Origin of the sequence: Paenibacillus sanfengchensis, from assembly GCF_036864765.1 — a bacterium.
Classification (GTDB): domain Bacteria; phylum Bacillota; class Bacilli; order Paenibacillales; family Paenibacillaceae; genus Fontibacillus; species Fontibacillus sanfengchensis.
This window is the reverse complement of record NZ_JBAGJC010000005.1, coordinates 57,672-288,357: the sequence shown is the minus strand read 5'-3', so window position 1 is coordinate 288,357 and position 230,686 is coordinate 57,672. Positions and strand designations below refer to the sequence as shown.

212 protein-coding genes, 4 tRNA genes, 1 other RNA gene, 1 pseudogene and 1 other annotated feature (2 of these 219 only partly in view) are annotated in these 230,686 nt (G+C 53.5%); of the genes and pseudogenes, 177 read left to right on the top strand and 41 right to left on the bottom strand.

Annotation, left to right across the window (positions count from 1 at the left end):
• The 25 genes from addB to rnpB form a co-directional block, all read left to right on the top strand.
• Window positions 1-1,917: the 3' portion of a helicase-exonuclease AddAB subunit AddB gene (addB, locus tag V4U84_RS13240; protein ID WP_334071967.1), read on the top strand. The gene continues 1,608 nt to the left of window position 1, outside the view; only the last 1,917 of its 3,525 coding nucleotides appear in the window; its start codon lies off the left edge, out of view; its stop codon occupies window positions 1,915-1,917.
• On the top strand, window positions 1,914-5,888 hold the full coding sequence (addA, locus tag V4U84_RS13235; protein ID WP_334071966.1) for a helicase-exonuclease AddAB subunit AddA: 3,975 nt from the start codon (window positions 1,914-1,916) through the stop codon (window positions 5,886-5,888). Before addB ends, addA begins: the two co-directional genes overlap by 4 nt.
• 268 nt (window positions 5,889-6,156) lie before the next feature.
• Window positions 6,157-7,338 (top strand): exonuclease SbcCD subunit D, encoded by a 1,182-nt coding sequence (locus V4U84_RS13230; RefSeq protein ID WP_334071965.1) that lies wholly within the window; start codon window positions 6,157-6,159, stop codon window positions 7,336-7,338.
• Entirely contained in the window at window positions 7,335-10,766 is a 3,432-nt protein-coding gene (locus V4U84_RS13225) for an AAA family ATPase (protein ID WP_334071964.1), read from the top strand. The genes V4U84_RS13230 and V4U84_RS13225 overlap by 4 nt, the downstream gene beginning before the upstream one ends.
• 256 nt (window positions 10,767-11,022) lie before the next feature.
• Complete coding sequence (locus V4U84_RS13220) at window positions 11,023-11,385, top strand: histidine triad nucleotide-binding protein (protein ID WP_334071963.1); 363 nt, start codon at window positions 11,023-11,025, stop codon at window positions 11,383-11,385.
• A gap of 131 nt (window positions 11,386-11,516) precedes the next feature.
• The gene (gene rpsU / locus V4U84_RS13215) at window positions 11,517-11,690 is read left to right on the top strand and encodes a 30S ribosomal protein S21 (protein WP_005547957.1); all 174 of its coding nucleotides are present in this window, start codon (window positions 11,517-11,519) and stop codon (window positions 11,688-11,690) included.
• 15 nt (window positions 11,691-11,705) lie between these two features.
• Window positions 11,706-12,149: a GatB/YqeY domain-containing protein gene (locus V4U84_RS13210; RefSeq protein WP_334071954.1), complete on the top strand. Its 444-nt coding sequence runs from the start codon at window positions 11,706-11,708 to the stop codon at window positions 12,147-12,149.
• A 111-nt stretch (window positions 12,150-12,260) separates the two neighbouring features.
• Window positions 12,261-12,554 (top strand): sporulation protein YqfC, encoded by a 294-nt coding sequence (gene yqfC / locus V4U84_RS13205; RefSeq protein WP_334071953.1) that lies wholly within the window; start codon window positions 12,261-12,263, stop codon window positions 12,552-12,554.
• Window positions 12,551-13,732 carry a sporulation protein YqfD gene (gene yqfD, locus V4U84_RS13200; RefSeq protein WP_334071952.1) on the top strand — a complete coding sequence of 394 codons (1,182 nt, stop codon included), beginning with the start codon at window positions 12,551-12,553 and terminating at the stop codon, window positions 13,730-13,732. Before yqfC ends, yqfD begins: the two co-directional genes overlap by 4 nt.
• A 6-nt stretch (window positions 13,733-13,738) precedes the next feature.
• Window positions 13,739-14,710, top strand: a complete 972-nt coding sequence (locus tag V4U84_RS13195) for a PhoH family protein (RefSeq protein WP_334071951.1) — start codon at window positions 13,739-13,741, stop codon at window positions 14,708-14,710.
• Between the two features lie 120 nt (window positions 14,711-14,830).
• On the top strand, window positions 14,831-17,122 hold the full coding sequence (locus V4U84_RS13190; protein ID WP_334071950.1) for an HD family phosphohydrolase: 2,292 nt from the start codon (window positions 14,831-14,833) through the stop codon (window positions 17,120-17,122).
• The gene (gene ybeY / locus V4U84_RS13185) at window positions 17,094-17,591 is read left to right on the top strand and encodes an rRNA maturation RNase YbeY (protein ID WP_334071949.1); all 498 of its coding nucleotides are present in this window, start codon (window positions 17,094-17,096) and stop codon (window positions 17,589-17,591) included. The genes V4U84_RS13190 and ybeY overlap by 29 nt, the downstream gene beginning before the upstream one ends.
• Window positions 17,591-17,968, top strand: a complete 378-nt coding sequence (locus tag V4U84_RS13180; RefSeq protein ID WP_334071947.1) for a diacylglycerol kinase family protein — start codon at window positions 17,591-17,593, stop codon at window positions 17,966-17,968. The genes ybeY and V4U84_RS13180 overlap by 1 nt, the downstream gene beginning before the upstream one ends.
• A 33-nt stretch (window positions 17,969-18,001) precedes the next feature.
• Window positions 18,002-18,400 (top strand): cytidine deaminase, encoded by a 399-nt coding sequence (gene cdd / locus V4U84_RS13175; protein WP_416367243.1) that lies wholly within the window; start codon window positions 18,002-18,004, stop codon window positions 18,398-18,400.
• Between the two features lie 31 nt (window positions 18,401-18,431).
• On the top strand, window positions 18,432-19,334 hold the full coding sequence (gene era, locus V4U84_RS13170) for a GTPase Era (protein ID WP_334071946.1): 903 nt from the start codon (window positions 18,432-18,434) through the stop codon (window positions 19,332-19,334).
• Between the two features lie 116 nt (window positions 19,335-19,450).
• A complete protein-coding gene (locus tag V4U84_RS13165; RefSeq protein ID WP_334071945.1) occupies window positions 19,451-19,597 on the top strand; it encodes a YqzL family protein in 147 nt (48 codons plus the stop codon).
• 63 nt (window positions 19,598-19,660) lie between these two features.
• Window positions 19,661-20,410, top strand: coding sequence for a DNA repair protein RecO (recO, locus tag V4U84_RS13160; RefSeq protein ID WP_334071944.1), 750 nt, complete (start codon window positions 19,661-19,663; stop codon window positions 20,408-20,410).
• A gap of 371 nt (window positions 20,411-20,781) precedes the next feature.
• A complete protein-coding gene (gene glyQ, locus V4U84_RS13155; RefSeq protein WP_334071942.1) occupies window positions 20,782-21,669 on the top strand; it encodes a glycine--tRNA ligase subunit alpha in 888 nt (295 codons plus the stop codon).
• Window positions 21,662-23,740 carry a glycine--tRNA ligase subunit beta gene (glyS, locus tag V4U84_RS13150; RefSeq protein ID WP_334077281.1) on the top strand — a complete coding sequence of 693 codons (2,079 nt, stop codon included), beginning with the start codon at window positions 21,662-21,664 and terminating at the stop codon, window positions 23,738-23,740. Before glyQ ends, glyS begins: the two co-directional genes overlap by 8 nt.
• A gap of 30 nt (window positions 23,741-23,770) precedes the next feature.
• Window positions 23,771-24,226: a YaiI/YqxD family protein gene (locus V4U84_RS13145; RefSeq protein ID WP_334071940.1), complete on the top strand. Its 456-nt coding sequence runs from the start codon at window positions 23,771-23,773 to the stop codon at window positions 24,224-24,226.
• A 48-nt stretch (window positions 24,227-24,274) separates the two neighbouring features.
• Window positions 24,275-26,098 (top strand): DNA primase, encoded by a 1,824-nt coding sequence (gene dnaG, locus V4U84_RS13140; RefSeq protein ID WP_334077280.1) that lies wholly within the window; start codon window positions 24,275-24,277, stop codon window positions 26,096-26,098.
• 42 nt (window positions 26,099-26,140) lie between these two features.
• On the top strand, window positions 26,141-27,274 hold the full coding sequence (rpoD, locus tag V4U84_RS13135; protein ID WP_334071938.1) for an RNA polymerase sigma factor RpoD: 1,134 nt from the start codon (window positions 26,141-26,143) through the stop codon (window positions 27,272-27,274).
• A 205-nt stretch (window positions 27,275-27,479) separates the two neighbouring features.
• A complete protein-coding gene (locus tag V4U84_RS13130; protein ID WP_334071937.1) occupies window positions 27,480-28,241 on the top strand; it encodes a tRNA (adenine(22)-N(1))-methyltransferase in 762 nt (253 codons plus the stop codon).
• On the top strand, window positions 28,217-29,332 hold the full coding sequence (locus V4U84_RS13125; RefSeq protein WP_334071936.1) for a Nif3-like dinuclear metal center hexameric protein: 1,116 nt from the start codon (window positions 28,217-28,219) through the stop codon (window positions 29,330-29,332). Before V4U84_RS13130 ends, V4U84_RS13125 begins: the two co-directional genes overlap by 25 nt.
• Window positions 29,333-29,395: 63 nt before the next feature.
• Window positions 29,396-29,799, top strand: an RNA gene (rnpB, locus tag V4U84_RS13120) — RNase P RNA component class A.
• Window positions 29,800-29,881: 82 nt separating this feature from the next.
• On the opposite strand, the gene V4U84_RS13115 is transcribed toward rnpB, so the two are convergent.
• Window positions 29,882-31,762: a S8 family peptidase gene (locus V4U84_RS13115; RefSeq protein ID WP_334071934.1), complete on the bottom strand. Its 1,881-nt coding sequence runs from the start codon at window positions 31,760-31,762 to the stop codon at window positions 29,882-29,884.
• 180 nt (window positions 31,763-31,942) lie between these two features.
• Here V4U84_RS13115 and V4U84_RS13110 point away from each other — a divergent pair, with 180 nt between their 5' ends.
• From V4U84_RS13110 to thiI, 6 genes are all read left to right on the top strand, one after another.
• Entirely contained in the window at window positions 31,943-32,437 is a 495-nt protein-coding gene (locus V4U84_RS13110) for a YpuI family protein (RefSeq protein ID WP_334071933.1), read from the top strand.
• Between the two features lie 97 nt (window positions 32,438-32,534).
• Window positions 32,535-32,783, top strand: a complete 249-nt coding sequence (locus V4U84_RS13105; protein WP_334071932.1) for a DUF1540 domain-containing protein — start codon at window positions 32,535-32,537, stop codon at window positions 32,781-32,783.
• A 28-nt stretch (window positions 32,784-32,811) separates the two neighbouring features.
• Complete coding sequence (locus tag V4U84_RS13100) at window positions 32,812-33,213, top strand: hypothetical protein (RefSeq protein WP_334071931.1); 402 nt, start codon at window positions 32,812-32,814, stop codon at window positions 33,211-33,213.
• A gap of 162 nt (window positions 33,214-33,375) precedes the next feature.
• A complete protein-coding gene (locus V4U84_RS13095; protein WP_334071930.1) occupies window positions 33,376-34,131 on the top strand; it encodes a lytic transglycosylase domain-containing protein in 756 nt (251 codons plus the stop codon).
• A gap of 141 nt (window positions 34,132-34,272) precedes the next feature.
• Window positions 34,273-35,427 carry a cysteine desulfurase family protein gene (locus tag V4U84_RS13090; protein WP_334071929.1) on the top strand — a complete coding sequence of 385 codons (1,155 nt, stop codon included), beginning with the start codon at window positions 34,273-34,275 and terminating at the stop codon, window positions 35,425-35,427.
• Window positions 35,427-36,665, top strand: coding sequence for a tRNA uracil 4-sulfurtransferase ThiI (gene thiI, locus V4U84_RS13085; RefSeq protein ID WP_334072073.1), 1,239 nt, complete (start codon window positions 35,427-35,429; stop codon window positions 36,663-36,665). Before V4U84_RS13090 ends, thiI begins: the two co-directional genes overlap by 1 nt.
• Before the next feature lie 67 nt (window positions 36,666-36,732).
• Here thiI and V4U84_RS13080 read toward each other — a convergent pair whose 3' ends face one another.
• Window positions 36,733-37,443 (bottom strand): TerC family protein, encoded by a 711-nt coding sequence (locus V4U84_RS13080; RefSeq protein ID WP_334071928.1) that lies wholly within the window; start codon window positions 37,441-37,443, stop codon window positions 36,733-36,735.
• 138 nt (window positions 37,444-37,581) lie between these two features.
• On the opposite strand from V4U84_RS13080, the gene V4U84_RS13075 reads away from it, so the two are divergent.
• From V4U84_RS13075 to V4U84_RS13050, 6 genes are all read left to right on the top strand, one after another.
• On the top strand, window positions 37,582-38,241 hold the full coding sequence (locus V4U84_RS13075; protein ID WP_334071927.1) for a TerC family protein: 660 nt from the start codon (window positions 37,582-37,584) through the stop codon (window positions 38,239-38,241).
• Between the two features lie 164 nt (window positions 38,242-38,405).
• Complete coding sequence (locus V4U84_RS13070) at window positions 38,406-38,900, top strand: hypothetical protein (protein WP_334071926.1); 495 nt, start codon at window positions 38,406-38,408, stop codon at window positions 38,898-38,900.
• A 164-nt stretch (window positions 38,901-39,064) separates the two neighbouring features.
• Complete coding sequence (gene typA, locus V4U84_RS13065) at window positions 39,065-40,906, top strand: translational GTPase TypA (protein ID WP_334071925.1); 1,842 nt, start codon at window positions 39,065-39,067, stop codon at window positions 40,904-40,906.
• A 50-nt stretch (window positions 40,907-40,956) separates the two neighbouring features.
• Complete coding sequence (locus tag V4U84_RS13060) at window positions 40,957-41,286, top strand: YlaH-like family protein (protein WP_334071924.1); 330 nt, start codon at window positions 40,957-40,959, stop codon at window positions 41,284-41,286.
• An 83-nt stretch (window positions 41,287-41,369) separates the two neighbouring features.
• Window positions 41,370-42,455, top strand: a complete 1,086-nt coding sequence (locus V4U84_RS13055; protein ID WP_334071923.1) for an LCP family protein — start codon at window positions 41,370-41,372, stop codon at window positions 42,453-42,455.
• Between the two features lie 76 nt (window positions 42,456-42,531).
• On the top strand, window positions 42,532-42,984 hold the full coding sequence (locus V4U84_RS13050) for a pyridoxamine 5'-phosphate oxidase family protein (RefSeq protein WP_334071922.1): 453 nt from the start codon (window positions 42,532-42,534) through the stop codon (window positions 42,982-42,984).
• Between the two features lie 43 nt (window positions 42,985-43,027).
• Here V4U84_RS13050 and V4U84_RS13045 read toward each other — a convergent pair whose 3' ends face one another.
• Complete coding sequence (locus V4U84_RS13045) at window positions 43,028-43,675, bottom strand: YhcN/YlaJ family sporulation lipoprotein (protein WP_334077279.1); 648 nt, start codon at window positions 43,673-43,675, stop codon at window positions 43,028-43,030.
• 118 nt (window positions 43,676-43,793) lie between these two features.
• Here V4U84_RS13045 and V4U84_RS13040 point away from each other — a divergent pair, with 118 nt between their 5' ends.
• Both V4U84_RS13040 and V4U84_RS13035 read left to right on the top strand, forming a co-directional pair.
• Window positions 43,794-45,125: a PhoH family protein gene (locus V4U84_RS13040; RefSeq protein ID WP_334071921.1), complete on the top strand. Its 1,332-nt coding sequence runs from the start codon at window positions 43,794-43,796 to the stop codon at window positions 45,123-45,125.
• Window positions 45,126-45,288: 163 nt separating this feature from the next.
• Window positions 45,289-46,551, top strand: a complete 1,263-nt coding sequence (locus V4U84_RS13035) for an extracellular solute-binding protein (RefSeq protein WP_334071920.1) — start codon at window positions 45,289-45,291, stop codon at window positions 46,549-46,551.
• Here the strand turns inward: V4U84_RS13035 and V4U84_RS13030 are convergent.
• Window positions 46,546-47,622, bottom strand: coding sequence for a coiled-coil domain-containing protein (locus tag V4U84_RS13030; protein WP_334071919.1), 1,077 nt, complete (start codon window positions 47,620-47,622; stop codon window positions 46,546-46,548). The genes V4U84_RS13035 and V4U84_RS13030 overlap by 6 nt on opposite strands.
• Before the next feature lie 145 nt (window positions 47,623-47,767).
• Window positions 47,768-48,004: a DUF2626 family protein gene (locus V4U84_RS13025; RefSeq protein ID WP_334071918.1), complete on the bottom strand. Its 237-nt coding sequence runs from the start codon at window positions 48,002-48,004 to the stop codon at window positions 47,768-47,770.
• A 338-nt stretch (window positions 48,005-48,342) separates the two neighbouring features.
• Between V4U84_RS13025 and V4U84_RS13020 the strand changes: the two genes are divergently transcribed.
• The 38 genes from V4U84_RS13020 (at window position 48,343) to V4U84_RS12835 (ending at window position 90,877) form a co-directional block, all read left to right on the top strand.
• Window positions 48,343-48,996 carry an RsfA family transcriptional regulator gene (locus tag V4U84_RS13020; protein ID WP_334071917.1) on the top strand — a complete coding sequence of 218 codons (654 nt, stop codon included), beginning with the start codon at window positions 48,343-48,345 and terminating at the stop codon, window positions 48,994-48,996.
• Window positions 48,997-49,113: 117 nt separating this feature from the next.
• Complete coding sequence (locus tag V4U84_RS13015; protein ID WP_334071916.1) at window positions 49,114-50,115, top strand: ketopantoate reductase family protein; 1,002 nt, start codon at window positions 49,114-49,116, stop codon at window positions 50,113-50,115.
• A gap of 73 nt (window positions 50,116-50,188) precedes the next feature.
• Window positions 50,189-50,572 (top strand): DUF3397 domain-containing protein, encoded by a 384-nt coding sequence (locus tag V4U84_RS13010; protein WP_334071915.1) that lies wholly within the window; start codon window positions 50,189-50,191, stop codon window positions 50,570-50,572.
• Between the two features lie 221 nt (window positions 50,573-50,793).
• A complete protein-coding gene (locus tag V4U84_RS13005; RefSeq protein WP_334071914.1) occupies window positions 50,794-52,500 on the top strand; it encodes a peptide ABC transporter substrate-binding protein in 1,707 nt (568 codons plus the stop codon).
• A 204-nt stretch (window positions 52,501-52,704) separates the two neighbouring features.
• Window positions 52,705-53,637, top strand: a complete 933-nt coding sequence (locus tag V4U84_RS13000; RefSeq protein ID WP_334071913.1) for an ABC transporter permease — start codon at window positions 52,705-52,707, stop codon at window positions 53,635-53,637.
• Window positions 53,638-53,663: 26 nt separating this feature from the next.
• A complete protein-coding gene (locus tag V4U84_RS12995) occupies window positions 53,664-54,602 on the top strand; it encodes an ABC transporter permease (RefSeq protein WP_334072071.1) in 939 nt (312 codons plus the stop codon).
• Window positions 54,603-54,613: 11 nt separating this feature from the next.
• Window positions 54,614-55,609, top strand: a complete 996-nt coding sequence (locus V4U84_RS12990) for an ABC transporter ATP-binding protein (protein ID WP_334071912.1) — start codon at window positions 54,614-54,616, stop codon at window positions 55,607-55,609.
• Window positions 55,606-56,547 carry an ABC transporter ATP-binding protein gene (locus V4U84_RS12985; protein WP_334071911.1) on the top strand — a complete coding sequence of 314 codons (942 nt, stop codon included), beginning with the start codon at window positions 55,606-55,608 and terminating at the stop codon, window positions 56,545-56,547. The genes V4U84_RS12990 and V4U84_RS12985 overlap by 4 nt, the downstream gene beginning before the upstream one ends.
• Before the next feature lie 145 nt (window positions 56,548-56,692).
• On the top strand, window positions 56,693-58,330 hold the full coding sequence (gene bshC / locus V4U84_RS12980) for a bacillithiol biosynthesis cysteine-adding enzyme BshC (RefSeq protein ID WP_334071910.1): 1,638 nt from the start codon (window positions 56,693-56,695) through the stop codon (window positions 58,328-58,330).
• A 13-nt stretch (window positions 58,331-58,343) separates the two neighbouring features.
• A complete protein-coding gene (locus V4U84_RS12975; protein WP_334071909.1) occupies window positions 58,344-59,609 on the top strand; it encodes an adenosylhomocysteinase in 1,266 nt (421 codons plus the stop codon).
• A gap of 231 nt (window positions 59,610-59,840) precedes the next feature.
• Entirely contained in the window at window positions 59,841-60,272 is a 432-nt protein-coding gene (gene mraZ / locus V4U84_RS12970; RefSeq protein ID WP_334072070.1) for a division/cell wall cluster transcriptional repressor MraZ, read from the top strand.
• 35 nt (window positions 60,273-60,307) lie between these two features.
• Window positions 60,308-61,279: a 16S rRNA (cytosine(1402)-N(4))-methyltransferase RsmH gene (gene rsmH, locus V4U84_RS12965; protein WP_334071908.1), complete on the top strand. Its 972-nt coding sequence runs from the start codon at window positions 60,308-60,310 to the stop codon at window positions 61,277-61,279.
• 1 nt (window position 61,280) lies between these two features.
• Complete coding sequence (locus V4U84_RS12960; protein ID WP_334071907.1) at window positions 61,281-61,682, top strand: hypothetical protein; 402 nt, start codon at window positions 61,281-61,283, stop codon at window positions 61,680-61,682.
• A 40-nt stretch (window positions 61,683-61,722) separates the two neighbouring features.
• Entirely contained in the window at window positions 61,723-63,978 is a 2,256-nt protein-coding gene (locus V4U84_RS12955) for a penicillin-binding transpeptidase domain-containing protein (protein ID WP_334071906.1), read from the top strand.
• A gap of 81 nt (window positions 63,979-64,059) precedes the next feature.
• Window positions 64,060-66,027: a stage V sporulation protein D gene (locus tag V4U84_RS12950; RefSeq protein WP_334071905.1), complete on the top strand. Its 1,968-nt coding sequence runs from the start codon at window positions 64,060-64,062 to the stop codon at window positions 66,025-66,027.
• A 67-nt stretch (window positions 66,028-66,094) separates the two neighbouring features.
• Entirely contained in the window at window positions 66,095-67,585 is a 1,491-nt protein-coding gene (locus tag V4U84_RS12945) for a UDP-N-acetylmuramoyl-L-alanyl-D-glutamate--2,6-diaminopimelate ligase (protein WP_334071904.1), read from the top strand.
• Window positions 67,585-68,982, top strand: coding sequence for a UDP-N-acetylmuramoyl-tripeptide--D-alanyl-D-alanine ligase (locus V4U84_RS12940; protein ID WP_334072069.1), 1,398 nt, complete (start codon window positions 67,585-67,587; stop codon window positions 68,980-68,982). Before V4U84_RS12945 ends, V4U84_RS12940 begins: the two co-directional genes overlap by 1 nt.
• Before the next feature lie 25 nt (window positions 68,983-69,007).
• Window positions 69,008-69,973: a phospho-N-acetylmuramoyl-pentapeptide-transferase gene (mraY, locus tag V4U84_RS12935; RefSeq protein ID WP_334071903.1), complete on the top strand. Its 966-nt coding sequence runs from the start codon at window positions 69,008-69,010 to the stop codon at window positions 69,971-69,973.
• A 2-nt stretch (window positions 69,974-69,975) separates the two neighbouring features.
• Window positions 69,976-71,400 (top strand): UDP-N-acetylmuramoyl-L-alanine--D-glutamate ligase, encoded by a 1,425-nt coding sequence (murD, locus tag V4U84_RS12930; protein WP_334071902.1) that lies wholly within the window; start codon window positions 69,976-69,978, stop codon window positions 71,398-71,400.
• A gap of 49 nt (window positions 71,401-71,449) precedes the next feature.
• A complete protein-coding gene (spoVE, locus tag V4U84_RS12925; RefSeq protein ID WP_334071901.1) occupies window positions 71,450-72,547 on the top strand; it encodes a stage V sporulation protein E in 1,098 nt (365 codons plus the stop codon).
• 5 nt (window positions 72,548-72,552) lie between these two features.
• On the top strand, window positions 72,553-73,668 hold the full coding sequence (murG, locus tag V4U84_RS12920; RefSeq protein ID WP_334071900.1) for an undecaprenyldiphospho-muramoylpentapeptide beta-N-acetylglucosaminyltransferase: 1,116 nt from the start codon (window positions 72,553-72,555) through the stop codon (window positions 73,666-73,668).
• Between the two features lie 230 nt (window positions 73,669-73,898).
• Window positions 73,899-74,804, top strand: coding sequence for a UDP-N-acetylmuramate dehydrogenase (murB, locus tag V4U84_RS12915; protein ID WP_334071899.1), 906 nt, complete (start codon window positions 73,899-73,901; stop codon window positions 74,802-74,804).
• Between the two features lie 16 nt (window positions 74,805-74,820).
• Window positions 74,821-76,101, top strand: coding sequence for a UDP-N-acetylglucosamine 1-carboxyvinyltransferase (gene murA / locus V4U84_RS12910; RefSeq protein ID WP_334071898.1), 1,281 nt, complete (start codon window positions 74,821-74,823; stop codon window positions 76,099-76,101).
• Window positions 76,102-76,171: 70 nt separating this feature from the next.
• Window positions 76,172-76,939, top strand: coding sequence for a cell division protein FtsQ/DivIB (locus V4U84_RS12905; RefSeq protein WP_334071897.1), 768 nt, complete (start codon window positions 76,172-76,174; stop codon window positions 76,937-76,939).
• A 224-nt stretch (window positions 76,940-77,163) separates the two neighbouring features.
• Window positions 77,164-78,411 carry a cell division protein FtsA gene (gene ftsA, locus V4U84_RS12900; protein WP_334071896.1) on the top strand — a complete coding sequence of 416 codons (1,248 nt, stop codon included), beginning with the start codon at window positions 77,164-77,166 and terminating at the stop codon, window positions 78,409-78,411.
• Window positions 78,412-78,468: 57 nt separating this feature from the next.
• Window positions 78,469-79,584 (top strand): cell division protein FtsZ, encoded by a 1,116-nt coding sequence (gene ftsZ / locus V4U84_RS12895; protein WP_334071895.1) that lies wholly within the window; start codon window positions 78,469-78,471, stop codon window positions 79,582-79,584.
• A 304-nt stretch (window positions 79,585-79,888) separates the two neighbouring features.
• Window positions 79,889-80,899, top strand: a complete 1,011-nt coding sequence (gene spoIIGA, locus V4U84_RS12890; RefSeq protein ID WP_334071894.1) for a sigma-E processing peptidase SpoIIGA — start codon at window positions 79,889-79,891, stop codon at window positions 80,897-80,899.
• A 55-nt stretch (window positions 80,900-80,954) separates the two neighbouring features.
• A complete protein-coding gene (sigE, locus tag V4U84_RS12885; protein ID WP_334071893.1) occupies window positions 80,955-81,677 on the top strand; it encodes an RNA polymerase sporulation sigma factor SigE in 723 nt (240 codons plus the stop codon).
• Between the two features lie 90 nt (window positions 81,678-81,767).
• Window positions 81,768-82,550 carry an RNA polymerase sporulation sigma factor SigG gene (gene sigG / locus V4U84_RS12880; protein WP_334071892.1) on the top strand — a complete coding sequence of 261 codons (783 nt, stop codon included), beginning with the start codon at window positions 81,768-81,770 and terminating at the stop codon, window positions 82,548-82,550.
• Between the two features lie 158 nt (window positions 82,551-82,708).
• The gene (locus tag V4U84_RS12875) at window positions 82,709-83,044 is read left to right on the top strand and encodes a YlmC/YmxH family sporulation protein (RefSeq protein ID WP_334071891.1); all 336 of its coding nucleotides are present in this window, start codon (window positions 82,709-82,711) and stop codon (window positions 83,042-83,044) included.
• A 105-nt stretch (window positions 83,045-83,149) separates the two neighbouring features.
• Window positions 83,150-84,001: a peptidoglycan editing factor PgeF gene (pgeF, locus tag V4U84_RS12870; RefSeq protein WP_334072068.1), complete on the top strand. Its 852-nt coding sequence runs from the start codon at window positions 83,150-83,152 to the stop codon at window positions 83,999-84,001.
• A gap of 6 nt (window positions 84,002-84,007) precedes the next feature.
• Entirely contained in the window at window positions 84,008-84,700 is a 693-nt protein-coding gene (locus V4U84_RS12865; protein ID WP_334071890.1) for a YggS family pyridoxal phosphate-dependent enzyme, read from the top strand.
• Complete coding sequence (locus V4U84_RS12860; protein ID WP_334071889.1) at window positions 84,700-85,149, top strand: cell division protein SepF; 450 nt, start codon at window positions 84,700-84,702, stop codon at window positions 85,147-85,149. The genes V4U84_RS12865 and V4U84_RS12860 overlap by 1 nt, the downstream gene beginning before the upstream one ends.
• 7 nt (window positions 85,150-85,156) lie before the next feature.
• Window positions 85,157-85,435 carry a YggT family protein gene (locus tag V4U84_RS12855; protein ID WP_334071888.1) on the top strand — a complete coding sequence of 93 codons (279 nt, stop codon included), beginning with the start codon at window positions 85,157-85,159 and terminating at the stop codon, window positions 85,433-85,435.
• Window positions 85,436-85,443: 8 nt separating this feature from the next.
• Window positions 85,444-86,226: a YlmH family RNA-binding protein gene (locus tag V4U84_RS12850; protein WP_334071887.1), complete on the top strand. Its 783-nt coding sequence runs from the start codon at window positions 85,444-85,446 to the stop codon at window positions 86,224-86,226.
• Between the two features lie 102 nt (window positions 86,227-86,328).
• The gene (locus tag V4U84_RS12845; RefSeq protein WP_334071886.1) at window positions 86,329-86,844 is read left to right on the top strand and encodes a DivIVA domain-containing protein; all 516 of its coding nucleotides are present in this window, start codon (window positions 86,329-86,331) and stop codon (window positions 86,842-86,844) included.
• Between the two features lie 78 nt (window positions 86,845-86,922).
• Window positions 86,923-87,197: a binding site (T-box leader), on the top strand.
• A 60-nt stretch (window positions 87,198-87,257) separates the two neighbouring features.
• Window positions 87,258-90,353 (top strand): isoleucine--tRNA ligase, encoded by a 3,096-nt coding sequence (ileS, locus tag V4U84_RS12840; RefSeq protein ID WP_334071885.1) that lies wholly within the window; start codon window positions 87,258-87,260, stop codon window positions 90,351-90,353.
• Between the two features lie 143 nt (window positions 90,354-90,496).
• Window positions 90,497-90,877 carry a DUF5665 domain-containing protein gene (locus tag V4U84_RS12835; protein WP_334071884.1) on the top strand — a complete coding sequence of 127 codons (381 nt, stop codon included), beginning with the start codon at window positions 90,497-90,499 and terminating at the stop codon, window positions 90,875-90,877.
• Here V4U84_RS12835 and V4U84_RS12830 read toward each other — a convergent pair.
• Window positions 90,864-91,601 carry a TraR/DksA C4-type zinc finger protein gene (locus V4U84_RS12830; protein WP_334071883.1) on the bottom strand — a complete coding sequence of 246 codons (738 nt, stop codon included), beginning with the start codon at window positions 91,599-91,601 and terminating at the stop codon, window positions 90,864-90,866. The genes V4U84_RS12835 and V4U84_RS12830 overlap by 14 nt on opposite strands.
• A gap of 215 nt (window positions 91,602-91,816) precedes the next feature.
• Here V4U84_RS12830 and lspA point away from each other — a divergent pair, with 215 nt between their 5' ends.
• The 8 genes from lspA (at window position 91,817) to V4U84_RS12790 (ending at window position 98,561) form a co-directional block, all read left to right on the top strand.
• Window positions 91,817-92,281, top strand: a complete 465-nt coding sequence (gene lspA, locus V4U84_RS12825) for a signal peptidase II (protein WP_334071882.1) — start codon at window positions 91,817-91,819, stop codon at window positions 92,279-92,281.
• 32 nt (window positions 92,282-92,313) lie between these two features.
• Entirely contained in the window at window positions 92,314-93,261 is a 948-nt protein-coding gene (locus V4U84_RS12820; RefSeq protein ID WP_334071881.1) for an RluA family pseudouridine synthase, read from the top strand.
• Window positions 93,262-93,450: 189 nt separating this feature from the next.
• On the top strand, window positions 93,451-94,704 hold the full coding sequence (locus V4U84_RS12815; RefSeq protein ID WP_334071880.1) for an LL-diaminopimelate aminotransferase: 1,254 nt from the start codon (window positions 93,451-93,453) through the stop codon (window positions 94,702-94,704).
• A 222-nt stretch (window positions 94,705-94,926) separates the two neighbouring features.
• Window positions 94,927-95,841: a decaprenyl-phosphate phosphoribosyltransferase gene (locus V4U84_RS12810; protein WP_334071879.1), complete on the top strand. Its 915-nt coding sequence runs from the start codon at window positions 94,927-94,929 to the stop codon at window positions 95,839-95,841.
• 30 nt (window positions 95,842-95,871) lie between these two features.
• Complete coding sequence (locus V4U84_RS12805) at window positions 95,872-96,504, top strand: HAD family hydrolase (RefSeq protein WP_334071878.1); 633 nt, start codon at window positions 95,872-95,874, stop codon at window positions 96,502-96,504.
• Complete coding sequence (locus tag V4U84_RS12800) at window positions 96,492-96,827, top strand: EamA family transporter (protein ID WP_334071877.1); 336 nt, start codon at window positions 96,492-96,494, stop codon at window positions 96,825-96,827. Before V4U84_RS12805 ends, V4U84_RS12800 begins: the two co-directional genes overlap by 13 nt.
• Complete coding sequence (locus V4U84_RS12795) at window positions 96,814-97,134, top strand: DMT family transporter (protein ID WP_334071876.1); 321 nt, start codon at window positions 96,814-96,816, stop codon at window positions 97,132-97,134. Before V4U84_RS12800 ends, V4U84_RS12795 begins: the two co-directional genes overlap by 14 nt.
• Before the next feature lie 134 nt (window positions 97,135-97,268).
• Window positions 97,269-98,561, top strand: coding sequence for a DUF6080 domain-containing protein (locus V4U84_RS12790; RefSeq protein WP_334071875.1), 1,293 nt, complete (start codon window positions 97,269-97,271; stop codon window positions 98,559-98,561).
• An 84-nt stretch (window positions 98,562-98,645) separates the two neighbouring features.
• On the opposite strand, the gene V4U84_RS12785 is transcribed toward V4U84_RS12790, so the two are convergent.
• Window positions 98,646-101,321, bottom strand: a complete 2,676-nt coding sequence (locus V4U84_RS12785) for a YhgE/Pip domain-containing protein (protein WP_334071874.1) — start codon at window positions 101,319-101,321, stop codon at window positions 98,646-98,648.
• Window positions 101,322-101,895: 574 nt separating this feature from the next.
• Here V4U84_RS12785 and pyrR point away from each other — a divergent pair.
• The 7 genes from pyrR (at window position 101,896) to pyrE (ending at window position 110,830) form a co-directional block, all read left to right on the top strand.
• Window positions 101,896-102,459, top strand: coding sequence for a bifunctional pyr operon transcriptional regulator/uracil phosphoribosyltransferase PyrR (gene pyrR / locus V4U84_RS12780; protein WP_334071873.1), 564 nt, complete (start codon window positions 101,896-101,898; stop codon window positions 102,457-102,459).
• The gene (locus V4U84_RS12775; RefSeq protein WP_334071872.1) at window positions 102,456-103,367 is read left to right on the top strand and encodes an aspartate carbamoyltransferase catalytic subunit; all 912 of its coding nucleotides are present in this window, start codon (window positions 102,456-102,458) and stop codon (window positions 103,365-103,367) included. The genes pyrR and V4U84_RS12775 overlap by 4 nt, the downstream gene beginning before the upstream one ends.
• Before the next feature lie 57 nt (window positions 103,368-103,424).
• Window positions 103,425-104,714, top strand: a complete 1,290-nt coding sequence (locus V4U84_RS12770; protein ID WP_334071871.1) for a dihydroorotase — start codon at window positions 103,425-103,427, stop codon at window positions 104,712-104,714.
• Between the two features lie 302 nt (window positions 104,715-105,016).
• Complete coding sequence (gene carA, locus V4U84_RS12765) at window positions 105,017-106,153, top strand: glutamine-hydrolyzing carbamoyl-phosphate synthase small subunit (RefSeq protein WP_334071870.1); 1,137 nt, start codon at window positions 105,017-105,019, stop codon at window positions 106,151-106,153.
• Window position 106,154: 1 nt separating this feature from the next.
• Entirely contained in the window at window positions 106,155-109,367 is a 3,213-nt protein-coding gene (carB, locus tag V4U84_RS12760; protein WP_334071869.1) for a carbamoyl-phosphate synthase large subunit, read from the top strand.
• Window positions 109,368-109,454: 87 nt separating this feature from the next.
• Window positions 109,455-110,192, top strand: a complete 738-nt coding sequence (pyrF, locus tag V4U84_RS12755) for an orotidine-5'-phosphate decarboxylase (RefSeq protein ID WP_334071867.1) — start codon at window positions 109,455-109,457, stop codon at window positions 110,190-110,192.
• Complete coding sequence (gene pyrE / locus V4U84_RS12750) at window positions 110,189-110,830, top strand: orotate phosphoribosyltransferase (RefSeq protein ID WP_334071866.1); 642 nt, start codon at window positions 110,189-110,191, stop codon at window positions 110,828-110,830. Before pyrF ends, pyrE begins: the two co-directional genes overlap by 4 nt.
• 76 nt (window positions 110,831-110,906) lie before the next feature.
• Here the strand turns inward: pyrE and V4U84_RS12745 are convergent, their stop codons facing one another.
• Complete coding sequence (locus V4U84_RS12745; protein ID WP_334071865.1) at window positions 110,907-112,523, bottom strand: S-layer homology domain-containing protein; 1,617 nt, start codon at window positions 112,521-112,523, stop codon at window positions 110,907-110,909.
• Window positions 112,524-112,763: 240 nt separating this feature from the next.
• On the opposite strand from V4U84_RS12745, the gene V4U84_RS12740 reads away from it, so the two are divergent.
• The 7 genes from V4U84_RS12740 to V4U84_RS12710 all read left to right on the top strand — a co-directional run bounded on the left by V4U84_RS12740 (window position 112,764) and on the right by V4U84_RS12710 (window position 120,459).
• Window positions 112,764-113,606, top strand: a complete 843-nt coding sequence (locus tag V4U84_RS12740; protein ID WP_334071864.1) for an ABC transporter ATP-binding protein — start codon at window positions 112,764-112,766, stop codon at window positions 113,604-113,606.
• Complete coding sequence (locus tag V4U84_RS12735; protein WP_334071863.1) at window positions 113,569-114,669, top strand: efflux RND transporter periplasmic adaptor subunit; 1,101 nt, start codon at window positions 113,569-113,571, stop codon at window positions 114,667-114,669. Before V4U84_RS12740 ends, V4U84_RS12735 begins: the two co-directional genes overlap by 38 nt.
• On the top strand, window positions 114,669-117,569 hold the full coding sequence (locus V4U84_RS12730; protein ID WP_334071862.1) for an ABC transporter permease: 2,901 nt from the start codon (window positions 114,669-114,671) through the stop codon (window positions 117,567-117,569). Before V4U84_RS12735 ends, V4U84_RS12730 begins: the two co-directional genes overlap by 1 nt.
• Window positions 117,570-117,576: 7 nt before the next feature.
• Complete coding sequence (locus V4U84_RS12725) at window positions 117,577-118,473, top strand: ABC transporter ATP-binding protein (RefSeq protein WP_334072067.1); 897 nt, start codon at window positions 117,577-117,579, stop codon at window positions 118,471-118,473.
• The gene (locus V4U84_RS12720; protein ID WP_334071860.1) at window positions 118,466-119,956 is read left to right on the top strand and encodes an ABC transporter substrate-binding protein; all 1,491 of its coding nucleotides are present in this window, start codon (window positions 118,466-118,468) and stop codon (window positions 119,954-119,956) included. The genes V4U84_RS12725 and V4U84_RS12720 overlap by 8 nt, the downstream gene beginning before the upstream one ends.
• A gap of 332 nt (window positions 119,957-120,288) precedes the next feature.
• A tRNA-Met gene (locus tag V4U84_RS12715) sits at window positions 120,289-120,362 on the top strand.
• Window positions 120,363-120,385: 23 nt separating this feature from the next.
• Window positions 120,386-120,459 (top strand) — tRNA-Ile (locus V4U84_RS12710).
• Window positions 120,460-120,562: 103 nt separating this feature from the next.
• Here the strand turns inward: V4U84_RS12710 and V4U84_RS12705 are convergent.
• Both V4U84_RS12705 and V4U84_RS12700 read right to left on the bottom strand, forming a co-directional pair.
• On the bottom strand, window positions 120,563-121,429 hold the full coding sequence (locus V4U84_RS12705) for a YitT family protein (RefSeq protein ID WP_334071858.1): 867 nt from the start codon (window positions 121,427-121,429) through the stop codon (window positions 120,563-120,565).
• A gap of 22 nt (window positions 121,430-121,451) precedes the next feature.
• Window positions 121,452-121,691 carry a hypothetical protein gene (locus tag V4U84_RS12700; protein WP_334077278.1) on the bottom strand — a complete coding sequence of 80 codons (240 nt, stop codon included), beginning with the start codon at window positions 121,689-121,691 and terminating at the stop codon, window positions 121,452-121,454.
• Window positions 121,692-121,885: 194 nt separating this feature from the next.
• Between V4U84_RS12700 and V4U84_RS12695 the strand changes: the two genes are divergently transcribed.
• Both V4U84_RS12695 and V4U84_RS12690 read left to right on the top strand, forming a co-directional pair.
• The gene (locus V4U84_RS12695; protein WP_334071856.1) at window positions 121,886-122,782 is read left to right on the top strand and encodes a copper amine oxidase N-terminal domain-containing protein; all 897 of its coding nucleotides are present in this window, start codon (window positions 121,886-121,888) and stop codon (window positions 122,780-122,782) included.
• Window positions 122,783-122,808: 26 nt separating this feature from the next.
• Window positions 122,809-123,279: a DinB family protein gene (locus tag V4U84_RS12690; protein WP_334077277.1), complete on the top strand. Its 471-nt coding sequence runs from the start codon at window positions 122,809-122,811 to the stop codon at window positions 123,277-123,279.
• 18 nt (window positions 123,280-123,297) lie between these two features.
• Here V4U84_RS12690 and V4U84_RS12685 read toward each other — a convergent pair whose 3' ends face one another.
• Window positions 123,298-123,636 (bottom strand): L,D-transpeptidase, encoded by a 339-nt coding sequence (locus tag V4U84_RS12685; protein WP_334071854.1) that lies wholly within the window; start codon window positions 123,634-123,636, stop codon window positions 123,298-123,300.
• Window positions 123,637-123,731: 95 nt separating this feature from the next.
• Between V4U84_RS12685 and V4U84_RS12680 the strand changes: the two genes are divergently transcribed.
• From V4U84_RS12680 to V4U84_RS12655, 6 genes are all read left to right on the top strand, one after another.
• Window positions 123,732-124,184, top strand: coding sequence for a GNAT family N-acetyltransferase (locus V4U84_RS12680; RefSeq protein WP_416367242.1), 453 nt, complete (start codon window positions 123,732-123,734; stop codon window positions 124,182-124,184).
• 219 nt (window positions 124,185-124,403) lie between these two features.
• Window positions 124,404-124,664, top strand: coding sequence for a spore gernimation protein GerQ (locus V4U84_RS12675; RefSeq protein ID WP_334072065.1), 261 nt, complete (start codon window positions 124,404-124,406; stop codon window positions 124,662-124,664).
• The gene (locus tag V4U84_RS12670) at window positions 124,661-125,071 is read left to right on the top strand and encodes a spore coat protein (protein WP_416367241.1); all 411 of its coding nucleotides are present in this window, start codon (window positions 124,661-124,663) and stop codon (window positions 125,069-125,071) included. Before V4U84_RS12675 ends, V4U84_RS12670 begins: the two co-directional genes overlap by 4 nt.
• Window positions 125,068-126,204: a zinc-dependent alcohol dehydrogenase gene (locus V4U84_RS12665; RefSeq protein WP_334077276.1), complete on the top strand. Its 1,137-nt coding sequence runs from the start codon at window positions 125,068-125,070 to the stop codon at window positions 126,202-126,204. Before V4U84_RS12670 ends, V4U84_RS12665 begins: the two co-directional genes overlap by 4 nt.
• A gap of 24 nt (window positions 126,205-126,228) precedes the next feature.
• Window positions 126,229-126,423 carry a hypothetical protein gene (locus tag V4U84_RS12660; RefSeq protein ID WP_334077275.1) on the top strand — a complete coding sequence of 65 codons (195 nt, stop codon included), beginning with the start codon at window positions 126,229-126,231 and terminating at the stop codon, window positions 126,421-126,423.
• 13 nt (window positions 126,424-126,436) lie between these two features.
• Window positions 126,437-126,739 carry a spore coat protein gene (locus V4U84_RS12655; RefSeq protein WP_334077274.1) on the top strand — a complete coding sequence of 101 codons (303 nt, stop codon included), beginning with the start codon at window positions 126,437-126,439 and terminating at the stop codon, window positions 126,737-126,739.
• A gap of 63 nt (window positions 126,740-126,802) precedes the next feature.
• Here the strand turns inward: V4U84_RS12655 and V4U84_RS12650 are convergent, their stop codons facing one another.
• On the bottom strand, window positions 126,803-127,657 hold the full coding sequence (locus V4U84_RS12650) for a manganese catalase family protein (RefSeq protein WP_334071849.1): 855 nt from the start codon (window positions 127,655-127,657) through the stop codon (window positions 126,803-126,805).
• Window positions 127,658-127,866: 209 nt separating this feature from the next.
• On the opposite strand from V4U84_RS12650, the gene V4U84_RS12645 reads away from it, so the two are divergent.
• Window positions 127,867-128,160, top strand: a complete 294-nt coding sequence (locus tag V4U84_RS12645) for a WGxxGxxG family protein (protein WP_334071848.1) — start codon at window positions 127,867-127,869, stop codon at window positions 128,158-128,160.
• 104 nt (window positions 128,161-128,264) lie between these two features.
• On the opposite strand, the gene V4U84_RS12640 is transcribed toward V4U84_RS12645, so the two are convergent.
• From V4U84_RS12640 to V4U84_RS12630, 3 genes are all read right to left on the bottom strand, one after another.
• A tRNA-Leu gene (locus V4U84_RS12640) sits at window positions 128,265-128,350 on the bottom strand.
• A gap of 121 nt (window positions 128,351-128,471) precedes the next feature.
• Window positions 128,472-130,154: a sensor histidine kinase gene (locus tag V4U84_RS12635; RefSeq protein WP_334077273.1), complete on the bottom strand. Its 1,683-nt coding sequence runs from the start codon at window positions 130,152-130,154 to the stop codon at window positions 128,472-128,474.
• A gap of 24 nt (window positions 130,155-130,178) precedes the next feature.
• Window positions 130,179-131,699: a response regulator gene (locus tag V4U84_RS12630; RefSeq protein ID WP_334071846.1), complete on the bottom strand. Its 1,521-nt coding sequence runs from the start codon at window positions 131,697-131,699 to the stop codon at window positions 130,179-130,181.
• Between the two features lie 224 nt (window positions 131,700-131,923).
• On the opposite strand from V4U84_RS12630, the gene V4U84_RS12625 reads away from it, so the two are divergent.
• The 7 genes from V4U84_RS12625 to V4U84_RS12595 all read left to right on the top strand — a co-directional run bounded on the left by V4U84_RS12625 (window position 131,924) and on the right by V4U84_RS12595 (window position 139,888).
• Window positions 131,924-133,633 carry an extracellular solute-binding protein gene (locus tag V4U84_RS12625; RefSeq protein ID WP_334071845.1) on the top strand — a complete coding sequence of 570 codons (1,710 nt, stop codon included), beginning with the start codon at window positions 131,924-131,926 and terminating at the stop codon, window positions 133,631-133,633.
• 21 nt (window positions 133,634-133,654) lie between these two features.
• Window positions 133,655-134,545, top strand: a complete 891-nt coding sequence (locus V4U84_RS12620; protein WP_334071844.1) for an ABC transporter permease — start codon at window positions 133,655-133,657, stop codon at window positions 134,543-134,545.
• Window positions 134,546-134,553: 8 nt separating this feature from the next.
• Window positions 134,554-135,441 (top strand): carbohydrate ABC transporter permease, encoded by an 888-nt coding sequence (locus tag V4U84_RS12615; RefSeq protein ID WP_416367240.1) that lies wholly within the window; start codon window positions 134,554-134,556, stop codon window positions 135,439-135,441.
• 435 nt (window positions 135,442-135,876) lie between these two features.
• Window positions 135,877-138,066: an Ig-like domain-containing protein gene (locus V4U84_RS12610; RefSeq protein ID WP_334071843.1), complete on the top strand. Its 2,190-nt coding sequence runs from the start codon at window positions 135,877-135,879 to the stop codon at window positions 138,064-138,066.
• Window positions 138,067-138,205: 139 nt separating this feature from the next.
• Window positions 138,206-139,111: a ComEC/Rec2 family competence protein gene (locus V4U84_RS12605; protein WP_334071842.1), complete on the top strand. Its 906-nt coding sequence runs from the start codon at window positions 138,206-138,208 to the stop codon at window positions 139,109-139,111.
• Between the two features lie 8 nt (window positions 139,112-139,119).
• Entirely contained in the window at window positions 139,120-139,332 is a 213-nt protein-coding gene (locus tag V4U84_RS12600; RefSeq protein WP_334071841.1) for a DUF3006 domain-containing protein, read from the top strand.
• 37 nt (window positions 139,333-139,369) lie between these two features.
• Complete coding sequence (locus V4U84_RS12595) at window positions 139,370-139,888, top strand: DinB family protein (protein ID WP_334071840.1); 519 nt, start codon at window positions 139,370-139,372, stop codon at window positions 139,886-139,888.
• A 103-nt stretch (window positions 139,889-139,991) separates the two neighbouring features.
• On the opposite strand, the gene manA is transcribed toward V4U84_RS12595, so the two are convergent.
• Window positions 139,992-140,936, bottom strand: coding sequence for a mannose-6-phosphate isomerase, class I (gene manA, locus V4U84_RS12590; RefSeq protein ID WP_334071839.1), 945 nt, complete (start codon window positions 140,934-140,936; stop codon window positions 139,992-139,994).
• Between the two features lie 24 nt (window positions 140,937-140,960).
• Entirely contained in the window at window positions 140,961-141,884 is a 924-nt protein-coding gene (locus V4U84_RS12585) for an ROK family protein (RefSeq protein WP_334071838.1), read from the bottom strand.
• A 112-nt stretch (window positions 141,885-141,996) separates the two neighbouring features.
• Here V4U84_RS12585 and V4U84_RS12580 point away from each other — a divergent pair, with 112 nt between their 5' ends.
• Window positions 141,997-143,025, top strand: coding sequence for a LacI family DNA-binding transcriptional regulator (locus V4U84_RS12580; RefSeq protein WP_334071836.1), 1,029 nt, complete (start codon window positions 141,997-141,999; stop codon window positions 143,023-143,025).
• Between the two features lie 90 nt (window positions 143,026-143,115).
• Here the strand turns inward: V4U84_RS12580 and V4U84_RS12575 are convergent, their stop codons facing one another.
• A complete protein-coding gene (locus V4U84_RS12575) occupies window positions 143,116-143,733 on the bottom strand; it encodes a superoxide dismutase (protein WP_334071835.1) in 618 nt (205 codons plus the stop codon).
• A 191-nt stretch (window positions 143,734-143,924) separates the two neighbouring features.
• On the opposite strand from V4U84_RS12575, the gene V4U84_RS12570 reads away from it, so the two are divergent.
• The gene (locus tag V4U84_RS12570; RefSeq protein ID WP_334071834.1) at window positions 143,925-144,179 is read left to right on the top strand and encodes a YuzB family protein; all 255 of its coding nucleotides are present in this window, start codon (window positions 143,925-143,927) and stop codon (window positions 144,177-144,179) included.
• Between the two features lie 74 nt (window positions 144,180-144,253).
• Here the strand turns inward: V4U84_RS12570 and V4U84_RS12565 are convergent, their stop codons facing one another.
• Together V4U84_RS12565 and trhO are read right to left on the bottom strand one after the other, a co-directional pair.
• On the bottom strand, window positions 144,254-144,880 hold the full coding sequence (locus V4U84_RS12565; protein WP_334072063.1) for a helix-turn-helix transcriptional regulator: 627 nt from the start codon (window positions 144,878-144,880) through the stop codon (window positions 144,254-144,256).
• Window positions 144,881-144,912: 32 nt separating this feature from the next.
• A complete protein-coding gene (trhO, locus tag V4U84_RS12560; protein ID WP_334071833.1) occupies window positions 144,913-145,812 on the bottom strand; it encodes an oxygen-dependent tRNA uridine(34) hydroxylase TrhO in 900 nt (299 codons plus the stop codon).
• 119 nt (window positions 145,813-145,931) lie between these two features.
• Between trhO and V4U84_RS12555 the strand changes: the two genes are divergently transcribed.
• Together V4U84_RS12555 and V4U84_RS12550 are read left to right on the top strand one after the other, a co-directional pair.
• Complete coding sequence (locus V4U84_RS12555; protein WP_334071832.1) at window positions 145,932-146,633, top strand: PIG-L deacetylase family protein; 702 nt, start codon at window positions 145,932-145,934, stop codon at window positions 146,631-146,633.
• 27 nt (window positions 146,634-146,660) lie between these two features.
• On the top strand, window positions 146,661-146,801 hold the full coding sequence (locus V4U84_RS12550) for a phosphatase PAP2 family protein (protein WP_334072062.1): 141 nt from the start codon (window positions 146,661-146,663) through the stop codon (window positions 146,799-146,801).
• A 45-nt stretch (window positions 146,802-146,846) separates the two neighbouring features.
• On the opposite strand, the gene V4U84_RS12545 is transcribed toward V4U84_RS12550, so the two are convergent.
• The 5 genes from V4U84_RS12545 to V4U84_RS12525 form a co-directional block, all read right to left on the bottom strand.
• A complete protein-coding gene (locus tag V4U84_RS12545; RefSeq protein WP_334071831.1) occupies window positions 146,847-147,386 on the bottom strand; it encodes a DoxX family protein in 540 nt (179 codons plus the stop codon).
• 189 nt (window positions 147,387-147,575) lie between these two features.
• Entirely contained in the window at window positions 147,576-147,785 is a 210-nt protein-coding gene (locus V4U84_RS12540; protein ID WP_334071829.1) for a hypothetical protein, read from the bottom strand.
• A 93-nt stretch (window positions 147,786-147,878) separates the two neighbouring features.
• Window positions 147,879-148,646: a polysaccharide deacetylase family protein gene (locus tag V4U84_RS12535; protein WP_334071828.1), complete on the bottom strand. Its 768-nt coding sequence runs from the start codon at window positions 148,644-148,646 to the stop codon at window positions 147,879-147,881.
• 77 nt (window positions 148,647-148,723) lie between these two features.
• Window positions 148,724-149,671, bottom strand: a complete 948-nt coding sequence (locus tag V4U84_RS12530; RefSeq protein ID WP_334071827.1) for a hypothetical protein — start codon at window positions 149,669-149,671, stop codon at window positions 148,724-148,726.
• Window positions 149,672-149,792: 121 nt separating this feature from the next.
• Window positions 149,793-149,969 carry a YjfB family protein gene (locus V4U84_RS12525; RefSeq protein ID WP_334071826.1) on the bottom strand — a complete coding sequence of 59 codons (177 nt, stop codon included), beginning with the start codon at window positions 149,967-149,969 and terminating at the stop codon, window positions 149,793-149,795.
• A gap of 1,253 nt (window positions 149,970-151,222) precedes the next feature.
• Between V4U84_RS12525 and V4U84_RS12520 the strand changes: the two genes are divergently transcribed.
• Window positions 151,223-151,396 (top strand): hypothetical protein, encoded by a 174-nt coding sequence (locus tag V4U84_RS12520; RefSeq protein WP_334077272.1) that lies wholly within the window; start codon window positions 151,223-151,225, stop codon window positions 151,394-151,396.
• 703 nt (window positions 151,397-152,099) lie between these two features.
• Here V4U84_RS12520 and V4U84_RS12515 read toward each other — a convergent pair.
• The 3 genes and pseudogenes from V4U84_RS12515 to V4U84_RS12505 all read right to left on the bottom strand — a co-directional run bounded on the left by V4U84_RS12515 (window position 152,100) and on the right by V4U84_RS12505 (window position 152,991).
• Window positions 152,100-152,399 (bottom strand): hypothetical protein, encoded by a 300-nt coding sequence (locus V4U84_RS12515; protein WP_334071822.1) that lies wholly within the window; start codon window positions 152,397-152,399, stop codon window positions 152,100-152,102.
• A 328-nt stretch (window positions 152,400-152,727) separates the two neighbouring features.
• Window positions 152,728-152,850, bottom strand: a pseudogene (locus tag V4U84_RS12510) (ATP-binding protein); the annotation flags it as partial.
• Between the two features lie 68 nt (window positions 152,851-152,918).
• Window positions 152,919-152,991: transfer RNA gene (locus tag V4U84_RS12505), tRNA-Val, on the bottom strand.
• Between the two features lie 138 nt (window positions 152,992-153,129).
• Between V4U84_RS12505 and V4U84_RS12500 the strand changes: the two genes are divergently transcribed.
• The 3 genes from V4U84_RS12500 to V4U84_RS12490 all read left to right on the top strand — a co-directional run bounded on the left by V4U84_RS12500 (window position 153,130) and on the right by V4U84_RS12490 (window position 154,385).
• Window positions 153,130-153,372, top strand: a complete 243-nt coding sequence (locus V4U84_RS12500) for a hypothetical protein (RefSeq protein ID WP_334071820.1) — start codon at window positions 153,130-153,132, stop codon at window positions 153,370-153,372.
• A gap of 254 nt (window positions 153,373-153,626) precedes the next feature.
• Window positions 153,627-154,073 carry a GNAT family N-acetyltransferase gene (locus V4U84_RS12495; protein WP_334071819.1) on the top strand — a complete coding sequence of 149 codons (447 nt, stop codon included), beginning with the start codon at window positions 153,627-153,629 and terminating at the stop codon, window positions 154,071-154,073.
• A 72-nt stretch (window positions 154,074-154,145) separates the two neighbouring features.
• Window positions 154,146-154,385: a DUF3892 domain-containing protein gene (locus tag V4U84_RS12490; RefSeq protein ID WP_334071818.1), complete on the top strand. Its 240-nt coding sequence runs from the start codon at window positions 154,146-154,148 to the stop codon at window positions 154,383-154,385.
• Window positions 154,386-154,460: 75 nt separating this feature from the next.
• Here the strand turns inward: V4U84_RS12490 and V4U84_RS12485 are convergent, their stop codons facing one another.
• Window positions 154,461-155,195, bottom strand: a complete 735-nt coding sequence (locus V4U84_RS12485) for an MBL fold metallo-hydrolase (RefSeq protein ID WP_334071817.1) — start codon at window positions 155,193-155,195, stop codon at window positions 154,461-154,463.
• Between the two features lie 170 nt (window positions 155,196-155,365).
• Between V4U84_RS12485 and V4U84_RS12480 the strand changes: the two genes are divergently transcribed.
• Together V4U84_RS12480 and V4U84_RS12475 are read left to right on the top strand one after the other, a co-directional pair.
• Window positions 155,366-155,923: a copper amine oxidase gene (locus V4U84_RS12480; protein WP_334071816.1), complete on the top strand. Its 558-nt coding sequence runs from the start codon at window positions 155,366-155,368 to the stop codon at window positions 155,921-155,923.
• A gap of 115 nt (window positions 155,924-156,038) precedes the next feature.
• Entirely contained in the window at window positions 156,039-156,362 is a 324-nt protein-coding gene (locus V4U84_RS12475; RefSeq protein ID WP_334071815.1) for a DUF1292 domain-containing protein, read from the top strand.
• Window positions 156,363-156,438: 76 nt separating this feature from the next.
• On the opposite strand, the gene V4U84_RS12470 is transcribed toward V4U84_RS12475, so the two are convergent.
• Window positions 156,439-157,914 carry an aminotransferase class I/II-fold pyridoxal phosphate-dependent enzyme gene (locus V4U84_RS12470; RefSeq protein ID WP_334071814.1) on the bottom strand — a complete coding sequence of 492 codons (1,476 nt, stop codon included), beginning with the start codon at window positions 157,912-157,914 and terminating at the stop codon, window positions 156,439-156,441.
• A gap of 183 nt (window positions 157,915-158,097) precedes the next feature.
• Here V4U84_RS12470 and V4U84_RS12465 point away from each other — a divergent pair, with 183 nt between their 5' ends.
• Complete coding sequence (locus V4U84_RS12465; RefSeq protein ID WP_334071813.1) at window positions 158,098-159,366, top strand: MFS transporter; 1,269 nt, start codon at window positions 158,098-158,100, stop codon at window positions 159,364-159,366.
• Between the two features lie 27 nt (window positions 159,367-159,393).
• On the opposite strand, the gene V4U84_RS12460 is transcribed toward V4U84_RS12465, so the two are convergent.
• Window positions 159,394-160,017, bottom strand: a complete 624-nt coding sequence (locus V4U84_RS12460; RefSeq protein WP_334071812.1) for a YktB family protein — start codon at window positions 160,015-160,017, stop codon at window positions 159,394-159,396.
• Between the two features lie 289 nt (window positions 160,018-160,306).
• Here V4U84_RS12460 and V4U84_RS12455 point away from each other — a divergent pair, with 289 nt between their 5' ends.
• From V4U84_RS12455 to ptsP, 6 genes are all read left to right on the top strand, one after another.
• Window positions 160,307-160,903, top strand: coding sequence for a hypothetical protein (locus tag V4U84_RS12455; RefSeq protein WP_334071811.1), 597 nt, complete (start codon window positions 160,307-160,309; stop codon window positions 160,901-160,903).
• A 160-nt stretch (window positions 160,904-161,063) separates the two neighbouring features.
• The gene (gene gndA, locus V4U84_RS12450; RefSeq protein ID WP_334071810.1) at window positions 161,064-162,473 is read left to right on the top strand and encodes an NADP-dependent phosphogluconate dehydrogenase; all 1,410 of its coding nucleotides are present in this window, start codon (window positions 161,064-161,066) and stop codon (window positions 162,471-162,473) included.
• 198 nt (window positions 162,474-162,671) lie between these two features.
• Window positions 162,672-163,184 carry a shikimate kinase gene (locus tag V4U84_RS12445; RefSeq protein ID WP_334071809.1) on the top strand — a complete coding sequence of 171 codons (513 nt, stop codon included), beginning with the start codon at window positions 162,672-162,674 and terminating at the stop codon, window positions 163,182-163,184.
• A gap of 30 nt (window positions 163,185-163,214) precedes the next feature.
• A complete protein-coding gene (gene aroA / locus V4U84_RS12440) occupies window positions 163,215-164,507 on the top strand; it encodes a 3-phosphoshikimate 1-carboxyvinyltransferase (protein ID WP_334071808.1) in 1,293 nt (430 codons plus the stop codon).
• A gap of 23 nt (window positions 164,508-164,530) precedes the next feature.
• Window positions 164,531-164,956: a CoA-binding protein gene (locus tag V4U84_RS12435; protein WP_334071807.1), complete on the top strand. Its 426-nt coding sequence runs from the start codon at window positions 164,531-164,533 to the stop codon at window positions 164,954-164,956.
• Window positions 164,957-165,119: 163 nt separating this feature from the next.
• A complete protein-coding gene (ptsP, locus tag V4U84_RS12430; RefSeq protein ID WP_334071806.1) occupies window positions 165,120-166,856 on the top strand; it encodes a phosphoenolpyruvate--protein phosphotransferase in 1,737 nt (578 codons plus the stop codon).
• An 89-nt stretch (window positions 166,857-166,945) separates the two neighbouring features.
• Here the strand turns inward: ptsP and V4U84_RS12425 are convergent, their stop codons facing one another.
• On the bottom strand, window positions 166,946-167,476 hold the full coding sequence (locus V4U84_RS12425; RefSeq protein WP_334072061.1) for a type 1 glutamine amidotransferase domain-containing protein: 531 nt from the start codon (window positions 167,474-167,476) through the stop codon (window positions 166,946-166,948).
• A 167-nt stretch (window positions 167,477-167,643) separates the two neighbouring features.
• Between V4U84_RS12425 and V4U84_RS12420 the strand changes: the two genes are divergently transcribed.
• From V4U84_RS12420 to V4U84_RS12405, 4 genes are all read left to right on the top strand, one after another.
• Window positions 167,644-168,087 carry a hypothetical protein gene (locus tag V4U84_RS12420; RefSeq protein ID WP_334077271.1) on the top strand — a complete coding sequence of 148 codons (444 nt, stop codon included), beginning with the start codon at window positions 167,644-167,646 and terminating at the stop codon, window positions 168,085-168,087.
• A gap of 109 nt (window positions 168,088-168,196) precedes the next feature.
• The gene (ytxJ, locus tag V4U84_RS12415; RefSeq protein WP_334071804.1) at window positions 168,197-168,538 is read left to right on the top strand and encodes a bacillithiol system redox-active protein YtxJ; all 342 of its coding nucleotides are present in this window, start codon (window positions 168,197-168,199) and stop codon (window positions 168,536-168,538) included.
• A gap of 110 nt (window positions 168,539-168,648) precedes the next feature.
• Window positions 168,649-169,653 carry a catabolite control protein A gene (ccpA, locus tag V4U84_RS12410; RefSeq protein WP_334071803.1) on the top strand — a complete coding sequence of 335 codons (1,005 nt, stop codon included), beginning with the start codon at window positions 168,649-168,651 and terminating at the stop codon, window positions 169,651-169,653.
• A gap of 139 nt (window positions 169,654-169,792) precedes the next feature.
• The gene (locus tag V4U84_RS12405; protein ID WP_334071801.1) at window positions 169,793-170,506 is read left to right on the top strand and encodes a 5'-methylthioadenosine/adenosylhomocysteine nucleosidase; all 714 of its coding nucleotides are present in this window, start codon (window positions 169,793-169,795) and stop codon (window positions 170,504-170,506) included.
• A gap of 13 nt (window positions 170,507-170,519) precedes the next feature.
• On the opposite strand, the gene V4U84_RS12400 is transcribed toward V4U84_RS12405, so the two are convergent.
• Both V4U84_RS12400 and V4U84_RS12395 read right to left on the bottom strand, forming a co-directional pair.
• Complete coding sequence (locus V4U84_RS12400) at window positions 170,520-171,713, bottom strand: acetoin utilization protein AcuC (protein ID WP_334071800.1); 1,194 nt, start codon at window positions 171,711-171,713, stop codon at window positions 170,520-170,522.
• A gap of 31 nt (window positions 171,714-171,744) precedes the next feature.
• Window positions 171,745-172,377: a GNAT family N-acetyltransferase gene (locus V4U84_RS12395; RefSeq protein ID WP_334072060.1), complete on the bottom strand. Its 633-nt coding sequence runs from the start codon at window positions 172,375-172,377 to the stop codon at window positions 171,745-171,747.
• Between the two features lie 279 nt (window positions 172,378-172,656).
• On the opposite strand from V4U84_RS12395, the gene acsA reads away from it, so the two are divergent.
• Window positions 172,657-174,381 (top strand): acetate--CoA ligase, encoded by a 1,725-nt coding sequence (gene acsA, locus V4U84_RS12390; RefSeq protein ID WP_334071799.1) that lies wholly within the window; start codon window positions 172,657-172,659, stop codon window positions 174,379-174,381.
• A gap of 76 nt (window positions 174,382-174,457) precedes the next feature.
• Here the strand turns inward: acsA and V4U84_RS12385 are convergent, their stop codons facing one another.
• Complete coding sequence (locus V4U84_RS12385; protein ID WP_334071798.1) at window positions 174,458-177,550, bottom strand: transglycosylase domain-containing protein; 3,093 nt, start codon at window positions 177,548-177,550, stop codon at window positions 174,458-174,460.
• Between the two features lie 511 nt (window positions 177,551-178,061).
• Between V4U84_RS12385 and tyrS the strand changes: the two genes are divergently transcribed.
• Entirely contained in the window at window positions 178,062-179,315 is a 1,254-nt protein-coding gene (gene tyrS, locus V4U84_RS12380) for a tyrosine--tRNA ligase (RefSeq protein ID WP_334071797.1), read from the top strand.
• A gap of 403 nt (window positions 179,316-179,718) precedes the next feature.
• On the opposite strand, the gene rpsD is transcribed toward tyrS, so the two are convergent.
• Window positions 179,719-180,318, bottom strand: a complete 600-nt coding sequence (gene rpsD / locus V4U84_RS12375; RefSeq protein ID WP_334071796.1) for a 30S ribosomal protein S4 — start codon at window positions 180,316-180,318, stop codon at window positions 179,719-179,721.
• Window positions 180,319-180,782: 464 nt separating this feature from the next.
• On the opposite strand from rpsD, the gene V4U84_RS12370 reads away from it, so the two are divergent.
• From V4U84_RS12370 to V4U84_RS12350, 5 genes are all read left to right on the top strand, one after another.
• Entirely contained in the window at window positions 180,783-182,765 is a 1,983-nt protein-coding gene (locus V4U84_RS12370; protein WP_334071795.1) for a sensor domain-containing diguanylate cyclase, read from the top strand.
• Between the two features lie 146 nt (window positions 182,766-182,911).
• The gene (locus V4U84_RS12365; RefSeq protein ID WP_334071794.1) at window positions 182,912-183,751 is read left to right on the top strand and encodes a hypothetical protein; all 840 of its coding nucleotides are present in this window, start codon (window positions 182,912-182,914) and stop codon (window positions 183,749-183,751) included.
• 140 nt (window positions 183,752-183,891) lie between these two features.
• Entirely contained in the window at window positions 183,892-185,007 is a 1,116-nt protein-coding gene (locus V4U84_RS12360; RefSeq protein ID WP_334071793.1) for an aminopeptidase, read from the top strand.
• Between the two features lie 81 nt (window positions 185,008-185,088).
• Window positions 185,089-185,334, top strand: coding sequence for an HPr family phosphocarrier protein (locus V4U84_RS12355; protein WP_148451691.1), 246 nt, complete (start codon window positions 185,089-185,091; stop codon window positions 185,332-185,334).
• 182 nt (window positions 185,335-185,516) lie between these two features.
• A complete protein-coding gene (locus V4U84_RS12350; protein ID WP_334071792.1) occupies window positions 185,517-185,807 on the top strand; it encodes an Fpa/YlaN family protein in 291 nt (96 codons plus the stop codon).
• A gap of 77 nt (window positions 185,808-185,884) precedes the next feature.
• On the opposite strand, the gene cax is transcribed toward V4U84_RS12350, so the two are convergent.
• On the bottom strand, window positions 185,885-186,955 hold the full coding sequence (gene cax / locus V4U84_RS12345; RefSeq protein WP_334071791.1) for a calcium/proton exchanger: 1,071 nt from the start codon (window positions 186,953-186,955) through the stop codon (window positions 185,885-185,887).
• 188 nt (window positions 186,956-187,143) lie between these two features.
• On the opposite strand from cax, the gene V4U84_RS12340 reads away from it, so the two are divergent.
• Window positions 187,144-187,506 carry an Asp23/Gls24 family envelope stress response protein gene (locus V4U84_RS12340; RefSeq protein WP_334071790.1) on the top strand — a complete coding sequence of 121 codons (363 nt, stop codon included), beginning with the start codon at window positions 187,144-187,146 and terminating at the stop codon, window positions 187,504-187,506.
• A gap of 95 nt (window positions 187,507-187,601) precedes the next feature.
• Here V4U84_RS12340 and ftsW read toward each other — a convergent pair whose 3' ends face one another.
• Together ftsW and V4U84_RS12330 are read right to left on the bottom strand one after the other, a co-directional pair.
• Window positions 187,602-188,849 (bottom strand): putative lipid II flippase FtsW, encoded by a 1,248-nt coding sequence (ftsW, locus tag V4U84_RS12335; protein ID WP_334071789.1) that lies wholly within the window; start codon window positions 188,847-188,849, stop codon window positions 187,602-187,604.
• A gap of 11 nt (window positions 188,850-188,860) precedes the next feature.
• Complete coding sequence (locus V4U84_RS12330) at window positions 188,861-189,202, bottom strand: YugN family protein (protein ID WP_334071788.1); 342 nt, start codon at window positions 189,200-189,202, stop codon at window positions 188,861-188,863.
• Window positions 189,203-189,405: 203 nt separating this feature from the next.
• On the opposite strand from V4U84_RS12330, the gene V4U84_RS12325 reads away from it, so the two are divergent.
• The 9 genes from V4U84_RS12325 to V4U84_RS12285 all read left to right on the top strand — a co-directional run bounded on the left by V4U84_RS12325 (window position 189,406) and on the right by V4U84_RS12285 (window position 198,486).
• The gene (locus tag V4U84_RS12325) at window positions 189,406-190,590 is read left to right on the top strand and encodes an amidohydrolase (RefSeq protein WP_334071787.1); all 1,185 of its coding nucleotides are present in this window, start codon (window positions 189,406-189,408) and stop codon (window positions 190,588-190,590) included.
• A gap of 45 nt (window positions 190,591-190,635) precedes the next feature.
• Window positions 190,636-191,061 carry a CBS domain-containing protein gene (locus tag V4U84_RS12320; protein WP_334071786.1) on the top strand — a complete coding sequence of 142 codons (426 nt, stop codon included), beginning with the start codon at window positions 190,636-190,638 and terminating at the stop codon, window positions 191,059-191,061.
• A gap of 103 nt (window positions 191,062-191,164) precedes the next feature.
• Complete coding sequence (locus V4U84_RS12315; RefSeq protein WP_334071785.1) at window positions 191,165-192,850, top strand: DNA repair helicase XPB; 1,686 nt, start codon at window positions 191,165-191,167, stop codon at window positions 192,848-192,850.
• Window positions 192,847-194,730 (top strand): helicase-associated domain-containing protein, encoded by a 1,884-nt coding sequence (locus tag V4U84_RS12310; RefSeq protein ID WP_334071784.1) that lies wholly within the window; start codon window positions 192,847-192,849, stop codon window positions 194,728-194,730. Before V4U84_RS12315 ends, V4U84_RS12310 begins: the two co-directional genes overlap by 4 nt.
• 101 nt (window positions 194,731-194,831) lie before the next feature.
• Window positions 194,832-195,272 (top strand): YlbF/YmcA family competence regulator, encoded by a 441-nt coding sequence (locus V4U84_RS12305; protein WP_334071783.1) that lies wholly within the window; start codon window positions 194,832-194,834, stop codon window positions 195,270-195,272.
• Window positions 195,273-195,326: 54 nt separating this feature from the next.
• On the top strand, window positions 195,327-195,590 hold the full coding sequence (locus tag V4U84_RS12300) for a YlbG family protein (protein WP_148451702.1): 264 nt from the start codon (window positions 195,327-195,329) through the stop codon (window positions 195,588-195,590).
• Window positions 195,591-196,136: 546 nt separating this feature from the next.
• Window positions 196,137-196,574 (top strand): hypothetical protein, encoded by a 438-nt coding sequence (locus tag V4U84_RS12295; protein ID WP_334071782.1) that lies wholly within the window; start codon window positions 196,137-196,139, stop codon window positions 196,572-196,574.
• Between the two features lie 82 nt (window positions 196,575-196,656).
• Entirely contained in the window at window positions 196,657-197,562 is a 906-nt protein-coding gene (locus V4U84_RS12290) for a selenium metabolism-associated LysR family transcriptional regulator (RefSeq protein WP_334071781.1), read from the top strand.
• Window positions 197,563-197,604: 42 nt separating this feature from the next.
• Window positions 197,605-198,486 (top strand): PHP domain-containing protein, encoded by an 882-nt coding sequence (locus tag V4U84_RS12285; protein WP_334071779.1) that lies wholly within the window; start codon window positions 197,605-197,607, stop codon window positions 198,484-198,486.
• A 70-nt stretch (window positions 198,487-198,556) separates the two neighbouring features.
• Here V4U84_RS12285 and V4U84_RS12280 read toward each other — a convergent pair whose 3' ends face one another.
• Window positions 198,557-200,317 (bottom strand): Rqc2 family fibronectin-binding protein, encoded by a 1,761-nt coding sequence (locus V4U84_RS12280; RefSeq protein WP_334071778.1) that lies wholly within the window; start codon window positions 200,315-200,317, stop codon window positions 198,557-198,559.
• Between the two features lie 185 nt (window positions 200,318-200,502).
• On the opposite strand from V4U84_RS12280, the gene V4U84_RS12275 reads away from it, so the two are divergent.
• The 20 genes from V4U84_RS12275 (at window position 200,503) to spoVM (ending at window position 226,254) form a co-directional block, all read left to right on the top strand.
• Window positions 200,503-203,301: a calcium-translocating P-type ATPase, SERCA-type gene (locus tag V4U84_RS12275; protein WP_334071777.1), complete on the top strand. Its 2,799-nt coding sequence runs from the start codon at window positions 200,503-200,505 to the stop codon at window positions 203,299-203,301.
• 88 nt (window positions 203,302-203,389) lie between these two features.
• Complete coding sequence (gene dapF / locus V4U84_RS12270; RefSeq protein WP_334071776.1) at window positions 203,390-204,226, top strand: diaminopimelate epimerase; 837 nt, start codon at window positions 203,390-203,392, stop codon at window positions 204,224-204,226.
• A 210-nt stretch (window positions 204,227-204,436) separates the two neighbouring features.
• Window positions 204,437-206,326, top strand: coding sequence for a bifunctional homocysteine S-methyltransferase/methylenetetrahydrofolate reductase (locus tag V4U84_RS12265; protein WP_334071775.1), 1,890 nt, complete (start codon window positions 204,437-204,439; stop codon window positions 206,324-206,326).
• Window positions 206,327-206,361: 35 nt separating this feature from the next.
• Window positions 206,362-207,249 (top strand): YicC/YloC family endoribonuclease, encoded by an 888-nt coding sequence (locus tag V4U84_RS12260; protein WP_334071773.1) that lies wholly within the window; start codon window positions 206,362-206,364, stop codon window positions 207,247-207,249.
• 50 nt (window positions 207,250-207,299) lie between these two features.
• Window positions 207,300-207,560: an extracellular matrix/biofilm regulator RemA gene (gene remA, locus V4U84_RS12255; RefSeq protein ID WP_044479181.1), complete on the top strand. Its 261-nt coding sequence runs from the start codon at window positions 207,300-207,302 to the stop codon at window positions 207,558-207,560.
• 13 nt (window positions 207,561-207,573) lie between these two features.
• The gene (gmk, locus tag V4U84_RS12250) at window positions 207,574-208,173 is read left to right on the top strand and encodes a guanylate kinase (RefSeq protein ID WP_334072059.1); all 600 of its coding nucleotides are present in this window, start codon (window positions 207,574-207,576) and stop codon (window positions 208,171-208,173) included.
• A 25-nt stretch (window positions 208,174-208,198) separates the two neighbouring features.
• Window positions 208,199-208,423, top strand: a complete 225-nt coding sequence (rpoZ, locus tag V4U84_RS12245; protein WP_334071772.1) for a DNA-directed RNA polymerase subunit omega — start codon at window positions 208,199-208,201, stop codon at window positions 208,421-208,423.
• 118 nt (window positions 208,424-208,541) lie between these two features.
• Complete coding sequence (gene coaBC, locus V4U84_RS12240; RefSeq protein ID WP_334071771.1) at window positions 208,542-209,762, top strand: bifunctional phosphopantothenoylcysteine decarboxylase/phosphopantothenate--cysteine ligase CoaBC; 1,221 nt, start codon at window positions 208,542-208,544, stop codon at window positions 209,760-209,762.
• A complete protein-coding gene (gene priA, locus V4U84_RS12235; RefSeq protein ID WP_334071770.1) occupies window positions 209,759-212,302 on the top strand; it encodes a primosomal protein N' in 2,544 nt (847 codons plus the stop codon). Before coaBC ends, priA begins: the two co-directional genes overlap by 4 nt.
• A gap of 68 nt (window positions 212,303-212,370) precedes the next feature.
• Window positions 212,371-212,853, top strand: a complete 483-nt coding sequence (gene def / locus V4U84_RS12230; protein WP_334071769.1) for a peptide deformylase — start codon at window positions 212,371-212,373, stop codon at window positions 212,851-212,853.
• Between the two features lie 8 nt (window positions 212,854-212,861).
• Complete coding sequence (gene fmt, locus V4U84_RS12225; protein WP_334071768.1) at window positions 212,862-213,800, top strand: methionyl-tRNA formyltransferase; 939 nt, start codon at window positions 212,862-212,864, stop codon at window positions 213,798-213,800.
• On the top strand, window positions 213,797-215,194 hold the full coding sequence (gene rsmB / locus V4U84_RS12220) for a 16S rRNA (cytosine(967)-C(5))-methyltransferase RsmB (protein ID WP_334071767.1): 1,398 nt from the start codon (window positions 213,797-213,799) through the stop codon (window positions 215,192-215,194). The genes fmt and rsmB overlap by 4 nt, the downstream gene beginning before the upstream one ends.
• Window positions 215,195-215,651: 457 nt before the next feature.
• A complete protein-coding gene (locus tag V4U84_RS12215) occupies window positions 215,652-216,914 on the top strand; it encodes a hypothetical protein (RefSeq protein WP_334077270.1) in 1,263 nt (420 codons plus the stop codon).
• Between the two features lie 807 nt (window positions 216,915-217,721).
• Window positions 217,722-220,208, top strand: coding sequence for a DUF5704 domain-containing protein (locus V4U84_RS12210; RefSeq protein ID WP_334077269.1), 2,487 nt, complete (start codon window positions 217,722-217,724; stop codon window positions 220,206-220,208).
• A gap of 228 nt (window positions 220,209-220,436) precedes the next feature.
• Window positions 220,437-221,483: a dual-specificity RNA methyltransferase RlmN gene (gene rlmN, locus V4U84_RS12205; RefSeq protein WP_334071763.1), complete on the top strand. Its 1,047-nt coding sequence runs from the start codon at window positions 220,437-220,439 to the stop codon at window positions 221,481-221,483.
• A gap of 6 nt (window positions 221,484-221,489) precedes the next feature.
• Complete coding sequence (locus tag V4U84_RS12200; protein ID WP_334071762.1) at window positions 221,490-222,257, top strand: Stp1/IreP family PP2C-type Ser/Thr phosphatase; 768 nt, start codon at window positions 221,490-221,492, stop codon at window positions 222,255-222,257.
• A complete protein-coding gene (gene pknB, locus V4U84_RS12195) occupies window positions 222,254-224,410 on the top strand; it encodes a Stk1 family PASTA domain-containing Ser/Thr kinase (protein WP_334071761.1) in 2,157 nt (718 codons plus the stop codon). The genes V4U84_RS12200 and pknB overlap by 4 nt, the downstream gene beginning before the upstream one ends.
• A 32-nt stretch (window positions 224,411-224,442) precedes the next feature.
• Window positions 224,443-225,351, top strand: coding sequence for a ribosome small subunit-dependent GTPase A (gene rsgA, locus V4U84_RS12190; RefSeq protein WP_334071760.1), 909 nt, complete (start codon window positions 224,443-224,445; stop codon window positions 225,349-225,351).
• Window positions 225,352-225,355: 4 nt separating this feature from the next.
• Window positions 225,356-226,018 (top strand): ribulose-phosphate 3-epimerase, encoded by a 663-nt coding sequence (gene rpe / locus V4U84_RS12185; RefSeq protein WP_334071759.1) that lies wholly within the window; start codon window positions 225,356-225,358, stop codon window positions 226,016-226,018.
• A 155-nt stretch (window positions 226,019-226,173) separates the two neighbouring features.
• The gene (gene spoVM, locus V4U84_RS12180; RefSeq protein ID WP_036621610.1) at window positions 226,174-226,254 is read left to right on the top strand and encodes a stage V sporulation protein SpoVM; all 81 of its coding nucleotides are present in this window, start codon (window positions 226,174-226,176) and stop codon (window positions 226,252-226,254) included.
• 98 nt (window positions 226,255-226,352) lie between these two features.
• Here spoVM and rpmB read toward each other — a convergent pair whose 3' ends face one another.
• Window positions 226,353-226,541 carry a 50S ribosomal protein L28 gene (gene rpmB / locus V4U84_RS12175; protein WP_044479170.1) on the bottom strand — a complete coding sequence of 63 codons (189 nt, stop codon included), beginning with the start codon at window positions 226,539-226,541 and terminating at the stop codon, window positions 226,353-226,355.
• 292 nt (window positions 226,542-226,833) lie between these two features.
• On the opposite strand from rpmB, the gene V4U84_RS12170 reads away from it, so the two are divergent.
• The 4 genes from V4U84_RS12170 to recG all read left to right on the top strand — a co-directional run.
• Window positions 226,834-227,193: an Asp23/Gls24 family envelope stress response protein gene (locus V4U84_RS12170; RefSeq protein ID WP_334071758.1), complete on the top strand. Its 360-nt coding sequence runs from the start codon at window positions 226,834-226,836 to the stop codon at window positions 227,191-227,193.
• A gap of 14 nt (window positions 227,194-227,207) precedes the next feature.
• Complete coding sequence (locus tag V4U84_RS12165) at window positions 227,208-228,986, top strand: DAK2 domain-containing protein (protein ID WP_334077268.1); 1,779 nt, start codon at window positions 227,208-227,210, stop codon at window positions 228,984-228,986.
• 29 nt (window positions 228,987-229,015) lie between these two features.
• Window positions 229,016-229,885, top strand: a complete 870-nt coding sequence (locus V4U84_RS12160; RefSeq protein WP_334071755.1) for a DegV family protein — start codon at window positions 229,016-229,018, stop codon at window positions 229,883-229,885.
• 67 nt (window positions 229,886-229,952) lie between these two features.
• A protein-coding gene (gene recG / locus V4U84_RS12155; protein ID WP_334071754.1) for an ATP-dependent DNA helicase RecG crosses the window boundary here: on the top strand, window positions 229,953-230,686 show its beginning. The gene runs 1,312 nt beyond the window's last position; 734 of the gene's 2,046 nt are visible here — the first part of the coding sequence; it begins with the start codon at window positions 229,953-229,955; the stop codon falls past the right edge of the window.

Below are 230,686 nucleotides of genomic sequence, written 5' to 3'. Positions count from 1 at the left end.
CCGCAGCAGGCGATGGAGCATCGACAGCTGTGGGGCGCGGTCTTGGATCAGCTCGATCAAATCGTGGAGATGATGGGGGAAGAGAACTTGACCGCCGAATTGTTTGCGGGGGTACTGGAAACCGGACTGAAGGAACTGAAGCTGGGTTTGGTTCCTCCGGCGATCGATCAGGTGGTCGTCGGGAGCACCGACCGGACCCGAACCCGGCATGTGCGCCATGCCTTTTTGCTGGGCATCAACGAGGGGATCATGCCGGCCAATCTCCAGGAGGAAGGGGTGCTTAGCGAACAGGAGCGCCTGCTTCTAGGCGAGACCGGTCTAGAGCTGGCACCCGGCATGACGCGCCGCCTGCTGGATGAGCGGTTTCTGATCTACGGGGCCTTGTCCGCGGCAAGCCGTTCGCTCTGGCTGAGCTATCCCATGGCGGATGAAGAAGGAAAGACATTGCTCCCTTCCGAGGTCATCCGGCATGCGAAGACGATTTTTCCGGCGGGAATGCTGCAGGAGAAATTTATTGGCGAAGCTCCGTCCGCGGAGGATCCGCAGGAGCGGCAGCTGGAGTTCGTGAGCCGTCCCGCTCCGACCCTGCCGGCTCTGCTCGGACAGCTGCGGGCCTGGAAAACGGGGCTGTCTATCTCACCCGTTTGGTGGGAGGCGCTCCGCTGGTTCAAATCGAGACCCGAATGGGAGGGGGACGTCTCCCGGCTGCTCGGCTCGCTGGATTACCGCAACCGCGTCAGCGGGCTAACGCCGGCGACGAGCCGCAAGCTATACGGTAAAAGGCTGCGCACCAGCGTTTCGCGGATGGAGAAGTTTTCGGCCTGCCCTTTCTCCCACTTCGCTTCTCACGGTCTCAAGCTGAAGGAAAGACAGCTGTACAGGCTGAAGGCGCCGGATATCGGCCAGCTGTTTCATGCGGCGCTCAGCCAAATGGCGATTACCTTCAGAGAGCAGAACCGGAGCTGGGGAAGCCTGACGGAGGAAGAGTGCCTGAGAGAAGCGAACGCCGCGGTCGACCGGTTGGCTCCGAAGCTGCAGGGCGAAATTTTGCTCAGCTCGAAGCGGTACGGATATATTTCGCGGAAGCTCAAAAATATCGTCGGCCGGGCATCGGTCATTTTGGGCGAGCAATCCCGGCGGGGCAGCTTCGAGCCGATCGGCCTCGAGCTGGATTTCGGGCCCGACCGGCCGCTACCGCCCCTGACGTTCGAGCTGCCGAACGGCTGCGTAATGGAGATTGTCGGACGGATCGACCGGGTCGATGTCGCGGAAGGCGAGGACGGCTTGCTGCTGCGGGTGATCGACTATAAATCAAGCCAAACCGATCTCAAGCTGCATGAAGTGTATTACGGTCTGGCGCTGCAGATGCTGACCTATCTCGATGTGCTGCTGCAGTCGGCGGAAGCTTGGCTCGGCGAGCCGGCCTTGCCGGCGGGAGCGCTCTATTTTCACGTCCATAATCCGCTGCTGCAAAGCAGCAATGGCTTGAGTGAAGAGGAGGCCCGGAGCGAGCTGCTGAAACGGTTTAAAATGAAAGGCCTGCTGCTTGCGGACCGGGACGTGATCGCCAAAATGGACGGGCTGCTGGAAAAAGGGCATTCGGAGATTTTGCCGGTGGCGGTGAAAACGGACGGCAGTTTTTACAGCAGCGCTCCCGTGGCGACCCCGGAACAATGGGAAGTGCTGCTCGGTTCGGTACGCCGGACGATCATCGATATCGGCACCCGGATCACGGACGGGGACGTGGAGATTTCCCCGTACCGTCTAGGAACGGAGAGCGCCTGCACCCATTGCGTGTACAAGCCGGTCTGCCGGTTTGAAGAGACGATGGAGGGCGGCGGTTATCACCTGCTGAACAAACCGGCCAAAGATCAGATATGGAGCCTGCTGGGCGCAGCGGAAGGAGCGACAGAATGAAAGAAGGAACAGCCATGATGACGATACCGAAGCCGCCGGGCGTTTTTTGGAGCGATGATCAGTGGAAGGCGATCACGTTGTCCGGTGGAGACATCCTCGTCGCCGCCGCGGCGGGTTCGGGGAAGACCGCCGTGCTGGTCGAGCGGATTATCCGCAAGCTGTCGGCGGCGGATGAACCGCTCAGCGTCGACCGTCTGCTGGTGGCGACCTTCACGAAGGCCGCCGCTTCGGAGATGCGGCAGCGGATTCGGGAAGCTTTGGAGAAGGAACTGGAGCGCAATCCCGGAAACGAGCATCTCACACGACAGCTGGCGATGCTCGGCCGGGCCTCGATTACGACGCTCCATTCCTTTTGCATGGAGGTCATTCAGCGGTATTACACCTTGATCCCGCTCGATCCCGGGTTTCGGATCGCGTCCGAAAGCGAGACGGCGCTGCTCCGCCAGGAAGTGCTGGAGGAGCTGTTTGAGGAGAAATACGCGGTGGAGCAGGAAGGCAGCCGCTTTTTGGCGCTGGTCGACTGGTTTAGCGGAGAGCGTACGGATGATGCGGTCTTTGCCCTCGTCCAGAAGCTGTACGATTTCTCCCGCAGCCATTCCTGGCCGGAGCACTGGCTGCGGCAGGCCGCGGCCGCTTTCCGCCCCGCTGATCCGTCGGCATTGGAGGGCAGCCCGTGGATCGCAAGCCTGCTTGCCGACACGGACATGGCGTTAAGCGGAGCGGCGGACCTGTTGACGCAGGCCAAGAAGCTGGCCCTTTCTCCGGGCGGACCGGCGCCGTACGCGGCGACCGTGGAAGAGGACCTGAACACCGTGTTGTCCTTGAAATCCGCCGTCTTGGCGGGGGCGTGGCAGGGATTGTACGATAGGTTCCAATCCGTTTCGTTCGGAAAATTAAAGCCGTGCAAAAAAGATCAAACCGATCCGGTGATCCAGGAAAGAGTCAAGGGTCTGCGCGAAGAAGCCAAGAAACGGGTCGGCGATTTGCGGAGCCAACTGTTCGGGCGCAGCGCGGAGGCGTTCCTGAACGAGCTCTATCAGGCGGCTCCGGTTATGGAGGAGCTGGCCGATCTGATCACCGAATTCGGCGAACGGTATCGGCAAGAGAAGACGACGCACGGATGGCTTGATTTCTCCGACCTGGAGCATTACTGCCTGCAAATTCTCCGTCACCCGGATTCGACGCCGCTGGAGACGATCCCCTCGGACGCCGCCATGGAGTATCGGGACCAATTCGACGAGGTCCTGCTGGACGAGTATCAGGACACCAACACGGTGCAGGAGGATATCGTCCGGCTTATCTCCCGTCCGGCGCCGGGCAACCGGTTTATGGTCGGGGACGTGAAGCAGAGCATCTATCGTTTCCGGTTGGCCGAGCCGGGCTTGTTTTTGGAGAAGTACCGGAACTATGGCGACAGCTTCGACGGAGCGGGGCTCCGGATCGATTTGGCGAAAAATTTCCGCAGCCGCAAGCAGGTCGTTAACGCGGTAAACATGCTGTTCAGACAAATCATGAACGAAGGCGTGGCGGAAATCGCCTATGACGCCCGGGCCGAGCTGGTTTACGGCGAAGGCTTTCCCGAAGTGGCGGAAGCGGGCGAAGGTACGGATTATCGGCCGGAGCTGCTGCTAATCGACCGGAACGGGGAAGTGGGAGCCGCCGACCCGAGGGAAGCCGCTTCCGAAGAGAGCAAGGAAGGGGCGGACGAAGAGGCCGCCGCCGAAATCGAAGCGGTGCGCTTGGAAGCGCGGGCGGTGGCGGCCCGGATCCGGGAATTGACGGGGGATGGCGGCAAACCGCCGCTGCTCATTTACGACAAGCAATTGAAGCAGATGCGGCCCGTCTCCTACGGGGATATGGTCATCCTGCTGCGTTCAACGCTTTCCTGGGCGCCGGTTATGATCGAAGAGCTGCGAATGGAGGGGATCCCGGCCTATGGCGAGCTTAGCCAAGGCTACTTCCAGGCCTCGGAAGTGGAGACGATGCTGTCGCTGCTGCAAGTCATCGACAACCCGCGCCAGGATATCCCCCTGGCGGCGGTCCTTCGCTCGCCGATCTATGGGCTGACAGAGGAGGAACTGGCGGAAATCCGTCTGGCTTCGGGATCGGGCGGTTATTACGAGGCGGTTCTGGAGGCGGCGGAGGGGAACCCCGATGATCCGGCCGCGCCGCTGGCCCTTAAACTGCGCGGCTTTTTAAGCCAGTTGGAACGCTGGAGAGCCGAAGCCCGGGAAGGCGAGCTCAGCCGCCTGATCTGGGGGATCTACCGGGAGACCGGGTACCTGGACTGGGTCGGAGGGCTGCCGGGCGGACCATTGCGGCAGGGCAATTTGAGGTCGCTCTATGACCGGGCGAGACAGTTCGAGATGACGACCTCCTCGAGAGGCTTGTTCCGATTTTTGCGCTATGTGGGCCGCCTGCGGGAAAACGGCGGCGATCTGGGCGCGGCGGCATCCGCCGGAGGCCAGGAAGATGCCGTGCAAATCATGACCATCCACAAGAGTAAGGGGCTGGAGTTCCCGGTCGTGTTTGTGGCGGGATTGTCCAAAATGTTTAATCGTCAGGATTTGAACGCCAGCTTCCTGATGCATAAAGAGATGGGCTTCGGCCCAAGATTCGTGGATCCGGCACTCCGGGTCAGTTACCCGACGCTGCCGAATCTGGCGATCCGCCGGCGGGCGCAAATGGAGCTGCTTGCGGAAGAGATGCGGGTGCTTTATGTGGCGCTGACCCGTCCCAAGGATAAGCTGATCCTCGTTTCGTCGGTCAAGGATTTGGCGAAGGCGGCGGAGGTTTGGGGCAGCGCGCTGGAGGTCGGCGAAGAACAGCTGCCGGACTATTTGCTGGCCCGGAGCCGATCTTATCTGGACTGGATCGGCCCTTCGCTGATCAGGCATCCGGCCGCGGCCGAACTTCGCCGTTTTGCCGGCTTGCCGGAGCCCGCGGCCTCTATGCCGGACCTGACCGCCGCGGAGTGGGTGATCGGCTTTTTCCCGGCAAGGGAGATGTTCCAATCGCAAGCGGAGGCGGCTGTTTCTGTCGAGGTGGACGATGCCGGATCCGGTTCGGATCAAGAGTCGGGTTGGAGCCCCTCCATGCTTCAGTTGCTGCTGTCGGGAGGACCGGCACCCGTGACGGTACGAGAGGAAGAAGCCGGAATCAAGGACGAAGTGGACGCTCGCCTCGACTGGTCCTATCCTTTTGAAGCCGCTACGCGCATTTCCGCCAAAACCTCGGTCACCGAGATGAAAAGAATGCTGGCGGACCAAGAGGAGCCTCCGAGCGATGTCTTTGCCGGGCATGAACTGCGCAGAGAGCTGGAGAAGCCGGAGGAGGAGATCGATTTTACGCTGCATCTGCATCGTCCCCGTTTCATGGAACAGGCCGGGATGACGCCGACCGAACGGGGAACCGCCTATCATACGATCATGCAGCATTTGCCTTTTGATCGGGAACCCGGGGAGAAGACGGTTCACGAAACGCTGGCTTGGTTGGTGGAACGGCAGATCCTGACGAATGAACAGGCCGGGGCTCTGGACGTCCGGCGCATCGGCGACTTTCTCGCCAGCCCGCTGGGGGCGCTGCTAGCCAAAGCGGATTGGGTTCGACGCGAAATGCCGTTCAGCTATGGTCTCTCGGCCGCGGAGGCTTATCCGAGACTTGCCCCCCTGATTGAGGGGCCGCTTGGGGACAGCGGTAAGCCCGAACTGACAGCCACGGGAATGCTGGATCAGGAAACCGTGCTGATTCAAGGGATCGTCGATTGCCTCTTTTTCGCGGAGGGCCGGCAGATTCTGGTCGATTACAAAAGCGACCGGGTACTGCCGCACCGCGGTGGGATTCAGGCGCTGACGGAAGCCTACCGTTTTCAGTTGGAACTGTATGCTTCCGCCGTGGAGGAGATCACCGGTGTGCCTGTCGATGAGAAGTGGCTGTATTTCTTCGATACCGGAGAAACGGTGAAGCTTTAGGTTTGGCGGGTTGTACAGCACCACTATTAACTGTAATTTTTCGGAAAAACCGGTGTGGGGAGTTCGGTCCGTCCTGCTTGCGCAGTCGATGGATCTCAAAACTGCAAGCAGTGGTACCGACGATACCTATTATTCCCGCGAAGTCGAATCGGGCCGAAATAGTGGCTCGAAAGGCCGTTAATTTGGCGGGCTTTTGAGATGCGGCATCGGAGATATCAAGTAAGTTTAAATGTTGTTTTTTGCAGATCAGACTGAGGGGGAGGAAGACATGCGCATTTTGCATACGGGGGACTGGCATCTTGGCCGTACCTTGGAGGGGCGGAGCCGGCTGGCCGAGCAGGAACAATTCCTGGACGAGCTGGTGCTTATGGCGGACAACCAGCAGGCGGATCTCATCCTGATGGCCGGCGACGTCTATGACAGTGTGAACCCGCCCGCCGCGGCCGAGCGGCTGTTTTATGAAGCGGCGGCCAGATTGACTGAGAAAGGCCGGCAGCTTGTGGTCATTTCCGGCAACCACGACCAGCCGGAACGGGTATCGGCGGCCGCCCCGCTCGTCACGGGGCGGGGCATTTCGCTCATTGGTCTGCCGACGGCGGAAGCGGTACGGACCCCTGTGCCCCGGACCGGAGAAACCGCCGTGATCGCCGCGCTGCCCTATCCGTCGGAGTCCCGGCTGGCCGAGCTGCTCGCCGGCGACGGGGACGAGACCGAACTGCGGCTGGCATACAGCGCCAAAGTCGGCAAACTGATGCGCCAGCTCTCGGGAGCTTTCCGCAAAGATACGGTCAATCTGGCGATGAGCCACATTTATGTGCTGGGCGGCGTGGAGTGCGACTCGGAGCGGCCGATTCAGGTCGGCGGCGCTTATACCGTCGATCCTTCCGCTTTGGATACCGGCGCGCAGTATACGGCCCTGGGTCACCTGCATCGGCCGCAGGCGGTTAAAGGAAGCGGCCTGATCCGCTACAGCGGTTCCCCGCTCTCCTACAGCTTTTCGGAAGCGGGGCAAGCCAAATCGGTGATGCAGCTTGATCTGGCCCCGGGCGGGTCGCCGCTGCTGGAGGAGCTGTTTCTGACCAGCGGAAAGCCGCTGGTTCATTGGAGCTGCCGGGGCGGGCTGGAGGAAGCCTGGCGCCTCCTGGAGGAAGGAAGGGATCGCAATGCGTTCATCGATCTGGAGATTCACCTGACCGAGGCGATGTCCATGGGCGAGATCCAGAAACTGCGCAAGGCGCATGAAGGGATCGTTCATATCCGCCCGATCTATCCGGGACGGGAATGGGAAGAGGAGGCGGCTTCGCGCTCCCAAATGCCGGTCCACGAGCTGTTCCGGAAGTTTTATCAGCGCCAGAGCGGCGGTGCGGAACCGGAGGACGAACTGGTGGAACTGTTTATGTCCTTGCTCGACGAGGAGGAAGAAGCGCGTGAAGGGGAGGCTGGCGAATGAAGCCGATCAGTCTGAAGTTGTCGGGATTGCAAAGCTACAGAGAAATGCAGGAGATCGATTTTACCGCCCTCTGCGATACCGGGTTATTCGGGATCTTCGGACCGACGGGCAGCGGAAAATCCACCCTGCTGGATGCCATTACCCTCGCGATGTACGGCAAGGTGGGCCGGGCGTCCGGCGGAACTCAAGGGATCATGAACCATTCCGAGGACGCCTTGTTCGTCGCTTTTACGTTCGAACTGATGAGCGCCAAAGGGGCGGAACGCTACCGGGTAGAGCGGCGCTTTAAACGCCAGGGCGAGCTTTCCGTCAGCAATACGATCAGCCGTTTCATCGAGATTACCCCGGAAGGGGAAAAGGTGCTGGCGGACAAGCTGGCTGAGGTCACCCGACAGGTAGAAGAGAAGATCGGGTTGAAGATGGACGACTTTACCCGGGCGGTCGTACTGCCGCAGGGGAAATTCGCGGAGTTCCTGTCGCTGAAAGGCGTGGACCGCAGGCAGATGCTGCAGCGGCTCTTTCACCTGGAAAAGTATGGGGACCTGCTGGCCCAAAAACTCAGTAAGCAGGTCAAGGAGACGGAGCAGAAGCTGAAGCAGTTGGCCGCGGAGCAGCAGGGGCTGGGCGATGCCTCGGAGGAGGCGCTGAATGGAGCGCAAGCCGCGCTCCAGGCGGCCGCGGCGCAGGCGGAGGTGCGGCGGCGCGAGCTCGGCGATGCCCAGCGGCGGGCGGATGCGCTCGCCAAGGTGCGTGAGCTCAGCCGGGAGCGGGCCGAGCGGGCCGCTCTTTTGGCGGCGCTGCGCGAGCGGGACGCGGCGGTCCGCGAGCAGGAGACGCGCCTGGCGCGGGCGCAGGCCGCGGAAACGCTCAGGCCGGTGCTCACGGCCTGGAAATCGGCGCGGCAGCAGGCGGAGGAGCGTGGGGCCGCCGCCGCCCGCGCCGCGGAGGCGGCCGCTGCCGCGCAGGCCGCCGCTGCCCGGGCCGCCGCGGAAGCGGAGGCGGCCGCGGGGGCGCTCGGCAGGGACGAGCCGGCCCTGCTGCTGCGCCTGGATCAGCTGGAGCAGGCGCGGCTGCTCCAGCGGGAGTGCGACGCGCTGGCCGCGGAGCTGCGGGAGCTTGAGGCCTCCCGCGAGCAGGGGGGACGCCAGCGCGAGGCGACGGCGGAGGAACTGCTCAAGGAAGAGCAGCTCCTGGCGAAAGCGAAGCAGCGCCAGCAGGAGCTGGAGGCGCAGCTCAAGGAATGCGAGGTCAAGCCGGCGGAGCGGCAGCGGATTCAGACCGCCGTCCTGCTTAAGCAGCATCTCGAGAGATGTCTGCAGGAGGCGGAACGGGCGGCGTTGGAGGAGAACCGCCAGCGCGACAAAGCGGAGCGGGCGGAGCAGGCGCTCCAGCAGATACTGGCCCGCGAACGGGACGCGCATGACCGCGGCGGGAAGCTGGCCGAAACGGCGGCGGAATGCCTTGGCGGGCTGCAGACTCTGGAAGCGGAAGGCGCCGCTTTGGAAGCGCAATCCCAGCGGATGGAAGCGGCGATGCGCCTTCTGCTGAAGCAGAGGGAGGAAGAGGCGTGGTCCCGCCGGCTTGCGGAGCAACTGCGCGATGGAGAGCCTTGTCCGGTTTGCGGTTCCGTGCATCACCCGGGTTTGGCAGCCGAGGGCGTAACCGGCGAGCCCAGCGTCGGCGACGCGCAGTTGAATGAGTTATCCGCCGTTTTGTCCGGCATTCGCGACTGGCGGCACGCCGTATCCAGGGACGCGGATTTGTGCCGAACCCAACTGGAATTGCTGGACTCTTCCGAGAGCATAACCCGCTTGGCGGAGGCCGTGCAGCGGGAGGCGGCGGTCGCCGCGGAGCAGCCGGGTAACTCCGCTCCTGTCGGCGCGTCGGATCTCGCGGCTGTATTAGTACAGGCGCAGGAGCTGCGCGAGCGACGGGCACAGCTTCAGCCCACGCTGGAGCGGCTCCAGCGGGAAGTGCGGGAGGCCAAAGGGCGGCAGGGCGAGATCCGGGCCGGCGTGGCCGCTGCCAGTGCGGAGACCGCGGCGGCCCGGGAACTGCTGGAACAAACGGTGTTAAAAAGCGCGGCCACTCGTGCGGAACTGGAAAGCAAGCGGGAGGAGTGGGCCCGGGAGTTCGGGGAGACGGCTCTGGAGGAAGCGGAGAGACTCCGCCTGGATCTGGAGGAGAAGGATCGCAAGAGCGAGGATATCAAGCAGCGGCTAGCCGTCAGCATTCCGTTTATCGAGGAAAAATCGGCCAAACTTACCGCACTCGGCAAGGATTTGAACGAACAGGACAAACTCCTGCTTCAGTGGGAGATCCAGGAGCAAGGGAAAGCCTCGCTATACCGGGAGAAACGCGAAAGGCTCATCTCCTGGATCGGGGAGGTTCCGCTTGAAACGGCGCTGGCCGAAGCCAAGCAGAGGCTGGAGGGGCTTCGTACGGCGGCGGAGCAGAGCCGCAGAAAACAAGCGGACGCCGAAGCCGTGCATCGGGACTCCGCCCAGGCCGACGCCCTGGCCCGCCAGGCGCTGGCCGCCGGGGTGGACCAAGAGAAAGAGCGGGAAGAGCGGTGGCTTAGCGAGCTGTCCTCCTCTCCTTTTCAGGCGGAGGAAGAAGTACGCGGGGCGTTTCTGGATCCGGCCCAGGCCGCGGACATGGCCGAGATGATCCGCATTCACCGGGAACAGGAACGCGAGCATGAAATCGGTCTAAAAGAACTGGATGCCAAGCTCGGCGGCAGGATCGTTACCGAGGCGGAGTGGGAGGAATGCAGCCAAGCGCTGGAGGTCGCCAGAACGCAGGATGAAGCGGCACTGCAGGCCAAAGCCCGGGCCGAGCGCGATTTGGAGGACCTGGAGCGCAGACATCTCCGTTGGAGGGATTTGGAAGACAAGAGGCTTCAATTGGAGCACCGTTTCGGGCTGCTAGGCAAACTTCAGTCTTCCCTGCGCGGCAACGCCTTCGTCGAATATGTGGCGGAGGAACAGCTGATGAGCGTCAGCCGTGCGGCATCCGGGCGGCTGCGTTCCTTGACCAAACAGCGCTACGCCTTGGAAACGGACTCGGGCGGCGGCTTCGTCATTTGCGACGATGCAAACGGGGGCGTCAAGCGTCCGGTATCCACGCTCTCGGGCGGCGAGACCTTTCTGACCTCGCTGGCCCTGGCCCTGGCGCTATCGGCGCAAATTCAGCTGCGTGGACAGTATCCGCTGCAGTTCTTCTTCTTGGACGAAGGCTTCGGAACCCTCGATCCCGAGCTTCTGGATACGGTCATCAGCTCGCTAGAGCATCTGCATCACGATCATCTGGCCGTGGGAATTATTACCCACGTCACCGAGCTCCGCTCCCGTCTGGCCCGCAAGCTGGTTGTTATCCCGGCGGAAAGCGGCGGTTCGGGCTCCAAGATCGTGTTGGAGCAAATGTAAAAAAAATTCGAGAGTGATGTGAATCACAGATACAGTATCACCCTGCTGTTATACTACAGTTAGCCGACATCAATTTTTTGAAGCACCCCGGCGGACGTATTGGTGACAGAGATGGGAGATTTCTTATTTCGGTCCAATACGTCCGTGCGAAACGCGAACTCGCTGAGTGAGCAGGGTGCTTCTTTTTTTTGCCATTTTCCGGTATGATAATGTTGCGAAGTGTATAGTTCAAGTTAAAAATTCAGGAGGGTTTCAGATGGATGACTGTTTGTTTTGCAAAATTGCGGAGGGCTCCATTCCTTCGAATAAAGTGTACGAAGACGAGCGGTTCCTGGTGTTCCATGACATTCAACCGGCTGCGCCGACGCATGTGCTGATCATTCCCAAGAAGCATATCGCTACGATGAACGATGTGGAAGGAGAGGACTTCGCGCTGATTGGAGAAATGCACCGGGTTGCCCAGGAGGCAGCCAAGAAGCTTGGGGTGGCGGAGAGCGGTTACCGTCTGATCAACAATTGCGGTCAGGATAGCGGACAAGCCGTCTATCATATTCATTACCACTTGCTCGGCGGAGCGCGGCTCGGCGCGTTGGTGGCGAATTCGGATTCACACGCCTGAAAGCGTGTTTTTTCTTCCATATATTAAAATTAGGGTCTGCAGGTTGACACCCTATTTATTTTTCCCCTATAATGAAATTTGATGAACCGTGTTATGCTCTTGGACGGTCTGGTCGGAGGGAGGGAAAACTGGTGTCTGAAACTAAAGTTCGCAAAAACGAGACAATTGATGCTGCACTTCGTCGCTTTAAACGTTCCATCGCTAAAGATGGCGTATTGGCTGAGGTGAAGAAACGCAAGCATTATGAAAAGCCAAGCGTAAAGCGCAAGAAAAAGTCTGAGGCTGCTCGTAAAAGAAAGTTTTAGGAGGATTTGGCTACCATGAGTCTTAGCGAGCGATTGAACGAAGATATGAAGCAAGCGATGAAGAGTCAAGACAAGTTCAAACTCTCCACCATTCGAATGGTTCGTGCTACGATTAAGAATCTTGAAATAGATTTGAAAAGACCTTTGAACGATAATGAAGTGCTTGATATCCTAAGTCGTGAAATCAAACAGCGCAAAGATGCCCTCCAAGAATTTGAAAAAGCGGGTCGAGACGATCTTGCCGCAGGTGTCAGAGCAGAAGCCGAAATTATTGCCGAGTACCTTCCCGAACAGCTGAGCGAAGAAGAAATTAAAGTTATTGTACAGCAGACCATCCAGGAAACCGGTGCTACTTCGAAAGCTGAAATCGGGAAAGTGATGAGCGCGCTTTTGCCCAAGGTCAAAGGCCGGGCGGAAGGCAAGCTTGTAAATCAGGCAGTGCAACAGCTTTTGTCATAGTTTAAACCAAAGTAAACACTCTCTACTTTTGTAGAGGGTGTTTTTTCTGTTTCTCATAAATCCGTGACCTTCTGCATAGGGTGTAAAGTAGGGGAAGGAGGATTGCCTCATATGAGCCGGTTTGTCCGCAAAATCCGCAAATGGACGGTCGATGCGCTCGACCTGCCGAGTGATCTTGTATTCGATTTGCCCAGGCTCACCTTGATCGGAGGTAAGCAGTTATACATAGAGAATCACCGGGGCGTGGTGCACTTTTCCCCCGAATCCTTGCATCTGGAGCTTAGCCAAGGGACGCTGGAGGTCGAAGGCAGCGGACTCATCATCAGGGAGATTATGCCGCAGGAAGTCGTTGTCGAAGGGCGAATCCACGGCATTAAATATCGCGGAATGGAGGAATCCCAGTGAAAACACCGATATTTTCCCAATTGCGGGGGTCCGTGAGCGTGCTGATCCGCGGCGGATCAGTGGAACGGCTTATTAATGAGCTGGCGGGACACGGCATCGAAATTTGGGATGTGGAGCGCTTGCCGGATGGACGCATGAAAATGAGAATGCATGTGGCGGACTTTTTTCGTTTGCGTCCGCTGTTGCGGCGGACAGGCTGCCGGGTTCACGTACAGCGCCGCTTCGGACTCCCCTTTGCTCTAATCCGTTTATGGGGGCGCAAATGGTTTGTCTCCGGGTTTGCTCTGTTTATCGCCGTCGTATTCAGTTTGTCGCAGCTGGTATGGGATATCGAAGTGAAAGGCAATGTCGAGATTCCGGAAGAAGATGTGCTCAATATAGCCCGGGAAGAGGGGCTTTACCCGTTCCAATGGATTTTCGCCTTGCCGCGGCAGGACAAGCTCTCCGCGAACCTGAACCGCAAGCTGCCGGGGACGTCGTGGGTTGGAGTGTCCCGAACCGGGACACGGGTATCGATCCAAATTGTCGAAGCGACGCAGCCGAAGGACAAAAATTTGATGAGCCCGCGGCATTTGATCAGCAAGGCCGACGCGGTGGTCACCTATATTTACGCGGAAAAAGGGCAACCCGAAGTGAAGAAAAACGATCGCGTCAAAAAGGGGCAGATCCTGATTTCGGGGATTCAGGGCGGAGAAAAGGTCGTTTCCAAAGGGGAAGTCAAGGGGAATGTCTGGCACGAGTATGTGATTGAAGTTCCACTGGTCCGCAAGCAGCAGGTATACACCGGTGAAAAGAAAGAAAGAGGATATCTCTACTTCGGAAAAACGGCGATCCAGCTTTCCGGCTATGGGAAGACTCCCTTCGAGAAGTCCCAGGTGATGACGGAATTCAATCCGCTGACCTGGAGAAGCTTTAAACTGCCGATCGGCTGGATGAGCGAAAAAGTGCTTGAAACTACCGAACTTGAGATCCAACTCTCGAAGGACAAGGCGATTCGTGACGGAATCGAGCGGGCGAAACGGGATATTGCCGCAAAAAACGGGGCGGATAGCGTTGTTTTGAGTCAAAAAATTTTGCATGAGAAGACAGACAATGGTAAAGTTTATATGAAAGTGCTTTTTGAAGTGGAGCAAAACATAGGGGAAGAACTTCCCATAGTACATGACCAAGGAGAATGAGGCTATTTGTCGGAACAACAACAGAGCATAAAAATATCGCTTCAAAATGCCGGTGAGGGACTGGCCTTGTTCGGCCCCCAGGACGCCTTTTTGAAATTGGTGGAAGAGCATTTTAAGGCGGGCATTGTCCTGAGAGAGTCGGAGATCACGATAAGGGGCGAGGCTTATGAAGCCGAGCGCGCCCAGCAATTGTTCGAGGTGCTGTTGCAACTGGTTCGCAACGGGTATATCTTGACGGAAAGAGATGTTCTTTATGCGATTGATCTCGCGAAGGAGCTTCGCGCCGATCAACTGCTGGATTTATATAAAGGCGAAATTGCGGTGACCTATCGCGGCAAGCCGCTAAGAGTCAAGACGATCGGCCAGAAGCATTACGTCACCACGATCCGTAAACGCGACATCGTGTTCGGTGTCGGCCCTGCCGGAACGGGGAAAACCTATCTGGCCGTCGTTATGGCGATCACGGCGTTGAAGGAAGGGGCGGTAAAACGGATCGTCTTGACCCGCCCAGCCGTGGAAGCGGGAGAAAGCCTGGGCTTTCTTCCGGGCGATTTGCAGGAGAAGGTGGATCCGTACCTGCGTCCGCTGTACGATGCCCTTTACGACGTAATGGGACCGGAGCAAACGGCGAAGGCGCTTGAGCGGGGATTGATTGAAATCGCTCCGCTCGCCTATATGCGCGGACGGACGCTGGACGATTCTTTCATTATCCTGGATGAGGCTCAGAATACGACGCCCGAGCAAATGAAGATGTTTCTTACCCGGCTCGGGTTCGGTTCAAAGATGGTGATTACCGGTGACGTTACGCAAATCGATTTGCCGAAAGGAAAAAAATCGGGTCTGGTGGAAGCCAGAAGGATTCTGGAAACCGTGGAGGAAATCGGATTTGTCTATTTCGCGGATTCGGACGTGGTCCGGCATTCGCTTGTCCAAAAGATTATTGTAGCTTACGACCGTGCTGCTGAAAATCAGGGTTAAGCCGGCCTCCGAACCTTCCGGGTGGCATTTAGTCGCATGGGCACCTGTTTGTTGGAGGTCCCCGGCGGCAGCCGAAATCCGGAGACCAAAGCCTTTAAATTTTTCAGGAGGGCTGCCTTTATGACCTCAAAGAGCGATCAAGGAAAAAACAAATTTAATCCTACAACAGCGGGGTGGAAGACCAGCGCATCGGTCCGATACGTGCTGTATGTGCTGCTAGTAGCCATGCTTTATATAAGCATGGCTCCCAAACTTTTGCCGGAAACTTATGATATCGCCGTGGGCATGCCAAGCGACAAGGAAATCCTGGCGCCCATGGAGATTCCGGATACAAAAGCCACGTTGAAAGCCCAGGAGGAAGCTGCCGAAAAGGTCGGGCAGGTATACACGATTCTCCCGCTTCGCAACGAGGCGCTGGTCGCCAATCTCCTGGACCGAATTTTTCGCTTGAACCAGGACGATCAGGTGGCGACGGCGGACAAAATCGATATTTACCGGGAAGAACTGCCGCAGCGGGTGAAGGATCATATCCAAAACTTCATCATGAACAACCGAAATTCGGAAAACTATTCGCCGACGCTGTTTCAGGAAGTGACGCAGAAGGTCGATGAACAGCAGTACCAGATTTCCGAGGAGACGTTTATCAAGATCCCCCGGTTGACTCCCGAAGATATTAATGAAATGAAGCCGGTTGCTGCCGATATCGTAGCCCGTCTGATGACGGATCAAATCGTGGATGCGCAAACGGCCCGGGCCAAAGTGGCCGAGATGGTCTCCACCAGTTCGCTCAGCAAACGAATCTCCCGGGAGGTTGTGCAGGAGCTTGCACGCCTGTCCATCACGGCCAACAAGTTCTATGACGAGGAAGCGACGAAGGCCGCCAAGGTGGAAGCGCGCGAGAACACGCCGACCGTTTATATCAAGCAGGGCGACGTGCTGGTTGGAAAGGGCGAGAAAATTACCGAGGAAATGTACGCGTTGCTTGAAAAAAACGGTCTGCTGAAGGACGAGGTCAATTATTCGCCTCAGATTGGACTTGTAATGCTGTCCACGTTGATCACGATCGGATTGATTATGTTTATGCGGCAGTCGGAAGGTGTCAGCCGCTTTAAATATAACAACTCGCAGTTCGTTATGCTGCTCATGATTGTTTTGATTACGATCGTTTCCATGCATATCACCGCGATCGTTCAAAACGAGCAGCGGGCCTATATCGGCTATCTCGCGCCGGTGGCGACGGGAGCCATGCTGATTACGCTGTTGATCGATCTGTCTCTGGCCTATATTTGCTCGATTCTGTTCAGCATTCTGGCCAGCGTGATCCTCAATGTGCATCAAGGGCAAATTTTTGACTTTGAATTCGGCTTTTTTGCACTCGTTATTTCATTTGCGTCGATCTTTGCGATTCACCGGGCCAGCCAGCGCTCCACGCTGCTTAAAGCCGGAATCATGATCTGCTTGTTCGGCTCGCTTTCGGTTTTCACCATGATTTTGCTGAACAATGACGGCTGGAAGGATTCGAGCACGCTATATGCGATCGGGTTCGCGATCGTCGGCGGCCTGCTCACGACGATTCTAGTTATCGGGCTGATGCCGTTCTTTGAGGTTACCTTCGGCATTCTGTCCGCTTTGAAGCTGGTAGAACTGTCCAACCCGAACCACCCGCTGCTGCGCAAGCTGCTGACGGAGACGCCGGGGACTTATCACCACAGCGTCATGGTCGGAAACTTGGCCGAGGCCGCCGCGGAAGCGATCGGGGCGGATGGTCTGCTGTGTCGGGTCGGGTCCTACTATCACGATATCGGCAAGACGAAGCGGCCCAGCTATTTTATCGAGAACCAGAACAATATGGAAAACCCGCATGATTTTATCGATCCCAAACTGAGTAAATCGATCATCATCGCCCATGCCCGCGACGGGGTGGAGATGCAGAAAGAGTACAAGCTACCGAAGCCGATCCGGGATATTGCGGAGCAGCATCACGGAACGACATTCCTGCATTATTTCTATCACAAGGCGCTGGCCCTGGCGGAAGAACAGGGCATCGAACCGGATTTCACCGAAGATGATTTCCGCTACCCCGGTCCGAAAGCCCAGTCCAAGGAGGCTGCGGTCGTCGGTATTGCGGACAGCGTGGAAGCCGCGGTGCGCTCGCTGCGCAAGCCGACGGTGGAACAGGTGGAAACGATGATCGAGAAAATCATCAAGAGCCGGCTCGATGACCATCAGTTTAATGAGTGCGACTTGACGATGCGTGAGCTGGATCTGATCGCCCAAACACTGAAGGAGACGGTCATGGGGATTTTCCATTCCCGGATCGAATACCCGGAGCAAATCAAGAAGACCAAAGGAAATGACGAGAAGGACAGGGGGATGGAAGCGAATGGCGCTCAATCTGGTTTGGAACAATGAGCAGGACGTACTCGAGATCGGCGACGATCTCATTGAACTGCTGGACCGGTTGCTGCAAAAAGCCGGCGAAGCTGAAGAAATTACGGAAGGCGAGGTTGCACTCACCTTTGTCACTGATGAAGCCATTCATGAATTGAATCGCGAGTACCGCGGTATTGATCGTCCGACGGATGTCCTGTCCTTTGCCATGAACGAATCGTTGGACGAGGAGCTGGATATCGTTTATGAGCTTGAAGAGGGGGAAGAGCTGGACGAACTTACGGACGTGCTCGGCGACATCGTCGTTTCGGTAGAGCGCGCCAAAGCCCAGAGCGAGGAGTATGGACACTCGCTGGAGCGGGAAATCGGTTTTTTGGTCGTGCACGGTTTTCTTCACCTGCTCGGATACGACCACCAGGATACGGCGAGCGAGAAGGTCATGATGGACAAACAGGAAGCCGCATTGGCCCAGGTTGGGCTCGTTCGGTAATGGAACCGCGGCGTACATGCAGGACCGCCTTCCGGAACGCTTGGGAAGGGATCGCCGCCTCGCTGAAGACGGAGCGTAACCTGCGGTTCCATACGGCGGCCGCGGTCGTCGTTATGCTTGCCGCGTTGTATTTTCGCTTGCCGGCAAGGGACGTGGCGGTTTTGCTCCTGGTCATAGCCTTGGTAATCACGGCGGAACTGATCAATACCGCAATCGAAGCTGCAGTGGATCTGGCGGCTCCGGAATGGCACCGCTTGGCCAAAATGGCCAAGGATGCCGCGGCCGGAGCGGTTTTGGTCGCCGCGGCTTTTGCCGTCTTCATCGGGATTTTATTGTTCTACGAACCGGTCAGCACAGCCTTAGGGTGGGGATCGTAAGCCGGAACGACCTGTAAACAAGGAGATGAGAGAATGAATCACAGTCAACTGCTTCAGGAAGCGATCAAAGCTCGCGCCACAGCCTATATTCCGTATTCGGGATTTGGGGTCGGGGCCGCTCTGTTGGACCAAAACGGACATGTTCATCATGGCTGCAACATTGAGAACGCCGCTTATTCGCCGACCAATTGCGCGGAGCGGACCGCGATGTTCCGGGCCATTGCCGACGGCCTAAAGCCGGGAACGTTTCAAGCGATGGCTATTGTAGGAGACACCGACGGACCGATCGCGCCCTGCGGCGTATGCCGTCAGGTGATGCTGGAGCTGTGCGGGCCGGATATGCCGGTCATCCTTGGAAACCTTAAGGGAGAGATCCGCGAGACGACCGTTGCGGAGCTGCTGCCCTTCTACTTCAGCTCGTCGGATCTGTAACTCTGGCGAATAAACGGAAAGGACTAACATCATGGCGAAAAATAAATTCAAATCCGGATTTGTCGCGATCGTGGGCCGGCCGAATGTCGGAAAGTCCACGCTGATGAACCAGATTATCGGTCAGAAGATCGCAATCATGTCGGACAAGCCGCAGACGACGCGAAACAAAATACACGGCGTATATACGTCCGAGGAAATGCAAGTCGTTTTTCTGGATACCCCAGGGATCCATAAACGACAGTCCAAGCTCGGCGATTATATGAACACTACGGCGCTTAACACGCTCGGCGAAGTCGAGGCCGTTTTATTCCTGGTCGATACCGCGGAAGGATTGGGCGGCGGAGACCGGTTTATCATCGAACGGCTGAAGGATGTGCGCACTCCGGTAATTTTGGTGCTGAACAAAATAGACCGCATTCAACCGGAGGAACTGCTCCCGATTATTGAAGAATACCGGAAGCTTTATGATTTCGCGGAGATTGTGCCGATTTCGGCCAAGCTCGGGAATAACGTGAATACCTTGATTGAACAGATCGGCAAGTATTTGCCGGAAGGTCCGCAATATTACCCCGAAGACCAGGTAACCGATCACCCCGAGCAGTTCGTCTGCGCCGAGCTCATTCGGGAGAAAATTCTCCATCTCACTCGGGAAGAGGTACCGCACTCGATCGCTGTGACGATCGAAGACATGAGAGTGGAAGACAATGGAGTCGTCTACATTTCGGCGGTCATCTTTGTGGAGCGGGATTCGCAAAAGGGAATCATCATCGGAAAGCAAGGTTCCCTGCTGAAAGAAGTAGGCAAGCTGGCCAGACAAGACATCGAAAATTTGCTGGGATCGAAGATTTTCCTGGAGTTGTGGGTAAAAGTCAAGAAAGATTGGCGCAACCAGGAGCGGATTCTGAAGGATCTCGGGTTTCACCGGGATGCGTAAGTTCTGGACGGAGAGTGCTTTATACTGGGAGTAATTGCAACGCATAGTTCGCTCGCGCTCGCACATCCTATTCTTTGAAGATGCACGCGTCATTTCCGAAGAAAGGGTGAATACGAATGCGAGATTTTTCGTGGAAGTATTTTGCGATGACTGGAGATGTCGATGCTTACTTGCTGTATAAAGAAGCCAGCGGCAATTCCGATGAGGAAGTTGCGGCGGCGGAAGAACTGTCTGCCGAGGAGGAGACGGTCGAACAGTTCTGAGAGATGTTCCTGAATGTCTAGAACAGCTCTGTATTGAAACAGGTCAAGCTTGGGGGAAGAGGCATGCTATACAGGGTGGAAGGCATTGTCATCCGCAGCATGGACTACGGCGAGGGAAATAAAATCATCACGTTGTGCACGGAAACCCACGGAAAGATCGGGGTATTGGTACGCGGGGCGAAAAAAATCAAGAGCCGGCATGGGGCGTTGACTCAGCTATTTACCTATGGGGAATATGTGTTTTTCCGGCAAAACAGCGGCCTTGGGACGCTGAACGCCGGGGAGTTGATCGATGCTCATGCAACGCTGCGCGAGGATTTGTTTCTGGCGGCCTATGCCTCGTATGCTTGCGAGCTATTGGACAAAACCTTGCAGGACGAAGAGGTGGGCAGCTTCTGGTTTACCCAGCTTAAGGCGTGTCTGGAAGGGTTGTCGGCCGGTAAAGATCCGCAAATCGTAATCCATTTGTTCGAAATGAAAATATTGCAGGCAGCCGGTTACGGCCCGTCGTTTGAGGCCTGCATTTCCTGCGGCCGTACCGATGATCAACTGACCGTCAGTCCGCGGCTGGGAGGCAAACTGTGCCGGTCCTGCCGTCATCATGACCCGGCGGCACTGCAAATTTCGCCGGGCACTTTTAAACTGCTGTCGCTGTTCGAAAGAATGGATTTAAGAAGGCTCGGTAACATCGAAGTAAAGGATGCAACGAAACAGGAGCTGAAAACCGTCATGCGCCATTTTATGGACATGCAGCTCGGCCTTCGGCTTAAGTCGCGTCAATTTTTGGATCAATTGGACAAATACGAGATTTGACGAAGCTCGCAAAATCAGATATTATAAATGAGAATTTTCTCCATGATTTTGAATAGCGGATTTATGGGGAACTCATGTGTTGAACGGGAAAGAGTAATGGGAACGACACCGCTGCAGCGAGCCGGGGAGAGTGCAAGCCCGGACGGAAGGACTCATGAAACGGCGCCCCGGGAGCATGGGAAAATGAACGTGAAAAGCGGATTTGAGGTAAGGCCGGGTAACTTGTGCCTTTCGCAAATCAAGTAGGGTGGAACCGCGGGAGCAAGCTCTCGTCCCTACGTCTGACAGCAGGCGTAGAGGCGGGGGCTTTTTTTGGCGTCCCGGTTCTCCCCGCTGATTCGGCATAACCAAGTGTAAAGGAGTTGTGGTTCATGAATTTTCAGCAAATGATCTTGACCCTGCAGCAGTTCTGGTCGGAACAAAACTGTATCATCGTGCAACCGTATGATGTGGAAAAAGGAGCGGGAACGCTCAATCCGATGACCTTTCTGCGTTCCATCGGGCCGGAGCCATGGAACGTAGCCTACGTGGAGCCTTCCCGCCGTCCGGCGGACGGCCGCTATGGGGAAAACCCGAACCGGCTGTATCAGCATCATCAGTTTCAGGTGATCCTGAAACCTTCGCCGGACAATATTCAAGAAATTTATCTGGAGAGCTTGAATCGGTTGGGCATCAACGCGCTGGAGCATGATATCCGCTTCGTGGAGGACAACTGGGAGCATCCGGGCCTCGGGGCTTGGGGACTTGGCTGGGAAGTTTGGCTCGACGGTATGGAGATTACGCAGTTTACGTATTTCCAACAGGTTGGCGGGATCGAAACGAATCCTGTGGCCGTGGAAATTACGTACGGTATGGAGCGTCTGGCTTCTTATATCCAGGACAAGGAGAACGTCTTCGATCTGGAATGGGTGGACGGCACCAGCTATGGCGACGTATTTCACCAGCCCGAATTTGAGCATTCGAAATACACGTTTGAGATTTCCGATGTAAAAATGCTGTTCACTTTGTTCAATATGTATGAACAGGAAGCGAACAAAGCGATGGAGCAGCATCTCGTGTTCCCGGCTTACGATTATGTCCTGAAATGTTCGCATACCTTCAACCTTCTGGATGCCCGCGGGGCGATCAGCGTAACGGAACGGACCGGGTATATTACGCGGGTGCGCAATCTCGCCCGTCAGGTAGCGGCAACCTACCTGGAGGAACGTGAAAAGCTCGGATTCCCGATGCTGCAGAAAGGGGGCGTTGTCCGTGACTAAAGATCTTTTGTTCGAAATCGGCATGGAAGAAATGCCGGCCCGCTTTATTCGCGCGGCCATGGAGCAACTGAAGGAACGCATGGAGAAATGGCTGGAGGAATCTGTGATTCCTTACGGCTCGATCGAGAGTTACGCTACACCTCGCCGTCTGGCGGTGCTTGTGAAAAGGGTAGCGGAGAAACAGGAAGATGTCCATGAAGAAGTCAAGGGGCCTTCCCGTAAAATCGCTTTGGACGAGAGCGGCGCCTGGAGTAAAGCGGCGCTGGGATTTGCCCGCAGTCAAGGCGTAGATCCCGAGCAATTTACGTTCAAGGAACTCGGCGGAACGGAATACATTTACGTTAGCAAGAGCCGGGCAGGGGTGGAGACGAAATCGCTTGTGGCCGGGGGGCTGCAAGGAATTCTCCAGGCGATGAATTTTCCGAAAAATATGCGTTGGGGAAGCCACGATTTCAAATTCGTCCGTCCGATCCGCTGGATGGTGGCTTTATTCGGCGATGAAGTTATCGAGCTTGAGATCGCCGGGGTTAAAGCCGGCAACGTAACGCGCGGCCATCGTTTCCTTGGACAGGAGACTGTGATCGCGGAACCGGCCGCTTATGTGGAAACACTGCGTGGGCAGCACGTCATCGCCGACGTTAATGAACGGGAAGACATGATCAAACGCCAGATCGAGGCCTTGGCGGAAGAAAAGGGCTGGAATATCGCCGTGAAGGACGACCTGCTGGAAGAGGTGCTGTTCCTCGTGGAAACGCCGACCGTACTGTTCGGCAAGTTCGAGGAGTCGTTCCTCCAGATTCCGCAGGAGGTGTTGATTACCTCCATGCGCGAGCATCAGCGCTATTTCCCTGTCTTGAAGGGCCAAGGGGAGCTGCTGCCTTTCTTCGTCACGGTTCGCAACGGCGATGCCCGCTCCCTGGATATCATCGCCCGGGGTAACGAGAAGGTGCTGCGCGCCAGATTGTCCGACGCGAAATTCTTCTATGAAGAGGACCAAAAGCTGGAAATCAAGGACGCGCTGTCGAAGCTCGAGAGCATTGTGTTCCACGAAGAGCTGGGCACCGTGGGCGACAAGGTCCGCCGCATCCGCCGCAATGCGGAGAAGCTCACCGCTTTGCTCGGCATCGATACGGGCGAGGCGGAAGCGGTCAACCGGACGGCGGAAATTTGCAAATTCGACCTTGTCACGCAAATGGTCTACGAGTTCCCGGAATTGCAAGGGGTCATGGGTGAAGATTACGCCCGCAAAGCCGGAGAATCGGAAGCGGTGGCGCGAGGGATTTTCGAGCACTACCAGCCGCGTTTCGCTGGAGATGCCGTGCCGGCCTCGTCTGTGGGAAGCATCGTGAGCATCGCCGACAAGATCGATACGATCGCCGGATGCTTCTCGATCGGCATTATTCCGACCGGCTCGCAGGACCCTTACGGCCTGCGCCGTCAGGCTGCCGGCATCGTACAGATTATTTTGGAGCACAAGCTTTCGCTCCGGCTGACGGATGTCTTCGCCATCGCCCTGGAAACGCATCAGCACTTCCATGAGCTGAAGAGCTCCGGCGATGAGATTATGAAGGACTTGATGGAGTTCTTTGGCTTACGCGTCAGAAAAACTCTGTCCGACACTCTGCGTTACGATGTGGTGGACGCCGTTATGGCGGCGGGGTATGAAGATGTGGTGTCCGTCGTATCGCGCGGGGCCGCTCTGATGGATGCCGTAAACGGTCAGGATGACTTTAAGACGACGGTGGAATCGTTCGGACGCGTCAGCAACCTGGCCGCCAAGGCCTCCGCCGTAAAAGTCCGCTCCGATCTGCTTGAAGATCCGGCGGAAAAAGCCCTCTATGAGAAATGGCGCGGCGTGAGCGGCGAATACCGGGCCCTGCTTGATGCCCGGAACACTGCGGCGGCGCTGCGGAAGCTGGGTGAATTGAAGGAAGCCATCACCGTGTTTTTTGATGCGGTTATGGTTATGGCGGAAAATGAGGAAATCCGTACCAACCGGCTGGCCTTACTGGCGGCGATCGATGAAGATCTCAAGGCGTTTGCCGACTTCGGCAAGCTGGTTTGGGCATAATAGAAGGGCTGAAGGAAGGAGCGGGAGTCTGTGAATACGCGTATCGTCGTTGACGGAGACTCCTGTCCCGTCAAAACCGAAATTGCGGAGGCGGCGCGGCGCTTTGGCATCAAGGTTCTGATGGTTTCTTCATACGACCATGTGCTGCGCGAAAGCGAAGGCGTGGAAGTTGTCCAGGTGGACCGAAGCCAGCAGAGCGCCGATCTGTACATTGCCAACCATATTGCGAGAGGCGATATCGTCATTACGCAAGACTATGGTCTTGCGGCGCTGGCCATTGCCAAATCTTGCAAAACCATGTCTCCCCGGGGCGATATTTATCACCCGGGGAATATTGATTATTTGCTCGAACGCCGCCATCATCATGCCAAGGCGCGGCGCGGAGGCCGCTATTTAAAAGGCCCAAAGCCTTTTACCGATGAAGACAGGACGCATTTTGCCGAGGTATTGGTAAAACTTTTGCGAGATTTGCAGGAGAATGGGTAATTTTATCGAATAACTATTTACGTGTTATGAAAGATGAAGGTGGTTTGGATGAATACCGGACGAGGCACGATCCCGGAGGAAGTCATCGAGGCGGTCTTGCGGCAGCACGATATCGTCGACACGGTCGGCAAGCACGTTCATCTGACTAAACAGGGCAAATACATGAAGGGGCTCTGTCCGTTCCACTCCGAGAAGACCCCTTCTTTTACGGTGACGCCCGATCGGCAAATTTTTCATTGTTACGGCTGCGGCAAGGGCGGCAACGCGATTAAGTTCCGTATGGAGATCGAAGGTCTAACCTTCCCGGAGGCAGTCCGGATGATGGCCGAGGAAGCCCATATTCCGTTTGATTTCGGGGGCGGAGGCCAAGGAGCTGCACCTAGAAATCTTGAATTGGAACAACAGCTGCAAGCCAATGAGTGGAGCTCCAAGCTGTACCATTTTTTGCTGATGAATACCGAGCATGGGAAACCCGCTATGGAGTATTTGAAGAATCGCGGATTTACGGACAAAGCCATCGACACGTTCCAAATCGGTTATGCGCCGGCGCGTTGGGATACGCTGGTCCAATTTTTGGAGAAGCGTTCTTTTGATCTGGGAACGATGGAGAAGGGCGGTCTGATCTCCGCCAAGCAGGACGGAAGCGGATATGTCGACCGTTTTCGGGACCGTATTATTTTTCCTCTGCATAACAGGAACGGTAAAGTCATTGGCTTCGCTGGACGGGTGCTGGGAGAAGGTCAGCCCAAGTACTTGAATTCGCCGGAAAGCAAGCTGTTTAGCAAAAGCAGGACGCTGTACAATCTTCACCAGGCCAAATCCGAAATCCGGAAGAGCCGGCAATTCGTCCTTTTCGAGGGATACGGCGATGTGATCAGCGCCTGGGAGACGGGAGTTCATAACGGCGTGGCCACGATGGGAACGGCGTTGACCGAAAGCCATGCCTCCATGATGAGGGGGCTTGCCGACGAGGTGATCGTTTGCTACGACGGTGACAATGCGGGACAAGCCGCGGCTTTGAAGAGCATCCCGATATTGGAAGCGATCGGCTTTGTGACGAAAATTGCCCTGCTTCCCGAAGGACTGGATCCGGACGAATTTATCCGGAAATACGGGGGCGAGCGCTTTAGGCATCAGATCCTGGACGGGGCTGTTTCATCCGTCAAATTTAAGCTTATATATCTGAAAAAAAACCATATACTGCTAGAGGAAGACGGAAAGGTAGCCTACATCAAGGAAGCGCTCGAAGTGATTGCGCCATTGCCGTCGCCTACGGAGCGGGAGATTTACTTAAAGGAGTTATCCTCCGATCTCCAGGTTTCCTTCGACAGTTTGAAGCAGGAATGCAACGAATTGCGCCAAGCCATGCAAAAAAAGAACCCGCCCGGGGATAATAAGACCAAAAGGTGGAATAATGGTAGGCATAAAAAGGGGCAGGCATCAATGCCGGTTTTATTGCCCGCTTATCATGTTGCGGAACGCAGGCTGCTTTCCTTTATGCTTCAGGATGACGAGGTTGCCCGTTACGTCGGGGAACGGCTCGGGGACCAATTTAACATCGAAGATCATGCGGCGATCGCTGCTTATCTATACGCCTATTATGCGCAAGAGAAGGCCCCGGATGCGAGCAGGTTCATTTCATCGCTGCAGGATGAACGGCTGGAGCAGACCGTCATCTCCATCGCCATGATGGAGACGCCCCGGGAATGGAGCACCCAGGAGCTCGATGATTGTATAAGAGAGATTCAAAAAGTACCTCTCCAGCAACAAATCAAGCGCAAAAAAGAAGAAATGGTTGCGGCCGAGAAAGCCGGCGATTTTTTGCGTGCGGCCCAAATTGCAAGTGAGATTATTGCCCTAGAGAGACAGTAAGAGGAAGGACTTTCGATGTTTCTAGGGAGGAGGGAGCCAGGAATGACGAATGATCAACATACTGAACTAGAAACGGAACTAACTCTCGACCAGGTGAAAGACCGTCTGATCGAACAAGGAAAAAAGAGGTCTTCGTTAACGTACAAAGAAATCATGGAGAAGCTCTCACCCTTCGAACAGGATCCGGAGCAAATGGACGAGTTTTTTGAACATTTGGCGGACTTGGGCATCGACATTACCGGCGACAGCGACGAGGAGTTAACCAACCGGAATCATGATGAGGAAGGTCGGGATTCAGGCAGGGACGAATTCGGTTTTGAAGATGACCTGACCTTGCCTCCCGGCATAAAAATCAATGATCCGGTCCGGATGTATCTAAAGGAAATCGGCAGGGTTCCCTTGCTTACCGGGGACGATGAACTGGAGTTGGCCAAGCGCATCGAGAACGGCGATGAAGAGGCCAAGCGGCGTCTGGCCGAGGCGAATCTGCGTCTCGTCGTCAGTATTGCCAAACGCTATGTGGGCCGGGGGATGTTGTTCCTCGACCTGATTCAGGAAGGAAACATGGGTCTGATTAAAGCCGTAGAGAAATTCGACTACAGAAAGGGCTTCAAGTTCAGTACCTATGCTACCTGGTGGATACGCCAGGCTATTACCCGGGCTATCGCCGACCAGGCAAGAACGATACGTATTCCGGTTCATATGGTGGAGACCATTAACAAATTGATCCGTGTATCCAGACAGCTGCTGCAGGAGCTCGGACGGGAACCGACGCCGGAAGAAATCGCCGCCGAGATGGAACTCAGCGTAGAGAAAGTACGGGAAATAATGAAGATCGCCCAAGAGCCGGTTTCGCTGGAAACACCGATCGGGGAAGAGGACGATTCCCATTTGGGCGACTTTATTGAAGACCAGGAAGCCTTGGCGCCGGCGGATGCCGCCGCATACGAGCTTCTGAAGGAGCAATTGGAGGATGTTCTTGACACGCTGACCGAACGGGAAGAGAACGTACTTCGCCTGCGTTTCGGATTGGACGACGGACGAACGAGAACGCTGGAGGAAGTGGGCAAAGTATTCGGCGTTACACGGGAAAGAATTCGCCAAATCGAAGCCAAAGCGCTCCGCAAATTGCGCCATCCAAGCCGCAGCAAACGGCTGAAGGATTTTCTCGAATAAGCGTGGAACCGACCTTCTGCAGCAAGCAGCAAGGTCTTTTTTTTCGCTGACGGGGCGCGTTCTGAACTTCGGGAATTATTTCCTTCTTTATGATTTATTGTTATTTATTTTAGCTCTTTTCCGGTGCCATTGCAAATTAAGAAAGGCGGCGGACCGGAGCTGCTGGATCAGAATATAGGGTAAAAAAGGATGTGAAGGCTTTTACATGAAACTTTCGGCCAGACTACAACAAATCGCCGACCGGCTCCCAGCAGGCTGCAGGATGGCGGATATCGGCTCGGATCATGCGTTGCTGCCCGTTTACGCCGTGCAAAACGGTATCGCTGCGTTCGCCGTAGCCGGGGAGGTCAATGAGGGTCCGCTGGAAGCGGCCAAGCGGCAGGTTGCCGAGGCCGGGGAAAGCAGCCGCATCTCGGTAAGGAAAGGTGACGGCTTGGCCGTGATCGCGCCGGGCGAGGTCGATTGCGTTACGATCGCCGGGATGGGCGGAGCCTTAATCGCTGCGATATTGACGCAGGGACGGGAAAAGTTGACCGGAGTGACGCGCTTGGTGCTCCAGCCCAACGTGGGGGAGGAACTCGTTCGGCGGTGGCTGGTGGAGAACGGTTGGTACTTGACTGATGAAGCCATTTTGGAGGAAGACGGAAAGATCTATGAAATTCTTACGGCGGAACGCGCTGCGGATGCTGACGAGTTGAATAAGGCTTTGTATCAGGAACGACGCATTCCCGGCTGCTCCGTATCGCTCTCACAGGAACTTCAACTGCTGATGGGCCCGCGGTTGACAATGGCTCCAACGGAAGTGTGGGTGGCCAAGTGGCGTTCGGAAATCGCGAAGCTGGATAGGATACGCCAGTCCGTCGCCGCCTCCACACAAGAGACTGCGCGCGGGAAGGAAGCGGAATTGACAAGCCGGATTTATCAGCTTAAGGAGGTGTTGGCATGCTTGCCGAAGGTCAAACCGTAATTCAGATCATGGAGCAGCTTGCTCCCAAACATGTCGCCATGGAGGGCGATAAAATCGGACTGCAGCTCGGAAGTCTGCAAAAGGAGATCACCGGCGTGCTTACCGCGCTCGACGTGAATGAAGCGGTGGTGGATGAAGCGATTCGGCTAGGGGCCAATCTGATCATCGCCCATCATGCGATCATTTACCGTCCGCTCGCCAATCTGCAAAGCGACACACCGATGGGGAAAGTCTACGAGAAGCTTATTAAGAACGACATCGCCGTCTACGTAGCCCATACCAATCTGGATGTTACCGAGGGCGGAATGAACGACTGGATGGCGGAAGCGCTAGGGATCCGAAGCAGCGGCCCTTTGGAGGACATTCATACCGACCATCTGTACAAGCTCGTCGTTTTCGTGCCGAAGGATCACCATGAACGGGTACTGGATGCCGTACTTAACGCCGGAGCGGGAGCGATCGGCAATTACAGCCACTGCAGCTTCAACATCGAAGGTTACGGTACGTTCATTCCCGGCGAGGGGACCGATCCGTTTATCGGCCAGCAGGGGAAAATGGAGAGAGCGGAGGAGATCCGCCTTGAAACCGTAGTGCCGCAAAGCATCCGGAACAAAGTCATCCAAGCCATGCTGAAAAGCCATCCCTATGAAGAGGTGGCTTACGACTTGTACCCGATGGATCTCAAAGGCCGAACCTTTGGACTGGGGAGAGTCGGCCCGCTGGATACGACCGTTACTTTGGAGCAATTTGTACAGCGGGTGAAGGAGAGGCTGCATGTTCCTAAGGTTCGCGTAGTGGGCGATTTGAACCGTCAGATCAAAAAAGCGGCGGTGCTTGGCGGCTCGGGGGGCCGTTATTGGAAGGCGGCGATGTTCCGGGGAGCGGATGTGCTCGTCACGGGGGATATCGATTATCATACGGCTCAGGATGCGGAGATGGCCGGTATGACGCTGATCGACCCCGGTCACAATGCGGAGAAAATCATGAAGTCCAAGGTTGCCTCCTGGCTGAAGGAGAAACTTGCGGAACAAAAGTACAGTACGGCCGTGCATGCCTCCGAAATCCAAACGGAGCCGTTTATTTTCCTGTAATTCCTGCAGTTTCATACTTGTGATTCCTCTTCAATCCCTGTATACTATCAAGTGTTGCCTTCGAAAGTTTGACAGACAATCGCCGGCGGCTTTAAGCCGCGGGAGGAAAGTCCGGGCTCCATAGGGCAGGGTGCTGGATAACGTCCAGTCGGCGCGAGCCGAAGGATAGTGCCACAGAAACGGACCGCCGATGGCCGCTGCAAAGCGTGCACAGGCAAGGATGGAACCGAGGTGTAAGAGACCCCGAGGAACGCTGGTGACTTCGTTCCTGGTAAACCCCACCTGGAGCAAGACCTAATGGGACGCAGCTTCTTCGCGAAGCAGCCTTAGCCCGAGGCGCGTCCGGGTTGGTCGCTGGAGCCGCCCAGTAATGTGCGGCCTAGATAGATGATTGTCGCTCAACGCGGGAGGGTAGTTCCCGTTTTACCGCAAAGAGTACAGAACCCGGCTTACGGCAAACTTTCATCACTGCAACCTTGTTTTTTACTTCTATAACTGTACAGAGAGGCTGTCCCGAGCGCGTATGCTCAGGACAGCCTCTTTTTTTTGTTACTTGCCTTCCTTGAAAATCTTGTCGACCTTGCGCTGCATCGACTGGGGCCAGAACTGAAGGGGAGCGTCGTTTCCGCCTCCCGCAGCCTCCAACGCCGCAAACACGTCGATTTGTCCGTAACCGAAGTATTTATCGTGTCCGGCGTCGCCAAGGTCAATGACATTGCTGCGGATAATATCCATCACCTCGGTGTTCTTCAGATCCGGGTTAATCGAACGGATCAAAGCCGCCAGTGCCGAAACATGGGGACTGGCCATGGAGGTGCCGGACAAAGCCGCGTATTGGTTGCCGGGATACGTGCTTGCAATGCTTTCGCCCGGGGCCATTACATCCACGTAATCTCCGTAGTTGGAGAAGGAGGCGCGCTGCTGTTGAAAATCGGTCGCAGAGACGGACAGCACTTCGGGATAGGCGGCCGGGTAACCCGGACGCTCCGTGTTGTCATTCCCCGTGGCCGCGATCAGCACGACATCCCGGTCAAAGGCATATTTGATCGCTTCGTGCAGAAACTGAGAGTCGGCATAATTGCCCAGGCTCATATTGATCACCTTGGCTCCGTGATCCGTGGCCCAAATAATCCCTTGCGCCACGGAATAGGTGGTACCGGAACCCGTGCTGTCCAAAGCTTTGACCGGGAGGATTTTACCGCCCCACATCATTCCGGCAATGCCTTCGTTATTATTCACGTTGGCCGAGATGATTCCCGCCACGTGCGTGCCATGTCCGACATCATCCGAAGGCGCTTCTTCCGGTGCAACGACGTTATAGCCTTGCAGCAATCGCCCTTGAAGGTCGGGATGATCCAGGTCCACGCCGGTATCGACTACCGCGACGATCACATCATCGCTGCCTTTGGACAGCGTCCATCCCCGATTGGTTTCAATGATGGGAAGGTTCCATTGATATTCCGAAAACAGCAAATCGTTGGGAATCTCGGGGTGCTGCTCATCCGCAAGGCCGGTCTCATTTTCATTGGTGAGGTACAGGTAATGAGGTTCCATGTAATTCGGCTTCCAATTCTTTTGAAAATAGTCGTGGAGCTGCTGCATATTCATCGTCTCTGACCGGAAGATATAGGTCCGTCCGATGGTTCGTGCCGGTTTGCACCGGAGATCGGATTGCATTTTCGTAAGCTCCCGGGCGGAAGGCGTCTGCCCGAATGTCACGACAATTTCATTCTCATAATAATGACTGGCTTTTTCGTTGTCATGGCCGGTTTTTACGGTTATATCCCGTAAGGTGTCCGCATGGGCAGATTCGATTTTGTACTTTCCTTCTTTCGGATACGGGATCAGGCGCAGGTTTTTGTTCTGATGTTCTTGTACGCGCCGTAAAATCCCCGTATCCATCACTGCAATGATCCCTTCTCCGGTTTGTCCGGAAGGCTCGGCGAGGACGAAATACTTAGGGTTACCGCTTGGAAAGGCGGGGGATTCATAAGCCCGGCCTTTTTGCAGCGCTTTGCGGGCAAAGCCCAGATATCCGTTCAACTGCTTGAAATCTTGTTGTTCCGGACGGAAGGATTTGCCGCGGATTTCTTGTTCCTGTTCCCCGGACCGCCACCTTAGAGAGAGGAACTGCAAATGGTCTTGTTGCAGATTCCGGGCTGTTCGCAAACGCTCTGCCTGTGACGCGGCCGGCCATTGGCCCGCCATACTTTTGAGATGCCGTTTCGCATCCAGTCTCGCCAGTTTTTCCGTTGCCTTCATATCCCGATGCAGCATCGTTTTCTTCAGCTTTTGCTCCTGAGCCGCCTCGACCCGAGCTCCCTTTCCGGGGTTGGGGGGAACAGGAGGGGCCGTGTCCGGAACCAGGTTGTACAGGGCAACGGCCCCAACTCCCGCCAGAGCCAGTGCGGCCCATCTCTGCCATTTCATCAGAAGTTCCTCCTTACAGGCATTATCGTGTTATGCATAGAATGAGGTAATACCGGGCGTTTTATTCCCTCGTTCATACCTGAGGATACCGCTTTCACCGATTTTATGGTACGATGGACCCGGGGACAAACTATAAGGCGCCGAAACCTGACGGCTCAGGGGAGAGGGAGTATGGGAACCATGTCACAAACCAGTATCCAGCAACTATGTGCGAGTGCGAAAGAACGATTGAAATTGGCAATCGGCCAAATGGAAACCTTCCTTAACCATACGACGTTGCCACAGCTGGCGGAAGGCCAGGATGAAGAGACCGCTCATTTTTATCGGGGATTCATGGCCGATCTGCGGCATTTACTCGTTTTCTCAGAGGTGTGGCAGGAAAAGTTGGGAATTATACTGCGGCGGGGAACATTTGATGCGGAATCCGCCGAAAAAACGCTTTATCATGTTTATCACGATTGCGTAAACGCCTTTTTTTACCCGAAAAATGAAAGCTATTCCGAAGACGGGCGATATGCCTATACCGGTAAAGACGCGATTCGGTTCCGTAAGAAACCGGTGCGCGCGGCCCGGGACATTATTTTGGACATTTCCAAAGTGTACGAGGAACTGCGGGATGAATTAACTTATTATGAAAGCGATTATCTGACACAGCTCCGGATGCGGAGCAAATAACGGTTAAGCCATTTCCAAGATGCCGGTCAGGCATCTTTTTTTGTTGCATGAATTTGACAAAACGGGAGGCGCATAGGCCAACCGGGGACCGGGGACAATGATCTGTGAGGTGATCAAAATGCCAAACGGGGATAAACCCATTGTTAAATGTAGTGTGTCCAATTGCTCTTACTGGGGAGAACAAAACGTTTGTAAGGCGGACTTAATTATGATCGATATCGACAAGCACGCCGATGCCCGTTACAATGCCGAGTTTGCCGGTGAGTCCTTCGACACCGATCATCGGGACGAAGCTGCATCGTCCTCAGCGACTTGCTGTCACACGTTTAAGCCAAAATCATCCTAAGGGCTACCTAATTTCAGGAGGTGCTGTGATGACTGATCGAATCAAGGGGAAAACGAAATACCCGGAGTCTTCCAAAAAGCGTGTGGATTATCCCAGAAAAACGCATAAGGAAGAGTATGCCGCCGAAGTCGCGCCCATAAGAACCGTCGCCAATCGAGAGACTTTATCGGAGCGGACGGAAGCGGGGGGCGTTAGAGCCGCAGACCGGAACCAAGCCCAAACGGCAGGTGCCGGGAGAACCGTCGGATATGTGGGCGTTGGGCTCGGGATCGCATCCCTTTTCATGTGGTCCATTATTTTGGGGCCGCTGGCTGCCGTGATGGGCTTTTACGCTTACAGCCAGGGAAATAAAACCTCGGGCGCCTGGGCCATCGGCCTAGGTATCGTCGCCACGTTAAGCTATTTCGTCCTTATTCCGTTTACCCGCTAATTTCCGTAAAACTCCGTTTTCAGGCTGACGTCGAAAGACGCCGGCCTTTTATCGATTCGAGTTATTTTTGCAAATTCCGATAAAATGGGTGGTCAAGTTTCCGGTTCCCGTGTAAAATATAGGAATAATACCTTTTGAGCGTAGAAGAGGAGTTTTATTTACATGCAAATCGATCCGCGAACCATGGGACAGTTAATTCAGCTTCAAACGAGAAGCGAGTTGGATTTACAAGGGAATTCGGAAAAGGGAAACACGGTGGACAGCCAGGGCTCCTTGTTTGATATATTGCTGAAAGAGATGATGATGGCAGAGGGAGAATCTTCGTCAATGAATGATGCGGCTGACTCCTTGACCGCCACCGCTTTGGCCTATGGGGACAGTTACGATGGCATGCTGTGGCAGACGCTGCCGGCAGGCGGAGATCAGGCTGTGGAGGCGACCGTGCAGCCTTCCGAGTCGGCACCGGTATCCTTTACGGGTAAACCCCCGCGGCTTGGCGGGGATTTGGACGAATTGATCGCCATGGCCAGCCGGAAATACGGCGTGTCCGAAAGCTTGATCAAAGCGGTGATTGAAACGGAATCCTCCTTTAATCCGGAAGCCGTATCGTCCGCGGGGGCCAAAGGGCTGATGCAGCTGATGGATGGAACCGCCGCCGGGCTAGGGGTCAGCAATCCTTTTGATCCGGCCCAGAACATCGATGGGGGAACGCGGTACCTGGCCAACCAACTCAAACGTTTTGGCGGGAACGAGAATACGGCGCTGGCCGCATACAACGCAGGTCCGGGAAGACTGCAAAGATTGGGGATTTCCAATGACGCGGAGTTGATGGAGAAGCTGCACCTGCTGCCGCGGGAAACGCAGAACTATATCGGCAAAATCGCGGCCGCCCGCTCAAAGTACGAAGTTAGAGGCTGATTGGGGAAACTGGATAGTCGCAGCACCCGCTTTTTATTAGCGGGTTTCTCTAAGGAAGATCAGAAGGAAGAACGCCTGAACGGAGAGCGCGTTTTTCCTTTTGGTCTTTTTAACATGGGACATTCTTCAGGGGGGATATACATGAAATATTTCGATTACGCGGCAACGACACCTCCCTATGAGGAGGTCGTCCGAACGATCACCGAGGTGATGTCCGCCCACTACGGGAATCCATCCTCTTTGCACCGTTACGGCGAAGAAAGCGCCCGCTTGTTGCGGAAGGCGAGAGAGGTTTGCGCGGAAGCTTTGGGAGTCCAAGCCGGAGAGATCGTTTTTACCTCCGGGGCTACCGAAAGCAACAACATGGCGATTAAAGGCGCCGCCCTGCAGTGGATGAGCCGGGGGAAACATTTGATCACGACAAAGACGGAGCATCCTTCCGTGTTTGAATCCTTCAAACAGCTGGAACGCCAGGGCTGGGAGGTAACCTATCTGGAAGTCGACGCGGCGGGAAGAATCACAGGGGAGCAAGTGGCGAAAGCTGTTAAGACGGACACGGTTCTGGTTTCCGTGATGCATGTCAATAATGAAACGGGGTGCGTGCAGCCGGTGGCTGAAATCGGCAGCATGCTGAAAAAGAAGTATCCCCGGGTACTGTTTCATGTGGACGGTGTTCAGGGATTCGGAAAGGCCGCGTTGTCCCTCAAGGGGAGCGGCATTGATTTATATAGTCTGTCAGCGCATAAAATAAGAGGGCCGAAAGGAATCGGGCTTCTTTATGTCCGTGATGGTGTAACGCTTTTTCCTCTATTGACGGGGGGAGGGCAGGAAGGGGAGCTTCGTCCGGGGACGGAGAACATCCCTTATATCGTCGGGATGGCCAAGGCGATTCGAATGACGAAGGCTGCGGAACCGGCGGTTTCGCAAAGGTTGGAGCGGCTCAAGGCGATGCTAATGGAAGGAATTTCGCGGCTGCCCGAGCTTAAGATGAATTCGATTCCGGAAGGAGCGCCGCACATCGTGCATTTTTCCCACCCCGGCATGAAAGCGGAGGCCTTGCTGCATATGCTGGAAGAGGAGGGTTTTCTCGTGTCCACCAAATCCGCATGCTCGTCGAGGAAAGCCGAGCCCAGCCGCGTTCTTCAGGCTATGGGGAAATCGCCGGACATCTGCCACTCGGGCATTCGCATCAGTCTGGGCGATGAGCATACCGAGCAGGATATTCAGGACTTGCTTGTCGCACTGAACAAAGCGGTAGCCCGAGTCCGACACTTAAAGGGAGAGAACATAACATGATCGCATACGATATGCTGCTGCTCCGTTTTGGAGAAATCACACTCAAGGGAAAAAACCGCACGCGCTTTGAAAAGGCGGCGTTGATGCATATAAAAACTTTGCTTCGCCCATATCCCGCGGTGGAGATTTTAAGGGAGTTCGGCCGGATTTATGTCCGGTTAAACGGGGAGCCCGCGATGGAGATTGCCGAAGCGCTGAAACAGGTATTTGGCGTGAACTCCATCAGCCCGGTTAAAATCGCACCTCTCCGGCTGGAGGAGATCGTTGCGGTGGCCAAGGATTTTGTACAGGAACTTCCTTCCGACCGTTCCATTCCCTTCAAGGTGAATGCCCGGCGGGTCTGGAAGGAGTTCCCTTACGGGTCTCAGGAAATGAACCGATTGATCGGAGGGCCGGTGCTTCAGTCCTCCCCGCAACTCAAGGTGGATGTCCACCACCCGGAAGTGGAGCTGCGCGTGGAGGTTCGGGAGCAGGGAGCTTATATCTTTTCCGAAGTCATTCCAGGGGCGGGCGGCTTTCCGTTGGGGACGAACGGCAAGGCGATGCTGCTGCTCTCCGGGGGAATTGACAGTCCGGTCGCGGGGTGGTCCGCGATGCGCCGCGGTCTTGAAATCGAGTGCGTGCATTTTCACAGCTACCCGTTTACGAGCAAGAGGGCCGAGGAGAAGGTGATCGAGCTGGCCAAGGTGCTGTCCCGCTATGCCGGCCAGGTCAGGCTGCATCTCGTCCCGTTCACGGAGATTCAAACGACGCTGGCCCGAACCGGGCAGGAGAATTTGATCATCACGCTGATGCGGAGATCCATGCTCCGCATCGCCACCAAGCTTGCCGAGCAAAGTGGTGCGCTTGCCCTTGTGACCGGCGACAGTCTGGGACAAGTGGCCAGCCAAACATTGCCCAGCATGAATGTCATCGGGCGGGCTACCGATCTACCGCTGCTTCGTCCTCTCGTTATGAATGACAAGGAAGAGATTATTCAAACCGCGAAAAAAATCGGTACGTACGACCTGTCGATTTTGCCCTATGAGGATTGCTGCACTTTATTTGTGCCGAAATCCCCCTCCACGAATCCGAACCTTCGGATTGTGGAAAAGATTGAGGCCGGGTTAACGGAACTCGCCGAGCAGGTGGAAGCTGCCGTAAACGGTACGGAAACGCTGGTCATCCGTCCGCATGAAGAGGTCAAGCGGAAGTCCGGCCAAGAAGAGACGGCGGCTATTCCCGAAAAATGGTTTTAAAAAAATCGCTCCCGAAGGCCACCTTGATTTGGCTTTCGGGAGCGATTTTCTTTTTTTGCACAGCTTTTTATCGGGTTGCCGGGTGCGACTTGGCCTTCTTCTCTTCGTTGCGTTGTTTCTGTTTCTGTTTCTTGAGATAGCCAGCCAATAGAACCCCCGCCACGACCAGGGCAATGAACAGGTAGCGAATGACAGGGTTGTCCTCAAAGAAGTGCAGGAAATGCGGCTCTTCGGTAATCATATGGGATGCGGTGTAAGCCAGAACGCCGGCGCCAACATAAGCGATCCACGGAAATAAGGTCAACAGCTTGATAAACAGGGTGCTTCCCCAAATGACAATCGGAACGCTGATCAGCAGGCCGATCACCACGAGAATCATATGCTGCCCGGATGCCCCGGCGACGGCAATTACGTTATCGAGTCCCATCGCCGCGTCGGCGATAACGATCGTGCGGACAGCGGGCCAAAGCGAATCCTTGGCTTCGATGGAATCGTGGTCACCTTCATCGGAGAGCACTTTATACGCGATGAAGACGAGCATGAGGCCGCCCACCGCCAAGAGCCACGGAATGCGCAGGAGCCATACCACGACCAGCGTAGCCAGGATACGAAGTAAAACGGCACCGCCGGTACCGTATAAAATCGCCTTCTTCTGAACGCTTTGCGGAAGCTTTCGGGCCGCCATCCCGATGACGATTGCGTTGTCCCCGGCCAGGATCAAATCGATAAAAATGATGTTGACCAGAGCGAGAAAAAATGCTGGACTGAATAATTCCACTTGAAGGTCACTTCCTCTACAAACGTATATACGAATTATTTAACCAAAAGGATTCATTTGTCCAGATTTTTATTACCGACAAAAGAAAAAGCATAGCTTGCCCCCTCGGGACATACATGTTTTAAAGGGGGGATACGTGTGGAACAATTGCTTCTGCTTTCCGAGATTTTGATTATCAATCTGGTGCTCAGCGGGGACAACGCCCTGGTCATCGCCATGGCCAGCAAAGACCTGCCCCACAACCAACGCAAACAGGCGGTCTGGTGGGGAGCCCTCGGCGCGGTGCTGCTGCGCTGCCTGTTGACCTGGATTGCAGTTATCATATTACAAATACCTTTCATCCAGGCGGCCGGAGGACTGATGCTTGCCGGCATCGCCTTTAAGCTTCTTATGCCGCATGGGGAGGATACCCGGGTGAAAGAAGCGCGCACCTTGTGGAGGGCGGTTCAAACGATTCTGGCCGCCGACTTTATAATGAGCCTGGACAATGTCCTTGCGATTGCGGCGTTGGCCAACGGTGATCTGGCTATTCTAGTGATCGGCATCGGCATCAGCATTCCGATCGTGGTATGGGGAAGCAATCTCATTGCGGAATGGCTGCAGCGACTGCCGATTTTGACCTATGCCGGAGCGGGAATTTTGGGATACACGGCAGGGGAAATGCTCCTCAATGATCCAAAGCTGGGAGGCCTTCTTGAGACGATCGTCCCGACTCTGTCCCACCTGCTGCCTTTTGTTCTGGCCGCGCTCGTTATTATGTTCGGCTGGGCTCATAAATATAATGCCAATCGCGGGTAATTGCAACCCCGTTGTACAAACGGAAATCCTTGCAAAAAATCATTCTTCCGCCAGGGCGGCAGAGTGGTTTTTTTTGCTTTGTTCGTGATAAACTGGAATGAGAAGGAAATGTCGTAATTTGCTGCGGCCTGTCCTTCATTGTCATCTGGAAGGTGTGTGATGGGATGTCCGATAACAACAAGCTCACGACGGGAATTTTGATTTTGGCCGCAGGTATCGTCATCCTGCTGGGAAAGCTCGGGGTATTCAGCTTTTTGGGCAAGGCGCTCTGGCCTTTGATTCTGCTGGTTCCGGGGATTATTTTTCACCTCTGGCATTTTTGGCGGAAAGGACCTTCCGAGCTGTTATTGCCGGGGGGCATTCTGGTCGTCTACAGTATTCTGTTCTTCATAGCGAATTTCTGGGGCTGGCATACGTTTAAGTATACCTGGCCGGGGCTGATCCTCGGCATCGCGGTGGGGCTTTATGAATATGAGTATTTCTCGAAGATGCGCCAGAGCGGCGTTCTGCTCGCGGCCGTCATTTTAGCGGGTGTTTCGGTTATCTGCTTCGGATTTACGTTGTTTTCCCTGGCGCTAATATATGTGGTGGCCATCGTCTTGATCGCGATCGGAATTTGGTTGATTGCGGCCCGCGGCAAAACCCGGCGCAACTGGTGATGGCGGAGAGAAGTTCTTGAAATTTTCACGATTTTGCGTATAATATAGGGGATATGTCCAAGCGTCGGTGATGTGAATTATCCGACGCTTGTTTTGTGGTGAATCAAGCTGATCCAAGCTTTAGGAAATAAGTAAACAGAGATGAAAGGATTTGGAGAAAACCCATGCATGAAAGAAAAAACATTCGCAATATTGCGATTATTGCCCACGTCGACCACGGCAAAACGACTCTGGTCGACAAGCTCCTCCAGCAATCCGGAATTTACCGGGAGAACGAAGCCGTTCAAGAACGCGCGATGGACTCGAATGATCTGGAACGGGAACGCGGGATTACGATTCTGGCGAAGAACACCGCCATTACGTATAAAGACTATTTGATCAACATTGTGGACACCCCGGGACACGCCGATTTCGGCGGCGAGGTGGAACGGATCATGAAAATGGTCGACGGCGTTCTGCTCGTAGTCGATGCCTACGAAGGCTGTATGCCGCAAACGAAGTTCGTGCTTCGCAAAGCGCTGGAGCATCAGTTGACACCGATTGTGGTCGTCAACAAAATCGACCGTCCGGCCGCTCGTCCGGCTGAAGTCATCGACGAAGTTCTCGATTTGTTCATCGAACTCGAAGCTAACGATGAGCAGTTGGAATTCCCGGTCGTTTATGCGTCCGCTCTCAACGGAACCTCCAGTCTGGATCCGGAGAAGCAGGACGAGAATATGCTTGCTTTATATGAGACGATTGTCGATCATATCCCGGCGCCGACCGAGAAAGTGGACCAACCGCTGCAGTTCCTGGTAACGCTGATGGATTACAACGAATATTTGGGCCGGATCGCCATCGGCCGCGTCAATCGCGGGATTATCCGTCAAGGTCAGAGCGTGGTGGTAATGACGCGCGATGGCGGCAAGAAGACGGCGAGAATCGAAAAGCTGTTCGGCTTCCAGGGTTTGAAACGGGTGGAGACCGAAGAAGCGGGTGCCGGCGATATCGTGGCGATCGCGGGAATCAAGGACATCAACATCGGGGAAACGATCGCCGATCCGAATCAGCCGGAAGCCTTGCCGGTTTTGAAAATCGATGAGCCTACCCTGCAGATGACCTTTCTCGTGAACAACAGTCCGTTTGCGGGACGCGAAGGCAAATGGGTCACCTCGCGGAAACTGCGCGAGCGTCTGTTTAAAGAACTGGAGACTGACGTTTCGCTGCGTGTCGACGAAACGGACAGCCCGGACGCGTTCATCGTATCCGGCCGCGGCGAGCTGCATCTTGGCATTCTGATCGAGAATATGCGCCGGGAAGGCTATGAGCTCCAAGTTTCCAAGCCGGAGGTTATTGTCAAGGAAATCGACGGCGTCAAAATGGAGCCGATTGAGCGCCTGCTGATCGATGTGCCGGAGGAAAGCATGGGCGCCGTCATGGAAAGCCTGGGCTCCCGAAAAGCGGAGATGGTCAATATGATCAACACGGGGACGGGACAAGTTCGGCTTGAGTTCCTGATTCCGGCCCGCGGTCTGATCGGATACACTACGCATTTCCTGACTTTGACCCGCGGCTATGGCGTGATGAACCATGCGTTCGACAGCTATGGGCCGCTTGTGGGCGGACAGGTCGGCGGACGCCATGAAGGCGTTCTGGTTTCCAGCGAAAACGGCGTTTCCACTCTCTACGGCATTCTTTCGATTGAGGACCGGGGCACGTTGTTTGTGGAACCGGGGACGGAGATTTATGAAGGGATGATCGTCGGCGAGCATAACCGCGATAACGACATCGTCGTCAATATTTGCAAAGAGAAGCAATTGACCAACGTCCGCTCGGCGACCAAAGACGAAACGGTGAAAATGAAAACCCCGCGGCTCTTCTCGCTGGAGCAGGCGCTGGAATATTTGAACGATGACGAATATTGCGAAGTTACGCCGAAATCGGTCAGACTTCGCAAGAAGATTCTGAACAAGAGCGAACGCGAGCGTGCGGAGAAGCACCGCAAAAATGCGGATGCCAATATTTGATCTTCCCTAATAGGTAATTCATGAATGTAACCATGAAGGAGGGACCCGTCTTGCAAGCTTGGTTTGCGCAAAATCCGGTCATTTCGTATCTGTTAATTTTTGCCCTGGTGATTTTCGTGTACAACAAAGTGTTTCGCACGGGGCAGAAGCTTCCCCTACTTAAGGAGATCTTTCTGTACGTGCTGATGGCGATAGGGTCTTTCCTTTTGCTGATTTTTCAGATCGACAAACTGCCGATTATTCAATGTCTCCTTGTCGCCGTCGTTCTGATGCTGATGGTGCGGATCCGCTACTTTGTGGAAGGACGCCGCAAACGGAAGCAGGAAGCGGCCTCGGCCACCGCGTCGGCGCAAGGCACGGCAGCGAACAAACAAGAGTAGCCGTAAACAGACGTAACTTTTGCTGAATGAGCAAAAGTCCTTATTTACACGACTATTTTACTTGAAATCAGGTGTGATAATTCATGAGTTCTGATCGCAGCGGGTTGCCTCCACGGGGGCAGAGCCAAAAGAGCACATCCAAAAGTACAAAACCGAGGAAAAAGAAAAAGTCGGGCGGCAAAACGTTCTTGAAAGTGCTGCTCAGCCTGATGATCTTTGCCGTTGTTGGGGTGGGGGCTTACGCCGGTTATCTGTATCTGACCGTAGACAAAGTTATAGACGATACCGGAACCTCCGGCAAAGTGGCCCCGGAAAGATCCGCCAAAGTCAAGCCGCTTACGATGCTGCTGCTCGGTACGGACTACCGTAAACAGACAGGAACGCATTTGAGCGATGTCATGATGGTGGTGGCGATGAATCCGAAGACGAAATCGGCCACAGTAGTTTCGCTGCCGCGGGATACACTCCTTGAATTGGACGGCTACCGGCCGAACAAGTTGAACGCCTATTACCCGAATTTCCTGGCTGCTGAGAAGAAGTCGGGCATCCCTGCGGAGCAGGAGATGCAGACGATGATCGGCAAGTACTTCGATTTGCCGATTGATTATGTGACTGTGCTGAATTTCCAGGGTTTCCGCGATGTGGTTGACGCGCTCGGGGGAGTCGATGTCAATGTTGACGCCAATATGTGCTACCGTGACAGTGCCGACGGCACCGACATTAACTTGAAAGAAGGGCCGCAGCACTTGAACGGCGAAGATGCGCTTGGGTTTGTCCGGTACCGCAAATCGAATTGCAGGCCGAGAACGAAAGCTTCCGATGACTTCGACCGGAACCGGCGGCAAAACGAAGTGCTTCACGCATTGATCGACCAGGCCAAGTCGCTGAACGGCGTGCTTGGAGCCGGCAAGGTGATCGAATCCGTCGGCAAGAATATGGAGACCGATCTGGAATCCGAGCAAATGAAGAACTTGATCGCCACTTATTGGAATATTTCAAAAGAAAACGTGGATTTTGTCCCGGTCACGGGACGGTGGAAGAGCCCCTATGTTTATTTAAGCGAGGAAGAGTTTGATAAGGCGAAACTGGCGCTGAAGGACGAGCTGGCCGGAACGAAGCCGGCGGGGGCCGCGGAAGAGAAATCCGAAGATGTACAAGCGGGCGAGTAACGATTGAATGCAAGTTTTCGGCAATGATATAATACAATTGATATAAGTAATTTGTATTACAGGAGGGCTGGCGCTTATGTCCGAACTCGTTACCCAATTGTCTGAAGCCTTGTACACCGCATTTCAATCTGAAACCTTCGTACTATTAAGCACGGTGGATGAAGAAACCGGCGGTCCGACCTCCAGCGCGATTTCCTGGATTTATGCCCTGGATTACTCCACCCTGCGTTTTGCGCTGGATCACCGATCCAGGCTGGTTCGCAACATCGTGGCCCATCCGAGAATTACGGTTACTGTGTTTGGGGAAGAAACGATCTATGCGATTAACGGCAAAACGAAAGTGGTTCAGGACCCGCTCGAAGGGGTCCCCTTCAAAATGTGCTGCTTCGATCTGAAAATCGATGCGGTTCGCAATGCGCTGTTTTACGGAGCACAGCTTGCGTCCGCACCGGCCTATGCCAAGGTCTATGATCAGCGTGCGGCGGAAATGCTGGACAACCAGGTTTTTGCCGCTATGAAAAAAGCCTAGCGATTTTTTTCGCTGGGCTTTTTCTTTTGGACATCTCCGGTCGTTATCTGCCGGGAGCCATGTTCATTTGCCGCTGGGTTCCAGTTTGTGGAGCGGTCCGGTTATTTCCCGGCACGTTTTGGTTCGTGCGATCGCCAGGATTCCCGGTGTCGCCGGGATTTTGGCCCTCCCGAGGGCGCGTATCGCCGGGCATTTGCGGAACGATTCGCCCGATAATGTCCGCCAGCTCGGTCGCAAATCCGGCAAGCGGTTGACCATTTGAGATTTTGTTGCCAATCTCGGTGATCCGCTGGTTGAGATCGATATCGGCGGTGACGATCGCTCCGGCTCCGTTCGGGTCTTTGCGCAGCGCTTCCGCCGCCGCGTACTTAATGCTTCCGACCCGGGCCCGTTCCAGCTTGGCGTCCACATCGATGCCGACGATCGCGGTATTGCCCATAATGACGCAATGGGCGTCCCGTACGCCGGGGATACGTTTTACGAGCTCTTCCAAATGAACTTGACGATCTTGTTGCGACATCGTTCCGTTTACGTTATTTTTCCTAACTCCATTTCCCACTTCGTTGCCGCCTTGCATCCGAACCTGGTTCGTTTGCGTTTGATCCTGAGGAGAGGGTGATGCGTTTCTAGAACCTATGGCGCAGCTGGTAAGCAGAAACATCGTCGTTAACAAACACAGCCATATTCGCATAAAGCTGAACCGTCCTTTCAAGTAGGGATCTGACTACCTCTATCCAATAACATTTCCCGGACGGGAAAAAGTATGTATGCGAATCAGAGCTGCAAGATTTCCGGTGGAGGGGATATCCGTGAAGAAGATCTTTGTGCTGGATACGAACGTTTTGCTGCATGATCCGGGGGCGATTTTTGCTTTTGACGAACATGAGGTGATCATACCTGCCGTGGTGCTCGAAGAGATCGATTCGAAAAAAAGAAACGCCGAAGAGATCGGCCGCAATGCCCGCAGAGTATCAAGGCTATTGGACGGCTTGAGGGAAAAAGGGCATCTTCACGACGGCGTGCTCTTGGACTCCGGCGGCAGGATTAAGGTAGAGCTCAATCACCGTAGCTTTCTCAAAGTCCAGGACATGTTTGTTGAGATTACGAATGATAACCGGATTTTGGCAGTAGCGTTAAACTACCATCTGGAACAGCAGGAAGAACCCCAGCCCCGCCCGGTCGTTCTGGTCAGCAAAGACGTCCTGGTCCGGATCAAGGCGGATGTTCTGGGCGTTACGGCACAGGATTATTTGTCCGACCGTACCGCAGGGCCTTCGGATTTATATAGCGGGTATTTGACCATTCAAGTACATCCCTCGCTAATCGATGAATTTTACTCGTATCGTTATTTGTCCGTAGATCAGCTTGGTTTGACCTATCCGTTATATCCGCATGAATTTGTTATTTTGAAGGATGAAATGGGGACGGGGAAATCGGCGCTGCTGCGGGTGAATGCGGATGCTTCCCGATTGGAGCCGCTATTTCTGAGCAATGATCCCGTTTGGGGAATCAGCGCTCGCAATGCCCAACAACGGATGGCTCTGGAGTTGCTGCTGAACGACGAGATTCCGCTCGTTACGATAACGGGAAAGGCCGGTACCGGAAAAACGCTGCTGGCGCTGGCCGCCGGTCTGATGAAAGTGGAGGATGATCATAAATATAAGAAGCTGCTCATTGCCCGGCCCGTCGTACCGATGGGCAAGGATATCGGATACTTGCCGGGGGAAAAGGAAGAGAAGCTAAGACCTTGGATGCAGCCGATTTACGATAATCTGGAATATTTGTTTGACACCAAGAAATCGGGGGATATCGAAAAAATCCTGATGGGCCTGGGAAGCATCCAAGTTGAAGCGCTGACCTACATCCGCGGCCGCTCGATTCCCGGCCAGTTTATCATCGTGGATGAGGCGCAAAATCTGACGAGACACGAGGTGAAAACCATTGTCTCCCGGGTAGGGGAGGGAAGCAAAATCATCCTGATGGGTGATCCCGAACAAATCGACCATCCTTATCTGGATTCCGCCAGCAACGGTCTGACTTTTCTGGTGGAACGTTTTAAGGAACAGGGCATCAGCGGGCATATTACGCTGGAAAAAGGAGAACGCTCCAAGCTCGCGCAGGCCGCTGCCGATCTTCTGTAACAAAGAGGAGCAAAATAAGGGTTAATGCCGGGCGTTGTCCCGGCTTTTTGTCATGATTTGTAAGGACAAGTTCCAGGAAGATTTGCTACAATAAGGAGGAATATAGGCTCATGTCCAGGGATACAGGTGATTAAGTTTGAACTTGCGGAGAGGAAGAACGGGTGTGAAGCGTAGAAACCACTGGGTGCTTTTTGCCATCCTGTTGCTCGCCTTGATAAATTTGTCGCCCAGCGAGACATCGACGCTGACGAGTTCGGAAGATCGCGGCGAATCCGAACCGGTCGCCCCCCAAAACAGGGAGGCGGATAAGGAGCCGGGACATATTGCGGTTGCGGTTCAAACGAGCGGAGCCGAATTTGGCGAACTTCAGCAACTGAATCAAAAGGTTATGGACGAAACCGGAATGAAGGTCGAGTTAACCAATCTTACGATGGGAAGCGAATTGGAGGCGATTCGGCAGAAGCTCGAGCTCGGGGAGTCTCCGGACGTGCTGCTGCTTGACAATGCGTGGGTACGCCAACTGGCCTCCGACGGATATTTGCTGCCGACCGAAAACTATTATCCGGGAACCTTAACCGGGGAGGTGTTAAGCGCTTCCTTGGCGCAGAACGAGTGGAACGGTTATACATGGGCTGTCCCGTTGGACATCGATCCCTATGTGTGGGTTTACCGGGACGACAAGCTGCAGGCGGAAAATTTGAAACTCCCTTTGACAACGGAAGATTGGAAAGAACTGTTGGCAAAATACAAAACCCAAACTCATCCACCTTCTCTTATAACCTTTGACTATGGAGATCCTTATGCGGGGATATCATTGACCTTGCAGCTTTCGGGTCATACCGGATCAAGCGATGCCAACTCCGTGTTCAAGCGGTCCAAAGAAACCGAGGAAGCGGTCAAACTGCTGGATGCGCTGCGTCCGTATTTGCTCCATTCCGGAAGCGGCGCTTCCGGCCAAGATAATGTCTGGAATAAACTATCCAGCGGGGAAGCGATATTTGGGCTGGTCAAATGGAGTGAGGCTCGCCGGCGTAATTCCGGCGGCCTCCATATCGTCTTCCCGGATCAGGCTATTTCCGGGGAAATGTGGATCACGGGACGGAGCTATGCGGTGACGGCCGGATCGGACAACGGGGAAGCCGCGGGGCGGTGGATCGCCGCGATGACGAACCAGATTCAACAGCGTCAATGGTTTGAACTGACCGGGAACTTGCCGGTTCGCAAAGAGCTGTATGTACAGGCGGAGCACGGCGGTATACCCGCCGGTCTACCTCCGTCCCTTGTAAAAGGAAAGGGAACTCCGGTACCCGCAGGCGCCGAAATTCCCGAAAGGATGGAGAAATATGCCTCTGTTACCGCGGCTTTTCTTAAAGGCGGCTTAGGAATGCAGGCTTACTTGAATGAACTGTCTTCATTAGGATTATAAATCCAGCTTTAACTTTACAATCAGCGTCCCTTTTTGGATGGAGGCCTCGGTGGCTTCCACAAAAGGGACGATTTTTTTGGGATAAAAGCCGAGATCAAAATCATTTTCAAGCTCCGTACGGGTCGTATCCGGAAGCTCCAGTCCGTTAAAAACAATCCGGCTTACGTGGAAGACAATCGAATTTTGCGGTTCCTGCTCAACCGTGTATGTTCCTTCCACTTTCAGCTCCAGGCCGTCTCTGCGCCCTTCGGCGATAATGCGTTCATTTTCGAACACAAAGGCCATATTTTTCAACAAGTCACTACGGGAATGCAAAAAATCGTTCAAATCTTTCTCCTTGACGGTAAGTACATACCCTTCTTTTTCGGAGGAAAGGCTCTCCTGGTGCTCCTGCAAAAAGTCCGGAAATTCCGCCATGGCCGCGGACAGTTCTTTAAAGTACCGGCGTATTTCATATAGACCGACATTTTGCCAGTAAACGGTCAACTCCTCGATCATCGCTTTAAGTTTCTCGGGGTCCGCGCTTGCGCCCAGCGATCCGTCAACACTTTGTTGCAGGGCGGCTACCCGGGTCCGCTGCTTCACAAGGCTTTCTTTCATGGACCCAAGCTCCGCGGACAAGCGGTTCAATTTGCGTTTGGTCTTTTCCAAACCGTCGTACTCGGTCTTGTATTTGTTCAAGATGTAGTGATCTCTTTCGGCAATAAGCTGATAATAATCCAGCATCGACAAAAAATCTTTCAGGCTGTTGGCCGACAACAAGGCGGACAGCAAGCTTTCCCTTTCCCCCATATAATAAGCGGCCAGCCTCTTTCCGGCCTGTTCCCGGCTGCCTTCGATCTGTTCACTCTTACTGGACAGTTGCTGTTCAAGCTCCCCGATGGATTGCTCCGTTTGACGCTGTTCTTCCTCAATTCTCGTGATTTCCCGGTCGAGCTCCACGATGGAAAGGCTCTCCTGCAGCACTTTCAGTTCCTCGTCGGACATCGGGACGGCGGAAACCTGGACCGGGAACAGGAGGACGGACGCAAACAATATCGAAAGGTACAGCGCCGTGGTTCGTCTGTTCAATGGTTTTCTCTCCCTACGTTGAATTACATCATATATATGATACCAGTTCGGCGAATAGCAGTGGGTTATTAGTTTTGTCCAAATGAAAAAAAGGCGACCCGGCCGCGGCCGGGTCGCCTTTGAGTTATAAAGCCAAGGGGATTGCTTACAACGGAAGCCCCATTTGGAAAATGGTCCAATAGCTGAAGCCGGTAAAGGCAACGATCATATATCCCCAGAACAACAGGATATAGGTTCTTTCCGTGAATTTCAGGTAGCCGAACAACACGAAAAACGCCGTTTGCAGGAAAAAAAGCAAAGCCATTTCAATCAGGTCACCGGCAAATGCCATAAGTCCGATGGCGAGTGTGAAGAAGCCGAGGACGCGGAACATGCGTGCCAAGAGAAATCCCCCTTTCCTATGTATACACGTCTACTGAATTCTATACCTCATTATACCCGCAAGTCATATAAGTGTAAACGAAAAGTCACTAAATTTACCTTTTAAGACCTTGACTTGTGATATTCGTTATTGACTTGAGTTACACCCTTATAAAAAATCTTTTATTTTGACGTGAGGTATGGACCAGGGCCGTTTTGGAAATACATTTTAGTATCAAATAGATTCTATGAACTCTATGAGAGGCATAGAAATGGAGTAAGAAATATTTTACCAGCAAGCCTGCCGGAATTCCGGCCGGAAGACGGTATATCAGGATGTCGTTAGGAGGTTTTTATAGCATGACAGCAGTTAGACAAGACGCGTGGAGCGCTGAGGATGATTTGATCTTGGCGGAAGTGACTCTGCGCCATATTCGGGAAGGCAGCACCCAGTTGACGGCATTTGAGGAAGTGGGGGAACGAATCGGAAGAACGGCGGCAGCCTGCGGTTTCCGGTGGAACAGTTGTGTCCGGAAGAAATATGAAGCCGCGATCGGCATCGCCAAAGCGCAACGCCAAAAACGCAACTATATGAAAAAGCAGGGGACGCTCGCGGGCAATCCCGCCATTTCTTCACTGGCCCCGGCCGAGTTGGAAGAAGGGACTTACCGGAGCGATGGGGCTACGGAAGAAACGATCTCGATCGATGCCGTCATCCGTTTTTTACGCGGTTGGAAGAATTCCATTCAGGATACGAACAGGCATGTAAAAAATTTGGAGAAGGAGCTGCGCGAGAAAGAGGAGCAGCTTGCCAGACTAAGAGAAGAGAACGAGCAGTTGTCTGCGCAAGTGAATGAAGTACAGACCGATTACCGGGTTGTGAACGATGACTACAAAGCTTTAATTCAAATTATGGACCGGGCGCGCCGGTTGGCTTTCCTGAATGAAGAGGACGAAGAAGCGAAAACCCGTTTTAAAATGGATGCGAACGGGAATCTGGAGCGCATCGAATAACAAAAAGACAAAATCCTGCCGATCCGGCGGGATTTTGTCTTTTCGGGAGAAGAAAAGGTTGGTATAAAAGAATTAGTGAAAACCGGAGGCGGGGCAGAAGAAGGAGATGTATTTCTGATGAAAATCGAGATTATAGGCGCCGGGGCGCTCGGGCTGCTGTTTGGGGGAATGCTGGTTCATGCCGGAGAGCGGGTCCGCTTTTGGACAAGAACCCCGGAGCAATCCCAGTTCTTGAATTCCGGCGGGTTTAGTATAGAATACCCGGGCGGCGCGGTTCGGCTTGCGCCGGGGAGTTTTACGGCCTACCCTATCGATGCTGCGGTGAAGGGGGAAGTTGGGGAGGCGGCGGACTGGGTCTTTTTGATGACGAAACAGCGTCATATTGAAGGGCCGCTTTTGCGGCATACGGGGAAGCTGCTTGGCGAAACCACCGGGATTTTATGCTTTCAAAACGGGATCGGACATATCGAAAAGGTGCGCGGAGCTTTCCCGGGATTTCCGGTTTATGCGGCCATCACTACGGAAGGGGCCAAGCTGGCGGACAAAAGCAAGGTGATCCGTTCCGGAGCGGGGGTCACAAAACTAGGGCTGCCCCAGGCAGCGGAAGCGTATGCGAAATCCGTTTCAAGCGAGAATCGTCGGGAAAATGAGACTCGGGCGAGCCATGAAAACGTAAAAACTGCTGAATGTTTGGCAAAAAAACTGACGCAGGCAGGATTTCAAGCCATTTTGTCGAATGACATCGATACGGAGATTTACAAGAAGCTGCTGATCAATGCGGCGATTAATCCTTTAACGGCGTTGTTAAGGGTTTCTAACGGAGAGTTGCTCATCGGCGAAGAACGGAGGCAACTGCTGAAGCAGTTATGCCGCGAGACGGAGCAAATTTACCTTGCGCACGGTATTCCCTGTGAGCCCGATACTTATGCTATGGTCATGAGCGTTTGCCGCTCCACTTCGGGGAACATCTCTTCTATGTTGAAGGACGTGCTTCAGGGAGAGATAACGGAAGTGGATCATATCAACGGGCGTTTGGTGGAGATGGCCCATGCGGCAAAGATTCCCGCTCCCGGACATGAAGCTGTCTGGCGCTTGGTGAGGGCGCTTCATCCGGTCTGAACCGTATAAAAATATAGCATTTAACCAAGCGAGTGAGCTTTTTAATTCCAATCGCGCCGGGGAGGTGGAACTATTGAGTATATTACTCTCGTCTGTCGGGGTTCTTTCGGTCATGCCATTCATTCCTTTTCTGCTGGTGTATTTCATCGCCAATTATATGAAGAAAGACAAAAAAGCGGCGATCAAGCTGGCGATGGATGTCACCACGGTATTTCTGATCCTTTCGGTTTCCGCCTTGTTCAATAACGTCTTCGGTTCCAAGTTCGGGTTCTACCTTATCCTGTTGATTCTGCTGATTGCCGTCGGACTCATCGGCGGAGCGCAAAACCGGATGAAAGGGAAGGTCGATGTCCGCAGGTTATTGAGAGCGGTTTGGAGACTTACGTTTGCGGGAACGGGCCTGGCCTATGTCTTGTTATTTCTCATTAGTATTTTTACATATGTTACGGCGCAGTAGGCTAAGCTAATGAGTATGCAAAAATCTACATAAAACATTAACATCCGAGGTTAATTGTAAACGAAATGAAAAGTCAATATTGTATATTGGACTATTTTGTTAAGAAAAAGCTCGATTATATTAATTTTCGATTAATTTATTGAAAATTTTTGTTGGATTTTTTTGACCGCTGGTTGTATAATCTTAAAACATATACCACAATTTTAAGGGGGAACTGCAAGATGAAGAAGAGTAAGAGCCTCTTGCTCCTTTTGACGCTCGTTCTTGCGGTTGGCACGCTGCTTGCGGCATGCGGATCGAATGGGAACCAGGGCGCATCAAACGGTGGCAACACATCTTCCAACGGCGGCGAGAAGGCTGCGAACAGCGGTGAAGAGAAGTTGGCCGCGGATCAGACGCTTAGAATCAACCTGAGTGCGGAGCCTCCTACATTTGACCCGGCTCAAGCGAAAGACAGCCAGGCCAATACGGTTCTGAAAACGATGTACGAAGGGTTGACTCGTATGGACGAGTCCGGTGAACCTCAACCGGCTGCAGCCGAGAAGTGGGAAGCTAAAGGCAATAAAATTACTTTCCATCTTCGCAAAGATGCGAAGTGGAGCAACGGCGACCCGGTGAAAGCCAGCGATTTTGTTTTCGCTTGGGAGCGCGTGTTAAGTCCGAAAACAAATCCGGCAGCTCCTTATGCTTATCAATTGTTCTACTTGAAAAATGCTGAAGATTATAATTCAGGAAAAATCAAAGACTTCAGTCAAGTCGGCGTAAAAGCCGTTGACGATTACACCCTTGAGGTGGAACTGGTTTCGCCGACTCCTTACTTCGTGGGTCTGACTTCTTTCTATACCTACTATCCGGTTCATCCATCCGTGAAGGACGATCCGAAATGGGCGGTTAACAAAGACAAAATGATCGTTAACGGTGCGTTTACGTTGACTACCTGGACAAAAGGCCAAACGATCGAAGTTACGAAGAACGAAAACTATTGGGGTAAAGACGAAATCAAACTCAGCAAAATCACGATGTCCCTCGTAAACAGCGGCGCTACCGAGCTTACGAGCTACAGAAATGGCGAGTTGGATCGTGCGGGCCATCCGAACGGCGAAATCCCGACCGACCAAATTCCAATCGTTCAGAAAGAACTGAAAGACGAGTACAAAGTTAAAGGTATCGCCAGTACCTATTTCTATGAATTTAATATAACGGCTAAACCGTTCGATAACGTGAAAATCCGTAAAGCTTTCGCGATGGCGCTTGAACGCCAAGCTATCGTTGACAAAATCACGCTGGGCGGACAGTTGCCTGCTTTCGGTTTTGTGCCTCCAGGCATTAAAGGCGTGAAGGATGAATTCCGTAATGAAAATCCGGACAAGGAATTCTTTACCGAAAATGTAGAAGAAGCGAAGAAATTGCTTGAAGAAGGTATGAAAGAAGAAGGCTATACGACACTGCCTGAAATCACTTTGATTTACAACTCCAGTGAAGCCCACAAGAAACTCGCTTTGGCTGCAGCCGACATGTGGAAGAAAAACCTAGGTGTTGACGTGAAAACCGAAAACCAGGAATGGAGCGTCTTCATCGAAAACCGTCAAAACAAGAACTACCAAATCGCCCGCAACGGCTGGAGCGCGGACTACAATGATCCAATGACATTTATCGACATGTGGACTTCCAACAGCGGTAACAATGATACCGGATTTAAGAGCGAAGAGTATGATAAACTCGTTCAAGAGGCTAAAACTACGGAAGATAACGCAAAACGTAACGAAATCTTCAAAAAGGCTGAAGAGATTCTGGTTAAAGACAACATGATTATCCTTCCGGTGTACTATTACACCAACGTTGCCCTTGAAAAAACATGGTTGAAGGGCGTAGTTGTTGACTTCAGCGGAGCCATTGACTACACTCGCGCCTACCTGACTGAACACTAATTCGATGGTTTAGTGCGTTAAAGAATTGCATAGCTACATCGGGATATATATGTGGGTATTCCATATATATCCCGTTTTTTTTGTGTGCATCGGGTTTCTTCCAAGCTTTGTAGGGGTATGGCAATTATATTGAATAGACAAAGTTCCGGATTTAACCTAAAATCGGTTTATGTCGAAATTTTTGATAGGGAGGTGTTAACGGGCATGGTGCGTTACATTGCCAATAAGTTTTTTTACATGTTGGTCTCATTGTTCATTTTGATCTCCGCCACCTTCTTTCTGATGAAAGCCATTCCAGGCGACCCTTTCACTTCAGAGAAAAAGGTGCCGCCTGCAATTCAAGAGCTTCTATATAAACAATTTGGACTGGACAAGCCCGTTTATCAGCAGTATTTGAAGTATTTGGGAGACGTTGTTCGAGGGGATTTCGGGATTTCCATGAAGAAGATTAATCAGGACGTTTCCGATATCATCGGGCAAACCTTTTCCGCTTCTCTTAAATTGGGACTCGTAGCCATTATAGTAGCTGTTATCGTAGGGGTACTGCTTGGAATGCTGGCAGCGCTGTATCATCGCAAACTGATTGACAATGTGGCGATGGTGTTAGCGGTGCTGGGCATCGCGGTTCCCAGCTTTGTCGTGGCCTCGCTTTTACAGTATATTTTCGCGTCAAAACTGCACTGGCTGCCTACCATGGGCTTCAAGGGCCCGATGTATTATGTCCTTCCTGTAGCCGCTTTAACGGCGCAGCCGATCGCCTTTATCGCGCGGTTGACCCGTTCGAGCATGCTGGAAGTGCTGCATGCGGATTACATTAAAACAGCGAAGGCAAAAGGTTTGAACTGGTTTGCTATTCTTTTCCGCCATGTCATTCGCAACGGAATTATGCCGGTCGTCACCTATATTGGCCCGATGACCGCGAATATTGTCACCGGCTCGGTTGTCATCGAACAGATTTTCGGGATCGGCGGGATCGGTAAACAGTTCGTTGAAGCAATCGGGGGTCGTGACTATCCGGTTATCATGGGGATTACGATCTTCTACGGAATCCTTTTGATGCTGGCCCGCTTCCTTACCGACATTGCTTATATCTTTGTTGATCCTAGAATCAAACTTGGCAAAAGGAAGGAGGGGTAAGGGTGGATAACAATCCAATTCAAGTGATGCCAACGCCTGTGGAGTTGAAGCCGGAAGATTTTCGTAAAATCGGGACGGATGAGAAACAGGCGGAAGTCATCCAACGGGAAAGTATTTCCGCTTGGCGTGATGCCTGGTATCGTCTTCGTTCCAACAAGATGGCCATGACCGCGCTCGGCGTACTGTTGCTGATTGTCATTGCCTCTCTTGTCGGTCCGTTGATTTCCAAATGGGTGCACGGATACAACTATTATTCCAACGATCTGATGAATACAAACCAAAAACCGTCCGCCCTGCACTGGTTCGGAACCGACGACCTCGGCCGCGACATGTGGGTGCGCACCTGGATGGGGGCCCGGATCTCCCTGATCGTAGGTTTGGCCGCGGCGTGTATCGACTTGATGATCGGTGTTATTTACGGCGGCATTATGGGTTATTTTGGCGGCCGTGTCGATGAAATTATGAATAAATTTTCCGAGATTCTGTACTCCATCCCTTATTTGCTGGTAACGATCTTGTTGCTGGTCGTAATGGAACCTAGTTTGGGAACGATCATCTTGGCCTTGACGATTACGGGCTGGATTAACATGTCGTGGATCGTCCGCGGTGAAATTATGCAGCTCAAAAACCGCGAGTTCGTTCTTGCATCCCGTTCGATGGGCGCCAGTTCCGGACGTCTGTTGTTCCGCCACTTGCTGCCGAATGCGGTAGGTCCGATCATCGTTACCGTGACCTTGTCCGTACCGAACGCGATTTTTTCTGAAGCCTTCTTGAGCTTCCTCGGTCTGGGCGTACAGGCTCCGATCGCATCGCTCGGTTCGATGATCAACGATGCCTTGACCGGTTGGCTGTACTACCCATGGCGCATGCTGTTCCCGGCGGCTGTCATCAGCTTGACGATGCTGGCGTTTAACATTTTCGGCGACGGCCTTCGCGACGCGCTGGATCCAAAACTGAAGAAATAGGAGGTGGAGTGATGGAGCCGATTTTACAAATCAAAGATTTGCATGTCTCCTTCCAGGTAAAAGGCGGAGAAGTGAAAGCCGTACGCGGCATGAACTTTGAAGTAGGCAAGGGGGAAACGGTTGCGATCGTCGGTGAATCGGGCAGTGGCAAAAGCGTCACGGCCCAAACGGTCATGCGACTGATCCCGTCCCCTCCGTCCATAATCAAGCAAGGTGAAATTCTGTTCCAGGGACAGAACCTTTTGCAAAAAAGCGACAAAGAAATGGAAGCCATTCGCGGTAAAGATATTGGCATGATTTTTCAGGACCCGATGACCTCGTTGAATCCTACGATTAAGGTAGGTAGACAAATTACCGAAGTGCTTATCAAACATCAGAAAATGTCAGCGGCCGAAGCGAAAAAAGAGGCTATTGAGATGCTGAAGCTTGTAGGCATCAAAAATGCGGAAGCCCGCTTTAATCAATATCCGCACGAATTTTCCGGGGGGATGAGGCAGCGTGTGATGATCGCCATCGCGCTGGCTTGCCGGCCTGCTCTGCTTATTGCCGATGAACCGACCACCGCGCTTGACGTAACGATTCAGGCCCAAATTATGGACGTTATGAAAGAGATGCAGGAGCGTCTTGGTACGTCGATCATCTTGATCACCCATGACCTTGGTGTTGTAGCGGGTATGTGTGACCGGGTCATCGTTATGTATGCGGGCGAAGTCGTCGAAACCGGAACGAAGTGGGAGATTTTCAAAAACCCTCAGCACCCTTACACCAAAGGATTGCTAAGATCGATGCCGCGCCTTGACCAGAAGAAGGGCGAGCCGTTGATCCCGATCATCGGGACGCCGCCGGATTTGATCAAGCCGCCGATCGGCTGTCCGTTCGCAGCTCGCTGCGAACATGCCATGAAGATCTGCGAACGCATCGATCCGGGCGCAACGGTGTTCAGTGACACGCATATGGCGCGTTGCTGGGATCTTCACCCGATGGCCAAGGAGGGACAGTCGTCATGAGCAAGAACCTGATCGAAGTCGAAGGCCTCAAAAAATATTTTAACGTCGGCAGCGGCAATGTGCTTAAAGCCGTCAACGATATCAGTTTCTCGATCGCGGAAGGCGAGACATTGGGTCTCGTCGGCGAGTCGGGCTGCGGCAAGTCCACCGCCGGACGGACGATACTTCGTCTATATGAGCCGACCGCAGGCAGCGTTCGTTTCAACGGTACGGATATCAACAAGCTGTCTCCGCGCAAAATGAAAGCGATGCGCCGCGACATGCAGATGATTTTCCAGGATCCGTACGCCTCGCTGAATCCGCGGTTTACGGTCACGGATATTATCGGGGAGGCGCTGGACATCCACGGCATGGCCGGTTCCCGCGCCGAGCGGAAGAAACGGGTAGAGGAACTGCTGGATATGGTAGGTCTGAACCCGGATCACGCTACGCGTTACCCGCACGAGTTCTCGGGCGGTCAGCGGCAACGGATCGGGATTGCCCGCGCGTTAGCGGTAAACCCGAAATTCATTATTTGCGACGAACCGATTTCCGCGCTGGACGTATCGATTCAAGCGCAGGTGGTCAACCTGCTTAAGGAACTGCAGGACCGCCTCGGTTTGACTTATCTCTTCATCGCGCATGACCTGTCGATGGTCAAGCACATCAGTGACCGCGTAGCGGTTATGTATCTGGGCCGGATCGTGGAAATGGCGGAAAGTGAAGAATTGTACGCCAATCCGCTTCATCCTTACACCAAAACCTTGCTGTCGGCCATTCCGATTCCGGATCCGGAAGTGGAAGCCAACAAGAAGCGGATTTTGCTGGAGGATACCGGCAACGGACCGATTTCATCGGCGAAGGACGGCTCCGCCAGCGGCGGCGCTTTCGACCTGGAAAACTCGGAGTTGGTCGAAGTATCGAAAGGCCACTGGGTATCCATGCCGAAAAAAGGATAATTGGGGTCCCCGTTCCCCAGCCCCGCACCGTGTTCCGGTGCGGGGTCTTTTTTTAGCTTCGCGATTGTCCCGGGGTTGTGCTATATTTTATAAGAAGCTAAGAAGTTTAAAGCTTGTGAAAAAAGAACAGGAGGATCGATCCCTGATGAATATGGTGAAAGAGCCGCTGCCGACGGGACAACCGCTCGCCGAAGCGCTCATTCAGGATTATGCCCGGGTTAGCTCATTCTATGAGTATAATCCCAAGGAGGAACGGAGCTGGAAGGAACGGCTCGAATGGCTGGATCAAAGCGAAAGTTCCCGTGTAGGTCGAGAAGAACTGGTGTCCCGGCTGCGGGAATATAATCGCCTTCACAACCCGGAGGACGCGGTTGCGAAGAACCTTGAGCTATTGGCTCAGCCGGGGACAGCCGTCATCGTCGGCGGGCAGCAAAGCGGTTTGTTTACCGGCCCGCTGCTCGTTATATACAAAGCGGTGACGATTATCAAGGCGGCCCGGGAAGCCTCACGGAAGCTGGGACGGTCTGTCGTACCGGTCTTCTGGATTGCCGGCGAGGATCATGACTGGGACGAAGTCAATCATGCGTATGTGTTGTCGGGCAGCCTGGAGGTCAGCCGGGTACGGATCGCTGACGGTCATGAGCAGGGCAAGCCGGTCAGTTGGACGGAGATGATGCCGGAAGCATGGGACCAGGCGGCGGCCGAACTGGAACAATTGCTGCCGGAGACCGAATTCCGGCCGGGGTTGATGGAGCTGTTCCGGACATGCTCGTCTTCCTCCTCAACATTGACGGAATGCTTCGCCAAGCTGATGGGGCATTGGTTCGGCAGGTACGGACTGATCCTGCTCGATTCCGCGGATCCCGAATTGAGACGGCTGGAAGCCCCCGTATTTGAAGCGATGATCGAGAGAAACGATGAGCTGGAAGAAGCGTATATGGAAACCTCCCGGGCCTTAAAGGAACGGGGCTTTACGCTTCAGGCGGATGTCCGGGAGGACGGAGCGAATCTTTTCTACATACATGAAGGAGAAAGATTGCTTTTATTTAAGCAGGATGGCAAGTTTAATGATCGCAAGGGCAAGGTGGCTTTTTCGAGGGAAGAACTGATCGGGGAGCTACACGCCCACCCGGAACGCTTCAGCAACAATGTGCTGACCCGTCCGCTGATGCAGGATTCGCTTCTGCCGGTGCTGGGTACGGTGCTGGGCGCGGGAGAAATCGCCTACTGGGCACTGACGCGCTCCGCCTTCCGCAAGCTCGGTCTGCAAATGCCGATTTTACTGCCGCGGGAGTCTTTTACCGTGATGGAAGGCACCTTGCAAAAGCATATGGAGAAATATGGACTGCGCTGGGAAGACGTAGCGGATCGCGAAGCTCTGCGCAGCAAGCGCGAAGCCTGGCTTGCCGGGCAAGACTCGCTGAATCTGGAAGAGCGGTTTGAAGAAATCAAAGCGGCCTTTACGGCGATGTATAATCCTCTGATCGAGCAGTTGGGCACGATTCAGGCGGGACTCGTCAAGCTGGGCGGGGCCAATCGCGATAAGATCGTCGATCAGATCGACTATCTGCGGGGCAAAACGAAGGATGCCCTGGAGAAATCGAATGAAGCGGGTCTCCGCCATTTCGATCGTATTGAGTTGTCCCTATTCCCGCTCGGGAAACCGCAGGAAAGAGTCTATAATATTTTTTATTACCTGAACCGCTATGGTTCGGACTGGATTGACGGTTTGACGGGAATTCCTTATGATGTAACGGGAAGTCACCGGATTATAAACTTGTAGGAGGGAAAAGTCGATGAGTTCAGCTATTCAAAACAGCATCGTCGCCGATATGAAACTGGCCCCCGAGGGGCACTTGAAGATTGATTGGGTCGAGGCTCATATGCCTGTGCTTGGACGGATCCGCAAGCAATTTGAGCAGGAGCAGCCTTTTAAGGGGTTAAAAGTAACGATCTCGCTGCACTTGGAAGCAAAAACGGCTTATTTGGCGAAGGTCGTCAAAGCCGGCGGAGCCGAAGTGACGATTACAGGAAGCAACCCGCTTTCCACCCAGGACGATGTATGCGCGGCATTGGTCGAAGACGGCGTCACGGTGTTTGCCAAATACAACCCGGAGCCTGAGGAGTACAAAGCGCTTCTTATTCGTGCTCTCGAGACGAAGCCGGATCTGATTATCGATGACGGCGGAGACCTTGTGACGATCCTTCACTCGGAACGTCCGGACCTCCTCGAAAATGTTCGCGGTGGCGCGGAGGAAACCACGACCGGGATTTTGCGGCTTAAAGCGATGGATAAGGAAGGGAAGCTGCAATTCCCGATGGTAGCCGTAAACGATGCGTATTGCAAATACTTGTTTGATAACCGGTACGGAACAGGACAATCGGTCTGGGACGGCATCAACCGGACGACCAACCTGGTCGTGGCGGGGAAAACCGTCGTGGTTGTAGGCTACGGCTGGTGCGGCAAAGGCGTGGCGATGCGGGCCAAAGGGCTTGGCGCCAATGTCGTTGTCGCCGAAGTGGATGCGATCAAGGCAGTCGAAGCTTATATGGACGGGTTCCATGTCATGCCGATGCTGGAAGCGGCCAAGATCGGCGATTTCTTTGTCACCGTAACCGGCAATCGCGACGTCATTCGCGGAGAACATTACGATGTGATGAAGGACGGAGCCATTCTGTCCAATGCCGGCCACTTCGACGTGGAAGTGAACAAACCGGAGCTGGCTGAGCGCTCCAGCTCGATACGTACCGTTCGCCGGAACATTGAAGAATATCAATTGAAGGACGGACGCAAAGTGTATGTGCTCGCCGAAGGCCGCCTGGTCAACCTGGCTGCCGGTGATGGACATCCGGCGGAGATCATGGACATGACGTTCGCCCTTCAAGCCTTGTCACTTAAGTACGTGAACGAACAGTATGAGCAAATCGGCAAGACCGTGATCAATGTTCCGTATGAGTTGGATGAGCAGGTGGCCCGCTTCAAGCTGGAAAGTCTGGGGCTCGGCATCGATACGCTGTCCGAAGAACAGCGGGCTTATCTGGACAGTTGGCAGGAGCATTAAGAAACCGGAAACACGGCTTGATAACATGAAACGATCCATAGAAGCGTGAGTGTGGGGATTTAATGATCCCCGTCGCTCGCGCTTTTTTTACGTCCGTTCACCCGGATATAATTACCAACAAAAAAAGTTTAAGAGATAGCAGGATTTTTATCCGTAGTGGAGAATAAGTACTATTCATAGTGGTGGAAAGTGGTGCAAAGTGGGGGGAAGAGGTAAGGAGTGAGTGAACCAATGTTTATGGGGGAGTTCCAACATAGCATTGACGAGAAAGGCCGAATCATTATTCCGGCCAAGTTTCGCGACCTCCTAGGGACTTCTTTCGTCGTCACCCGCGGGCTCGACCAGTGTCTTTTCGTATATCCGCAACAGGAGTGGGAAGTCCTGGAACAAAAGCTTAAAGCCCTGCCGCTGATGAAATCCGATGCGCGTGCGTTTACGCGGTTTTTTTTCTCCGGGGCGACGGAATGCGAATGGGATAAACAGGGAAGGGTAAATTTACCCCCCAATTTGAGGCAGTATGCCAAACTGGAGAAGGATTGCGTTGTACTGGGCGTGTCGAACCGGGTAGAAATTTGGAGCCGGGATATTTGGGAGCACTACTTCCAACAATCCGAAGACACCTTTAACGAAATTGCCGAGAAGCTGGTTGATTTTGATTTTTGATTTGGAAAGAAAGATAGAGTCTGGAGGCGTAAGTCTTGTTTCATCACATCACGGTGCTTAAAAAAGAAGCGACAGAAGGGCTGCGCATCAAGCCGGACGGCATTTATGTGGATTGCACTTTAGGCGGAGGCGGCCATAGCTCCGTGATCCTGTCCCGGCTTGGGGAACGCGGCAGATTGATCGCGTTTGACCAGGATGACTGGGCTCTGGACAATGCCAGAGAACATCTGGCATCCTACAGTGGCCGTCTGACCTTGGTCAAGAGCAACTTTCGCCATTTACAGCAGAAGCTGCTTGAGGTTGGCGTTCCGACGAAAGATGGTATACCGCAGGTGGACGGTGTTTTGTTTGACCTCGGCGTATCCTCTCCCCAATTTGACGAAGGAGAGCGGGGGTTCAGCTATAACGCCGACGCTCCGCTGGATATGCGCATGGATCAATCCGCATCGCTAACGGCCAGGGATATTGTGAATGAGTGGCCGGAACGCGAAATAGCAAGAATTTTGTTCCAATATGGCGAAGAGAAGTTCTCCAGACGAATCGCCTCGGTCATTGCGCAGCGAAGGCAGGAGGCGCCGGTGGAAACGACCGGAGAATTGGTCGAATTAATCAAGGAAGGGATTCCTGCGGCGGCTCGCCGAACCGGCGGCCATCCGGCGAAGCGAAGCTTTCAGGCGTTGCGGATCGCCGTAAACGATGAATTAGGCGCTTTGGAAGAAGGGCTTCACGCCGCGGTCCGGTGTCTCGCCCCCGGGGGAAGAGCTTCGGTGATTACGTTTCACTCGTTGGAAGATCGGATCTGTAAACAAATTTTTGCCAGCTATGTGGAAAAGTGCACCTGTCCCCCTGATTTTCCCATGTGTGTATGCGGCGGTCAGGGACAACTGAAACTGGTCAACAGAAAGCCGCTCGTTCCTTCAGCGGAGGAACTGGAACAAAACCCGCGGGCGCGTTCGGCGAAATTGCGTGTAGCGGAGAAACTGCAATCAAGTGCGGAGGAAGTGTGAAATGGCGTATACACGGGGGAATTTGGCAGTCAAAGAAAAAACGGCGGAACGCGGTCACCAGTCCCAGCGTTACCGGGAGACCACAAAAGTAGTTACCCGGCGGGCACCGCTTCCGGTCAAAGAGAAGCTGCTTTATTTGGCGACGATTGTATTTTGCGTGGCGATCATGGGCGGCTTGTTGGTGCAAAACGCGAATCTCTACAGTATCAAACGTGATATTTTCAATTTGAACGCGGATATCCAGAAGATTCAGGTGCAGGTGAAGGAAATGGCCGTTCAAAAAGAAAAGCTGGAGGAGAAAATTCCGGAGGAAGCCGCCAAACTCGGCTACGTTTCGCCTGCGGCAGAAGGGTTCCACATTCAAATTCCTGTCGGTCTGAAAGCGTCCGGGTCCGCGGAGTAAGCGGGTCCGGGCACAAATCATAGAATCACGAGGTATTGCCATGATCAAGAGAATAAAACTTCGGACGCTGCTGATAGGGGGATGCATTACCCTCTTTTTTACTGTTCTTATAGGTAGAGTGTTCTGGATTCAGGTCGTGGAGGCCAGCTTTTGGCAGGGCCATGCCGAAGAAATCTGGTCAAAAGAGAAAAAACTGCCGGCTACGCGCGGTACCATTACCGACCGGAACGGGGACGTATTGGCCATCGATGCCCCGGCCTATACCGTGGCGGTCAATCCCAAGCTGATCCACAAATTGAATTTGCAGAACGAAGTGGTGGAAGGGCTCCATAACTTGCTTGGCAAAGACAAGCTCCAACTGGAAGAAATCGTCAACGCCAAGAAGGAGGACGGAACTTTCTTAGCGCAGCGGGAGGTCCGCTACGAAGGCTGGAAAATCGATCAGGAGCTGCGGGACAAAGTCGAGGCTTTTACTAATGAACTGGAGAAAAAGCACAAGGTTGAGGATGCCGGTATTTATTTGCTAAAAGAGCAAAAACGGTATTATCCGAAAAAAGATCTAGCGGCCCATGTGCTGGGATATACGGACCGGGACGGGAAAGCGGTCTCGGGCCTCGAAGCGGCTTATGACAAAGAACTGAGCGGCATTGACGGCAAGCTCCAATACAAGAGCGATGGCCGGGGAATCGAGATTCCCAAAGCGAGCGAGATCTATCAGCCCGTTAAAAATGGAGAAAATATCCGGCTGACGATCGACGGGACGATACAGTATTATATCGAAGAAGCGATGAAGGAAGCTTTCGATCAATTGAAGCCGATCAGTATGACGGTCATTGCCGCGGATCCAAAGACGATGGACATTCTCGGCATGGCCAATTTGCCGACCTATGATCCGAATCAGTACTGGGCCGATGTGGACCAAAAGAACTTTTACAACCATGCGATCAAGTCGGTCTACGAGCCGGGATCCACGTTTAAAATCGTGACATTGGCGGGCGCCGTCGAGGAGGGATTGTTCAATCCCGAGGCGGAATATATGTCCGGAAGCATTCGCGTTCCCGGGCAAACCATTCACGACATGAAACGTTCGGGATGGGGGCGTATTAGCTATTTGTTAGGGGTTAAACGTTCCAGTAACGTCGCCTTCGTTAAGCTTGGATACGAGATGCTAGGTCCTGAGCGACTGAAACAATATGTGGATGAGTTTGGTTTCGGCCAAAAGACGGGGATTGAGCTGCCCGGCGAAGCGGCCGGGGTCGTAACGCCGAAGCAGCAGGCGGACTTTGCGGCGATGGCTTACGGGCACGGCAAGCTGCTCGTCACGCCACTGCAGCAGGTCGCTGCGGTTGCGGCCGTGGCAAATGGCGGGAAACTGCTGGAGCCGCATATCGTCAAATCCATTACCGACCCGCAAACCGGGGAAACGACGGAAACAGAAGTCAAAGAGATCCGGCAAATCCTTACCCCGGACAAAGCGAAGGAAGTCAGCGAAATTCTGGAGCAGGTCGTTTCCGACCAGAAAATCGGTACCGGGCGGCACGCGTATATCGAGGGCTACCGGGTCGCCGGTAAAACGGGAACGGCGGTTAAAGTAGTTAACGGGAAATACGACTACACGAAACAGGTCGTTTCTTTCATCGGTTACGCGCCGGTGGATGATCCCAAAGTCGTCATGCTCGTGCTCATCGACGAACCAAGGGACTCGGAGCTCGGCGGCGGTGCCGCGGCGGCGCCGGTGTTTCAAAAAATTATGAAACAGACGCTGCAGTACATGGGCGTTCCGAAAAATATGAACGACAAAGCTCAATCGGCCGGGACGGAAAGCAGCGGCGGCATTAAAGCGCCGGAGTTAACCGGGCTTTCCTTGCAGGATGCAAAAAATAAACTTGGGGAAAAGGGGGTTTCCTACGTCACCCTGGGGGGAGGCAAGGAACTCGTGTCCCAGTTCCCGAAAGCGGGGAGTACGTTAAAGGCCGGCCAATACATGTATCTGCTGACCGAGGAAGGCGAGAAAATGGCCATTCCGAACCTGAGCGGCAAATCGTTAAGAGAAGCGATGGAGCTGCTCTCGGCCCTTCAGGTCTCCGTGACGGCCGAAGGCGAAGGGTACGTGGTTTCCCAGACGGCCTCCGAGGAAAAAGGCCGGCGTAAGGTGCACCTTGTGCTCGAGCCGCCGGTAAAAGATCCGGCGGAGACGGAGGCGGATTCCGAGGAGGACGCCTCTTCCGGTGATAGCGGCGGTGGCGGTGAGAACGCCGCGGCAAACGGCGGAGAGAGCGGAGATTCTTCGCCCTAGCTTGTTCTAACCCCTGTTTGTCCTGAATATTCATGTGAAGAGATCGACCACATGTTTTTGGATGGACAGGGGGCTATCGTGATGAGAATATCCAAAGTAACGGTCAGACGAAGATTATTCGTATTGCTCATGCTGCTTTGTCTGCTGTTCGCCGCTCTAGTAATCCGGCTGGCTTATGTGCAGCTCGGCCAGGGAGAAGAGCTATCGGCCAAGGCGGAGGATTCCTGGCGCCGCAATATCCCTTACTCCGCGAAGCGGGGGGAAATCACCGACCGGAACGGCGCGGTGCTGGCCTACAATATTACGACGCCGACCGTTATGGCCATTCCGGTGCAGGTGAAATCGCCCGAAACGACGGCGAAAAGCCTGGCTCCCTTGCTGGGAATGAGCGAGGAAGCCGTGCTTAAGGCGATTACCAAGAGACAATCCATAGTCAGGCTGCAGCCCGGCGGACGCAAAATTACGATGGAAAAAGCGCAGCAAATTCGTGATTTGGCTCTTCCGGGTATTGTCGTTGCCGAGGACAATAAAAGGTACTATCCCTATGGGGGCCTCGCCGCCCATATTCTAGGGTTCACCGGCGGCTACAATCAAGGCTTGACCGGCGTGGAGAGCAAGTATGACAATAAGCTGAGCGGCATGAACGGAAGCGTCTCGTACTTGTCGGACGCGGGGGGCAGGCTGATGCCCGGCTCATCCGAAAAGTACGTCGAACCGAAAGACGGTTTGAGCTTGACGCTGACGATTGACAAATCGATTCAGAGCATCATGGAACGCGAGCTGGATCAGGCGATGGCCCGGCATCAGGCCAATTCGGCGCTGTCGATCGCGATGAATCCGAAAACCGGGGAGATTCTGGCGATGGCCGCGAGGCCGGGATATGAGCCCGCGGAATATCAAGAGGTGGACCCGGCGGTATACAACCGAAATCTCCCGATCTGGATGACCTATGAGCCCGGCTCCACATTTAAAATCATCACCCTATCGGCCGCTCTGGAAGAAAAAAAGGTGGACCTGCACCATGAGCAGTTCTTCGACCCGGGCTATGTCAAGGTGGGCGGAGCTTCGCTGCGCTGCTGGAAAAGAGGCGGACACGGCAGCCAAACCTTCCTTCAGGTTGTGGAAAATTCCTGTAACCCCGGGTTTGTCGCGCTTGGTCAGCGCCTCGGGAAGGAAACTTTGTTTAAGTACATTAAGGATTTCGGCTTTGGTACAAAAACGGGGATTGACCTGGCCGGGGAAGAAAACGGCATTTTGTTCAAGATGTCCCGCGTAGGCCCTGTCGAACTCGCGACAACTTCCTTTGGTCAAGGGGTCTCGGTGACGCCGATTCAGCAAATTACGGCGGTTTCGGCGGCAATCAACGGAGGCAAGCTGTTTAAACCGTTTGTGGCTAAATCCTGGAGTAATCCTGACACAGGGGAAGTGGTATTCACCAATGAACCCCAGCTCGTTCGGCAGGTGATTTCCGAAGAAACGTCCAAGCAGGTTCGCGAGGCGCTTGAGAGCGTGGTGGCAAAGGGAACCGGCGGAAACGCCTTTATCGACGGGTACCGGGTCGGAGGGAAGACGGGAACCGCGCAAAAGGTCATTAACGGCCGCTATTCGCAAAACGAGCATATCGTTTCGTTTATCGGCTTTGCTCCGGCGGACGACCCGCAGATCGTCGTTTACACCGCGGTGGACAATCCGCAGGGAATTCAGTTCGGCGGCGTAGTGGCGGCGCCGATTGTACGGAATATTCTGAAGGATGCGCTGGAATACATGAAGATTCCGCCGCGGCAGGAACAGGTCGCCAAAAAGTACAAATATGGCGAAACTCCGGTCGTCACGGTTCCCGATTTGATGGGGCACACCGTTCAGGAAATTTATGAAGATCTCAATATGAACTTTAATCTGGCCAAATCGGGCGCGGGCAACGTGGTGATTAACCAAGCGCCGAAACCGGGGACGCGGGTCGACCGGGGTTCGACCATCCGGATTTATATGGGCACCGAGGAGGACGCCGAGCGAGGCGGACTTCATGAACATCAGGATGAATCATCCTGAACCGCGCCAACTTTGGTGATAATTATGAATAAGGTTGTTTTTTCAGAAATTGACGGAGGGGTAACTTATGCTGCTTAAAGATTTAGCGACTTATATCATCGGAAGCGAAATCCGGGGCGATGCCGGCACGGAATGCCGGGGAATCTCGATCGATTCGCGAAAAATATCGCCCGGGGATTTGTTCATCTGCCTGCCGGGCCATACGGTCGACGGCCATGACTTTGCGCAGAAGGCGGCGGAAGCGGGGGCAGCGGCGCTTGTCGTACAACGCTGGTTGGAGAATAACCCGCTGCCGCAGCTTAAGGTCAAGGACAGCCGGGTGGCGATGGCGGTGCTGGGCAATGTGGTTTTCGATTTCCCCAGCTCCCGTATGAAAGTGATCGGAGTCACCGGAACGAACGGGAAAACGACGACGACGTATTTAATCGAACGGATCTTGCAGGATCAAGGGAAATCCGCCGGCTTGATCGGAACGATCCAGCGCCGTTATGCCGGACAGACGTTTCCGATGTCCGGAACGACGCCGGAGTCGCTGGATTTGCAGCGTTATTTGCATGAGATGAAGGAAGCAGATACGGATTACTGTGTTATGGAGGTTTCCTCGCACGCGCTGGATCAAGGACGCGTTAAAGGAACGAAATTCCGTACGGCGGTGTTTACCAACCTGACGCAGGACCATTTGGATTATCATAAATCGATGGAGGAATACCGTGCGGCGAAAGGGTTGTTCTTCTCGCGCCTCGGCAATACTTATGCTTCTTCCCCGGATGAGCGCAGCTATGCCGTGCTTAATGCCGACGATCCGGCTTCCTCTTATTTCGCCAAGCAGACGGCGGCTGAGATCATTACTTATGGTGTGGATCAAGAAGCGGATGTGCGGGCGTCGAACATCCGGATTACGGCGAAAGGAACCTCTTTTCACGCGGCCACTTTCCTGGGAAATATTGATATCACCTTAAAAATGGTAGGGAAGTTCAATGTGTATAACGCGCTGGCGGCGATGACGGCCGCCCTGCTCGAAGGAATTGAACTGCAGGACATTAAGGCGAGCCTGGAAGCCGTTCCGGGCGTGGACGGCCGGGTGGAAGCGGTGGACGAAGGTCAGCCGTTCGCGGTTATCGTGGACTATGCGCATACGCCGGACGGCCTCGAAAATGTGTTGAACGCCGTTAACGAATTTGCCAAAGGGCGGGTCATCTGCGTGTTCGGCTGCGGGGGCGACCGGGACCGGACCAAGCGGCCGCTCATGGGCAAAATCGCAGCGCGTCTGTCGGGCCATGTCATCGTGACTTCCGATAACCCGCGCACAGAGGACCCCGGGCTCATTCTGAAGGATATCGAGGCGGGACTTGAAGAGGATCGGGTGCCGCGCGACCGTTACGAACTGATTGTGGACCGCCGCGAAGCCATTCAAAAGGCTATTGAAATGGCAAGCCCCGAAGATGTAGTATTGATTGCGGGGAAGGGCCATGAGACCTACCAATTGATCGGCAAAGAGGTGCACGATTTTGATGACCGGATCGTCGCCAAAGAAGCGATAAGGGGTTTGAACAAGTGATTAAACGTAAACTAGCGGAAATCGCCGCGATGGCCGGCGGACAATTAGGAAATCCCGGCGATGCCGATATACTTATTGAAGGAGTTACCACCGATTCCCGCCGTATTTCGCCGGGCTGTCTGTTTATCCCGTTAGCCGGCGAGCGGTTTGACGGCCATGATTTTGCCGCGGAATGCCTTCAGGCTGGGGCCGGAGCCGTTCTTTGGTCGAAATCCCGGGGAGAAGCCCCGGGGCCTTGCGTGCTTGTGGACGATACCCTCGAGGCCCTGCAACGCCTCGCCAAAAGTTATTTGGCGGCGAGTCGCGCCCGCGTGGTCGGGATTACGGGAAGCAACGGGAAGACGACGACCAAGGACCTGCTTTTTTCACTGCTGGCCACAACTTTTAAAGTTCATAAAACGCAGGGCAACTATAACAATCACATCGGGCTGCCGTTGACGATTCTGTCCATGCCTGAAGATACGGAAATCGCCGTGCTTGAAATGGGGATGAGCGGCCGGCATGAAATCGAGCTTCTGTCCAAGCTGGCGGAGCCCGAGGCGGCCATCGTCACGAACATCGGGGAGTCGCATTTGCTGCAGCTCGGCTCCAGGCTGGAAATCGCCCGCGCCAAGCTGGAAATTTTGTCCGGGCTCCAAGAGGGAGGGCTTTTTGTCTATAATGGGGACGAACCTCTCATCACCCAGGTTCTGGCGGAGCCGGCCACGGTTAAACCGGCAGCGTTGAAGCTGTCGACCTTCGGACTCGATCCCGGCAATGAGGATTATCCGATCGGCATCATGCACCTGGAGGACAAAACGGTATTTACTTCGCACGCGCTAGGAGATATCTCTCTTGAGCTGCCGCTGCCCGGCGAGCACAATGTCGTGAACGCTTTGGCGGCGCTGGCTGTAGCGACATACTTTGGTGTGTCCGAACAAGCGCTTGCCGAAGGGCTAAAGCGGGTGGAACTGACAGGTATGCGTATCGAGACCGTTCGCGGCGTCAGCGGCATCACGATCCTGAACGATGCTTACAATGCCAGCCCGGCTTCCGTGAAAGCGGCGATCGGAGTATTGGAGAAGAAGCGCGGCTACCGGCAAAAAATCGCCGTACTTGGCGATATGCTTGAGCTTGGTGAGGATGAGGTCGAATACCATCGGGAAGTCGGCAGATTCTTAAGCCCGGGAAAAACGGATATGCTGTTTACTTACGGGAAGCTCGGAGCGGCCATCGCCGAAGGGGCGGCGGAGCGTTTGGAGAAAGAACGCATCTTCTCCTATCGGGATAAAAACGAGCTGATTGAAGCGCTGATTCCCCGGCTGCATCCGCAGGATGTTCTTCTCGTCAAGGCATCGCGCGGCATGAAGCTGGAGGAAGTCGTCGACGCGGTCAAAACCAGCAGCCTTCATCGATAAATCCGGCGAAAGGGGGGTGATCCCAATGGACTTTGGACTCATACTATTAACGATTGGCGTATCTTTTATATTAGCGGTGATCTCGGCCCCTTTGCTGATTCCTCTGCTGCGGCGCATGAAATTCGGGCAGCAGATCCGCGGCGAAGGGCCGCAAAGCCACCAGAAGAAGGCGGGAACGCCGACCATGGGCGGCATTATTATCATCTTGGCATTCACGCTCGCTTTTCTTAAATTTTCGGTCGTGAACACCGATTTTTATGTCTTGCTGATCGCCACGCTCGGCTTTGGGCTGGTCGGATTTCTGGACGATTACATCAAGATCGTGTTCAAAAGATCGCTGGGGCTGACGCCGAAGCAAAAAATGTTCGGGCAGCTGCTGTTTTCCGGCACCATCTGCGCGCTTTTGATTTCGGAAGGACACAGCACGGCGATCGGCATCCCGGGGACCGGCTTTTCGTTTGATTGGGGCCCGTGGTTTTACTATCCGTTTATCATTTTTATGCTGATTGCCATCAGCAATGCCGTCAATTTTACCGATGGCCTGGACGGGTTGCTTTCGGGGGTAAGCGCGATTGCGCTGGGGGCCTATGCGGTTGTCGCGATGCAGGTGACCTCTCTTCCGGCGGCGGTTTGCGCGGCGGCCATGATCGGCGCGGTTTTGGGTTTCTTGGTATTTAACGCGCATCCGGCCAAGGTGTTTATGGGCGATACGGGCTCGCTCGGGATCGGCGGAGCCATTGGGGCCATCGCGATTATCACGAAGAGCGAACTGTTGTTCCTCGTGATCGGCGGCATTTTCGTCATTGAAATGCTATCCGTCGTGCTGCAGATCGTTTCTTTCAAGACGCGCGGGAAACGAATATTCAAGATGAGCCCGATCCATCATCATTTCGAACTATCGGGATGGTCGGAGTGGCGTGTTGTTGTCACGTTTTGGGCTGTTGGCCTGCTGCTGGCGGGCATCGGACTTTATTTGAACAAGGGGCTGTAGAAATGAAACATCCAGATGAATACCGGGGGCGCCAAGTGGTTGTACTCGGTCTAGCGAAGAGCGGATTGCAGGTCGCCAAAACCCTTCACCGAAGCGGCGCGGTCGTTACCGTCAACGATAGGAAGACGAGAGAGGAATGTCCCGAAGCATCCGAATTGGAAGCTTTGGGAATTTCTGTTGTATGCGGAGGTCACCCGGAGGGATTGATTCACGCCGGGGTCGAACTGGTGGTCAAGAACCCGGGAATCCCTTACAGTGCGCCACCCGTGGCCAAAGCGGAGGAATTGGGAATCGAAGTCGTGACCGAGGTGGAGGTGGCGTATCATCTGACTGAGGCTCCGATCATCGGCATTACCGGCTCCAACGGAAAAACGACAACGACTACATGGATCGGCAACATGCTCGAATCCGCCGGGCTCCATCCGCTCGTTGCCGGGAATATCGGAACGCCGCTGTGCGCGGCGGCGGAAGAGGCCCGTCCGGAGAACCGGCTGGTGGCCGAACTGAGCAGCTTTCAGCTCAAGGGGACGCGGGAGTTCCGCCCGGCGGTGGCGGTGTTGCTGAACGTTGCCGAGACTCATCTGGATTATCACGGCACGATGGAGGATTATGTTGCTTCCAAAGCCAAACTGTTCGCGAATCAGACGGAATCCGATATCGCCGTCATTAATTGGGACGACCCTGTCTGCCGCGAGCTGGTCCCTTATATCAAGGCGAAGCTGCTCCCCTTCTCCATGGCGGAGGAGCTGCGGACGGCGGGCGTTTATGTCCAGCCGTCCTTTATTCCCGGCGTTCAGGATAACTTGACCCGGCATATCGTTTACCGGGATGAAGCGGGTGCGGAACATCGCATTCTCGATATTGCGGAAATCGGCTTGGCGGGCCGTTTTAATGTGGGGAACGCACTGGCGGCCGCGGCGGCATCGCTGGCGGCCGGAGCCGCTCCCGAAGCGCTTGCCGGACCACTCCGCTCCTTCCGGGGAGTCGAGCATCGGCTCGAGTTCGTGGAAGTGAAATCCGGCGTCGCGTATTACAACAATTCCAAGGCGACTAATTCGAAAGCGACGGTTACGGCGTTAGGCGCGCTGGATCGGCCGATCGTGCTGATTGCCGGCGGCCTGGACCGGGGCTCCGATTATATGGAGCTGCTGCCCGCCTTTAAGGAGAGAGTCAAAGCCGTGGTGGCGATCGGCCAGACGAAGGAGAAAATCGGCCGGGTCGCCGAACTGGCGGGTCTAAGCGATATCGTGCTGGTCGATACTGGAACCAGCGCCGCCGATACGCTGCGGGAAGCGATCAATGCTGCCGCGGAACTGGCCGCCGATGGGGACATCGTGCTGCTGTCCCCGGCTTGCGCCAGCTGGGACATGTTCTCGTCCTATGAAGAGCGTGGACGCATTTTTAAAGAGGCGGTGCATACCCTTTAAGTAGGGGGGTGGAAAAGCCCCTACTTTCTGTCAAGAGGTGGCTTCCACGATGGTCAAAAACCGCACGGCACCGGATTTTTGGTTAATGGCCAGCATTATCGGCCTGCTGGTGATCGGGATTGTGATGGTTTACAGCGCGGGCTCCGTACTCGGTTTTCACGATTACGGCGATCCGTTTTATTTTGTGAAACGGCAGTTGTTCTTTGCCGTCCTCGGTTTGGTGGCCATGTTCTTCACTATGAACCTGGACTACCGGATCATGAAAAAGTATGCCAAAGTCGCTTTGCTCGCCTGTTTTGTGCTGCTTGTCGCCGTGCTGATCCCCGGCATCGGGGTTGTGCGCGGCGGGGCACGGAGTTGGCTCGGCATCAGTTCGTTCGGCATTCAGCCTTCAGAGTTTATGAAGCTCGGCATGATCCTGTTTCTATCGGTCTGGCTGAGCAAAGAGGACTACCGGATTACCCACTTTACGCGGGGCCTTTTGCCGCCGCTCGGGTTGATCGGCCTCGCATTCGGACTGATCATGCTTCAGCCGGATTTGGGGACGGGCACAGTGATGATGGGCGCCTCGATGCTCATCGTATTCACGGCCGGGGCCCGCATCAAGCATTTGGCGGGCTTGGCGGCGGTCGGCGTACTCGGCTTCATCGGGCTGATCCTGGCGGCCCCTTACCGGCTGCAGCGGATCACCGCTTTTCTGGATCCCTGGTCCGACCCGCTGGGGGCCGGGTACCAGATCATTCAATCGCTGTACGCGATCGGCCCCGGGGGACTGGCCGGGCTGGGACTCGGCATGAGCCGGCAAAAATACAGCTACGTGCCCGAACCGCAGACGGATTTTATTTTTTCTATTCTTACTGAAGAACTGGGCTTTATCGGGGGCATGATTGTGCTCCTGCTGTTTATGATTTTGGTTTGGCGAGGCATGAGGGTAGCGATGACGGTTGACGATATGTTCGGCAGCCTGCTGGCGGTCGGCATTGTCGGCATGGTGGGCGTGCAGGTCGTCATCAATATCGGGGTTGTCATTGGCCTCATGCCCGTCACGGGGATTACACTCCCGCTGATCAGCTACGGGGGGTCCTCCCTGACATTGATGCTGACGGCACTCGGCATTTTACTGAATCTATCACGTTATGCGAGGTGAGGAATATGCGCGTCGTTCTGAGCGGCGGCGGTACGGGGGGGCACATTTACCCCGCGCTCGCCGTGGCAAGCAGGTGCGCTGCGGAATTTCCGGAATCCGAATTTTTATATATCGGCGGACAGCGGGGCTTGGAGAGCACCCTGGTTCCGAAAACGGGCATTCCCTTTGAAGCGATCGATATTACCGGCTTTCGTCGGAAACTTTCCTTTGAAAATATGAAAACAGTCATTCGTTTCCTGAAAGGCGTCGGCCGTTCGAAGCAATTGCTTCGGGAATTCAAGCCTGACGTCGTGATCGGTACGGGCGGCTATGTTTGCGGGCCGGTTGTATATGCGGCCGCGAAGCTGGGGATTCCTAGCATTATCCATGAACAGAATGCGGTGCCCGGGCTGACGAACCGTTTCCTGAGCAAATACGTCTCCACGGTCGCCGTGAGCTTTGAAGGCTCCGAACAGGCTTTTCCGGGGGTAAAACATGTGATTTATACCGGGAATCCGCGGGCGACTACCGTATTTGAAGCGGACAAAAACAAAGGCTTTGCCTCCTTGGGACTGTCTCAGGGCAGTTCCATTGTGCTGGTTGTCGGCGGCAGCGGCGGGGCGAAGGCGATCAATCGGGTAATGATCGAGATGGCCCCATTTGTGCGGAATTTGAGTCACCTTGCGTTTGTTTACGTCACCGGGGAGGCGTATTATGAGCCAACCCGCCGGGAAATCCAGGCCCAAACGGGAGGAATCCCGAAGAATCTGATGATTAAGCCTTACGTTCACGAGATGCCCGAGGTGCTCGCGGCGACCTCGTTGATTGTCAACCGAGCCGGCGCTTCTTTCCTCGCGGAAATGACCTCGCTCGGGATTCCGTCCATTCTCATTCCGTCGCCGAACGTGACGAATAACCACCAGGAGAAAAATGCGAGAACCCTGGAAAAAGCGGGGGCGGCCCGCGTGATTTTGGAACCGGATCTGAACGGACAGAGGCTTTTCTCGTCCATCAAAGAGATTGTGTCAAACCCGGGCCTCCACGCCTCCATGTCGGAAGCGTCGCGGAAGCTCGGAAAGCCGGAATCGGCCGGCCTGATCGTCGAGGAGATACGGCGGCTTACCGAAGGTATACGCAAATAACCGGGGGAGCCGGTGGCCTTGGGCGAGTGTCACACTCTTCGTAAGGAAGGCATAAGATACCCTATACATCGTGACATTCTTACTTTAGTAAGGGATCGGGAAGAAGAGCGTTTGTCCCCCGGTCTATTGCGGACCCAGGCGCCGGGCTTTCTCCGGGGCAATACCGGATCATTCGGGCTTTAAAAAGAGAGAAAACGAGAATCCGGCATGTTTAAGAGGAGGGATATGCGATGCAGCAGTGGCTGTCGAAATTATCGCAACTTGAAATCGGAACGGTTCTGCTTAACGAACCGATGTCGAAATACACTACTTGGAAAATCGGCGGTCCCGCTGACGCTTTGGTCGTTCCGGAGAATAGGGAACAACTTGCGAGTCTCATTCGCCTGCTGCATGAAGAGCGGATTCCATGGATGATGATCGGCAAGGGCTCCAACATGCTCGTATCGGATAAAGGCATCCGCGGTGCCGTTATTAAGCTGGGCAAGGATCTGGAGAGCATTGAGTTCAACGGAACGGAAGTTACGGCCGGAGGCGGCGCATCCTTCGTCAGATTAAGCATTATGGCCGGAAAAAACGGCTTGACCGGTCTGGAATTTGCCGGCGGTATACCCGGAACGGTGGGGGGAGCCGTTTATATGAATGCCGGCGCCCATGGGTCCGATGTGTCACGCATCTTTAAATCCGCTGAAATTGTTCTGGAGACAGGTGAATTGGTAACCTACGGGGCTGAGGAGATGGAATTCGCTTACCGGCATTCCGTTCTGCACGACCGTCCGGGTATTGTGGCCCGAGCCCGTTTATCGCTGGAGGCGGGCGACCGGCTGGAGATTGCCGCCGCCATGGCGGCCTATAAGGACAGGCGCCGCAAGACGCAACCGCTGCAGCAGCCCTGTGCCGGAAGCGTGTTTCGCAATCCGCCCGGAGATCACGCCGCCCGGCTGATTGAAGCTGCCGACCTGAAAGGACGGAGGGTGGGCGGAGCCGAAATATCCGAACTGCATGCCAATTTCATCGTCAATAACGGGCAAGCGACAGCAGAGGACGTTCTTACGCTCATGGAGCAAATCAAGGACACCATTTCTTCCAAATATGAGATCGCACTGGTGCCGGAGGTCTACTTCGTGGGTGAACGGTAAACTCGGAGGTGATACATTGGACAAATTGGTGATCGAAGGCGGGAGACCCCTATCAGGATCCATTCGCATCCATGGAGCAAAAAATGCCGCCTTGCCGATCATGGCGGCCAGCTTGCTGACGGAAGGCAAGGTGAGACTTCGAAATGTCCCCCGGCTGCTCGATATTGACGTCATGCTCGGAATCCTGAACCGTTTGGGGTGTGCGGTAGTCCAGAAAGAGGATACGGTTCTCGTGGATACGGGCGGGGTCGTTTCAAGCCATGTGCCGGAAGACTTAATGAAGCAGATGCGGTCATCGATATTTTTGATGGGGCCTCTCCTGGCGAGATTCGGCGAGGTTTGCATTTATCAGCCCGGGGGTTGCGCGATCGGCGAACGGAAAATCGACCTGCATTTGCGAGGGTTGCAAGCGTTGGGAGCCCAGATTGAAGAAAGCAACAACCAAATCTGGTGCAGGGCCTCCAAATTGAGAGGAAGCGATATTCATCTGGACTTTCCCAGCGTCGGAGCGACGGAGAACATCATGATGGCCGCCACGCTGGCGGAAGGCACGACCACGATTACAAATGCGGCCAGGGAGCCGGAAATCCAGGACCTGCAAAATTTCCTGAACGCCATGGGCGCGAACGTGATCGGGGCGGGCACAGAGGCCATCACGATTCGCGGAGTGCGGGCGCTTGAACCTTGCGATTACGAAATCATTCCCGACCGGATCGTGGCGGGAACCGCGCTGATCGCGGCCGCGGCCACACGCGGAACCGTGACGCTTACCCATTGCAATCCGTCCCACTTGACCGCTCTGTTCCATGTGCTGCGGCGCGCCGGTGTTCAAATCGGGACCTGCGATGATATAATAACCGTAAGCAGCAGCGGCCGTCTGAAAGCTGTCGAGCGGATCGTAACTTCGCCCTATCCTTCTTTTCCCACTGATTTGCAATCCCAGGTGATGGTGCTGCTGTCGCTTGCCGACGGGCTTAGCCTGATGAAGGAAACGGTGTTTGAAGGGCGTTTCAAGCATGTGGATGAATTGGTCCGTATGGGAGCCGACATTTCGGTGGACCTGAACACCGCTTTTATCCGCGGGGTAGCAAGATTGTATGGAGCGACCGTGGAAGCTACGGATTTAAGAGCGGGGGCGGCTCTCGTCATCGCCGGATTGGCGGCCCAAGGAAAAACGGTAGTCGAACAGGTTCACCATATCGACCGCGGCTACGACCGGATTGAAACGATGTTCAGACGGCTTGGCGGCGTTATGCACCGGGAGACCCCGGCATTGAAGCAACTGGATTTGGCCTGATCCTGATCTGGATGGTCCCCTCCGGCGGAGGGGATACAGGCTTTATTTTAGACGATATCGGAGAAATGATATGCCAAAAACTACAGTACCTGTACTCAAAGAACCCCAGCAGAAAAAGAAAAGCAGCCGGAAGATTGCCGGCATTCTTTTTCTGCTCGTTCTCATCTTGCTTTGTGTATTATTCTTCCGTTCCTCTATCAGCAAAATATCGGAAATCTCTTTCGAGGGCAATACCTATCTTTCCGATAAGGAGCTGCTGGACATCTCCGGGTTAAAGATCGGCGCGCCGTTTTTTGGGACAAGCGCTTCCAAGATTGAGGCCAAATTGTCCGGAATAAAGTCCCTGCAGGAAGTCCGCGTGGATAAGTCTTTTCCTGGAAAGGTCCGGGTGGAGATTCAAGAGTACCCCGTCGTCGCTTACGAGCTGGCCGCGGACGGTCAATTGAACGGTCTTTTGGGCAACGGAACGAGGGTCAGTCTCGATAACGGATCCATGCCGATCGAGAAACCGATTTTGACGGGCTGGTCGTCGGACGACCCCAATTTGCCTAAACTATGCGGGACCTTGGCTAAAATTTCGGATGCCTTAACCTCAGAAATTTCGGAGATTACGCCTTCGCCCACCGTGTCCTACCCAGATCGGATCAAGATGTACACCCGATCCAAATTTGAGGTGATTTCGGCGATTTCCGTCTTGGCGGATAAGGCGGAGTACATGAACATGATTATGGATTCACAGGACCCGGGAATTTTAACCCTTTTGGAGGCCGATACGTATGTGCCTTACGAGACGCCTGAGGATGAAACGGCCGGTGAAAATGATACTACTCATAAATAACAATCAATGATAAAATACGTTTTATGGGCTAGTTTCCTCCCTCTTCTTTTTTTCTTTTTTTTACTCAAGTTAGGAACTTGCTTCTATCATGCGGGTATGCAAAACTTGGAAGCCAAAAATATTGTAGAAAAAAGAGGGAAAGGTTAACCGGCGTTGAATATGTAGAGAGTGCGTTTTTACAGTGACATTATATTTTTTATTTGGAAACAGGAGGTGCCAGGGGCTTGAGCAACAATGACATCATTGTTAGTTTGGACATCGGTACATCCAAAGTTCGTGCTATTATTGGGGAAATTAATAATGGAACCTTTAATATTATTGGGGTTGGATCTGCCGACTCGGAAGGAATTCGCAAAGGCGCGATTGTAGATATTGACCAGACGGTTCAGTCGATTCGCAGTGCTGTGGATCATGCCGAACGGATGGTAGGTATTCAAATATCGGAAGTGTATGTCGGCATTTCGGGAAACCATATCGGACTCCAAACGAGCCATGGAGTAGTAGCGGTTCAAAACGAAGACCGGGAAATCGGCGAAGACGATATCGACCGTGTCTTGAAGGCAGCCGAAGTGATCGCACTTCCTCCGGAACGTGAAATCATCGACGTTGTTGCCAAACAGTATGTGGTGGACGGCCTGGAGGGCATTAGTGATCCGCGGGGAATGATCGGTGTGCGTCTTGAAGTGGAAGCGACGATTGTGACTGGCTCCAAAACAGCGATACATAATTTGCTTCGCTGTGTGGAGAAATCGGGACTGAAGATCCGCGATCTTGTACTGCTGTCGCTGGGCGCGGGGCAATTGGCGCTCTCGAAAGACGAGAAAGTTATGGGCTCTGTCCTGGTGGACATCGGAGCCGGATCGACGACGATCGCCGTTTTTGAAAGCGGAACGATCGTAGCCACATCCACGTTGCCGATCGGGGGAGAGTTCATAACGAACGATATCGCTTACGGACTGCGTACGCTGACGGATCAAGCCGAGAAGGTGAAGCTGAAATATGGCTGCGCCTCGATCGAAGACGCCGCGCCGGAAGTCACTTTTAAGGTAACCCGCATCGGCAGCAATGTGGACAAGGAATTCACTCAAGAAGACCTGGCTGCGATTGCGGAGCCGCGGGTTCAGGAGATTTTCCAACTGATCGGGCAGGAAGTTAAGCGGCTTGGTTACAATGAACAGCCAGGCGGTTATATACTTACGGGAGGCACGGTCTCCATGCCGGGCTTGCTGAAGATCGCCCAGCAGGAGCTTGCCGCCAGCGTACGTATTGCCGTGCCGGATTATATCGGCGTGCGCGACCCGGGCTATACGGGAGGCGTCGGGATATTGTACAAGGTGATCAAGAATATCCGGGTTCGGAATGCGGGACCGAAGAAATCGGCGAATCGTCCGAAAGCCCCGGGACCGCAGGAAACCGTCCGGAAAACGGGCGTGATGGAACGCCTCAAGAAACTATTCAGCGAATTTATATAATTTGGGAAACCGCGATGGACGGGCCATCCATGCACAATGAGGGGGAGATGGAATAGTATGTTGGAATTTGATTTTGAAATGGAGAGCTTGGCTCAAATAAAAGTCATCGGATGCGGCGGCGGCGGAAGCAATGCCGTAAACCGGATGATCGAAAACGGAGTACAGGGCGTAGAGTTCATTACGGTGAATACGGATGCCCAGGCTCTTCATTTGGCCAAGTCTGAGCATAAACTGCAAATCGGCGACAAATTGACCCGCGGTCTCGGTGCCGGCGCCAATCCGGAAGTCGGCAAGAAAGCGGCCGAAGAATCCCGTGATCTGATCGCGAATACGCTGAAAGGCGCTGATATGGTGTTCGTCACCGCGGGAATGGGCGGCGGAACCGGTACGGGGGCAGCTCCGGTCATTGCGGAGATCGCTCGGGAATGCGGCGCGCTTACCGTTGGCGTCGTAACCCGTCCGTTTACCTTTGAAGGGCGGAAACGTTCCTCGCAAGCCGATATGGGGATTGAAGCTCTCAAAGAAAAGGTCGATACGTTAATCGTTATTCCTAACGACCGTCTGCTTGAAATTGTGGATAAGAAAACGCCGATGCTGGAAGCGTTCCGTGAGGCGGATAACGTGCTGCGTCAGGCTGTTCAAGGCATATCCGACCTGATCGCCGTTCCCGGCTTGATCAACCTTGACTTTGCGGACGTCAAGACGATCATGACCGAACGCGGCTCCGCGTTGATGGGAATCGGTCTTGCAAACGGCGAGAACCGCGCGGCGGAAGCGGCGCGCAAGGCGATTATGAGCCCGCTGCTGGAAACCTCGATCGAAGGAGCGCGAGGCGTGATTATGAACATTACCGGCGGCGCGAATCTTTCGCTTTATGAAGTCAATGAAGCCGCGGAAATCGTCATTTCGGCTTCCGATCCCGAGGTGAATATGATTTTCGGAGCGATCATTGACGAGAATATGAAGGACGATATCAAGGTGACGGTTATTGCGACCGGATTCGAGCATAAAGCACCTCCTGTAATGCCTGGCCGCAAGCCGGTAGCAGGTGTCTCGGAACAGCAGGAGAATCGCGCTACGTCCTCCACGCTGAGACCTTTCGGGAATCAGCCAAGCGGAGACCAGTTGGATATACCTACTTTCCTTCGCAATCGTCGGAACAACAACGAATAATATTTTCTCGCAAGTCTTCCCCGAAGACCTTGTCCTGCTGCCAGGACAAGGTCTTTTTTTCTCTACCTTATAAGTTTAATTTAAGAAAATCTGGGACGGGCAGCGATCGGAAGAACATTTCACACGGCGGCCGTACATGTAAATCAATAGCTCAATTTATATAGATGAGAAAAACGACAAAATTAGTGGGCTTCCGCTTTCAATTTTAGACAGACTTTACATAGGGAACTCTATATACTGATAAGCATCTCCACGTCAATAGGCGCTAGATTTTAAGAGCCAAAAGCGGGCAGGTGAAGAACGTATGGTTGTTTATATCGATTTGATATTTCTAATGAACCTGCTGATCGATGCCGCGCTGCTAGCGATGACCGCTTGGTTGCGAAAACGCAAGGTGGTTTATTGGCGCCTGGGTCTCTCGGCTGCGGTCGGGGCGTTCTATGTCGTGATGATGTTTCTACCGGCATTGTCGTTTTTGTTTACGTTCCTGGTCAAATTTTTGTTTTCCGTCGTCATGCTGTGGATCGCCTTCGGTTTTGGCGGTTTGCAGAACTACTTGCGGAACTTAGGAGCGTTTTACATAGTGAATTTTGCGGCAGCCGGCGGGATTTTGGGCATTCATTATCTCTTGCAAAGCTCAGGTGAGCTATGGAACGGAATCTGGTACTCGGCGACAGGCGGACTCGGATTTTCGCTGCAGGTTGGAGTCGTGTTTACGCTGGCCCTGTTTGTCATTGTCCTGCTCTGGTTCAAATGGGTCATATCTTCCCGGCGAAGGCAGGAAATGATGACATCGTATCTGGCTGAAATCCGGGTACGGATCGGGGATGCGGACGTGAGCTGTACGGGGCTGATCGATACGGGCAATCACTTAACCGATCCGCTCAGCCGGCTGCCGGTCATGGTGATGGAGGCCTCCCTCTGGAAGGATTTCCTGCCGGACTTGGAGGCTGGACAAGGAAGCGGAAACGAGGCGGACAACCTTATTCTGAAATGGACGGAGGATGACTCCTTTCCTTGGCGTGATCGGCTGCGTTTGGTCCCTTTTCGCGGCGTGAACAGAGGATCGCAGTTTATGCTGGCTTTGAAGCCGGACGAGGTGGTCGTCCGAAAAGACGGCGGGGAATTCAAAACCGCCCGCGTGCTTGTGGGGCTGGATCGAGGAAGCTTATCGGCGGAAGGAAGATTTCAAGCAATCGTCCACCCGGCATTAGTGGAGGAGTTGGCGGAAACCGGGAACTTCAAGGGGACGGATACGGCGAATCCTTCGGAAACGCCGGGAACTCCGTTCGGCGGATATGCAAAAAGCGGGTAATCAGGGCGCGAGTTTATCGGAAAAACTGGAACGTAATCGTGGGGGGAAGAAGGCCATGCGTGTAAAGTGGAAGTTGATGCTGCAACTGCAGTACTATCGTTTATTGTTTCTATTTGGGCTAAAGAGTGAAGAAATCTATTATATCGGCGGGAGTGAAGCGCTTCCGCCTCCATTGACGCGCGAGGAAGAAGAATATTTGCTGCAGAGGCTCTCGACCGGCGATTCCGCCATCCGGGCCATGCTGATCGAACGAAATCTCAGGCTGGTCGTATATATCGCCAGGAAATTCGAAAATACGGGGATCAATATCGAGGACCTGGTCTCCATCGGTACGATCGGACTGATCAAGGCCGTCAATACGTTTGATCCCGAGAAGAAAATCAAACTGGCGACCTATGCCTCCCGCTGTATCGAAAATGAAATTTTGATGTACTTGCGCCGAAACAGCAAAATTCGGACGGAGGTATCTTTTGACGAACCGCTCAATATCGATTGGGACGGAAACGAGCTGCTACTGTCCGATGTGCTGGGGACGGAGAACGATACGATTTACCGCAATATTGAAGAGCAGGTGGACCGCAAGCTGCTGCATAAGGCGCTCGACAAGCTGAGCGAGCGGGAACGCATGATTATGGAGCTCCGGTTTGGACTGGTGGACGGAGACGAGAAGACCCAAAAGGATGTTGCCGATCTGCTGGGGATTTCACAATCCTACATTTCCAGACTGGAGAAACGAATAATTAAGCGCCTCCGCAAGGAATTCAACAAGATGGTGTAGCTGCCGTCCGAGAGGAGGATTTTCAGGAATAAAAATACAGACCGGGGAGATAATGATCATTAATGTTTCTCCTTGGGAGGTAAAGACTTGATGACCCGAAACAAAGTCGAGATTTGCGGCGTCGATACCGCAAAATTGCCCGTTCTAACCAATGCGGAAATGCGTGAATTGTTCCACTCTTTGCAGCAGGACCACGTAAGATCAGCCAGAGAAAAGTTAGTGAATGGCAACCTCAGACTCGTACTGAGTGTCATCCAACGGTTCAACAATCGGGGGGAGTATGTAGACGACTTGTTTCAAGTAGGCTGCATCGGACTCATGAAAGCTATCGATAATTTCGATTTATCGCAGAACGTCAAATTTTCGACCTATGCAGTGCCGATGATCATCGGGGAAATTCGCCGCTATTTGCGTGACAATAACCCGATCCGCGTTTCCCGCAGTTTAAGGGATATCGCCTACAAAGCACTGCAGATGCGCGATAGCCTGACGAACCAAAATTCGCGTGAGCCGACGATCTTTGAAATTTCGGAAGCGCTCGGCTTGCCGAAAGAGGATGTCGTTTTCGCCTTGGACGCGATCCAGGACCCGGTCTCGCTGTTTGAACCGATTTACCACGATGGGGGAGACCCGATCTATGTCATGGATCAGATCAGCGATGACAAGAACAAGGACGTCTCCTGGATTGAGGAGATCGCCTTGAGGGAAGCGATGCAGCGGTTGGGGCGCAGGGAAAAGATGATTCTGTCGATGCGCTTTTTCGAAGGCAAAACCCAGATGGAGGTCGCCGACGAAATCGGGATCTCGCAAGCCCAGGTGTCCAGGTTGGAGAAAGCCGCCATTTTGCAAATGCAGAAACATGTGAAATCGTAGTCCGGAAGGACACTGAAGCAGCCCGATTTTATGCGGTCCCTTTTATAGGGACCTTTTTTATTTGCCGAATCGGTCCGGGGATATGTTTAATGTTTTGCGGTTTCGGATCATATAGTAAAGGGAGACAGGAAGGAAAGGGCGCTTGGGGGGCGATACGGATGAATAATGCGGTCAGGGCAAGCATGAAAATCTCGGATTTTCAAACGAAGGATGTTATCAATGTCGTGGACGGCAAACGTCTTGGACATATCAGCGACCTGGAGTTGGACCTGAGGCAGGGGATCATCGAAGCGATCGTCGTCCCGGCCAGTACTAAATTCCTTGGATTGTTCGGCGGCGGCAGTGATTTGATTATCCCCTGGAAAAACATCGTAAAAATCGGCTCCGACGTCGTCCTCGTCAAAATGGAGGAACTGCGCGAATCGCGGGAACCGGTATCCTATGAGACAACCGTGTATATCGATCGTGACGGCAGGGCCGAGCGCCGCGGGTAAACGAAAGCCATCCCTTTGTGGTACACTGGTAAAAGCGAGCCGCGAGCGAAGAAAGTTTGCTTGGGCTTTAAGGATGATGCGCAATACATCAGGGGGAGATGGATGATGGAGCCGTTTATTAGAAATCCTATATTGGACGCGCCTGAACGCTATGAACTTAAGGCATGGGAAAATCTCTTGCCGGAGCTTACCGCCGGGTTTACGGGACGCTCCGGCGGGGTCGGCCGCAGCCCATACGATAGCTTGAACCTCGCGCTTCATGTCGGAGATGAGGTTGAGGACGTCCTGGCTAACCGCCGCCGGCTGTCCGAAGCGTTAGGGTTTAAGCCTGAGGCGTGGACCTGCGGGGAACAGGTGCATGGAAGCGAAGTTGCAGTCGTCAAGGCAAAGGACCGGGGAAAAGGCAGTTTGAACCGGGAGGGTGCTTTTCAACATACGGACGGACTGGTTACGGATGAACCGGGGGTGCTTCTGACTTCTTTTTACGCCGATTGCGTACCGCTTTATTTCATGGACCCTGTCCGGCGCGTCGTCGGTCTGGCGCATGCCGGCTGGAAAGGGACGGTCGCCAGGATCGCCGTGGCCGTTATCGAGACCATGGAGCGCGAGTTCGGGAGCTCCCGGGGCGATATCCGGACCGCCATCGGCCCCAGCATCGGAGGCTGTTGTTATGAAGTGGATGATCGGGTCATGGTGAAAGTGCGGGAAGCGCTTGAAGCGGCGGGGGAGCCGGCCGGGGAGAGCCAAATCGCAGTCCCTTCTCCCCAGGAAGGCCGAATGATGCTGAACTTGAAAGAAATGAATCGAATTATTATGATAAAAGCAGGAATATTGCCGATGCATATCGAATGTACAAGTTGGTGTACAAGCTGCCGGAATGATGTGTTTTTCTCTTATCGGAAAGATGGGGGAGTCACCGGAAGGATGGCGAGCTGGGTTGGTTTGAAAGAGAGGTGATCCTTCTTGTCTATTCAGGAAGCGATACAGCATGTCAACGAAAGAATCGCGGCGGCCTGTGAACGCAGCGGCAGAAATGCCGGAGAGGTCCGTGTCATCGCCGTGACCAAGTATGTGTCCAGCGCTAAGACACGCGCCGTACTGGATGCGGGTATCCGTCATATCGGGGAGAACCGCCCGGGGGTGGCGGTGCCGAAATGGGAAGAGCTTGGCGGACAGGGCGTATGGCATTTCATCGGCCATCTTCAGAGCAGGAAGGTCAAGGAGATTGTCGGAAAATTTGAATATATCCACTCTTTGGATCGGGTGTCTCTGGCACTCGAGCTGGACAAGCGGGCAGCGGCAGCGGGGAGTGAAGTCAAAACATTCCTGCAGGTCAATGTCTCGGGCGAGGCTTCCAAACAGGGAGTCAAGCCGGAAGAGGCGGAAGATTTTCTTCGCGAGATCAGGGAGTTAAGCCATCTGAAAGTGGTCGGTTTGATGACGATGGCGCCTGAGGTGGAGGACCCCGAGCTTACCCGGCCTGTTTTCCGGGGCTTGCGGGAGTTGAGGGATCAATTGAACGCCAAAGGAGCTTGGAAGGAGCCGATCAAGGAATTGTCGATGGGGATGTCGGGTGATTTCGAAGTGGCGGTCGAAGAAGGGGCGACCTGGGTTCGCCTCGGTACTCTTTTAGTCGGGAAAGGGGAGGAGACATAATGGGAGTTATGAATCGGTTCATGAACTTCTTGGGCCTGCAGGAAGAGGAAGAAGTCGTGGAACGCGAAACGCTGCGCGGGCAGGATGAGCCGGAATATGAACCTCCGAGCTTCGAACCCCGCAAGAATCCTAGGGGAACCAATGTGGTAAGTATTCATTCGCAGAAGAACGTCAAGGTCATCCTATATGAACCTCGTTCTTATGATGAGGCGCAAGAAATCGCGGATCATCTGCGGTCCCACCGGAGTGTTGTCGTGAATTTGCAGCGGGTCCGCAACGACCAGGCGATGCGAATTATCGATTTTCTGAGCGGGACGATTTATGCCCTTAGCGGCAGTATTTCCAAGATCGGCGGAAACATCTTCCTCTGCACACCGGACACGGTGGAAATCCAGGGGTCGATTACCGAGATCCTGACCGAGGATTTCGATTACAACAAAATGAGGTGAAGGCAGCTTGGCGAGCCATACGATTGAGAGTATAGTACTGCTTCTGTACCAAATTTATTTTTATATGGTGCTCGTTTATATTTTGATGTCTTGGGTGCCTAACATCCGGGAGAGCTTCATTGGCGAGCTTCTGGGGAAACTGGTTGAGCCGTATCTGGCTCCGTTCCGGCGGTTTATCCCCCCATTAATGGGGATGATCGACTTTTCGCCCATCATCGCTTTATTCGTGCTCAGGCTGGCGGCCTTCGGTTTGATCAGTGTGCTGAATTATATCTTTGCCGGGTGACGTAAGCTATGCGAACAGACATCTACGAACATTTCAAGCCGGAGGAACGCCCGTTTGTCGACCGGGCGTGGGAGTGGGTCGTCCATGCCGGGGATTATCATGAAGTCAAGCTGAGCGACTTCCTGGATCCGCGGCAAAGTTATATTTTGCAGACGCTCGTGAACCGCCATCCGGATGCCGGAATAAGATTGGACGGCGGTTATGAAGGAGCGGAGCGAAGACGCGCGCTGGTCGGGCCGGACTACCGGGACCTGGAAAGCGAAGATATGGGGATGAAGGTGCTCGGCATCTCTTCCAATGATCAGAAGCTGTCTTCCTTACAGCACGGGGATTACCTGGGGGCGATTCTGGGGCTCGGGCTCAAACGGGATAAAGTCGGTGATATCCATGTGCGCGAAGACGGATGCCATGTGATCGTCGCGGAGGAAATCGTCCCCTTTTTGAGCCTGAATTTGCATCAGGTGCACCGGGTTAGCGTTATGACCGATATTTTGGAGCTGGACGCCCTGAAGACGAGCGAGCCTGAGCTGGAGCCGCTGGATCTCACGGTGGCTTCTTTACGTTTGGACGGCATCGTCAGCGACGTTTATCGGCTAAGCCGCAGCAAAATTCTGGTGCCGATTAAGGCGGGGCGTTGCCGGGTAAACTGGAGAACGGAAGAAGATCCTTCCAAACTGTTGAAAGAAGGCGATGTCGTAGCTCTGCAAGGCTTTGGCCGCTTCAAGGTATTGGAGTGCGGGGGCGTGACAAAAAGTGGGAGGCACCGTGTCAAAGTCGGTAAATTTGTGTGAAGACTTTGCAGGAGATCGGCAATTCCTGTCGAATTTAACTACCTACGATTGAGAAGCAGCTTCCCGCAAGGGAAGGTTCGAATACATTAGGAGGTGCGGATCATGCCATTAACCCCGCTGGATATACATAACAAGGAGTTTTCTAGACGCTTACGCGGCTATGATGAAGATGAAGTCAATGAATTCCTTGATCAGGTCATCAAGGATTACGAGATCGTGATCCGGGAGAATAAAGAACTTCATAATCAACTGCTTGCGCTCCAGGAGAAATTGGATCATTTCGCCAATATCGAGGAAACGCTCAGCAAGACGATTATCGTGGCTCAGGAAGCGGCTGACGAAGTGAAGAATAACGCGAAGAAGGAAGCGCAGTTGATCGTGAAGGAAGCCGAGAAGAACGCGGACCGGATCGTCAACGAATCGCTGGCCAAATCGCGTAGAATCGCCATGGAGGTCGAGGAACTGAAGAAGCAGGCCTCGATTTACAGAGCACGGTTCCGCACACTGGTGGAGGCACAGCTGGATTTGCTCAGCCAGGAAGGCTGGGAATCGCTGGACAGCACCCGGGATCGCTCCTTCGAGCAAGAGCAGAGCCGAGAGGTCAAAGAAATTTATTAAGCCTAGTCCGGGTTGACATGACCCGCGATCATACGTTATAAATATTATCATACATGACTGGCTGATGCCGGTCCCACATATGATTCAATGATGGGAAGCAGTACGCGGCGATTTTGTTCCCCAGAGAGTTGGCACCTTCGCTGAAAGCCAATGTCCAAGACGCTGACGGAAGATCCTCCCGGAGAAGCCTGGCTGAATTTCCCGAGTGGAAAGCGTAAGCTATGCCGGCCGCCGACCGTTACACCGGCCCCATATGAAGCGTATGGGATCAAAGTGTCACGCGTAACGGGATTAAATCGGGTCTTGGCGTGTGAAACAAGGGTGGTAACGCGAGCGTAAGTCTCGTCCCTTTTGGGGCGAGGCTTTTTTTGTTTCACTTTATGATTTGAAGAGAAAGGAAGTCGAAGAAAGACATGAAAAAAGTCGACGTCAAAGAGCAAGCACGGACACGGGATCTGCGGATTCTGAACAAATGGAGCAGTGAGAATACGTTCAAGCGCAGTATTGAAAACCGGGAAGGGCGGCCGAACTACGTATTTTTTGAAGGCCCTCCGACGGCCAACGGTATGCCGCATATCGGGCATGTGCTCGGCCGGGTGATCAAGGACTTCGTCGGCCGCTATCAGACGATGAAAGGTTATCGCGTCGTCCGGAAAGCCGGGTGGGATACCCACGGACTGCCGGTGGAACTCGGCGTGGAGAAGGAGCTGGGCATCTCCGGGAAGCAGGAGATCGAGAATTACGGGATCGAGGCGTTCGTTAAAAAATGCAAAGCGAGCGTTTTTGGCTACGAGAAGCAGTGGCGGGAATTTACCGAGGCGATCGCCTACTGGACGGATCTCGACGATCCATACATTACGCTGGATAATAAGTATATCGAGAGCGTGTGGAACATTCTGGCTACGATTCATGACAAGGGACTGCTGTACAAAGGCCACCGGGTCAGCCCGTACTGCCCGTGTTGTCAGACTTCGCTCAGTTCGCACGAGGTGGCCCAAGGATACGAAGATGTCAAGGATTTAAGTGCGACCGCCAAATTCAAGCTGGATGGGACGGGAGAGTATGTACTGGCCTGGACGACCACGCCTTGGACGCTGCCGGCCCACGTGGCGCTGGCGGTAAATCCCGAGATGGAATACGCCAGAGTGAAGCAGGAGGACGGTGTCTATATCGTCGCCAAGAACCTGGTGGAAAAGGTGATGAAGGGCGACTACAGCGTCGAATCGACCCTGAAAGGTTCCGAGTTGGTCGGAAAAACCTATGCCTCCCCGTTTAGCTATATCCAGGCGGAAAAAGTGAACGTCATCGTCGGCGCTTCGTTCGTCACCGATGCGAGCGGGACCGGGATCGTGCATATGGCACCGGCTCACGGGGAAGACGATTACCGCACTTGCAAGGAGAACGGCATCAGCTTTGTCAGCGTCGTGAATGGGCAAGGCCGTTATACGGAGACGGTGACCGATTTTGCCGGCCGTTTCGTTAAGGATTGCGATCTGGATATCGTAAAAGCCCTCTCGGAAAAAGGGCTGCTGTACAGCAAAGAGAAATACGAGCACAGTTACCCGTTCTGCTGGCGCTGTAAGTCGCCGCTGCTCTACTACGCGATGGACAGCTGGTTTATCGCGACGACGGCGGTGAAAGACCAACTGATCGCCAATAACAATTCGGTGACCTGGTACCCTGGACACGTTCGTGAAGGGCGTTTCGGCAAGTTCCTGGAGGAACTGGTGGACTGGAATATCAGCCGGAACCGCTATTGGGGCACACCGCTGAACGTATGGGTGTGCAAGGACTGCGGCGGTCAGTTCGCGCCGCACAGCATTGCCGAACTGCGGGCCAAAGCGGTCGGCGAAGTCAGCGAAGAGTTGGAGCTGCACAAACCTTATGTGGATGAAGTCCGCGTGAGCTGCCCGCACTGCGAGGGCGGTGTCATGGAGCGGACGAGCGAAGTGATCGACGTTTGGTTCGACAGCGGCTCGATGCCGTTCGCGCAGCACCATTACCCGTTCGAGAACGAAAAAACGTTTGAAGAGCAGTTCCCGGCGGATATGATCTGCGAGGGGATCGACCAGACCCGCGGCTGGTTCTACAGTCTGCTGGCCGTTTCGACGCTGTTTACGGGCAAAGCCCCTTACAAAGCGGTCATCGCCACAGGGCATGTATTGGACGAGAACGGGCAAAAAATGTCCAAATCCAAAGGCAACGTCATCGACCCTTGGGACATCATCAACGAATTCGGCACCGACGCGTTCCGCTGGGCTCTGCTTTCCGACAGCGCTCCTTGGAACAGCAAACGCTTCTCCAAGGGGATCGTAGCGGAAGCGAAGTCCAAGGTGATCGATACCTTGGTCAACACGCACGCGTTCCTGACTCTGTATGCGAGCATTGACGGTTATAAACCGGAAGAGCATGCGTTCCGCCTATCCGAGAACAAGCTGGACCGCTGGATTTTGTCCCGGCTTAACAGCTTGATCGGATCGGTTGATAAAGGGCTGGCGGTCAACGACTTTGTTAACACCTCGAGAGCGATCGAAGGCTTTATCGACGAACTCAGCAACTGGTATATCCGCCGTTCGCGCGACCGTTTCTGGGGCAGCGGCCTTGGCGAGGATAAAATTTCCGCCTATCAAACCCTGGTGCATGTGCTGTTGACGCTGGCCAAACTGATGGCTCCGTTCACGCCGATGCTGTCCGAGGATATCTTTACGAATCTGGGCGGAGGAGAAAGCGTGCATTTGGCGGATTATCCGCAGGCGGACGAAGCTTTGATCGACAAGGCTCTGGAGGCGGACATGGAAAGCGCGCGGCAAATCGTCGAACTGGCCCGCAACGTACGCAACGAAACGGGCATCAAAACGCGCCAGCCGCTGTCGAGTCTGATCGTGTCGATGGACCGGGAATTCGCGGTTTCCGAATACGAGGAAATCATCAAGGACGAAATCAACGTGAAGGCGATTGAAATCGAGTCGAGCGACAGCGGGTTTGTCGACTTTACGCTGAAGCTGAACCTCAAGGTTGCCGGGAAGAAATACGGGAAGAACGTCGGTTTTCTGCAGGGCTTCCTTAAAGGGCTGCCGGCGGGTGAAACCCGTAAGATCGTGGAGAACGGCGGGGTGAACGTGACTTCCCCTGAAGGCGAAGAACTTCATGTGAGCGTGGATGAACTACTTGTCGAGAAACAGGCGAAAGCCGGTTTTGCGTCCGCCTCGGGTTACGGACTTACCGTGGCACTGAACACCGATATCACACCGGAGCTTGCTCAAGAAGGTTGGGTTCGCGAAGTGGTCCGCGCCGTTCAGGATACTCGTAAAAAACTGGACTTGCCGATTGAAAAAAGAGTGCATTTGACGCTTGAAGTGGATGAGGAGCTGAAAGCGGCCATCCAGGCTTTCGAAAACGTGCTGAGGGATAATGTCCTGATTACGGATGTGGCTTTTGAAAGCTTGAACGGACGGGGAGAAACCATCGACCTGGGAAGCAAACAGATCGGGGTTCTTATTAAAGATTAAGGACCGGTTCTTTAAATAGTATGACGCCGCCACCAGGCGGCCATACTAGAAATAACCAAGAGAAACGAGCTTGGGTGGGCATGCTTCCTAACTTTAGGGAAGGAGCCCGTCTTGGCTCGTTTCATTTTGCCCGGAGGTGCCGCATGAAGCGTCGCAAGGCAAAGAACGAGGAGCGGCCGCAGCCGGCCGATAAATTGGAGAATAGCGGGACCGTTCCCGGACAGACCGCCGAAGAACAGATCGGCGCCATGTACCGGCTAACGCTAGAGTGGACGAGGCAACTCGAAAAATCCAGAATTGCCGAATACACCGCGCTGCTCAATCGGCCATGGCGCCTTCTCCTGCTGAATCTGCTATCCGGAACGGCACGCGGGGTCGGGATTGCGATCGGGTTTACTTTTTTTGCCGCCACAATCATCTACGTCCTGCAAGTGCTGGGGGCGCTCAACCTGCCGATCATCGGCGATTACATCGCCGATATCGTTCGGATCGTGCAAAGGCAGTTGGAACTCAATACCTATTAGACCCGGTCCCGAGCGAGTCCTCGCTCTCCAGATGTTTCGTTGCTTGCATATGCTTGCGGTACACGCCGTTGCGGTAGAAGACGGCGTTTTCGCCGTAAATGTCCGTAGCGACAAACGATTCGTATGGCTCGACAAATCCTTCCAGTTCCTCGGAGGCCTCGATCTCCATATCATTGTAGTCGTCGATTTCATTGTCTTCGGCCAGTGCGGGAGAATTGGAGGTACCGAAACTCTCGACAATCTGCCAGGCGTCCTCCCCATCAAAGCCGTTCTGATCGTCGCGTTCATCCAGGCTGGTCCGGCCGAACGGCGGGTTGAGGAACACCTCTTCCACCGGTCTGGAGGCGGAAACGAAAGACTGGGGGCTGTCTTTTTGGCAATAGGCCGTTTCGGGCAACGCCTTTAGCCGTTCGAAGCTGATCGGTTCGCCGCAGGTTTGGCAGTAGCCATACCGCCCCTCGGCCATTCGGTTCAAGGCATCTTCAATCCGGTAAAGCAACAGTTCATTATGCTCGTTAAGCGCCAAATCTTTACCGCGTTCAAACATTTCCGTTCCGACATCGGCGGGATGGTTGTCGATCGGGGACAATTCACTGGTATTGTCCCGCAGTGAGCCGCGAAGACTATAATGATCCTTGTCCACCAGCAGGTGATAAGCATCCTCCCGGGCGGCCTCCAGATCCGCTTTTAGTTCAGCCAACTGCTGGGGTGTCAAATGAGACATGGCCTGATCTCCTTTCCGTAGTTCCGTAAAACAATGTAGGGAAATAAGAACGTACAGGTATTTTGTGCAGAACCATGACGTTTTACCTAAGGAAAATCCTATCGCTCATGGACGGGGGAATTGCGGCTGTGCTACAATATACAAGTCCTGAATGTGGTTAATTCTGCCCTGGAACTTCAGCCGGCAGCCAACGAAAAAACGAGGTGACTTTCCGCGTGATCTATTTTTTGCTTGCTTTTATTCTGTTTTTAATCGACCAAGGAACGAAATATTTAATTGCCGTCAACCTGACCATCGGGGATCAAATTCCGGTGATCGGCAATTTTTTTCTGATTACATCCCATCGGAATACCGGAGCCGCCTTTGGCATTTTGGAAGGAAAGCGGTGGTTCTTCGTCACGATCACCGTTATCGTGGTGGCGGGGATTATTTGGTATTTGAATAAGGTGAAATCCTCGGGCAACAAGTTGCTGCCTACCGCGCTCTCGCTCGTTTTGGGCGGAGCCGTCGGCAATTTTCTGGACCGGGCGGTTGCCGGAGAGGTTGTCGATTTCCTGCAATTTAACTTCGGCACATACACATTTCCGATTTTCAATGTGGCGGACTCCTGTATCGTGATCGGAGTGGCCTTGATCGTGCTGGATTCCATCCTGGAAATGCGCCGGGAAAAACGTAAGTAGGCCGAGAGCAAACAGGAGGAGCAGAAACAAGTATGACGGAAGAAATATCGCAGTTTGATATGGATGAAGGTGTATTGGAATGGACAGCGGATGACGAGTCCGCCAAAGACCGGCTTGACAAATATGTGAAATCCCAGATGGGCGAGGATACTTCGCGCAGCCAGATTCAGTTGTGGATCGAAAATGGAGATATTACCGTAAACGGTTCGCCGGTTAAGGCGAATTATAAAATCGCAGCGGGTGATCTCATTGTGCTTCAGATTCCGGAAGCGGAAACAACCGAAATTGCTCCGGAGGATATTCCTTTAGAGGTATACTACGAGGATAGCGATGTCATTGTGGTCAATAAGAAGCGGGGGATGGTCGTCCATCCGGCGCCGGGCCATGCCACGGGAACGCTGGTCAACGCGTTGATGTACCATTGCAGAGACCTTTCCGGGATCAACGGTGAATTGCGGCCGGGAATTGTACACCGGATCGATAAAGATACCTCGGGCCTCTTGATGGCCGCCAAAAATGACAAGGCGCACGCATCTCTGGCCGCCCAGTTGAAGGAGCATTCGGTGACCCGTAAATATTATGCTCTGGTGCACGGAAACGTCGCGCATGATCAAGGAACCGTGGACGCGCCGATCGGACGCGACCCGCATGACCGCAAAATGTATACAGTGATCGAGCGCAACAGCAAACCCGCTGTCACGCATTTCCAGGTCACGGAACGTTTTGGCGACTACACGCTGTTGGAGTTGAAGCTCGAAACGGGTCGCACCCACCAAATCCGGGTCCATATGAAATTTATCGGACACCCGCTTGTCGGTGATCCGTTATACGGACGCAGCAAGGGAATTAAAATGGCCGGCCAAGCCCTGCATGCCGCGGTCCTCGGATTCGTGCATCCGACGACCGGGGAATACCTGGAGTTCCAGGCTCCGATCCCGCAAGATATGGAGGATCTTCTTCATTCGCTGCGCAATAGATAGAGTATAAAGCATCTGCTTGTCTTCACCCTCAGGGGTGGAGCGGCAGGTGTTTTTTTTAATGTCAGAAAAACTGACTTCATTCTCGTAGCTAGGTTGAAAAGTACAAACGATCTGGTGATTAATCCATTCTCTAACAAGCACAAATCCCGCATATTTAAAAGGAGATTTCGAGAAGGAGATGGACTTTTCATGAGCGTCGAAACTTATCAGAGCACATACATCCAGCAGCAATTTGCAAACCGGATCGGCGGTGCCAACTACGGCAAAGACACCGCTATTTATAAATTCGAAAAAATCAAACGGGCTAAAGCGGCGGCCAAGAAAGATTTCCCCGACGTCGAGCTGATCGATATGGGCGTCGGCGAGCCGGACGAAATGGCGGATAGCGGCATCGTGGCCAAGCTGGCCGAGGAAGCGGCAAAACCGGAAAACCGTGGTTATGCGGATAACGGGATTTCCGAATTCAAGGAAGCGGCGGCGGCGTATCTCAAGGCCGTGTTCGGCGTGGAAGGCATCGATCCCGCTACGGAAATCGTGCATTCGATCGGGTCAAAACCGGCGTTGGCCATGCTACCATCCTGCTTCATCAATCCCGGTGACATCACGATTATGACGGTACCGGGGTACCCGATCCTTGGGACGCACACGAAATATTTGGGCGGGGAAGTATATACCGTTTCGCTGACGGAAGAGAACCATTTCCTGCCGGATTTGGCTTCGATCCCGGAAGAGGTGGCGCGGAAAGCGAAGCTACTTTATTTGAATTATCCGAATAATCCGACAGGAGCCAGCGCAACGGCGGAATTCTTTGCGGAAGTGGTGGAATGGGCCCGAAAATATGAGGTGATCGTAGTCCACGATGCTCCTTATGCCGCTTTAACCTATGACGGTTTGAAGCCGCTGAGCTTTCTGTCCGTCCCCGGGGCGAAGGATGTCGGAGTGGAGCTGCATTCCCTGTCCAAATCGTACAATATGACGGGCTGGAGAATCGGGTTTGTAGCCGGCAATCCGCTCATTGTCAAAGCGTTTAGCGATGTGAAGGACAATAACGACTCCGGACAGTTTATCGCGATCCAAAAGGCGGCCGCCTATGGTCTGGCCCATCCGGAGATTACCGAAAAGATCGCGGAAAAGTATTCCCGCCGTCACGATATGCTCGTCGGTGCATTGAATGAGCTGGGTTTCAAGGCCAAAAAGCCGCAGGGGTCTTTCTTTCTTTACGTAAAGGCGCCAAAGGGTGTTAAAGGCGGACCTTCCTTCGCCACGGCCGAAGATTTCTCGCAGTACCTGATCCGTGAGAAACTGATCTCTACGGTGCCTTGGGATGACGCGGGCAGCTTTGTTCGTTTCTCCGTAACCTTTATCGCCGGGGGCGAAGAAGAGGAAAAGCGGGTGATCGCAGAAATCCAACGGCGCCTGAGTGATGTGCCATTTGAATTTTAATGATTTGTATATAGCTTCAAACCTATAAGAGACCGGAAACGGTCTCTTTTTTGGCGTTCGCCGGATTCGGATTCCAAAATTTGCACTTTACAAAAAGTGCCAAGCAACCTATGATTAACTTTTTACGTTATTTGTATGGTGCAGTAAAGCCAGGTATGGAAAAAGAGTAGTCCAACTTGTTATGATAAAGTCGAAACGTTTTTTGAAAGGAGTTTATTGGAATTGCTATTCTCACGTACCAACTCTTCATCCTCGGGGTCTGCCGAAACCGGCAGTGTCGCCGCCGGTTTGCTGCGGCTGCTGCGTCCGAAGCAATGGACGAAAAATTTGCTGCTGTTTGCCGCGCTGCTGTTTTCCTTTGAGGAAATTCGCACGGAAACGATGATATCGACCGTTGCTGGATTTATTTTGTTCAGTCTGGTTGCGGGCTGCGTTTATATTTTGAATGATTATGTGGACCGGGAGAGGGATCGGCAGCATCCCGTGAAAAAAAATCGCCCGATCGCCTCGGGACAGGTAAATCCGGCACATGCGCTGCTGTTTGGCATCGTACTGCTTCTGCTGTCCGTGCTCACGGCCTTTTTCCTGAATCCGCTATTCGGTGTATTGTGCATCTTCTATTTCGTGCTGAACGTATTGTATTCGTTCGTGCTCAAGCATCTGGTCATTCTCGACGTCATGGCCATTGCCGCCGGGTTTGTGCTGCGCGCGATCGCAGGTGGGTTGCTGATTCATGTGCCTTTCACCCCATGGTTCCTGATTTGCGCCATGCTGCTGTCCCTGTTTCTTGCTATCGGCAAGCGCCGCCATGAGCTTACCCTGCTTGAGGGCAATACGGGATCTCATCGCAAGGTGCTCGATCATTATTCCGTCACGCTGCTGGATCAATTCAACACGATCGTCACGACGGCGACCATTATCAGTTATTCGCTGTTTACCTTTACGTCCGATCGCACCATTCACCTGATGTGGACAATTCCATTCGTCATCTATGGGATGTTCCGTTACTTGTATCTCATTCACATGAAAAATCAGGGGGGTTCGCCGGACCGGGTTCTATTTGAGGACAAGCCCATCCTGATTACCGTCATCCTGTACGTTATTAGCGTCATTTTTATTTTGGCCGTGTTTGAATGATCCCCGCGGCCGGAGCAAGGAGGACCAAGGTTGAAAAGTACGAAAGTAGCCATCTTTGATATTGATAAAACGATTATACGCAGCGACTCGATGTTCCAGTTTGTCCATTACGCGATTCGCCGCTATCCCGGATTGACGTGGCGGCTGCCCGTTATTGCGGTTCATACGGTTTTGTTCAAGGCGGGGCTTATGAGCGTGGAACAAGTCAAGCGCTCTTATTTCAAAGGCATCGAACGCATGTCCGAGGAGGACCTGGAGCATTTCTTTGACAGCCGCTTGCGAACGGCGATGTTCGGCGAGGCCGGCTCGGAGATGCAGCAGCGCAAGCAGGAGGGTTATCATGTGCTGCTGGTAACGGCGTCACCTTATGCCTACATGAAATATTTCCAAACGCTGCCCTGGGTGGATCATGTCATTGGCACGCAGCTTGTCCGCCAGGCCAACGGATATACGTGCAGAATTGAAGGAATGAACTGTAAGGGGGAGGAAAAGGTGCGCCGCATTCAGGCTTATCTGCAGGAACAGGACATGGTCATTGATTATGATCAATCCTGTGCCTATTCGGATTCCCTCTCCGATCTGCCTGTTATGAAGCTGGTCGCCAAGCGATACTTTATCAACAGACGCGTTCCGGGGATGGAGGAGCTGTCATGGGGGAAATAAGCGGGAAGGGGCGCCATACGGGCAAGCTGTTGATGCTGCTTTCCGCCTTCCTGACGGCAACGGGGCAGTTGTTCTGGAAATGGGGGCTGGAGAACTGGATCTACCTGGGGGCAGGTTTTTTGTGTTACGGTCTGGGAGCGGTTCTGATGATCAAGGCTTTTGCGCTGGAAAAGCTGTCTGTCGCATATCCGTTAATGTGTGCAAGTTACGTGTTTGCGCTTGTTTATGGGTATTTCTTGCTGGGCGAAGAGATTACACTGCAGAAGCTGGCCGCCGTCCTGCTTCTTGGAATCGGGGTGACGTTGACCAGTGTGGATCGATAGCTGGATGATCGCGGTGCTCATTGTAATGACGCTCTGCGGAGCACTGGGCGGGGCGGGGCTAAAAGCCTACTCGGGAAGCCTCAAACGGCTGCATGTCCTGCTCGGGCTAGGCTTCTATGGGATGGGTGCGCTGCTCAACATCGTGCTGCTGAAATTTCTGCCGCTGACCGTCGTCCTTCCTGCCAATGCCTTAACCTATGTGTGGACGCTCCTGATTGCGAAGTGGGCGTTCAAGGAAACGGTAGGACCGTTGCGCTGGCTTGGCGTCGCCTTCATAATGGGTGGTTTGTGTTTTTTGGTGTTTTAAATAAATTGAGGATTAAACGTTCGCCTTTGTGACCGGATTTCCACCTTCAGAAGAACATTTCACACGGCTGTCTTACACGTAAGTCAATAGTTCAACTTATTTAGAGAAAAGATGAAAAAACAGGATGTGAAACGATGAATTTTTTGGATTACATATTTGCCGATCGCAAAAACAATAGAACCGCGCTCTTGTTGTTTGCCGGGTTCGCCGTATTCTACGCCCTGATGAATGCTTCCTATGTGACGTATATTGCCGGGAACGCAGCTGTTGTCGGGGGCCACAGTCCGTTTAACACGAAGGAATTTCCGTTGAACTTGTTCAATTTTGACCCTTCGATGTACTATGGCGTGAACAGCTCATCCATCATTCACCCGCTGATCTCTTACCTGGCGGTAGCGCTAGGGGCGGGGGCGAAGCTGCTGGGAGGCAACTGGTTTTTCCTCCTATTACAGTCCTTCGTGAATGCAGGGTCGGTGATGCTCGTTTTCCTGTTCCTCAGCCGAAAGGCTAGGGGGCGGATCGTTTCGCTTCTGGTGACGCTGCTGTTCGGCTTTAGCTCGTACCTGATGTTTACGGCATTGATCCCGGACTCCTATCCGTATGTGCAGTTCGTCATTTTGTTCTCGATCTTGTATATGCAGTATGCTCGTGAACGGGAAGAAGTGCGCTATATGCCCAATGCCGCGCTGGCCGCCGTCAATTTCGGCTTAACCTCCACCAACATCGCGCCGTTCGCAGCCGGGTTGTTCTTTAACATGCGCGCGTGGCGCAGCCGAAATGGCTGGAAAAAATACTTGGGCATTATGGCAATGGCCGTTGGCATGGTCGCCGTATTGACCGTGATCCAATATTTTGCCTTTGGCGGACGCAGTTGGGTCAGCAATTGGCTGCTCGGCATTCAGAATGGAGGAACAAGTTATGCCGCGCCATTCCAGTTTGCCGCGCATTGGAAGGCATTGACTCTGCTGACCATCAACCCGATGCTTTCTCCCAAGGTCCATATGCTGGACCCGGGCATAGTGGCCATTGTCACCGATCTGTCGGTTCCCAATCCGCTTTATGCCCAGATCACGGGGATTTTCATTTTGCTGCTGGCGCTTGCCGGTTTCATTGCCGGGATTCGGGAGCGGGAAACATGGACGCTGGCTCCGTACATTTTGTTTGCGTTTTTGCTGCATATCATCGTAGGCTTTGGCCTGGCGGTATTCCAATACGACATGTACCTGTACGCGGGGCATTACCTGTTTGCGTTTTTCCTGCTGGCTGGCGGGTTCGTGATTCGACTTCGTCCGGGGCTGGGCAAAAAAGTGCTGATAGGCCTGCTCGCCTTAAGCGTGCTGGTGATGGCCGGGAACAATATCTATCGTCATATGGAGACATTGACAACGATCAAGGAATCGTATGCGCAGCTGCATACCGTACGGTAAGCCGGATCAGGTCAAGGCTGGAAAGCAAAAGCCATAAACCCGTTTCAAACGGATTTATGGCTTTTCATCTATCGAGCGTTCTGGTCAAGCGATAATTTTGGTTTTCTTGGCATTTTCGGCGGAACGTTTGGTCAGGCTGCTGAGCGGGCGTTTGAGCGCCAGGGCAATAATCAAACTGAGCGCGATGAAGATGCAGAGACACAGCACATCCTTGAGCGCGGTTTCCCATAAAATGCCCCCAACTGATTCGCGCAGCAGACTGATGGCGTACGTAAATGGCATGAACGGATTCAGTGCCTGAAAGAAAGGCGGAGTCATGCTGATCGGGAACGTTCCTCCCGAGCTGGAAAACTGGAACACCATGAAAATAATGGCGATGCCTTTGCCGATATTGCCAAACACGGAGAGCAGGGTGTACGTGATCGTGACGAACACAGCACTCACCAGCATGGCGAACAGTACAAACCATATTTTGTCCGCGACGTACGTTCCAAGGATCCAGATATCCCCGAGCGTAACGCAGACGGCCTGCAGCAATCCAATCGTCAGGAAGGTACCGAGCCGACCAAGATACAACTGGTATGCGCGGAAACTCCCATTCGGATTTTCGGCTTCGGCACGAAGCAGGGAGATGAGCAGGGTAGAGCCAACCCACAGGGACAATACACCGTAAAACGGTGACATGGCCGAGCCGTAATTTGGAATAGGATACAGCTGGTTTTCTTTGATTTGTACCGGACTGGCAAGAAAAGCGCTCTCGGCCTCAATGTCGCCCCGCAGCAGCCGTGCAAGCTCCGCAAAATGGTTGTCATTTTCCACTTCCCGCAGTTTGGCCGCTGCCTTCCGGATGGCATTCTCCAATTCGGGCAGATCGCTGCGCACCAGGTCGGCCACGCGTTTTACCCCTTTTTGTACCTCGGGAAGCTGATTTTGCACAAAATCGGAGGCTTTGCCAATCTGTTGTTCCGCGTGGGGCAGATCGTTCCTAACGAAATTAGAAACTGCATCCAGTTTTTCCTTGACCTTGGGCAGATCATTGCGGATCAACGGCGCCACCGTATTCAGCGCCTGAATAAAGGCGCTGCTTTTGTCCTGCAAGGTCTGCGAGAGATCGTGAACTTTGTCCTGAATTTGCGGCAGATCGCCTTGCAGCTTCGTCAATTCGCCCCGACCGAGCATAATGCCGTTTTTGGCCGATGCGAGAATGTCAGCAACATCCGGTATGGCATCTTGGGCGGCTTGGAGAGCCGAAGAAGAAACGGAAAGCATCGATTTTAAGTGATTGGCACCTTCGGCAAGCGCAGGGGCAATCACGCTATCATAAGTGCTCAGCACATTGCTGATTCCGCTGCTGATTTCTCGGGACAGTCCATGCAGCCGGGCGATCACGTCTTCGGGTGGAGTGGCATTGCTGCGCATGGCATCGCTGACGATTCCAACCAGACGGATTTGCAGTTGCAGCTTATCCGACAGGTCGTTCAGCTTGGAAATCTTGTTTCCCAGCGGGTGAGAAGGCAGGAAATCGTTGATTTTGCCAAGCAGCTCCGCCGTACTGTCCACGATTCGCACCGCGATTCCCAGACGGGAAGCAATCCGGTCCAGTTCATCAGGGGTAGGCAGCTTGCTCAAGTCGGTATTATGTAATCGTTCCAACACATCCCCGGCGGCATCGGTAATCTGCTGTACGAGCAGCAGATTTTGCCTGATCGACGGGCCGATTTGATTGAATGCCTCCTCGCTGGAAGCAATGAAGCGGGTAACCCCTTCCGTCAGTTCTTTCCCTTCTTCCGCGATCCGGGACACATTATCCAGATTCTGTTCGGCTGCGGAAACTATGTTCAGCGCTTTATCCGATTGATCCAGAGCAGCCTGGATCACTTCCGCTACCTTGCCAAAATGCTGGTCCACGTCCTGAATAAACTTGGCCGCCTTTTGAAGCTCAGGGATGCGTTCCTGGACCTTCAACACCTCCGAAGCGGCGGATTCAATCTGTGGCCAGTGCTGCTGCACTTTAAGGATGTTTTGCGCGGCTTCGTTGATTTCGGGCAGTCTTTGCTCAATCTCCACGATTTTTTGCGCTTCCTGAACGATGCCGGGCATCGCCTGATCCACTTCAATGATTTTTTGACCCAGACTTTGAATTTGGGGAAGGTTTTTTTCCAAGGTGAAAATCCCGGTTTCCATTTTGCGCAGCGTCGGAAGCTGTGCGTTGATTTCGACCCCGGCTTCCTTGAGCTTGGTCAGAACGGCTTCGCTGACCGCCTCCGTGAAGTTTTCGTTGATTTGGGTCGTAACTGCGGATACCCCCGAGCCCGTAATTTTGGGCGCGATGGCATTCACTTTTTGATTGACCGTATATACCACCTGTGGGCGCTCGAGCTTGCCGTCCACGATGCTTGTTATTTTAGAAGAAAAATCGTCCGGAATCAGCAGACTGGCGTAATATTTACCCGTCTGCACGCCCCGTGCGGCCTCTGCCCGATCCACGAAGACCCATCCCAGTTTATGGTTCTGCTTCAGACTGGAGATCAGCTCGTCTCCGATATTGATCGTTTTGCCAATTACGGTTGTCCCCTGGTCCTCGGAAGTGACCGCAATTTTGATTCCCTGGGTATTGCTGTAGGGGTCCCATACCGATTTAATGTTAACCCAGTCGTAAACTCCGGGGAGCAGAATAATGGCCGCAATCAGAAATATGCCCGTTGGCACCTTAAGAATGTGAAGCCAGTCCGTTTTGTAAATGTGCCAAATATTGCGCATACCTTCCTCCTCATCAATATGATCACACGTTTTTCTTACCCTGTTATATCGGATTTCATTCATCATACTTGTAGAGTCCTGTTTTAATCAAGAAAGTAAAGGGTTCATGTAGCCGGTTTTACATTTAGTGTGGATAAATATGCAGCATTAATGTATAATTATAAATAACAAATGAGCTGTGCTGGAAATGGATCCTTTTTAGCCGGGCTGCTGATTCTAAAGGAAACGCAGCAGAATCTTTTCGCCTGCGATGGTGAGGTGTTGACAGAGGGATGTCTTTCTGTCATAATTCATGAAGACAAACGGACATATTGAACCAAAGTGCCCCGTGAGGCACTGCAATATGACCGACATGAATAGCACCTTTAAATCAGTCCCGTGAGACTGGCAAGGTAACGTGAAGATCCATCGTTTATTGCTGCGGCAATAATATGACGATGCATCCCGAGAGTAAACGTTCTTCGGCATACGCTGAAGTTTGGAGACTCCTTGCCATCATCACCGGCAGGGAGTCTTTTTTGTTCTCTCGTCACGGGGCCATGATCTGAAGGGAAATCCTGAGGAGGCTGACGCAATGAGCACAGAGACACATATCATAATGGATGAAACGGCGATCCGCCGGGCATTAACGCGGATTGCCCACGAGATTCTGGAAAAAAATAAAGGAATTGAAGGCTGTGTGCTGATAGGCATTCGCACCCGAGGGGTACACCTCGCTGAACGGATTGCCGCCAAGATTGAAGAGATTGAAGGCGCCAAGGTCCCTTGGGGGGAACTGGATGTAACTCCTTACCGCGATGACCGCTCGGACCAGATCGGAGCACAGCGCGAGGAAATCCTCAAGATGAGGCCTGAGTCCCTGACCATTCACGACAAAAGGGTCGTTTTGTTTGATGATGTGCTGTACACCGGACGCACCATTCGCGCAGCGATGGACGCCCTGATGGACTGCGGGAGACCCCAGAGCATTCAACTGGCGGTACTCGCGGATCGCGGGCACCGGGAGCTGCCCATCCGCCCTGATTTTATCGGGAAAAACGTACCTACCTCCAAGTCGGAGCAGATCGAGGTAGCATTGAAGGAAACGGATGGGCAGGATGAAGTCAGGATCATTCAGCATCGGGGGGAGCAAGCATGATGATTGCGCAACCGGCATTGAAGGACCGCAGCTTGCTTGGACTCAAGGACCTCAGCGCTTCGGAAATCGGGTCGATTCTGAACCGCGCCGCTTACTGGGAAGGCAGAAGCGAGAAAGTTATTCCCGTGCTAAAAGATCGGTTTGTGGCCAACATGTTTTTTGAAAATAGTACGCGGACCCGGTTTTCTTTTGAAATGGCCGAAAAGCGGCTCGGGGCGCAGGTGCTGAACTTTGCGGCCGCCGCATCCAGCGTGGAGAAAGGCGAATCCATCTACGATACGGTACGCACGCTGGAATCGATGGGCATCGACGCCGGGGTCATCCGGCTAAAGCCGGTCGGCGTGCTGGCCGAACTGGCCAGCCGGGTCTCGGTGCCGCTCGTCAATGCGGGCGACGGCAATAATGAGCACCCGACCCAAGCGCTGCTCGATCTGTACACGATGCAGAAGCATTTCGGAGAACTGAAAGGGCTGAAAGTATCGATTATCGGCGACATTAAACACAGCCGTGTGGCCCGGTCCAATCTGTGGGCATTGCAAACCATGGGAGCGGAAGTCAAACTTTGCGCCCCGGAAAGTATGCAGGCTCCGGAGCTCGGCCGCTACGCTCCCTACGTACCGATGGATGAAGCGCTTTGCGCGGATGTCGTTATGATGCTGCGGGTACAATTGGAGCGCCATGCCGATGGGCTGCTGAAATCGCCGGACCAGTACCGGCTGCAGTACGGGCTGACGGAGGAGCGGGCCGCCAAGCTCGCCCCCCATGTCATCATCATGCATCCCGCCCCGGTCAACCGGAACGTCGAGATCGACGACGCCGTTGTCGAACACCCGCAGTCACGGATTTTTACGCAGATGGCGAACGGGGTGCCGATCCGCATGGCGGTCATGGAAAGAGCATTGAAATAGAGAAAAAAGACAAGTCACTTTCACAATAAATCGCACTGAAAACCGGAGGATTCATCCATGCAGCTAATTATAAAAAACGCAAGCGTTCTGAATGATGAAGGGCAGTTGGAGCTTAAGGACATAACGGTGAAGAACGGCGTGATCGTACAAATCAGCCCGTCGGCGGAGAACTCATCTGGGAGCGTGGCGGACGGCGCGCAGGTGCTGGATGCCGGCGGCAAACTGGTCACTCCAGGCTTTATCGATATGCACGTTCACCTTAGAGAGCCTGGCTTTGAACATAAGGAAACGATTGAAACCGGGTCTCGTTCCGCCGCGAAAGGCGGCTTCACGACGATCGCCTGTATGCCGAACACCCGGCCGGTGACGGATAATCCCGAGACCGTATCGCTCGTGCTGGAAAAAGCAAAGGAAGCCGGATTGGTACGCGTCCTCCCTTACGCCGCGATCACAAAGAGCGAACTGGGAAGGGAACTGACGGATTTTGCCGCATTGAAAGCGGCCGGAGCGATCGGTTTTACCGACGACGGCGTTGGGGTACAGAGCGCGCAAATGATGAAGGATGCCATGAATTTGGCCGCTTCGCTGAACATGCCGGTCATCGCGCACTGTGAGGATAATTCGCTGGTGGAGGGGGCCCCGGTAGCCGAAGGCGAATTCGCCAGACGGCACGGCCTGAAAGGGATTCCAAACGAGTCGGAAGCCATTCATGTCGGCCGCGATATCCTTCTGGCGGAAGCCACGGGGGTACACTACCATGTCTGCCATGTCAGCACGGAACAATCGATCCGGCTGATCCGCCAGGCCAAGCAAATTGGCATCAACGTTACGGCGGAGGTTTGTCCGCATCACTTGATTCTGGCCGAGGAAGACATCCCGGGATTGGATGCGAACTGGAAAATGAATCCGCCGCTCCGCTCGAGACGCGATGTGGAAGCTTGCATCGAAGCGCTGGAAGACGGAACGATCGATATTGTGGTAACGGATCACGCGCCGCATAGCGCGGAGGAGAAGGCCAAAGGCATGCAGTTGGCTCCGTTCGGCATCGTCGGCTTCGAGACGGCGTTCCCGCTGCTCTATACCAAGTTCGTCGCCGAAGGACGCTGGAGTCTGCAAATGCTGGTGAAGCGCATGACCGAAGATCCGGCCAGCGTGTTCGGTCTGGACACGGGACGGCTGGCTGTCGGCGCTCCCGCCGACTTGACGGTCGTCGACTTGGAGAAGGAGAAGGAAGTCGATCCCGAACAATTTGCCTCTAAAGGGCGCAACACCCCGTTCGGAGGTTGGAAGCTGAAAGGCTGGCCGGTTGCGACTGTCGTGGCCGGGAACGTGGTTTATCGCGAGTAGACATTTAAACATTAACGGGAAAACCTCCCGTTAATGTACCGCTCGTGGCCCCTGGAGCGGATTTAGCGGGAAGAACTCCATCTATTTCACGGCCCAATTGCCGATACACTCAATTTCGGGACGGATTAACGGGAGGTTTTCCAGCTAAATCGCCTCTGCAGCCGTATAGGCATCAAATTAACGGGAGGAAATCCCTTTAATTGAACCGAATCATTAGTCCCTTCACAACGCTGTCCAATTTTTGAAGATCATAATTTAACGTATATAGAACTTATAAAACAGACAAAAAGGAGTGCTGCAGGATGCAGGCAAGATTGTTATTGGAAGACGGCACGCTGTTTACCGGAACATCGTTCGGCGCGGAAGTCGAAAAAACCGGCGAGGTCGTCTTTAATACGGGAATTACAGGTTATCAGGAAGTATTGTCTGATCCTTCTTACTGCGGACAAATCGTTACGATGACTTACCCGCTGATCGGAAACTACGGCATTTCGCGGGATGATTTCGAGTCGATCGCCCCGTCGATCCACGGGTTCGTCGTCCGCCGGTATGAGCCGACGCCAAGCAACTGGCGGGCGCAGTACAACCTGGGCGACCTGTTGAAGGAATACGGTATCCCCGGAATCACGGGAATCGATACCCGGATGTTGACCCGGATTATCCGTCAGCACGGAACGATGAAGGGCGTGATCACCACCACCGACCGTTCGGTGTCCGAGCTCCTCTCGCTGATGGAGTCTACCAGCATCGACGAGCTGCGGAATCAGGTGGCCCGGACTTCAACCCGGCATATTTACAGCAGCCCGGGCTCGAAGGAGCGCGTCGTCCTCGTCGACTTTGGCGCGAAAAGCGGGATTCTCCGCGAATTGAACAAGCGGGACTGCGACGTGGTGATCGTGCCGCATGATACGACCGCCGACGAGATCCGCCGCCTCCACCCGGACGGCATTCAACTGTCCAACGGCCCCGGGGACCCGAAAGACGTTCCTTATGCCGCGAAGATGATCTCCGAACTGCTGGGCGAATATCCGATTTTCGGCATCTGCCTCGGGCACCAGCTACTCTCCTTGGCTTGCGGAGCCGATACGGAGAAGCTGAAATTCGGTCATCGCGGGGGGAACCATCCGGTCAAGGATCTGCAAACCGGCCGCTGCTACATCACATCGCAGAACCACGGTTATACGGTCAACGAAGCTTCCCTGGAGGGAACGGACCTCGTAGTCACGCATATCAATAACAACGACAAAACCGTTGAAGGCGTCAAACACGTCAAATACCCGGCATTTTCGGTGCAGTACCATCCGGAAGCGGCGCCCGGACCTTATGACAACAGCTACCTGTTCGACCACTTCATCGAGATGATCAGAGAACACAAGCGGTTGAACCCGCAAAAACCGCGCCAGGCGGAATTGATGGCCGCAGCGAAAGGAGCCCAGTAATATGCCGATCAACAAAGAACTCAAAAAAATCCTCGTCATCGGATCAGGACCGATCGTCATCGGTCAGGCGGCGGAGTTTGACTACGCCGGCACCCAGGCCTGCCAGGCGCTGAAAGAAGAAGGCGTCGAAGTTGTGCTCATCAACAGTAACCCGGCAACGATCATGACCGACACCAACATGGCGGATAAAGTATATATCGAACCGATCACCCTGGAATTCGTCACGCAAATTATTCGCCAGGAGCGTCCCGACGGACTGCTGCCGACCCTCGGCGGACAGACCGGCCTGAATATGGCGGTCGAACTGGCCCGCGCGGGCGTCCTTGAGCGCGAGAACGTAAGGCTGCTCGGGACGCAGCTCAGCTCGATCGAAAAAGCGGAAGACCGCGATCTGTTCCGTGAATTGATGCGTGAACTGGAGCAGCCGGTTCCGGAAAGCACGATCATCACTTCCGAAGAAGAGGCACTGAGCTTCGCCCAAGAGATCGGCTACCCTGTCATCGTACGCCCTGCCTATACGCTTGGCGGCACCGGCGGCGGCATTTGCGCCACGGAGGAAGAGTTGAAGGAAACCGTCGCCTCCGGGATTCGGTACAGCCCCATCGGCCAGTGCCTGATCGAGAAATCGATCGCGGGCATGAAGGAAGTCGAGTACGAAGTGATGCGCGACGCCAACGACAACTGTATCGTCGTTTGTAATATGGAGAACTTTGACCCCGTCGGCGTACATACCGGGGACAGTATCGTCGTGGCTCCGAGCCAGACGCTGTCGGACCGGGAGTACCAGATGCTGCGTTCCGCCTCGCTCAAAATCATCCGGGCGCTCAACATCGAAGGCGGCTGCAACGTTCAATTTGCCCTGGACCCGCAAAGCTTCCAATACTATGTGATCGAGGTGAATCCGCGGGTCAGCCGGTCCTCGGCGCTCGCCTCCAAGGCGACAGGTTATCCGATCGCCAAGATGGCGGCCAAAATCGCCCTCGGCTACACACTGGATGAAATCGTCAACCCGGTAACGGGCCAAACGTACGCTTGCTTCGAGCCTACCCTGGATTACATCGTGAGCAAAATCCCGCGCTGGCCGTTCGATAAATTCGTTCATGCCAACCGGAAGCTCGGCACGCAGATGAAAGCGACCGGCGAAGTGATGGCGATCGGCCGAACGTTCGAGGAGTCGATCCACAAAGCGGTTCGTTCGCTCGAAATCGGCACGCACCGCCTCTATCTGAAAGGGGCCGACCAACTCGATACGGACACCCTGAACCAGCGTCTGGTCAAAGCGGACGACGAGCGGCTGTTCCTGGTGGCGGAAGCGTTCCGTCGCGGCTATTCCCTCCAGCAGATTCAGGACCTGACCCAGATCGACTGGTGGTTCCTGGACAAAATCGAAGGCTTGATCGCGTTCGAACGCAAAATCACCGCCGAGCCGGAACTGACCTATGAAACGCTTTACGAAGCCAAGCGCCTCGGCTTTACGGACCGGGCGATCGCTGAACTGCGCGCCGCATCCCAACCTTCCGGCACGCATCTGACGGAGGAAAGCGTCACACTGTTCCGGAAAGACAGAGGGCTCCGTCCGGTATATAAAATGGTAGACACCTGCGCCGCCGAATTCGAGGCTTCGACGCCGTACTACTATTCGACTTACGAAACTGAGAATGAAGTGACTCACACCGAAAAAGAGAAGATCGTCGTCCTCGGCTCCGGACCGATCCGGATCGGCCAAGGGATCGAATTCGACTACTCTACGGTTCATGCGGTGTGGGCGATTCAGAATGCCGGCTACGAGGCCGTGATCATCAATAACAACCCGGAGACGGTGTCCACGGATTTCAACACTTCGGACCGGCTTTACTTCGAACCGCTCTTCTTCGAGGACGTGATGAACGTGATCGAACAGGAGCAGCCGGTCGGCGTCATCGTTCAGTTCGGCGGGCAGACGGCCATCAACCTGGCCGCGCCGCTTCAAGCGGCCGGTGTGCGGATTCTCGGCACCTCGCTGGACAGCATCGACGAGGCCGAGGACCGCAAGAAATTCGAGGCCCTGCTGTCCAGGCTTGACATCGCGCAGCCGAAAGGCAGCACGGTCACCTCGGTGGACGAGGCGGTCGGGACCGCCCAATCGCTCGGCTATCCGGTGCTGGTGCGCCCGTCCTACGTCCTCGGCGGACGCGCGATGGAAATCGTGTATTCCGACGCGGAGCTGCTCAAGTACATGGAGGAAGCGGTCAACATCAACCCGCAGCATCCGGTACTCATCGACCGCTATATGCTGGGCAAAGAGGTGGAAGTGGACGCGATCTGCGACGGCGAGACGGTACTCGTTCCCGGCATCATGGAGCATGTCGAACGGGCGGGCGTCCATTCCGGCGACTCGATCGCCGTCTATCCGCCGCAATATTTGTCCGATGAACTGAAGAAGAAAATCGTCGACATAACGATAAAGATCGCCAAGGAGCTCAATACGGTCGGCCTGGTGAATATCCAGTTCGTCATTTACAAAAACGAAGTGTACGTGATCGAGGTCAATCCGCGTTCCTCTCGGACGGTTCCGTTCCTCAGCAAGGTAACGAACATTCCGATGGCCAATGTGGCCACGAAATGCATTCTCGGCGCCAAGCTCAAGGATCTGGGCTACCAAGAGGGACTCTGGCCGGAGAGCGACCAGGTATCGGTGAAAGTGCCGGTGTTCTCTTTTGCCAAGCTGCGCCGGGTTGAGCCTACGCTCGGACCGGAGATGAAATCGACCGGCGAAGTGATGGGCCGCGATCCGCAATATGCGAAGGCATTGTATAAAGGCCTGATCGGGGCGGGAATGAAAATCCCTTCGACAGGCGCGATCATCGCCACTGTGGCGGACAAGGATAAGCAGGAAGCGGTTGAATTGCTGCGCGGCTTCTACAATCTCGGCTACAAGATCATCGCCACGGGAGGAACGGCTTCCGCGCTGACCGAAGCGGGAATTCACGTCACGACCGTAAACAAACTGACCGAGGGCGTGCCGAACATCCTGGATCTGATCCGCAACGGGGAAGCTCATTTCGTCATCAACACGCTGACCCGCGGCAAAGAGCCGGAGCGCGACGGTTTCCGGATCCGCCGGGAAGCGGTGGAGAACGGCATCGTCTGCATGACCTCGCTCGATACCGTTCGGGCGTTGCTGAATATGCTGGAGACGATCAATTTCTCCTCCCAAGCCATGCCTAGCTTGTAAGAGAAGAACATCAGCAAGACAGCGAATAACGCGGCTCCGAAGCGGCTTAAGCCCCTCGGAGCCGCAAGTATGACAGGAGGAGAAATCATGTCGTTGTCATTCGAACAAGCCGCGAATAAACTGATGGTCGCGTTGGACTTTCCCGCGGCGGAGCAGGCCAAAGGGTTGATTCAAACCCTGGAAGGCATCCCGTGTTATATGAAGGTGGGGATGCAGCTATTTTACGCGTCCGGGCCGGATTTCGTTAAAGAGCTGAAGTCCAGGGGATATTCCGTCTTTCTCGATTTGAAAATGCACGATATTCCGAACACGGTAAAAGGCGGTGCCCAAAGCATCACCCGGCTGGGTGTGGATATGTTTAATGTCCATGCGGCGGGAGGGGTAAACATGATGGCTGCGGCGCGGGAAGGGATGCAAGCTGCGTTGGAACAGGATGCATCGCTAAAAAAACCGCTGTTGATCGCCGTTACCCAATTAACCAGCACAAATCAGGAGACCCTGAACCGGGAGATCGGTATCCCGGGAACGGTCGAGCGGTCGGTTCTCGCCTACGCGGCGTTAACCCAAAAGGCGGGATTGGACGGCGTCGTCGCTTCCCCTCTTGAAGTACAAGCCATAAAAGGACAATGCGGCGGGGCGTTTATGACCGTTACGCCGGGGATCAGACCGGCCGGAAGCGAGTCCGGCGACCAGTCCCGAACCCTGACCCCGGGGCAGGCCATCCGCCAGGGAACGGACTATATCGTGGTAGGCCGCCCGATTACGGCGGCGAGTGACCCGCGCAAAGCGGCGGAACAAATTATTGAGGAGATGATGCAAGCATGATCAATACCGAGCAAATAGCGAATGAAATTGCGGGACGCCTGCTGGATATCGGAGCGGTGGCGCTGCGTCCGCATCAACCGTTTACTTGGACTTCGGGTATTAAATCGCCGATCTATTGCGATAACCGGCTGACGATGTCCTATCCCGAAATCCGCGATATGATCGCGGAATCTTTTGCGGCGATCATCCGGGAATCCCACCCGGAAACCGAGGTCATCGCGGGCACCGCCACGGCGGGGATTCCGCATGCGGCGTTCGTGGCCCAGAAGCTCGGCCTGCCTATGGCCTATATCCGCGATAAGGCTAAAGGACACGGCAAGGAGAACCAGATCGAAGGCCTGATTCGGACAGGGCAGAAGGTCATCGTCATCGAAGATTTGATCTCCACGGGCGGCAGTTCCATTAAAGCGGCTCAGGCCGTGCGTGAAGCGGGTGCGGATGCGCTCGGAGTACTGGCGATCTTCAGCTATCAGTTGGACAAAGCGGTTCAGGCTTTTGCCGACGCGGGCATTCCGCTTCAAACGCTATCCAACTACGGCGCGCTGATCGAGGTGGCTGTCCAACGCGGCGAAATCAAATCCGAGGACTTGGCGCTGCTGAAGTCCTGGAGAGAAGATCCCGGCTCATTCGGGAAATAAAAAACCGCAATACAAAAGAGGTTGTTCCGAACCGTCATTCGTTCATGGTGGGGGACAACCTCTTTTGATTATGCGCTTAATTCCCGGGACCTACGATGGCGTCGTATTTCGCCGCATTGCGAAGGGCCGGCCAGATCTCAGGCGTTTCGCCGCCGATATGCCAGAAGGCGAAGCCCGCGATGTCCTTGGACATCGCCAGGCTGTATTTGCTCGTGAGCGAGCGGGTCTCTTCCAGCCAAATCCGGCGCTGGGCGCCCGAGGAGCGGTAGTCGGCCACATATTGGCCGAGTTTGTCGTTCCAGACGGGTTTTGCCCCAAATCGCTTGATTCTTTGGAACTGCTGGGGCAGATTCAAGTCTTCGGATGGAGCCGACGTCCCTGCGCCCCCGTCCATCATCCAGTCCCGGGTAAATAGCGGCAGCGCCAGGATTACCTTGGAGGAGGGAACCTCCTGAAGCAGGTTGTCCAGACCTTTCTCCAGCCAGGGCAGCGAAGCGACGGACCCCGCGCTTCCTCCGCTCCAATGCTCGTCGTAACCCATCATCACAATGTAGTCGGCGATTTTGCCCAATGCTGCGTAATCGTAGGCTTCGGTCCAGTCGGTCTGAAAATCCGGCGACAAGTCTAGGGACAAGACGATGTTGCTCACGTGCAACCGGCGGGCAAGCTCGGCGACAAAGGACGTAAAAGCCTCCCGGTCTTTGGGGGCGACATTTTCAAAGTCGAGGTTGATCCCCTGAACCCCGGTCTGAACCGCCGTATTTGTGATCCGGGTGATAACCTCCGAGGACTTGGTCGTGGAAGTCAACAGAGCATGCGTCGTTGCCTGGTCAAAGCGATTGCCGAAGAGAGGCCACACCTGCTTGCCCTGCTGCTTGGCCCACGCAACGAGAGAAGGCTGACTCTGGATCGAGACGCTGCCGTCCTCGGCCAACAAGAACCACCGGGGCGAAAGCACATTAATGTTGGAATTAAGGACGGACTGTTTGAACTGCGCATCGGTTTGTCCGTATTGCCACCCGATCTGAACGGTAGGCCACGCCGGGGAGGACAACTTCGCTGCCCAGGCCGGATTTTGCAGGAGGCGATCCATGACGGCAGCGATTTCCTGACGTGTCAGGGCCTGTTCCGGGAAAAAATTTCCGCCGTTTCCGTTCATTAGACCGAGCTTCGAAACGGCATAAACTTGAGGACGGGCCCAGACCGCAATGGCGGCATCGTCTTTGTATTTCCCGGCGGTTGGCGAGACGCTGTCGATGGCGATGGCGGTATTCAAAATCCGGCTCAGCCAAACGGCCGTCTCCTGCCGGCTCACCGGCTCCGCGGGCGCAAACCGCCGAGGCCCCTTGCCTGCGGTCAGACCCACTTCGGTGGAAGCTTGGACGCCTTCATAGTACCAGGCGCCGCCAGGGACGTCTTCGTAGGCCGGAATCGGGGAGTCGACGGGTTCCAGACCCAGCAGGCGCTGGAGGATCACGGCAAACTCCGCCCGGGAGATCGGCTCGGTCGGTGAAAACCGGGTGGAGGTGGTGCCGTTCATCAATCCTTTTTCGTACAAGCGGATGATCGCTTCTCTGGCATAACTGGACCCGATGTCGCCGAAAGGCAAATCCTTGCCGTAAACGCGAGGCGGCTGCAAGCTGGTGGTCATCAGGGCGAGCAGGAGAAGGGCGGTTGTTGCGATTTTTATCATAGTGGCCTCTTTTCCAAATCTAGTAGGAATTCTCTTAATACTGTAATACTAGCAAAAACTAATCTATCGATCAGCGCGAAAAATTTGGAAACAAAAATATCAATATCGTAAAAATTCTTGTAACTTTTTGGCATGAATTTTCGTTTATAATGCAGACGTGAAGGATACATAGACCGCAAGGATCCCGCCCGGAGCGTCTAGGGCAGCCAATATTAAACGATGCTAGGAGACCGATACACAATGATGCGATGGCTTCGCAAACCAGTTCATTCCAAAGAAGCTGAAGCGCCGTCCGATGCCCAAGCGTCGGGGGAGACGGAAGCTCCAGCGCAACCGATAATCGATGAATCCGCTAGACATGCGCCGCAGGTTACCGAGGCGAAACCGCCAGCCCGGAACCCGAAGGATGAGGGCCCGGTTTTGATCGTCAGGGAAGTCCACCGTTCTTTTCCGGTGGGAGGCGGAGAGATTCATGTCCTGAAAGGAATTAACATGGAGGTGCGTCCCGGACAGCTCGTCATGCTGAAAGGAAGATCGGGTTCGGGGAAAACAACGCTGCTGAATATGCTGGGCGGTCTCGATCAGCCGTCCACCGGCGAGATTCTGTTCAGGGGTCAACAGCTTCATCTGCTGAACGACGACAAGCGCACGCTGCTAAGGCGCAACCAGATCGGCTTTATTTTTCAGGCATACGCTTTGCTGCCGCTTTTGTCAGCCTGGGAGAATGTCGAACTCTCGCTGCGGATGGCCGGCGTCCCCCAGTCCGAATGGAAGAAGCGCGTAACGCATTGCCTGGAGCTTGTAGGCTTGGGCAAGCGGATGTTCCACCGGCCGTTTGAGCTTTCCGGGGGGGAACAGCAGCGCGTGGCGATCGCCAAGGCGATTGCGCACCGACCTCAATTGCTGTTGGCGGATGAACCGACAGCGAATCTGGACTCGCAAATGGGAGCCCAGGTCATGTCCGTATTTAAGAACATTATACATACGGAGCAAATGACGATTTGTATGACTACTCACGATCCTACAATCTTGGAGGTAGCGGACCATGTTTACGAAATGGTGGATGGAAGATTTATCAACTAGGAAGAGAAGGATCGGCCGCACGCTGGGAATTATGGCGCTCTGTGTCGGTTTTGTCGTTTCTACGGGCTGCGGCCTGCTTCCTAACGAAGAAGAGGAAGAGGTACTACAGGTCATTACGCCTCCGACAATTTCGAAGAAACCGGAATACGTCGTGCGTACCGAACCGATCGAGCTTACGGTGAGCGCCGTCGGCAAGTTGATGAGCCAGCGGGAAGAGCCGCTTTATTTCACGGAGGACGGGCTGCACATCAAAGAGGTTAAGGTCAAACCCGGCGACAAGGTGAAGAAAGGCGATGTGCTCATCCAATTGGACGTGGAGCAATTGCAGAGGGATCTGCGCAAGAAGCGCCTCGATTTCCGCCAGCAGGAACTGACCATGAAGGAGACGCTGCGGACAAAGGATGAAATGACTGAAGTTGACTTTGAAAAGGCGGCCATCGTCTTTGAGGAACAGCGGCAGGAGCTTGCCGATCTCGAGAAAAAAATCGCCGACGGTACCCTGAGAGCCCCGTTTACGGGAACGATCGTCTCGATCAGCGCGAAGAAGGGCGCCACGACAAAGGAATATGAATCCCTCGGGATTATTTCGGACACCTCTTCGTTAGTCGTGGCCGCTTCTTTCTCCAAAGAAGATTTGGAGAAGATCTCCGTCGGCATGAAAGCCAAGGTGGATATCAACTCGGCCGGCGTCTTTGACGGCAGAGTCAAAGTGATGCCGGTGAATACGGGTTCCGAGAATAACGGAAACAACGGCAATAACGACGGCAACTCGCCACCGGAGAAGGATTCGATCGACAAGTATTTGATCGTCCAGCTCGATAAATGGCCGAAGGACGTTGAGCGCGGCCGCCAGCTCAGCGTAACAATCGTAACGCAGCGGAAGGAAAACGCGGTTCTGATTCCGATTTCCGCCCTTCGCTCTATCGGTTCCCGTACGTATGTTCAGGTCATCGAGAAGGATGGAACGAAGCGTGAAGCCGATGTGCAAGTTGGGATGCAAACCCCGACGGACTACGAAATTCTTAAAGGGCTTACGCCGGGGCAGAAAGTAGTGGGTCGCTAATGGGTCTTCCTTTACTGCGTCTGCTGTTCCGCAAAATGTGGAACACCAAATGGCTTACCCTCAGCACCCTGCTCGGTCTGGTTGTTGCGGTCTCGTTTACGGTGAGCATTCCGATGTACTCGGACGGCTCGCTGAAGCGGGTCGTCTCCAGCACGTTGAAAGCGGAGAGCGAGGGATTGCCTGCGGGTTCCCTGGTTATGAGCTATCAAGCTGCGGGTGGCGCCAAAACGGATTTGGCCGGGCTTGAAGCGGTAACCAAGTATATTGTCGAGGATATTCCGAAGGCCATCGGCTTCCCGCACCAAAGTTATGTCAATAACCGGTCCATCCGGGGGACCGAGGTCTATCCCGAGGATCCGACCAAAGTCGATGCCAGCCGGACGAGAACGATGGGTCTCTCTTCGATGAGCGGTTTAAAGGACCATATCTCGGTGACGAGCGGTCAGATGTTTTCGGATCAAACGAACGGCAATGTCATAGAGGCGATGATGCTGGAAGAGGGGATGTACCGTCAGGACTTGCATGTGGGCGATGTGATGGAATATCCCGTCACCAGCGGAGCCAATGTGACTCTGAAGGTGAAGATCGTCGGGGTTTTCCAGCCGCTTAACGATACCGATGCCTATTGGTATCAAGGTATGGACGGGATGATGAATACGTTCTATGTCAGCGAGAAGGCGTTCAATGATGGTCTTCTGAAGCAGTTGAACATTCCGATTTACAGTTCCAGTTGGTATTACGCTTTTGATTTGCGGGAGATCAAGACCGGTCAAATCGGACCCTTGTCCAGTACGCTGGATCGTCTGAATATCGAGTTGTACCAGAAGCTGAAGGATACCAAAGTGGACATCTCATTCGGCAACCTGCTGGATGATTTCCGCAAGCAAAGCTTGCAAATGCAGACGCTATTGTTCACGCTGGCGGCGCCGATGATCGCCATGGTCTTTTATTTTATCGTGATGAACGCCCGCCAGTCCCTGGATAAGCAGCAGAGCGACATCGCCGTGCTGCGAAGCCGGGGGGCTTCAACAAGGCAGATTGTATTTATCTATCTGCTGGAAGGAATTCTCCTTGGAGTGATTTCGCTGGTTGCCGGCCCGTTGCTGGGGTGGTTTATGTCCAAGAGTATCGGCTCCGCCGACGGCTTTTTGGCTTTCGTCAACCGGAAATCGATTCCGGTCGGTTTCAATTTTGACGCGCTCGCATTGGGGGCAGCCGCTGTCATTATTGCGATCCTGGCAACGCTTTTACCGGCGATTTCTTATGCCCGGGCTTCAATCGTCAATGCGAAGCGGAAACAGGCTCGCTCCGACCGACGTCCGGGATGGCAGCGTTGGTTCATCGATATCTTGCTTATGGGCGTGGCCGCGTACGGCTATTATCTGTTCTATGAACGGCAGATGCTCACATTCCAGACCGGAATGACCACGGATGAGCTGCAGGTGCAGCCGTTCCTGTTCTTTGTCCCGGCGCTGGCGATCTTCTCGATCGGCCTGTTCTTCCTGCGGGTCTTCCCGTGGATTCTTAAACTGATTGGCTGGCTCGGCAAGAAATGGCTGCCCGTGCCGTATTATTTGAGTTTGACGCAGTTGTCTCGTTCCGCTTCTTCTTACTATCCGCTGATGATTTTGCTCGTCCTGACGCTCGGGCTCGGGGTTTATAATGCCTCGGCCGCGCGGACGATCGATCTCAATTCTACGGAGCGTACCCTTTACAAATACGGTGCCGACGTAGTCATGCAGACCGTCTGGGAAGCGACGCCCGAGCTGTCGAAGAAACCGCCGAGCAAATCCGGACAGGGTCAAGGCGGTTCCGGAGGCGTGGGCGGTGGAGGTCAAGGCGGAGGCCAGGGGGGTCCCGGTGGCGGTTCTGGCGGAGGACAGCAACCTCCGGCCAAAATGGTTTATTCCTCGGAGCCTCCGTTTGAAGTGTTCCGCCAGCTTGAGGGCGTGGAGCATGCCGCGCGCGTGCTGCAAACGAAAGGAAATATCATTATTTCCGGCCGCTCGGCCGGGCAGGGAAATATCATGGGGATCGACAACGTTGATTTTGCCAAGGTCGCCTGGTTCCGAAACGACTTGTTTCCGGCACATCCTTATCAATATTTGAATTTATTGGGAATGAACGAGAGCGCCGCTCTGATTCCGTCCAATCTGGCGGAGAAATTCAAACTGAAGGTCGGCGATGTTTTCACGGTATCCATGGGAGAAGCTACCATCGAATTTGCGGTTTACGGGATCCTTCCGTACTGGCCGAGTCAGTATCCGGATGAAAAGCCGTTTGTTATCGCCAATCTGGATTACATTTATGATCAGTCGCCGCTTATTCCGTATGAAGTGTGGCTGAAGATGAAACCCGGCGCAAAGGTCGCTCCGCTCATTACCAAACTGGCGGAGAAAAATGTTGACCTTTACTCCGTAAAGGATGTGCGGAGCGAGCTCGCTGCGCAGAGCAAGCATCCGACCCGGGGCGGGGTGTTCGGGATTCTGAGTTTGGGCTTTATGGTATCGGTCATCGTTTCGCTGATCGGTTATGTATTGTACTGGTTCTTCAATTTGTCGGGCCGGGTCGTACAATTTGGAATTTTGCGCGCGATGGGGTTGTCGCGCAAGCAGCTCACCTTTATGCTGCTGACCGAACAAATTTTGACCGCGGGTCTATCCATCGTGCTTGGGATTGTGATCGGGAAAGTCGCCGGTCAACTGTATCTTCCGTTCTTGCAAACGACGGATAATGTCACGACGCAGGTGCCGCCTTTCCGCATCATCTTCAATTCCTCGGATACGCTGAAACTTTATGTGGTTGTCCTGGTGATGCTGATTATGGGAGCCGGGCTGTTGTTCTGGCAAATCCGGCGGCTGCGTGTTCATCAGGCCGTGAAGATGGGAGAGGAGCGGTAAGATGAGTATGATCCATTGCGAGGGCTTGGTTAAAATTTTTAAATCCGAAGACATCGAGGTCGTCGCACTCCAGGGCCTGAATTTAACGGTCGAGGAAGGCGAGATGATGGCGATTATCGGAAATAGCGGCAGCGGGAAATCGACGCTGCTCAATATGCTCGGCGGCCTCGACCGTCCGTCCGCGGGCCAGGTTCATGTCGGGGGATGGGATCTGTTAAAGATCTCGGACGATCAATTGGTAGAATACAAACGAAAGACGGTAGGTTTCGTTTGGCAGAACAACGCCAGAAACTTGCTGCCTTACTTGACGGCTCTGGAAAATGTAGAAATGCCGATGCTGCTGACCGGAAAGCTGGATCGGGCTTATGCCAAACAGCTATTGGAATGGGTGGGGTTGAAAGATCGGATGCACAACAAGCTCCACCAGCTTTCCGGCGGGGAACAGCAGCGCGTGGCGATCGCGATCTCGCTTTCCAACCGTCCGAAGATGCTGCTTGCCGACGAACCTACGGGTTCAGTCGACACGGCGACTTCGGATAAGATCATGGACATTTTTCGAAAAGTCAATAAAGAACTGGGCATTACGATTGTTATCGTAACCCACGACTTGACCCTCGCCGGAAAAGTAGACCGGGTTGTTGCGATCCGCGACGGGTTGACGAGTACGGAATTTGTGAAGCGGAATCCGAATCTGGATCTGGCAGCCGGGGAAGCCGGATTCGGGGGCGGAGGCTTACAGGAAGTTCATGAAGCGTTTGTGGTCGTCGACAGGGTCGGCCGGCTGCAGGTGCCTAAGGAGTATTTGGAAGCCGTAGGCATCGGCGGACGCGCAAGTATGGAGTTTGACGGCGAGAAGATCGTAATCACGGCGCCGAAACCACTGGAGGGGGACAGTCATGAATAAGAGCAAATTCGGAAAGTTGAGAAAGACTCTTTCGGTTGCACTGGTTGCGACATTGGCATTGGGGCTTTTGGCCGGCTGCAACGGGGGCAAGGCAGCGACGAAGAAAGAAGAAAAAGTGCTGCGTATCGGCATGCTGTACGGAAGCTCGGACGATTCCTGGTTCCGTCAGCAATACACGGATATTTTCGAATATACCAATCCGAATATAAAAATCGAGATCGTGACTGCGAACAGTAACAGCCGTTATGGCAACGGCACGGAGCAGGAGCAGCAGCCGGATCCATTAGAGAGCATGAAGAAGATCATGACCGGCAGCAACCCGGTGGATGTCGTCGTTACGGACACGGGAACCCTGAAACAGTTGATTGATGAAAATTTGGTAAAGTCACTGGAGCCGATGATTCAAGAGGATAAATTCGATACGAGCGATTTCGTCCCAGCCGTCATTGACGGCATCAAGGACATCGGTGGCGGCACTCTTTACGCGTTAACCCCATCGTTCAGTTCGTCGGCTCTTTTTTACAACAAAAAGTTGTTTGCCGATGCCGGGGTAGAGCCTCCTACGGACAAATCGACCTGGGAGGATATCTTTAATAAAGCCAGTCGGGTTGCGAAAGGCGAGGGAAAGGATCGCGTATACGGCTTCTCCTTCAATCGCTATAGAGGCCAAGATCCGTTCTGGGATATGCAGTATACCTACATGAGCGGTCTTCAACTGAAAACTTTTGATGACAAAGCGGAAACGATGACCGTCAACTCTCCGCAGTGGGCCAAGGTATGGGAGACGATCAGCAAACTGGCCAAGGAAAAAATCATGCCGGACAGTTCCAGTTACGACCCGAACGAGCCTTGGACTCCGCTCAGCGACGACCTGTTCTTATCCGGAAAAGTGGCGATGACCATCGAGGGCAATTATTATATCGACGAATTGGCTGATGCGAACAATAATGCCGCCAAAATCAAAAACTTCAAGCCGGTGGACTGGGATGTGGTCACGATCCCTGTTCATCCCGAAAAGCCGGACGTAGGGGGCAACATTAATCTGACCAATACGTTCTCGATCAACACGAATGCTCCGAATGCGGAAGCCGCCTGGGACTTTCTCAGGTTCATTAACGGGGAAGAATTCGCGAAGCTGAAATCCCGGAGCAATACGTCCGAGATGGTGGCCCGCAAATCTTATATCCAGCCTAGACAGGGATTATCCTATAATATTCAGGCGTTCTATTTGCTTAAACCGGTCCCGCCTATCAATGCAAAAACCGATAAATTGATGATGGAGAAACCGGGACTTTACAATGTGACATCCATTGGAAGAACCTACTTCCAGCAAGTTATGGAAAACAAGAAAACGCCGGAGGAGGCGCTCAAGGAATGGGCGGAGAAGGGGAACAAGATGCTCCAGGAAATCAAGCTCAATCCTAAGACGCAGTTCCAGGAAGACGGTACGCCATTCGTTCCGGAGGAAGCTCCGCAAGGCTGACCTTTTCAAGCTCATGGCCGCCCTTAAAAAGGGCGGCTTTTTTTGTCCGAAATTGGGTAATCTATAGGTAAGACAGGAAGGATCATCATACAAGGAAAGGAGTCAAACGGGAATGCGCTGGGTGTATTTTAACAAGCTGTACAGAACAAAATTTCAAGCGGGCTGCCTTGCCCGAAGATTGGAACATGACGGTTGGATTTACGGATTCGATGAAATGCGGGCCATTGAAATTTTCAGGTCGCGAAAAGGAAAATATGGGGTAAGATTTATTCCGTAACCCTTGACTTGGAGTGAGTTAATCGTGTATACTATTGATTGTCGCTATTTACTGACGCGGGGTGGAGCAGCCCGGTAGCTCGTCGGGCTCATAACCCGAAGGCCGCAGGTTCAAATCCTGCCCCCGCAATCTAATTTGTTTGTTTGGAATGCGGGCCCTTAGCTCAGTTGGTTAGAGCGGTCGGCTCATAACCGATTGGTCACAGGTTCGAGTCCTGTAGGGCCCATATGTGAAACCCCTTGCCTAGCAAGGGGTTTTTGCTATTTTAGAGAATGATAGCCCCGGGCGATGAGGATCGAATTTACATCGCTCGGGGAGCGGCTTGTATGTTAGTGTATGCTCTTCTTTTCCATGCTTCCGCCCAGCACATCAGCTACATTTTGAATCGAGATAAACGCCTTCGGATCGATTTCCTGGACGACGGCTTTGAGCTTGGCCACTTCCAGCCGTGTGATCACGCAATAGATCATTTGGGTGTCTTCCTTAGAGAATCCTCCTTTGGCGTACAGCAGTGTGGTTGCGCGGCCCAGGCGGGCCAGTATGGCTTCGGATATTTCCTCAAACTGACCCGATATGATGGTGACGGATTTGGACTCATCGAGACCCTGCACCACAACGTCCATCACTTTGGCCGCAATATAGAAGGCAAAGATGGAGTACATTGCGGAATCGGCGCCAAATACAAACCCGGCGATCGTAAAGATAAAAATATTGATAATCATGATAATCTGGCCAACCGGAAGACGTAATTTCTTGGACAGCAGAATCGCTACGATTTCCGAACCGTCCAGTGCGCCTCCAAAGCGGATTACGAGGCCTACCCCGGCGCCCAAAATCAGACCGCCAAACAGAACGGCGAGAATTTTCTCTTCCGTAAAAGAATCGACATCGTGCAAATATGCGGTAGTCAACGACAGCAGGGTAATCCCGTAAAGTGTGGAGATCACGAAGGTTTTGCCTATTTGCTTGTAACCGAAAATCAGAAAGGGAAGGTTAATCAGGAAAATAAATATCCCCAGGGGAATCGGCGTTATTTTGGACAGAACGATGGAAATCCCGGTGATGCCGCCGTCGATAATTTCGTTCGGTACGAGAAACATTTCAAGGGCCACGGCCATGAGAATGGCGCCGATGGAGATGAAGAAAAATCGTTTCAATATCGTGGCGATGGTCAATTTGCGGTGTTCTTTGGGCATGTTACCACTCCTCTTTCTAAGTTTAACGTTCTGAGAGATGTCTCATTTTCGAGGCCGGGTTGACTCTTTCCGGTTCGGAGGAGATCTCAAATTCGGCCTGCAGTTCCTTCAAGATCATATCCGTGGCCGACATCTGTCCCCGCAGAAAATCCGATATTTCTTTATAGTTGCTTTCGTCCAGTTGGGACTTTAGTGTTTCTTTACGTTGTCGTAATCTTTCCACAAAATGTTCGATTTTTGATTTGCGGAACGTCTCGGCCATGTGTCAAACCCACCCTTTCGTTAATAATTGTATACATATGTATACATTATACCTCATTGCATCGGGTGAAGCCAGGTGATGGATGACCTTTCTGCATCAAAACTGCTTAGCTTCGGGGGAGAGTAACTTTTTGGTGCTCCGATGCGTTAAAAGTAATGGGTTGTTTATAAGTAGAAAAGGTGGGAGCGGTTAAGATGAATTATTGGAAAAAAGGACTGGTTATCGGGATTACGGCTTGTTCGCTGCTTGCGGGGAACCTTTCGGCATATGCGCAATCGGCGACAAACGTAACAAGTGTTTATATCAACGGAAATCCGGAATGGGAGGCCATTCAGCAGCAAAACCGGACCTATGTCCCGCTTGCGGTTCTGAAAGATCCGGCCTGGAGCATCCGCTATGAAGCTAAAACGAAAACGGTGGTTATCTCAAGTCCGGTGCAAAAAAAGACGATCCGGTTAAAACAGGGAAATAAGAGCGCCGAGGTGAACGGCAAAGCGAAGGCGTTGGAAGAGGGCGTGATCATGAAAGACGGACGCACTTACTTGCCGCTCCGCTTTGTTTCGGAAGAACTAAACGCGTATGTCGGCTACAATAAAGAGCAGAATCGCGTGGTGATTCGGACGCCGGAAGGGCAACGTGATTACGAGACTCTTATGGGCGGGGATCTGACGAAAGCCCGTGAAATTGTCGTCGGTCTGCAGCTCGTGTACGATAAGAACGACAAGGAGCTGCCCGTCACCGGGGAAGGATTCACAATGACGCATACGTTCCCAAAAGGGGAAGCGCTGCGTCTGCTGAGGGACTACAAAGACATGACCTGGTATGCGGAAGTGAATGAAGAAGGCTTGCTGACGGTGAAGTGGCAGAAGAGTTCTGGCGACAAGAGAGAAGCTGGTGTTCCCCCCAAGCCATTTAAAGAAGCGGTATTTTTCAGCGAAAACTTTATGGCGGAACTGTTGATGTACGGAACGGTCGATAAAGCGGGAGTCTACGAGGAAGCCGGGAGACTTGACCAGGGGGAAGCCGGGCCGTATCAGCACGCCCGTATCGTTCCGGTCGAGGGAGAAGAAAGAACCGATGCGAAACAATAACAACATGACAGACAAGGAGTATTTTGATGAATGCGGTTGAAGCCATAATTCTAAATTTCGAAGAAATCAGACGTCGGAGCATTAAAGTTTGGGAGAGTGTACCGGCAGATAAGCTGGAATGGAAGCCGGACCCGGAAGCCATGAGTATCAAGGAGATGATCCGTCATGTTTTGGACAGCGAGCACTACTATCATTTGGCCTTGCTGAACGGGGGAAGCCTGCTGTCCTACGATTCTCCCTATGACAACCGGGAATTCACGACGGTTCGTGAAGAAATAGCCGTTGCGGCCCCTTATCGGGAGAAATTTTTGGCGACCGTGAAATCCTTTGCGGCGGAAGACTTGACGAATTTGAAAATTGACCGGAGCGATGTCGGCTATGTTCGTTCTCTTGGCGATATGCTGATGCGCATCGCTTATCACGAAGCGGTTCACACCGGTCAACTGCTGGATTACTTAAGGACGGCGGGGATCGCGCGGCCAAGGGTATGGGATTAATGGGGCATAAGCCCCCTTTTATTGGCGAATGTGTACGCTCGTACCGATAGGCACCAGACCGGCTAATTCAACGACATCCTGATTGTACATACGAATACAGCCATGGGAAACCTGCTTTCCGATGGAGGAAGGGTTATTGGTTCCATGGATGCCGTAATGGGGTCTCGACAATCCCATCCAATAGGCTCCGAAGGGACCGCCGGGGTTTGGCGCCTTGTTAACGATCGTATAGTAGCCTTCGGGCGTTTGCGTCAGCATGGTGCCGATCCCGACCGGAAAGCCGCGAACCACCTTGTTCTGATCAAGCAGATACAACATTCGATCGGACAAATCCACAATGATGCGGTAATTCGGCATTCCTTTGCTCACCCCCTTTTTTGAATCAGTGTATGGGAGGATGGCGGAGCGGGTTTGGGCCGACGACTACATTATTTAAGGGGAGAAGAAAAGATATGGTATTGAGTCGGTCTATTATTCCGTATCAGAATCATCATCATGATCGCTTGGCGGAAATTTGGCTGCGGGCGGTGCGTGAGACGCACACATTTTTAACGGAAGAAGACATTTTTTTCTACTATGATATTGTCCGCGGTGGAGTGCTGAACGAAGTTGAGATTTGGGTAGGCCTGGACGAGCGCGAGCAGCCTGTCGGCTTTATCGGTCTGGATGGCCTTCATATTGAAATGCTGTTTATCGATCCTTCCTATCACAATAAGGGATGGGGGACCCGGCTTATCCGGCATGTCGAGAATTTGAAGGGCAGCCGGCTTACGGTGGATGTGAATGAACAGAATCCGGGAGCATGCACATTTTATAAAAGGTACGGCTTCGTTCAAATCGGACGTTCCGAGCGGGATGGTTCGGACAGACCGTTTCCGCTGCTCCATATGGAATTAAGAAGATAACAAGTATTGCCAAATGAAACTGCCGAGAAGGCAGTTTTTTTTATAGTTGAAACTCGTTATATAAGTTTTATATAGCATCTAACGTATCTCGGGAGCGAGCTGCCATAGGCATTTAAGCCGGCAACCCGCTCTTTTGCATATAAGAATAATCAAGGGGAAAGGTACAAATGATGACTGTAATCGATTGTTATGAAGCCATAGGAGATGATCGCGATGCCAATGGAAACCGGAAGACTTGGAGCTCACGAAGCATTGGAGGTTCACGAGATGCTGAATTTCAAGACACTCTGTGCGGCGAAATCGAAGCTGCTGCAAGGGCTTGTTTTCGACCAGGAGCTCAAGGATCTCATGGAAAAGGACGTGCAGCAATCGCTGCAGGACATTTCCAACCTGCAAATGCTGTATCAAAACGCTTCTTTTCAGACGGCGATCCCGGAATTCCGCCCCACCCCCATTTTGGATAAAGGTGACCTAAGATGAAAACAAACCCGATGAATTTACCCCCAATGGACACGCTGGACCCTATCAATGCATTGAATATGCCGGAAACATCAGATATGACACTGGCGATGGATTTTTTGATGCGGGCGAAGGAAGGGGTTCGCAACACGGCGGCCGCCCTTACGGAATCCGTCGTCCCGCAAACGCGGGTTTTGCTGCGGAGTCAGCTGCATCAAGCGATTCAGATGCACCAGGAAATCACGGAACTGATGGTGCGAAAAAAGTGGTTCCATCCCCATGATCTTCAGGAGCAGTATCAACTGGATCAACTTTCGGCGCACAAAACGGTACAAATCGCCCAAATGAAGCTGTATCCGGACGATACACGCCGTATCGGCATGTTTGATCGTACTCCGGATGAGCATAAGAAGGAGAGTCAAGCATGAAAGCCGTAACGTATCAAGGCTTGAAAAATGTGGTTGTAAAAGAAGTGCCCGACCCCAAGATCGAAAAGCCGGACGACATGATCGTGCGGATGACCACTACGGCAATCTGCGGCTCGGATCTTCATCTGCTCCATGGCATGATTCCCAATCTCGGTGAAGATTACATTATCGGACATGAGCCGATGGGCATTGTGGAAGAGGTGGGCCCGGATGTTACTCAATTGAAAAAAGGCGACAGGGTCGTAATCCCGTTCAATATCAGCTGTGGGGAATGTTTTTACTGTAAAAACCAATTGGAGAGCCAATGCGACAACTCCAATGAGAACGGGGAGATGGGCGCGTATTTCGGTTATTCCGGGAATACCGGCGGCTACCCGGGCGGACAAGCGGAATACCTGCGGGTCCCGTTCGCCAACTTTACGCATTTTAAAATTCCGGAAAGCTGTGAGCACCCGGATGAAAAGCTCTGCCTCATTGCGGACGTGATGACAACGGCTTATTGGAGTGTGGATAATGCCGGCGTAAAGGATGGGGACACTGTCATTGTTCTGGGCTGCGGCCCGGTAGGTTTGCTGGTCCAGAAAATCTGCTGGCTAAAAGGCGCAAAACGGGTGATTGTCGTCGATTATATCGATTACCGTCTTCGTCACGCCAAGAAGAATAATCATGTAGAGATCGTCAACGCCGGGGAACAGGATAATACCGGAGGCTATCTTAAGGAGCTTACCAAGGGGGGCGCCGACGTGGTCATTGATTGTACCGGAATGAGCGGAAAAATGACCCCGATGGAGTCCCTGGCTTCCGGATTGAAGCTCCACGGCGGCGCGATGGGGGGGATCATCATAGCTTCCCAAGCCGTCAGAAAAGGCGGGACGATTCAAATTACCGGCGTTTATGGCGGTCGGTATAACGCATTCCCGCTAGGGGATATTTTTCAACGGAATATCAATCTAAGGACAGGGCAAGCGCCGGTTATCCACTATATGCCCTATATGTATGAGTTGATCGACACGGGCAAAGTAGATCCGGGCGATATCATCACCCATGTCATCCCGCTAAGCGAGGCCAAGAGAGGCTATGAGATTTTTGATACGAAGGCGGACGATTGCATCAAAGTCATGTTGAAGCCTTGAGTTTGAATGGAGGGACACGAGAGAATGAGTTACGCGCTGCACGAAACACTGGAGGTTCATGAACTGGCCGCTTTCAAAACGGTTTGTATGACGAAATCGAAAACGATGCAAGGACTGGTGTCGGATGAAGAGCTGAAGCGGATTCTTCAGGAAGATGTCGCTGTCTCGACCAGGCAACTGCAGGAGCTGGAAGCGGTCCTTAAGCGGGCCGTACACTAAGGAGGAGTACGCATTGAACATCTTGTTGGAATACTTCACCGGAATGAAATCGCTGACGGATCAAATCATCGCGATGGACCTCCTGATCTCGGCCAAGAGTGGGGTCAGAAACTATGCGATGGCACTGACCGAAGCAGGGACATCGGAGGTCAAGGAGATGCTGAGCAAGCAGTTGGAGGAAGCCATCGATATGCATGAGCGTATTTCGTTGTACTTGATGGAACGAGGTTGGTACCATCCCTGGAACGTCGGCGAGCAAATCGGGCTCGATGTGCAGAATATCGAAACGGCTATGAAGGTGCCCAGCCTGGGCTAATTTCGTAAAAAAACACCGGCTTAACCGGAACTTCTCCGGTTTAAGCGGTGTTTTTGCCATCGATTAGGCATTCAGGTCATACAGGCCCGGACTGTGTTCGTTCGGCAATTCGGGCAGAATCGGAAGCGGATAGCCCTCCGGCGGGTTCGAGACCTCCAACGTTCCACCGTTTCGGCTAGGTGTCTGGCCGCTGAAAATTTCGCCGATCCGGGTCGGGTCGAGCCGGAAGTTGAACTGGGCGTTATGGAAACCCATATCGACGTATTTGCGGCACTCCGGATACTTGTTGATGTCATAGTTCGGCACGGGGAACAGCTTCCCCCAATTGACGCCGAGCGTCTCCAGCGCCTTGGCAAACGCGTTTTGGTGCGCATTGTCACGGACGATCAGAAAGGCCAGCGTTTCGCGGAACGTTTTGTTGGAGCTCATCTCGTAGATCCGGGATTTTTGCAGCACGCCGGTCGATTCCAGCACCAGGTTATCCAGCAGATCGCTGATCAGGTTCCCGTGGCTGTAAACATAGTTCCCGTTCCAGGGATTGCCTGCGGCATCGACCGGAAGCGAGCTTTGGGCCCCCATGATGAAATGATGCGGGTTGGCATGCCTGACCGCCTCATCCAGCGGAGCACCATCGGCTCCCGCGTTACCGGGCATCGGTTCGCCCGAGCCGGTTAGCAGTTGATTAATCGTGTGCTGGACCAGTTCGACGTGGCTGATCTCTTCCAGAAATACCCCGCGGATCAAATCGCGAAATTGCGTGGCGTTCCCGCGGAAGTTATTGCTTTGGAAGAAAAACTGCATCATCGTGCGCATTTCGCCGAAACGCCCCCCAAGCGTCTCCTGAATGACCTTGGCCGCCTCCGGGTCCGGTTTGTCCGGTACGATAATGTTAATTAAATCCTCTTTATAGAAATACATTCGGCACCTCCTCAAATTTACAGGGTCGACAGCGAAACTGAAGCTTCCATAGTTTGCTTCTTTCTCTAGGACTTATGCGAAAAATACTTTTGACCATATTGCCCTGCCTATCGTTTCTTTATCATCAATGCCTACCATCTTTGCATAAAGGGGGCGGTTTCCGGGAAACTTACGAAACGTAGCTACTATAACCCAGGAGGTGCATCCTTTTGAAAAAGAGCTTGAAAACCTTGCTCGTAACCGCGTTGATTTCCAGCGCGTTCGCTTTGCCTGCTTCGGCTTACGGTACAACAGGCAGCGGTGCCGGCGGTATGACCGGAACCGGCGGGGGCAATATGACCGACAATACGACGGGCAATTATTCGACAAGAGGCAATTACTCGACGAATAATGTCCGGGCCAATGCCGCCAATGACAACGATGGCGTGGATTGGGGCTGGCTCGGTCTGCTCGGCCTGCTTGGCTTGGCAGGTATGCGCAGAAGAGAAACCGACCGCCGCTAATCCGTTTGGAGCATCCGGCAGAAAAGGTCTCCTTGGAGGCCTTTTTTTGCTGGCACAAAAAAAGAGCACCTCAATTAAGAGGAGCTCTTCGTCACTTCAAATAATGCCGAGGACCGGGCTCGAACCGGTACGGTAGTCACCTACCGCAGGATTTTAAGTCCTGTGCGTCTGCCAATTCCGCCACCCCGGCAGGGAAATGCGGGAAAAATCCCGTAGATATGATTATATACGCCTTTGCCTGGAGATTCAACCCCTTTTTTATTCGTAGTGGAGCCTGGCCTCCTGGTCCGCTTAATTTTCTCCGCTATGTTTCATAACGGAATTTTCAGGGTAACTTGCGTTCCTTCGCCGACCACACTATGGATGGTCAGTCCGTACGGTTCACCGTACATGAGAACCGCCCGATCATGGACATTTTTAAGACCGTAACCTTTGGATGGAGATTGAAGTAAATGAACCAGCCGTTCGGACTCCACTCCAATCCCGTTGTCAGTCACCTGAAATACAATGCTCTGTTCTTCTTTACTGACCGAGAGAGAGAGCGTCCCGTCACCGTCTCCACGATTTTCGATACCGTGTATGATGGCATTTTCGACTAAAGGCTGGAGCATCAAATTGGGCATACGGCAAGAAAGCAGGGACTCCTCAATCCGGTACTCCACTTTGAAATTGTGGCTGTGCATGATTAACTGAATATGAATATAAGATTGCACATTCCGTATTTCGTCCGAAACCGTGATCAGATTCTGTCCTTTATTAAGGGTGGTCCGATAAAAAGTCGATAAGAGCTGTGCCATCTCACTAATATCCGTCGCGTGGATCCGCAGTGCCCTCCAATTGATGATCGAGAGGGAGTTGTACAGGAAATGAGGGTTGATCTGCGCCTGTAGAGCCTTCATCTCGGCTTCCTTGCGAGCGATTTCCCCCACATACATGGTATCGATCAGGTTTTTGGTATTATCTACCATATTTCCAAATCCGCGGATCAAATCGCCAATCTCATCTTTGGAATCGCTGGAGAAGACTTTAATGTCCAAATTGCCTTCGCCGATCAGCTTCATGCTTTTGTGCAGACGGTGAATCGGCAACATAATCCTCCGGGAAAAGAGCGTGCCCGCCACAACAACGGCCGCGATACAGGCCGTAATCATGAACAGAACAATCAAGGCAATCCACCATGCGGACTTTGTAATCAGACGGGTCGGCTTATATAAATAGACGTTCCATCCCGCAAGCGGGACAGCGGAAGACAACACGGTGTAGTCCCCTTCATTCCGAGGCAACGCCATGCCGACCGGAATGTTCGGATTCGCTCCTTTTGAGGAATAAACGGTGTTTCCGCTGGAGTCCGTTACGATAATTTCGGCGCCATGGGCTTGAAGGGGCTCGAAATTTTTAAATAGCTGATCGTAGTTAACCCGGGCAAACAGAATGTTGTTTTTGGGATTTCTATGTTTCGTGCTGAGGATTCTGCGGGCGCAGTACAGGTTGTTCTCCCGGGCAAACCAGAGAACATCCACTGATTTTATCACCTTCGGGTACCAGGATGTCCGGCTAATTTCCTCAATCGGAATGACGGTGTTTCCGTGTTGGGGCAAATTGCTCCCTGTATACAGCGTGATTTGCTCCACTCCGGGATTCAAGTAACGGGCGGTATAGAAGTTTTGATCGATGACATGGGTCAATTGATCATACATTTCGTATTCGCTGGTATAAGTGTTGTTGGCGGCATTTGTAATCTCTTGATTGAAGCTTAAAAAGTTCATTAGTTTATTGTAAACATCCAATTGATTGTTCACGGCCGACACAATTTGCGTTAAGGAGGCGTTCAGATCGGCTTTGGATTGCTGGACCAAGAGTGACCTGGTTGCGGCGAAACAGAAACTTCCGAGCATGATGACGGGAATCATACTCACTAGTAAAAAAGAGAGCAATATTTTGGTTTGAAATCGGAAATCGCCGATTCTTCGTTTAAAAGTCCGCCATATCCGCATGCTATTTCTCTCCCCGACCTGACATCACCCATGATTCGACTGGCGGAATTTCTCGGGGGTTTGCCCGAAAAAATCCCTGAAATTTTGGCAAAAGTAAGAGACGTTTTGGAATCCCACTTGATAGCAGATGTCCGATACTTTTAGATGGGACTGCAGCAGCAAGTCTTTCGCTATTTTCATCCGCACATGTTTTATATACTTGTTTAATCCGTATCCCGTATGTTTCTTAAACATCGAACTTAAATAATGGGGAGACAGATGGACTCTTGCCGCAAGAAGTTCCAGACTCAAATCCTCACCATAGTGCTCCTCGATGTATTGCTTTACAAAGGCAATATCTCGATGTAAAAATTCCGAACAGATGTATTGTTGTTCAAGACGAGCAATGGCCTCGAATAGGATCACTTTGATCTCCTTTAACTCGTCCGCTTTGTACAGTTTTTCGATTTCCCGGCTTAACTCCGTTTCGGGGATAGGCGCGGAAGAAGTCATAATGTCCTGATACAGCGAGCTAAACATGTACTTGACATACAACTTCGAGAGTTGGAGCTGTTTCGCATATTTTTGGTAAAGTAATTCCGTGTTGGCTCTGACACCAAAAAAATCCCTGTCCGTCAAATCCCGGCGGATTTGGTTCAATAAATCATGATCCGAGAGTTCGGGCAGCCGATCATCGGAAACATAGAAATCAGTCTTGGCATCAAACACGAAATAATCCGGCGAGAAGAAGCGGTACTCCATCAGTTGGTCTAACTGAATCAAACAGGCCGACAACTCCGATAAATGGATGACTTCGTCATGAATAGCGAGATAGCAGCTCACTTTATATTTCTTCTGTACGCTGTCTCGGATATGTATGCCCAATTCCAGCAAGGAATTGAAGGATCGGGAGGGGAGCCGGGAAAACAGCAGCAAACTTTGACAATCATTCAGATTTAAGTAATCGCTACTTCCCTCTAATAAAGTCAGGATAAATTGCTCGAAATTCGGCTCGGCATCTTCGAAGAAGTTCTTCTCGAATTCCATCAAGATCGCTCCCTGATAATATGCGGGCAAATCGAGCGCAACTCCCTTCATGGAGGAGGGCATTCCCAAGCCGTTAACCAGATTAAACAGCATATGCTTCTTGACGTAGCTTTGCTTGGTTTGCGAAGCGATCTGAAGCTGTGCTCGGTGCGTTAACTCGTCGATTACTTTTTGCAAGGAACTTTGAAATGCTTCCACATGAATCGGCTTGAGGAGATATTCGGAAACGCCAAGGGAGATGGCCGTTTTCGCATACTCAAATTCGGCGAATCCGCTGAACAGAATAACTTTCAAACCCGATTGCAGGCTTAAGGCCTGTTTGGTCAGCTGCAGTCCGTCCATTAGCGGCATTCTCACGTCCGTAAAGAGGATATCCACCGGCTTTTTCTCCAAATAGGCGAGCGCCGCTCGTCCGTTTTCCGCCGTCTCGACCTGGAGGGGAAAACCCAATTCATGAATGAGAAATTCGATGCCTTCCCGTTCTTCACGCTGGTCATCTACCACTAAGATGCTTAACATTTCGTCCGTCCTTTCCGGCGCATGATTCCACACGCAGAATTTCATTTTGATTGTAACATGATTTGCACCGACTTCATGCGGCAATTCGGCAAGTTGCTTAAAGTGAGTTATATATTTGCATAAAACGCAATTTATTTGCGTTTACGGTGTTGTGACGGGAGTTCTACAATAAGGGCAAGCAAGTTACATGGATTTGTTCTTTGAATTGAAGGGGGTATTAAGTAATGAGATCGAAGAAGTCCGCTTCCATTTTGTTGACAGCGCTTTTATCCATTTCCCTCACCGCCTGTCAAAGCTCCAATTCCGCCGGTACGGCCAAAGAGTCTGCGGCCAATTTGAATGATCCGGCATGGAAGAAAGCCATGATGACACCGTATGAGCCCTATCCCGAAACTGTGTTCTACACGGTTGGACAAACAGCAACCAGCTATACGTCGCTTGCGGGGACCGTCTATGAGAAGGACACCGCGACCGACAATGTGTGGACGAGGTATTTTAAAAAGAAACTCAACGTGCAGAATGAGGTTGCTTTTGAAGCGAATGACGGGACGGATTACGTTCAAAAGGTTTCGATGGCCATTGCCGGGGGAACGATTCCCGACATTATGGTGGTACCCGACCAGGCCACCTTGAAACAGCTGTACGAGAACGGTCTGATTGCGGATTTGACGGATGCCTATAACAATTGTGCCAGCGACCGGATCAAGGAGATTTATGATTCCTATGGAGGCCGTGTGCTGGAGAGCGCCAAGTTTGACGGCAAACTCATGGCCCTGCCGACTACCGAAATTTCACACGGTCCGGGCGTGCTGTGGTTGCGTAAAGACTGGATGGATAAATTGGGCCTCTCCGAGCCCAAAACAATGGAGGATGTCGAGCATATTCTTACCCAGTTTCTCGAAAAGGACCCCGGCGGTAATGGAGCCGGAAAGACGGTCGGCCTGGTGGTCGATAACGAAAATGTCGCCGGCATCTCCGGTGGGCCCTATGAATTGAACAATATTTTTGCGCTGTATGACGCCTATCCGAAACAGTGGATCGAGGACGGCAGCGGCAAGGCGGTATACGGTTCCGTACAGCCCGAAATGAAACCGGCACTGGCCAAAGTGGCGGAGCTATACAAAAGGGGTTTGATTGACCGGCAATTTGCCGTACGGACACCCGACGACCGAAAAGCGCTGCTAACGAGCGGAAAAAGCGGTTCGTTCCTGGATAACTGGTGGGGAAGCTGGACGGTGGCCGACACGCTTAAACTGAACCCGGATGCGAATTGGGTTTCCTATGTGGCTCCCCAGTCGGAAGATGGCTCGGTTACGATGTTTACCGGCAATCCTTCGAGCAGTTACCTCGTGGTTCGGAAGGGGTTCAAGCATCCCGAAGCTGCGGTGAAGATGGCCAGCCTTCAGTTCGATTATCAGCGTTATCTGGAGAAGGACCCCGCTGTTTTGGAGGAGTTCGAGGACTACAGCAGCAACAATATCGGAGGCTCACCGCTAGCCATGAACATCGACTACTATGATGCGTTTTACCGGAATGTGGGAATTTTTGAGGAAGCGCTCAAGACGGGGGACAGCAGCAAATTAGTCAGCAACCTCGATCAGAACGCCTATCGCTCTTACAAAAAGTATCTGGACAGTGTGAAAAACGGAGAGAAACCGGACCCGATTGCCTGGGCCGGCTATACTTCGAGCATCCTCACCGCCAACCTGGTCAAAAATTCAAAGGTGAAGGAGATCAACCCGGTCTTTTTTGGAACAACCCCGTCCATGGCCTTGAAGTGGCCGACACTTACGAAAATGGAGCTTGAAATGTACCTGAAGATTATTACCGGGGAGCAGACCCCTGACGCATTCGATAGTTTTGTGAGCAGTTGGGCAAAAACCGGCGGGGATACGATTACCCAAGAAGTCAACGAAGCGCTCGCCTCCAAATGATGCTGAAAGAGATGATTATTGATGAGGAACAAAAAAGACCAAACGGCATTTCACCTTATGCTCGCACCGAGTATGGTATTCTTGCTGATTTTCTCTTTCCTTCCGATGTTCGGCATCGTCATGGCTTTCCAGAATTATATCCCGGCTAAAGGGATCGGCGGTTCACCTTGGGTGGGGCTCGATAATTTCAAGTTTATGTTTCAAATTCCCGACAGCAAGCAAATCCTAAACAACACCATAATCATCGCCGTTTGGAAAATTGTTGTGGGCACCCTGGTTTCGATTGTATTCGCCTTATTGCTAAATGAAATTCGGGTGCGATTCGCCAAGAAGTTTATGCAGACCGTGGTTTACTTGCCTAATTTTCTCTCCTGGGCCGTATTGGCCACCGTAGTGATGAACATTTTTTCGTATGAAGGGCCGGTTAACGCCGTATTGGAATGGCTCGGGCTGGATCCGGTTTTGTTTATGGCCAGCAATCACTGGTTTAGGCCGATGTTGGTGCTTACCGATGTGTGGAAAGGGTTTGGATATGGGTCCATCATCTATCTGGCCTCGTTGACGGCGATTGATCCAGGACTTTATGAGGCATCCTCCATCGACGGAGCCAATCGTTTTCAACAACTGTGGCATGTGACCTTACCCGGTTTGATGCCTACCATATTGCTGGTTACGACTTTAAATTTGCCCAATGTACTCAATGCCGGGTTCGACCAGATTTTCAATCTCTATAATCCCCTGGTTTACGAAACTTCCGACATCATCGACACTTATGTATACCGGGTAGGCTTGGTGGAGAGACAATACAGCTTGGGCACAGCGATCGGGCTCTTGCGCTCCGTTGTCGGTATCGTTCTCATTCTATCCGCCAATAAACTGGCTCAGAAACTTACAGATTACCGAATTTTCTAAACTGGGAGGTGTGTTCCATTTACGGGCATTCCCTAAAAAGCCGACTGTCGGACATCCTGATTTGGATCGTACTGTTAACATTCACTTTGTCCTGTCTGATCCCTTTACTGAACCTCGTTGCCATTTCGTTCAGTGACAATGCGGCGGTTTCCGCCAACCTGGTTAGTATTTTTCCGGTTCAGCCAACGTTCAGTTCCTATGAGAAACTATTGTCGGACAGCCAGTTTTGGCGCTCTTTTATGATTTCGGTAGAGCGGGTTGTCCTCGGTTTGATCGTTAATATGAGCCTGATGATTCTGGCCGCGTATCCGTTATCCAAAAGTTCAAGACAATTCCGGACACAGAAGGTGTACATGAATATTGTGATTGTCGCCATGCTGTTCTCCGGGGGGTTAATTCCAACCTTTATGGTAGTCAAAGGGCTCTACCTCCTGGATACCATCTGGTCACTGATTCTGCCAGGGGCCGTGGCGGTCGGGAATGTCATTCTATTGATGAACGCGTTCCGGGCGGTGCCCTCATCTTTGGAGGAAGCCGCAACCATCGACGGGGCTTCGCAGTGGAGAATTCTGTCCACCATATACGTTCCCGTGGTGCTGCCTACCATTGCCACAGTCACGTTGTTCACGATTGTCGGGCATTGGAATGATTACTTCGGCGCTCTGGTGTATATCAATAAAACGTCAAACTATCCGTTGCAGACGTATATCCAGCAGCTCAGCGTAGAAGCGCAAAATATAACCGATCCGCAAAAGCTGATCGAATACGCGAAAATTTCCAACAGAACTCTAAATGCTGCCAAAATCGTTGTCTCGACATTACCGCTGCTCTTAATTTACCCTTTTATGCAAAAGTATTTTGTGACGGGAATTATAGTGGGTTCTCTTAAAGAGTAAATCAAAGTCACCCGAAACCACTATCTCTTCTACTAATGGCCACAACCGGATATGCTTTCGTCAACTATCCGGTATTATGACGGGGGCTGACACTTATATAAATCGCAAGCTGGCGAGCTACCGCCAAGCTTGCGATTTTTTTCTGCGGACAGCGGGAGAGGAGAATGGTAAAATGATGAAGGAATGTGAAGTTTGTCGTAATTTGGAAGGGAGGATTATTCGGAAGCGTTCTGACGAAGGAGTACTTTTCCTAAGGAATGCAGGCGTGGAGCGGAAATATGGCCCACCGTATGGACGAGGAAAGTTATTTCTGAATAGGACAAAGGTCGCGTTTTATGGAAAAAAGGTTACTAAAATTATCCTATTATCCGATATAAAACGTGTAGGCCTGGATAGAAAGGTCCAGATGAAGATGCAATTAAAGGAGAGAAACGAATGACTGTAAACAGGAAATTTACAGGTTGGCTTCTGATGCTGACGCTGCTCTTTGCGACGGTGTTTCCGAATAGCGCAATCGCAGCCAGCGGCGATGTCGTTGCCATCGACATCGAAGGCTCGGGAACGACGGTCGAGTTGACCGTGGGCAAGACGAAACAACTGAAGGTATGGGGAACTGTCGAAGGCTCCTCCGTAAAACGGGATTTGACGAATGCCGTAACCTGGACCTCCAGCGACAGTGGGACGATCAAAGTAACCAACGGTTTTCTTACGGCGCTGAAATCCGGTGCGGTTACGATTCGGGCCGACTATAACTCCGCAACTTCTTCGATCGAAGTGAAGGCGAAGGATTCTTACAAAGAATTGGCGCTGGAGTACCCTAACCAGGGCAAATTCAAGCTTGGCGACGGTGCCGATCTGGCCGTGAAAGCCTTTGCGCAAATCGAAGGCTCCGGGGGAGCGACCAAGGATGTCACGCAGGAAGCGGATTGGTCTTCCTCGAACAGTCAAGTCCTGACGGTCGAGAAAGGGAAAATCACCCTGATCGGTGAAGGTAAGGCTACCGTCACAGCGAAGTACAACGGGCTTACCGCCGACTTCAAAGCCGAGGTTGGATCGCTTTACTCGCAATTGAAGCTGAGCCAAAACGACATTGAGATGGTCGTGGGGGACAGCGAGGTTGCATTGAAAGCCGAAACGACCGTAGCCAGCGATCAGTCCTCGTCGGACGTGACGGACAAGGTAACCTGGACGTCTTCGGATACGTCGGTGGCAACCGTGGAAGGCGGCAAATTGAAAGTCGTTTCCGTCGGCAAAACGACCATTACGGCGGAATATCTCGGTATGAAGGCGCAGGCTAACGTATACGTTCGTACGCCTTTTGAAGCGATTAAGCTGACGCCGTCCGGGGACCAAATCCTGTTTATCGGCGAAAGGCTGCAGGCGATTGCCGAGATGAGAAGCAGCGCCAATACGACGGAAGATGTGACTTCCAAAGCGACCTGGACGTCTTCCGATCTGATGAACGCCACCGTTTCCGGCGGATTGATTACCGCGAAAGCCCAAGGGAGCGCGAACATTAAAGTAAGCCATTTGGGCATCAACAAAACATTGAAGGTTAAGGTTTATCCGACGATCACAAAAATGACGGCGGCGAAATCGGAGCTCGAGCTGTTTAAAGGCGAGTCCGCCAGTCTGCCGAAAGTAACCGGCCTCAAGCTGGATGACGAAGAGCTGGACATCAGCCAGGAATTGACCTGGACTTCGAGCAACGAAGATGTAGCCAAAATCGAAGACGGCAAAGTGGTTGCCAAAGGAAAAGGGACCGCCACGCTTAAAGCCGAGCTTCCTAAGCTGGGTGACGGCTCCGCTTCTCCGATTCGCAGCGCATCCGTAACGGTTACATTGACAGTAAAGGAAAAAGTACTCGCTTTGGTATCGGACGTCGAAACGCTTAATGTTATCGTCGGGGAAGAGACCCCGCTGCCGCATTTAAGCGCGGTGTGGGAAGATGGAGAAGAGGCGGCAGTCACTGACGCGATCGAATGGAGCGTAACCGGTTCGAACGCGGTTATCAAATCGGGTTCCGCAGGGAAATCCATTAAAGGATTGGCCAAAGGCAGCGCCACCCTCAAAGGCACGTACTCCAATAAAACGATCAGCATTCCTGTGAAGATGGAACAGAAGATTGTAAAAGTCTTGGTTGAGCCGACAAATATCGAGCTGAATATCAAGAAGTCGAAATCCATTAAAGTAACCGGTTTTTATAAAGACGGCAAAAAGGTGAACTTGTCCAGCAAAATGGACTGGGAATCGGAAAATAGTAAAGTAGCCATGGTTTCCGGATCCTCCGTTAAAACGGTCGCCGAAGGAACCACTACTGTAAAAGGTTCTTATCAAGGTTTTAACGTAAGTGTTAAGGTTAGCGTCATTCCTAAGCTGCTGAAGCTGACGGTAGACGAGAAGAGCCTGAAGCTGGCTCCGGGATCCGGTAAAACGGTAGTATTGACGGCGGAATACGATAACGGAAACAGTTCTGTAGTGACCGGCAGCGCCACCTGGAAGAGCTCCAAGCCTTCCGTGGCCAAGGTGACGGCGGGCAAAATCGAAGCCGTAGGCAAAGGCAGCGCTACGATTAAAGGCGTATACGGCGGAAAAACCGTTTCGATCCGGGTTTCGGTCAAATAGGACTCATAACAAATTTGAAAAAACCAAGCAATGCCGGCAGCTTGCCTTCAAGGTTTGAAGGCGGGCTGCTTTTTTACTTGGCTCTGGGAGACAGGGCAGCCCTGTGCTATATTAAATAAAGAAGAGGAATATATCAGCGATGAACAGACACCATTTGGAGAACATTTCAAAAGTATGGACCGGGTGGCTGCTACTCTGTTTTCTTATTGCAGGCTGCAGTATCCAAGTAGGTGAAGGACCCGTTCAAGGGAAGGCCACTTCCCCGCCATCGGCGGCAACGAAGACGGACGGACAACTGCGTGTCATCTTCCTCGACGTCGGCCAAGGCGCGTCTCAGCTGCTGATCGGGCCGTCGGGGCGGACGATGCTGATCGACGCCGGGGACAACAGCGAGGAGCAGCGGATGTTGGATTACTTGCGGGAATACGGCGTTGAACGAATCGATATCGTGGTGGGAACGCATCCGGACGCGGATCATATCGGCGGGCTGGATGCCGTCATCGGTCACCATAAAGTCGGGGCCGTCTATATGCCAAAAATTCAAGCCAATACCAAAACCTTCGAGTCGCTGCTGGAGTCGATTCGCGAGCGGGGGCTTAAAGTCAAGACGGCCAAAGCCGGCTTGCGGCTGGACTGGGACGACCAGGTGGATGTCCGTCTGATCGGTCCGGTGGAACAAAGCGACGACAGCAACAACATGAGCGCGGTGATGAAGGTGACCTTTGGCGAAACTTCGTTTTTGTTGACGGGCGATGCCGAGCGTGAAAGCGAGAAGGCGATGCTGGCCTCGGGCGCAGATGTACAAGCTGATGTCCTGCTCGTCGGACACCATGGCTCCACCTCGTCCACATCGCTTTCTTTTTTGCGGAAAGTATCCCCGAAATATGCCGTTATTCAGGTTGGGGAGAACAGCTACGGTCATCCCAAAAAAGAGATTCTGGATCGCCTAAGGAAGCAAAACGTCCAGGTCTATCGAAATGACCGGCAGGGCACGATTGAAACCGTGTCGGACGGTCAAGGGATCCGGATCACGACGGAGAGGTGAGTGAAAGGTTGACGGGAATCGTGGAAGGGTTTGAGGAAGGGGATTGTCTGTTGGAGATTGACGGGAAAGTGGCAGCGGTCCCGCGGGAACTCATGGACCCGGACGTGCGGGCCGGGGATGTTGTCCTTTGGAACGGTGAACGTTGGAGGACCGACCGGAACCTGACGGAAGAGCGTACCCGCAAAATCCGGGAATTGATGAATGAAGTATGGGAAGATTGAAAGATTGACTTCGAGGACGAAAGGGAGAGATGGGAAGATGCTGGGAAAACCGCAGGCCGGGGAGTTTGCCGATCATTTCACGCCGTATATTGAATTAGTGCCGGAAGGAGATTTGTTGTCCCTGTTGGAAAAACAGGTGGAGGAGGTGATCGCCCTCCTAGGTCCCATTACAGAGGAGCAGGCCCACTACCGGTACGCCGAGGGGAAATGGAGCCTGAAGGAAGTTCTGGGGCATGTAGCGGATACGGAACGCGTGATGAGCTATCGCCTGCTCCGGATTGCCCGTGGAGACACGACGCCGCTGCCGGGGTTCGACGAATCCCTGTTCGCGAGCCACGCCAATGCGGACGCGCGGTCCGTGAATGAGCTGCTTCAAGACTTCGCGGCCGTACGAATCGCCACGGTGTCGCTGATGCGCCAACTCGATGACACCGCCTGGCAGCGCCTCGGGGTGTTCAGCAACCATCCGGGATCGGCACGGGCTCTTGGCTACATTATCGCGGGCCATGCCATTCATCACCTGAATATCGTGAAAGAGCGGTATCTGAAGCTGTAAATATCGGAACGAACTAAATTTCGCATAAAAAAAGCGCGAATGCCGGGAGGGTAAGAACTCCACGGTCACTCGCGCTTTTGATTTATAGGGGATCCAAGCCAAGCTATTCGTGCGAAATGATAAACGTCAGATTCCCCTCGAGCTCAAACGGGCCGAACCCGGCCGATAGAATAAAATGATCTCCTTTTGCGAGAGGATACGCCTGATCCGGAGTCCGCAGCAGGCCGCTTCCGTCGATGACACTGCAAAGCGTATATTTTTGCCGAGCGGCTAGTTGCGCTTTGCCCGATACCTCCCATTTTTCGACGGTAAAGAAGGAATTGGATACAAAGCTGGTCACAGTAATGCCGGCCTCTTCCTTGCTGCTGTACGAGACCGGTTCATAGGCTTGCGGAATGGTGGTGACATCGATCGCTTTCTCCAAATGCAGTTCCCGAAGGTTGCCGTCCTTGTCCCTACGGTCATAATCATATACCCGGTATGTCGTATCGGAGCTTTGCTGGGTTTCAAGAACGACGATGCCTTTGCCAAGCGCATGAATCGTTCCGCTCGGGACATAGAAGAAATCGCCGCGCTTCACGGGCACCCGGGTTAAAAGATCGTCCCAACGGCCGTCTTCGATCATTTGCACCAATTGTTCCCGGCTCTTCGCTTCGTGTCCGTAAATAATGACGGAGCCCGGTTCGGCATCGACGATATACCAGCATTCGGTCTTGCCCAGCTCGCCGTTTTCGTGCTCACCGGCATAGGCGTCATCCGGATGCACCTGAACGGACAGATCGTCGGAAGCGTCGAGAAGTTTGGTAAGCAGCGGGAACACGGGGGAGTTGGAGCGGAAAAGTTCGGTATGCGAGCTCCACAGATCCCCAAGTTTCATCCCTTGGTAAGGTCCGTTTTTGACAATGCTTTGGCCATTGGGGTGCGCGGATACCGCCCAGCATTCGCCGGTGCGATCGCTCGGAATGTCATAGCCGAACAATTGCTTCAGCTTGGTGCCTCCCCAAATGCGTTCCTGAAATACGGGTTCCAAAAAAATAGGTTGATTCATGTTGTCTGGTCCTCCTTAGAATTTTTACTTATAAGCTACATGTACTAGCGCGGCCGCCCCGATCAGGCCGGCATCTTGATGCAAGGCGGCGGAAACGATCGGGGTTTGTCGGCCCGATGGATTCAGCGCGTGCCCCGATACGTATTCCTTAACGGCGTCGAAAAGAGGTGCTCCGACCTGGGAGACGCCTCCGCCGATCACGAGCAGTTCGGGATCGAGCGTGTTGATCAGGGTGACGCAGCCGATCCCGATATAGCGGAACACTTGATTGACCAGCGCCGTCACCCGGGCATCCGCACCGGACGCGGCCAGGTCGAAAGCCTCCTTGGAGGTGACGGGGCGGCCGAGCAGTTCGCTGGCCTGGCGGGCAACGGCGGTGCCGGAGGCGATATACTCCCAGCAGCCCCGCTGGCCGCATACGCAAGTTCCGGCCGCGGGATCGATGACGAAATGCCCGACGTCACCCGCGTTGCCGGTAGCCCCGGTTAACAACTTGCCGTGGCTGTAAATGCCGGCGCCAATGCCGGTGCTGATCGTGATGAAAACGAAATGATCGGCCTGTTTCGCGGCACCCTGCCATTTTTCCGCCAGGGCGGCTGCCGTCGCGTCGTTTTCAAAGGCGATATCCAGGTCGGGAAAATGACGCCGGAACGACTGGACGACGGGAAAGCCCCACCACCCCGGCATGTTCGGCGGTTCTACGATCTGGCCAAGCCGGGTGTTCAGGGGACCGGGCGCCCCGATACCGATCCCGAGCAGCTCGGCCGGATCGATCCCTGCCTTCGCGGTCAGCTCCCGAATCGCCGAGGCGATCCGATCGACCATTTCCGATGGCGAGACCGCATGGTCCGTGGGGAGCGAGTGCTTCAGCAGAATGCTTCCCACGTCATCGACGAGGCCGATGGCCGTCTTGGTCCCGCCGATATCTATACCAACAGCGTATTTCAAGTGTTCTACCTCCATTATTCCGTGATTCACAACTTGACAAACTTGACAATACAAAAATATGTAAAGTATAGTTAGGCTTAGTTTAGCATGTTTCGGAGGGAATGAAAAGGACATGGGGCGTAAAAAGAAGGTGTCTATGCAGGATATCGCGGACCGGCTGCAAATTTCCAAAAATGCGGTATCACTCGCCTTACTGAATAAGAAAGGGGTTAGCGAGGAGATGCGCAGCAGGGTACTTCGGACGGCGAAAGAGCTGGGGTACGGACCGTTTGCGCTAAAGCCGCCGGACAGCAACAACATTCTTGTATTAGTGCCGGAGCGGATTATGAGCTACCAGGATAACGATCATTTTCAGTTTTTCCATGACCTTATTTGGGGGTTGGAAAAGAGTATCCGGAGCAAAGGGATGAACGCCGTCATCGCACCGATCGGCCGGGAGATGGAATCGCGGCTTCAGTTGCCGCAGCATTGTACGGATATCGCATATCAAGGCATCATTCTCTTCGGCATTGTGGACAAAGCTTACGCCAGGCTGGTATGGGAGCTTGACGCGCCGCTCGTCATGCTGGATTCGTATCACCGTGAACTTCCATGTCCGGTGGTATGTTCCGCCAATATCGCCGGGGCGGCGGAGGCGGTTTCCGTGCTGATTCGGGCGGGACACAGAGATATCGGGTTTATCGGGCCGACGAACCTGACCACCAGTCACGAGGAGAGATGGTTCGGCTATTGGAAAGCGATGCAGGACCAAGGTCTGCGGATCGAGGAGCGGTTTATTTTGACGACATCGCGGAGCTTCGATTGTACGGAGCAGGAAATCGACCGTTTTTTGCAGGGGTTGTCATGTTGGCCGAGCGCGTTTTTTTGCGGAAACGACCGAATTGCCTACCTGTTGGCCCAACAGCTTCAAAACCGGGGGTTGTGGGTTCCTTCCGACGTATCCATCGTGGGGTTTGACGATCTGAACTATGAGGGGGGACTGAAGGGGAGACTGACAACCATGCGCGTGGAAAAAGAAAGGATGTGCGATGCCGCCGCCCAGCTCCTGTTGTCCTTGCCGGGGGGCTGCCGGGAGGCTGTGCGTGTGGAAATCCCGGCTACCCTGGTTCAGCGCGATTCGGTCCGTGTTATCGAACCGTAGGTCGGGAGCCGTGGCTGCAAATAATCGAAAAAAATGGCCGGACCGCCGAATCAGGCGGGTCCAGCCATTTTTTTATAAGTACCGTCTTTATTACTTGCTAACTACAGCTTCGTAACGTTTCTCTACTTCAGACCAGTTGATCACGTTGAAGAAGGCCGCGATGTAATCCGGACGTTTGTTCTGGTATTTCAGGTAGTAAGCATGCTCCCATACGTCCAAGCCAAGGATTGGCGTTTTGCCTTCCATCAGCGGGGAATCCTGGTTCGGCAAGCTGTATACGGACAATTTGCCGCTTGCGTCTACCGCGAGGAAAGCCCAGCCGCTGCCGAAACGAGTCGTAGCCGCTTTGGCGAAGTCCTCTTTGAATTTGTCAAAGCCGCCGAGCTCGCTGCTGATCGCGTCAGCCAGCTTGCCGGAGGGTTGGCCGCCGCCGTTCGGGCCGATCGTTTCCCAGAAGAGGGAATGGTTCGCATGTCCGCCGCCGTTGTTGCGAACTGCCGTACGGATGCTTTCAGGTACGCTGTCCAGGTCGGAAATCAGTTCTTCAACGGATTTCGAGGCCAGTTCAGGCGCGGATTCCAAAGCTGCGTTCAGGTTCGTAACATAAGTATTATGGTGACGGTCATGGTGGATCATCATGGTTTGCTCATCGATATGCGGCTCCAAAGCGTTGTTGGCGTAAGGAAGTGCTGGTAATTGATGTGCCATTTTTATCATCCTCTCCTTAAATTATGTAATACTATTTTGAACACTATTTATTATAATTATCCCATCCCCCTTAGTCAACTTAAATGTATATTAAGTATGTTAAATGGGCGTTTACAATTGACAAAACCGCCGGTGTTTATCATAATGAGGGATCGAATAATGAATGAATTCAGGTTTGGGGTGAATGAAACATGGGTATGGGTATAGTTGTTGTGGAAGTTTGCGACAGCAATCTGTTAAGTGCGCTGGACCTGGAGCAGCTGGAGGAGGAATTTCCCGAGATCGCTGTGCTCCGGCTGGATTGCTTGAACTTGTGCGGCCTTTGTAAACTCAGACCTTATGCGATGGTCAACGGGCAGAAGGTCTTCGCCAAGACGACCGAGGAATGCCTCTCCCTGATCAAGGAAACGATCCGCCGGGAGCTGGAAGCGTTCCACGAAATCTGAAGGCCTATATATTAATAACCTCCGGACAAGCGGTTTGAAGCTGCCGGAGGTTATTATTTTATCCATATATGGAATTATCGCTTGATCACATACACGCATTTCCGGCCTTCCCGGGCGAGGCATTCGGTTCGTTCCACCCGGGCGTCCAACAGCGATTCGAACAGGCGCAGCTCGCACTCGCAGGCATGGTTGTAGCGGTTCGCGATTTGCGAAATCGGACAATTGTGCTCCATGAGCACAAAATGATTATCCCCATGCTGTTTGCACTCGGTCATATACCCGTTGTCGTTTTGAATCTCCGCCAGCCTCTGCACCTTTTGGGCCAGATCCTTCCCCTGCATGTCGGCTTCATACAGCCGGTTCAGCTTTTCTTTCCGGCGCTCGAATAAGCGGTCGATCGATTCCGCACCATATTCCTGTTCCAGTTCGCCCAGTAAATCCAACGTTAGAGTGTGATATTTTTTCGGAAACAGGTTTTCGGCCAGCTCGGTCAGGCCGTAAACGGAAGTGGGCCGACCTAAAGTTTGCCGGATCATCTTCGATTCGATCAGCCCGTCGCGCTCCATCGTGCCGAGGTGACGGCGGACCGCCATTTCCGTAATGCCGAGCTCCAAAGTGATCTCCTTGGTGCTGAGGGGACCGGACGTTTTCATCATTTGCAAAATTCGTTCACGCGTCGACGATTCTTTAGGTTGATTCAAATTCATGTAGGGCACTCCTTCGGAACGTGAGATCAGGCCCGCTTTACGGCATGGACAGTTTCCATGCAGGCGTCGGAGCAGAAGCCCTGATGCTCATCTTCACAATCTTCGCAGCAGACATATTGCAGGTTGCATACGGGACAGTTGATATAACGGTCATGGGAAATGCCGCAGTGATGGCAGTGAGCGATCACGACATCTTCTTCGGTCCGGTTGATCGGGACGGAAATCCGTTCATCGAAAACATAGCATTTGCCGTCGAACAGTTTGCCCCGGACTTCCGGGTCTTTGCCGTAAGTCACAATACCGCCCTCCAATTGGGCCACATCCTGAAATCCTTCCTTAAGCAAAAAGCCGGTCAGCTTCTCGCAGCGGATACCGCCGGTACAGTAGGTCAGCACCTTCTTGTCCTTGTGTTCGCTCAAGTTCTCGCGGATCCATTCCGGAAATTCACGGAACGATTCGACTTTGGGGCGGATAGCGCCGCGGAAATGGCCGATATCGTACTCGTAGTCGTTACGTCCGTCAATGACAATAACGTCGTCTTGCTGCAACTGCTCGTAAAATTCCACCGGCGACAAGCGTTTGCCGCTCAATGTGTTGGGGTCAAGCTCATGCTCGTCGTAACGGAAGGTAACCAACTCCTGCTTGTGGCGTACGAACATTTTCTTGAACGCGTGGCCGTCGGCTTCGTCGATTTTGAAGACGATATCCGCAAACCCGGGCATCGCCCGCAAGTCGGCCATGTAGCGATCCGTTTGCTCCACGGTTCCCGATACTGTGCCGTTAATTCCTTCGGCAGCGATAAGGATACGGCCTTTGAGGCCAAGGTCTTTGCAATATTGCAAATGCTCCGCCGTAAATGTTTCGGGGGAAGCGATTTTCGTAAATTTATAAAATAGCAAAATGCGGTATACATGCTGTTGACTCATGTTAGATCACCTGTCTATATTAGATTCTACTGCATTGTAGTTGAATTCTATGTACTTAGTCAATATTAAAGTATAGTAAGTATAGTAAAGATTAAACATTTGGGTTTGGAGGAGTATCGATGAAAAATAGCCGAACGATAGCTTTTATTTACGCGCATCCCGATGACGAAACTTTTACCTCTTCTTATTTGATCCGTAAGTCCGCCAGAGAAGGACACTTGCCCGTATTGCTTACGGCGACGCGGGGTGATGCCGGAAAAACGGGACGATTGGGGAGCATGACGCCGCGGGAATTGGCGGCGAGAAGAGAGCGGGAGCTGGAGCAGGCCGCCCGGATCCTGGGGATTGCGGAGGTGCGGCAGCTCGGAATGGGGGACGGGAAGCTCAAGGACGTCCCGGCGGAAGAGCTGCAGAAACACATCGAGGAATTTATCGTCCGCCACAACGCCGAGGTGGTCGTTACGTTTCCGGAGGACGGCATTTCCGGGCACAGGGATCATATTGTGATTCACCATGCGGTCAATGCGGTTATTTTCTCGGGCCGAACTCCGTCGGTACAAAAACTGTATTATAATCAACTGGGCAGCTATCAATCCGAAAGCTCCAGCGTGGTCAAGGTGGAGGCGGGAAGTCTCTGGGAAGCGAAACGCCTCGCTTTGCAAGCGCACGAATCGCAGATACTCAGCATCGAGCGGGTATTCGGCGAGCTGGGGCCTGAAGTGCCGCCCCATCATCGGTTTGAGGCGTTTGAGCTGGCGTGGGAGCGGGGCGTTCATTTTCCCCATAAATCAGAGCAAACCATTTGGGATAACCTGCTATAAACCTGCTATTAAAAATACCCAAAACTTATCGTCATCATCGGAATAAGCCGCTTGTACCTTGGCGTCCACTATGCCAGTGATATTGCCGGGGGCTTTTTGGCGGGGGGCGGCATCGCTCTGCTGGCCTACCTGGGATGGAAAGCGGGAGCGAAAAAAGCAGGAATGTAAAAATGCCGGGGAATGCTCCCCGGCGTCTTTTGCCTTACCCTGCGTTTATGCCGTATGTTTCATTTTTGCGGGATGTTTAGGTGCCGTTGCGGCAGGTCCGGTTTCGCCCGTCTTGCGGAACAAGCCGCGAAGGTAAGGAAGAACGAAGCGGTCGAGGCCGATCTTGCCGGCGTTGGCGGCAGCTACGATGACCAGCACTTCAAGCAGCAGCATTTGCGCGTTCGTGCTTACGGTTCCCGAGAAGAGGAAGGCCGCGTTCATGACCAGCCCCATCAAGGCGGCGAAAGTAGTGAAGGTACCGAGAATCAGACCGAGACCGACGAGAAATTCACCGTAAGGAACGAGGAAGTTGAACAGGTCGACATTAGGCAGGGCGAAGTTTTCCAGGAAAGCGGCCCACCAGCCTTGAACGGCGGGATGGTCGCCGGCGCTGTTGGCGATCGCACCGTTCAAGAAGCCGGCGGCATCGAAACCGCCCGTAATCTTGTGCCAGCCGGCCGTCATCCATTGATAGCCAAGGTAAATGCGGATCACGGTGAGGAACCACATTGCAACTTTGTTCGTTCTGAGGAAATTGTTAAACATATGAACCACTCCTTTAGGATTTGTGTTTTGTTTTTTTTGGATGATCATCTTTGATGTCTTTATTATAAGTGATTTATTTCACATAATATGTGATTTAAATCACAATTATTTAAATTTTAATAATACAAATTTTATTTACCGTTCATGGCAGCAAGTGGACATAAAAAAAGAAGGGCAGTTAGGCCCTCCTTATTTTTCCGTGCTTTGCGTATTGTTTTGCGACTGAGAATTGTCGTCCCCTTGTTTGTTCTCAATCGGTTCATTTATTATCTCGTCGACGATCCCCTCCAGCATGTCCGTTGATGCCGTGCCGTTATCGGCCTCGGGAATGGGATCAACCCCGGGGCCATAGCCTAAACCTTCGAATTGTTCTTCTTGATCTTCCTTCTTGAGGTTCATCCGTAACACCTTCCTTTCCGCGAATCTTCCGCCACTTATCATTACCCGTTCTGTCGTCCGATCTCTCTTTCGAGACAAAACAGAAGCGGGGGCTTAGTGGCTGACCTCGATATGCTTTTTCGGGGCCACTTTGCGGGAGAGCAGTTCTGAAACCGTGACAAAGGAGTAGCCTTGCTTTTTCAACTCGGGGAGAATCAATTTTAAAGCTTCCGGGGTTTGCAGACTGTTATGCACAAAATCATGCATCAGAACGATGTCCCCATTGCGTGCGTTCTTCAGCACCCGTTCGGCGATCTTGTGAATTCCGGGAGACGTCCAGTCTTTTGTATCCTGATGCCAGGACCACAAAATCATCTGCAAGCGCTCCTGCTTGGAGAGGCGGATAATCTTCTCATTGTAGTATCCTCCCGGCGGGCGAAAGAGAACGGGCGTAGAGCCCGTGGCCGCTAATATCGCTTCTTGCGTTTCAGTCAATTCCGACGTTAGCGAATCGGCTGAAATTCCACGGAAAGAGGGATGGTGGAAGGAATGGTTGGCGATTTCATGCCCTTCCTCCAGTTCCCGCCGCACGATTTCAGGGTAGCGTTGCACCCGTTCACCGACGAGAAAAAAGGTGGCTTTCGCATCATATTGCTTCAAAACCTTTAAAATTTCCGGAGTTTGGCGGGCATCGGGGCCGTCGTCAAAGGTTAACGCTATGAATTTTTCGTCCATGGGTACCTCCCAGACGATGTCCCCGCGTTCCTCATAAAAACTGCGGTCTTTGAGTTGAGCCGCGGGAGAGGCGGCGGCCGGATGAGGGAAAATGGACGCGGCCAAGGCAAGGGCAATTGTAGCCGTAAGTTTGGCAGATGCGAACATAGTATCGGTTAACCTCCTTTACAGTTCACTGAGTTCGTATGCGGACGTCCATATTACTTTATTTTGCTTCAAGCCGCCTATTTTATCCATGCGATCGCGGTTATGGAGCCGGCTTCAAGGACTTTGACCGGGGAGCGGAGCGCGCCCGTATCGGCAACCCAGAGCTCCTTCGCCGATTCCTGTTCCTCACAGCCTGACAAATAGGCGATGCGCCGGCCGTCCGGAGACCAGCTGACCGGGGTGGAGAAGCAGGGGGATACCGCCCAGGTCGTGATCTGCCCGCCTTCTCTGTGGTCCGTTTGAATATAGGAGATGTATTGGTTTTGAATCAGAGCAGTGGCGCTGTACGCGATGCGCGAGGAATCCGGAGACCAGGCGGGATTATAGTTTTTCGCCTGCGGTCCTCCTTCAAGACGGGTCGTTTGACCGGTCGCAAGATTGACTACGCTGATCAGGGAAATGCTGGCCCCCGGAGAGGTATACAGGGCGAATCTTCCGTCAGGGGAGAGGCGAACGTTGTGCAGCGGACCTTCCGTATTCCGAGTCAGCGGCTGCCGGTTCGTCCCATCGGGACGGATCCGGTAAAGCTGCACGTTTCCGGTTGGATCGGGGGCGGCATAAAGCAGGGAGGTTCCGGACGGAAACCATTGAGCATCCGTGGCCCCGGCTGTGGCAATAACGGTATGTCGATGGGAATCCAAGTGATAAATAACGATACGTCCTTCTTTGACATAACTCAGATACTGGCCGTTCGGAGACCAGTCCAACAGTGTGTAAGGCTCGATCCGATCCAGTTGGGCTAGCGATCCGCTGCGCAGATCAAGGGCGTAAAGGATACCGTTCCTGCCGATAAAAGCAAGACGTTGACCATCCCGGGAGGGATAGGGCATAGAGGAAGCCTCGGCAAGTCCGTGGGTAAGCCGTAAGATTCGGCGGGTCACGGGAACATATGCCCAGATGTCATAAGCTCCCGCCCCCATGCCCGCCGTAAACAGAATCTTTTCCCGATATGCCGATAAACTCATGCGAATTCCACCTTCCGAATTAGAACTGCTAACAGTGTATTCGAGAGCTGAAATTGGGCGATTGAGGGCAAAAAAAGGAAGGGGCCCTAAAAGGCCTCTTCCAAATGTCGCGAAAGCATGTTTAAACTTTGATGTCGATGGTGCCGCCCAGGTTCGGGTGAACGCTTTGCTCCATCATTTTTACCAGGGCTTGTCCTTCCGTGGCAGCCTGCTCCTTCACCATCTTCAGCACCGAGATCCCTACGGCCTGCTTGAGGCTGCTTTGGGACAATGCGGTGGATAAGGCTCCAATGTCCATGATTTCTCCTCCTCGCCAATGGTATGGGTATACACCGTTATTATCGGTCATCAGGGGGGAATCTTGAAGGAAAGCGGAAACTCTCACCCCTGTTCCACGCCTTCAAATGCATGGTTCAGCGCGGCGATATCGTTCTTGTTCTTGGTTTGCAGCAGCGCCTTCATGACACGTTCCGATTTCCGGGATTTTACTATCTCTTGGTATCTGATCGTTTGATCCCGGTTATATCGTCGTCAAAAGAAATTCTAAATTCGGCTACAAAGCAGACAATCATAGAACTGCTTGACGAAAAGGAATCTCTACAAAAACAGCTTCGTCAGGCAAATGATCGCGCTGCCCATTGGGCTTGTAAATACTACGGCGAAGAAACCAGATTTCACAAGCAAAATAGGGAGTTGGCTATAATGCGCAGGGCATTAAGTGAGATCGTAAACCTAAGCTTAAATGACGGTACATTAGATCAAGCAAGACAAATAGCGCTTAGCGGCCTTTGCGGAATGTGACTGATGCCTGAAAGGATGAATACACATGTGGATCCCCTAAAGAGCGAAACATGCGAAATAGAATTTGCTATAAAAGAAGTTCCTGGGGATGAGTTGGAAGGAACCGGCTTGCCCCGAATGTGGGAATACAAATTGCTTAGAGGGTGAATAAGATGGATTGGTCTAATGCGGATAAAAGGTTGCTAGTAATACAGAGAAAACTCGTTGATGTGGAATTAATCGCATACCAAGTAGTTAAATCCTATTTTAAACCGCATGACGTAAGTTGTATAACTGCATCACGAAGAAAAAGAGCGGCAAAAATCCATACCATATAGGTACATTCGAAAAGGATCTATCGAGGATTGTTGTTGATTGCATGGAGAGAGAATATCAACTTAACAATAGAGGGCATTGGTGGCAGACTAAGCCTCCCGAAGGATCGCCGAGGTATGTGCAATGGATGGATTGGGTTTGGAAGAATAAATCGGAACAGCGGATGTTTAACGAGTGGTTGAACGAAAAGTTTTCAATAGGTGTTGCTGTCGAGCATGAATTAGAGCAATTAACGCTGTTTTAAGGGGGGAGTAAAAGGATGAAAGAAGAGCAGTTGTCGGAAGAACAAAAGACTCTACTCATGATAAACGGATATATTGATGAGTCTCAGAAAACAGGATTCGCGTCAATAACAACTCATGCACTAAATGTTATTAAGTTGCGGTATACCAAATTAGTCATGCATCTAACCGAGAAGCTGAGAAAGCACGCTCTATGTATTTGGCAGCTCATGACGATAAGGTTAGCCTACGTAATTCATTAGAAAAAGCAAAAATAAACATCAGACTGATTGATGAATATGGCGAAGATCCTGGTTTGGTTACAAGCAACAGTAATGCAGCGATAAAAGAAATCAACGTTGCTTTAGGAGAAGGTGATAGGAAGTGAGCATATACGCCGATCGATCATGCCGCCTACGCCCGCAAAGTCCGTATTACTGAACGCATGGCGAAAATATGGTGTGACAACCAATTAAAGCTTGCTTCTGAAATTGAAAAAGCCAAGAAATGTCCGTCATGCGGGAAGAACACCCTTATATATGAAATGGGTTCCTATGAAGAGAATGAATGGTTAGCCCCTATACGGATATGAAGTGCATATTTTTGAAATGTTCAAATTTAGCATTAAGGATGCAGGTAATGAATGTTCGTAATAATTTTTAGTCAGCACCAAACGTAAAACGAATGGTGCTGACTCGCAGCCACTCAGGGGAGATGAATAAAAATAAATCGATATTTACTTTCTAGCCTTAGAAAATCCAACTATTGCACTAAATAGAGTAACAATAAATAAGTTTAGAATATAATCAATTTCATTCAATGTTTTCTGTTGTATTAAAATATTGAATGCAATTAATACTAAACCGTAGAAAAAAAATGATCCAAGAAAGTATTTAAAAAAAGTAAACCAAAATTTCACTTAATCAGCCTCATATCCGTCTAAAAATACTGTAGCTGTGGTACGTTCTAATTCTTTGGTACGGCTTGAATCGCTATAAAAAATAGTTTCCCATTTAGACCCAACAATTAAAGTTGTAGCAACCGCGGATTTTTTTTCTGCGTACCTCCGTTTGTAGTATAATAACGGAATTTCATCTGTTACTATCGTAGTAGCTATTGCCCCTATTGTACCTATTTACGATAGCAGCTCCTGGCGCTGCTGCAGTAGCTATTGAAAAAATTAAGGCCGTTACAGCAGTGACAGTATATCTTTCAATTTTGGTGCTGGCGTTCCACCAATCACCATATCTCCATGGCGTTACTGGCTCTCCGTTATAGGTATCTTGAATCGTAAAAGAACCATCTCTTTTAGGAGCAACTATATCTATTTTTTGAATTTCTGTATCGATCTGTCCGTTTTCATCTGAAAGTTCCACACTAAATGGCTGCATTTATATTTTAATCCAGTATTTAGTTATTAATGTATTTTATACGTTAATTTCCTGTAAAATTTTCCAATCAATTCGAGTTGAGGAGGTAAGAGAGTAATGGATAAACAACTCAGGCTTATAAAAGATGAGAACATTTGTACGACGGCATAAATGGCTTCTAAAGTGTTCCCAGGGATGGTGGAAGAAGCTATGCAAAAAGAAAAGAAAGATTCTCAAAAACGACAGATGGGGGTTAATGGAGATGGAAGTCAACTAGGGGTTTCACCAAGCAAAATGAAATGCTGAGTTTTGCTGCGAAAAGTGCCGAGGTCACTTGCCAGCAAAAATGTTACTGTGGGATTCGTTCCATGGCCTGCTTGAGCCGGAAGCTTTCACCTGCGAAAGAAAGAATATGAGCATGGTGCACCAGGCGGTCCACCAGAGCGGACGTAAGCTTGGTGTCCCCAATATAGGTTTTGACCCCTTCCTAATCGCAAGACAAAAATAAAAGAAGCCTTGATACACAAGGCTTCCCGGAGATGATCTGTAGTGGGCTCGAACCACTGACCCCCACCCTGTCAAGATGGTGCTCTCCCAGCTGAGCTAACAGATCAAAATTATAGTGAAGACAAAATTTATATTAGCATGCACATAAGGGGATGTCAATTCTTTTTTTCGGTATAGGGGCGGTGATCCGGGCAACAATGGAAAATAGAAAAAGGACACTTTTATACGAAGGGGGCAGGACCTTATGTTCAAACACAAACTTTTGGGCTTCCCGCAGCGCGCCGTTCGCAGCGCTTTCCTGGGAATAACCGCCGCTTTAGCGCTCATGGCTTTGATCGGCGGGTGCATGTTGGCTCCGAGCCAGGCCACACTGGGCAGACAGGCGGCCGCTTCACCTTGGTGGTTCGGACCCTTCGTCACCGACAACGTCTATTCGCCGACCGTAGAGGAAGATGTCTATTCCACGGAGACGATGATCCACCCCTAGGAATAAGTCCCGTTTCGGTTACTCCTCGTCCCATTTCCGGGAGTAGCCTTTTTTGGTGACGTAAAACATGGAGGCAATCAACAAAACCGCGATGAGTACGGCCGCCGCGATCGTAATGCCCATAGCCATAGCCGGATCGACTCCTCTCCCAAATAAATCGCTTCTGCAACCAACTATACACGAAAACGGTTTTTTTTGTATAATGTTGCAGTTCAATGTTTATTGATGTAACACCATCTAGGGGAGGCATGAAAATGGCTGCAGTGATTATACATGTGGAGACGCAGGAGCAATTGGAGCATTGTCTTGAAATTCGCAAGGAAGTGTTCGTCCAGGAACAAAATGTCCCGCTCGACCTGGAAATCGATGAATTCGACAAGCTTAGCCCGGATGTGCACCATGTTCTCGTGGAAGTGGACGGGACCTACGCGGCAACCGGGAGATTGACGTACTATAAGGACAATTCGGCCAAAATGCAGCGGATCGCCGTGCGCAAAGCGTTCCGCTCCCACGGGGTCGGAAAGATTCTGCTTATCGCCTTGGAGGAACTGGCGAGAGAACTTGCCTTTTCGCAATCGGTATTGGATGCGCAATGCCAGGCTGAGGGCTTTTACCGCAAGCTCGGCTACGACACGATTTCCACAGAACCGTTCGATGACGCGGGGATTCCGCATGTGCGCATGGTCAAAACGCTCAAGTAGCTTCATAACCCGCGGGAAACGGGACATGCTATACCCATCACCCAAACTAGTGCAGAGGAGATGTGAGGGCAGATGGCTATGGATACAAGGGAAAGGTTTATTGCGGTGCAAAAAAACGGCGACGGAGATTTGACCGCCTTTAAGACCTCGAGCGGCCGTGTTTTGGATTACGAGCAGGCCAAGCGGGAGGTACAGGCCGGGGCGATCGCCGGAGCCAACCTGTTTAAGGGCAGAGACGGAGAGATGTACATCCGCAGCGATGCGGACGGCGATCCGACCAACAATTTGGACGCGCTGCCCCATTTTGAGTAATCCCGCTTTTTGGCGACAAACGAAACAGCAGCCCGGCCGGCGCTTATCCGGACGGGCTGCTGTTTCGTTTGTTACTTACAATGTGTAAATTTGATGCTGACGCAAAAACTCCATTTCTTCGGTCTGTCCGATAAAGTTTTCCATTTCGTCCCCGTAATGCATCAGCATAATATTTCGGCGGATTTCCGCCGGAAGGGACAGGAGCTGTCCAAGCTCGGTATGTACTTGGCCGGGGCCTTGAAGCTGAACCTCATGCAAAATTTTGCGGCAGTTTCTTTCCTCGATCAGACGGGTTAACAGACCCCTTTGAAAGATCATATCCGCGCTGTAGAAAATTTCACCGTTGATATAAAGGGAGTAGCTGTCTTTGCCTGGGATGTGCGGCGTTTGAATCAACTCGACGGTCAGGCCGGGAGAGAGGCTGTACGGGGTACCTTCCGACAGCACCTTCACCTCGAATGCATCCTCCAGCGAAGCGATGCCTTCCTGGGTAAGGCCTCCCTTCAACGTATGTTCCCAGAGCGGGTGAACGAGCTTGTCGGCGATATACAAAACGGGCTTGCGGCCCCATATAAATTTCATGCGAAACGCGAATTCTTCCAGCCCGCCAACATGGTCCCCATGGATGTGAGTGATCAAAATCCCGTCGATTTCATCCAGGGACTTGTCCAGTTGATGCAGGGAAAGCGGGGCCGTAATTCCGCAATCAATCAGCAGTGTGTAATCTTCCGCGTACAAAAGGGCGTTGTTGTTGTAGTACTTCTTGGCGAATGCGCCGCCCGTACCCAGCATTTGAAGCTGCAGTGGCAATGTTACCCCTCCTTGATTTTAAGCTGCTTCCATTAATGTACACGATTTCGAATCCTAACGAAAGGGCGGGTCCGTCAAAAAAACGGATTCTTTCGGCCGATAACCGCAACTTGAGGCTAGCCACGGAGTATAAATGTACATCAACATGAATGTAATGGAGGGTTATTTAGATGAAATGGAGAAGAGTTGCTATACTGGTCGTTGCTTTCTCCCTGATGGGAGGTTCGATGTTATTTGCCGATTCGGCCACTCAAAAGGTGAAGTTGCTTCTGAACGGACAAGAGGTCACAGACGGAGGCTATATAGTCGAAGGAAAAACCTATGTCCCGGTTCGTGAATTGGAAGGCCTTGTCGAATATGATGACGCAACGAAAACGGTCAAATACTATAAACCGAATGTCCATATGTTTTTGTTTACGGGGGATACGGCGATCGGAAATATCAATATTAAGAAGACCGGTAAGCTCAAGTTCAATGTGTTCGCTCAAATCGACGATTTACGGACGGATATTTCCTCGGTTCGTATTTCCATCACGGCGCCCGACGGCGACTCCAAAGTGATTCAGTCCGACGAAATTAAGGAACAAAGGGATAATTTCTGGTTCCGAACAAATGATTATACGTATGATTTCAAATCCGAAGGGAAATATATCATAGGCTTCTATATGAAGCCTGTCGGAGGCGACTATACGCTGGTTTCGGAGAAGACAGTCACCGCCGAGAAATAACCGGGGGAGGCCGCGGTCTTTTCCAAAATTGACCTGCCCCCTCTAAAATGATACGATACGAGGGAAACCGACAGGTTTTGGCAACCCATCAAATTAACCGAAGCGAGGTATTTCAATGAGCGATCACAAGCACGAACACGGTGAAGCTTGCGGCTGCGGACACGACCATGATCATGACCATGAGCATGAAGAGTTCGTATTGACGCTGACGGACGAGCATGGCAATGACGTAGAAATGGTACTTGTCGAGACGTTTGACGTCGGCGACAAATTATATGCCCTTTTGTTGGAACGGAATAATCCGGAAGCCGACGGCATCATCCTGCGCATGGAAGAAGAGAACGAGGAGATGGTGCTTTACAATATCGAGGACGAGGACGAGTGGCGCAAAGTGGAGGAAGCTTATAACGAGCTGGTCTCCCAACAGGATGAAGCCTAGAAGCTTAATCGTTCGATCATAAATAGGGCTGTCCCAAGCGAGTACGCTTTTGGGACAGCCCTTTCGTCGTCAAGCATCAGAAAATCGGATCGGCCTCGACGATCACCTTGACCTCGTTAATATACCGGTCTTCGGGTCCCTTTACGGGCAAACCGACTTCCACATGATCGACGATATAGTCGATATTGCTCTGCGAGATGACTTCGCCCGGCAGCAGAATCGGAATCCCCGGCGGGTAAACGTAGATGAACTCGGCGATGATGCGTCCCGCCGACTCCCGGAACGGAATGACCTCCGTATCCGCGTAGAACGCATCCCTTGGAATCAAGGAGAGCTGCGGAATTTCCGGGATTTTGACGATCAATTCGTTCGCGTTGTTTTCCTTGTAATAGCACTCGGACAAGCGGCGCAAGGCCGTCAGCAAGGTTTCGATCGATTCCTTTGTGTCGCCGGGGGTAATGATACAGAGAATGTTGTACATGTCGCTGAGCTCCACTTCCACATTATAATGCTCGCGGAGCCAGTTCTCCGTTTCATAGCCGGTAATCCCCAAATGGCGTACATGAATCGTCACTTTGGTCGGATCCAGATCGTACGCCGCCTCGCTGCCGAGAATCTCCTTGCCGAAACTGTACAGCCCGGGGATTTCGTTGATTTCCCGGCGAAGGTAGTGGGCCATCTCCAGCGACTGCTGGACCATCTCGCGCCCGTTCAGGGCAAGATTTCTGCGGGCGGTATCGAGCGAAGCCAGCAGCAGGTAAGAGGTCGAAGTCGTCGTCAGCATGCTGATGATCGTCTGGACGCGCTGCGGGTTCACGAGACTGTTTTTGATATTGATGTTGAGCACGGAGCTTTGCGTCATGGAACCGCCGAGCTTATGCACGCTCGTGGCCGCCATGTCCGCTCCGGCCTGCATGGCCGACATCGGAAGGTCCTCATGGAAATGAATGTGAACCCCGTGCGCTTCATCCACAAGCACGGGCACATTGTAGCTGTGCGCCAGATCGACGATTTCCTTGAGATGGGCGCAAACGCCGAAATAGGTCGGGTTAATGACCAGGACGGCTTTCGCATCCGGATGTCGCTGAAGAGCCCGCCGCACGGAGGAAGAGGTAATCCCGTGGTCGATCCCGAGGTTTGCGTCCTGTGCGGGGGATACAAACACCGGTTTGGCCCCGGCAAAGATAATCGCGGACATCACCGATTTGTGAACATTTCGCGGAACGATAATTTTATCACCGGGAGAACAAACGGACATTACCATTGTCATAATGGCTCCGCTGGTGCCTTGTACCGAGAAAAAGGTATAGTCCGCGCCGAACGCGTCGGCGGCCAGTTTCTGAGCCTCCTCGATCACCCCCGTCGGCTGGTGAAGATCGTCCAGCGGAGCGATGTTGATCAAGTCGATGGACAGGGCATTATCGCCAATAAATTCGCGGAATTCTTTATCGGTTCCGAGCCCTTTTTTATGCCCGGGAATGTGAAATTGAACGGGGTTGGCGGCCGCATGCTTCTTAAGTGCGGAGAATAGCGGCGTTTTTTGGTGATCCATAGGGCCGTCCCTGCCTTTCGTAAAATTTTAACAAGGTTGAGTATAGCAAACTGGGACCGGAATGCAAGCGAAGTTTGCGGCCAAGGGTTGGCAATGTATTGCACAGGTTAAGTTGCTTGCGAAAAAGGATAGACTGGATAACATCGATTAAAAAGTAAGGCCGACAGAAAGGAGAGGTAGATTATGGAACTAGCTACCAAACTTGTATCCCGAAAACTGCTTACCCCCACCTTTATCTGCCTGTGGATTATTATGTTTTTGGTTGAATTCGTAAAGGGGGCCTTAATCGTCTCAATACTTCCCGTTTACATAGGAGATGTGTTGAAGCTGAGCGCGTTTGCCATCGGATTGTCTTTTTCGTGCCAATATATTGGGGACAATCTGTTTCGCAGCCCGGCGGGCTGGCTGATCGAACGGATCGGCTTTCGGATGACGATGACGATCGGACTTTGCATCACGTTTGGCGGTGTCTTCCTTATTACGGTGATGAAGACGATGGGATTCATCGTGCTGGGTTGCGCCCTGCTGGGGGTCGGCACGGCACCGCTTTGGCCCTGTGTGCTGATGGGAATTACCTCCGTCACGGAGGAGAGCAAAAATTTCGCGACCGCCATGGGCGTCATTCAGATTTCGAGTTTGGGCGGAACCGGGCTGGGACCGGTCATTATCAATTTCCTTGTCGGAGTGTCGTATACACTCGTTTTCTGGATCCTGCTCGGCTGCATCGGTATTGTCATCCTCGTTTCCCTGCTCTTGCCGGGGAATAATAGCGGGAAGTCGAAATCGGCCTCAACGGCCGGGATCGATGACAAGGCTTCGTTGTGGAAGGGGGGGCTTTGGGAAAATATCAAGCAGACGCACCGGCAGATCCGCACGAATCTGAAGGTCAGCCCGCTTCTTTACCCGGCGCTGTTTTTGCAGTCTTTTGCCATTGGCCTGCTGACTCCCGTGATCACCCTGTTCGTACGGACGGAGCTGAATCTCTCACCGGAGGCATTCAGCCTGATGCTGATTGCGGGAGGAGGAATTACCGTACTCGGACTGATTCCCGTCGGCAAATTGGTCGACAAGTACGGCACCGCTCTCTTTTTGAATATCGGCTTTTCGCTCTCCGCCGTTGCGGTCGGATTGTTCGCTTTTACGCGAAATCTACCGGCTGTCTGGGCGCTCGTCATGGTGATCGGGTTGAGTTACGCCTGCATTTTGCCAACGTGGGATACGATGATTTCACGAATTTTGCCGAAAGGGGAAAAAGGCACCGTTTGGGGACTTTTTCTGACCATTCAGGGGTTCGGCATGGCCATGGGTCCGGTCGTATCGGGGAAGATGTGGGACGGCTGGGGAGCGCCGGCTCCCTTTGTCGCCAGTGCCGTCTCGATGGCGCTGCTGTTCTTTCTTCACTTGCATCTGTCGCGCAAAAAGCCCGCTCCCCCCGGAAACCAAATCCGTTGAGAAGCAGGCAAGGGACGCCTGTACGCTTTAAAAAGAAGCCTTGTACAGCGGAAGCAGGGCCCGGAACGTTTCTTCGATTTTCGCGGTGAGCCTGTCCCCGTCCCGAAGAACCGGTTCCTGGCGGTCAAGGCGAAGGCCGCACATGATTTCCGCTTTTTTGACCGATTTCAGCTTCTCGCCCATGCTCCGGAGCTCGGAAACACCGGTCTCACGATGCGGTATTCCGTTCGGATTCATATGGTCCATCGACCAGTAGAACGGGCCGGGGACGGCGGCTTTCAATTCGTCGGCATGGTTCATCATGTAGTCGGCGAAAACCGACTTATTCGGACTCTCGTAGATTACCGCAAAGATGATAAATAAATGGGTGGAGAACATCCCGACCTCAAAGTGGGGCAACGCCTTATAACCGCGCTTGCTGTCGGCCCATGCAACCCAGGTATCGATCGGCGGATTGACCTTGCGCCGGGCATGCTTGGCCACATGAGGGTGCATTTCCTCCCCGCACAAAGCGGACAGGTAAGGTGCGAGCGAAGCTCCCAAAACCTCCAGTTTGGGGCGAATATGGCCGATAATGGCCTCCATTCGGGGCTCGAGCCCCGGTACGGTCAACGCATCGAAATCCTGTTCGGTAAAACCGTTAAAACTCATCGTCTTCTGACCTCCATTACAACGCTAAACTGTTTGACTTATGTTCCAAGTATAACATACTTGCCGTGACCGGATTCCCGAGTTCGGGCCCGGCAAGAGGGCCCTGCTGAAGGAAAGCTCGCGCCCTTTTGCGTCAGAAACAGCCCGTTAAGGGTAAAAATAATCAATAATCCAAGTTCTTTTACATAAGATGAAGTATAAGATAGGGTAAGCCGAAAGTGGGAGGAAAGCGAAGACGCCGAAGCCCTTCAAGACAAGGGAAGCGGGGTGAAAAAAGGGAGGGAGTGCCGTGAACAAAAGCTATGAAGTGGAATACTGCAACCTGGAACTCCGATTCGACCGCCGGCACATACAGCAGTTGATCCGCGATTTGATCCAAGACGGATATTCTTTATATTGGAGTGAGAATGAATCCATTTTTATCATTTCCGTACGCACGGGACGCAAGCTGACAAAGCTGCGCTTTCAGCGCCTGGCGAACGGATACAAGCTCGTGGGCGATTACGTGATCAAGGACGCCAAGCTGGCCGAATGGCTGGAGAAGCTGATCGGCGATCTGCGGGGGCATGCGGTGGTCAAACGGTTCAAGGACCGTCAAATTTTCATCGAGAACATCCTGTTCGGCGAAGTGATTCGCTTAGTGGAAATCAACGGCATGGAGCACCGCGTCATCTATCAGAAGGGCCCGGTATTGGATCTGGAGAAGATGTCGGAAATTTACGCCTCCCAATCGGCGGAGCAGCAGTTGGAAACGCTTCAGCAAGAGCTGGACCGGGAGCTGGAAAGATTGTACGAAGCGCTGCAAAAAGGGGACGACGAATTGGCCGAAGCCTGCAAGGAAAGACTGCGCAAACTCCGGATCAAACTGATCTCCCTTGAATGGTAGCCCTATGTTTAAGGTAAACTAGGATTAAAAAACTCATTGCCGGCCCCCTGATCGATGGGGGTTGTTTTCTGGGCGCGTGACCTCAAGGGGTTCACTTCTGTACGCAAAAGAGTTAAAATGATATTATTGATAAAAAAATAGTGTGCAAAGGATGGAGACCATGTCAAAACAACAGATTGGCGTTATCGGCCTGGCCGTTATGGGCAAAAACCTGGCCCTCAATATTGAAAGCAGGGGCTTTACCGTTTCGGTATTTAACCGTTCCCCGCAAAAGACGCATGACCTCCTGGAGAACGAAGGCAAAGGGAAGAACCTGGTCGGCACGTTCTCGGTCGAGGAATTTGTGCAGTCCCTGGAAACGCCTCGCAAAATTTTGATCATGGTACAAGCCGGTTCCGCAACCGACGCTACCATTGAGAGCCTGCTTCCTTATCTGGATCAAGGCGACATCATTATCGACGGAGGCAACGCCTTCTTCCCGGATACGCAGCGCCGCAGCAAAGAGCTTGAAGCCAAGGGCTTCCGCTTCATCGGAACCGGGGTGTCCGGCGGTGAGGAAGGCGCCTTGAAAGGGCCGGCGATCATGCCTGGCGGACAGGAAAGCGCCTATAAGCTTGTAGAGCCGATCTTGACGGCGATTTCCGCAAAAGTGAACGGCGATCCTTGCTGTACATATATCGGGCCGGACGGTGCAGGACACTATGTCAAAATGGTCCATAACGGCATCGAGTACGGCGACATGCAATTGATCGGCGAAGCTTATCACTTGCTCAAGGATGTTCTTGGCGTGGATGCCAAGGAATTGCATGAAATCTTCTCGGAATGGAACAAAGGCGAGCTCGACAGCTATCTGATCGAGATTACGGCCGACATTTTCTCGCAGTATGACGAAGAAACCGGCAAGCCGATGGTTGATGTGATTCTCGACGCAGCCGGACAAAAAGGCACCGGCAAATGGACAAGCCAAAGCGCGCTCGATCTCGGCGTACCTTTGTCCATGATCACGGAGTCCGTCTTCTCCCGCTTCCTGTCCGCGATGAAGGAAGAGCGGGTAGCGGCAAGCAAAGTGCTTAACGGTCCGGCCAAGAAGCCGTTCAGCGGCGACAAAGCGGAATTTATCGAGAATGTGCGCAAAGCGCTGTTCGCCAGCAAAATCGTTTCCTATGCCCAAGGCTTCGCGCAAATGCGCGCCGCTTCCGACGAATACGGCTGGGATCTGAAATACGGCAATATCGCGATGATTTTCCGCGGCGGCTGCATTATCCGCTCGCAATTCCTGCACAATATCAAGGAAGCTTACGACCGCGATCCGGCCCTCAAAAATTTGCTGCTGGATTCCTACTTCAAAAACGTGGTGGAAAGCTACCAGGACGCATGGCGCAAAGTCGTATCCGTCGCCGTGGAGAACGGCATTCCGGTACCGGGCTTTGCCAGCGCATTGTCCTACTACGACAGCTACCGGACGGAGCGCCTCCCGGCCAACCTGCTGCAAGCGCAGCGCGACTACTTCGGTGCCCACACGTTCAAACGAGTGGACAAGGAAGGCGTCTTCCATCACCAATGGTTCTAAGAAACGCCGCATAACAGAGAACTAAGTACAAATCAGCGCCACGGCCGCGGAATGATCCGTTTGCCGCGGCGCTTTTTTAATGGCGGCTGGAAGAGAATGCCTTGATTGAAGAAGGGTGCCAAAGTGACCGGGCCTGTGTTATGATATGAAAAAGTTATTTTTGGCCTTTTTAGCGTATGATATGAAAAGGGTGGAGTCATGGAGAGCAAGAAGGATGTCATTGTGCTGGTCGGAATGATGGGGACCGGCAAATCGACGGTAGGCGCTTATCTCGCCGCGGAAACAGGCTATCGCCTGCTGGACCTGGATGCTCTAGTCGCTGCCGAAGCGGGCTTAAGTATTCCCCGGTTGTTTGAGGAGAAGGGGGAGCTTTATTTTCGCGACTTGGAAACCCGGGTGCTGTGCGAAACGCTGAAAGAGCGCGGGGCGGTGCTGGCGACCGGCGGCGGAGCGGTGCTTCGGCCGGAGAATTGCCGGGAAATGCTTGCACGTGGCTGGGTCGTAGCGCTTCAGGCTACGGCGGAAGAAATTCTGGCCCGTGTCGGGGAAGATCCGAACAGGCCGCTTCTCGCCGGCGGAGCCAAAGCAAGAATCGCGGCGCTGTTGGAGGAGCGTAAGCATGCCTATGATTTTGCCGACGTCACGATCAATACAACCGGCAAGAGTGCGGGGGAAGTGTCCGCCGAGATTTTAATGCATTACCGCGGCTAATCGACAATATTTGCAAAGGGGAATTTACATATGGACATGATCGTAAGGCCTACGGCAGAACTGAAGGGAGAGTTTGGAGCGCTTTCCTCGAAAAATTATACAACCCGGTATTTGCTCGTCGCCGCTTTGGCGGAAGGGACAAGTACGATTTATTACCCCGCCCATAGCGAGGACAGCGACGCAATGCGCCGTTGCATTCAAGATCTCGGGGCGGTGCTGGAGGAGGACGACGAGAAGATCGTGATCACCGGTTTCGGCAAGCACCCGCGGGATGTGAAGGAGCTCAACGTCGGCAACGCCGGAGCGGTGCTGCGGTTTTTGATGGCGATCGCTTCGCTTTGCCCGGAAGTCACTTTTGTGAACACCTATCCGGATTCCCTGGGCAAGCGCCCGCACACCGACTTGATCGAAGCGCTGGAAAGCATGGGTGTGGAAATTGAGCACCAGGAAGGCCGCCTTCCGATTACGATTCGCGGAGGACGTCCGATGGGCGGGAAAATCCGCGTATCGGGCGAAGTCAGCTCCCAGTATTTGAGCGCTCTGCTCTTCTTAGCCCCGCTGCTGGAGGAAGACAGCGAGATCGAAGTGCTGGGTGACCTGAAATCGAAAGTCGTGATCGGACAGACTTTGGAGGTGCTGGAGCAAGCGGGGATTATCGTGGACGCTTCAAGCGACTACAGGTTCTTCCGCGTTCAAGGGCGCCAAAGCTACCAGGCGAAAAATTATACGGTCCAAGGCGATTACCCCGGGTCGGCGGCGATTCTGGCGGCGGCGGCGGTCACCAAATCCGATGTGAAAATACACCGGCTGATGGAGGGCAGCAAGCAAGGTGAACGGGCGATCGTCGATGTGCTGCAAATGATGGACGTCCCGCTCAGCCATCGTGACGATACGGTGCACGTGCTCGGCAACGGCCGGCTGCGTCCGGTGGAATTCGACGGCGATGCCGCCACCGATGCCGTGCTGGCGATGGTGGCCGCGGCGGTGTTTGCGGAAGGAACGTCCCGCTTCTATAACGTGGAGAACTTACGGTATAAGGAATGCGACCGGATTACAGACTACCTGAATGAACTGAGAAAAGCAGGGGCCAAAGTGGAGGAACGGCAATCCGAGATCATCGTGCACGGGCGGCCTACGGGATTGGAAGGCGGCGCGACGATCGACGCGCATTATGATCACCGGGTGATCATGGCGCTCACGGTCGTAGGTTTGCGGTGCAAGGAACCGCTATTGATTAAGGATGCGCACCATGTGGCGAAATCATATCCGCAATTTTTCGATCATCTTAAGGCGCTTGGCGCATCGGTAGAGTGGGTAAAATAAGGTCAAGAAAGGTGTGATGCAACATGGCATTTGAAAATCCAAGTCGGGATGAAATCAAGAAGATTTTGGAGAACGCCGGAAACATCGCTGTCGTCGGCTTGTCCGACAAGACGGACCGGACCTCTTACATGGTCTCACAGGCCCTGCAAAATAACGGTTACCGGATTATTCCGGTAAATCCGTCCGTCAGCGGGGAAATTCTCGGCGAGAAAGTGTACGCTTCCCTGAAGGATATTCCCGAGCCGGTGGATATCGTTAACGTATTCCGCCGCAGCGAATATACGCCGGAAGTGGCCCGCGAAGCGGTGGAAATCGGGGCGCATGTGCTCTGGCTTCAGCTCGGCATCGCGAGCGATGAAGCGTATGAAATTGCCTCGAAAGGCGGTCTGACAGTGATTATGGACCGGTGCATTAAAGTGGAGGACAGCATTTTGATCGGCAAAAGGTAATTTGTTGTAATAAATAAAGGATGGGCGTCCTGAAGTCATCGGAGATGGCGGGGATGCCTTCTTTGCGTAAATTCCTTTGACAAATTTACGAAGCTGGGCTTACCATAAAGTATTAGAGAGAGGGTATCCTATACTTCACAGTAAGGACTTAGGGGGTCGAAACATGATACAGGGTATCGGAGCAGCGGCTGGCGTCGCCATCGGCAAGGCGTTCGTGCTGCCCGCCTGGGAGTGGGATGTGCCGGATCGCCGGATGGAGAAGGTGGATCTCGCCAAAGAGTTCGAGAGACTATATGAGGGGATCCGAACCTCCAAGACCGAGATTGAGTTCATGAAGAACGAAATCAAGGAAACGGTGGGGGTCGCGGAGTCCAGCATTTTTGATGCGCATATCGCCATTTTGGAAGACCCTGTATTTATGAGCGAGATTCAGGGCATTATCGAACGGCAGTATAAGGCTGCCGAGGTTGCGGTAAAGGAAGCGATCGATCACTTTGTCACGATGTTCGATCTGCTGGATGATGAATATATGAAGGAGCGGGCGCTGGATATCAAGGATGTCGGCAACCGGCTGTTGAAGCATTTGCTGGGAACGCCGGAGATTACGCTGCCGTCGGATACCCAGCCTTACATTCTGGTAGCCAAGGAATTGTCACCGTCCCAGCTCGTGCATCTGAATCCCGAGAACGTGCTGGGGATGGTAACGATGGCCGGGGGCAAAACCTCGCATTCCGCGATCATGGCCCGGGCGCTGGGCATTCCGCTGGTATCCGGTCTGGAGCATAAGCTGACGAAACCGCTGCAGACCGGGGACCTGCTCGTCGTCGACGGCGATGAAGGCTGGCTTTACCTGGATCCGGAGCAGGAAATTATCGACCGGTACACCGAGATCGCCGAGAAGCAGCGCCGCCGCAAGGAGCAGCTGCAGTTGCTCGCTTCCGTCGATGCGGTGACAAGGGACGGCTACCGGATGCAGCTGGCCGGGAATATCAGCTCGGTCAAGGATTTCGAGCAGGCGATCAAATACGGAGCTCAGGGCGTAGGGCTGTTCCGCACGGAATTTCTGTACATGGACCGCCCGGCTTTCCCGAGCGAAGACGAGCAGTTTGAGGTTTACCGCCAAATTGTCGAGAAGGCGGACGGCCACCCGGTCGTCATTCGCACGCTGGATATCGGCGGAGACAAGCAGCTGGAGTATTTTACGATTCCGGAGGAAGAGAATCCGGTGCTCGGCTATCGCGGAATCCGCATCAGTCTGGACAGCAAAGAGCTGTTCAAAATCCAGTTGACGGCGATTTTGCGGGCCAGTGTTTACGGCCAAATCAAAATTTTGCTGCCGATGGTGTCCTCGTTGGAGGAATTGAAACGGGCCAAAGGGTTTGTGGAAGAAGCTAAGCGGGAGCTGTCCGATCGCGGGCTGCCGTATTCCGGCGAAGTGGAAGTCGGCGTGATGATTGAAGTTCCGGCTGCGGCAGCCATAGCCGATCTGCTCGCCAGAGAAGCCGATTTCTTCAGTATCGGTACGAATGACCTGGTCCAGTACGTGCTGGCGGTCGACCGGATGAACGAAAAGATCGCCCACATGTACAACTCTTACCACCCGGCCGTGCTTCGCATGCTTCGCCAAACCGTAACGGCCGCAAAGGAAGCCGGCATAGCGGTCAGCGTGTGCGGCGAGATGGCCGGCGACGAAAAAGTGCTGCCGATCTGGCTGTACCTCGGGGTCGATACGCTCAGTATGTCGCCGCAGTCCTTGCTGCGGGTTAAACACCGGATTTTAAACAGTTCGGTGAAGGAAGCCGAGGAAGAGGGACGTTACTGCTACGGCTTGTCGACGAGCGAGGAAATCGAAGCCGAGCTTACCCGCTATTTGGGGAAGGACCCGGTACTTGGCCGCTAGGCGGTGCTACGGCCACATCGAATATATGAAAAGCTGAGAAAGACCCGGGACGATTCCCGGGTCTTTCTCAGCTTAACTGTTTGCTAAAACTATTGTGCGGAGTCCGCCAAAGCATCGACGAATGCCTTTCCGTATTCCGTCAAATCGGGCGGGCGCCGGGCGGAGACGATATGTCCATCGACCACGACGGGCTCGTCCTTCCATACGGCTCCGGCATTTTCCATATCATCGCGAATTCCCGGCGTGGAGGTGACGGTGACGCCTTTCAGGATGCCGGCGGAAATCAGAACCCATCCCGCATGACAAATTTGCCCAATCGGCTTCTTTGCTTCATTCAACTCCCGAATGACCTCCAGCACCTTCCCGTACCGGCGCAGCTTATCGGGAGCCCAGCCTCCGGGCACAAGGATCCCGTCGTAATCGCTGGAACGGACCTCCTCAAACGACATATCCGTCACGGCGGGGACTCCATATTTGCCGATGTATTTTTTGCCTTTCTCCAACCCGGCCAGATGCACCTCGGCCCCTTCCTCGCGAACGCGATAAATCGGGTACCACAGCTCCAAGTCCTCAAATTCCTCATCGACCAGGGCGATCACCTTTTTACCAGATAATCTCAAATTCGTCTCCTCCTGTCTGCTTTTTCTCTTGACGAAAATCGTTTTCAATATTTTAATTGTATCAAAAATGATGTTCTTCTTCATGCTCATAGCGCAAGGATAATCCTTCTTGCGCTGGAATCTTTATCCGACTCAAAACGTGATGGACTATTTATGAGGTGATTCCTATGCGCAGGCTTTGCCGCTGCGGACAAAAAATGAATTTCGGATTCCGGCTGGTCGTGTTTGAAAACAAATTTCAAATCGATCGGGTGCCGATCTTTGAATGCGAAGACTGCAACTTCTACGAAGTGCTGCCGTTCGTCAAGCCGGATCTGCTGGACTTGCTGGATCAGTTGAAACAACAGAACGCTAAAGGACGCGTATTTTTCACCGAAGTCAATGAACTTGCGGATGTGCTTTATGAGTTGTCCCGCAAATGGACGAAGGCGGACTCCGTATTGTTTGAAGCTATGCTGGAACAGCATTGTGAAGAGCGCATCAATCTGCTGCTTGATTTATACGGCTGTGCGCAAAAGATGAATGATGAAAACTGGATGAAAGAAATCGCGGCAAGGCTGGCAACTTTGTCGAAGTTTGTAAAAGATCGTCAGTTTTTGAGCACGAAATAAAAGATAATCTTAATGAATTTGTCGCCATGAGTTGTATTTCGCGTGCCGTTTTTGGTAAGATATGATTTAGGAAAATGAAAATTGATTTTCTGAAAGGAATGGATGCGAGATGCCTGAATTGAGGAGAATCACGTCAAAAGAGGATCTGCACCGTGTCTTGGAACATTCGGCGAGTCAGCCGCTGCTGCTGTTTAAGCACAGTACGCGCTGCCCGATCAGTTCCGGCGCCTACCGGGAATTGGAGAACTATCTGAAGGGCTCTCCCAACGAGAAGATTACATACGGACTGATTTATGTAGTGGAGGACCGCGAGGTCTCCAATGAGGCCGCCGAGGTTCTCGCCGTCAAGCATGAATCGCCGCAGGCTCTTTTGGTAAAGGACGGACAAGCGGTATGGCATACTTCGCATTCCAGGATCACCGCAGAGGCCCTGCAAGGAATTCTTGTGTAAATGAAGCGTTATCATTGCACAAAGTAGTATTTTGTCGTATCATAAATTTAATTGAAACATTGGGCTCGCGGAGTAATGAGTGAAAATCTATTGGCAATGGAGAGAATAATGTGACGGTTACCATTTACGATGTGGCTCGTGAAGCGGGCGTCTCGATGGCTACGGTTTCCCGGGTTGTGAATAACAATCCCAATGTGAAGCCGCAAACTCGGAAAAAAGTGTACGAAGCGATTGAACGTTTGGGATATCGTCCGAATGCGGTGGCAAGAGGTCTTGCCAGCAAGAAGACGACAACGGTCGGAGTGGTGATTCCAGATATTTCGAATTCGATTTTTGCCGAGATTGCAAGAGGTATCGAAGATATCGCGAACATGTACCACTATAATATTATTTTATGTAATGCGGACAAGAAGAAAGAGAAGGAAATTCGGGTCATCAACACGTTGCTTGAGAAACAAGTGGACGGGCTTCTGTTCATGGGCGGAACCGTGACGGAAGAGCATGTTCAGGCGTTTCAGACTTCGGCTGTCCCGATCGTTCTCTGCGCAACAAGCGACGAAGACGGGATGATTCCCTCGGTGGATATCGACCATGAAGCAGCGGCCTTCGATGCGGTCAGCACGCTGGTTCGCCATGGCCATCGGCACATTGCAATGATCAGCGGCACGCTGCAGGATCCGGCAAACGGTTATGCGCGCTTCCAAGGGTACAAACGCGCCCTGGAAACCGCGGGAATTCCTTATGACGAGGATCTTGTGCGGATCGGCAATTACCGGTATGAATCCGGGGTGGAAGCGATGAAATATTTCCTGGGGCTCAAGAAACGGCCTTCCGCGATTTTTGCCGCTACGGACGAGATGGCGATCGGTGCGATTCACAGCATTCAGGATGAAGGCTTGAAAGTGCCGGATGATTTCTCGATCATCAGCGTCGACAATATTCGTATGGCTTCCATGGTGCGTCCTCAGTTGACGACGGTCGCCCAGCCGATGTATGACTTGGGAGCGGTAGCCATGCGCCTTCTGACGAAACTGATGAAGAAAGAAACCGTGGAGAATCCTCGGGTCATTTTGCCGCACGAAACGATTTTGCGGTTGTCCGTCAGCCACGTTTAGGCTGCTTTCAATTATAGAGAAGATTAGATAGACAAATATATGAAAAAGGTTATAACGGAAAAAAGCTCCTCATGAAGGAGCTTTTTTTAGGCTGTAGGGCAAGTTAAGCTTACATAAATCGATAAAGGAGCGATTGAACATGCTGAAAACAATCGGAATCATCGGGGCGATGGATGAAGAGCTGGCGCTGCTGCTGGACGGCATGGAAGCCAAGGAACCGGTAGCTCAGGCGGGGCTTTCCTTTGTGAAAGGGAAGTTCCACGGCAAAGACGTCGTGGTGTGCAAATCCGGCGTAGGGAAAGTGAATGCCGCGATAACCACGCAGGTGCTGGTCGACCGTTTTGACGTCGGGATGATCTGGTTTACCGGGGTGGCTGGCGCGTTGCATCCTTCGCTGGATATCGGCGATATCGTGATCTCGTCGTCATGCCAGCAGCACGATATGGACTGCTCGCCGATCGGATTCCCCCGCGGGGTGACTCCGTTTCAAGAGGTGTCCGATTTTCCGGCCGCCCCCCGGCTGATCAAGCTCGCGGAGGAAGCTTGCTCCCGCGTTTGCCGGGAAAACGGCTACAGGGTCGGGAGAATTTTGTCGGGTGACCAGTTTATCGCCGATCCGGCAGTCGTCCGCTTTCTCTATGAAAGCATGGACGGAACCTGCGTGGAGATGGAAGGCGGGGCGATCGGTCAAGTCTGCCATATGAACGCCGTGCCTTATGTGATGCTGCGCTCGATGTCCGACAAAGCGGACGGAACGGCGGACGTGAATTTCGCCGAGTTTACCGTGATCGCTTCTAAGCGCTCATTTGAGATTATTGAAGACATGATCCAACATGTGGATTCTCTAAACTAATCAAGACCCTGCTTTAGGGGGCCGGCGGATAATCCTGAAGCGCAACCGCGAGATTCTCGCGGTTTTTTGCCGTAATTTCCGCCCTGCGGTGAATCGCCTCCCAACGCGTTAAATCGTCGAGCCAAAACGCGGGGAGGGGCGTCGGCGTTTGACTCTGCCATTTCTCGGCCCAGCTCTGCGGCAGCTTGGTTTGCGGCCGGTCTTCCCGGTCAAGCACCCGTTTCAGCGGATGTTGGCTCATTTCCAACCAAAGCAGGCTCCAGGCACGGGGAACGACCCGCCACATATCGTAGCCGCCTCCGCCGACGGCGACCCATCGCCCCCCGCAATGCGTATGGGCCAGCCGATGGAGAATCGCCGGCATCTCGCTGTATATGGCCATACTGCAGTGCATATGGCTTAACGGATCCAAAGCATGGGCATCGCAGCCATGCAGGCTGACGATCAAATCCGGCTTGAAATAGTTTGCCAGCCGCGTAATGGAGGTTTCGAAGCACTCCATCCAGGAGGCGTCCTCCGTATAGGGCTGGAGCGGAATGTTCAAGCAGGCTCCGTAGCCCAAATGTTCACCCCGTTCATGAAGAAATCCCGTTCCGGGAAACAAATATTTTCCCGTTTCATGAATGGAATATGTACACACATCCGGATCGGAATAGAAGCTCCACTGCACCCCGTCGCCGTGGTGAACGTCGGTGTCCACGTACAGCACCCGGGCCCCGAAGCGGTGTTTCGCGTAGGCGATGGCCACGGCGGCATCGTTATAGACGCAGAAGCCGGCGGCTTTCGCGGACAGGGCATGGTGCAGACCGCCGCCCAAATGCAGAGCGTGGTCCGCCCGGCCCGACAGGACCGCGTCCACCGCGGTGATCGTGCCTCCCACAACGTAAGAGGCCGCGTCGTGCATGCCGGGGAAATACGGCGTGTCCTCGTCCATCAGGCCGTACTGCTCCGCACGCTCCGTCCACGCCGGATCAGGCGGAGAGTCGCTGAGCGCCTTAACCGCTTCGACGTAGGCGGGCTGGTGAATCCAGAGAAGCTCCTCCTCCGTGGCGGGACGGGAGACAAGCATCTGCCCGGAACTCAGCGCGCCGCAGGCTTGCAGAAGCTCCAGCGTCAGCCGCAGCCGGATCGGGTGAAACGGGTGATGATCGTGGAAACGGTAATTCATCGATTGCTCATGATGGACAAATAAAGCGTTTCCAGACATGGCGTCACGCGTCCTTTCACGTAAGTCTTGGTTAATACATGAAGCGCTGCTGGAAACGAATCCGGTCAAACTGTTCCTTCGATTCGAGCGGAACTTCTTTGCCGATCCGGACCATCAGGCAGTTGGCGGGGTGGGAGCAAATTTCCGGATCATCCGTCGCATACCAGACCATATCGACGGTCTGCATCAGCCGCTCCATCATTTTACGGTAATCCCAGACGGAAAGGCCGCTGCTTTTTAAATCCCAGTGCCAATAGTACTCCGTCGTAAATACGATGTATTTCTCCATCTGACCGTCCTCAAAAGCGGTACGAATCAAACTTGACCCGATACGGCGGGATCTGTATTCATTGGAAACCTCGATGGCCCCGAGCTCGATCAAATCGGGCATATTTCCTTGCGACCATCGCTCCATCTCGTCGGGATAATGGAACGTTACATAGCCGATAATGACCTCCTGGTCCCGGGCGATAATAATCCGCCCTTCCGGCAGTCCCGCAATCTCAATCAACGCTTCCAGCTGTTCTTCGGGACGGCGGAAAGCGTCGAGATCCGGGTGCATCCGAAGCGAGGCTAAATGAGAAGGAGTAACAGGACCTTCCAAAATGAGCTCACGATCGGTTTGGGGCAGGGTATGGCGGATATACGTTTTTCGGTGTTCCATCATTGCCGCCTCCTTTGCTCGTTCCCCTAACATATAGCAGAAAAATGCAAAATTGAAAAGTATAGCCGGGGGAAAAGACGTGTGATATAATGATTTCCGACATAATTTATTCATAAATATAACTTGACATCGTGATTTTTGTAACATTATTTCGATTCAACTATTTGTCCAATTCCCCGAACAAAAATTGTCCTGCTTACGCAATCAACTTTGTATCCGTTTTCATGAGTTTGATCTATTCTATTATATGTTTTGCAAAGATCAAGGGAGGATGGAACGATGAGCCAATTGCAAGGTGAAATTATTTCGACGGACGCGCCTTCATCGAATTTGGGTAATTATGAAGCGGCGTATGCGAATTTCAACTGGGAGGATGTGGAGAAGCAGTTCTCCTGGTATGTGACCGGGAAGGTCAATCTTGCCTATGAAGCGATTGACCGGCATGTCGATGCCGGCCAGGGTGACCGCCCTGCGCTTTTGTTCAGCGATTCGACACGGAACGAGTCGTATACGTTTGCGGACCTGCAGCGCAAGTCCAATCAGTTCGCCAATGTGCTCCGCGGCCAGGGGATTTCCAAAGGGGACCGTGTATTTGTATTTATGCCGCGCAGCCCGGAATTATATGTCAGTATTCTTGGCATTATTAAAATCGGCGCCGTGGTCGGCCCGCTATTCGAAGCTTTCATGGAGACGGCCGTCAAGGACCGTCTGGAGGACAGCGGGGCGGCAGCGCTCGTGACCACGCCAGCACTACTGCCCCGGGTCAAGCGGGATGAGCTTCCCTTGCTGAAGACGATTTTTCTGGTAGGAGATGATGTGGCTCCCCAAGAGGGGATTGTAGATTACCATCTGGCTATGGAAGCCGCCTCCGAGGAGACGGAAATCGAGTGGGTCAATCGGGAGGATGGTTTAATCTTGCACTATACTTCCGGATCGACCGGAAAGCCCAAGGGCGTCTATCATGTCCACAACGCCATGCTGCAGCATTACCACACGGGAAGGGTCGTCCTTGATCTTCGCCAGGATGATGTGTACTGGTGCACGGCCGATCCCGGCTGGGTCACCGGTACATCCTACGGCATCTTCGCCCCCTGGCTGCATGGCGTAACCAATGTTGTTCGCGGCGGACGATTCAGCCCCGGCGACTGGTACGAAACCTTGCAGCAGAACAAGGTTACAGTTTGGTACAGCGCGCCGACGGCATTCCGGATGCTGATGGGGGCCGGGGAGGATATCGTCAAGCAGTATGACCTCTCCAGTGTGCGGCATATCTTGTCCGTCGGGGAACCGCTCAACCCCGAGGTGGTCCGTTGGGGGCATAAGGTTTACGGACACCGTATCCATGATACGTGGTGGATGACCGAGACCGGGGGGCAATTGATCTGCAATTATCCGTCGATGGCGATCAAGCCGGGGTCGATGGGAAAACCGGTTCCCGGCATCGAGGCGGCCATCATTGACGATAACGGCAAAGTTCTGCCGCCGAACCGGATGGGGAACTTGGCTGTGCGGACGCCTTGGCCTTCGATGATGCGGCTGATCTGGAACAACGCGCCGAAGTACGAGGAATATTTCCGTATCCCCGGCTGGTATATTTCCGGTGATACGGCCTATGTGGACGAGGACGGATACTTTTGGTTCCAGGGGCGGATCGATGACGTCATCAATTCCTCCGGGGAACGGATCGGGCCTTTCGAGGTGGAGAGCAAGCTGGTCGAACACCCCGCAGTAGCCGAGGCCGGCGTGATCGGCAAGCCCGATCCGACGCGCGGCGAGATCATCAAGGCATTCATTTCGCTTCGTGAGGGTTACACGCCATCCGAGGAGTTGAAAGCGGAGATCGCCCGGTTCGTGAAGGAAGGCTTGTCGGCGCACGCGGCCCCGCGGGAGATCGAGTTTAAGGATAAACTGCCGAAGACCCGTTCCGGTAAAATTATGCGGCGCGTCCTGAAGGCATGGGAGCTCAATCTGCCGGCAGGCGATTTGTCCACGATTGAGGATTGAGCCGCTTAATTAAGAAAACCTCCTCTCCGGTTCCATGGATACGAGCAATCCATGGACGGAGGGGAGGTTTATTTGTTTACTTGCCGTATTGAACCGCGGCCGAAGGCGTCGATTCACCGACCTCGTTCACCGCGGTGATCTGAATCCACCCGCTGACGGCTTCATGCTTGAACTTGAACTGGGTGCTTGAAGTACTGCCCAGCTTGTTGAACGGCCCGCTCGCGTTTTCGGCGACATAGATATTGTAGCCGGATACGAATTCCGCGGAAGCGTTCGCTCCCCAGCTCACCGTTACATCTTTGTCGCTGACATGTGTTTCAACCTGACCCGGCGTGCTGGGAGCAACCGTGAGGTCCGGCGCTGTGCCGTCCCCTTCCTCGGCTTCCCCGGCGGGATCGGTGAGTTCGCCTTCGTTCTCCTCCGGTGGAGTCGTCTGGTTGGCTCCGACGATGGCGCTAGGCTGGGATTCTTTGCCCGCCACATCGACCGCCGTAACGTAATAGGAATAGCCGCCCTTTTCTCCCACGCTGATCGAAGTGGATTCCCCGGCCAACGCGGCTTGCCCGGTATACTTGAAGGTGCCTCCGTTTACGGCTTGGTACAAGCGGTAGCCGACTACGTCCTTCTGGGTGCTTTTGCTGAAGCTCACGCTTCCCGACTGGAGCGCCACATTGCTTGGCGCTGTCGGCGGCGCCCCGTCATCTGTCCGGGGATCCTGCTTCGTGGGCGCATCCTCGCCCGCGTCCCTCGGAATATAGTAGCTCAGCGACCGGTGACCGCCCCGCATCGATCCGAATGCTTTCTGCAAGTCGTCGATCAACTCTTTGATAGGTTTCTCCCGCTTCATGACTACCTTCTCGCGGACCATGTCCGAAGGTGTGGTGGACTTCGGAATATAATTAACTCCGTTATAGGTGATATATTTCATACGGACCAGGACATCGTCGGATTCTTTAGGGACGTATTTCGCATTGAAAATATCCGTGACCATCTTGCCGGCCTCCCGGGTCAGCTTGGTCGGCAGCTTGCCGCTGAAACCGGATACCGTGGCGGTGACAATGCCGTCCGGTTTGGTGAATTCCGGTGTGACGAACAGGTCTTTCTCATGCTCGGTGACTTCGTTCATCACCTTGGCCCAGATGGAGCGGGCCCGCGATTTGCCGGCATCGGACAGGGTGTTCTTAGGCTCTTTGTAACCGATCCAAATGCCGAGCGTCACGTCCGGCGTGTAACCCATAAACCAGACATCGGCGTAGTTTTGTGTCGTTCCCGTTTTGCCGACGATCGGAATTTTTCTGTAATTCTTGAAATCGCTTTTGATGGATTTACCTGTACCGCTGGTAATCACCGTTCTAAGCATATCCGTCATCAGGTAAGCGGTTTGCTTGGAAAAAACGCGCTTGGGTTCGGCTTTCTCCTGGTAAACGATATGCCCTTGCGAATCCACAATTTTGCCGATCATATAGGCGTCGTTGAACTCTCCGCCATTGGCGATGGCGCTGTAGGCGTTCGTAAGTTCCTCGACCGTTACCCCGTATCGCAAACCGCCGAGAACTCCCGTCTGCGCGGTATAATCCCGCTCATCCAGCGTCGTAATGCCGAGTTTTTTGGCGAAATCCCAGGCTTTATCGATGCCGACTACATCGTTGAACACCTTCAGGGCAGGGATGTTGCGGGATTCGTTCAGCGCCGTCCGGGCGGTAACGAGTCCTTTATAGCCGCCGCCGGAGTTGACCGGGATATGATAGCCTTTCGAACCGTCCCGCAAAATCACCGGCGAATCGTCGATGATGCTGGCCGGTTGAATCAATCCGGCCTCCATGGCCGGCAGGTAGGCGGCGATCGGCTTCATCGTCGAGCCGGGTTGACGCACCATTTGCGTGGCGTAATTCATCTGTTCCGTGTGAAAATCACGGCCTTCAATCATGCCCAGAATCGCCCCGGTGCGATTATCGATCATCATGCCGGCGACCTGCTCCAACCCTTTGGTTTTGCTGTATGGCGAAAAGTTATCCTTATCCTCCGCAACCTTGTGCATGGAGTTGTATACCTGCTTGTCGATCGTGGTGTATACCCGGTATCCGCCGGTAAGCAGTTCCTGCCGCGCTTCTTCGAGGATTTGCGGATTTTTGGCGATCTCCTCCTTGGACATCCCCGGGTTGTTCATCATCGCGACCACAATCGCCCCCTGGCGCTCCGTTTCAAGCATCAGGTAAGGGAAGGTTTCATAGGCCTTCTTCGTCTTGGGCGCGAGAGAGGCCTTAATATCGAACGTCAGCGCCTCGTCATATTGAGCTCGAGTAATTTTGTTCTCCTCCAGCATTCGCTGAAGCACAAGCTGTTGTCTTTTTATCGCGCGGTCAAAGTTCTCCTCGTTAAACTCGCCCTTGCCGTTGAAGGCCGAATAGGCCGATGGCCGCTGCGGCATCCCGGCCAAATAGGCGGCCTGCGCAATGTTCAGATCTTTCAGGTCGGTAATGTTGAAAATTCCCTTGGCCGCCGCTTTGATCCCATAGACTTGATATCCGTTCGAACCGTTGCCGAAAGGAACCTTGTTCAGATACGCCGTAAGGATCTCTTCTTTGGAGAGGAAACGCTCCAGTCTTAAAGCCAGCAAAATCTCCTTGACCTTCCGGTTATCCGTCCGGTCCAGATTCAAAAATACGCGGCGCGCCAACTGCTGGGTCAGCGTACTGCCGCCGGTCTGGATGTCTTCCTTGAGCAGTTTTTGTTTCACGGCCCGCAGGGTTCCCTTAAAGTCGATGCCCTTATGTTCTTGAAAATGGTTGTCCTCAATGGCGATGACCGCATCGATCACGGAGGAAGGGATCTCCTGGTAAGCGACAGGCCGCCGGTCTTCTTCCGAACGGAGCTGGCCGATCGGCTGGCCGTCCCGGAAGTAGGCGAATCCGGTTATGTCGTTATGGTTGATTTTTTGCTCGATATCGGCACGCGATCTCACCGGCTCGTCTTTGACGATCGAGGAGACGTATCCGAATACAACCCCTCCGGCAAACAAAGCTCCGGCAAAACCGAGCAGCACAAGCCAGCCGAGGGTGGACCATACCCAGCGTCCCCGTTTGCGTTTGGGAGCAGGCTTGGCGGAAGGCTTGTTGTTCCGGTTTTTTCTCTGCAGCTTTCCGGAATTGTTTTCGTTCTCATGAACCATGGATGCTCCTCCTTTTTAACAGCAACATTATAGCATAAAAAAGGGGATTTGGTTGATTTTCCACCCTACTTGCCAGGTATTCGCCAAGGTTTTCGCATATTATTCCGTTTGACTTTGGAAATGTACCTGTGATATAAAATAGCTAATTGTATATCGCTAAAGGCTTGGATAGACATAGTAGAAGGCGGAATCCCGCCGCTCAGAGAATCGGTGGTCGCTGCGAACCGAATGGGCGGATCTCCTTTGAATTACCGTCTGGAGCCGTCCGGGGGAACGCACATGGGCCACGCGCACACTGTCAGTAGTCCGGTACCGGGAAACCGTTATGGAAATGAGGTGAAAACCGCGGCATCGACATGCCCGCCCGATTGGCGGCGGTGGCGAAGCACGGTTTTAATTAGGGTGGTAACGCGAGCGGCTCCTTCTCGTCCCTTGGGATGAGAAGGAGCTTTTTTGTCGTTTTCGGCGCACAAAAAAATCAAATCACAATCATATGTGGAGGAATGAAAGAATGAAGTGGGAAGAATTGACACAGGCTCAACAAGCGGAGGTCGACCGTCAGCTCAAGGTGATCTCCCGCGGCGTGGTGGAAATCGTACCGGAGGACGAATTAAAGAAGAAAATCATGAAATCGGTGGTTACGGGAACGCCGCTGAAAGTGAAGCTGGGGCTGGATCCTTCCGCGCCGGATATCCATGTCGGCCACACGGTCGTCATGCAAAAGCTGCGCCAATTCCAAGAGCTGGGACATCAGGTTCAACTGATTATCGGTGATTTTACCGGCCGGATCGGAGACCCGACCGGGAAATCGGAAACCCGGAAACAGCTGTCGGAAGAGGATGTGCAGCGGAATGCCGAAACGTACCGCCAGCAAATTTTTAAAATTCTGGATCCGGAGAAGACCAAGGTACACTTCAATTCGGAGTGGCTGGCACCGATGACGTTCGAGGATGTGGTCAAGCTGGCCGCGAAGGTGACGGTGGCCCGGATGCTGGAAAGGGATGATTTCACCAAACGGTATTCCACCGGTCAACCGATCAGCATTCACGAATTTTTCTACCCGCTGATGCAGGGAATGGACTCCGTCGCTCTGCACACCGATATCGAGCTAGGCGGAACGGATCAGAAGTTTAACCTGCTGATGGGCCGAACCTTGCAGAAGGAATACGGCCAGGAGCCGCAGGTCACCATCATGACGCCGCTCATCGAAGGGCTTGACGGCGTGCAGAAGATGAGCAAGAGCCTCGGAAACTACATCGGCATCGATGAGGAGCCGAATGAAATCTACGGTAAAGCGATGTCGGTTCCGGATGAATTGATGCTCAAATACTACGAGTTGGTTACGGATTTAACGAACGAGGAGCTGGAGACGTTGAGCGAGGGCGTCAAATCGGGGACGGTTCATCCCCGCGACGCAAAGATGAAGCTCGCGCATACGCTCGTCCGCATGTACCATGGCGTAGGCGCCGCGGAAGCCGCGCAGGAGCATTTTGTTACTGTATTCCAACAGCGCGCGCTGCCTGAGGATATCGAGGAGATTGAGGTGTCTGCCGCTGAACTGGAGGACGGAACGATCAAACTGATCAAGCTGTTGACGTTAATCGGATTCGCTTCATCCAACGGAGAGGCGAAACGGAGCATTCAGCAGGGCGCCGTGAAAATCAATGAGGAGAAGCTGACCGATGTAAACGCGGCGATCGCTCTGTCCGGCGGAGAAGTCATTCAGGTCGGCAAACGCAAATTCGCCAAGCTGTTGGTTAAATAAATTGCGAAAAATATATTTGTAATGCCTGATTGGCCTGATCCGGATAAGTGTCCGGGTCAGGTCTTTTCCGTTTTGTTGCAGTTAGCACTGTATAGTTGAACTATTGATTCGCACACTCAATATAGCACGACTAACGGGAATACCTCCCGTTAATTCGGTCATACGCCGCTCGAATTTCGCATTAGCTGGAAAACCTCCGGCTAATTTACGTAGTCGAGGCTTTGATCGCCTCTCAGGCATAGAATTAGCTGGAGAAAATCCTGCTAAATCGTGCCGAGTGGGTAAAATTAGCAAAATTAACGGGAGAAATTCCCGTTAATCGCTGGAGTGGCGGGATAGAGAAATTTGCACAAAAAAACCGACCCAAGTCGGAGCGACTTGGGTCGGTTTTTTTGTGCAAATCTTAACGGTTGTAGAACTCGACGATTTGTTTCTCGTCGATATCTTGCGACAGCTCGGAACGTTCCGGCAAACGAATGTATTTGCCTTCCATAGCCGTATCGTTGTATTCAAGGTAAGCCGGAAGGTGCGTGCGGTTCTCCAGAGCTTCCTTAACGGAAGACAAGCCGCGGCTTCTTTCGCGAAGGCTGATTACATCGCCGATGCTTACACGGTAGGAAGCGATGTCCACTTTCTTGCCGTTTACGGTAATGTGACCGTGGGAAACCAATTGACGGGAACCCGCGCGGGAGTTAGCGAAACCAAGGCGGTATACCAGGTTGTCCAGGCGGCTTTCGAGCAACGCCATGAAGTTTTCACCGGCAATACCCGGCATTTTTTGCGCTTTGGCAAACAAAGTGCGGAACTGCTTTTCTCCCAAACCGTACATGTGGCGCAGTTTTTGCTTCTCCAAAAGCTGCATACCGTAGTTGGAAACCTTTCTCCGTTGGTTAGGGCCATGTTGTCCCGGAGGGAAAGGGCGTTTCAAATCTTTGCCTGTTCCGCTCAAGGAAATGCCAAGGCGGCGGCTGAGTTTAAATTTAGGACCAGTGTAACGTGCCATTGTATAGGTAGACTCCTTTTATCATAAAATTTTAAGTAGGGTTCTACTTGCGCGGGCTTTGTTTGGGCGGGCGGAGGATAGATAATCCGCTCTCTGACAAGAAAGTTCAGCCGCTGTCTTGTCAGCAACAAAAACCGAGAGGGTGCTTCGCATGATTTACGCCCCTAATCAAAGACTCTATCCAGTCTTTATCAACAATATATATTATAAGAAACGGGCGGATAATGTCAAGCGGTGGATTTTGTTTAAATATAAAGGATTTTGACGATAGGCCTTTGGACCTAATATTACTTTGAAAATGAAGTAAATTATAATGCAAAACGGCTACGAAGATAGTAAAATAAACATATAAACAAGGAACGGAACAAATATTACTATGATACTCGTGTAACTAAAGGCAGAGTGAGACGGCTTCGATTAAATTATCTCGCTGCGGGCTGGGTGCGGCGAAAAGGAGCTTTTACATGACAAAACAAACTAGAGACGACTCGATGCAAGCGTTCATGCCAACACCGACCTACACTCTGCCGAGTTGGAATCCCGAGGAAGATCAGGATCCTATTAACTGGCTCGGATTGATGGATATTACGACCCATGACTACCCATACATTATGGCATTGCTTGAGAATGCCTGCCGGGATTGGGCTTCCCAGCTGCCGCAGCCGCCGGTTTCCTGCCGGGTGGAATGGTTTGTTGCTGATTCGGCCGGGGAGTTCGTAAATCGTAGCGGGGATTCCCGGATTCCTGAAACGGAGCAATCGATCGACGAGGTGACCCGAAGTTGCCTAAGGGAAATTCAAGTGGCAATCTCCCGCTTTCCGGAGGGTTTCTGCATAGCGGCCCCGGTGCTGACCAGGCATACGAACGAGCTGTTCGCCGTACTGGGATGTACGGTTTATGGCGCGGCGGCGGCGGATTTCGCCGAAGCTTGGGTCGTGATGGCGGCCCAGTTTTTCAAGACCTGCTTCTATAAAGGGCTCGAGACGCTGTTTATCTCCGATTTGCTGCATGTGCAAGGGCTGGCCAAGCGGGAAGAATATCGCAGGTCCATTTTGTTTCAGGTCATTCAGGAACTGCACGATAAGAAAGAAGTGGATTCCGTGCTTACCGAGGTATTCGGCCGAATCGCCGGACTGTTTCCGGAAGCCCGAGTCGAATTGCTGATGTCCCAGGATTACCTGAGTCGGGATCCCCGGGTTAAATCCCTGCAGTTGCGGGAGACCCGGGATAACATCTGCGCCCGGGCCTTTATGGAGGGCGTGACGCTCCGTTCGGGGGGAAGTCAAGACAACGGGGAAGATTGCCTGGAAATCGCGGTCCCGCTTGTGGGCAAACAGGGGGTTTATGGCGTTTTTCACCTGGTTACGCCTCCCCGGGATGTTGAAGAGGTGGACCTTCAATTGGTCAGTATGCTGGCGGATATCGCGGGGTCCGCTTTTGAGAGCGCCAAGCTGTATGAGCAGTCGAACCTTCTGGTCAGCGAGCTCCGGCTTATTAACGAATTGACCAAGCGCCTGAATCAAAGTTTACGGCTGAAGGAAGTTTTCAAATTCGCTACCGAGGAGCTTCTTTCCATCTTCCGGGCGGAGTTTTGCTGCATCACTCAACTGGACAAGGGCGGGGAAGTATTTGAAGTTATGGCGTGTAACGTCCCGGCCCTCTCCAAATCGTTTTTTCCCAAGAATTACGGCTATAGCGGTCTCGTGTTGACAACGAAGGAATCGGTGATTTTGTCCGATTACAAGGCCTACGGAAAGATCAGCTCCAAGCTGATGGACGAGACGGATTCCAACTCGCTGATCGTGGCTCCGCTGATGGTGCGGGGAGAGGTGACGGGAGCGATTATGCTGGCCCACCGGGAGGCACGCTTTTTCTCGTATGAGAATTACAGGCTCTTGCAGGTGCTGTCCTCCCACATCGGTCTGGCGATTGCCAATGCATCCCTGCATGCCGAGGTGCAGAGAATGGCCAATCACGATATGCTTACGGGGCTGTACGCCCGGCACTATCTGGATGACCGGATACAGCATTTTCAGAAGCAGGATGAAGGCGGGTCCCTCATCATTGTGGATATCGATCTGTTCAAGCAAGTCAACGATACGTACGGCCACCAGACCGGGGATAAAATCTTGCAGCAGGTTTGTTCGATCATTCAGCGTACGGTGCGCAAAACGGATATCGCCGCCCGCTGGGGCGGTGAAGAGCTCGCCATTTATTTGCCGGGGGCGGACGTTCGCAGTGGATACCAGATCGCCGAGACGATTCGTCTTCAGGTGGCCGCGGAGTGTGAACCCCGGGTTACCGTTACTTGCGGCATTGCGGAATGGAACCGGGAGAGTGATAAAATCAGCGTCGAATCACTTTTTTATCTGGCGGATATGGCGCTTTACAAAGCGAAAAAGAATGGCCGGAATCAAACGCAAATCGGCCTTAGCCCCGAGGAATAGGCAAACAGCAGCGTGATGGCGGGAACGTCTTTAAAGGGACGTTCTTTTTGTTTGCGCATAGATTCTATCGGGCGGGAAAGGCTACAGCGTAAATACGTTTTTCCGGATCATCCTGTCTGCCGGAAGTAGAGGGGCGCAAGAGTAAAATGAAAACCGTATACTATAGTTTCGTAACTCTGCTGTTTGCCGTTCTTTTGTTGGTTTCCTGCGGCTTTCGTGACAATAAAACCCCCGAGCAATGGTACCGTGTCACTTGGTCGGGTCTAGCCGGATGCGACTCGCTTACGTTTCGGGGCGATGCGGCGTTGTTTCGCGGAGAGGACAACAAACTGACGGAGTCCTTCGCTTACTCGGGACAATTAAGGGATCATCGCCGTCTGCAAATATCCACGGTCCTTCCCGTTCCGGCGGAGGGGGCAGGAAAAGGCCGGATGCCGCGGGCTGCGGAGTCCAAGGCGAAGGCTTATCAAGTGAACCTGCTGTGGAAGAGGGGGAACTGGAGTCTTGAGGCCAAAGGCGGCGATGCCGTCATCCAAGGGCTCGCCCGGTTGAACCCGTTGGACCAGCTGGAAGAGATTCGGTCGGCACAGAAAGTGATGACCTCGGAAACAGGAGCGGCCCGGGGGACCAGAGTGTTGCGGATCGAGCTGGACCCGGATGAGGCCAGAACCCGGCTCAAAGCGAAGCTGGCGGGGGAGATGGACGCGGTGAAGAAAGGCTGGGAGGATCGCCTGACCCAGGTTGAATCGGGGCGCCGCGCCCGGCTGGAAGCCGAACTGAACCGGGAATGGATGAACGGAAGAGAGCGGTTGATGACGATGCTCGATCAATCCGAAGCCAGGGCGGTGTTCCACCTGACCATCGATCGTCATAACGGGCTGCCGGTCCGGTTGACCTCGGAAACCGAATTGGTTTACCCGAACAGGCTGGGGCTTAAAGAAAGGGAGATCCTGCTGACGGATAACCGCTTTGAAAACTACCGATAATCCCCCGAGGCTGACTTCGGGCAAACACCGTGCTACAATAAGTAAGAAGAATTAACCATTGTTCAACATATACTAGGATCCATGTATTGAATCCGCCGGGCTTTATGGGAGCCCGTTACATTGAGGAGGATGAAGCTGTAATGAGAGATCCAAGAATCCAGAAGCTGGCGCAGAATTTGGTAGGTTATTCGGTAAACGTCCAGCCGGGGGAAAACGTACTGGTGGAAATGATCGGGGAAGAACGCGACCTGCTTAAAGCCGTGATTGAGGAGATCGGTAAAAAGGGCGGCCATGCGTTTGTAGAACTTACGGACAAAACCGTTCAGCGCACGCAACTGAAATACGCCACCGAAGAAGGCATGAAGACATGGGCGGAATACGATCTGACCCGGATGAAATTGATGGATTGCTATATCGGTATCCGCGCCGGTTCCAATGTCAACGACCTTTCTGATGTCCCGGAAGACAAGATGAAGATGTACAATGCCCTGTATTCACATTCCGTACATAGCGAGCAGCGGGTCAAGCATACGAAATGGGTCGTACTCCGCTATCCGAACGCCAGCATGGCCCAACTGGCCAACGTCAGCACGGAAGCTTTTGAGGATTTCTATTTCGACGTGTGCAATCTGGATTACGCCAAAATGGATAAAGCCCAAGACCCGCTTGCCGAATTGATGAAAAACACGGACAAAGTACGCATCACCGGACCGGGTACGGATCTGACGTTCTCCATCAAAGGCATAGGGGCGGAAAAGTGCTCCGGGCAGAAAAACATTCCGGATGGCGAGGTATACACCGCGCCCGTACGGGATTCCGTCAACGGGACGATCAGCTATAACGCGGCTACCCTGTACAACGGAGTTACGTTCGAGAACATCAAGTTCCGTTTTGAAAACGGCAAGATTGTAGAGGCAACGAGCAACGATACGAAGCGGCTGAACGACATTCTCGATTCGGATGAAGGCGCCAGATACATCGGTGAATTCGCGATCGGCTTTAATCCGTACATCCTGCATCCGATGAAGGATATTCTTTTCGATGAGAAGATTGCGGGCAGCCTGCACTTCACCCCGGGGCAAGCCTATGAAGACACGGATAACGGAAACCGCTCGTCGATCCACTGGGACCTCGTCCTGATTCAACGTCCCGAGTACGGCGGCGGCGAAATTTACTTTGACGATCGCCTGATTCGTAAAGACGGAATCTTTGTCATTCCGGAACTCGAAGCCTTGAATCCGGAGAACCTGAAATAAAGAGAAAATTCCTTGCCTGGAAAGCGGATTCAATGTATCATGATAATATGTTTATCTCAAAGTTGACACGGAGGGATCGCTATGGCCACAAATAATCAAGCAGTTGTGGAAATTGCTCAAACGGCGGGGAAGTTTACTTCATCCATCGTGCTGCAGGCAGACAACAAGTATATCGATGTTAAGAGTATTCTGGGTCTTTTCACAACCCTGGTGAATACCAAGAGCTATGAACTGCATGTTCACGGGCCGGACGCGGATGAAGCCAAGAAGGCGGTATCGGAAGTATTCGCGAAACACGGTTTGGACGTGAAGGTAGTGGCCGAGTAAGCGGGTCTAAGAAGCACTTCTGCCTTTCTTTGGCAGAAGTGCTTTTTTTATTTGTCCATGCGCCGATTGTCAAGAGTTCCCGGGCGGCGATTATTTGGCGAGGTTCTTGTATTGGCCCCCGATTTCGTCTAATATTAAGAATATGAATGTGTGGAGACTTGGAGGACATAGGGGGGATGAACATGACTTCATCTGATTTGCAGGAGCAATTGAATCTCAAGGCGCTGAATCTTCTGAAAGAAGATGCCGATAAAATAGAAAAGCTGATCGAAGTGCAGATGGAGAATCTGGCTACACGTTACTGCCCTCTCTATGAGGAAGTATTGGATACCCAGATGTACGGTTTCTCCAGACAAGTCGATTATGCGGTGCGCGTCGGACTCGTTCAGGAAACGACAGGCAAACAAATCCTGAGCAAGCTGGAGCGGAACTTGGCTTCGCTTTACGAAGCGATGAACAATAGGCAGCAGTAGTTTAGCCTGATACAGCGGTTAAATCACAAAGCGCATGACCCTTCAAAAGGGCCATGCGCTTTTTTTTGCGGTCTTTATTAGACGAGAAAGAATGACACGCCGAGAATCAAATAAACAGCCAGCAGAAGCAGCCCCTCGTACCAGTTGGTCTGACCGTCCTGTGTAATCGATTTGGCGATAAAGACAGATACCCCGATGGCCGCAAGTTCGATCACCGTAAACACGATGTCCATCGGTCTGCCGAACAAATGGCTGACGAAGATGAGGACCGGCGCGACAAAGAGGGCGATCTGCAAGCTGCTGCCGACGGCGATCTCCACCGCGGCCCCGATTTTGTTTTTCATCGCCAGCATGATAGCCGCGCTGTGTTCCGCAGCGTTCCCCACGATGGCAACGACGAAGGCGCCGACGAAGATTTCGCTGAGCCCGAAGCGTGAAGTGAGCGTATCCAGCGTATGTACCAGCCATTCACTAACCAAGGCGACCATGACGGTGGCAACCACCAAGTAGAGAATCGATTTTTTCTTGGACCAGGCGGGTTCGTGTTCGTGAGGGAGCTCCTGATCCGCGCTTTCCGTCACATCGGCTAAGTAGTTCTTATGCGTGATCATGGAGAACACCAGCCACAGCAGGTAGGCCACGATCAGAATTCCGGCAACGACAAGGCTTAGCGAGGTCCGGTCTTCCTCATGGAGCACATGCGTGTTCAGGAATATGGCCGGCACGAACAAGGCGATAATGGCGACGATCATTAGAGAGCCGTTCATTCCGGCCAATGTGACGTTGTATTTCTGCACCTTGAACTTTAATCCGCCCGCGAACAGACTAAGTCCGAGGACGAGCAGCAGATTCCCGATAATCGAGCCGGTGATGCTGGCCTTGACCATATCAAAGAGGCCTTCCCTTACCAGCAATATCGCGATAATCAGTTCGGCCGCATTACCGAAGGTGGCATTCAGAAAGCCGCCCAGCCGCTGTCCGGCATAATGGGCCACGCTCTCCGTCGCTTTTCCCAGAAACCCCGCGACAAAAATAACCGCGATCGCGGCGATAAAGAATTCCAAAGTGGCGGGCCAGTGGGCGTAATGACCGATGGCGCTGAGTACGAAGAAAAGAATGAGTAAACCTGGAGACAAATATTTCTTCATTTTTACACCCCTGTTGTTTTATTTTGCATTGGCAGTAGACCGGCTTGTGTAGGAAATAACTACACTTCAAGTTCAATATAACCAATAACGTGATGATTATAAACGAAACGCGAAAATTGGTCCATATTTGCTTAATAAGAAATTAGCAATTACAATGGGTAATAATGAGGTTTGAAGGAGGATATACCATGACCGAGCAATTGCAACTGGATTTGGGGGTTATTCGGGTTTCTGATGATGTAGTTTCCAAAATCGCGGGAATGGCGGCCCTGGAAACCCCCGGTATTGCGGCGATGTCCGGCGGGCTGTCCGAAGGATGGGCCAAGCGGCTAAGCGGTAAAAATGTGCAAAAAGGCGTCACCGTAGAAGTCGGTCAACTGGAAGCGGCGATCGATCTGCGAATCATCGTGCTTTATGAGACTCCGATCCACGAAGTCTGCCGGATGTTGCAGCAGAATGTCCGTGAAGCCGTTGAGAACATGACGGGATTGAAAGTGGTGGAAGTAAACGTGAAGGTGGAAGGCGTCGCCTTTAAAGACGACGAGGTCTAACAACACGAGCGGAGAAGATCCTGCGGCATTTTTTCACTGCAAAATCAAAAGACTCCAGGAAAATTCCTGAAGTCTTTTTTTGTCGCGTATGTTCGTTAGCCTTGACGCCGTCTGCGATGGCTCCAATCATAACTAGCCGATTCCTTCGTGACCACGGATTTCGTGCGCTCCTGTTTGGCCGGAAGGGCGGATTGGCGGGAAATGCTCAAAACGATGCCCATGGCTACCATCATCACGAGCAGAGAGGAACCCCCATAACTGATGAACGGGAGCGTGACGCCCGTGACCGGAATCGTACGGGTGACGCCGCCGATGTTGACGAAAGCCTGAATCGCGATCAGGCCCATGATTCCCACGCCCATCAAAGTTCCGAAGGCGCTCTGGCAGCGAAGGGAGACGAGCAGCCCCCTCCAAATAAAGTAAATGTAAAACAGCAGGAAAATCAACGTCCCCAGAAAGCCGAACTCTTCTCCGATGACGGAGAAGATAAAGTCGTTATAGGCGTTCGGAAGATAATGCAGCTTCTGAATGCCTTGTCCAAAACCGGTGCCGGTGACGCCGGCATGTCCGATAGCCGTCAGGGATTGAATAAGATTATATCCGGTATGCTGCGGATCTGCCCACGGATTCAGATAAGCCTGAATCCGTCCCATCTTGTAGTCGCTCCCCGCGGCCGCGGTGTCGCTTGGGCTAATCTTGTCCCAAAGCGCTCCGACCCCCATCACGATGCTCGCCCCCAGAACCAATAGCGCGATGGAGCCCATAATATGCTTCAGATTGGCGCCGCCCGCAAAGATGATCAGGCCCGCCGTGGCGACGAGAATCATACAGGAACCCAGGTCAGGCTGAAGCATGACCAGACCGGCTACAAAGCCCACGATAACCATGACCGGAATGTAGCCGGTGCGGAGATCCCGAAAACGTTCGCCTTTCTTGGAAATAAGGGCGGACAAATACATAATGGTCGTCACCTTGGCCAACTCCGTGGGCTGAATCCCGAGCGAGCCGACGTTCAGCCAACTGCTGGCCCCGTTGATGCCGCCGGAGAACGGAACGATCATCAAGAGAGCAATGGCGAATATAAAAACCGGTACAAACAGTTTCTTATATTTCTCATAGGGAATGTTCATCGCTATGAACATGCCGATCAGGCCGGCAAAGGCGAAGATAATTTGGCGTTTGGTAAAATACATCGGATCGTAGCCGAAATTTTTGTTGACCATGGCGATGCTGGAGCTGGAACTGAACACCATCACAATCCCGAACCCCACCATAAGCAGCGTCAGTACGAGAAGCTGAAAATCAGGGGTTCCGCGTCGGGGCTCTTCTTTGTTGTCTCTCATGAAAGCCGGGCTTAAGCCTCGAGGAGTTCCTTCAACTCCGCGATTTTATGCGTCGCCGTCTTCATGACGAGCGCCGGAATTTCGGATTCATATTCCAGCCCGTGTGGGAAAGTGGCCCGCCCCATATAGACCGCTTCAATGGACAGAATTGTCTCCGGACGCTCCAGCTTGCCTTCAATCGCTCGCGTATTGATGCGAAGGTAGTATTCGTCGTTGTTGTATTCGATTTTATAATCGTATGTAGCACGATAGTATTCCCACTGCCAGCGAATAAAGCCAACTTTCTCGGCAGATTCGTCCAAATAGGCCAAATCGCTCTTCAGTCCATCCAAACCTGTATTTTCAACTATCATCTGTCGGAAGGCCTCCTTAAATAATGTTCGTAAAAAAGTCATGAGTTCTCTCCCCATGATAGTATGTTTCCACCTCTTGTGCAAGCACGGAAAGCCTTATGAAAAGTGAAGTTTCGGCCTTTTGCATCCGAAGACCGCGCATATTAAGAAGGCCTGTTTTCTGATACAATGAAATCAGCGATTTAGAAGAAGGAAGTGGGCGAATGGATAGCGAAGCGCTTCGGGCTTTATTTCAAGGCATGGTGGAGGACCGGCGCTTTTTGCACCGGCATCCGGAACTGTCTTTTATGGAAAAAGAAACATCGGCTTTTGTGCTGGGGCGGCTGGAAAGACTCGGCGTGGAGGTAACTGCCGGCGTCGGCGGCTTCGGCATCATCGGCCGGATTCGAGGCGGTCGCCCGGGTAAAACGGTGGCACTGAGAGCCGATATGGATGCGCTGCCCATTCAGGACGAAAAGGACTGCGATTACGCGTCCGGCGTTCCCGGAGTCATGCACGCCTGCGGCCATGACGGCCACACGGCCGTTCTTCTGGCCTTGGCGGAATATTACAGCGGCCGGAGGGAAGAACTGAGCGGAGAAGTACGGCTGTTGTTCCAGCCGGCGGAGGAAGTTTGTCCGGGCGGCGCGGTGTCGATGATCGAGGCTGGGGCACTGGACGGAGCGGATGTGATCTACGGGGTCCATTTATGGACACCGATTTCCGCGGGAACGGCGATGAGCGCTGCCGGTCCTCTGATGGCCTCCACGGATGAGTTCTTCATCGACGTTCAAGGGAAAGGCGGGCACGGCGGGATGCCGCATAAAACGATCGACAGTGTCGTAGCGGCTTCAGCGCTGGTTCTGCAACTGCAAAGCGTAGTCAGCCGCTCGGTCGATCCTCTCAATCCGGCGGTGGTTACCATCGGGTCGATTCAAGGGGGGACGGCGCAGAATGTGATCGCTGACCGCTGCCGGCTATCGGGGACCGTACGCTGCTTCGACGCGGACACGCGGGAGCTGATCCGGACGCGGGTCCATGAACTGGCTGCGGGCACGGCGGCAGCTTATGGGGCTACGGCCGCCGTGGAATATATGATGGGTTATCCGTGCCTGGTTAATCATCCCGACGAGTTTCAGCGCTTTTATGAGTCCGGGGCCGCCGCCGCGGGTTTAAAGCCCGCTGTCTCGCCAAAGATTATGCCGGCGGAGGATTTCGCCTACTATTTGCAGCAAATCCCGGGCTGCTTCATGCTGGTTGGGGCGGGAAACGCGGAGAAGGGGGCGGTCTACCCTCATCATCACCCGAGGTTCGATATCGATGAGGAGGCGATGCTGCATGCCGCCTTGCTCCTGGTGGCGATGGCCGATTCCTACTTGGCGGAGCATGCGTCCGCATCGGGCGCATAAACCGGCTCCCCCTTTGGAATTCTATTGACCGAAGGAGGGATCAACATGAGAAAAGTCAACGAAATTATGACCCGAGATGTCGTAACGGTGTCTCCCGAAGACAACGTCTTTGAAGTGGCGGTCAAAATGAAGAAGCATGACACCGGTTTTATTCCGGTTTGCGAAAAAGGAAGCACCCGGCTGCTCGGGGTCATTACGGACCGCGACCTGGTGATCCGGGGCATCGCCGAGAAGCATCCGGGTTCCACCGCGGTCGAGACCGTCATGACCCGCGGCCTTAGAACGGCTACGCCGGACACCTCGGTGGACGAGGCGGCCGAGTTGATGGCCGAGCAGCAAATCCGGAGGCTGCCGGTTACCGAGGGGGAAATGCTGGTCGGGGTCGTTTCGATCGGCGACCTCGCCGTGCGGGGCATCTTCGCCGACAATGCCGGCGAGGCGTTGTCGGAAATATCGGAGCAAGTGCATTAAGACAGCCGGCCCCCGGCTAACGGGGAGGCGCGGGAGAAGAAGTTCGCGGCCGACCGGCTTGCGGGCTTCTTGTTTTTTTATCTGTGTGAAAAGGAGGCTCCCGATGAACAGGGAAGGATCGTGCATTGTGCAGCGGGATTTGACGATTCTGCTCGAAAAAAACCATCCCGGCTATGAACCTGCCCGGGAAAGGTTGGCTATTTTTGCGGAGCTGGTGAAGAGCCCGGCTTATTATCATACATATCGCGTTACCCCGCTGTCCTTGTGGAACGCCGCCGCTGCCGGAATGACGGCGGAGGAGATTTTGGAGGAGCTGCGGGGGTTGTCCCGATGGGAGCTGCCGGGCGGAGTGGACGAGGAGATCCGGATGTGGGTTTCTAGATTCGGCAGTCTCAAGCTGTACAGGGCGGAAGAGCCGGGACGGTTGTGCCTGGAATACGTGGGCGGCAAGGAAGGCCTGATGACCCGGCTGTTGAAGGAGAAGGCTCTTGCACCGTACAAGCTCGAACCGGGTAACGAGTACCGCTGTTTTCTGCCCCAGGTATGGCGTGGAGCGCTTAAGCAGTCCCTGGCTCGTCTCGGATACCCGGTGTTGGACGAGGTCGGGTATCATCACGGCCAATCGTTGCCCATGGCCCTGCGGGACGTGACGGAAAGCGGGAAATCTTTCGTCCTCCGAACCTATCAAAAAGCCGGGGTCGACGCTTTTGCCTGCGGAGGCGACGGCGGAGGCAGCGGCGTCCTCGTACTGCCATGCGGCGCGGGGAAGACGGTCATCGGCCTGGCGGCAATGGCCCATTTTCAGAGCGAAACGCTGATCTTGACCTCCAATGTTACTTCGGTACGCCAATGGATTGCCGAAATCCGGGATAAAACGACGCTGCCGGAGGGCGCGGTCGGAGAGTACTCGGGGGAGAAGAAGCAGGTCTGTCCGGTTACGGTTTCGACTTATCAGATCCTGACCCACCGCAGTAGAAAAGAGGATGAATTCAAACATATGAGCTTGTTCAATCAGCGGGATTGGGGACTGATCATCTATGACGAGGTGCATTTGCTCCCCGCCCCCGTCTTCCGGGCGACGGCCGATATCCAGGCGACTCGCCGGCTCGGTTTGACCGCCACCCTGGTGCGGGAGGATGGCTGCGAACGGGACGTCTTTTCGCTGATCGGACCGAAGCGTTACGAGGTTCCCTGGAAGGCGCTGGAGGAGCGGGGGTTCATCGCTCAAGTGGAGTGCCGGGAAGTCCGCGTAAGCCTGCCGGATTCCATCCGGGAGCGCTATCTAAGCGCGGAGGGAAGAGAGAAGTACAGAATTGCGGCGGAGAACCCGCGAAAAACCGAAATGGTGCTGAAACTGGTAAACCGTCATGCAGGGCGGCAAATTCTCATCATCGGCCAGTATTTGGACCAGCTGCGTGAGGTGGCTGCGGCGCTCCGTGTTCCGCTTATCTCCGGCAGTATGCCGCAGGAGGAACGGGGACAATGGTTCGCCCGGTTTCGGGAGGGGAAGATCCCGGTGCTGGCCGTCTCCAAGGTGGCCAATTTTGCCGTGGACTTGCCGGATGCGTCCGTCGCGATCCAGATTTCCGGAAGCTATGGCTCCCGCCAGGAGGAGGCGCAGCGGCTCGGAAGAATACTGCGGCCCAAGCAGGATGGAGGGGGAGCTTATTTTTACACCCTGGTTTCGGAGGAAACCCGGGAACAGGATTTTGCGCTGCGCCGCCAACTGTTCTTGATCGAGCAAGGGTATGAATACGCCGTGACGGGAGAGCGGGGGGAAGGCGCATGATCGAAGCGATTTTCCGGCGGTTCGCCGGACTTCCGTTCAAGCTGGAGAAGCTCGATGAGGCGGCGGTCGGCCAGTTGACCGGAGCCGATCTGAGAGCGGCCCTCCCCGGGCTGTTGCGGAGCGGACAGTTGGCCGCGGTCAAAAAGGCGTGGGGCGAAATGCTGTACTACATCCCGGCGGAACTGCTGCCGGATCTGTGGGAACAGGCGCATTTTCCCGAGCCGGAGCCTTTGGCCGCTTCCGATGCCCGCCTGCAAAGAGAAGCCGGTCCCGGTCTGGCGCTGGACCTTTTCCGGGCTCTGGCCTGGGCCGGCCGGAACGGGCTGCCCGTCACCTCCAAGGGAACCCTTCACCAACGGTCGGTTAGCAAGCTGGCGGGTTATCTGTACTTGCAGGAAAACGATATTGCCGGCCTTGATCTGCGTTATCCCCATCATGACGTCTATCCTCCCCAACTGGCCGTGGTGCTCGATTTGCTGCTTTCCTTGGAGCTGATCATGAAGGAGCGCGCAAGCTGGAGCCTGAATTCCCGGGAACTGTCGGCCTGGCTTGCGCTGGAACAAGAGGAGATGGACGCTCTGTTGTGCCGGGAGCTGCTTCATCGGTATATTCCCGATGATGTGTCCGTACAGCACTGCGTATACAGACTGATTCAGCCGGACTTGCGGGAGGGCATGTGGTATTCGCTTGGCAGCGTATTCGAGTCGCTGCAATCCATCGGGCTGCTTCCCGGCAGCCTCCCCGAATTTCTCACAGGATGGATGGAGAAGTGGCTTAAAGCGCTGGCCGGATTCGGCTGGCTGGATTTTGGAACCCACGGGGAAGACAAAGGGTGCTTCCGCTGGCGGCAAAAGCCGGATTTGCGGCGCTTGCCCAAGAAGGAATCGGCCGCAGGGAGGGCCCTGCCCGGCGGAGGTGCGGGGGATGGCAAGCCGGGCGGGACTACGCCGTCTTCGCCCCCTTTCATCATTGTGCAGCCGGATTTCGAGATTCTGGTGCCCCCGGACGTATCGTATCGGGTACGCTGGGAATTGGAAGCCTGCTGCGAAAATCTGACGATGGACAGGATGTCCGTCTATCGGCTGAGCAGACAGAGTGTATCCAAAGCGGCCGAACTGGGACGCTTCCCGGGGGCGGTGCTGGAACTGCTGGAGGCCCACGCGGAGGCGGTGCCGGACAACGTCCGATCGGCGCTTGAGCAGTGGTCCCGGGAGTTGGGCCGGACCTCGTTCGAGGAGCGGCTGCTGCTGCGCTGCGCCGACGAGGCGGCGGCGGGCATGGTGGCTGTCTTGCCGGCACTCGCCGGGCTTCTGGAGCGGATCGGCCCACGCGATTTTATTGTGGATGCCGCTCAGGCCGCCAAAGTCCGCAGGGTGCTGGAGGAAGCGAGATTGGCTCCGCCCAAGCAAGGCGGCTCCGGCGCGGTCGCGCCGGACTACCCCCGGCTGGAAGAAGGGGCCGGGCATGCGCTGACGGCACTGCGAGGGACACAGCCCGAGCGGGCCTGGATTTTTAACGGCCGGAATCTTCATTTTTATGAGCCGTCCGAGGCGATTCCGCAGATTTCGGAGCTTTTTCCGGGATATGAGGATGTACCGGGGATGTGGCTGAAGGAGCTGCGGCACTATCACGCCTCAACGGCAAGAAAAATAATGGAGCAGGCCATCGGCTGGAGGACTAAAGTAGAGTTGAAAATGAACGGTTCGCTTGAGGAGTTTTACCCGCTTTCTTTGAAGGGCGATGAAAAGTGGACGGTTGTCGGACGGCTGCTGAAACCTCCCACTCAGCGGGGAGACGGTAACGGTCCCTTGCAGGAGGAGCTCGAACTGACAGCGGACCGTTGTGAAGCCATGCGGCTGATGATGTCCGATATCCCTTGATCGCCGGGGGCTCCCCCTTCTTCTTGGCACAAGATTATGGTATGATTATCTCGTCTACCGCTTTGGTGGACTACTCTTGTAAGGAATCGAGATGATAATTCATGAGCGTAACGGAGATCAACACGGTCGATATGGCCGAGCTGCTGACAAACGCCTATGAATTAGGCGATTTGATAAATAAATCCGCCGCGGTTTCCGACTATTTGTTCTGGAAACGCCGGGTTGAAGAGGATGCCGATATACGGGCCCTCGTCAAGAAATTGGCTGCCAAGAAGGAGCTTTTTGAAGAAACGCAGCGATTCGGCCATTTTCACCCCAATTATCACGAAGCCAAAGACAAAGTGACCGAGGTGGAGCTGGAGTTGGAGCGGTTCGAAGCGGTCCGCCGCTTTAAAGCTGCAGAGAAGGAATTGGACGATATCCTGCACCAGATGTCCGAAATCATCGCTTATTCCGTTTCGGACAGCATCAAGGTGCCGAGCAATGATCCGAATCCGAAGGGCGGAGGCTGCGGTGGCGGGGGATCGTGCGGTTGCGGCTAGGATCGGCTCCGAGGATCATCAGGTGCATTATGTTGAAGAGAAGGGGGAGAAATCATGTTTCCGGAGCGGACCGGTTATATTATTTGGGTCAGCGACCTGAAAGCGGCAAGAAATCTGGAGAAATACGGAAGCGTGCATTATTTGTCGCGGCGGATGCATTATGTAGTCATGTACGTTAACGCGGACCGGGCGGAGGAGACGATGAAGAACGTCCGCAAACTCCCCTATGTACGTAAAATTGAACGTTCCTACCGGAACGAAATCAAGACGGAATACAGCAAGGATGTTCCGGACAAAACCCGTTATTACGGTTTGTAGTTTGCAGGAAAGGGCGGCCCTCGGGCCGCTCTTTTTTTGACCGGGGGGAACGCCTATCGCCATAAGCGGGTCATTCCTTATTGATAAAGCAAGGTGGATTTGCCGGCGGTTATCTTTCCTTTGCAGCCGGACCGGTGAATAAGAGGCTGATGCGCACTAGCGCTGAAATCAACCTTGACAAGACGAAATTACGCTAACGGCTGCCACAGCCGTTATTTACCCGGAAAACGCCGATTTCCAATTCTAACGGTCGCCACGGCGCTTATTTCGCATAAACCGGGCTGTTATAGGAGTAAATCTAGGAAATAACGGCGCTCGCGACCGTTAGAATTTTGAAAGGGTTACTTTTCACAAAATAGCGGTTGCCACAGCCGTTAGACTTCCCGCAGGCGTTAGCACCAGCCGGAAAGCCTGACTTTTGCAGGATCCATGGGGGCAAATTTTCCTGGGAATTTCCTTTCTTTAATCTTGTCGAACGGTAAGTTATGTTGTAATATAATGGGTAATTGTACTTAGTTAAAAAGTCCTAAATCTCGAGGTGCGCAAATGAGAAACACGGTTACGGAGCGGCGGGCAACTTACGGAAGGGAGCCTGTTTTATTGGGCGACAAGGCCATCGCCGACATCGTTATTACCCATCATGCCAAGTTAAGATATCAGGATCGGATCGATCGCCGCAATCCCGCGACGCATGAGATAGCCCGCTGGGCATGGGGATGGCTGAAGCAAGGCAGGATGAAGCCGTACTACCGAAACGGGGAGGACGTTTACCTCGTCGATGACGATCTGGTGTTCGTGGCGGAGTTTACGGAGATTCCCGGACTGTATAAGGAGCACGCCAAGCCGGTATACAAAATGATTATCGTCACCTTTCTGGGCAGGATGTCGGAGACGATCGAGCTTCGCGACTTGAAATCTTACTATTCCTGGCTGCGGCATTCCCGGCGCATGACCTTGATGAAGAATACACGGAAACGTAAATAGAATGAGCATGTTCCAACAGGGGCATGCTTTTTTTTGTATTCATTCTCGTGGTATGGTAGGGGAGAAGAAGGAGTGGGCAAGGATGGCGTTGAACTATCATCAACTTCATATTTTTTATACGGTTGCGGAGCGGGGAAGCTTCTCGGCGGCGGCCCAGGCGCTTCACATGACCCAGCCGGCGGTTACGATGCAGATTCAGGCGCTGGAGGATCATTTCGGCAGCAAATTGCTGGTCCGGTCCACGAAAAGAATCGAGCTGACCGAAGCGGGGCATACGCTGTTTCCCTATGCCAAGCGCAGCATCGATTTGATGCGGGAAACCGAGAGGGCCATGTCGCGATACGCCTCGATGCTGGAAGGAAGGCTGCAGCTCGGGGCCAGCCTGACAATCGGGGAGTATGTACTGCCCAGGCTGCTCGGAGGATTCGCGGTGAAATACCCGGATATCTCCATTGCGCTCAAGGTCATGAATACGACCCAGATTATTGAGGAAATCGTCGGGCATCAGTTGAACTTCGGCCTCGTCGAAGCACCGGTGTATCACCCCGATATGGTGTCTGAGCCCGTGATGGAGGATGAGTTGAAGCTGATCGTTCCGGCCGGGCATCCACTGACGAAGGAGGAGCGGGTGAAGCTGAGTGGGGTCATGGATTATCCCTTCGTGCTGCGGGAAAAAGGCTCCGGGACCCGCCAGGTGATGGAGGCCGAACTGGAACGGTTGGGCATCGCGGCGGAGCGGATGGAAACGGTGATGGAACTGGGCAGCACGGGCGCGGTGAAATCGGCGGTGGAAGCGGGCCTTGGCGTCACGATCATCTCCCCGTCGTCGGTGAAGCATGAGCAGGCCCTAGGCCTCCTGAAGGTCGTGGATATCGAGGATGCCGAGTTCAAACGGCAATTTTATTCCATCCATTTAAAATCTACGCTGCTGCCGGTCTCGGCGGTTACCTTTTTAACGTATTTGCGCGGGTTCAAAAAAACGTTCTAGATCCGAGTCTTGGAGCAGCATACCGAAGGAGGAGCAGAAAAGATGCAAAACCAAAACGAAACGGGGCAGCGCGAACGATACGATTTGCATACCCATACGCGCGCTTCGGACGGGATGAATGCCCCCGCCGATAACGTTCGCCTGGCCAGAGAACATGGCCTTGCTGGGCTGGCGATCACGGACCACGACACGGTAGCGGGGATCAAGGAAGCGATGGCGGAGGGCGAGCGGCAGGGGATCACCGTGATTCCGGGGGTGGAGATCAGTACCCGGTCATCCGGAAAAGACATTCATGTATTGGGGTATTTTATCAAAACGGACGATTCGTTGTTGTTGCAGAGACTCGCCGGTTTAAGGGAGACCCGTGAGGCCCGGAACGTCCAAATCATAGAAAAACTGCAGGGCCTGGGGATTTCCATCACGCTGGACGAAGTCAAAGCGGGGCTAGGGCGGCCCTTGCGGCCGGATGAAAGCCTGGGCCGTCCCCACATCGCCGACGCGTTGGTTCGCAAAGGGCTGGCCGCCGATATGAGGGATGCTTTTGACCGGTACCTTGGAGAAGGGAAGCCCGGATACGCTTCCTTGCCACGGATCTCGCCGGAGGAAGCAATGATATGGATTCGCGAGGCCGGAGGTGTGCCGGTGTTGGCCCATCCGGGTTTGTACGGCGATGACCAGCTGGTGGAAGCGATCGTGGAGCGGGGGCGGCCGGCGGGAATCGAGGTGTACCACTCCGACCACGGGCCGGAGGCCGAGGAACGTTATCTTGCGCTGGCGCGGCGATACGGACTGATCGCTACCGGCGGTTCGGATTATCACGGAGCCCGGCAGGGCGTCGTCTTTCACGGCGATCTCGGCAGCCGGTACGCCGACGGGGAGTGCGTCCGACAATTGAAAAACGCCGCGGAGCCCGGCGGCCGTTGAACAAAGAACCTTCCTAACACAGCAGGTCTGCGCTTAGGAAGGTTCTTTCGCATGCTTATTTCCGGCGTTATCAGCCGTTCTTCACCGCGTTCGGCAGGCTCTTGATCAACTGCTCGTCCGGCGTCACGAATAAGGTGCGCTGATGGTCGTAAATGACGAAGCCGGGCTTGGCCCCGCTCGGCTTGCGGACGTAGCGAATCAGGGTGCAGTCCACCGGGACGCTGCTCGATTCCCTGGCTTGGCTGAAATAGGCCGCCAGTTGGGCCGCTTCATTCAGTGTCGCATCGCCAAAACCGCTGCCGCGGATAACCACATGCGAACCCGGAATGTCTTTCGTATGCAGCCAGGTATCGTTCGGTCCGGCGAGCCGGTTGGTGAGGTATTCGTTTTGCAGGTTGTTTTTGCCGACGCAAATTTCGAAGCCCTCGGAAGAGGTATAGACATGCAGGGTAGGGCGGTCGTTCTTTTTCTTCTTTTTGCCTTTTTTCGCGCGGTCCCGTAAATATCCCTGCTGAATCAATTCCTCGCGGATTTCGTCGACATCGTTAAGCGAGGCGTAAGACAACTGCTGGAGAAGCTCTTCGATGTACACGATCTCCTCCCGCGTTTTTTGCATCTGCTCGTCGATGACCGCAAGGCTGTTTTTGAACTTGTTGTATTTTTTAAAATAACGCTGGGCGTTCTCCGACGGGGTGAGCAGCGGATCGAGCGGAATCCGCTCCGTCTTCTGCTCTTCGTCGTAATAGTTGATCAACTCGGCCGTACGATCGCCTTTCTTGATCATATGCAGGGACGGCAGCAGGAGCTCGCCCCAGATCCGGTAACGCTCCGCATCCTCCGCTTCCCCCAAATCTTTCTCCAGGTTGGACAGCTTTTTGATATTTTTGTTCCGTTCATTCTGCAAAAAACGCAGCAGATCGCTGGTCCTCTGCTTCACGGTATCACGCAGCGCTTTTTCCCCGAAATAATCCTCCATGCATTCGCTGATGGAGCCGTAAGTTTTCGCTTCCCCTCGGATCAGCGTCAGCCGGACGGCGGAGAACACCGGCTTCCCCGCTTCGTTATCCCCGGTCACCGGCGTGTATCGGTGGTTCCGCACATCCTCCATAAGCTGGTCAAAGGCGGCCCAGAGCTTCCCGGGATCCCCGCTTCCTTGCGGTGGCCGATCGCCGCCGTAGGCGCGGTACCCGATCTCCTCCGCAATCAGCGGACTCAGGCCGCTATAGGCGCCGACGATCCAGCCGGTTCCCCCGTTTTCGTTCTGCTCGGCAGCGGCTTGCCAGGCGCTGAAGAAGCCTTCTTTACCCGTATGCAGAGGATCCAGTTTGTTCTGCTGCGGTGGCTCCGTATAGGAGAAACCCGGCATAACGACGCGGTACCCGCTGATCGCGGGGGTCACGTGATGAATGCCGTCGAGCTGTACGCCTGTTGCCGGATCCACCAGAATGATATTGCTGTGCCGGCCCATCAATTCCACGATCAGGCGTTTGACCGAAACGTCGCCGAGCTCATCGCGCTGGCGCACCTCGATATGGATGATCCGTTCCATCCCGACTTGCCGGATCGCTTCGATAATGCCTCCTTCGCAGTGCTTCCGGAGCAGCATGCAGAACATTGGCGCTTCCAGCGGATTCGGAAAAGATTCCTCCGTCAGATGCACCCGGGGGTAAGTCGGATTCGCCGACAGCAGCAGGCGCTTGTTTCCGCCGGCGGAGCGAAGCTGCATAATGATATCGCTGGATGAGGGCTGATGTATTTTATTGATGCGTCCGCCCACGATGGTTTGCAGTTCGTGAACGATCGATCGGGTAACGATTCCGTCAAGTGCCATAACAATATAATCTCCCGTCTTATTTCAATATAAATTACTCCGTGCTTCCCTCTATGATGCCATACTTCCGGCAAAAACTTAAGGGCCATGCTGTGATAATTTGGGACTGGCCGGAATACATTTACCCTAGGTGGAAAAGCCTTCACGCTGTATACCGCATAAAATACGGGAGGGGAATTGGGAGGATGGAACAAAAAAACTGGCACCAGTGGAGTGGCGATGAGCTTCTTGAACGGTTCGGCGTCACCCGTGAACAGGGCCTGACCCAGGAGGAAGCGGCTCGCAGACAGGAGCAGTACGGAGCAAACGAGCTGGCGGAGGGGCAGCGCATTTCCCCGTGGCTGCTGTTCTTAAACCAGTTCAAGGATTTCATGATGCTCATTCTGATGGGCGCCACGCTGATCTCAGGCATCCTCGGCGAATATCTGGACGCCGTTACCATTATAGCGATTATCGTCCTGAACGGGGTGCTTGGCTTTGTGCAGGAATTCCGGGCGGAGCGTTCCCTGCGGGCGTTGAAGCAGTTGTCGGCCCCCCATGCCAATGTGCTCCGGGAAGGCGTGGTACGCCATATCCCCGCGAAGGATCTCGTTCCCGGCGATATCGTGATTATGGAAAACGGGGACCGGATACCGGCCGATATCCGCTGGCTGACCGCCCACAGCCTCGACGTCGAGGAATCGGCATTGACCGGGGAATCGCATCCGGTCGGAAAGCATGCCGAAACGATTCGCGAAGCGGATGTGCCGCTGGGCGATCAGAAGAATATCGGCTTTATGGGCACGATGATTACACGGGGAAGCGGCCGGGGCGTGGTAATTCGTACGGGGATGGATACGGAGATGGGCAAAATCGCCGACCTGATCCAAAATACCGATACCCAGGAAACGCCGCTGCAAAGAAGGCTTGAGCAGCTTGGAAAAATACTGATTTACTTGGCGCTGGCTCTCACGGTGCTCGTCGTGGTCGTCGGGATTTTGCACGGACAGCCTGCTGGCGCGATGTTCTTTGCCGGGGTAAGTCTGGCCGTGGCGGCGATTCCCGAAGGTTTGCCGGCGATCGTCACGATCGCGCTGGCGCTCGGCGTGCAGCGGATGATCAAGCGCAAGGCCATTGTCCGTAAACTGCCTTCCGTTGAAACGCTGGGCTGCGCCTCGGTCATTTGCTCGGACAAAACGGGAACGCTGACGCAAAACAAGATGACGGTGACCCGGCTGTGGTTGGAAGGACGTTCGCTGGAGGTCACCGGGGAGGGCTATGAACCGGTCGGACATATATTGGAGAATAAGCAGCCGATCGACATCAAAATGGATCAAAGCCTTCGGCGTTTGCTGCAGGTCAGCGCGCTTTGCTCCAACGCGGTAATTTCCGAAGAGGATGCCGATGTGCGTGGCCGCAAAAAAAACAAGGAAGAACCGCCGGGAACCCATTGGGTTATGAAGGGGGATCCGACGGAAGGGGCGCTCGTTGTCCTGTCCTCCAAAATGGGACTTACCCCCGCCGCCTTGAGCACGTCATATCACCGGGAGCAGGAGTTTCCGTTCGATTCGAAACGAAAAATGATGTCGGTCGTGGTGGCCCACCAGGGCGGAAAGATGGCTCTCGTCAAGGGAGCTCCGGATATGCTGCTGGATAAATGCGCCTATATCCTCTGGGAGGGCAAGGTCGTTCCGTTCACGGGCACCTTGCGCAGCCGGGTGCAGGCGGAGAACGAGGAGATGGCCCGCGGCGCGCTGCGCGTCCTGGGGCTGGCTTACCGCGAGCTGAAGCCGCATGAGACGTTGGCGGATGAAGGCGCCGTGGAATCGCATTTGATCTTCGTCGGCTTGGCCGGCATGATCGATCCGCCCCGCCGCGAGGCGCGGGATGCCATTGCCGTCTGCCGCCGGGCAGGAATCAAAACTGTGATGATCACCGGGGATCACCGCCTTACGGCGGAAGCGATCGCGGCGGAGCTCGGCATCTTGCCGCGCGGAGGCGTGTCCATGTCCGGACAGGAACTGGCAACGCTCAGCGATGAAGAGCTGGACCGGCGGGTCGACGAGACCTATGTTTATTCGCGCGTGGCTCCCGAGCATAAACTGCGCATTGTCAAAGCGCTGCAGCGCAAAGGGCATGTCGTCGCGATGACGGGGGACGGCGTCAACGATGCGCCGGCGATCAAAGCCGCCGATATCGGCATTGCGATGGGCATCACGGGGACCGATGTGTCCAAGGAAGCCTCGTCGCTGATTTTAAGCGACGACAACTTCTCTTCGATCGTAGCCGCGATAGAAGAAGGGAGAAGCATCTACGAAAATATCCGCAAGTTTATCCGTTATTTGCTGGCCTCGAATGTAGGCGAAATTTTAACGATGTTTTTCGCCATGCTGGCGGGCTTGCCGCTGCCGCTGCTCCCGATTCAGATTCTGTGGGTCAATCTTGTCACGGACGGCTTGCCGGCGATGGCCCTCGGCGTGGACCAGCCCGAGAAGGATTTGATGGAACACAAGCCGAGAGGAGCGAACGAAAATATCTTCGCCCGGCGGCTCGGCTGGAAAATCCTCAGCCGCGGCTTGTTGATCGGCCTGTGTACGCTCGGCGCGTTCTGGCTGACTTACCGGATAGCGCCGAACGATCCGGCCCAATTGGCCGAAGCCCAGTCGGTTGCATTCGTGACGCTGGTCATGGCACAGCTGATTCACGTCTTCGACTGCCGCAGTTCGCGATCGATCTTCCACCGCAATATTTTGCAAAACCGCTACCTTGTCGTGGCCGTTCTTTCGTCCGTGCTGCTTCTGCTTGGTGTGATGTATATCGAGGCGCTGCAGCCGATCTTCAAAACGGTACCGCTCGGTACGCGCGAATGGGCCATTTCGCTCGTCGCCGCCGGCATCCCGACCTTCCTGCTCGGCGCGGGCAGCGTATGGTCCGGCAGACGGCGCCGGAATTACAACGGCCCCCGTCCGATGGCCACGGTGAAAAGTACAAATCTTCGTGCATAGAATCAATACCATTCCACCCCTCAAGCCGATAGACTAATCCCATGGAGCAAGCTCAGCTCGGCAATGCATGTGAGGGGTGGAAAGATATATGGAATTTACTAAAATGCATGGACTAGGCAATGATTTTCTCGTATTTTACGGAGAGAAGGAGCTTCCGGAGCGGGTCTCGGAGCTGGCGATAGCATGGTGCAACCGGTTTTTCGGTGTCGGAGGGGATGGGCTGGTCTTCATCCTTCCTTCGGAGAAAGCGGATTTCCGGATGCGGATTATCAATTCGGACGGCACGGAAGCCGAACAATGCGGCAATGCCATCCGCTGCGTGTCCAAATACGTGTATGACCACGGGTACACGGATAAGGACCGGATTACCATCGAAACGCTGGGCGCCGGTGTGCAGCAGGTTTCTTTGCAAATCGAGGAGGAGGTCGTTCAAACCGTCCGGGTGGATATGGGCGAGCCGATTCTGGACGGATTGGCCGTACCGACCACGTTGGAGGGGAACCCGGTACTCGCCCGGCCGATTGAAGCGGAGGGGCGCCGGTTCGAGTTTACGGCCGTCTCCATGGGCAATCCGCATTGCGTCATCTACGTGGACGATGCCCCGAACTTCGATCTGGGTACCTGGGGGCCGAAGCTGGAGGTGCACCCCTTTTTTCCGCGAAAAATCAATGTGGAATTCGCGACCGTAACCTCGCGAGACCGGGTGGAAATGCGCGTGTGGGAACGCGGCGCGGGGCCGACCTTGGCGTGCGGAACCGGGGCTTGCGCGACGCTGGTTTCCTCCGTGCTGAACGGGCTGACGGACCGCGCGGCCTGGATCGGACTGAAGGGCGGGGACTTGTTCATCGAATGGGATGAACGGGATAACCACGTGTATATGACAGGGCCTGCGGAGACGGTATATAAAGGGAGTATTGAGATTTAGAAAATAAGAAACGGGCGGCCGGAGGCTGTCCGTTTTTTTTGAGGCGCTTCGGCCCGGCTTTTGAGCCGGTTATTGTCCGGCGGTAAAATCATTTGTCAGACGGAATTCTTATCAATCCGGTGGATTTATGATACATTAGAATGAAATTATGCACAGTAGGAGCCGAGAACCGGCATTTATAATAACATTACGGGCTTTGGAGGTACGGGGATGAAACCTGATTTGCGCGAAAGATGGGAGAACGGAGTCATTGTTGGGGACGGTGCCATGGGTACTTACTTGTACCATTTCGGTTTTCCCGTGGGCATTTCTTTTGAGGAGTTGAATTTGCTTCAGCCTGAAGTCATCGGGGACGTCCATCGCCGGTATATCGAGGCGGGAGCCGAGATGCTGGAGACGAACAGTTTTTCCGCCAACTATTACAAGCTGTCCAAATTCGGTTTGGAAGCCCAGGTGGAGGAGATTAACCGGGCCGCGGTCCGCATTGCCAAAAAAGCGGCGGCCGGGCGCGCGTACGTAGCCGGAGCGGTCGGTTCGATTCGGGGCGGGAAGCGTGTTAACGTAACGGATCAGGAACTGAACCGGTACTACGAACAGCAAATGGCCGCTTTGCTGGACGAGCAAGTGGACGCGATATTGCTGGAAACTTTTTATGATCTGGGTGAAATGCGTATTGCTCTGGGGCGGGCCCGCTATTTGACGGACGTTCCGGTTATTTGCCAGTTTGCGGTTGACCAGGTCGGCCGCACGCTGGATGGATATACGATTTCCGACGCATTCGGCATTTTGCTGGAGGAGGGCGCCGATGTGCTCGGTTTCAACTGCCACTCGGGACCAAAGGGAATCATGAGCGTGATGTCCCGGCTGGGCGGCCCGCTCAATGTGCCGCTATCCGTTTTCCCTAATGCGGGATTGGCCGACTATGTAGATGGGGAGTATGTATATGGAGCAACCCCGGAGTATTTCGGCGAATGTTCGACCGCTTTCGGGGATTTGGGAGCCCGTTTGATCGGCGGCTGCTGCGGAACGACGCCCGAGCATATCGCCGCGACGGTGAAGGCGCTGGCGTCATACCAGGCCATCCCGCTGCAGGAAGGCAAGCCGCTGCCGAATCCGAGCGAATCCGCCGTTTTTGTAAGAATCCCGGAGGGGGCTGACGGCGGCTCCTCCCGAGACGGAAAAATCCCGGCCATAACGGAGCTTGTGAAGGAACGCCATACCGTTATCGTCGAGTTGGACCCTCCGCGGGATCTGGATATCGGCAAATTTATGGAAGGCGCCGCCGCCTTGAAGGAAGCGGGAGTGGATGCGCTGACGCTGGCGGACAACTCCCTGGCCGTAACGCGGATGAGCAATATGGCGCTCGGGCATCTGGTGCAGTCCAAGTTCGGTCTGAGACCGCTGATCCATATCGCCTGCCGGGACCGCAATTTGATCGGTACGCAGTCGCATATGATGGGCTTCGACGCGCTCGGTATCGACCATGTGCTGGCGGTGACAGGAGACCCGGCCCGGTTCGGGGATTTGCCGGGAGCCAGCTCCGTGTACGACATGACTTCCTTTGAAATTATCCGGATGATCAAACAGCTGAACGAGGGCGTGGCTTTTTCGGGCAAGCCGCTGAAACAAAAGGCGAAATTCGTGGTCGGAGCGGCCTTCAATCCGAACGTCAAACATCTGCACAAGGCGGTCGAGCGGCTTGAGAAGAAAATCGCATCGGGCGCGGACTATATCATGACCCAGCCGGTTTATGATCCCGGGCTTATCGTTGCCGTCAAGCAGGCGACAGCCCATTTGGATATCCCGATCTTTATCGGCATCATGCCGCTGGCCAGCGGAAAGAACGCCGAGTACCTTCATAATGAAGTACCGGGCATCCAGCTGTCGGATGAGGTCCGCCGCCGCATGGACGGGCTTCAGGGCGCCGAAGGGCGGGCCATGGGCGTGGAGATCGCCAAGGAACTGCTCGATACCGCGATGGAGCATTTTAATGGAATTTATTTAATGACACCTTTCATGTTTTATGAGATGAATGTGGCTTTAACCCGCCACGTTCTCGAGAAATCGAAACAGAAGGCGTCCCACTTGTCTCGTTCATAATTATCAATTACAATAGGATAACGGATGTGATGCCTATGTCTCACAGTATGACAGGATACGGCAGCGCCGCCAGAGTCTTCGGCGGATATATGATTCAATTTGAGATAAAGTCCGTCAACCACCGCTATGCCGAAATCGTGCTACGTTTGCCGAGGGAATGGGCTTGCTATGAGGACAGCCTTCGGCGACGGATTCAGCGGGATGTCAAGCGGGGACGGGTTGATGTATATATCGGCAAGGAGCGGGATGATGAGAGTTCCCTTCCTTTTGTCCTGAATTCCGGCAGGGTGGAAGCCTACTTGCGGGCGGCGGAAGAGCTGCATGCCAAGTACGGGTTGGAAGCTTCGTTCAGTGCGAAGGACCTGCTCTCGCTGCCCGATGTTTTAATCCCGCCCGATCCGCTTGGTGAAGGGGACTTTACCGGCGAAGGTTGGGAAGACGTCCTTCATGACGGGCTGGAAGAGGCGCTGGGCGGACTGCTGGATATGCGCGGAAAGGAAGGCTTGCATCTTGCGGCCGACCTGGAGCAGCGGCTTGCCAGGCTGGAAGAGCTGCACGCCGAACTGAGGACTTATGCGCCTCAGGTCGTGAGCGACTACCGGACCAAGCTCAAGGGTCGTTTAACCGAGCTGGTGGAGGGCGCTTTTGACGAGCAGCGCTTCGCCATGGAGATCGCCGTTTTTGCGGACCGGTCCAATATTGACGAAGAACTCACCCGTCTAGGCAGCCATTTCGTACAATGCCGGACCCTGCTCCGTTCCACCGAACCGGTGGGGCGCAAGCTGGATTTTTTGATACAGGAAATGAACCGGGAAACGAATACGATTGGATCGAAAGCCAATCATTTGGCTCTGGTCAACCGTGTCGTTGAAATGAAAGCGGAACTGGAGAAAATTCGCGAGCAAGCCGCGAATCTCGAATAACGTCACATTTGACACTGGTGAGTCAAGTAAAATAGGGGGAAATACCTTAGATGGCAATTAAACTTATTAATATCGGCTTCGGAAACATCGTATCCGCCAATCGGATCATTTCCATTGTGAGTCCGGAATCGGCTCCCATTAAGCGGATTATTCAAGAGGCAAGGGATCGCCATATGCTGATTGACGCTACCTACGGTCGCCGCACGCGTGCGGTCATCATTACCGACAGCGACCATGTCATCCTGTCGGCGGTTCAGCCGGAAACGGTAGCACACCGCCTGTCCGCGAAAGATGACGACAACGACGAATAAAATGGAGAGAAAAATGGCTAAAGGGTTACTCATTGTATTATCAGGACCTTCGGGTGTAGGTAAAGGAACAGTGTGCACCGAACTGCGGCAACGCATGCCCGGGCTCGTCTATTCCGTATCGGCAACGACGCGGGGTCCTCGCCTCGGCGAGGAGAACGGCGTGAATTACTTTTTTAAGACCCGCGAGCAGTTTCTGGAGATGATCGAGAAGGATCAACTGCTGGAGCATGCGGAATATGTGGGCAATTTTTACGGGACTCCCCGCGACTTCGTTGAGCAGACGCTCGAGAGCGGCAAGGATATCATTCTCGAGATCGAGGTCCAAGGCGCGCTCAAGGTGAAGGAGAAGTTTCCGGAGGGCGTTTTTGTGTTCCTGCTTCCGCCTTCGCTTGACGAGTTGAAGGGACGGATTCAAGGACGGGGAACGGAGAACCAGGCGACGATCGATCACCGGATGTCCGTAGCTGCTTACGAAATCGGCCTGTTGGAGAATTACGACTACGCCGTCGTCAACGATGAAATCGATTTGGCTTGCAAAAGAATAGAATCCATCATCGTTGCCGAACATTGTAAGGTTAAAAACAAGGCGAAAGAATTGCAATTAGGCATTTGAGTCCAAAAGAAGAGGTGTTTTCCTAATGCTGTATCCATCGATTGATAAGATGCTCGGGAAAGTCGGCAGCAAATACTCGCTGGTTGTGGCGGCATCCCGCAGAGCGAGATTGCTGAGAGAAGGAGCCAAGAGCGAGCTGAAGCAGCCGAAATCGCACAAGCAGGTCGGCGTTGCTCTGGAGGAGATTTACGGCGATTACGTACGGTTGAAACAAGAAATTCCGACCACGGAACCGGACGAAAATAAATAGATTTCTGGACCTCGCGGGTCGAGGCATAAAATAACAACCTCTTCAGGACAACCGCGAGGTTGTTATTTTTTTCGTTCGGATGAAGTTTTAAGTCTTGGGAGAAAGCGGGGGAAGGACATTGTTAAAAGGGAAGAAGGTTCTGCTTGGCGTTACCGGAGGGATCGCTGCTTTCAAGGCCGCTTCGCTGTGCAGCAAACTTGTGCAGCAGGGGGCGGAAGTCCAGGTGATCATGACAGAGTCCGCGACGAAATTCGTTACCGAACTGACGCTCCAGGCATTGTCTAAAAATCCGGTCTATACCGATACATTTGATGAAAAAGATCCGGGCGCTATCGCCCACATCGCTCTGGCCGATTGGGCGGACCTGGTGCTGATCGCGCCGGCTACAGCCAACATTATCGCCAAAATGGCCGCGGGGCTGGCCGACGATATGCTGTCCACCACGCTGCTGGCGACGGAAGCGCCGATCATGCTGGCTCCGGCGATGAATGTGCATATGTACGCGCATCCTGCCGTTAAGCGCAACTTGGCGGAGCTCGCTTCGCGCGGGGTTCTGCTGGTAGAACCGGGGGAAGGCCTGCTGGCTTGCGGTTATACGGGGAAAGGACGGATGGAGGAGCCGGAGACGATCGTCGACGTGGTGAAGGGGTTCTTTGCGCGTCAGGAGCGGCGGTCCGCTCTTCCTCTTGCCGGTAAAAAAGTCGTTGTGACCGCGGGGGGCACGATCGAACGGATCGATCCGGTCCGCTACATTTCCAACGATTCGTCGGGTAAAATGGGCTATGCGCTGGCCGAAGCCGCTGTGGAACTCGGCGCGGAGGTCACGCTGATCGCCGCCAACACGCGGCTTGTTCCGCCGGCAGGCGTGCGGGTCGTCCCCGTGGAGTCGGCCCGGGACATGTACGAAGCGGCGCTCGGCGAGTGGAGCGATACGGATATTTTGGTGAAGGCCGCGGCCGTTGCGGATTACCGGCCAAAAACGCCGGCGGATCGCAAAATTAAAAAGACCGGCGAAACCATGACGCTGGAGCTGGTTAAAAACATCGATATCTTGGAAACGCTGGGTAAGCAAAAGACCAGGCAGTTCCTCATCGGCTTTGCCGCCGAAACGAACGATGTGGAGCAGTACGCGATGGACAAGCTCCAGCGAAAAAATTGCGATCTGCTGGTTGCCAATGATGTGACCCGGGAAGGGGCGGGATTCGGCACCGACACCAATGTCGTCAGCCTCTACGACGCAAGCGGACTTGTGACTTCGCTGCCGCTGCTGTCCAAGGAGGAGCTGGGTTTGCGGATTATGGAACTGGCTGCTTCCAGGCTGGCTGGAGCTGCGGAATGAGTTACCGAATAGCGAAAGTGATTGTCGATGTGCCGAGCCGGGAAACCGATCGGCCTTTTGACTATTTGATTCCGGCCGGGATGCAGGGCTGGATCGAAATCGGAAGCCGGGTAGGCGTCCCCTTCGGACGCCGGACGGTTCAGGGATTTGTGCTGTCGCTGCATGAGGATACGGAGATGGATTCGAAGCGTTTGAAGCCGATCCAGGAGCTGCTCGATCTGACGCCCCCGCTGCCGCAGGATCTCGTGAAGTTGGCCGGCTGGATGAGCCGCAAGTATGCGTGCAGTATGATTTCCGCCTTGCAGGCGATGATTCCGGCAGCGCTTAAAGGCAAGGCGGAAAGGTACGTAACCGTTCCGGAGACGGACGACGGTGAGGGGGATCCGGCTTTTGACGGGGAGAGCGGCGGACTTGCCGGTCCTGTGCTGCTTACCGGCGAGGAGGAAGAGATACTCGCTTACGTGAAGGCCTCGGGCCAGGTGACTATGGAACATCTGAGCAAGCGTTATCCCGGCAGAGCCGGAGAGATCAAGGGCATGATCGGACGGGGGCTGCTGTCCGAAACTCAAATGATCAAGGATAAGTTACGAAAAAAAATGATCAAAACCGTCGCCGCATCCGTCTCGGGAGAGGCGGCGGAGGCGGCGCTCGCTTCCTTCAGCGCGCAAGCCCGGCGCCAGAAGGAAGTGCTTGAATTTTTGCTCGAAGTCCGGGTCCCGCTATCGCTTCAGGAAGTGCTCCAGACCTTGCGGGTGACCGCCGGGACCGTGCAAAAACTGGCCGAAAAGGGCTACGCGGTGATCGAAGAGGCGGAAGTGTTCCGCGATCCATACAAGAACCGCCGTTTTCAAGGTTCGGAGCCGCTGCAGCGAACGCCCGAGCAGGACCAGGTTTACCGCAAGGTAACGGAAGCGTTGGATGCGCGGAGTCATGGAGTGTTTCTGCTTCATGGCGTAACCGGCAGCGGCAAGACGGAGGTTTACCTGCAGACGATTGAGCGGTGCATATCGCTCGGCCGCCAGGCGATCGTCCTCGTCCCGGAAATCTCGCTCACCCCGCAAATGGTGGAGCGCTTTAAAGGACGCTTTGGCGATAAGGTGGCGGTGATGCACAGCCGTCTGTCCACCGGAGAACGCTACGATGAATGGCGGAAAATCCGCGAAGGCCGGGTTCAGGTGGCGATCGGCGCTCGTTCCGCCGTGTTCGTGCCTTTTGCCGATCTGGGGCTGATCGTCATGGACGAAGAGCATGAAACTTCCTATAAGCAGGAAGAGACGCCGAAATATCATGCGCGCGATGTGGCGGTGTACCGGGCGCGTCAATATGGCGCCGCCGTTATTTTGGGCTCGGCTACGCCGTCGCTGGAAAGCTATCATGCGGCGCGTTCCCAGGCGGACGAGCAGTTCGCCCCGCTGCTGCTGGAGATGAAGCAGCGGCCTGCCGGAAGCCGGCTTCCCGGCGTGCATATCGTCGATATGCGCGAGGAGCTGCGCGACGGCAACCGGTCGATGTTCAGCCGGGCTCTGCATGCGGGCATCGCCGCCCGGCTGGAACGCGGAGAGCAGACGGTGCTGTTCTTGAACCGCCGGGGCCACTCGACGTTCGTGATGTGCCGGTCCTGCGGTTATGTGGCGGGCTGTCCGGAGTGCGACATCTCCCTGACGTACCATCAGAAGTCAAATAACCTGCGCTGCCATTATTGCGGGTATGCCGCACCGGCGCCATCGATCTGTCCGGAATGCGGCAGCGAGCACATCCGCTACTTTGGGACCGGGACGCAGCGGGTCGAGGGAGAGCTCGCCAAGCTGTTTCCCGGCATCCGGGTCATCCGGATGGATGTAGACACGACGACGGAAAAGGGGTCGCATGAGAAGCTGCTGCAAGCTTTCCGGGAGAAAAAGGGAGACGTCCTGCTCGGCACGCAGATGGTGGCAAAGGGCCTCGACTTTCCGGAGGTGACGCTGGTCGGCGTCATCGCCGCGGACACGGCCCTGAATTTTCCCGATTTCCGGTCCGCGGAGAAGACGTTCCAACTGCTTACGCAGGTGGCGGGCCGTGCCGGGCGGCATCAACTGCCCGGGGAGGTGTTTATCCAGACTTATATGCCGGATCATTACTCCATCGTTCATGCCAGCGGCCATGATTACACTTCGTTCGTCCGCGAGGAGTTGAACCACCGGAAGGCGATGCATTATCCGCCGTACAGCCGGCTGATCCTTGTCACGTTGTCCCATGAAAAGCTGCCGGTGCTGCTGCGGATGGCCGAGAATTTTGCCGGCGATTTGCGGCTTAAAGCCCAGCGGCTCGGCTGGTACGGCAATCTCGACCGGTTTGCGGCGGAGGCGCTCGACATTCTCGGTCCCGTCGCCTCGCCGATCCCGCGCATCAAGAACCGCTACCGGTTCCAATGCATGGTGAAATACCGCGGGGCGCTTGACGCGGTGCGTTTGGTGCGGGAGACGGCGGGGGAAACCCTGGACCAGCTGCGGGACGCCTCGCTGCAGATCAGTATTGACGTGGATCCGCAGATGTTGATGTAGAAATATCAAATCGGGCATATTTTTTATATGATAGAAGAAACAACTCGAGAGTTAGGATGGTGGACAGCATGGCTTTAAGAATTATTGTATTGGAACCCGATGAGGTACTGCATCAGGTGGCCAAAGAAGTCAAAAAAATTACGCCGAACGTACAAAAACTGTTGACCGATATGGCCGAAACGATGTACAAGGCCGAGGGCGTCGGGTTAGCCGCTCCGCAAATCGGTATTTTAAAACGCGCGATCGTGGTGGATGTTGGGGATGAGAACGGATTGATCGAGCTGATTAACCCCGTGATCGTTTCGAAGGAAGGGGAACAGTTCGGACCCGAAGGCTGCCTGAGCATTCCGGGATACCGCGGGGATGTCCGCCGCGCTCAAACGGTGACCGTGAAAGGGCTGGACCGGAACGGCAACGAAGTGACTTATACGGGATCCGATCTGCTGGCCCGGGCGTTTCAGCATGAAATCGACCATTTGAACGGCGTATTGTATACGGATATCGCCGAGCGTGTCTATGAAATTACCCCGGAGGGGGAAGAGAAGGAGTGACTTCTTCCGTGAATATCGTATTTATGGGAACACCCGCGTTTGCGGTTCCCTCCCTGGAGGCGCTGCTGAAGGAGGGATATAACGTGGTGGGGGTGGTGACGCAACCGGATCGTCCGCAAGGGCGAAAAAAAGTGCTGACCCCCACGCCGGTAAAAGAAGCGGCTCTGCAGCACGGCTTGCCCGTGCTGCAGCCGCAGCGTCTGCGCGCTCCCGAAGCGGTGGAAGAGCTTGCGGCGCTGAAGCCCGACCTGATCGTGACGGCCGCTTACGGGCAGATTTTGCCCAAATCGGTTCTGGATCTGCCGAAGTATGGCTGTCTGAATGTGCACGGCTCGCTTTTGCCGAAATACCGCGGCGGGGCGCCGATTCAGCGTTCGATTATTAACGGCGAAAAAGAGACGGGAGTCACGCTGATGTACATGGCCGAGGGCCTGGACACCGGGGATATGATCGCAAAAGCGGTCGTGCCGATAGAAGATGAGGATACGGCGGGGACGATTTTCGAGAAGCTGAGCGTGGTTGGGGCCGAGCTTCTGATTCGGCAGCTGCCGATGATTCTGGACGGAACGGCGGAGCGGATTCCGCAAAATGACGAGGAGTCCACCTATGCCCCGAATCTGACCCGGGAAGACGAAAAAATCGATTGGCATGCGACTTCCCGCGAGATTTTCAACCGGGTGCGCGGACTGGTGCCCTTTTCGGGCGGCTTTACAACTTGGAACGGGGAAGTGTTCAAGGTATGGGCTGTCGCGAAGCCTGGCGTTTCGGTGGGCGCTCCCGAACAAGCTCCGGGAACGGTGCTGGACCTGTCTCCCGCCGGGATTGAAGTGCAGACGGGCGACGGCTCGGTACTGCTCACCCGGGTTCAGCCTGCCGGTAAGAAGGCGATGGATGCTTCCGAGTTTATCCGTGGCGGCGTGATGAAAAAAGGGACGGTTCTCGCATGAGCGCGGCCGAAGGCGGAAATCGCGGAAAGGGCCGGGGCAAGGCCGGCGGCGCTTCGGCGCGGGATACGGCGCTTCAGGTTTTAACGGCGGTGGAGCAGGAAGGAGCCTACAGCAATCTGCTTCTTAACGGCGCGATTCAGAAGTCGGGCCTCACCGGCGCGGATGTGGGTCTGGCTACGGAACTCGTCTATGGGACGATTTCCCGGTTGAACACGATCGATTATTTTTTGGCATCGTTTGTCACCAAGGGGCTGGCCAAGCTGCAGCCGTGGGTTCGTAACTTGCTCCGGCTCAGTTTCTACCAGATTTATTATTTGGACAGGATTCCTCCGCATGCGGCCGTGAACGAGGCGGTGAACATCGCCAAGCGCCGCGGGCATCAGGGAATCTCCGGGATGGTCAACGGCGTGCTGCGTAATGTGCTGCGGCGCAAAAGCGAGCTGACGCTGCCGAAGGACCTGCCTCCCGTGGAAAGGATCGCCCTGGAGCACTCCCATCCGGAATGGCTTGTTGCCCGGTGGGTGGAACAATACGGAGAAGCTGCGGCGGAGGCGATCTGCCGGGTCAACAATGAGCCTCCCGCGGTCAGCGTCCGGGTCAACCGGGCCAGAATTAGCCGGGAGGCGCTGCTGGAGCGGATGCAGGAGGCGGGGCTTGAAGCGGCGCCTTCCGGGCTATCGCCGGACGGGATCCTCGTCCGGAGCGGAGGAAATATGGCGCTGACCCCATGGTACCGGCAGGGCCTGCTGTCCGTGCAGGATGAAAGCTCCATGCTGGTGGGGCGGGCCGTCCGCCCGGAGCCGGGGATGTCCGTGCTCGACTGCTGTGCCGCTCCGGGAGGAAAAACTTGTCACATGGCTGAGCTTATGGAAGGGAAAGGGGAAGTCGTTTCCAACGATATCCATCCCCACAAAGCCAAGCTGATCGAGGAGCATGCCGAGCGGCTTGGCCTCGGCAATGTGCGGACCGTGTCCGGGGATGCGATGAAGCTCGCGGACCAGTTTGCTCCGGAGTCTTTTGACCGCCTTCTGTTGGACGCTCCTTGCTCCGGCCTGGGGGTCATTCGCCGCAAACCTGACTTGAAATGGGCCAAAACCCAGGGGGATATTAACGAGATTGCCGGCGTTCAGCGGCAGCTGCTTGATGCCGTCTGCGGGCTGGTCAAGCCTGGCGGCGTACTGGTTTACAGCACCTGTACGATCGAAAAGGCGGAGAATGAGGACATGGTACGGGACTTTCTGGACCGTCATCCGGAATTCACATTGGACGAGGAACAGCCGGATGGAGGACGAGCTATACCAGAGGCGGAAGCCCGAAGCTCCATGGGTCTGCAAATTTTGCCGCAGGACGCGCATTCGGACGGTTTTTACATTGCGCGGCTTGTGAAAAGCTAGTAAGATTACGTGTTAATGATTAGTAAGCTTAATAACGGGAAAACCTCACGTTAAGATATCGGCTTTAGGCCCTTGGATCGGATTTAGCTGGAAAAACTCCAGCTATTACGCGACTTGAGCCGCCAAACTAGCCAATTCCTGAAAATTAGCGGGAGGTTCTCCAGCTAATTCATCTGTGGTGCTGGCTAAGCACCCAATTAAAGTGAGGAAATCCCGTTAATTGGGTTTTGTCTCTTTTCAACGCATGCTGCCAGCACATTAAAGCAATCAAAGTCAGCTAGGCAAAACAATTAGTTTGATTGATCTAGCCATTTACGAGCCGCATGAGTTGGTATATAATGGAATTGGTGAAGCACACCTTTAGAATCGCAATGCGATGCGTAAAGGTGTGCTTTTTTTATGTGAGAAAATTCCCTTATATTATCAAAAGTGTAACATCCAAGGAGGTGCGCTTAATATGATTTACGATCGAGCGAAAGAGATCGAAACGAAAGAAAAGATGGGGGATGTGTTGAAAATGCGAAAATTAATGGTTTTGTTGTTTTGTGCGGCGGCAATATTGACGATAAGCGGCTCAGGTTCAGTACCCGCTTTTGGAGCCGCTGGTTCTATGCCTTTTTCGGCGGTTAGTGAAGGTCAAGGGATAGGGGAGCCCGACGATTTGTCCAAGTTGGACATCAAGATTAGCCGCGCCGAATTTATGAAGTCGGTGTTGTCGTCCTTTGGTACCGAACCGGATCAAGCCAGCGTCGAAGCGGGCCTCGACCTGGACTATGTTCAGTCCGCTCTGAAAGGGAATTTATATCAAGAGAGTGATTTTGGCAATACCGATTCTTCCTGGAAGCAACCAATCACCCGGAAGGAGGCTGCCCGAATTGCCGCCCGTGCCGTAGGGGAACGGACCGAGGACGATGCGAAATGGTTTTACCTTGCGGCCAAAAAAGGGCTGATGACCGGGTTGGGCCAGGGACGACTGGGCGAGCAAGAGGCAGTAACCCGCTCCCAGGCGGTCACCATGGTTGAACGAATACGAAAGGTACGCCAAGGAGTCAGTCTCCCCGTCGATAAATATGCTGTCTCCAGCGCTGAACTAGCTTGGCACGGTACAAATATTTTTACGGTTATGCCCGAAGTTTTTGTGGCCAGCGAAGAGCAATTGAAGGGCAGACCGGTGGAAGAACTTTGGCGCAAGGACCAAATGGTGGTCGACCCCGGAAACGGCAAATACAAGAGCGAACTGGAAGCATTGATTGCCATCGACCTGGCGGATCCTCATGATCCGAATCTGAAGCTGCTGCCTCCGTTGAAGGAGGTGAAATGGGATTACTTTCCTTCATCTGTAAACGGGGTCCCCACGAAGTACATACCTGTAAAAAAGCTGCCTCCGAGTTACTTTTTAATGTTTAAGGGGAAGGAAATTTATAATAAGGATACTAGGTTGTACTCTTCAAATTCGAACGGACCTAATTACGGTATATTCGGAATAGAATCTCCTGACCTAAAAGCCTTTTATGAAAAAGGTGTATTAAATTCTCTTGGGTCGTTGTTCCATAAAAAGTCTGGCGATATTCCGGGTTATATTTTGCCCAAAAAGGGTTGGACACAAGGTGTTCACTCTATCAAAATTCGCGTCTATACTCCTGTACTTACTAACTACGGATATAGCTCAAATATTTTGCTTGAAATTGATGGCCCGCATAAAAAAGTGTTAGGTGATTGAATTTTGAAGCTAAAAAAAATGGTTGTTTTGTGTTTATTATGGTCCGTCTTTGCCTCTATCAATTACCCAGTTCAAGCTAGTACTGTTGAACAAAGTTTTCCCGAAAGAGATATTCCTTACAATTTGAATGCTGACAACGAGCTGAATGTTGCAGGTTCTTTGTTTACAAAATTTAAAGTAATGAGTCCCTTAATCAAAGAGGATGCTGGAAAAGGTAATATCATAACCAAGATCGAGTTCTATATGAATGGCAGTATTGTTAAAACATTAAATTGGGGTCATCAAACCATCAATACAAATATTCAACTGGAAGGTAGCCCTGTAAAAGTTACTACTGGTGAAAATCATATGCAGTACGGTGGTTTTTTCGCCTGGCAGCGTTCTGCTTCAGCGACAAAATGGACCCCAGGCTCAGGGGATTACACAGTATTGGAACACTTTAAAGTTCCGAAGGATGGTAATGGAGCTGATTTATATCCTGGCGTAAAAGTTGATATTCCCGTTTCCTCAACACGTTCAACTGCATATACAAATTCCCAGTATTATAGTGGAAACTTTAAAACAGGGGTAATAGATGACAATTTAGAAGTGCTCAGATTTTTAAACAGAACCCAAGTAGGCAAAAATGTAGGGGTTGAAGTTGAGCGGAATGATGTTAAATACCCACATGGACAAGGAAGAGTAGACCCAACAACCGAAATCGGGAAACTAGTCGTAAAGAATTTGGACGAAGTAGATGTACATTACATACAGCGTTACGATCATGAAGGTTATAAAGTTCCTCTCCCTGCCGGCGGTAATGCCGCAATGATGTATTATCTTAACTCCAACTGGTTTATTCTTACGTCTTATACCTATCAATATCCGGATAAGATGAAAATCTACTATAAGGAGGGAGATGGTCCGCCATCTCCTCCCCAAGGCGGCTGCACGGTTCCCGTGCCCGGAAAGGTAATGGAGGCCACTTTGAATTCACCCGATCCTTCCGGGGTTATTCGGGCGGATTCGCGCGGAAGGGAGAGGTTTGAGGTTTTGGATGGTATTCCGACGACGGAGAGTCTATACGGGAACGTCCTTGCCAAGAGCTATCTATCTCAAAATAGGTTTGTCGAGATGAGCGGGAAATGTACTTTTCCTGTCACTGTAAACCGGACGTATCACCTTTCCTGGGATCCCGGGAAAAAGGTGACCCGGCCGGACGGATCAACCTACACCGCACCTAATCCGCAGTCGGATACTGTGGAGAGGTCTTACGATTATACGATTGAAAGGTCCTATTCTTATTGGGTCATCGACAACCTGGAAGTCTATAAGATTAGCGAGGCCGCGCTTTGGAATTATGCTTTTGAGGGGGGCGGCATTCGAATTCGGCCTGCGGGCTATCAACCTCCCAGCTTTGCAACTTCTAAAACCAGCGGGTTTACGCCGCCATCCCCGCCTGGCAGCGTAGAGGCTCCGTCAAGGAGTATTTCAGGCGGCCGCTCGAAACCCGGTGTACCGACGGAGAATCTTAAGTCCTATGCGGAATCCGTCGTTAAAAAGGTGAAGGTCCAGAATGATTCTTTCTCTTTTAACGGCGGAACGGTTATGAACGGTTCTCCAACCGAACAAACGGGACTAATGCCGGGAAAAATTCCCGTGGCCGCCAGAATCGGCGAGAATGTGCTGTATTCTCCGGGCAACCTCATTCCGATGAGCAAAACAAACCGGGCGGATCAGCCTAGTACCGGTACGATTTATTACTCCCTGATGAGCGGTAATATCAATGGCGGGGCCGACGTGAGCTATCCCATCTATGGAATCAACCCGGTTACGGTGCATACCCCTGTGGTCATGTATCCGGATATTTCGGACGATCGTGCCCACAATCAGAAGACCAACCCTGCACGGGGGCGTTCGGCGGTGATTTTGGACAGGCCGTTTACGGTGGAGATGCCAAACTGCGGACAGCACACCAACTATAAAGGGTACGGCTACAATGATTACTTTAAGTATATCGGGAGCAAGCAGGTGCGTTTCCCTTTCGACGTGTACAGTGAGAGCCGAACTGTGTTTTATCCGAAAAATACTTGGATCGAGGTGGACAAGGCCCGGGAGTCCTTTTTGTTCTATCTTCCGGTTTGGGTGGATGAAGGGTATTATGAGGTCGAGTTTATGACGGTGGCCCACAATGCTCCTGGTGGTGCGAGCCGACAGATCAACGCCAATCTGGATCTGAATCACCATGTCGCCTATGATACGGTACCGGTTGACGTAATCGGCCGGGTTTATGATTTACGGGTTACGGACATCGCCGATTACAATTGGGAGACGGTTTTTCGGGCTTCCCCCGGCGCTGCTGCGCCTACAGGTGCCGCCTATTGGGTTGGACTCAATGGTATCGATGGGGGGAAGCGGGGAAACCTGGCGCCTTTTACGCTGCCTATCCGGCCGGGGAGCCATCCACTTTACCGAAATGCGGTCGTCAAAACCGGATATCATTTTAAATTCGACCTAAAAACGAAGGGCAACATGTTTGGGTTGCGGGATTCCATCCGGATAACTCCGTCCTTTTATTTTGTCGGCGCCCAAGACGGGTCAAGGATCCCGGTGGATTTATATTATCACGCGGGTCAGCGAAGCTATGTTAAAATCGGCTCGGCCGGGGACCGTGTACAGCGCTATGTTATTTTGAACGACCGGCTGCGCCATGTTCCTGCCGAAGAACTGATCGATACGGCCCTGTATAAATACGATCACGATTATTCGTTTGACCAGATTGCGGGGATCAGCAGAAGTCAATATGTACAAATCTATATGCAGAAGATAGCGCGGCAGAAATCGCCTGTCGGCCGGTTTAGTTTGCTGCAGTTGAACTCCCGCATCCGTACACTGATCGGGCCCAAACGCGGAATCCCTGCGGGGGTAGACCCGGCAAGAGCCAACGCGTCCGTGCAGAAATGGTATGGCGAATACAGTCTTCCCGCCGACGTTTATGCCGTCAAAGCGGGAACGAATGTTGCCGAATTTGGAAGGACCCATAACGGTCTCACGGATCGGTCGCCGATTTTTTTGCGGAATGGGTACATCGTCGTCAATTTTAATGTGGAGACGGTCCGAAACGAAGAAAATGGCCGACCTCACCTGCAATACATCCATGCCCCGTTGATGAACCAATGGTTTGACATGGAGGGCTTTGGGCGTCAGGAGACGGACTCCTACGGCCGTAGGTTCTCTTTCATGGACGGCGACGTTGTCTTCTATGAAGCGGACCGTTCCAGCAGGGACGACTTTCGTTCCCTGGTTACGCATTAAAAGCCGGCGGGTACAGAAACTACAACTGAAAAGCTTGCCAAAAGGCAAGGTCGGGGTGATGGTTTTGTGACTGAAGCCCCGGCCTTTTTGCTCTAATTTAGGAAAGGATTTACTGGGGGGTTCGGCCTGGAAGTACGGGTGCTCTTTAGTGTCACCGTGATCTATGCTAAAATAGGAAGAATGAGTAGGGCAAAACGATTGTAAATTTAAACGAATAGGTGTGTGAGAATGAAACCCTTTATATATGATTACAGCTTGGAAGAACTTCAGGAGTGGGCGGTAGCCCAGGGGGAACCGGCTTTTCGCGGGGGTCAGATTTTTGATTGGCTTTACGTGAAGCGGGTTAATTCTTTTGATGAAATGACCAATCTGTCCAAAACGCTGCGCCAAAAGCTTGACGAGCAGTTTGCTTTTGTGACGCTCAATGAAATCACGAAATACGAATCGAAGGACGGAACCGTTAAGTTCTTGTTCGGATTGCATGACGACCATGCAATTGAGACGGTTATCATGAAACATAACTACGGCAACAGCATTTGCGTGACGACCCAGGTGGGTTGCCGGGTGGGTTGCACGTTTTGCGCCTCCACCTTGGGGGGGCTCAAACGAAACCTAACGCCCGGAGAAATTGTGGCCCAGGTTGTCCAAGCCCAAAAAATTCTCGATCCCCGAGGCGAACGGGTTAGCAGCATAGTGATTATGGGGACGGGCGAGCCGTTTGAGAATTATGAGGCCACGATGAAATTTTTGCGGATTATGATTCACGAAAAGGGCTTGAACATCGGTCAACGGCATATTACTGTATCAACGAGCGGGATCGTCCCGAATATTTATAAATTTGCCGATGAAGATACACAGATCAATCTGGCGATTTCGATTCACGCGCCGAATGATGCGCTGCGATCCAAGCTGATGCCGGTCAACCGCCGTTTTCCATTCGATGACGTGATGGGGGCGCTGCGTTACTATATCGCCAAAACGGGACGAAGAGTTACCTTTGAATATGCCTTGATCGGGGGCGTCAACGACCGCCCGGAACATGCGGAGGAACTGGCAAGTGTTCTTAAGAGCATGCTCTGCCACGTCAACTTGATTCCGGTCAATCATGTGCCGGAACGTAAGTATGTCAGGACATCAAGAAATGACATCTTTCAGTTTCAACGCATTTTGGCGGAAAAGGGCATCAACGTCACGATCCGCCGGGAGCAAGGCCATGATATCGCGGCTGCCTGCGGTCAATTGCGGGCGAAGCATATGGAGTCTGGTGCGAGGTGATCAAATTTGATAAAGACTGTTTTTGTGAGTGACATCGGGCGGGTGCGCTCGGTCAATGAAGACAGCTCCTGGGTTGAGCGGTTGGAACAGGGGTACACGTTAGCCATTGTGGCCGACGGGATGGGCGGACATCAAGCCGGGGACAGAGCGAGCAAGCTGGCGGTGGATACCATCGTCCAGGATCTGCATCAACTGCCCTCCGGCCTATCGGCCGAGGAATGCGGCGAGAGCTTGGAGCGGGCGATTTTACATGCGAATGAAGTCGTATATCGTGAAGCTTCGGAGCATGAAGAATACCGCAATATGGGAACGACGGTGGTCGCCGTGCTTCTAGGCGAAAATGAGGGCCGAATCGGACATATCGGCGACAGCCGGGTTTATAAATTCAGCCGGGGCGAGCTGGTCCAGCTCACCGAGGACCACTCTTTGGTCAACGAACTGCTGAAAACCAAACAGATCAGCGAGCAGGAAGCCCAGGTGCATCCCCACAGAAATGTGGTAACCCGGGCTTTGGGAACCGACCCGACAGTGGCCGTTGACCTGTACCCCGTTTCCTTGGAGCAAGGCGAGATTTTACTGCTCTGCAGCGATGGGCTCAGCAATTATGTAACCCTGGAACAGATGACCCGAACGCTCGGAGCGGAGGATCTGGAGTTGAATGATCGCGCCGACCGTTTGCTGCGGCTTGCTTTGATCGCCGGAGGCGACGATAACATCACCGTGGCTTTGCTGGAGCATTCCGGGGAAGACGGGGTAAAGGAGTGGAACACATGATCGGACACGAATTGGGCGGTCGTTATCAGATAATCGAGCGGGTCGGAGGCGGCGGGATGGCCCTGGTCTACAAGGCGCAGGATATCCTGTTAAACCGTTTCGTGGCCATAAAAGTGCTGCGACAGCAATTTGTGAATGACGAGGAGTTCATTCGACGTTTTCGCCGGGAAGCGCAATCGGCCGCATCTTTATCCCATCCGAATATCGTCAGCGTTTATGATGTAGGGCAGGAAGAGGATGTCCATTACATCGTTATGGAATACGTGGAGGGCCAAAACTTAAACGAGATCATCAAGGAACGTGCGCCTCTGCAGGTGGAAGAATCCGTACGGATCGCTTCGCAAATTGCGGACGCGCTGGATCATGCCCATCAGAACCAGATTATTCACCGTGATATTAAACCTCATAACATTTTGATCGGCAAAAATGGGCGCGTAAAAGTGACGGATTTCGGGATTGCCCGCGCGGTAACCTCGGCGACCATCACCCAGACCGGGTCGGTCGTGGGATCCGTACACTACTTCTCGCCGGAGCATGCCAAAGGCGTGGCTACCGGGGAGAAATCGGATTTGTATTCGCTGGGGATCGTGCTCTATCAAATGCTTACGGGCCGCCTTCCTTTTCTGGGGGAAAGTCCGATCAGCGTGGCGCTGAAGCACCTTCAGGAGCATTTTGACGAGCCACGGGCCGTCAATCCGATGATCCCGCAGAGCGTGGAGAATATCATTCTGAAGTCGATGCGCAAGAGCCCTGCCGAGCGATACCAGTCGGCGAAAGAGATGCTGCGTGACCTGGAGACTTGCCTGCTGCCGGAAAGACGGCTGGAGTCCAAGCTCTCGTTCTCCGACGAGGAGGATGAGGACAGTACGCGCATTGTGCCGGCGATCAAGCCGCAAAGTGCGTCGGCTGCCGGAGGCACGAAGCGATCGCGCGACGCTCAGGCTCCGGAGGAGCCGCGAAATACCGCCAAGAAATCCGCCGACAAGAAAAAAGCCATCTTGTGGATAAGTCTTACTGTCATTTTACTTATCGCCATGCTCGGCGTTGCTTGGTATGTGAACAAAATGGTGACCGTTCCTGAGGTCAAGGTGCCAAGCATATTGAATATGTCTGAACAGGATGCGAGCAGTCGTCTTACTGACGCAGGTCTTGCGGTAGGCACGATTAAACGGGAATACAAGGAAGGCGTAAACGAGGGATTCGTCTACGAACAGAGCAAGCCCGAAGGAACGATTGTGAGGGAAGGCTCAACTCTCGATTTCACGGTAAGTACGGCCAAGCCGATCGAGACGAAGAAAATGCCTTCATTGACGGGGGGCACTTATACTTACGAGGAAGCAGTCGCGGAACTCACCGGCCTGGGGATTGATGAAGACCGTATCAGCAAGGTCGAGGAACAGAACAATGAGGTGGAAGCCGGCAAAGTGTTCGGACAAAGTCCGGATGCCAACACCGATTACGATCCGGAGGCAGTAAGTATCGTACTTAAAGTCAGCTCGGGACCGAAAGAGGTGGTTATGCCGAATCTCGTAAATATGACGCGGGAGCAGGCGGAAGCGGAACTGAAGAAGCTAGGCCTCGTTCTGGCGAAAGACGGGATCAAGGAGAAGCAGAGCTACGAAATTGCCGCCGGTAAAGTGGTGGAGCAATGGCCGTATAATCCTAACGAAAAAGTCGAGCCCGGCAAAGAAGTGACGCTGTTCATCAGCTCGGGCTACCCGCCTGAAGCGATCGAATATACCTTTGAGGTGCCGGTCGCTCCCGCCGCCGAAGGCCAGATGAGTAAAATCGGGCTGATCGTCGAGGACGCCCGGGGAGAGAATCAGGATATGGGGACCACGAAAGTAGGCAAACCGCAGTACCTGTCGGTGAATATGATCCTCGCTCCGAACAAGGACGGGGTCGTCAAGGTATACCGTGACGGGGCGTTCCTGGAGGCTTATCCTGTATCCTATATCGATGCCAAACAGGGAACCGTGCCGGTTCTGCCGCTTCCGGGAAGCGAGCAGACGGAGGAACAGTCCGAATATGAGGAACCGATGGACGACATTCCGGACACCGGCATGATCCAAGCCAATTCGTTGGCCAAAGCTGAGAAGAATAGCGGCAAAGCAAACGGAAGAGGTAAGGGAAATGGCAACAAAGACAAATAAGGCAGATCGACGCGAAAGTGAGGCCAGCCTATATGCCTGAAGGCTTGATTGTTAAGGCATTGAGCGGATATTACTATGTGAAGCCCGACGCCGCGGCGCCCGGAGAAACCATCCAGTGCCGCGGACGGGGGATTTTTAAGAAAAAGGGCTTGTCCCCGCTGGTAGGCGACCGGGTTCTATATTCGCCTACCGAAAACGGCGAGGGGACAGTCGATGAAATTTTGCCCCGTGAAACCGAGCTGATCCGGCCTCCGATCGCTAATGCGAAGCTGGCCGTGCTGCTCTTTTCCTTGAAGGAACCGGATTTGAACCTGCAGTTACTGGACAAGTTCCTGGTCCATATCGAGCATGCCGGCCTTAAAACGTTGATTTGCCTGACCAAGGAAGATTTGCTGGGAGAATCGGAGGACGGCAATATTCAGGATCTGACCGCCCAGGTGCAGGAAATGTACCAACGAATCGGCTACGAGGTTCTGATTACAAGCTCAAAGACCGGGCTTGGGACAGAGGAAGTCAAGGCCAGCCTTGCCGGGGAAATCAGTGTGTTCTCGGGACAATCGGGCGTGGGGAAATCCTCTTTGCTGAACGCCATGCTGCCGGGCCTTTCCTTGGAAACGAGCGAAATCAGCATGAAGCTGGGACGCGGCCGTCATACCACGCGGCATGTGGAACTGATCGAGCTTGAAAACGGGGGGTATGTGGCGGATACGCCGGGGTTTAGCCAGCTTGATTTTTTGGAGCTCGGGATTGAAGAACTGTCCTCCTGTTTCCGGGAGTTCCACGATTATGCGGACGCGTGCAAATTCCGGGGCTGCAGCCATCTTCACGAGCCGGGCTGCAAAGTAAGGGAAGCCGCCGCCGAGGGAGCCATCGCCTCAAGCCGCTACGAACACTATGTGCAGTTCCATGAAGAGATGAAAGACAAAAAACGGAGGTATTAGCTTCATGTCCAATGTCTATATTGCCCCATCCATCTTATCGGCGAATTTTGCCAAACTCGGCGAAGAAGTAGCCGACGTAGAGCGCGGAGGAGCGGATTGGCTTCATGTCGACGTCATGGACGGCCATTTCGTGCCGAACCTGACGTTCGGACCGCTCGTCATGGGTGCGATTGCGCCGCTGACCAATCTCCCGCTTGACGTGCATCTGATGATCGAGAAGCCGGAGCAATGCATTCCGGCATTTGCCGATGCCGGCGCCCATGTGCTCACCGTACACGCCGAAGCGTGCGTGCATTTGCACCGCGTAATTCACCTGATTAAGGAGCATGGTGTCAAAGCCGGCGTAGCTATCAATCCGGCCACACCGGCCGCGGCGATTCGCGAGGTGCTGGAGGATATCGACCTGGCGCTGGTCATGACCGTGAATCCGGGATTTGGCGGACAGGCGTTTATTCCGGGAACGTTGCGGAAAATCCGCCAACTGCACGCTTGGAAACAGGAGCTGGGGCTGAACCATTTGCGCATCGAAGTCGACGGCGGCATTTCGGCCGAAACGGCGCCGCTCGTGACGGAAGCGGGAGCGGATGTGCTGGTTGCGGGAAACGCGGTATTCGGACGGCCTGATCGGCGCGAGGCAATCGCGGAAATCAGAAACCGGGTGAAGTAGTTGTCCAGTGGAATAGGGCTGCGCCATAGCGCATACAATGGGTTACATGAGCAGAGTTCTCATGTAGCCTTTTTTTTGCGGGAAAAAATACACGAGGAAGAGGCGCGAAACATACAATATGGGTGAAGGCATGAGAATGATGGGGAGGGTGAACGATGAAATTTTACACATTCAAGCTGCCTAAATTTTTGGGAGGTTTTGTTAAGGCTGTTTTGAACACGTTTCACAAAAACTAGGGCAGGCGCATCCCTGAAACGGATCAGAGAAATCGGGAAGCACCAAAAAAGCACCTCTACTAGAAAAGGTGCTTTTTGTCTATATGCTTATTTGAGCCTTACACGCGAGTCACTTTACCGGATTTCAAAGCCCGGGTGCTGACATATACGCGTTTCGGTTTACCGTCTACCAAGATCCGTACCTTTTGCACGTTCACGCCCCAAGAACGACGGTTACGGTTGTTGGCATGGGAAACATGGTTACCGCTGCTTGGCTTTTTGCCTGTTACATAGCATTTGCGAGACATTTCATTACACCTCCTGTTCCAAATACACCTGTCTTGAAATAAGGTTCATTATCAAGTTCACGGTTATTGTTCAACCCGGCCGTGAGGGCGGGTGATTTCCTGGACCCTGCCTACAGGCAGAGGAAACCTCATAAAACAATACTTAAATATAATATCATAGTAAAAAAAGCTCCGTCAACCGATCCGCAAACATTATTTCGGGGCTATTCCCATCTTTTATTTATTTCTCTTTATTCTTATAGTACAATATTGTTTAGTCCATAATAATTTCAAGGGAGGAGTGAGTGCAGACGTGGCTATACAATTGGATACTCCATATGGACGCATCGATATCTCGGATGAAGCGATCGCGGTTATCGCCGGATCGGCCGCCATGGAATGTTATGGACTCGTGGGAATGGCAAGCCGAAAGCAATTTAAAGACGGCATCGCCGAATTGCTGGGGCGCGAAAACTTGGCCCGCGGTGTGGAAGTCAAGCTGGATAATAACCGATTGGCAATTTATCTTTATATTATAGTCAGTTACGGCACGAAAATTTCCGAGGTAGCACACAACATCCAACAAAAAGTGAAATACGTGTTGAATGAAGTCGTCGGGCTTGAGGTGGCCGAGGTGGGCGTCGTCGTTCAAGGCGTACGTGTATCAAGCTAGGAAGGGGAATTCTCTTGAGTAAGCGTTCTATTAATGGAACAGATTTTACCGCCATGGTCCTTGCCGGGGCGGAGCGTTTGAGCCGGCATGCCGAGCATGTCAACTCCCTGAACGTATTTCCGGTTCCCGATGGGGATACCGGGACCAATATGAATCTAACGATGACAGCCGGCGTGGCCGAGCTGAAAAATAACGGAACGGGCGGCGTAGGCAGCCGGGCGGGCGTTTTGTCCAAAGGGTTGCTGATGGGCGCGCGTGGAAATTCAGGGGTTATTCTTTCCCAGTTATTCCGCGGTTTCAGCCGTTCCGTTGCCGCTTACGATGAACTGAATACTGTTCAGTTTGCCGCAGCTCTGCAAAACGGCGTTGATACCGCTTATAAAGCGGTGGTGAAGCCGGTGGAAGGAACGATTCTTACCGTGGCCAAGGAAGCCGCCAAGCATGCGGTATTTTATGCCCGTCGCACCACGGATATCACCGAGCTGATGACCGAAGTCCTGGGCAAAGCCAAGGAAGCGCTGGCCAGCACGCCGGAGCTTCTGCCTGTCTTGAAACAGGTAGGCGTCGTCGATTCGGGCGGCCAGGGACTGGTATATATTTATGAGGGATTTCTGGAGCAATTGACCGGCAAAGTGCAGCCGTACATACCTGCTCAGGAAGCGGCAAGCGGAGCCTTGTCTCCGGCGCGCCCGGTTGAGGCGCCGGCAGCGGCCGTCAACCATCCTGCCCATCACGCGTCCGCACAAGCCCAATTGGATACTGAGGATATCGAGTTTTTATACGATATGGAATTTTTCATCAACCGTAAGCTGGGCGCCGGACCGGGGAGCAATTTCGATGAGGATCAGTTCCGGAAAGCGCTGTCAGTGAACGGCGATTCGATTATCGTGATCGCCGATGACGAAGTGATCAAGGTCCATGTCCATTCCAAAGAGCCAGGCGAAGTGCTGAATCTGGCACTGCGCTACGGGGAAATTACGCAGATTCACATTTTGAATATGCGCGAGCAGCACCGCGATCTGTTGACCGCGGGGATGGATGCGGCACCGATGCCGGAACTGTTTGCCGAAATCCCGGCCGAACCGGTCCGCGAAAATGATCCGGCCGAACTGCCGGCCCACGAGATCGCACCTTATGGATTTATCGCCGTGGCTTCCGGGCAAGGGATTACGGATATTTTCAAAAGCCTGGGCGTCGACGTCGTTCTGTCGGGCGGTCAAACGATGAACCCGAGCACCGAGGATTTCGTGAAGGCCATTCATTCGATTTCGGCACAGCACATTTTTGTCCTACCCAACAATTCCAACATTGTGCTTGCGGCGCAACAAGCCAGAGATCTGCTGGAAGGGGAGCGCAGCGTGACGGTCATTCCGAGCAAAAGCATTCCGCAAGGAATTGCCGCGGCATTTGCCTTCCAGGAAGAGGAGAGCGCCGAGAGCAACTCGGACAATATGATCCGCGCCGTGCAGCATGTAAAGACGGGACAAGTCACTTACGCTGTGCGGGACACGGTGTTCGACGACCTGGAAATTACCGCGGGCCATTATATCGGCATTACGGATTCCAAAATTGTAAGCACGGAGGAAGGGCTGCTGGAGACAAGCCAAGCGCTGCTTGCGAAAATGCTGGCCGGCGGAGACGAAATCGTTACGATTCTGGTCGGGGAAGAAGCCACTCCGGAAATCACCGGACTTCTTTCCGCCTGGATTCATGATACTTATCCCGATGTTGAAGTAGAAGTACACAACGGCGGCCAGCCGATTTATTATTATCTGTTCTCTGTCGAATCTTAAGGCGGGGAAAGAGAAGAGGGGGATTCTATTTGAAGCAGGCTGTTATCGTTGCCGACAGTACGGCCGATGTTCCAAAGAGCATGGTGGAGGAATATGGGATTCACATCGTGCCGATGCGGCTCGCCTTTGGAGACGAGTCCTATCTGGAAGGCATCGACATTACCGCCTCGGAGTTCTACGATAAACTTACCAAGTCCCGTGAACTGCCGACGACTTCACAAACCTCTCCGTCCCAGTATGTTGAGGTATACCGGGAGCTGATGCGGAAGCACCCCGGTTCCCCGATCATTTCGATCCATATTTCTTCCGGCATGAGCGGAACGTACCAGTCGGCCCGGTTGGCCAAGGAAATGCTGGAAGAGGAGGCCGGGGAGCCGGCCGATATCACGGTCATCGACTCGCTGTGCGCGACATACGGGTTCGGCCTTCAGGTCGTTCTGGCCGCCCGGATGGCCAAGCAGGGCGCAACCGCCGAGGAAATCCGCGCCGAGGTGGAACGCGTCGGCAAAGGACGCAGATTGTATTTTCTGGTGGATGTGCTGGAATATTTGCAGAAGGGCGGCCGGATCGGAAAGGCGGCGGCCATTCTGGGAACGCTGCTCAACATTAAGCCGATTTTGTCGGTAGACCGGGAAGGCATTATTTATGCGGTCGACAAAGTCAGGGGTCACAAAAAGGCGGTATCCCGCGTGATCGAGCTGTTCAAAAAGGACTTTGGTGATCACAAGGATGTTCATATCGCGGTCTGCGACGCGGTAAACCCGGAAGGGGCCGAGGAGATCATCCGGCTGATGTCCGAACACTTTACATTGCATGAGGTAGTCCGCACAAGCATTGGAGCGGTGGTCGGCACCCATGTGGGACCGGGAACCGTGGCCGTGTTCGTGTGGCCGGCCTAGAACCCCGGATGGAGCGTGACCCTTCGCGGGATATCATGCATCAGGGTTGTTAAAGCGAGGGATCTAGATGAACTTAAACGACATCCCGGTAAAGCAAGTCAACGGCGTGAGTGCTCTTAAAGCAGAAGAGCTTCACGCCTTTGGCATCTTTACGGTGAACGATTTGATCGAATATTATCCGTTCCGTTACGAAGACTACCGGCTTCGCTCTTTAACGGAGGCGAAGGACGGGGATAAAATTACCGTCCAGGCCAAAATTATGGGCGTCCCCGTGCTGCAGCGTTACGGCAAAAAATCCAGAATGACCTGCAAGATGGTAGCCGAGGACTGGATGTTTACGGCGACGTGGTTCAACCGCCATTTCCTGCGGAGCGAGCTGACGGCGGGGCGGGATATTATTTTGACGGGCAAATGGGATTTGCGGCGCAGTCAGATGACGGTGTCCGAATCGGAATTCCCGGATAAAGGGACGATGCGAAGCGGGAGCCTGCAGCCGGTCTACTCCGTCGGCGGCAAGATTACACAGGCGTGGATGCGCAAAACGATCGGGCAGGCACTGCAGCAGTATGGGGAGATGATTCCGGAGAATCTGCCGCCGGAGCTGCTGCGTCAGTATGATCTGATGGCCCGGCGCCGGGCGATCCAGCGGATTCACCAGCCCCAGGACAGCGAGGAAGGCCAGCAGGCCCGCCGCCGGATGGTCTATGAGGAGCTGTTTCTGTTCCAATTGAAGCTCCAGGCCTACCGGGCCATGAACCACGAGCGGATGGACGGCGTCAAGCATGAGGTCGACAATGCGAC

Excerpts from the sequence above, each read along its gene's own strand:
- V4U84_RS12745 (WP_334071865.1), bottom strand. The coding sequence starts at position 112,523 with ATGATAAAAATCGCAACAACCGCCCTTCTCCTGCTCGCCCTGATGACC.
- V4U84_RS12690 (WP_334077277.1), top strand. The coding sequence starts at position 122,809 with ATGAATGCGGTTGAAGCCATAATTCTAAATTTCGAAGAAATCAGACGT.
- V4U84_RS12260 (WP_334071773.1), top strand. The coding sequence starts at position 206,362 with ATGTCTCACAGTATGACAGGATACGGCAGCGCCGCCAGAGTCTTCGGC.
- V4U84_RS12995 (WP_334072071.1), top strand. The coding sequence starts at position 53,664 with ATGCCAACGCCTGTGGAGTTGAAGCCGGAAGATTTTCGTAAAATCGGG.
- ytxJ (WP_334071804.1), top strand. The coding sequence starts at position 168,197 with ATGCCTGAATTGAGGAGAATCACGTCAAAAGAGGATCTGCACCGTGTC.
- dnaG (WP_334077280.1), top strand. The coding sequence starts at position 24,275 with ATGAATACCGGACGAGGCACGATCCCGGAGGAAGTCATCGAGGCGGTC.
- V4U84_RS12580 (WP_334071836.1), top strand. The coding sequence starts at position 141,997 with ATGGGGCGTAAAAAGAAGGTGTCTATGCAGGATATCGCGGACCGGCTG.
- gmk (WP_334072059.1), top strand. The coding sequence starts at position 207,574 with ATGGCTAAAGGGTTACTCATTGTATTATCAGGACCTTCGGGTGTAGGT.
- V4U84_RS12605 (WP_334071842.1), top strand. The coding sequence starts at position 138,206 with ATGAACAGACACCATTTGGAGAACATTTCAAAAGTATGGACCGGGTGG.
- rlmN (WP_334071763.1), top strand. The coding sequence starts at position 220,437 with ATGAAACCCTTTATATATGATTACAGCTTGGAAGAACTTCAGGAGTGG.
- glyQ (WP_334071942.1), top strand. The coding sequence starts at position 20,782 with ATGAATTTTCAGCAAATGATCTTGACCCTGCAGCAGTTCTGGTCGGAA.
- V4U84_RS12950 (WP_334071905.1), top strand. The coding sequence starts at position 64,060 with ATGAGAATATCCAAAGTAACGGTCAGACGAAGATTATTCGTATTGCTC.
- remA (WP_044479181.1), top strand. The coding sequence starts at position 207,300 with ATGGCAATTAAACTTATTAATATCGGCTTCGGAAACATCGTATCCGCC.
- V4U84_RS12815 (WP_334071880.1), top strand. The coding sequence starts at position 93,451 with ATGAGCGTCGAAACTTATCAGAGCACATACATCCAGCAGCAATTTGCA.
- manA (WP_334071839.1), bottom strand. The coding sequence starts at position 140,936 with ATGAATCAACCTATTTTTTTGGAACCCGTATTTCAGGAACGCATTTGG.
- spoVM (WP_036621610.1), top strand. The coding sequence starts at position 226,174 with ATGAAATTTTACACATTCAAGCTGCCTAAATTTTTGGGAGGTTTTGTT.
- def (WP_334071769.1), top strand. The coding sequence starts at position 212,371 with ATGGCTTTAAGAATTATTGTATTGGAACCCGATGAGGTACTGCATCAG.
- V4U84_RS12210 (WP_334077269.1), top strand. The coding sequence starts at position 217,722 with ATGATGTATTATCTTAACTCCAACTGGTTTATTCTTACGTCTTATACC.
- V4U84_RS12905 (WP_334071897.1), top strand. The coding sequence starts at position 76,172 with ATGCCAAAAACTACAGTACCTGTACTCAAAGAACCCCAGCAGAAAAAG.
- V4U84_RS12830 (WP_334071883.1), bottom strand. The coding sequence starts at position 91,601 with ATGTCTCATTTGACACCCCAGCAGTTGGCTGAACTAAAAGCGGATCTG.
- V4U84_RS12400 (WP_334071800.1), bottom strand. The coding sequence starts at position 171,713 with ATGTCTGGAAACGCTTTATTTGTCCATCATGAGCAATCGATGAATTAC.
- V4U84_RS13230 (WP_334071965.1), top strand. The coding sequence starts at position 6,157 with ATGCGCATTTTGCATACGGGGGACTGGCATCTTGGCCGTACCTTGGAG.
- V4U84_RS12355 (WP_148451691.1), top strand. The coding sequence starts at position 185,089 with ATGGCCACAAATAATCAAGCAGTTGTGGAAATTGCTCAAACGGCGGGG.
- V4U84_RS13180 (WP_334071947.1), top strand. The coding sequence starts at position 17,591 with ATGGAACCGCGGCGTACATGCAGGACCGCCTTCCGGAACGCTTGGGAA.
- V4U84_RS12420 (WP_334077271.1), top strand. The coding sequence starts at position 167,644 with ATGCGCAGGCTTTGCCGCTGCGGACAAAAAATGAATTTCGGATTCCGG.
- V4U84_RS12340 (WP_334071790.1), top strand. The coding sequence starts at position 187,144 with ATGACCGAGCAATTGCAACTGGATTTGGGGGTTATTCGGGTTTCTGAT.
- V4U84_RS12685 (WP_334071854.1), bottom strand. The coding sequence starts at position 123,636 with ATGCCGAATTACCGCATCATTGTGGATTTGTCCGATCGAATGTTGTAT.
- V4U84_RS12650 (WP_334071849.1), bottom strand. The coding sequence starts at position 127,657 with ATGTATTTCTATAAAGAGGATTTAATTAACATTATCGTACCGGACAAA.
- V4U84_RS12320 (WP_334071786.1), top strand. The coding sequence starts at position 190,636 with ATGAGAAAAGTCAACGAAATTATGACCCGAGATGTCGTAACGGTGTCT.
- V4U84_RS12735 (WP_334071863.1), top strand. The coding sequence starts at position 113,569 with ATGTTTACGAAATGGTGGATGGAAGATTTATCAACTAGGAAGAGAAGG.
- V4U84_RS12575 (WP_334071835.1), bottom strand. The coding sequence starts at position 143,733 with ATGGCACATCAATTACCAGCACTTCCTTACGCCAACAACGCTTTGGAG.
- V4U84_RS12315 (WP_334071785.1), top strand. The coding sequence starts at position 191,165 with ATGAACAGGGAAGGATCGTGCATTGTGCAGCGGGATTTGACGATTCTG.
- V4U84_RS12445 (WP_334071809.1), top strand. The coding sequence starts at position 162,672 with ATGGAGAGCAAGAAGGATGTCATTGTGCTGGTCGGAATGATGGGGACC.
- gndA (WP_334071810.1), top strand. The coding sequence starts at position 161,064 with ATGTCAAAACAACAGATTGGCGTTATCGGCCTGGCCGTTATGGGCAAA.
- pyrE (WP_334071866.1), top strand. The coding sequence starts at position 110,189 with ATGATCAATACCGAGCAAATAGCGAATGAAATTGCGGGACGCCTGCTG.
- V4U84_RS12520 (WP_334077272.1), top strand. The coding sequence starts at position 151,223 with ATGTATTTGGCAGCTCATGACGATAAGGTTAGCCTACGTAATTCATTA.
- V4U84_RS12975 (WP_334071909.1), top strand. The coding sequence starts at position 58,344 with ATGAGTTCAGCTATTCAAAACAGCATCGTCGCCGATATGAAACTGGCC.
- V4U84_RS12660 (WP_334077275.1), top strand. The coding sequence starts at position 126,229 with ATGAGTTACGCGCTGCACGAAACACTGGAGGTTCATGAACTGGCCGCT.
- V4U84_RS13095 (WP_334071930.1), top strand. The coding sequence starts at position 33,376 with ATGCAAATCGATCCGCGAACCATGGGACAGTTAATTCAGCTTCAAACG.
- aroA (WP_334071808.1), top strand. The coding sequence starts at position 163,215 with ATGGACATGATCGTAAGGCCTACGGCAGAACTGAAGGGAGAGTTTGGA.
- V4U84_RS12285 (WP_334071779.1), top strand. The coding sequence starts at position 197,605 with ATGCAAAACCAAAACGAAACGGGGCAGCGCGAACGATACGATTTGCAT.
- priA (WP_334071770.1), top strand. The coding sequence starts at position 209,759 with ATGAGTTACCGAATAGCGAAAGTGATTGTCGATGTGCCGAGCCGGGAA.
- rsgA (WP_334071760.1), top strand. The coding sequence starts at position 224,443 with ATGCCTGAAGGCTTGATTGTTAAGGCATTGAGCGGATATTACTATGTG.
- V4U84_RS12680 (WP_416367242.1), top strand. The coding sequence starts at position 123,732 with ATGGTATTGAGTCGGTCTATTATTCCGTATCAGAATCATCATCATGAT.
- carB (WP_334071869.1), top strand. The coding sequence starts at position 106,155 with ATGCCGATCAACAAAGAACTCAAAAAAATCCTCGTCATCGGATCAGGA.
- rpoZ (WP_334071772.1), top strand. The coding sequence starts at position 208,199 with ATGCTGTATCCATCGATTGATAAGATGCTCGGGAAAGTCGGCAGCAAA.
- V4U84_RS12675 (WP_334072065.1), top strand. The coding sequence starts at position 124,404 with ATGGAAACCGGAAGACTTGGAGCTCACGAAGCATTGGAGGTTCACGAG.
- V4U84_RS13130 (WP_334071937.1), top strand. The coding sequence starts at position 27,480 with ATGAAACTTTCGGCCAGACTACAACAAATCGCCGACCGGCTCCCAGCA.
- V4U84_RS12490 (WP_334071818.1), top strand. The coding sequence starts at position 154,146 with ATGGCTATGGATACAAGGGAAAGGTTTATTGCGGTGCAAAAAAACGGC.
- ftsW (WP_334071789.1), bottom strand. The coding sequence starts at position 188,849 with ATGAGAGACAACAAAGAAGAGCCCCGACGCGGAACCCCTGATTTTCAG.
- cdd (WP_416367243.1), top strand. The coding sequence starts at position 18,002 with ATGAATCACAGTCAACTGCTTCAGGAAGCGATCAAAGCTCGCGCCACA.
- V4U84_RS12530 (WP_334071827.1), bottom strand. The coding sequence starts at position 149,671 with ATGAGTTTATCGGCATATCGGGAAAAGATTCTGTTTACGGCGGGCATG.
- era (WP_334071946.1), top strand. The coding sequence starts at position 18,432 with ATGGCGAAAAATAAATTCAAATCCGGATTTGTCGCGATCGTGGGCCGG.
- V4U84_RS12215 (WP_334077270.1), top strand. The coding sequence starts at position 215,652 with ATGATTTACGATCGAGCGAAAGAGATCGAAACGAAAGAAAAGATGGGG.
- V4U84_RS12790 (WP_334071875.1), top strand. The coding sequence starts at position 97,269 with ATGAATTTTTTGGATTACATATTTGCCGATCGCAAAAACAATAGAACC.
- V4U84_RS12325 (WP_334071787.1), top strand. The coding sequence starts at position 189,406 with ATGGATAGCGAAGCGCTTCGGGCTTTATTTCAAGGCATGGTGGAGGAC.
- V4U84_RS13070 (WP_334071926.1), top strand. The coding sequence starts at position 38,406 with ATGTCCGATAACAACAAGCTCACGACGGGAATTTTGATTTTGGCCGCA.
- V4U84_RS12610 (WP_334071843.1), top strand. The coding sequence starts at position 135,877 with ATGACTGTAAACAGGAAATTTACAGGTTGGCTTCTGATGCTGACGCTG.
- pknB (WP_334071761.1), top strand. The coding sequence starts at position 222,254 with ATGATCGGACACGAATTGGGCGGTCGTTATCAGATAATCGAGCGGGTC.
- sigE (WP_334071893.1), top strand. The coding sequence starts at position 80,955 with ATGCGTGTAAAGTGGAAGTTGATGCTGCAACTGCAGTACTATCGTTTA.
- V4U84_RS13165 (WP_334071945.1), top strand. The coding sequence starts at position 19,451 with ATGCGAGATTTTTCGTGGAAGTATTTTGCGATGACTGGAGATGTCGAT.
- V4U84_RS12960 (WP_334071907.1), top strand. The coding sequence starts at position 61,281 with ATGGCGTATACACGGGGGAATTTGGCAGTCAAAGAAAAAACGGCGGAA.
- V4U84_RS12535 (WP_334071828.1), bottom strand. The coding sequence starts at position 148,646 with ATGTTCGCATCTGCCAAACTTACGGCTACAATTGCCCTTGCCTTGGCC.
- V4U84_RS12460 (WP_334071812.1), bottom strand. The coding sequence starts at position 160,017 with ATGAGTTTTAACGGTTTTACCGAACAGGATTTCGATGCGTTGACCGTA.
- sigG (WP_334071892.1), top strand. The coding sequence starts at position 81,768 with ATGACCCGAAACAAAGTCGAGATTTGCGGCGTCGATACCGCAAAATTG.
- V4U84_RS12625 (WP_334071845.1), top strand. The coding sequence starts at position 131,924 with ATGAGATCGAAGAAGTCCGCTTCCATTTTGTTGACAGCGCTTTTATCC.
- murD (WP_334071902.1), top strand. The coding sequence starts at position 69,976 with ATGAAACATCCAGATGAATACCGGGGGCGCCAAGTGGTTGTACTCGGT.
- V4U84_RS12820 (WP_334071881.1), top strand. The coding sequence starts at position 92,314 with ATGACGGAAGAAATATCGCAGTTTGATATGGATGAAGGTGTATTGGAA.
- V4U84_RS12475 (WP_334071815.1), top strand. The coding sequence starts at position 156,039 with ATGAGCGATCACAAGCACGAACACGGTGAAGCTTGCGGCTGCGGACAC.
- V4U84_RS12875 (WP_334071891.1), top strand. The coding sequence starts at position 82,709 with ATGAATAATGCGGTCAGGGCAAGCATGAAAATCTCGGATTTTCAAACG.
- yqfC (WP_334071953.1), top strand. The coding sequence starts at position 12,261 with ATGAGCCGGTTTGTCCGCAAAATCCGCAAATGGACGGTCGATGCGCTC.
- mraY (WP_334071903.1), top strand. The coding sequence starts at position 69,008 with ATGGACTTTGGACTCATACTATTAACGATTGGCGTATCTTTTATATTA.
- mraZ (WP_334072070.1), top strand. The coding sequence starts at position 59,841 with ATGTTTATGGGGGAGTTCCAACATAGCATTGACGAGAAAGGCCGAATC.
- V4U84_RS12570 (WP_334071834.1), top strand. The coding sequence starts at position 143,925 with ATGGGTATGGGTATAGTTGTTGTGGAAGTTTGCGACAGCAATCTGTTA.
- V4U84_RS12310 (WP_334071784.1), top strand. The coding sequence starts at position 192,847 with ATGATCGAAGCGATTTTCCGGCGGTTCGCCGGACTTCCGTTCAAGCTG.
- V4U84_RS12955 (WP_334071906.1), top strand. The coding sequence starts at position 61,723 with ATGATCAAGAGAATAAAACTTCGGACGCTGCTGATAGGGGGATGCATT.
- pyrR (WP_334071873.1), top strand. The coding sequence starts at position 101,896 with ATGAGCACAGAGACACATATCATAATGGATGAAACGGCGATCCGCCGG.
- murG (WP_334071900.1), top strand. The coding sequence starts at position 72,553 with ATGCGCGTCGTTCTGAGCGGCGGCGGTACGGGGGGGCACATTTACCCC.
- V4U84_RS13055 (WP_334071923.1), top strand. The coding sequence starts at position 41,370 with ATGAGTTCTGATCGCAGCGGGTTGCCTCCACGGGGGCAGAGCCAAAAG.
- V4U84_RS12555 (WP_334071832.1), top strand. The coding sequence starts at position 145,932 with ATGAAAAATAGCCGAACGATAGCTTTTATTTACGCGCATCCCGATGAC.
- V4U84_RS12845 (WP_334071886.1), top strand. The coding sequence starts at position 86,329 with ATGCCATTAACCCCGCTGGATATACATAACAAGGAGTTTTCTAGACGC.
- V4U84_RS12800 (WP_334071877.1), top strand. The coding sequence starts at position 96,492 with ATGGGGGAAATAAGCGGGAAGGGGCGCCATACGGGCAAGCTGTTGATG.
- typA (WP_334071925.1), top strand. The coding sequence starts at position 39,065 with ATGCATGAAAGAAAAAACATTCGCAATATTGCGATTATTGCCCACGTC.
- V4U84_RS12630 (WP_334071846.1), bottom strand. The coding sequence starts at position 131,699 with ATGTTAAGCATCTTAGTGGTAGATGACCAGCGTGAAGAACGGGAAGGC.
- V4U84_RS12405 (WP_334071801.1), top strand. The coding sequence starts at position 169,793 with ATGCTGAAAACAATCGGAATCATCGGGGCGATGGATGAAGAGCTGGCG.
- trhO (WP_334071833.1), bottom strand. The coding sequence starts at position 145,812 with ATGAGTCAACAGCATGTATACCGCATTTTGCTATTTTATAAATTTACG.
- bshC (WP_334071910.1), top strand. The coding sequence starts at position 56,693 with ATGAATATGGTGAAAGAGCCGCTGCCGACGGGACAACCGCTCGCCGAA.
- V4U84_RS13100 (WP_334071931.1), top strand. The coding sequence starts at position 32,812 with ATGACTGATCGAATCAAGGGGAAAACGAAATACCCGGAGTCTTCCAAA.
- V4U84_RS12740 (WP_334071864.1), top strand. The coding sequence starts at position 112,764 with ATGATGCGATGGCTTCGCAAACCAGTTCATTCCAAAGAAGCTGAAGCG.
- V4U84_RS12350 (WP_334071792.1), top strand. The coding sequence starts at position 185,517 with ATGACTTCATCTGATTTGCAGGAGCAATTGAATCTCAAGGCGCTGAAT.
- acsA (WP_334071799.1), top strand. The coding sequence starts at position 172,657 with ATGAGCCAATTGCAAGGTGAAATTATTTCGACGGACGCGCCTTCATCG.
- V4U84_RS12985 (WP_334071911.1), top strand. The coding sequence starts at position 55,606 with ATGAGCAAGAACCTGATCGAAGTCGAAGGCCTCAAAAAATATTTTAAC.
- V4U84_RS12370 (WP_334071795.1), top strand. The coding sequence starts at position 180,783 with ATGACAAAACAAACTAGAGACGACTCGATGCAAGCGTTCATGCCAACA.
- V4U84_RS12725 (WP_334072067.1), top strand. The coding sequence starts at position 117,577 with ATGATCCATTGCGAGGGCTTGGTTAAAATTTTTAAATCCGAAGACATC.
- rpmB (WP_044479170.1), bottom strand. The coding sequence starts at position 226,541 with ATGTCTCGCAAATGCTATGTAACAGGCAAAAAGCCAAGCAGCGGTAAC.
- V4U84_RS13045 (WP_334077279.1), bottom strand. The coding sequence starts at position 43,675 with ATGCGAATATGGCTGTGTTTGTTAACGACGATGTTTCTGCTTACCAGC.
- V4U84_RS13015 (WP_334071916.1), top strand. The coding sequence starts at position 49,114 with ATGAAAATCGAGATTATAGGCGCCGGGGCGCTCGGGCTGCTGTTTGGG.
- V4U84_RS12620 (WP_334071844.1), top strand. The coding sequence starts at position 133,655 with ATGAGGAACAAAAAAGACCAAACGGCATTTCACCTTATGCTCGCACCG.
- ftsZ (WP_334071895.1), top strand. The coding sequence starts at position 78,469 with ATGTTGGAATTTGATTTTGAAATGGAGAGCTTGGCTCAAATAAAAGTC.
- V4U84_RS13115 (WP_334071934.1), bottom strand. The coding sequence starts at position 31,762 with ATGAAATGGCAGAGATGGGCCGCACTGGCTCTGGCGGGAGTTGGGGCC.
- V4U84_RS12280 (WP_334071778.1), bottom strand. The coding sequence starts at position 200,317 with ATGGCACTTGACGGAATCGTTACCCGATCGATCGTTCACGAACTGCAA.
- V4U84_RS12480 (WP_334071816.1), top strand. The coding sequence starts at position 155,366 with ATGAAATGGAGAAGAGTTGCTATACTGGTCGTTGCTTTCTCCCTGATG.
- V4U84_RS12290 (WP_334071781.1), top strand. The coding sequence starts at position 196,657 with ATGGCGTTGAACTATCATCAACTTCATATTTTTTATACGGTTGCGGAG.
- V4U84_RS13210 (WP_334071954.1), top strand. The coding sequence starts at position 11,706 with ATGAGTCTTAGCGAGCGATTGAACGAAGATATGAAGCAAGCGATGAAG.
- V4U84_RS12295 (WP_334071782.1), top strand. The coding sequence starts at position 196,137 with ATGAGAAACACGGTTACGGAGCGGCGGGCAACTTACGGAAGGGAGCCT.
- V4U84_RS12470 (WP_334071814.1), bottom strand. The coding sequence starts at position 157,914 with ATGGATCACCAAAAAACGCCGCTATTCTCCGCACTTAAGAAGCATGCG.
- dapF (WP_334071776.1), top strand. The coding sequence starts at position 203,390 with ATGGAATTTACTAAAATGCATGGACTAGGCAATGATTTTCTCGTATTT.
- spoIIGA (WP_334071894.1), top strand. The coding sequence starts at position 79,889 with ATGGTTGTTTATATCGATTTGATATTTCTAATGAACCTGCTGATCGAT.
- spoVE (WP_334071901.1), top strand. The coding sequence starts at position 71,450 with ATGGTCAAAAACCGCACGGCACCGGATTTTTGGTTAATGGCCAGCATT.
- V4U84_RS13005 (WP_334071914.1), top strand. The coding sequence starts at position 50,794 with ATGAAGAAGAGTAAGAGCCTCTTGCTCCTTTTGACGCTCGTTCTTGCG.
- V4U84_RS13020 (WP_334071917.1), top strand. The coding sequence starts at position 48,343 with ATGACAGCAGTTAGACAAGACGCGTGGAGCGCTGAGGATGATTTGATC.
- V4U84_RS13000 (WP_334071913.1), top strand. The coding sequence starts at position 52,705 with ATGGTGCGTTACATTGCCAATAAGTTTTTTTACATGTTGGTCTCATTG.
- V4U84_RS12265 (WP_334071775.1), top strand. The coding sequence starts at position 204,437 with ATGAAACCTGATTTGCGCGAAAGATGGGAGAACGGAGTCATTGTTGGG.
- V4U84_RS12720 (WP_334071860.1), top strand. The coding sequence starts at position 118,466 with ATGAATAAGAGCAAATTCGGAAAGTTGAGAAAGACTCTTTCGGTTGCA.
- addA (WP_334071966.1), top strand. The coding sequence starts at position 1,914 with ATGAAAGAAGGAACAGCCATGATGACGATACCGAAGCCGCCGGGCGTT.
- V4U84_RS12495 (WP_334071819.1), top strand. The coding sequence starts at position 153,627 with ATGGCTGCAGTGATTATACATGTGGAGACGCAGGAGCAATTGGAGCAT.
- V4U84_RS12465 (WP_334071813.1), top strand. The coding sequence starts at position 158,098 with ATGGAACTAGCTACCAAACTTGTATCCCGAAAACTGCTTACCCCCACC.
- V4U84_RS12595 (WP_334071840.1), top strand. The coding sequence starts at position 139,370 with ATGCTGGGAAAACCGCAGGCCGGGGAGTTTGCCGATCATTTCACGCCG.
- rpoD (WP_334071938.1), top strand. The coding sequence starts at position 26,141 with ATGACGAATGATCAACATACTGAACTAGAAACGGAACTAACTCTCGAC.
- pgeF (WP_334072068.1), top strand. The coding sequence starts at position 83,150 with ATGGAGCCGTTTATTAGAAATCCTATATTGGACGCGCCTGAACGCTAT.
- V4U84_RS12515 (WP_334071822.1), bottom strand. The coding sequence starts at position 152,399 with ATGCAGCCATTTAGTGTGGAACTTTCAGATGAAAACGGACAGATCGAT.
- murB (WP_334071899.1), top strand. The coding sequence starts at position 73,899 with ATGCAGCAGTGGCTGTCGAAATTATCGCAACTTGAAATCGGAACGGTT.
- V4U84_RS12385 (WP_334071798.1), bottom strand. The coding sequence starts at position 177,550 with ATGGTTCATGAGAACGAAAACAATTCCGGAAAGCTGCAGAGAAAAAAC.
- V4U84_RS12545 (WP_334071831.1), bottom strand. The coding sequence starts at position 147,386 with ATGTTTAACAATTTCCTCAGAACGAACAAAGTTGCAATGTGGTTCCTC.
- V4U84_RS13110 (WP_334071933.1), top strand. The coding sequence starts at position 31,943 with ATGTCACAAACCAGTATCCAGCAACTATGTGCGAGTGCGAAAGAACGA.
- V4U84_RS12275 (WP_334071777.1), top strand. The coding sequence starts at position 200,503 with ATGGAACAAAAAAACTGGCACCAGTGGAGTGGCGATGAGCTTCTTGAA.
- V4U84_RS12305 (WP_334071783.1), top strand. The coding sequence starts at position 194,832 with ATGAGCGTAACGGAGATCAACACGGTCGATATGGCCGAGCTGCTGACA.
- V4U84_RS13105 (WP_334071932.1), top strand. The coding sequence starts at position 32,535 with ATGATCTGTGAGGTGATCAAAATGCCAAACGGGGATAAACCCATTGTT.
- V4U84_RS12770 (WP_334071871.1), top strand. The coding sequence starts at position 103,425 with ATGCAGCTAATTATAAAAAACGCAAGCGTTCTGAATGATGAAGGGCAG.
- cax (WP_334071791.1), bottom strand. The coding sequence starts at position 186,955 with ATGAAGAAATATTTGTCTCCAGGTTTACTCATTCTTTTCTTCGTACTC.
- V4U84_RS12435 (WP_334071807.1), top strand. The coding sequence starts at position 164,531 with ATGGCATTTGAAAATCCAAGTCGGGATGAAATCAAGAAGATTTTGGAG.
- V4U84_RS12860 (WP_334071889.1), top strand. The coding sequence starts at position 84,700 with ATGGGAGTTATGAATCGGTTCATGAACTTCTTGGGCCTGCAGGAAGAG.
- V4U84_RS12945 (WP_334071904.1), top strand. The coding sequence starts at position 66,095 with ATGCTGCTTAAAGATTTAGCGACTTATATCATCGGAAGCGAAATCCGG.
- V4U84_RS13050 (WP_334071922.1), top strand. The coding sequence starts at position 42,532 with ATGTCCGAACTCGTTACCCAATTGTCTGAAGCCTTGTACACCGCATTT.
- V4U84_RS12365 (WP_334071794.1), top strand. The coding sequence starts at position 182,912 with ATGAAAACCGTATACTATAGTTTCGTAACTCTGCTGTTTGCCGTTCTT.
- V4U84_RS12775 (WP_334071872.1), top strand. The coding sequence starts at position 102,456 with ATGATGATTGCGCAACCGGCATTGAAGGACCGCAGCTTGCTTGGACTC.
- ileS (WP_334071885.1), top strand. The coding sequence starts at position 87,258 with ATGAAAAAAGTCGACGTCAAAGAGCAAGCACGGACACGGGATCTGCGG.
- rpsD (WP_334071796.1), bottom strand. The coding sequence starts at position 180,318 with ATGGCACGTTACACTGGTCCTAAATTTAAACTCAGCCGCCGCCTTGGC.
- V4U84_RS12395 (WP_334072060.1), bottom strand. The coding sequence starts at position 172,377 with ATGGAACACCGAAAAACGTATATCCGCCATACCCTGCCCCAAACCGAT.
- V4U84_RS13090 (WP_334071929.1), top strand. The coding sequence starts at position 34,273 with ATGAAATATTTCGATTACGCGGCAACGACACCTCCCTATGAGGAGGTC.
- recO (WP_334071944.1), top strand. The coding sequence starts at position 19,661 with ATGCTATACAGGGTGGAAGGCATTGTCATCCGCAGCATGGACTACGGC.
- V4U84_RS12730 (WP_334071862.1), top strand. The coding sequence starts at position 114,669 with ATGGGTCTTCCTTTACTGCGTCTGCTGTTCCGCAAAATGTGGAACACC.
- ybeY (WP_334071949.1), top strand. The coding sequence starts at position 17,094 with ATGGCGCTCAATCTGGTTTGGAACAATGAGCAGGACGTACTCGAGATC.
- V4U84_RS12500 (WP_334071820.1), top strand. The coding sequence starts at position 153,130 with ATGTTCAAACACAAACTTTTGGGCTTCCCGCAGCGCGCCGTTCGCAGC.
- V4U84_RS13220 (WP_334071963.1), top strand. The coding sequence starts at position 11,023 with ATGGATGACTGTTTGTTTTGCAAAATTGCGGAGGGCTCCATTCCTTCG.
- pyrF (WP_334071867.1), top strand. The coding sequence starts at position 109,455 with ATGTCGTTGTCATTCGAACAAGCCGCGAATAAACTGATGGTCGCGTTG.
- V4U84_RS12785 (WP_334071874.1), bottom strand. The coding sequence starts at position 101,321 with ATGCGCAATATTTGGCACATTTACAAAACGGACTGGCTTCACATTCTT.
- V4U84_RS12540 (WP_334071829.1), bottom strand. The coding sequence starts at position 147,785 with ATGAACCTCAAGAAGGAAGATCAAGAAGAACAATTCGAAGGTTTAGGC.
- V4U84_RS12835 (WP_334071884.1), top strand. The coding sequence starts at position 90,497 with ATGAAGCGTCGCAAGGCAAAGAACGAGGAGCGGCCGCAGCCGGCCGAT.
- V4U84_RS13225 (WP_334071964.1), top strand. The coding sequence starts at position 7,335 with ATGAAGCCGATCAGTCTGAAGTTGTCGGGATTGCAAAGCTACAGAGAA.
- V4U84_RS12635 (WP_334077273.1), bottom strand. The coding sequence starts at position 130,154 with ATGCGGATATGGCGGACTTTTAAACGAAGAATCGGCGATTTCCGATTT.
- V4U84_RS12700 (WP_334077278.1), bottom strand. The coding sequence starts at position 121,691 with ATGGCCGAGACGTTCCGCAAATCAAAAATCGAACATTTTGTGGAAAGA.
- carA (WP_334071870.1), top strand. The coding sequence starts at position 105,017 with ATGCAGGCAAGATTGTTATTGGAAGACGGCACGCTGTTTACCGGAACA.
- V4U84_RS13125 (WP_334071936.1), top strand. The coding sequence starts at position 28,217 with ATGCTTGCCGAAGGTCAAACCGTAATTCAGATCATGGAGCAGCTTGCT.
- rsmB (WP_334071767.1), top strand. The coding sequence starts at position 213,797 with ATGAGCGCGGCCGAAGGCGGAAATCGCGGAAAGGGCCGGGGCAAGGCC.
- V4U84_RS12360 (WP_334071793.1), top strand. The coding sequence starts at position 183,892 with ATGAGAGATCCAAGAATCCAGAAGCTGGCGCAGAATTTGGTAGGTTAT.
- V4U84_RS12850 (WP_334071887.1), top strand. The coding sequence starts at position 85,444 with ATGCGAACAGACATCTACGAACATTTCAAGCCGGAGGAACGCCCGTTT.
- V4U84_RS12705 (WP_334071858.1), bottom strand. The coding sequence starts at position 121,429 with ATGCCCAAAGAACACCGCAAATTGACCATCGCCACGATATTGAAACGA.
- V4U84_RS12525 (WP_334071826.1), bottom strand. The coding sequence starts at position 149,969 with ATGGACATTGGAGCCTTATCCACCGCATTGTCCCAAAGCAGCCTCAAG.
- rpe (WP_334071759.1), top strand. The coding sequence starts at position 225,356 with ATGTCCAATGTCTATATTGCCCCATCCATCTTATCGGCGAATTTTGCC.
- V4U84_RS12695 (WP_334071856.1), top strand. The coding sequence starts at position 121,886 with ATGAATTATTGGAAAAAAGGACTGGTTATCGGGATTACGGCTTGTTCG.
- V4U84_RS12330 (WP_334071788.1), bottom strand. The coding sequence starts at position 189,202 with ATGATAGTTGAAAATACAGGTTTGGATGGACTGAAGAGCGATTTGGCC.
- V4U84_RS12300 (WP_148451702.1), top strand. The coding sequence starts at position 195,327 with ATGTTTCCGGAGCGGACCGGTTATATTATTTGGGTCAGCGACCTGAAA.
- ptsP (WP_334071806.1), top strand. The coding sequence starts at position 165,120 with ATGATACAGGGTATCGGAGCAGCGGCTGGCGTCGCCATCGGCAAGGCG.
- V4U84_RS12990 (WP_334071912.1), top strand. The coding sequence starts at position 54,614 with ATGGAGCCGATTTTACAAATCAAAGATTTGCATGTCTCCTTCCAGGTA.
- V4U84_RS13190 (WP_334071950.1), top strand. The coding sequence starts at position 14,831 with ATGACCTCAAAGAGCGATCAAGGAAAAAACAAATTTAATCCTACAACA.
- V4U84_RS12670 (WP_416367241.1), top strand. The coding sequence starts at position 124,661 with ATGAAAACAAACCCGATGAATTTACCCCCAATGGACACGCTGGACCCT.
- tyrS (WP_334071797.1), top strand. The coding sequence starts at position 178,062 with ATGAAGTGGGAAGAATTGACACAGGCTCAACAAGCGGAGGTCGACCGT.
- V4U84_RS12665 (WP_334077276.1), top strand. The coding sequence starts at position 125,068 with ATGAAAGCCGTAACGTATCAAGGCTTGAAAAATGTGGTTGTAAAAGAA.